Source organism: Paenibacillus protaetiae (assembly GCF_004135365.1).
Taxonomy (GTDB): Bacteria; Bacillota; Bacilli; order Paenibacillales; family Paenibacillaceae; genus Paenibacillus_AP; species Paenibacillus_AP protaetiae.
Map to the genome: position 1 here is coordinate 2,569,613 of NZ_CP035492.1, position 230,686 is coordinate 2,800,298.

Genomic DNA, 230,686 nt, shown 5'->3' on the forward strand with positions numbered 1-230,686 from the left:
CTCCCGCTTCAGCGGAGCCAGCGCCGCGTAATACCGGGCATCGTTCACGATCAGATGCGTCGTGTTATGGTCTTTATGCATGCTGCTTTTAAAATGGGTAATGATGACGTTTGGCTTCACCGCGCGAATGACGTCGCATACCTGCAGCCGGTTTTCCTCGTTATCCTGCAGCTCTCCGTCGGGCGTATCCAGCACGATCGCTTCGCCGCCGAGCAGCCCGGCAAACTCCTTTGCCTCGCGCACCTTCTGCTCCCGGTATTCGCCAACCTCGCGTCCGGCCGGCACGCCGCGCTCGCCTGCAGTTAACGCCAGCGTGACGATGCGGTCTCCCTTCAGCGAATGGCTGGCCAGCACGCCGCCCGCCGTCAGCTCCATATCGCCGACATGGCCGCCGATGGCGAGGATCGTTAACTTCTGTTCATTCATAGGTAAGCTCCTTTCGCATAACCGCAAAATGTTTGACTGTCCGGAAGCCTGCCTTCTCGTAAATGCGCGCCGCCGGATTGCTTTCGCCCGTGTAGAGCGACATATACGGCGTTCCGATGCTGCGGAAAGCTTCGCACAGCTTGAAAAACAGCAGCGTCCCGAGGCCATGCCCCTCATGATCCGGGTGCACGCCGATCCCGGCAAAATACCCCCGTCCGCTTGGCTGGCGTATGACGGGACCTGCAAAACCAACCGCCTTCCCGTCTTTCGCAGCAAAAACGACCGGCGTACCGTCCGCCTCGCTTTGCATGATCTCCTTCATCCATAGCGGATTGCCCAGCGCCGCCAGCATCTCCTGCACGTTTTCCAGCTCCCCGTGGGCGAACACGCCCGTCCGGTACCCTTTCACAGCAGCAGCCCGCTCCTTCGCGCGAACGTCCTCCGGAACGGCAAAACCAGCCAAGTCCAGGTACATCGCCTGTTCCTTGGCCCGTTCAATGTAGCCGCGCCCGAGCAAAGCTTGATGCAGCAAGCTGCCAGCCGGGACGCCCGGCGCATTGTTATGCTCATGGCGCGGAGTGCCGGGGATGAGCCATGCGAGCTGCATCGGATTAAAAAAAAGCACCTCCGCCTGCGTTTTGCCCAGCTCGGCAAACCGGCGCTCCAGCGCCTCGAGCAGCACTTCGTAGTTAGCGGCGGCCTGATGTTCTTCGCTTAGCACTACGCAGGTGATATACCCGGCTTTATCTCCAAGGGGCAGATCGCTGCCCGTACAGCCGCATGCAAAACCGGCGGCTGTCCCTTCCTCCAGCAGCACAAACGCCGTGCCGGGATCAAAATACGGATGCGCCGTAAATGCCATCCGAAAGCCTTCCGCGTCCAGCTCCTTGTAGCCGTCACGGACCGCTTCGGCATTCCATAACGCTATAACCTCTTCCGCGTATCGGTCATCCCATGCTGCAAGCATCTCTCTCCCGCCTCCCCGTAGTATCCGCTCCCGCATGCTTCGCATTTTCAGCGTGCGCGAGGCAGCTTGCGCATTGCTCCGCTGCACGTGCATTGCACCGCTGCACGTGCATTGCACCGCTGCATGCGCGAGCTGCCGCCGTTTACGGCCGGCAGGGGTATGCTATTTTCCCCATGACGGCAGGACGCTTTGCGCCCGTAACCGACGGCAAATTGTTCGGCTGCCCCGCCAGCGCGTAATCGGCCAGCAGCGCAAAGGCAACCGCCTCTTTGGCGTCGCTGCTGCGGCCCAGCTCCTCCTGCGTTTGCACCGGCACGCCAAACGTCGCCATCTCCCGCTTCAAAAGATCAAGCAAAGCGGGATTATAGCTGCCCCCGCCGCCAACGATCAGCGCATCTGCGGCATAGCGGTTTATAACGTAACGCCGGTACGCATCGCCAATCGACCAGGCAGTCAGCATCGTCACCGTCGCGATCAGATCTTCGGCGGACAAGCCGTTGTCCTGCCCGTAAGCGGCAACCTTCTCTACATATGCCGCTCCAAAACGTTCCCGGCCGGTCGACTTCGGCAGCGGCTGCCGGTAATACGGCTCCCGCTTCAGCTCCTCCAACAAAGCCGCGTTAACGCTGCCCTTGCGCGCCAGCGCGCCGCCTTTATCCATCGTCATACCGGGAATCAGCTTCGACACAAGCCCGTCGATCAGCATATTGCCCGGGCCGGTATCGAAGGCGATTACCTCATCTGCACCGCAGCCCGCAGGCAAGACGGTCATGTTGCCGATGCCGCCGATGTTTTGCAGCAGCAGCGTCCGGTCCCGCTCTCCATACAGCACATATTCGGTGAATGGGACAAGCGGAGCGCCTTGCCCGCCGGCCGCCATATCCGCCGCGCGAAAATCGGAGACGCACGGGATGCCCGTACGGGCGGCAATGACCGCCCCTTCCCCGATCTGCACGGTAAAAGCGATGTCATACCCCGCAGCAGGCTCCGGCTCCGGCGCATGCCAGATCGTTTGGCCGTGCGATCCGATCACCGCAATGTCGGCCGCCGCAAGCCCGGCTTCCGCGATTACGGTCAATGCCGCTTCCGCATACAATTCGCCAAGCAGGACGTTCATCCGGCCGACCCGGTCCACTGTCGCGTAACGCGGATCAAACAGCGCAAAAATCTCGTCCCGGATCACAGACGGGTACGGCATATTCCGAAAGCTAACCAGCTCGGCCAGCGGCCGCCCGTCCGGCGATGAGCCCATTGCAACCACCGCCGCGTCGATGCCGTCAACGGAGGTGCCGGACATCAGCCCGACCGCATAACGCGGACGGGCGGCATTTTGCCCCATATCCATAGCCGGCATCTACCCTTTCACCGCCCCGACCGTTACGCCCTCAAGAAAATATTTCTGCAGGCTGAAGAACAAGATGAACATCGGAACCGCCGAGATCGTCGCCCCGGCCATCATCGGCGCGAAGTAAGTCGTATTGGCGAAACGGAAGCTTTTCAGCCCTACCTGAATCGTTTGCATATCCATCGTGTTCGTTACGAGGAACGGCCAGAAGAAGGTGTTCCAGCTTTCCATGAAGGTCAGGATTGCCATGACGGCCATAACCGTTTTGGACAGCGGCAGGATGATCCGGAAGTAAATATGCAGCTGGCTGCAGCCCTCTACTTTGGCGCTTTCGATGATTTCCGTCGGGATCGACGAAATGAACTGCTTGGACAAGAAGATGTTGTACACCGTCACAAGACTCGGAACAATTAGCGCCGTATATGTGTTTTCCATTTGAAAAATATTGACAATCAGAATGTACAGCGGCACTTGCGTCACCTGATAAGGAATCATCATGGCGCACAGCAGCATCGCAAATAAAACGTTGCGGCCTTTAAAGCGGATCTTGGAGAATGCGTAACCTGCGAGGCTGGCAAAAATCACATTGGATACCGTAACGCAAGCCGCTACGATCAGCGAGTTGCCCAGCCACCGGTACGAATATTCGCTGTAATCGAAGAAAAAGCGATAGGACGCGAGCGTAAACTTGCTTGGCCACAGCGTATAGCTGGCCGCGCCCGCTTCCACCGGATCGCCGAAGGACGAGATGACCATGAAATAAATCGGAAACAATGTCGCCAAAGCAAAGGCAAGCAATACGAATACAATAATTCCGTTCCGCATAAAAAGCAGCGATTTGTGGGTCGCGTGTTGTTTGAATAACGCCATAAGCCTTTATCTCCCTTCGCCTAATATTCCACGTCATTACCAAGGAACTTAAATTGGACAAAAGAGATGACGGCAATAATAAGCGTTAATACGAGCGCTTGCGCGGATGCTTCGCCGAATTCGAAATATTTGAACGCATTGTTGAAGATGAGCAGCCCGACCATCGTCGTGGCATTGTCCGGCCCGCCCCCGGTCATCAGGTACGCATTCTGGAACACCTGGAAGGAGCCGATGATGCCTGTGACCAGCAGGAACAATGTCGTTGGTTTCAGAAAAGGAAGGACAATAAAGCGGATCTTTTGCATAAAGGACGCGCCGTCCAGCTCCGCTGCCTCGTAATAGCTGTTGTCGATGCCCAGCAGAGCGGCCAAATAAATGATGATGCTTGTTCCGTGGCTGGACAGCCAGGCCATAAACACAAGCGAAAACATCGAAGTGGCGCTTGTGCCAAGCCAGTTCTGGTTGCTTCCGCCAAAGAAGCCGACCAGCTGGTTCATAATGCCGGATTGCAGCGGATCAAAAATCCAAAGCCATACGACCGAAAGCGCAACGCCCGATGCGACGGCCGGTAAGTAATACACCGCTTTAAACATCGTTTGCATCCATTTTCTCAGCGGCAAAATAAGAATGGCGATCGCAAAGGACAGCAATAAGCTGACCGGCACGGTAAGCACCGTGTACACAATCGTGTTTTTGACCGATTTCCAGAACAAAGCGTCGTTCAAAGAATTGATGTAATTGTCGATGCCAATATAAGTAGACCCCAGCGGCTTGTAGTCCTGAAAGCTGATCATGAACGCGTTAATGACCGGATAAGCCGTAAATAACGCAAATACAACAAGAGCTACCGCTATAAACGCATACGCCCAAGCACTGTCGCCGCCAAACATTCGTTTCCGGATCGTTTTTGCCAAATGAGCCATCGTGCAGCCCCCTTTCTCTCGGGTAGAGCCGGGCAGCCGGGAGAAGCATTCAAGCTCCCCGCGGCCGCCCGCCGTGATCCATTAATCTTCTACAACGCCGTCCTTGCCGAATTTCTTAATGGCGGCGTCTTTTACCGCGTTGTACATATCTTCCGGCGTAATCTCGCCGGCCAGCAGCGCCTGGAATTTCGGAACGATCACTTCGTCCTCCAGCTTGATTGCTTCCGCACCAAGATCCGTCGGGATGTCCGGGCGGGCAGGCGACGCGATCGACTGCAGGCGTTGGGAGGCGGCTGCGTTATCCGGATCGCGGTCGATGGTCAAGCCTTGCTCCGCATCTCTGCCGGACTGCGTAATTTGCTCCAGCAGCAGTTCGTTGTTGGTCGTAGCTGCGACTTTGCCGCTGGCCAGGTAATATGCCGCTTTCACTACATTCGCGACATGCTCCTGCGTTGGTTCCTTTTTGCCGCGGAACGTCACGTAACCGTCAACCGCTGCACTTGACACTGCTTCCGCGCCGGCAAAGGTCGGAACCGGGAGCACGACGTAATCGACCTTGATGCTTCCTTCCACCGCGCCGTCTTTCGCATCAATTTTGGCATTGTTTGCTTTGGCTGAGTTTTCGAAAGTGGCAAGCCCTTTGCCCGTAATCATCGTTTGGCCGGTCAGGAACATGTTCCAGCGCTTGCCGGCATCCACCGAGCTGATTTCCTTCGGCATCGAGCCATCGTCAATCAGCTCGCGTACCGCCTTCAGCACGGTCAAATAATTTTTGCTTGTGTACGCGTATTTCAAGTCTTTATTGAATGCAGCCGGCATGCCGGCGTTTTTGATCAGAATGTTCAGGTAGTCCTTTGCCGTTACGCCCGAGGTTGCGAACACGAAGCCGTAACGGGACGTTTTGCCGCCGCTGCTTACAACGCCTTTCTTAACCGCGTCGCGGAATTCCTCGTATGTCCAGCCGTTTTGCTGCACGCTTTTCCAGTCGATGCCGGCTTCCTCCAGGAACTGCTTGTTGCCGCCGATTGATTGGATGGACATGTAGGCCGGGAAGCCGTACAGCCCGGAGCCGTTCTTCATGTAGTTCAGCGGCGTTTCGTCGAAGTCGCCGACCATCTCCGGCGTCGCCGCCTTCGTAATGTCCATCAGCATGCCTTGCTCCACATATTTGGAAATGCCGTCGGAGCCGATAAAAGCGATATCCGGCGGGCTGCCCGCGTTCACCTGCGTATCGAGCTTTTGCGTAATATCCTCCCAGCTGGCCGGCTCGATCTTCAGCGTCAGATTCGGGTACAGCGCGTTAAAGTCTTTCTCCATTTGGTCGAAGTTGCTTTGATAATTTGCCGATACCGGCGGCAAAAGAGCGGTAATCGTGTCTTTGGCGCCGGCAGCCGCCGCGCCCGAGTTGCCCGACGGCGCGCTGGAGGCGCTGCCGCCGCCATTATTGCTGTTGTTGCCGGAGGAACAAGCGGATAAGGCCGTTATTGATACCGCTAAAGCCATTACGGAAGCAAATACGCGAAATTTGTTTGTCAAAACAATCATCCTTCCCCTCGTAGGTTTCGTAGATTTGGTTTTGCCTGGCTGCCGGACAACCTGATGATTACGCTCCTGCCGCCCGGATAGCCGCCTTCAGATTGCCGTCGCAGTCGTTCAGCGTCCGCTCGGCTTCTTCCCTGCCAAGCCCCGTCTGAATCATCATGATAGCCAGCTTGCAGTTCATCGACGCCAGCTGCAAGTATATGTTCGCCTGCGCATCGTCCACGCCCGTTGCCGCCTGGATGATGCGCAGCGAGCGGTCGAGCAGCTTCTTGTTGCTTGCTCTCAAGTCAACCATCAAGTTATTGTAGGTTTTGCCCAGCTTCACCATCGTGCCCGTCGTCAGCATGTTCAGCACCAGCTTCTGCGCCGTTCCGGCCTTCATGCGGGTAGAGCCCATAATGACCTCCGGCCCGACAACCGGCGCAATACAAACATCGCAATATTCGGTTAATTTGGATTGCTTGTTGTTGACGACGCCTATCGTTGCCGCCCGAGCTCCTTCGCTTTCTTTAAGCCCGCAATGACAAAAGCCGCACTCCCGCTGGCCGAAATGCCGATAACTGCATCTTTATCCGACACGCCGCAGCGCTCGATTAAGGCTACCCCCTCCTCCTCGCTGTCTTCAAAACCTTCCACCGCATTCCTTAACGCCGCATCCCCTCCCGCAATATACCCCTGCACCAGCATCGGATCGGTTCCGAAAGTGGGCGGGCACTCAGAGGCATCCAGCACGCCTAACCTTCCAGACGTGCCTGCGCCTATGTAAAACATTCTTCCATCGTTCTTCAGCTTCTGATGGAGAATGTCTACCGCCATCGCAATACGAGGAATTTCAGCGGCTACTGCAGCAGGAACCGTCTCATCCTCTTGATTAAAGAGGCGGAGCATTTCCTCCGTCGTGCACTCGTCAATCATTTTGGTATTCGGATTGATTTTCTCCGTTGTAAGCCCCGCAAGGTATTCGTCCATAAGCCTCATTCTCCTGCCCTTAGCGTGTCAATACTGTGTAAGAATTACTGACATCACTTTTGTTAGTCCTACTATAAATCTCACATCGTCCTCTGTCAATAGATTCTGAAATATAATTTTATATAGATATTTATTTTTGATTTTTTACGACAGAAATATAATAAAAAAACAGCGGCTCTCCTTCTTATGAATGAATGATCCGCTGCTTCCCGCTGCCGTTACCGGTGTTTGCCGGAGAGAACGTTATGCGTTTTGGCCAAATATTTTTTTACATGATGGTACTCCGCGCTGGCTACGCCGGCGAACAAAATATCGACGACGGTAAGCATGGCGATACGCGAACCCATCGCTCCGCTCCGGAATGTCAGCTCCGGCGTGGAGATGTGAAGCACAATGTCGGATTTTTGTGCCAGCTCGCTTTTGCTGTGCTTCGTAATTGCAATTGTCTTGCAGCCGTTTTTGACTGAAATATCAAGCGCTTCCAAAATATCCGACGTGCTGCCCGAGTTCGAAATGAACACTGCAACGTCTTCCTTGCCAAGCAATGCCGCCGCCGTCAACTGGCTGTGGCTGTCCGTGTAGGCCCGGCAAATTTTGTTGATGCGCAGAAATTTCTGCTCCGCGTCCTGACCGACCAGCCCTGAAGCGCCTACACCAAAAAAGGCAATCCGGCTGCACGCTCCGATCGCTTCTACAGCCCGCGCGATCTCCTCGCGGTCGATGACGCTAAGCGTGTCTTCGATTGATTTGCTGTTATTATGCGAAATGTTCGTAATAATCGTCGACAAGCTGTCGCCCGGCTGGATGTCGGTATATTGGTTTTTCTGCTCCTCGTCCATCGAACCAAGCGATGCCGAAATGCTTACGATAAAGCTGCGGTAGCCGCTGTAGCCCATCGTCTTGCAGAAGCGGAGCACCGATGCGTCGCTTGTTTTGCTTTGCGTCGCCAGCTCCTTCACCGACAGAAGCGGCACCTCCTCCAAATTATCCAGTATAAAATCGGCGACCATTCTCTCTACAGGCGTCAAGCTGAGTTTCATATCGCGAATTTTGATCAGTATGTTGTCGTTGATAGCCACTCTCCGCCTCCATCTTATGTTTATGAATTTTTACTTCACAAAATCACAACTATGGTGAAATATTTAATTACACTATAAGCCGTTAACACGCAATTGGCAATAGTTTCCGCAGAGATTGAAGCACACCGCTTGGCTCCCTGCATGAACTATTCCAATAGAAGCGGTTCTCCGTTTGGAGAGCCGCTTCTATTGGAATATCATATATGCACCCATCGTACTATTCCGAACTTAAGTCCCCTTGTTTGCGGAGACCGTCCTTCCTTCGGGATAAGAGCCTTTTACCCGTTGCGAGCCACCCGGAACCCTTGGTCGGGACCAATGCCGTTCGCTTCAAACTTGCCTTGGAAAGCGACCTCGCTGCTCGTAATGTCGCCGATCCAGCCGCCGCCCTTTACAACCCGGTATGTACCGCCGTCCTGGCCTCCGTACCAGTCCCAGCACCATTCCCTTACATTGCCGGACATATCGTATAGGCCCAGTTCATTCGCTTTCTTGCCCCGACCGCTTGAGGCTGGTCGTGATTGCTTTCAATAGCCGGCCAATTCCAATCGCCTGTTATAAAATGATCGCCGGCATTCCGCCAGTACCATACCGCCTCATCCGCACTATTGCTTCCGCTGTAGGTGTAGCTTTTGCTTTTTTGCCCGCCGCTTGCGGCGTACTCCCACTCCATCTCTGTCGGCAGCCGGTACCCGTTTGCGCCCGGATTCGTGGTTACGGTCCATTTTACGGTGTCGTTTGGACTTTGATTATGGGGGTCCTGTTTATTCTCATCAATCGTGTAATAAGGCTCCAAACCTTCTTTCAAGCTGCGATTGTTGCAATAGGCAACGGCGTCATACCAGCTCACCATCTGGACCGGCAGATTGCCGCCTGTAAACTGCGACGGGTTGCTTCCCATCACGTCCGTCCATTCTTTTTGCGTGACCTCATATTGGCCGATATAAAAGTCCGCCACCGATTTGCCGTAATAATTGGAATTGGTGTCTTTAAATGCACCGCCTTTGACCAAAACAAGACCGCCGGAGCTTGAAGCGTCCGCTTGGCCGGCAGACTGATCCGCATCCGTTGATTTTTGTTGTGCGCAAGCACTGGCCGCCACCATTAATGCAATAACAAGGAAGGCAAGCAGCTTTCTCATGACCAGGTCTCCTTTTAACGTAAAAATGAAATGACAAGCCTGTCGGCTTGCAGCAGCAGCGGAAACGCCGAAAGCCGTTTATTCTCTTGCGAGAAACGGCCTTGGGCGTTACCGGACTGATGATCAAGCTGGAACACACGATCGGGAAAGATAATATTCAAGTAGTATGCAGGCCTGAAACGAGTAAGGCTGACGGCCGCCGGTCCGGCCAGCCTTAGCGGAATTTTGCGCACTCCGCTACATGGACGAGCCGGCGCCGGTCTCTCCGCCTTCGCAGGCGGAGCCTGTTATTACCACACCGTTACGTTAGAGCTGCCGCTGCTCTGATAACCTTCTGTCGCCAAAATTTGATACGACCAGCTGCTGCCCAGATTCATGCCGTATTTTTTCCAGGCGTTTACGTGGTTGCTGAATGTAATGGCCACGTTGCTGCCGGTAGGGCGCTTCGATTGGCGCACGCTCCAGAACTGCGTAAAGGTTGCCGTTCCGTCGATGGAAGGCGCATTGGTGCGCGTAGATGTATAAATGTCATAAGTACCGCCATCGCTCGTCACCGTGCCTTTAAACGTGCCGGTAGGACGATATGTTCCCCATGTATCCACAACGTAATATTCAATCAGCGAATTTCTCGTCCAGCCGTAAAGCGACAAATAACCGTTGCCCGAAGGCGACCAGACACCCGCGTTATAGTTGATCGTGCGGGATGGCGAACCCGTATTCCAGCCTTTGCCGACAACAAAGTTGCCGCTGTTTTTCCACGTCACGCTGTAATTGCCGCCCGATCCGTTCGTTGCATTAACCGTGCCGCCGCCATCGGTCCAATTTTGCCAATAGTCCGTAGCTGCACTTGCAGTTGCGCCAAACAAGCTGCCCAAGCTCATCGTAGCTGCCAAAGCGATCGTAATCATTTTCTTTTTGGATTTTAACATCAGTCTGCCTCCTAAAGGGTTCTATTTTTTTTACAAAACCTGCATACTACTTGAATATTACCTTCTTCCCCTCCCTCCTTTTCTGCTCCAGCGAATATTTTCCAGCATTATACATTTACCACCGGCAGGTAGATTATATAATGTAAACGCATACATTTACACTTAACAAATTATAGATGTATCCCCAAATATTTTTGAAATCGTTTGTACGGAAAAAGCTCTTTTGCTTTCAAACATAACGAAACAGCCAGCTGCCGGCTTCATTCCGGCGGCTGGCTGTTCTATTTTTGCCCAAGTAAAGACCGGGCGACTTCATCTACGATTCGGTTAATGCCGGTTGGGCCGTAAGAGCCGATCCAGGTTGAAGCATCCACCGGATATACGCACCGCTTCTTCACTGCGCTTAACGAGTTCCATACCGCGCTCCGCTGCATGTCGGTTACCTGCTCCTTGAACATGTCATTGCAAAGCACAAAATAATGGCTGGCACTCACCTCGGGCAGCGCATCAAGCGAGATATGATATGCCGTGTCGGGGACCGCGTCGCCCGTTAAATAAAACGGCGCAGGCAATCTCAAGTCTCCGTATAAAACCGCACCCGTTCGATGCGCCGCCGTATGAAGGCGAATAAATGTATCCCGCGGACGTATTAAGGCGACATGCTGCCCTTGCAGCTTGTCGGCAAGCTCGGCAGACAACCGCGTTGTCTTCTCGCGGTATGCCGATAAGACTTGCCCTGCCGCCTGCTGTTTCCCCGTAATGGCGCCAAAAATATTCAGTATGGTGCGCCAATCTTCATTACGCTTGAACATAATAGTTGGGGCAAATTGGCTTAACCTCGCATAAAGTTTTTCGTGCAATTCCGTACAGACGATAAGATCCGGCTGCAGCGAAGCAATGGCATCCATATTAGGCCGCTCGCAAGTTCCCAATACCGTAAATTCCCTATACTGATTCTGCCAATAATCAGGAAAGCAGATCGTATCGCCTCCAACCCCTACACTGCCTGCCGGCTGCTCATTCAGCGTAATCAGCTGGTCCGCATACTGAACATCAAGCACAGCGATACGCGCAGGCGGTTGCCGTAATCGAAGCATTCCTTTTTCATGCGTAATGACTATCCCCTCGTTCGCCCCATCTCCGGCCAAATGCCCGGCAGCCCTTTGCGAAGACGGCAGCGCAAAACTTTGACCGGCATTAAAGGAGCGCCGAAAATCCAGCGGAGCGGTCCCATAATATTTTTTGAACGCTCTGCTGAAATAATAGCTGTCATGATACCCGATGCTCTGCGCAATTTCTTGAATCGTTGCGGCAGTATTTTGCAGCAGCTGTACCGCATGGCTCATTCTGACCTTTATTACGTATTCCATAGGACCAAGCTGCATCTGCTGTTTAAACCATCGCTGCAGCTGCCTTGGGCTGCAGTGCACAAGTTCTGCCATAAGCTCCAGCCTTAACGGTTCATCATAATGGGCATCAATGTGTTTCGTCACGATGCTCACCGCTTCTGAAGAAGTCTGATAGCCTTCCGTCTGCAGCTGCTTGAACAGCTCATAGAGCAAGCCTTGCAGAAGCACGTTGGCATGAAAGCTTTCGAGCCCTTGCCTCATGCTCCATTTGTCCTCAATCTGCTCCGCTGCCTGAAGATAGGACAAACGCTTGGGAGGGTTAAATCCAAATGCAAACTGAAAATGATCCTCCTGACGGGCAAATGACGATTTCCCAGCCGAATGTAAACGTTCGGCCTTATAGAAAATGACGATGTATTCAATCGGTTCCGTCACCGCCGCAAGCTCGACCCTGCACCTCTGCCGGCATGGCACACAAAAAAGGACTTGACCGGATAAACATCTCCGTCAATAAACAGTTTCCCGTGCCCGCTGCTTACCAAAAACAGCATGTTCGACGCTAAACCTTCATGGCGAAAATATTGGCCTGCCGGTATTCGCTTTCGCTGAACATCCAGCAGCTTGATCGCCATATCGTTCCATAACGATAACTGTTCCTGTAGTAACATCCCACACATCTCCAAACCTATTTTCAACATGGAGCAGTATCCCTGCTTTTGGCTTTATTTTAATTGATAATGATTTTCATAGTCAATTAAAAGCTCCTATTTTGTTAACAGGTTATAGTTTAGGACACTTCAGGCAATATTCCGGCGCCATTTGATAATAAAGGCAGCAAGTCAAACGCCTGCTTCGTCCGGTTACGTGCTGGCCTTCGCCTAATTCCGTGAAGGAGCTGAACGGATTTTTTCTCATGCCGAACAACTCGCCTGCTGAGCTTATAGCAATAAAGTGAAAATCGTCGCGCATTCGCTGACGCAGCTCTTCATCTTTATCCTCAAGATCCGCATACACAGGCGCGATGCGTGCCATTACATTTTCCCACAATATCGCCATGGATACCGGACCTGCCGCTGCAACAGCCTTCATGACCGGAGTCAGGCGCTCGCGGAACAATTGCTGTACGATCTCTGCCCGCCACGATTCTCGGTTGCTTGCCTCCGGAGCCGTGACCTCCACCTCAGACAGCGTCATAAACGGAAAAGCAGTGCCGGCAGCGCGGGCGTCCTGATGGAATAAATGACAATGCTCAAGCTCAGCGCCAATCCCTTTATTGTACAAGGTCATGGCACTGAGCACCGGAGCGACAAGCAGGCTGGCTATTCTTTTTACAAGCATGGAGGAAGCGACGCTCGTATTCGGGGCGCCGATATGTTCCATCAGCCATCCCAAATACGATTGGCATAACTCCCCTTCCAACAGCTCGCTTAAGGGCAGCGTCTTACGATATGGCCGAGGGACCTTGCCCATAGACAAATGATAATCGCCGGAAAGCTCTATCCAAGCGTCTGATGCCAGAAATGGGTTCATCCTTTATTGCTGCCCCAGCAGAGCTTTCGCCGCTTGATCAATAATGAGGCTGTTCGCGATTGGACCATAATAAGCAATCCATAAGGTACTGTCGACTTCATAGACGCGATTGTTTTTCACAGGATCCAGGGACTTCCATACTTTCGTATTTTTCAAATCCGCGACGGACTGCGCGAATAACGCATCCGATAATAAGAAATAGTGGTCAGCGCCAATTTCATTCATCGCTTCCAGCGAAATCTCATAGGCCGTGTCGTTAACCGCCGCAACCGATTCAGGAACGTTCAAACCCAAATCCGTGTACAGAATTGCGCCCGTGCGATGCAGAGGCGTATGGACCCGGATGCCTTCCGTTCTCGGGCGAATTAATGCGACAGTCTCGTTACCAAGCTTGGCGGCAATCTGCGCCTTCAGTTTGGACGCTTTCTCATCATAAGCTTGCTGAACAGCTTTCGCTTCAGCTTGCTTGCCCATAATTTTACCCATCGTTTCCAACGTCACACGCCAATCCTCATCGAAATCGAGAACGATGGTTGGGGCGATTTTGCTGACATTATCATAAAACTTTTCTTGAAAGTCCGTCATCAGAATCAAATCCGGCTTCAACGCCAGGATCGCTTCCAAATTCGGCTCATCCCGCGTGCCCAATACTTTCACATCTCCCAGCCGATCACTCAAATATTCGGGAAAATCGGTATCAGACCCTGCAGCTGTAACACTACCCGCCGGCTGTTCGTTCAGCGCAACCAGCTGATCGACAAATTTCGTGTCCAGGACAGCAATAATCTCCGGTTTTTTCTCTAACGTATATTCACCCTTTAAATGCTTAATGGTCACTGGAAATGAGTTTTCGCCTTCAGGCTCCTTTGCAGTCTGAGCATCAGCTGACGGAGATGGCGATGGCGTGCTGCTTGGGGCGTTATCATTATTACTGCCCGTGCTGCAAGCTGTCAGCAAGAGCACAAAACACAATATAAGAACTGCAAATGGAGCTGATGTATGGAATTTCTTCACTTCTATTCCCCTCTTCATCTTTTTCTGATAATGATTTTCATTACCAGTCATGATTATACTTTAAATTCTTCTCTTTTCAATGAAGGTTTGCGACAGAGCGCTTATCCTTTTGCGACAAATCCAATTCTGAAATAAAAAAGAACCCCAGCATCTCGGAACAAGACGCTAGAGTTCTTAACAATCTTCAAAATACTATTCTTATCACTTACGCCGTGCGAATCTCTGACACCTGCTTCGCCGGGTTTATCTTCTGATGGTCCGAATCACTTGAACCTTACCAGTACGCTCAACTTCACGCCATTCCTTATCCCGTTTACTTCAAAAGGTATACTCTTGTTTCATAAGGCTTCAGCGTACCTTCTTTTCTTAGCTTCTGGTCTTGTACCTCATAGTTATGAAGAACAAGCTGAGAGGATCGGCAGCTGACACTCGCCGGGACCTTAAATCTGGTCTCTTTATTCGAAAAGTTATTGATGACTAAAGCCTTTTTGCTGCCCAGCGTGCGGGTATAAACAAACAGCCGGGAGTGATTAGGCAACAGCAAGTGATACGAGCCATAAACGAATACCGGATTTTGTTTCCGTAAACGAATCAATTGTTTATAAAAGTTCAAGATGGAATCCGGGTCGTCCAATTGCTGGGCAACGTTGATCGTAGAATAATTCGGATTGACCTTCAGCCATGTCTGATCTGCAGCGGTGAAGCCCGCCATCGGTTCAGCCGACCACTGCATCGGCGTGCGGGAATTGTCACGGCCTTGCTTCCAGATAACCTGCATAATTTCATCATGCGGACGGCCTTTGGCGGATTCAATCTGATAATAGTTGATCATTCCTACGTCGTTGTAATCCTCAATCGACGGGAACTGGACATTCGTCATGCCGATTTCCTGCCCTTGATAAATGAAAGGAGTTCCTTTCATTAAGAAGTATAAAGCACCAAGCATTTTGGCGCTTTCCTTCCAATAGCTGCGATCGTCTCCCCACGTCGACACCCTGCGCGGCTGATCATGGTTTTCAATAAATAACGCGTTCCATCCTCTTCCGTCCAAACCGGTTTGCCACTTCGACAAATTTTTCTTTAATGCGCGTACGTCAACCGCTCCGTCGGCATCCTTTTCCCAAAGGCCTAAAAACTCGAACTGAAAAATCATATTGAAGTAGCCGTTCTCTTCTCCGACCCATTTGTCCGCGTCCTCAAGCCCGACGCCATTGGCCTCGCCAACGGTCATCACGTCATAATTTTTGATCGTCTTTTGCGAGAATTCAGTCAGAAACTCGTCGATCCCGTCAACGTTCATCATTTTAGGGAAACATGGAACAACGTCTAAGTTATCCGGATTTGGCATATCCGTTAAGCCCGGCTCTTTTTTAATATGCGAAATGGCATCAACGCGGAAACCATCGATCCCTTTCTCCAGCCACCAGTTGACCATATCGTACAAAGCATTGCGCACATCGGGATTTTCCCAGTTCAGATCCGGCTGCCGCTGCGAAAAGATGTGCATAAAATATTGCCCCGTCGCTTCATCATATTTCCACGCCGGACCGCTGAAGATCGATTCCCAATTGTTTGGTTCCTTGCCATCCTTGCCGTCCCGCCAAATGTACCAATCCCGTTTCGGATTGTGAATAGAGGACCGGGATTCAATGAACCAAGGATGCTCGTCGCTTGTATGATTAATGACCAAGTCCAGAATTAATTTCATCCCGCGCTGATGCACTTGATCCAACAGCTCGTCAAAATCAGCCATTGTCCCGAAATCGTCCATAATATCCTGATAATCCGAAATATCGTAACCGTTATCGTCGTTTGGCGATTTATACATCGGACAAATCCATATTACGTCTATTCCTAACTCTTTCAAATAATCCAGCTTGGAGATCACGCCTTGAATATCGCCAATGCCGTCTCCGTTCTGATCCATGAAGCTTCTCGGATAAACTTGATAAGCAACGCTTTCTTTCCACCACTGTTTGTTCACTCTCTTAACCTCCATAATTTATATAAATTGTACCTGTTGATGCTGGTGTTCTTACTGCTGAATAAATGGAATCGTTGACTCTCTTTCCCGAATCACCGTCGGGATAATAATGCTTTTTTTAAACTGGGAAGGGTCTTTAATTTCCTCGATCAAACATCTGGCCGATTCATAGCCTAACTGGAAAATTTGCGTATCTACCGATGTGAGAGCAGGGCTAGAGAACTGCGCCACCATCGTATTATTAAAACTAATCAGACTGACCTCATTCGGCACCTGCACATGCCTCTCTCTTAACACCAGCAAAACATGAAGCGCCGTTAAATCGTCTATTACAACAATCCCGGTTGGCGGCGCCTCCAAATCCATGAGCTCATGAACAGCATTGCGGATAAAATCCGGCGATTCCGGGTTTTTCATATAATCCCCGGACATATCCAGCTGATTGAACAGAACCGCCTCTTTAAAGCCTTGCAGCCGGTATTTCGCGACTTCAAACGTCAGCGGCCCGCCAATATAACCGATTGTTTTACGGCCTTGTTCGATTAGAAACTCAGCAGCCTCCCTGGCCGCTTTCACATTATCATTGTCCACATAGGTCACGCTTTCCGCGTTGCCATAAGGTTTGCCAATCACGACAAAAGGAATGCCGCTTTCAATCAGATAAGGAACGACTTTATCCTTTTGCTTGGAGTAGGATACGATGATCCCGTCGACCCTTTTACCGCGAACCATGTTGACCGTATCTTGAAAAATAGCCTCCTCCGAATCGCCTGTTGTCAGGCAAATGCTGAAACCCTGCTTATGACACCAAGCGCTTATGCCCCGCAAAACCTCAGGAAAAAACGGATCATGCAGCGATTCGCCGGCAGAACTCTTCATGACGATTCCAATGGTCTTCGTGGATTGCCGGACCAAATTACGAGCGTTCTGGTTGATATGGAATCCCAGTTCTTCCATCACGATGCGTACCTTCTGCTTCGTTTCTTCACTAATCTTCGAGCTGTTTGAAACCACTCGCGATACGGTAGATGCTGAAACGCCTGCTTGTTTGGCGACCTCTTTAATGGTGACTTTCATGTACTTCACCTCTTTGCATTTGGGATGAACGTTTGAAGCGGCAGCTGAGCAAAAGCAAAGAAACATCCCTGGAATGAAATGCATATTTTGCAAATCGCTGCGCAGTTTGTTATAGGATAAGAATGTGCAATCGTTTGCACGAAAACAATTGTAACCATGATTATTGCGACGGCAACTGTAATTGTTCCATCCGGTATCTTCAAAACTATAACATTGTATAAGTCATTATAATTTTATTTGCCCATCAATGCAATCGTTTGCACGAATTGATCCAAATAGTTGCAATACAGATTTTATACATGTTCTGCTTTCATTTGTCTTACAGCGACTGTGTACAAAAAATTGTTCATCGCGTATTTCGCTCGGGGGCATCACTAATCGTGCATTCTACTTCCTTGCTGAGAGCTTCAAGCTCCTGCATTACCATTTCAATATTCATTGTTTAATTTAAACACTCCCTTCTGTGGCAGTCGTTAACATAATATAGCAAGCAACAGCCCTCCGCCGCCGATAAGGCGGTAGAGGGCTGTTCTGTTGCTGTGTATAGTGAAAATTAAGGCTTAGACGAAACAGGATTCCTCAATCCCATTTCACCACTTTATAATAGAATTTAAACCGTGAGCGAACCACGGAACCCTCTGGCGCCATAATAGGATTCCGCACCGTTATGATACACGAAGACAGTTCCGTAGCGGAAATCAGCAAAGATAGCACCACCGAGTTTTCTAATCTCAGAAGGTGTTTTCAACCAACTCGATGTTTTCGTATCGAATTGTCCAAGCTTCTGCAGCTCCCGATACTGTTCTTCTGTCAAAAGCTCAATGCCCATGGCAGCCGCCATATGGATAGCACTATTCTTCGGTTTATGCTCCTTCCTTGACTCCAGCGCTTCATTATCGTAACAAACGCTTCTGCGGCCACTAGGACTTTCAACCGAACAGTCATAAAAAATATATTCACCCGTCGCTTCAGCATAGCCAACAACATCTGGTTCACCGCCGGTTCTTTCCATTTCGTGAAGTGACCATAGTTTTTCAGCATTAGCTTCCAGCTTTGCTTGTACTCCAGCCCATTCAATACCTTTATGACGGTTCATGTTTTTCTCAAAACGAACTTTCCATACGTGGAATAACTCTTCGCGTTGTTCCGGTGACAACTCGCCTTTTTCATGTTCCATAATGAATAAACCTCTCATTGGAATTTTTTGATATTTCATATACGCCTTGGACGAATGAAAAACATAATTTATTTAAGCGAACCTGTCACAAATCATTTTCGATCCATCCATACCACCGACTCCACATGGCTTGAGTGTCGGTCACTGTATATTAAGCCGTAAGAAGAGCGGTGGCGGCAAACTTGTAATGAATGTTTACCGAACCATCCGCTTGAACTTCAATCCTATCAACCAAACGATGCACCATTTCAGGAGTAAGTTCCTTAAGCTTCATGAATTGCTTGAGTTCTTTCTTCAACCGAGCAATACTTTCCCCTGTACTTTTATTCCCTTGTTGAGACTGGAAGCCTTTTAACTGCTCCTGTAGGCTATACAGTTCAGCATTGCCGCTTTCCGTTGCTTCCTTATACTCTATCTCAGTAATCGTACCGCTCGCCAACAGTCTGATTAAGCCTGTCTTTTGTTCTTTCAATTTTTCAATACGTCTTTGTAAAGACTGTATTTGCTTCTCTGTCTGCTTTCTTGCTTGTTGGCTCTTTACCTCAAGCCGCCCCATAATCTCGTTTTCATTAAGACTCTCAGCACTGTTACGAATATCGGTCAAGACAACCTCAATGAGTTCCTTTTCCTTCACGCTATGCTGACTACAAACGTACTTCCCATGCTTATAGTAGTTGCCACAAACATAGCCTTTACGGTAATGGACGTACCATAGAGCCTTCCCACAATCTGCACAGAAAAGGTAGTTTGTAAACAGGTGCTTCTTTGCCTTGGGCTTTGCAATTTGTCGCTTTCGCCCCTCCATGTACTGTTGTACAGCTTCAAAGTCTTCTCTTGAAATTATGGCTTGGTGGGCATTTTCGGTAATGATTTGTCAATCCCTTGGGATTTCTTCACGTACCTTTGACGTAACGCTAACGGTTGTCTGCCTTCCTTGAACCAAGTCACCAACATAATGAGGGTTAGTCAAGATTTTCTTGATAGAAGCGGTTAAACACCCGAATTTTTGAGTCTACGTCACTTAATCAGCTACTATCATAGTTTCTCTTTCTTTTTCCTCATACTTTAATTTTCTTGGCCTTCACTTGTTGCATCGCTACAGCTTGGCGGAACAGCTTTGGTGCTAAATCAAAGAGACTCCCGTGCATACGTCGTTCGTTGTAAAAACAGATATAGTTCGTCACGACCTCGTAGGCTTCCTGGTAGGTACCAAATTCATAGCGCTGTAAACATTCCGTTTCCAGTAAACTGTGAAACGACTCAATATGCGCATTCTTGTTTGGTGTCTTTGGCGGGATTCTCTCGTGCACGACCTCATACGCCTCACATGCTTCTTCAAAGACGTGAGAAATAAACTGCGGGCCATTGTCGGTGCGAATCACGGGCCGTTGCTTCGTCTCGAAAAGCTGTCGTTGCCACAGGGTACGCTGAATTAATCCTGCTGCATGCTTGCCTTCACAGGACAGTCCCATGTGGAAATCGATGATCTCACGGTCTAACACATCCAAAACGCATAGTAGGTAAAAAAAGCGCTGTTCTCCTGCAATGTAGCCGTATTTGATGTCCATTTCCCACAGTTCGTTGGAAGCCGCAATCTCACGGTTATTTGCCAATCTACGTGGATGTTTGATCCGCTTTTTCCGCTGAGGCTGGAGCATTTCCATCTCATCAAGCAGGCGATAAACCTTCTTCTTGTTGATCACCAGGTTGTACTCACGCTGCAAGCAGATCGTCAGTTTACGGTAGCCATAGACGTCAGTTTCGCCATTCAGCAGCTCACAAAGCCATTCCTGGATCTGACCATCACTAATCGGTACGCCGGCTTTCGTCATGGAGAAACCAGGCACCGGGCGACCACCTTTACCAGTAGAAGGAACCTGACTACTAGGCTGCTTCTTGCGGTAATAATAAATCTGTTCGCTCACACCGACAATCCGCAAAATGCGGCTGACCACATGTCCCAGCTTAATCCACTTGTCGGCTATTTCAATTTTGTCCGATAAGCTGGGTTCTGCTTTTTTAGCAAATCACGAAGAACGGCAATCTCCAGATCCTTCTCGCCAAGGAGTTCCTTCAGTTGTTTATTTTCGCCTTCAAGTGAACGAAACTCTTGCGGTGAAGGTGTATAAGCCGCAATCGCTTTGGATGCAGAATCTGTTGTTTTCCAATCCGTATGTTCAGCTTGCTCCATCCATCGGTATAACATCTTCGGATTTATGTTATGGCGGCGCGCTACTTGCGCAGCATTCCCGACCTCTTTAGCTTCTTGAATCACTTGCTGTTTGAACTCGATCGTAAACCGTCTACGTTGCATAAAAAATCCCCTCCACTGATTCTTCATCTAGCTTACTACGTTAAGTAGCCTAGACTCAAATCCAATTTCGGGGCTTAAGAGGGGTTACGTTGGGAGCCAACTGTTTTTTAAAGAAAGTACTCGTTATTGTTAAAAACAAAAGTGGTTTTGGTTCCTGTTATTTGTCAACACGATATGTTGACATTTCACATTCAACCTTACCACTCGTAAAAAATATCTATTTGACCTAACAACAAAAGTTAATCACCTTAGCAACTCTCGTACCCTTTCCGAGAGTATTGCTTTTCTTGCCTCATAAAACTTTTCAAAATCCTCAATTTCAAGTGAAACACCATCTGCAATCATAGCCTGCTTCAGGAACTCCGCTTTCTGATCATCATTCATATCATTGTAATAATCAACAAGTCGCATATTATTTTTGCTACCGTTACTTCTACCTTCAAGCAAATGTAGATTAGGTAGTCGATTACGATTTCCACGCCACCTTTTCCAATCTTCCATAGAAACAGACACAGGCTTGTTACCTTCAAATCTGTCATATGGATGCAGATGGTCTTGCTCATACTTATAGTTCCTGTTCATCCAGTCAAGGGACAGATAATATAGTGCCTCTCCAGCAACTCTACTGCCTTTTTCTGCATTGAGTATATCTTCAATTTTGCCGTCCGTTACTCGGAGTTCATTCATCTGGTTGAGCATATCCACATTGATTTCATAATCATAGCTGTTGATGTTACTCTTCATCTGTTGAAGTTTGCTAGTTGTGCCAGATTGGAAATACGTGAACAGAACCGCTCTAATCAAATAAGCACGAATGCCATCAAGGTTTTTATTATATTCTGGGTTGTAATAAATAAAGTAGATTATAGGTAACAGTACGTTCCAGCTGCTTGAAAAACGGCTGACCTCGATTTTCATGCCTTTCAGCACGGTTTCCAGATCCTTTAGTGCCTTTCTGAAAGCACTCCAGTTATTCTTCAGTTCCTCTGCTATCTGCTTGTTAATATTTGACTTTACAACATCACCATAAAGCATAAGAGCAGAACGGATTATAAAATCCGAACCGAATCCAGCATAAGACTCCACAAGTAGCTTTCCGAACTCCGTCTTTGCACTTGGCCAATATGCCTCAAGGATGGACATCGTAATTTCCGATTTGCGGAGTGCCTTGCCACCGCTGTTAAACCTTACGAACATCTCAAGGGCATCATCCTGTTTCATGTCCTGGATTTCTGTAAACCGAATCAGCTTTTCTACAAAGATTTTATTATACAGCTTATTTAGAATATCCCTTGCATACTGTTTACTGTCTGCCGGAACATTGGCAATAGCTTCATCGATAGCTTGGTCTCTGGTTGATCCATCCTGGAACTTCTCGTTTAGAATACTCTTAATTTCAAACTGTGTCGGACTCAGCTTGCCTACCTTTTCACTGAACTTGATGTCATACTTTTTACTATTATATTCCTCTTCATCAACAGTCAGCTTATTCTTATTCAGTTCAATCAATAGCTTTGTAACCAATCCACCACCATTTTGCTTCCTTGCGTGTTTTTGCCGAATATAAGCATCTCCTAACAAGGACAGAAACAGAGAAGTTAATCTCTGCTGTCCGTCCAATACCGCAGTATCAGTAATCTTCACATCTATGCTGGTCAATTCATAATTTACGCTGTCTGCCTGTTTTCTGCTATCGAACGTTACCTCAGACAGGAAGTTGCAGAAGTATGTATCCCATGTCACATTGTCATCGTCCACGTGCCAGAACAGGAATGTGGCAATTGGGTAATCAAGCAGAATGGAGTCCCACAACTTTTCAATTTGCTCAATGCTCCAAACATACTGTCTTTGAAATGCAGGCATAACAAACTTGCCGTTTTTAATGTTTTGTAAAGCCTCGTATATTGTTATACTGCTATCAATTAATCTACTCATACTCAAACCTCTCAATCCTTCATGGGTGACTTCCAACCTCTTGCCAGATCGTTACCGAATAATCATTACCCTCAAATAGTTCGACATATTTCTTCAATCCCCTTCCATTTCCTGAATATCTTCCACTATTGCCTCTGCAGTATCTCCGCATAAGAAAAGCCCAAGCGCTAACCCGCTTAGGCTCTTAAAGTCTTTATATAATAGGTAAATGCGGCTCTTAACTACTACTTCCTTATGAGCGACACACAACACTCCACATGCACCGTATGCGGGAACATATCCACCGGCTGCACCTCGACGGTGCGGTAGCCGCCGTCTTCGAGCACGCGCAAATCGCGCGCGAGTGTGGATGGATTGCAGCTAACATACACAACTCGCTCGGGTTTCATCGCGAGGATGGTGTCCAGCAGCGCCTCATCGCAGCCTTTGCGCGGCGGGTCGACGACCATGACATCGGGCACGATGCCTTCTTCGCGCCAGCGCGGGATGACAACTTCGGCGGCGCCTGCCTCGAATGAGGCGTTGGTGATGCCGTTCAGCGCGGCATTGCGGCCGGCGTCTTCGATGGCTTCCGGCACGATTTCGACGCCGTATACGCGGCCGGCCTTACGTGCCAGAAACAGCGAGATGGTACCGATGCCGCAGTAGGCGTCAATTACTGTCTCGCTGCCGGTCAGGCCGGCGTATTCGACCGCTTTGCGGTAGAGGGCGATCGTTTGAACCGGATTCACCTGGTAGAACGAACGCGCGGAGATGGCAAAACGAATGCCGTCGAGCTCGTCGTAAATGACTTCGCTGCCCCAAAGCCTTCTCGTGGTGTCGCCAAAAACAACGTTGGTGTTACGATTGTTGACGTTTTGCACGATGCTGGTTACTTGCGGCAGCTCTTCGCGGATACGCGTGATCCATTCCTCCCGGCGCGGGAGACGGTCGCCGTTGGTGACGAGCACGATCATCATTTCGCCCGTGACATAACCGGTACGTGCCATGACATGGCGCAGGATGCCTTGCCCTGTCTCTTCATTATACGGTTTGATGCCAAGCTCGCGACCGATTTGTTTCACGATGCGGACGATTTCATCGTTGCGCTCATCCTGGATGAGGCATTCGTTCATGTCGATAATGCGGTGGCTGCCCTGGGCATAAAAGCCGCCGATCAGCTCGCCTTCGTTCAGATCGCCGCGTACGCCGATCGGCACCTGCGCTTTGTTGCGATAGCGCCACGGCTCGGTCATGCCGATGGTCGGGTGAACAAGAATTCCCGCACCAGTTGCGGAAAACGCGTTAGCTCCGCCTTCGGCATTCGTTAAGCTGCTGCTGGAGGAAGCTTTCGTAGGGCTGGCTGCTCCGGTGTCTTCAACTGCACTGCCGTTCCCTGCCCCTGCAATCGTACCGCCGCTGATGGCCGCACCTGCTCCAGCTTCGCTGCCCGCCACGTTCAGCTTCCCGATCCGCGTCAGGTTGTCCACGACGAGCTGGCGTTTCCACGCAAGCTGCGCCTCATAGCTCAAATGCTGCAGCTGGCAGCCGCCGCATTGCTTGTAGATCGGGCACGGCGGCTCGATGCGGTCGGAGCTGGCCGACAGCAGCTCCAGCTGCTTGGCATAGCCGTATTGCTTCTTTACCTTCAGCACTTTCGCCCGCACGCGCTCACCCGGCAGCGCGCCATGTACAAAAAGGGTAAAGCCGTTCTGGCGGCCTACCCCTTCTCCTTCGTGCGTCAGCCCAACGATGTCGAGCACGACTTCATCGTTTTTATCGACCGGTGCGGTATGAGCGGCAGTTTTGACGCCGGTGTGGGCAGCGGTTTTAGCGGCGGTTCGGGCCGTAGTCTTTCTACCGGTATGGGCTGCGGTCTTTCCGCCCCCATGCGCGGCGGTTTTAGCTTCCTCTGAGGCGGCTATTTTTGCACCGGCATGGGCGGCTCTCTTTCCGCCTCCATGGGCGGAGGATTTCGCTGCCGCTGGTTGTTTTCGTGCAAATCCTTGCTTTTTTCTGTTCATAACTCTCTCCGATTCTATGTTTAAACGCCAAGCATCGCTTGGCGTCTGTTCATTCTTTATCTAATCCGCTTAGTAAATTTATCTGCCGCTTTTCATTGCTGTGCCCCTCACAGGGAGCCGTTCACTAGAATACTATAACGGCGTGACATCTCCGTAAACGTGTTAACCCCTGCCGCCCCATTAATCTGGTCACAATTCTCCCCGCCGCTCAGCTAGCGGTAAGACGCCATCCCCGTTGCATCGGTAAAAATCTGCAAATGGCTTGGCATATTCGTAAACGTCGCCGGCAGCGTGCCGCCAAATTCGCCATCCAGATTGATCTGGACATGGTCAGGCGTCCATACTTTCAGCTCGTCCGTCCGAAAATGGATGACATGGGAATCGCCAAGATGCTCTCCTCGCAGCGCCAATGTAACGAGACGGATAAAATCCGCAAGGTTGCATTTGCGCAGCAGTACGACGTCGAACAAGCCGTCGTCTACTTTGGAATCCGGGGCGAGCTTCTCAAAGCCGCCTACCGAATTGCTATTGCAAATCAGGAACAGCATAAACTCCTCATGAAATTCACCGACGCCTTTCGCTTCGAACTTCAGTTCCGTTGGGCGGAGGTGGGTCATTTTTTCGAGACCCTTCATGTAATAAGCAAGCTGTCCGATCATCGTCTTCAGCCGGCTCGGCACATCATAGGTGAGGTCCGTCAGCGCGCCGCCGCCAGCTATATTAATGAAGTAACGGTCATTCGACCTGCCGACGTCGATCGCTTTGGTATGCTGCTGAACGATAAGGTCAACCGCATACTCCCAATGCTTCGGAATCCCAACGGCACGGGCAAAATCATTGGTCGTCCCTACCGGCAAAATGCCGAGAGGCGGACGGTTTTCTTTTTTCGCCAGTCCGTTGACGACTTCATACAGCGTGCCGTCGCCCCCGGCGGCAATAATCATATCATAATCCCGGTCAGCCGCATCGGCAGCGGCCTTGGTCGCATCACCTGCACCGGTCGTCGCATGGCAGCTCGTCTCGATCCCGTTTTGCTCCAGCTTTTGCAAAATGTCCGGAAGGCGTTTCTTCATCTCTTCTCTTCCCGATGTCGGGTTATATATCAGCCTTGCCCGTTTCATTACGTTTGAACCCCCGATCCGCTCTGCGGCTTAAAACTGTTTAAGCTCGCGCAATGTCATATACTCTTGTATTGTATGCCTTACCGGAACCGCCTTCAATATCGAAATTAAGAACATTTTTCGTCCTTCTTGCACAACGTTGACAGAGCGGCTGCGCAGCTTCAAAAGCCGGGCGGGGGCGTATTCAGCTGAGCGGCTAACCACTTACAATCAGCCTCCAAGGCACTTGCCCGTCGCGTCATAAAAAAAGCTGGAGTATCCTTAAGGATCTCCCATGATCCCCTGCTCCTGCCCACAAACCCGCGGGCAGCCTCTTCTCTGCCTGCAGCCTTCCAGCCACCGCTGTTGGCCGGCTCAACCGCTGCCGCAGCCTTTCAGCCACCGCTGCTGCCAGCCCAACCGCTGCCGCAGCCTTCCAGCCCCGCAGCGGCTTGCCTCGCAATCCACTTGGCAATAGCCGGATGGGGCAGCAGCGCCTTGCCGTTGTAACGGTAACTTAATCCTTGCAGCCGTCCCGGAATGACATGGTTCGTAAAATACCCCCGGCTCAAAAACAGCGGCACGACGATCACCGCTTCATCGGGCCGTTCCGCTTGCATCCCCCGCAGCTTCTCCGCCGCCTGATCGGGCAGCAGCATCGCCTGCTCCGCCCGTGCGAAGCCGCCGAGGCTGCACAGCCGCGAGCCAAGCAGGCTCATGCCTTGCTGCCAGCGCTCATGGAAGCCCGCCTCCCGGCTGCCATGCCCGATAAGCAGCAGCGCTTCGCGCTCCGGCTCGCGGGACAGCTCCCGGATATGGCCCAGCAATATTTCCGCCACTTCCGGGTCGTCATCAATCGGCTGACCGAACCGCACCCGGGCTGCCTTTACTTCAAACGGCTCCAGGTCGCCTTGCAGCCCATGAGCGGCTGGCAAGCCAAACGCCTGTGCGATTTCATCGACATGCGTGCTGCCGGAAGATACGAATAACGGCAGGACGTAAATATCCGTTACGCCCTGCCGTTCCAATTCCCAGATGCCGTCCTGAATCAGACGGCCTTCTACAATTTCAAGAAATGCCGATACAACGGGCACTCCGGACAACGACAAAGATGACGCCGCCTCGTTCACCGCGTCATCCACTAGTTTGATCCAGTCTGCCTCGCGGGACCCGTGGCTAATAACCAGCACACCCTGCTTCATGGCCGCTCCGCCTTACCGTCCCAGGCGGTCCAGCGTCATTTTGTAGCCGTCGTTCCCGTAATTCAGGCAGCGCTTCACCCGAGAGATAGTCGCCGTACTCGCGCCGGTCTCCGCTTCGATCTGGTTGTAGGTGCTGCCTTTGCCAAGCATGCGTGCGACTTCCAGACGCTGGGACAACGACTGGATTTCGTTCACGGTGCACAAATCATCAAAAAATACATAACATTCTTCCACGTTTTTTAGTGTAAGAATGGCTTCAAATAATTGATCTATTGCTTTATCGTTTAGCTTTTTCAATTGCATGACCATTATTCACCTCAATAATAACTAATGCATCAATTGTATAGGTTTTGGGATTAATTTTCAATCTATGACGTGTTCACGCTTTACTGAATCGCAGAATATAGGCGTCTGTCACGAAAAAAATAGGCTGAAGCCCCCGTTTTCTGTCACCTCTGTTCGCCTATGCCATAGACTAGTAAAAAAAGGGTTGTGATCCAAGTGAAATTCCGCAAGCCTTCCGGTTTACGCAAACCGGGTCAACAGGGCAAAGACGATCAAACGCCAAGACACTCCTACACATACCCGCAAAATCCGCAGAACGGCGCTTACGGACAGTCCGCCTATTATGGTTATCCGACGTCTTCATCCCAGCACGGGCAGCAAGGTTACGGCTATGCAGGGGGCGGCCAGTGGCGTTCGCAGGAATTACCAAACGGCTGGCCGAACGGCGGAAGCTTGGGACCGCAAGCAGGCAGCTATGCCGGAGGCGGCCAGCAGGGCGGTTACGCCGGCGGGCCATATCCCGGACTCGTTCAGAACGGGGCAAGCGCTTATAGCAATAACAACGGGCAGCAGGATGGTTATCCCGGTACCGGCTTCAGCGGTTATTCGCAGCCGAACAGCTATCCCGGCACGCAAGGCTATACGCCGCAGGCCGGTTCCGGCGCTTACGGGCAGCACCCGCATAACAGCGGTTATCCGGGCCAATCCTCCGAGGGGCCGGTCGTGCGCATAAGCTCCCGCCAGCCGTCCGGGTCCATCGGGTATCAGCCGGTTCGCCAAGGCGAAACTCAACCGCAGCCGAATTTCCCCGGTTTTACATCCGGGTTTATGCCGGGGATGCAAGGGATGCAGGGGATGCCGGTCCAGCCTGCTTTTGGCGCGCCTCCAATGCCGCCCCAAGCCATAGCGCCGGCAGCGCCGGAGCCTCTTGTCGGCGAAGTGGTCGAAGCTTCGGCTGCTGCAGCGGACACGAAGGCAGGCGGATTGTTTTCGCTTGCCAACTTGTCGGACATTAAAGGGTTTGTCGACCGGATGGGCGGCATTGACGGCATTTTGTCTTCCGTAACCAAGTTTCAGAAAGTAATCAGCAGCGTCCAGTCGATGGCTCCGCTTATGAAGCTGCTTGTCGGCTCCTTCAGCAGCAAAAAATCCGATGATAACGCAGGCAGCGAAACAGAAGATACGACGGAATGGCGGCCTAAGAAACGCCGCGTCAAACGGCGTACCGCCAAGCGGACAACACCGGCTAAACGCCGCAAGCCGCAGCAGCATCGTCCCAGCAAGCCGCTTCGCTACAGCTACCGGCCCGGCCGCCGCCGCAGGTAATAGAAGCAGCTTCTGCAAGCTTCGGCCATGGGCAGGCTGCGCCGCTCATACCGCCAGTTCCAGCCGTATCCCGCTTTCTTTAACTATACGCGCGTCTGGCAGGCGCGTTCCGCACGGGGCATTCCCTTTATGAATAACATAGGGGGACCTGCCGCCGCCGGAACGCGCCTGCCGCCGTTAAAGAGCCGCCCGCCATAGGACATTATATCCAAGAGGCGGGGCAGCGCCAGCTACGCCGGTACGCAAAAAAAGGCCGCTTCAAGCGGAATCAGAACATTGACCCTCTTGAAAACAGCCTCCTGCATGTCCATATCGCCGTTTACAGGAATAACGCTTCGATAATCCAATAAACAACAGCCGCAAACAATATCGTAATCGGAATTGTAATGACCCACGAAATGACGATACGTCCGGCAAGCGTCCATCTGACGCTGGAGAAACGTTTGGCGCTGCCTACGCCGAGAATGGAAGACGTAATGACATGCGTCGTGCTGACCGGCAGCTGAATCATCGTTGCCGTCAAAATAATCGCCGCAGAGCTGACGTCTGCTGCAAAGCCGTTAATCGGCTCGATTTTGAAAATTTTCGTGCCCATTGTTTTAATGATTTTCCAGCCGCCGATTGATGTGCCCAATGCCATCGAAGCGGCTGCCGCCAGCTTAACCCAAAGCGGCACTTCAAAATGGTCCTGGATGCCTGCCGTTACAAGGGCAAACGTAATGATCCCCATTGCTTTTTGCGCATCGTTCGTCCCGTGGGAAAACGATTGAAAAGCGGCGGTAATAATTTGGCCGAAACGAAACCCTTTATTAATCTGATGCGGGCTTCTGCGGGCAAATATCATTTTAAGCAGCCACATGACAATAAAACCGATGGTGAAGGCAATAAGCGGCGAGAAAATAAGCGCTTTAACAATGTCAACAAATCCGCCCGCGTTTACACTGGAGAAGCCTGCCGAGGCAATAACCGCGCCGGTCAGCGATCCGATCAGAGCATGCGATGAAGAAGACGGAATGCCGAACCACCAGGTAGCGAGGTTCCAGACAATTGCAGAAATAAGCGCCGCAATTACGACCTGTACCCCATGCTCCAGCTTGGCCGGATCGGCAATGCCGCTGCCGATTGTTTTGGCAACGCCGGTAAACGTAATCGCTCCGACAAAGTTCATCGTGGCAGCCAGCAGAATTGCAACCCGCGGCTTCAGCGCACGTGTCGATACGGAAGTTGCAATTGCATTGGCGGTATCGTGAAAACCGTTAATAAAATCAAATCCAAGAGCAAGTAATACGACAAGCCATAACGTTATGGAATCCATATGTGTGGTGACCTCTGCTTCCTTCGATTAGCTGTTACGCATAATAATCGATTCCAGTGTATCGGCCACATCTTCACAGTAGTCCGTCGTTTGCTCCAGCATTTCGTAAATTTCTTTGCGTTTCATAAGTTCAATCGGGTCCGTTACATTGGCAAACAAGCTTTTGATCCCTACGCGGAGCAAGTCGTCGGCTTGGTTTTCCAATTCGTTCAGCGCGATATTCGGCTCGCGGATAGCCAGCAGTTTCTTCTCGGTGAGAAGGTATATCGCCTTTTTAATTTGCTGGCTGGAGCGAACAAGAATGTCGACAAACAGCCCTATGTATTCGTCTTTCTCCGTAACGTTGTACATTTCAAAGCGGGAAGCGCAAGCTTCAACTTCATCCAGCACGTCGTCAAGCGAAGTCGTGAGCGCCATAATATCTTCTCGCTCAATTGGCGTAATGAAGGTTTTATTCAGCTCGGTAAAGATCGTATGCGTATATTTGTCGCATTCAGATTCATATTCCTTCATTCGTTTGGCGAATGCCGTTACGTCAGACAAGTCGTCTAAGCCTTCCGCGAAATAAGCTGTCGCCTCTACAAGCGTATCTGCCATTTCTTCCAACGTCTTAAAAAAGATATCTTTTTTCTTAAACATCGTAATCTCCTTTTTACCTGATGCGGCCGGATGTTGAGTTGTTGCAGCCTTGCTCCTTCAAAAAAAGCCTAGATTATCTTATCACAGTTTACTTCACATTTGTTAAGGGATTGTTAACGTTCATTGAAAAAAATAAAGGTTTGCATCTTCCAGACGCGAGACCTGCTATCATTTTATCCGAACCGCACCATTCTTACCCGTAAGTGACATGCTGTTCCAGCGGTTTATCGTTAGGAACTATGTGGAAATAGGTGTGCCCGGGTATAAAAGGAAGCTCCTTGCCGTCTTTCATGATGCGGATCATGCCGTCGGCCGCACGGGTCCATTCACAATCCAGCGCCTTGCCTTTCTGGAACAAAACGGCCGGGCCTCCCGATTTCATGTCTACAGCCAGCCGCCCTTCATCATCCAGCGTTTCATGTTTGGTGCTCAGCACAACGAGATTGGCCGCCGAAAGCTGTTCATTATTGTTCATATCAATATGAGGTTCGTCCCCGATAAATCTTTTATAAATACCGCTGCCTGCATCATACTCATAACGGACGGTATAATTTTTGAGCATAAAACGGATGCTGATGCTGCCCGCCGGTTTATCGGTATCCGCAACAGCGCCTGCAGCGTCAAAAGAATAGGCCGGAACTATGTCCAGCGGGCCGTATTTCTTTTTGGCCGCTGCGGTTTTCAGCTTGCCAAGATCCGAATACAGGTTATGCGGCGCTTTCCGGTCCTTGCTGCGCCAGAAGTAACTGCCTGCGTTCGTAATTTCGTCCAGGTCGGGCTTGTGCTGCGTCTGCAAAATCGCATAAGCATCGTTGCTGCCGCCCGCATGCGCGATAATCCCGCCGTAGCTTTCAATCAAGTCGATAAAATAAGGCCGGATGCTGCGGATCGGCCCAACCGGATCATCCATCTTGTCCGTACTTTGAAAAATAGCGACGAGCCGTGTAATGCCGCCCTCCGCCAGCACTTCCCACACCACATCGGCATTTGTTAAGCCGGATTGCGGTCTTGCCGGCGCGAGGTTATTGATCATAACGCCAATCGGACGGGCATCCGCGGGCGTATCGCGCCCGATCCCGGTGAGCGGCGCCGTCATCGGCGGTTCGGTCGGAACCGGCTCTGCGCTTGGCGAAACAGTTGCCGTTGCCTCCGGCGCCGGCGAAGGCGCTTCATTCGAGCCACTTGAGGCGCAAGCGGCTAATAACAGAAGTACACTCATCACTGCCGGCCATAAAATGAACAAAAAACGGCGATTTTTTTTCATTTGATTGTTTCCGCCTTTCTCCTGAAAGAATCATGTCATAATTCCTGAAAGTTCCATATGTATATTTAATCATAGGGGAACCCCGCTTGTCTCCTTTTGCCGGATGAAAGAAGGCAAGCGTGATTGCCGAGGCTCTTCTTTTCCTGACATTTTGCCCGAACACAAATAAAGCATCTGCGGGCTGAACATCGTCCGTACGGGTTGCCCCATACCGGATGTCCGGCTGCAGATGCCTTATATTCATAGCCTATGCCATTAAATGCTCCAATGAAACCAGTCCTGATGCTGGCGGTCCAAGCCTTGCAGCCAATCGGCTGTAACGCGGATCGCTTCCTCTTGATGCTGGCGGGACGAATACGTATGATTCGCCTGAAAAAGAATTTCTTTATCGCACAGCCCTTCGCTGCGGGTCCAGAACACCTTCTGGTACAGGAAGCTGTAGTCGACCGGAATCAGCTCATCGCTTGTGCCATGCACAAGCAGCACCTCGCCGCCGAACTTAGGCGCCGCCTGAAACGGCTGATGCTGCAGCAGCGAGTCGAAAAACACCGGCTTCAGCGTGTAACCCGCATAATCGGTGCTGCCTTTTTTAACCGCTTCATCATAACTGCTGCGCCCGACAATACGAACGATATCGTTAAACGGATAAGCGACCGGGGACCATAATACGAGCCGTTTGACTCGTTTGTCTCTCACCGCTGCGGCGATCGCAACCGCACCGCCCAGACTGTGGCCCAGCAGCGTAATGCGGCTCGGATCGACTGCGTCCATATCCGCGATGTAATCAATCGCAGTACGGGTCTGGTCAATCATGCTGTCAAAGCCAAGCGAACCGTAATCGCCGCTGCTTTCTCCGCAGCCGCCGTAATCGAAACGGAGCACATAGGAGCCTTGGGCTGCAAGCGCGCGGGCGGTTTTAACAAACAGGCGGTCAACGCCAACTTTGCTGCCAACAAAGCCATGGCAAATAATAACAGCTTGTTTCTTATCTCCAGTATCTTGCCCTCCGCCTGTCGGATAATGAAGCGAAGCGGTTAATTCCAATCCTTCATGCCGCAGCACCAATTGTTTCTCCATCGCAAGGAACCTCCCATGTGCGTACTTTCTATTAATGTATATAATTCCTACCTATTTACTGTGTTTTGTAAAAAAATAATACCACCCGTGCTGCTGGGTGTCAAGTGCATAAACGCTATCACCCGCAGGCGATACCTGCGATTCCCTTTAATTTATGGGCGGGGAATGGGGAATTTCCGCTGAACAGGGCATGCTACGAATTAAACGTGATGAAGTTGATAACGCTGCCTGCTTTGGAGACAAGGAGATGAATTATTTTGCCGACATGGATCGTATGGCTGACCGACCACTGGCTGCCGGTCATGCTGCTTGCGGGAATTGCAGTTGCGCTGCTGTTTGTTTACATGAACCGGGACACGCTTTTTTTCAAAGAATAATTGAGCCCGGCTGTCCAGAAAAATCCGAAGATGCCGGCGGGTATATGCAAACATGCAGGCCTCTCCTCCTGAATCATCCTTGCGGACGGTTTGAGATGGGAAAAGCCTGCATGTTTGCGGCAAATCGTTATAGCAGCTCGCATATTAGCCAAGTCCGCCGCATCGGCTGTTCAAGCCGGCTAACCGGGACTCAGACTGCCGGTTATCCGCCGCTTCATATCGCCGCTTATTCCCCGGCAAGCAGCGGGAGCTTAACGGTTACAATGGTTCCGGCACCCGGTTCGCTGTCAATCGACATCGTTCCGCCATGCAGATCAATAATTTCTCCGCATATCGCCAGCCCAAGCCCGCTTCCGCCATGCCCGGTGCTCGCTTTGTAGAACTTTTCGGTGACATGCGGCAAGTCTTCCGGCGATATGCCGGTTCCGGTATCGGCCACAGTGAGCACGGCCTCGTCACCCGAAACTGTCGTGGTAACCCGTATCGATCCGCCATGCGGCGTATATTTAAACGCGTTGTCGATCAAGTTGATCATAACTTGCTTGATGCGGTTTGCATCCGCTCTGACGATAATCGGGCTTTTGCCAAGCGACGCCAGCAGCTTCACGCCCGTCTGCTCCTCGCGGACTGCCAGCTGGCGGACGGTCTCCCGGACCGGCCCATTGAAATCCAGCGTCTCTGTCAGCATTTCCATATTGCGCGCGGACAGCTTCGAGAAATCAAGCAAGTCTTCAACAAGCCCGGACAATCGTTCAGTCTCGCGGCTTATAATGGACAAGCCCATCTGCATCTCTTCCGTATCTTCAGGTTGTCCATCCTTGAGCGTTTCGCTCCAGCCTTTGATCGACGTCAGCGGCGTCCGCAGCTCATGCGAAATCGAGGATATAAAATCATTTTTCAGCCGTTCGCGTTTTTCAAGCTCGGTAACCATCGAATTAAACGTTTCGGCCAGCTGCCCGATTTCGTCATTGTTGCGTTTGTAAGCTCTGCGTGTCCAATCGCCGTCCGCCATATAGCGGGCCGCCCGGGTCAGCTCCTTAATCGGCTTCACGATGCGGTGCGCCATCCATAAGCTTAAGCCAAGCACGAGCAGCAGTACGCCGATTGCCACAAAAAAAGTCATCCGGATGAGCTGGAGCACCATATCGTCGACTTGGCTCAGTCCCGCCGAATAGCGAAGCATGGATACGATGCGCACGCCGTTCCAGACCGGAACGGTCACCGACGCTACACGCTCGCCGTAATAAGGGTCAATCCCCATCCATGTGCCGGTTGAGCCAAGCTCGGCTGATTTGACATCCGGCGTGGTGTAACGCAATTCCTCGGCAAAACCGTCCGAATCAATCCGCACGTTGCCGTCGCCGTCCAGCAGCTGCAGCCTCGTGCCGCCTTCCGCCATATATTTCAGCATATATTGGCCTTGATCCTGCGGCGTTAAGGACGCCAGCGAACGGCTGTGCTGCGCCAAAGCGGATATCGCCCGCTGCTTGACCGAGCTTTGCGCGCTCCCGTAATAGTAATTCCATATAAGCGATCCGAACAGAACGCCCAGCACGCTGACCACAAAAAATACGAGCAGCAGATAGCTCCAAACCATCCGCGTCTTAATACTGCTCATACCGATTTTCATGGCGCGCTCCGTTTCCAGCGGTACCCGTAGCCCCATACCGTCTCAATAATTTGCGGATCGGAAGGATTATCTTCGATTTTTTGCCGGATACGCCGGATATTCACATCCACAACCTTCAGATCGCCGACATAAAACCGGCCCCACACTTCGCTTAATATTTCATCCCGGCTAACGCCAAGCCCTTCCCGCTCCATCAGCAGCCGGACCAGCGTCCATTCCGTAGGGGTCAAAATAATTTCGTCCTTATCCTTCCACATGCGCCGCTCGGGAATCGAAAGCGTCATGCGGCCGCGCCGAAGCACGCCGGGACGGGACACCGCCGCCGCAGGCTCGACGGGCGCCGGCTCTGGCGCACGACCCCAGTAGCGGTACCCTCCGCCGCCTGCAGCCCCTGCGCTTGCCGCTTCGCGCTCCGCTGCATCCTGCGCCTGCGCCTGCGTTTGCCCCGCTGCGGTGCCTGCCGCTCCAGCCCCTGCGCTTGCCGCTTCGCGCTCCGCTGCATCCTGCGGCTGCGCCTGCGCTCGCCCCGCTGCGGTGCCTGCCGCTCCCGCGCCTGCGCTTGCCGCTTCGCGCTCCGCTGCATCCTGCGCCTGCGTTTGCCCCGCTGCGGTGCCTGCCGCTCCAGCGCCAGCGCTTGCCGCTTCGCGCTCCGCTGCATCCTGCGCCTGCGCTGGCCCCGCTGCGATGCCTGCCGCTCCAGCGCTCTGCGGCATATGCGGTTCCAGCATCATACGGCGCGCGAGCGATTTGATCCGGGCGATCAGCTCGCCCGGGCTAAACGGCTTTTGCACGTAGTCATCCGCGCCGAGCTCCAAACCGTATATTTTATCTTCCTCCTGGGATTTGGCAGTCAGCATAATAATGCCCATACGAGGGTAACGTTCGCGCAGCCGCTCGCACACTTCAAAGCCGCTGATGGTCGGCAGCATGACATCCAGCAGCGCAATATCAAACGGGCCTTCCGTATCGGCCAGTTCAAGCGCCGTTTCCCCGTTATCCGCTTCTGTCACTTCCATCCCGTTTCGCTTCAGGTTGATCCGTACAAACCCGCGAATCGCTTCTTCGTCCTCCAATAACAAAATATGCAACTTCTCCTCACCCGCTTTACTTAGTTATCCTGAATCAGCGACAGGCATCCTTTCGCCTGCTCGGTCGTAAGCAGCATCGACTCAAAACTTTTCTTATTGCCGGACGGCAGCGATTCTGGCGCGCCATCCGCAAGATGCACAGCATATACAAGCCCCGAAGCCGTCATAAGGATGTTCAGCGGACGGCCGGCATCCTTCATTTCCGCTTGGTATTCGTCCCATTGCTGCTGAGGAACAACATACAAAGTGGCCAGCTCCGCCCGTACGCCGCCTTTTTCATTCCAATAATCAAATTCGGCTACACTGTACTTCGGGCTGCCTGCCGGGCTGCCGATCGTATAATGGCCGTACCAGCTTTCCGGGAACGCAAAACGGAACGAATACCCGTAGTTGCTGTATTCCTCCATAATGCGCCTAAATCCTTTATCTCCATCCCACTGGTTCCACCGGGTAATCCACATCATGCCGACATAAGGAACATCATCGCTGTCCGGCGGCTGCACCAGCTCCGCAAGTTCCAAAATGCCGTCCCCGTTCACATCGCCGTTTTGGACTGGAGCCCAGCTTGGCTCCTCATAAGGGTCATCGGCCGGAACCTTCTTCAGCTTGCCGTTATCCCATGCAAACATAATGGTGTAGGAGGAATGGGCACCAATCGACGCTTCAACAATAATGCCGTTTTTACGGGCAGATACTTTCCCCATCAGCAGACGGTCATATTGGTTCACGTCCGATGGAAGCTGAATTTGCTGGACATCCGCCAAATGATAGCCGTTCCATCTGTACAAGGTTAGAAAATAATCCGGCATATCCGCCTGCTCGCTGCTGCCGCTTGAAGTAATGACCGCAAGCTCTTTGCTTCCGTCCCCGTTCACATCGCCAAGGTCGGCGTATATATAAGGCATTGATTCCGCCGCAGCCAATACCGGCTTGCCTTCTTCGTTCAGCTTCGGCTTCTGTTCGAACGTATACAGCGACAAAATGTTAGGGCTGTCAAACGAGCCGTTGCCTGACCAGCCGACGATGAGCTCCATCGTGCCGTCATTGTTCAAATCGGCAATTTGCAGCAAGTCCAGCTGGCGGGCGAGCGGCTGCTCGATCAGCGCCCATTGCTTCCAGCTGCCGTTTTTGCGGGACAACACCATCAGCTCGGGCGCATTATATTCATTAAAATACGAAACGACTGCTTCATCGCTTCCGTCATGGTCGATATCGACAAGCCGGATGGCTTCCGATTTCTGCTCGCGCAGCGGAAGCGCAAGCTTGCTGTATTCCGGCAGCAGATCGCTGACCGCCTGCACGAGACGCTGCTTCTCTGACGATATCGGCGGCTTCTGCAGCAGATCAGCCGGCGCAGCCGTATACTTGCAGCCTGCTGCAAGTATACCTAACAGCAGCAGGACTAAAGCTGCCGGTACGCTCCGGTATGTACGCCAGCGGGATATGACGCCGGCTGGAGGAGACTCAGGCGTCCCCCGCCGGACAGCGGCATGCCGCTCCGGTTCCTTTATTCGTTCCTGGCTGCCTTTCGCGGCCATGCCCTTCCGCCCCCTCTTAATGCGTCCGCAAGCTGCCGCCCGCTTCTTCTTAATCTATCCTATTATAGCATCCTATCAAGGTCAGAATGTCCGTTATTATCCGGTAATCCTTGCTATTAAATAGAGTGTTGATGCCGTTTATACAGCATGAAACACCCGTTAACAATTAATCATAATGAACAGCTTCTGCGAGTGCGTTACAAAAAAGTAACACCCCCTGCCGGAAACGTCCTCCAACTAACGCAGTTGAAGCACGCCCCGGAGGGGGCTTGCTAGGTAAGCCGATATCATTAAGGAGCCAAAAGCGATGAAGACGGATTGTTATAGCGGTCGAGTGCAGCCTGCTGAATCTGAATGGCGCGGCCGATATTTAACGTGTTCAGCTGCTCCACAAAAGCGTCAAAAGAATCAAGCGGCTCGATGCCGTATATGAACTTCAGCGACATTTCGTCTACGTAGGTAGTTACATCCTGCATAATAGCCGACAGCTCGGCGCTTTCCTTATCCGTCATGGGCAGGTTCGGCAGCTGATGCTGATCCGCGTTCGTATCCGACCAGATGCGCACCGCGTCCTTTTGCTCCGGAAGCGTATAATACTGCTCCATATAACGCGTGTCCTGCACAAACGGGCCAAAATAACTTGCTCTCGTGTACATCGCCAGCGCCTGTGATGGAGCAAGCTTGTCGGGATTGTTTAAAATCAGGTCCGTGTATGTCGGATACCCGTCCTTCATTTTATAGCTGAGTCCTTCGATACCGAAGTTAAACAGCATATGCCCTTCCGTGCTGTAGCCGTAATCGAGCATCCGCACCGCTTCTTCCACATGCTTGCTGGCTGTCGTAATGGCTACTCCGCCGGATGATCCGACCTGCAAAGCGCGCTGCCCGAATTCGGGACGGTCCCCTTTATGCAGAACCGGATACGGCGCCGCAACAAGTTCGGCTTTCGGATCCTGCTGCCGGATAACCGGAAGCCACGTGCCGATGCCGGCGCCTGCATTCCATATGCTGGCCCCGCTTCGGCCTGTAATCATGCTCATATCCTGCGTTTCGAAATCAACGGCGGCGAAATTCCGGTCGATCAGCCCTTCATTGTACCAGTCGCGGAATAAAGTGAGGAACTGTTTGTACCCGGGTTCCATCGGCCCGAATTTCACGTTGCCGCCGTCAATGTAAAAACCTTTTTCAACACCGTATGCGCCGATAAAACTGCCGTTCTCCACCCCGGACAGCGGACTCGGCACGCCGAAAAAAATAAGCGGGGCTTCCACCCCTTTTTTATTTTTAAAGGCGGTAAGCACGGTATGCCATTCGTCAATCGTTGTCGGAACGGGCAAGCCCAGCTCATCCAGCCAGTCCTTGCGGATAATCAGCCCCTGGTATGTGCGCAGCTCGTTTTCGTTTCGGATAAAGGGGAACATATAATAACTGCCGTCCGCCGTCCGGATCTGCTTATCAATATCCGGATGCGCCTTTAAATAAGCTTTCAGGTTCGGAGCATATTGATCAATCACATCGTTCAGCCGCAAAATATAGCCGTCATTGATCGCTTTCGACGGTCCGCCCGGATAGCTGTTCCACTCGTATTCGATCATATCCGGCAAATCGCCGGAAGCGAGCATTACATTAACAGCTTCCTTCGCCTGATTGGTCGGAGGCTGGATGAATTGAAGCTTTACGCCGGTTCTGCGCTGCCATTCCTGAAAAAAGGGCACCTCTTGAAACGTTGATTTGGTGCTGGCCGCGTTGCCGTTCAGCTCTGCCCAATACGACAATACCGGCGAATTGCTTGAAGCAGCGCTGCCCGCATCAGATGACGATGAAGCCTCATTCCGCTCGCAGGAGGTCAGCAGCAAAAGCGCGAGCACCGCCGTAAGCCCAAGTGCCACATATTTGTTAATCAATTCGGCTCAGCCCCTTTTTTCACGATGATGACTAACAAATCTCTTTATATTTCCCCGGTGTTATGCCTTCGTATTTTTTGAATACCCGTATGAACGTCGCTGCGTCGTTATAGCCGACCAGCCGCGATATTTCATTAATAGATTCCTGCTTGTCTCTAATCATCCGCTTGGCATGCTCGATCCGGAATTTGTGGATGCAGTCGAGCAGCCCTTCGCCGGTCTGTGTCTTAAATAATTTCGAGAGATAACTTCCTTTTAAGTCGAAATATTCGCCGATAGCGTTCACATTCAGATTAACATCCTGGTAATTCCGCTCGATATATTGCGTCACCTTGGCCGTTAAATCCCGCAGCGAATCTTCCCGCTCCTGCGTCAAATTGGATACGCGTTTGGCAGCAGCAAACGAGCATACTTCCCCAAGCATCGCGTGCAGCTCCTTCTGCATCTCCTGGATCGTATCGCAGGCGATAATTTTGTCCATCCACAGCGGATTGCTTGCGAGAATATCTCCTTCTCCCAGCTCGTTAATCGCCTTCACCATCGTGCCCGCCAAATTAAAAATAAGACATTTGGCTATCGTAAGCGAAATAAGCGGCTTCTCGAAATTGCGCGTCGTAATTTCGTCCATATAAGCGGAAGCCTGCTCCATATCGCCGGCTTTAATGAAATTGATAAGCTGCTGCTCGACCTGCAGCGGATAATAGTAGCCGTATTCCGCCCGGTCGCTGTATTCGCTGCGGATATCTTCATACGAAATGATGCCTTGTTTGCCAAGCACCATTTTGTATTCCATCGCATCCACCGCTTCCTGGTACGCTTCGGCAATTCCCGCCCAGGACGGATGGCAGCCGCTTGTCGAAATCGTCAGCTCCATATCGTACCTTCGCAGAAAGCTTTGCGCCTCCAGCGCAATATCATGCAAATCCTGCGGGCCGTTCTCCGCATCCGGCCGCAAATTAACGAGGCATACAATCATATCGTCCGCTTCCGCAACGTAACCGACATGCTGATGCTGCTGGGCAAGCTCCTCAACGACATTGGCGATAATGAACTGGATCAGCTTCCTCCGTTCATTAACATCAATGCCCGGCAAATTGGCGTACAAGCTTTCCTCATTTTCGACCACAAACAAAATAACGGCAAAATGGCTGGATAACAACGTCATATGATAGGATCGGAACGCCTCCTCATATGGAACAAGCGAATCGAGGCGCCCTTTCAGCAGCCGGTTGATCAGGTTGGAGCGAAGCACATGCTGGTGCTTCTGCAGCTGCAGGGCGATCTCATCCTTCTCGCTGCGCGCGCTCATAATCGCTTTGCGGATCAGATGCAGCTCGTTCCAGTCGTCCGGCCGGTCTTTGTCCGCCGTTTTGTCGGTAAGCGTCTGGACAAGCTCCTGGATCGGCGAATAATTGCGGCGCATAAAAAACCATGTAAGCACGCCGGCGCCGATGAGGCTGATCAAAATGCTGATATACGTAAAGCTGCGGACGTATTCCGCCTTTTCCCAATACAGCCGGCTTGGAATAATAAGCGCATATTTCAGGTTTGACTTCGCCGACGGAATATAAAACAGCTCCGAATCTCCCACCCTGGGAGAAGTAAGCCGCACATGCGAGCCGTCCATAAACGGCGCCAGCTCCGGCGCGTCCGGGTGATTGGACAGCAGCACTTCATTATCCTGGTTTAAAATAAGCACAAGGCCGCCGTTAAAACCCGAGATGCTTTCAATGGCATCCTGAAACCGCTTCGTATCAGCCATCACGACGACGGTTCCGGTCTCCCTGCCGTTCAAATCCCGCGGCAAATGGGTAATGTACGCGATTGAGGCTTCCGATTCGCCCGCCCCTTCGCGCGGCAGCAACGTAAAACGGTTTGTTTCGCCGCCAAGCACAGCCTCTTTCCATTGCTCATACGTCATGGCTCCGGTATCGTGAATGGTTTGGAACGCGACCGGCAGAGAGCGGATATTGCCGGGACGCAGCACGGACGAGTCCTGGTTCCATACGACATAAAACTCATCAATCGACGCATAGGACGTTTTATACAACCGGAACTCGTCCACCAGCTCATGCGCCGTATAAGGCGTGCTTTTATCCTGCTTGTTCGAGTACATCAGCGTCTGCAAATTTTGATTCCATGCTACTTCCGTATTGAGCCGCTTCATCAAATCGATCTGATTGTCAATCGTATAGCCCATTTGCTTCAGCAAGGAGTCATTCGCCCGGTGAATTTCACTTTTGAGCGCCTGGCTCGCCTGCGAATAAATAACAAGGCTGATCAGAATTGGAACAATTAATACTGCACTGTAGGATACAAGCCACGTGACAACAATGCTTTTCCGTTTACGCCATAACTGCCGAATGTTCAACAATAGCTCATCACCCGTATGTTCAATTGATTTGGTTAAATCGTCAATGATTGTAGGCTTTTATTATAGCGAAAGAAGCCGCACATGCGGAATATATAAAAAATGCAAACCGATTTACAAAAAGTAAAAACGCTTACATTTCCGCGCAGCATGCGCAAATAGCCCGAACAGACACGGGAGGTGTCCATTCAGGCTTTTGCTGTTTTTGATTGATATAGGCGAGTCCGCAGCAGAGCATCATGACCCGGTTCAGGCGAGACCGTTAGCAGAGCATGGCCTGGTTCAGACGATTCGCGCGGGAGATCGGCTCCAGCTGCCGTTTAAAAAATCCGGTTCCGCCAGCCGTTTAGCTTGGCGATCGCTTCCGCAAAGAAGTAGTCGCCGTAGATGAGCGATACGTCGACATTTTGCCCGGCAGGCTTGTGGCCTGTACCGTGCAGCAGGATCGCTTCATGCGCCGGATTATCCCATGTGCAATAGTTCTCGTCCAGCGACTGCAGAATGCGGAGCGCAGCTGCTTGGTAGCCGCGTCCTTCCTTCTCCGGCAAATGGGCGGCAAGCTCGATCAGTCCGGACGCTGCAATCGCGCCCGCCGAGCTGTCGCGCGGCGTTTCGCCCGCTTCCTCTTCGGCCCGGAAATCCCAATGCGGCACATGATCTTCCGGCAAATGGGCGATAAAGTAATGCGCCACCCGCTGCGCCGCCTTCAAATAAGCGGCATTGCCGGTATGGCGGTACGTGTTGGCCATGCCGTACAAAGCCCATGCCGTCCCCCGGCTCCAGCCGGAATCCGGCGCTGCGCCTTGGCCGCCTAATGCTTCCAGCCGCTCGCCCGTTGCCGGATCAAAGACGACAATATGATGCACGCTGCCGTCCTCGCGGATAAACTGGCTCAGCACCGTATCCGCATGAGCGGCCGCAACCTGGGCGAAACGCGGATCTCCGCTTTGCTCCGCTGCCCAGAACAGCAGCGACAAATTCATCGCGGTGTCAATGATGGACCAGCCGTGCTTATCCCCGTTCCAGGCGCGGATGAACCGGCCTTTCGGATTAAACCGGCCGGCCAGGAAATTCGCTGCAAACAGTCCGCGCCGGAGGCCGTCCGGATCTCCCGTCAGCCTATGCTTGTAGACCGCTGTCGGCAGAAACTGAAAACCAACGTCATGGTCAAAGCTGTTTGGCTGCAAAAACAGCCGCTCGAAACGCTCATCCCAATTCCAGACCGCCTGCTTGAACCGTTCCTCGCCGGTCATATCATGCGCAAGCCACAGGATGCCCGGCCAGAAGCCGGACGTCCACCAGTCGAGCCGCAAATCGTCGTAGCGGCCGCTTGCCCCTGCCACATGCGGCGATTTGTCCCCGATCTGTTCCAACATTTGACCGATTTTGCCGGCCACTTTGTTCCATATTGCTTCTGCTGCTTTCAAATCCCGTTCGCTCATTCCGTATGCCTCCTGTTCCCTGTAGACCGATCATGCGATATGCATGGCTTATCCTTTCACAGAACCTACCATTACGCCTTTTACGAAAAAGCGCTGCACAAAAGGATAAACACACAATATCGGAATCGTTGCAACCATAATCGTTGCGTATTTAATCGTTTCCCCGATCTCAAACCGGTCGCCTGCCGAAGCGCCCGTCGACATGCTGTCCGTCGAGTTGGCAATTAATATTTCACGCAGCACCAGCTGCAGCGGGAACAAATCCCTGGACCGGATAAAGACCGATGCGTAAAACCATCCGTTCCACTTATCAACCGCGTAATACAAAATCATAACGGCAATAACCGGCATCGACAGCGGAATGATGATGCGGAACAATATGGTGAAATGATTGGCACCGTCGATTTTGGCCGACTCCTCCAGGCTGTCCGGAATCCCCATAAACGAAGTCCGCATAATAATCAGGTTGAACGTGCTGATACTGAACGGCAATATCGTGGCCCATAACGAATCGAGCAGGCCGACGCCTTTGACAACCAGATAAAGCGGAATAAGACCGCCCCCGAAAAACATCGTAAACAAGATAATAAACATAAAAACATTGTTCCACATCACATTTTTGCGTGACAGGACGTACGCGCCAAGACATGTCATAAACAGATTGACGATAACGCCAAATACAACGATAAAGACCGTATTCCGGTAACCCGTCGTAATGCTCGGGTTTTTCAGCACGCTCTTGTATGCTTCCACGCTGAAGCCAAGCGGCTTCCACAAGATCCCTTTGTTTGCGACCAGCTGGCCCGCATCGCTAAACGAGGCAAACAGCACGTACAGCAGCGGATATAACGTAACGACTACCAGGAGAATCAGCAGCGTATAAATGACGACATCAAACGCACGATCAAACAAGCCGGTTTCCGTTTTCATGCATGCCACCTCACCACAAGCTGTTTTTGCTTACTTTACGGCTAACATAATTCGCCGTAATAAGCAAAGCAAGATTGATTACCGAGTTGAATAAGCCTACAGCCGAGCTGTAGCTCCATCCGAACTCGAGCAAACCTTTCCGGTAGACGAAAGACGATATGACGTCGGCTGTTTCGTACGTAACCGGGTTGTACAGCAAAATAATTTTTTCGAAGCCGACATTGAGCAGGTTGCCCATCCGCAAAATCAACATAATGGCAATCGTCGGGAGGATGCCCGGCAGCGTAATATAAAGCATTTGCTTGAACCGGCTGGCTCCGTCAATCCGGGCTGCTTCGTATTGCTCCAGATCGATGCTCATCAAGGCTGCGATATAAATGATCGACTCCCAGCCGATCCGCTGCCATATTTCCGATAAAATGTAGATCGGGCGGAACAATCCCGGCTTTTGCAGCATCGCTTGCCCATCATAGCCAAACAGCATGAAAAACCGGTTAATCAGCCCGTCTGCGTTCGTAAAATCGGTAATAATACCGCAAATGACGACGAGCGAAATAAAGTAAGGCATATACGTAATCGTCTGCACAACCCGCTTGAACATCCGGCTTCTTACTTCGTTAATCAGCAAAGCTAGCAGAATCGGCGCCGGGAACTCAAATATAAGCGAATACAAGCTGATGAGCAGCGTGTTTTTCAATATGCGTACAAAATAATAGCTGTTAAAAAAATCTTCAAAGTTCTTCAGGCCGACCCAGTCGCTGCCGAGCACACCCTTCATCGGAGAATAGTCTTTAAATGCAATCAGCGCGCCGTACATCGGCGCATAATGGAATATCCCGTAAAAAGCAATGACTGGAATCATCATGAGATACAAATATTTGTTGAGCATGAAATCACGGATAAACCGGCGTTTGAAAGAGTTCTGCTTCGCACTTGCGCTTGTGCTTGCATTGGCGTTTGCGTTTACGTTGGTTTGCATGGCGGTCCGTCGTCACCTCGTTTCGATTAAAGAAGAGGGGGAAACTTCCCCCCTCGGTCGCAGCTACGGGGAACCGGGAGATGCGCGCTTTGCCTGCACCTCCGCGGCAGCCCCGCGCTGCCGCTTCTTGCGGCGGTTGTTACAAGCCGCAGGAAGCGGCTTTCGCCGGGCAATTAGCGGCTGTTGTAGCGTTGCAGCGCAGCCGTTTCAATTTCAATCGCGCGGTCCAGCTTCAGCGATTTCATTTTTTGCACATAGCTGTCAAAGCTGTCTACCGGCTCGTCACCCAAAATGATTTTGATCGTCATTTCATCCACGAGCGTATTGATATCGTTCATAATTGTTGCATATTCCGTGCTCTCTTCCGGTGTAGGCGTAATCGGCGGCAGGTTGTATTTCTCCGCATCGGTGTTCGCCCAGACGCCGATCGCATCACGCTGCGTTTGCAGAGCGAAGAACTGTTCGGCATAACGTTTGTCTTGTACGAACGGCCCGTTATAGCTGCCGCGCGCATACATCGAGATCGCTTGCGCCGGAGCGAGTTTATCCGGGTTTTTCATCAGCAGGTCTGTGTAGGTTGGATAGCCGTTAACCATGTTGTAGCTGACGCCTTCCGTACCGAAGTTAAAGAACATATGACCTTCGTCGCTGTAGCCATAGTCGAGCATTTTGACGGCAAGCTCCGCATTTTTGGACTTGGCCGTAACCGCAACTGTGCCTTCCGACGAATAAGCATCGGTGCGTTGGCCGAACTTCGGTTTCTCGCCTTTGTTCAGCACTGGGTACGGCGCTGCAACCAGCAAAGCTTTTGGATCCTTCGCTTCAACCAGCGGCTGCCATTTGCCGATACCGCCGCCGGCATTGCCGATCATCGCGCCGGTTGCGCCGGATGCCACATTGCTGTCCACCGCTTTGGAGTCGGCTGTTGCAGCATTCTTATCGATCAGGCCTTCTGCATACCAGTCGTGGAACAGCTGCAAATATTGTTTGAAGCCCGGTTCAGCCGGTCCAAATTTCACTTGGCCGTCTTCTTGATAGAAGCCACGGGTTACGCCGAAAGCGCCCATAAATACGCCGTTGCCGGAGTCGTTGAAAAATCTAGGTTTGCTGTTGAAGGACAATGGCGCGGCTGCGCCTTTTTTCTCTTTGAACGCACGCAGCATATTCGTCCAGTCGTCAATCGTTTCCGGTACAGGCAAGCCCAGCTCATCCAGCCAGTCTTTGCGCACGATCGGGCCTTGGAAGATTTGCAGGTATTGGTCGCCGCGGATGAATGGGAACGTATAGTAGCTTCCGTTGTCCGTTTTGACCATTTTGTCGATATCCGGATGCTCCTGCAAATATTTTTTCAAGTTAGGCGCGTATTTGTCGATGAGATCGTTCAGCTTCAAAATATAGCCGTCTTTGATCGCTTTTTCAGGACCGCCAGGGAACGACAGGAAGTTGTATTCGATCATGTCCGGCAGCTCGCCCGAAGCAAGCATAACGTTAAGCGCTTCTTTCGCTTCGCCGCTTGGCGGCGAGATGAATTTGAGCGGAACGCCGGTGTTCTTTTGCCACTGCTGGAAGAACGGCACTTCTTCAAAAGACGGTTTTACGCCAACCAGATTGCCTGTCAGCTCAGCCCAGTAGGACAATGTCTTATCCGTTTTGATCGGATAAGTTGTTGCTTCAGCTCCAGCCGAATTGGTTGCTTCAGCATTGCCGCCGGTGCCTGTATTTTTATCACCGGTATTGCTGTTGTTGTTACCCCCTCCGGATGAGCAAGCGACTAGCATCGAGCCTAACAAAGCGATGACTAACCCAGAAGTCAACTTTTTTCTCATACTCGTTTTCCTCCATTATTGAATTGAAGAATGCGGCTGATGATCCCGCTGCATCTTCAATCCAAGCTTAAGGGAAGCAGCAGCCGGGCCGATATGCGCAATTTCTCCAATTCAATTCCAATTTCTTATGCAAGCGCTTTCAGTAAAATCGCAATTTGTACAATCGCATTTATAAAAACAAAAAAACCAGCCCGTAAAGGGCTGGCTTATTGTCTAAAAAACGTTGCAGCGGCGCGGTTTCCGCGGTATTGATTACGAAAATTGCACCTTCAGGGTTACAATCTCGAAAGCTTTCAATTGCAGCTTCACTTCACCGGATTGACTCACCGGAAGAAGCGACTGCTCCTCCTCCAGCATGTTCGTGACGGCTACTTTGGCAGGACGATGCCCAAAGGAAAGAGTTGCCGCAGCTGCCGAGCGCTCCGCTTCGTACAGCCTTACGATATAGGCATTCTCCTCTTCGGCCGGCTTTACCGCCTCAACGATCACGTTGGGCGCATCCACGGTAAACAGCGGATTGTTATCCGCGCGGTGACGGCCTTCCGAAACGTTCAGCGGCATGTTCAGCTCATAAGCCGGGCGTATAACCGATTCTGCCTGGAATCCGCTGTTATGCGGCAGGAAGGAATACGTCACCTCATGAACGCCTTCGTCGCCGCGCGGGTCCGGATGGCAGCCGCCTTTATGCAAGGTCAGCCGGATATCCGATTCCTCTACCGAAATGCCGTATTTGCAATCGTTAAGCACCGCAACGCCAAACCGGTTTTCCGACAGATCCGTCCATTTATGATTGCATACCTCAAACATCGCTTGATCATACACCGTGTTGCGGTGAGTCGGGCGTTCGACATGCCCGAACTGCACTTCATGGCGCGCGCTGCCCGCAAGCACCTGCACATCAAATCCCGCTTTCAGCAGCTGGTAGCGGTCCTTCCAGTCGATAACCGTTTCGAAATCAATCCGTGCGTCATCGGCGTAAAACACAATATCCTGCTTCAGCTCCGAACGGCTGCCGATCCGGTACACGCTGCGTATCCTGAACTGCAGCGGCCCGTCCGCCGCAACCTCGCGCGATAGCAGGTTCGTCTGCTTCTCCAGCTTCAGCTTGCTGTCCTGGTCGATATCCCAGTTATCCCAGGCAAGCGGCACATCTTCACCCATCAGCAGCGCATTAAGCGGCTGCTCTCCCCGCACAAGCTCCCGGCCGCTCGGCAAATCGGTAAAAGAGGTCATATAACCGTGCTCATCAAATACGATAGCCGCAAACGGCGTCTGCAACGTACGGCCGTCGTACTTGAACGGGCTTGCGCTTGCCGCACTGCCAGCGGCGGCTGCCCGGCTGCCAAGCGGCACGGACACATGGCTGAGAGCGGGTACCGTAATGCCGCCTACCGCCAGCTTGGCCCGGCCGTTCAGATCGGTGAAGCTTTGCGTGATAACAGAGTCGCCGGCCGGAACGCGTCCGTCCTCGCGGGCATCCGTCACAAACTGCCCGCGGCGCGCCCAGCTTAACGTGTTCCAAACCGTCATCTCTTCTTCGCCTTGCGCTGCTTCCTGCCGGAGTTTACGGGATAACTTTTCGGCCTCCGCGATGATTCCGCCCACTTCGCGGATCGCGCGGTCATGCACCTCCGGAATGGATGTGCCCGGCAATATATCATGGAACTGGTTGATCAGAAGCAGTTCCTCCAACTCTTCCAGCTGCGCTTTCGGCGCTGCCAGGTCCTGCCGCCCGTCTTGCAGCGCCGCCAGCACCACCTGCATTTCCAAATCCCGCAGCGCAATTTCCGCTTTACGGTTGTTCCGCTTAATTTGCGCCATTTGGGTCAACGTGCCGCGGTGTCCTTCAAAATAAAGCTCGCCGGCATACACCGGCAGCCGCGACGTATCACGCAATTCCTCCATAAAAGCGCTGACCGTCGTATGCGCTGTTTTGGGCACGCCCTCTACGTCTTCCAGCCTTCTTGCCGCTTCCAGCATTCCGTCATGCGGGCCGCCGCCGCCGTCCCCGTAGCCGTATGATATTAACCGTCGATCATTCACCTGCTTGTGCTGGATGTCGTTCCGGTCGCCTTCCGAACCATAGATGCGCCCGATAATCGTCTCGGCATCCGGCCAGCAGTGTATATGGTTAAAATGCGTCAGCACCGGCGTCCCGTCGAGCCCTTTCCATATAAAAGAGTCGTAAGGGAACCGGTTCGTATCATTCCAGCTCAGCTTGGTCGTCAGGAAGGAGGTAATACCGACGCCTTTCAACATTTGCGGAATCGCCGCGCTGTAGCCAAACGTATCCGGCAGCCAGAACGTATCCGCCGTATAGTTGAAATATTTCCGCGTATAGCGCTGTCCTTTCAAAAACTGGCGGATCAGCGATTCGCCCGATGTTAAATTGCAGTCTGGCTCAATCCAGGAGCCGCCTGTCGGCTCCCAGCGCCCTTCGGCAACCCGCTTCACGATGCCTTCAAACACAGCCGGATAATGCCGGCGCATCAGCTCGGCATGGAATGGCGAGCTTTGGATAAAAACATATTCCGGATAATGCTCCATCAGATTGAGGGCATTGGCGTACGTCCGGGCGCATTTGCGAATGACCTCGTCACGTGTCCACAGCCATGCGGTGTCCATATGCGAATGGCCGATAATGCCGGCGGACGGCGCGGAATCGCCGTTGGATTTGGCCAGCAGCGGCTTCATCCGCTGGATGGCAGCGGCAAGCCCCGCTCGCCACACATGCTCTTCCGTTTCTTCCGGCTTTTGCACCGCTGCCTCGAACACGTCGATCAAGCCGTTTACGATTTGCCCTTTCCGGAACGGATCGGTGCTTGGCGCGGAAGCAATCTGCACCAGGGTTTTGACGTCATAAAGAAATTCGTTCACATCTTCTCGGCGCACATGGATATAGATGCCGTCAAATTCGCGGTTGTAGGGGCTCGCATACGTATCGTCGGATGCATAGCTTTGGTAGGGCTGCGTCCCGACAATCGGTTTGCCGGCGTACCCTTCGAATGCCAGTTCCACCGTCCGGCCGGCTTCCGCCTGCCCGGTAAGGATAAGCGCCGTATGGAAACCGAGCTGACCGGCGTTGCGTTTCGCATTGTAGATGCCGCGCGGCGTGCCGTCTACCCATAACATCGTTTCATGCGCATCGGTTTTCGCTTCTATGTACAGCTTTTGGCCATGCAGCCGTTCGGGAATCCGATACGTCCCTTTAAACCAGATCGAACCGCCGGGGCTGCCCCACTTGGTTCCTTTGTGCGCAGGCTGCCAGTTCTCTCCGGCAGGCACCTCGTACAGATGCTCCATCGTCTCCCAATAGGTGACCTCCACGGTATCCGCCCGCTCGTATAGGTACTGGCTGTAATGCTCCCCCAGCCGCTTTACTTTTTGCAAAGTGCGTTCGATCTGCTTGCCGTTAATCACAAGGTTTCACCCTTTCTATTTATCCGAATCTCCCGCGCTTGTTGAAGCAGAGAAGCCTGCCCCCTGACAAGCTGGGGCAGGCTTCTTGTATGTGCTTCTTTAACGCTTATTCGCTTATTTATAAGACGGCTTGGATTTGTCTGTCTGGTTCGCATTCACTTCATCAATGATTTTGCTGCCGCCGGCTTTCAGCCAATCCTGAACATGCTTATCCCAGTCTTCCGGAGTCAGCTTATGGTTAATGACAACGCCGCTCACAATGCTGTTCATATTGTCTTCGTAAATTTTAGAGCCGATTTCGCTTTCGGTTTGGCTCGGAATAAACGGATTCCGGTAATCCGGGAATTCGTTCTGCGAATATTCCTCGTATTTGCTCTTGTAATAATCATACAGGTCGGATTCGCCGAGGCTCGCCATCCAGTCCTTGTTGTAATTCCAGTCCACCATGCCCGAATCGCTAAACGGCGTCAGCGACCAGAACGGCTCCATTTGCGGGCGTTTGTAATCGTCCGGAATTTTGTCTTCCGGGAACGGAATGATTTTGCCGTCTTTCACTTCATAGTTTTTGCCTTCCACGCCGTATTTCATCATGTTATGGCCTTCCGTCAGCTCCCAGTTCAAATAACGGAAAATGCCGTCCGGATCTTTCGCTTTGGCCGAAATATAGAACCCGCGGTCGATCGGCAATACGGCGCGCACGCCGCCTTTAATGCCCGTTGGCCCAACGAGCGGCGAAATGATGCCGACTTCGCCGTTTGGATCCGTCTTTTTCAAATCGTTAACGATAGTCGGATAGTTGTTATAATGCGAGATGAGTACCGCTACATTGCCCGCTTTAAATTTGTCTTCGGATTTGGAAGCGTTCGGGCTGACAAGCAGATCCGGGTCAACCAAGCCGTTTTTGCTGAGGTTCTGCACCCAGAAATAGAAATCTTTTTGCTCCGGCGACATATAAGACGGCACAAGCTTGTTCGGATCATCCTTCGCCGGCTGCCAGCCGCTGAAGCTTGCACCCCACGACGTTGCCAAATCTTTAAACGTCCACATGTCGCTGACGGTCAGCGGAATTTTTTTCTGGCCGTTAATCGGCGTATCTTTGAACTTTTGCAGCGCGGCAACCAGATCGTCGACGGTTTTCGGCTCCGGAATGTTTAATTGTTCAAACCAGTCTTTGCGGTAATACATCAGGAATGCCACATCCGGATTAACCGTGTTCGGCAGGAAATAAATATTGCCGTCTTTATCTTTCAGCATATCCCAGATGGATTGCGGCACCGCTTCTTTCACCGCCGGGTATTTATCCAGGTAGTCGTTGATTTTCAAGAAAGCGCCCTGCTCCTGCGTCTCCCGGAAGAAGGCGTCTCCAGGGCCGGAACCCCACATGACGTCCGGAATTTCGCCGGATGCAACAATCGTTTTCACTTTCGTGTCATAGTCGGTAACCGGCACGATTTGCACGTCGATGTTGACGTTTGCTTTTTCAAACAGCTCTTTCTCGAATGCGCCACCTTTTTGATACGTGGCAGGGCCCCATACCGGCTTCAAATACGAGAATTTCGTCGGCGCGCTTTTGCTGCCCGTATCGGCAGTGCTGCCCGAACCGCTGTCGGACGATTGAGTTGGCGCTGCCGAACCCGCGTTTTCATTCCCGTTTGAACTGGAGCATCCGACAATCGAAGTTAGAAAAAGTGCGGAAACTAACAGTGCTGCAGCCTTTTTCATTGGCATCCATTCCCCTTTAATTTGTATTTATGAGAACCCGGTTTTAATTCGGGCTGTCATTGCTTAACCTTTAACGGAACCGATCATAATGCCTTTGACGAAATACTTTTGCAGGAACGGGTACGTCACCATAATCGGCGCGATGGCGAATATAATGGCCGCCGCTTTAATATTATCCGGCGTGATCACGATCTTGGACGGGTCCATAATTTGCGGGATCGCCCCCATGTTCATCATGTTCTGGTCGATAATGATCGAGCGGAGCACCACTTGCAGCGGCCATTTGGCGTTATCGTTAATGAAGATAAGCCCCGTAAAATAATCGTTCCAGTGGCCCACGGCGTAAAATAAGCCGACCGTTGCGATAACCGGCTTCGACAGCGGCAATATAATTTTCCACAATATCGTCAGTTCGCCGGCCCCGTCGATGGAAGCCGATTCCTCCAGCCCCTCCGGGATCGACCAGAAAAAGTTGCGCATCAGGACAAAGTTGAACGGAGATACAAGGCCGCCGACGATAAATACCCACAATGAATCAAGCAGGCCCAAGTTTTTCATCAAGATGTAGTAAGGAATAAGCCCCGCTCCGATCAGCATCGGAATGATGATGATCCAAGTGAAAAACGAGTAGCCCGGCACCTTTCGCTTCGACAGCCCGTAAGCCGCGGAAGCGGTAAACAAGAGGTTGCTGAACGTCCCGGCTACGGTAATAAAGACCGTCACCATAAAGGAACGGGTAAGAACCGGAGTCCCAAAAATGTATTTGTAAGCGCTTAAAGTAAAGTGATACGGAAACAGCATCATCGGGTGCAGGCGGATTTGCGAAGCTTCGCTGAATGAGATCGCCAGCACGTTCAGGATTGGAATAAACGTAACCAGCCCCAGCAGCAGCAGCCCGATGTAAATAAGCGTTTGCGCCCACCACGGATTTTGGTTCAGCAGGGAAGAACCTGTAGACCGGACGACTCGTTGTTCCTTTGCAGCAGCTGTTCCGGCTTCCGTTACCATAGCGATCTTCCCTCCCATTTCTTCACCATCGAATTGGCCGAAATAATAAGCACGCAGCTAATGACGCCTTTGAAGATGCCCACCGCTGTAGCCAGCGAATAATCGTTGGACAAAATACCGATCCGGTACACATACGTATCAATAATGTCCGCCACATCATATACGGAAGGATTATACATGTTGAACACTTGGTCAAAGCCGGCGTCCAGCAGACTCGCAAGGTTCAGCACAAACATGAGGACGATAATCGGACGCATGCCCGGCAGCGTAATATGCCATATTTGCCGCATCCGCTTGGCGCCGTCCACTCTCGCCGCTTCATACAGCTCCGGATCGATCCCGGTGATGGCCGCCAAATAAATGATAGCTCCCCAGCCAAACTCTTTAATGATACCGGTTACGATCAGTACCGGCCGGAACAGATGCGTATCCGTCAGGAACTGGATGGGGTTCATGCCCGCATTCGTCAAAATGGTGTTAATAATGCCCGTTGGCCCGACAAAGTTAATGGCGATGCCCGCAAACACGATCCATGACAAGAAGTGCGGGAAGTAGGTAACGGTCTGAATCGTCTTTTTGAACCATAACGCCTTAACTTCATTCAGCATAATGGCAAACAGGATCGGAATCGGGAAGCCGAATATAAGGCCGTACATATGGATGATGATGGTGTTTTTCAAGACGGCTAAAAATTTGTCTGACGAAAAAATGTAATGGAAGTTGTCCCAGCCGACCCACGGGCTTGCGGCGATGCCTTTAAACGCCATATACTTTTTGAATGCAATGGTCAGCCCATAAAAGGGAATGTAAGCGAATACAACAAAATAAATAATCGCCGGTATAAATAACAGGTACATAAACCGGTACCTCCATACCGTCTTCATCAACACCGACAGTTGGCGACGGGGCTGACGATCCAGCTTGGCTTCCAGCATGCGGGCACCTCAATTCGTTGATTGATGTTCGAGTAAGCGTTTACAACAATAACCTGAACGAATTTGGACATTTCCAGATTGATCCGCTTGACGACAGTCTCAAGCCTCAGACGATCCCTCCAGCAACTGCCCTCCCTTATGTACACCCCCTAAACTTGTATATTTGTGATATAACCTATTTACATGTAAATATTGTTGTCTGTATATTACCATTGCCCTTAAAAACCGTCAAGAAATTATTTACATTGATTCAAGTAAGTTGTATATTTGTTATATTAACATTCGAGGAGATCAAAGCAATGGATCAGCCAACCAAACGAGTCCCGCATTACGTCCAGATTCGGAAATATGTCAATGATCAAATCCAGCAGCTAAAGTGGCGTGAAGGCGACCGTCTGCCCTCCGAAAATGAGCTGGCCGCCCAATTCGGCGTCAGCCGCATTACCGTCAAAAATGCGCTGGACAGTCTTGTGCAAGAAGGCATCATTTACCGCATTCAAGGTAAAGGCTCCTTTGTTTCTGTCAGCGGCGGAGAGCCGGCCTTGTACCGGAAGGAAGAGCCTGCTTCCCACCCGCTTGTTGCTTATATCACGCCGGTGCTGAACAATTCATTTACCGCTCTGCTGCTAAGCGGCATTGAAGAAGAATTGTCGCAGCATGGGCATAAAGTCGTCTTTTCCAAATCCGACGGCTGCCTGATCAAGGAAAAACAGCTGATTCAAGAGGCGCTTGAACTAGGGGTGCGAGGAATATTGATTTTTCCGGCAGACGGGGAAAAATATAATGAGGAAATTGTCCAGCTGAGCATGTCCGACTTTCCGATTGTGCTGATTGACCGGGATTTGCCGGGACTTTCGATGCATTGCGTTTGCTCGGACCATGAAGGCGGCGCTTATGCAGCCACCAAACATCTGATTGAGCTCGGACATACGTCCGTCGCATACCTGTCGGCAAGCCCGCCGTTTACAAGCAGCATGGAAGAACGTCTTGCCGGTTACGAGAAAGCGCTGGTCGACTCCGGCATGCCGATCTTTCACCATCACCGGGCAAAAGTGGTCAGCCCGCAGGATATTGTAGACTTTCTGGAAGCAAATCCGGACATCACGGCCGTATTCGCCGAAAACTCCGGCGTCGGTCAAGCGGTGCTCGAAGCAGCCAAGCAGCTTGGCTTGTCCGTACCCGAACGGCTGTCCGTCGCTTTTTTTGACGACATCGAATTTCCTAACCTGCATGTGACGACGCCAACCGTCGTCGTGCAGCAGGAGCGCCTCATCGGCAAGGAATCCGCCAAGCTGCTGCTGAAAGTCATGGACGACCCGCGCCAGCCTAAGCAGAAGGTATTGCTGCCTACCGAGCTGCTGAAACGCCAGTCGACCGCCGCCCCGCTTCACTCTGTGAAATCGTAGGAGGTTGATGGAAATATGGGGGGGCCGGTGGTTTCATGCCGCCCGATTCATTCGGCACTGGATAGAGTGCAGTTCATAGAACAAAGGAAACCACACGCGAGTGTATAACGGAACTGTAACCCGCGCTTTGAAAAAAGTGACCTCTTACGGGTTACAGTCCACACTCGCATGTGGTAAAGATACTACAGCCCCGAATTTTACCTTAAAATTGAGCCGTCGATTGATGAAAACAACTGCAATTTTTTCATGCAAGTTGATTCCCCTTCGTCTAAACAACAATAGAAGGAACCCGCTTAAGAAAAGCGGACTTCTTCTATTGTTGTTTTTCTCCCCTAAGCAATCGTGCCATCCCGAATGTAAATTACCCGTTCTGCGCGGGCGGCTACCTGGTGGTCGTGGGTAATGAGAATAATGGTCATCCCGTTTGCGTGCAGCTTGGCGAGCAGGCTCATAACTTCAGCGCCGTTCCGGGAATCAAGCGCGCCCGTTGGCTCGTCAGCCAGCAAAATGGAAGGCGCGGTTGCGAGCGCACGTGCTATGGCAACTCTTTGCTGCTGGCCGCCGGATAATTCGGACGGCTTATGGCGAAGATGGGCGCTCAGCCCGACTGCCTCCAGCATTTCAAGTGACGCTTTGCGCCTCTCGCTGCTCCGCTTCCCTTGGTAAATGAGCGGCAGCTCCACATTATCGAAAGCAGATAAGCCCGGCAGAAGGTTGTAGCTCTGAAACACGAACCCGATCTTCCGGTTTCGCATATCCGCCAGCTGATTATCGCTCATTGCCGAAACCTTTTTGCCGTCCAGCGTATACGTTCCGCCGTCTGCCTGATCCAGGCAGCCCATAATGTTCATCAGCGTCGATTTGCCCGAGCCGGACGGCCCTTGAATTGCAACAAATTCGCCTTGCCGCACCTCGAGTGAAATGTGATCCAAAACCGCAAACTTCTGCCCGCCCGTCCGGTAAAATTTCGAAATGTCCTCCATCTCCACAATGGCCATTCGGATCACCCCTTACTATAGTTATTCCGAAGGCTTGTTTCTATTTCGCGGCAAAATAAAAGAAGGAAGCTGTGCAATAAAGCACCGCTTCCTTCCTTCTAGCCTGCCGTATTCCAGCAACAGCTCGACAATTGGAATGCCGCTGCGTGATACAGCCTAGCGCAATGCCTTCATCGCAATGTCGCTGCGGGTATGCATGCCGTCAAAATGGATCACGCTCACCGCTTCGTACGCGCGGGCGCGCGCTTCCGCGATGTCGCGGCCAAGGCCAACGATGCCGAGCACGCGGCCGCCGCTCGTCACGACTTGGCCGTCCTTCTCCGCTGTGCCGGCATGGAATACAAGCGCGCCTTGCGCTTCCGCTTCGGCAAGGCCGGTAATGGCGCGGCCTTTTGGATACGAAGCCGGGTAGCCTTCAGATGCCGCGATCACGCAAACCGCTGCTTCATCGCTCCAGGCGATATCGATTTGGTCGAGGCAGCCATTCAGCGAAGCCAACACGATGTCAAGCAGATCCGTTTTCAGGCGAGGGAAAACGACTTGCGTTTCCGGATCGCCCAGGCGCGCGTTAAACTCGATCGTTTTCACGCCGTCTTTCGTTATCATAAGGCCGGCAAATAATACGCCGCGGAACGGGCGGCCTTCGCTGACCATCGCTTTGGCTGTCGGCTTGATAATGTTGGTAACCGCATCCTCAATAAGAGCCGGGTCGATATGCGGCAGCGGGGAATACGTGCCCATACCGCCTGTGTTCGGGCCTTTGTCGTTGTCGAATACCGGCTTATGGTCCTGCGCCGCTACCATCGGGCGTACGGTTTCTCCGTCAACGAAAGCAAGGATGGACATTTCTTGCCCTTCCAGGAACTCTTCGATGACGATCTGGTTGCCGGAGTCGCCAAACACTTTGTCGACCATCGCTTCGCGAAGCGCCTGCTGCGCTTCCTCCATCGAGTAGGCAACAGTAACGCCTTTGCCCGCGGCAAGGCCGTCCGCTTTAATTACGACCGGAATACTTTGCTTGCCAAGGTAATTCGCGGCCGTTTCATAGTCCGTGAATGTGGCATATTTCGCTGTCGGAATGTTGTATTTATGAAGCAGATTTTTCATAAAAATTTTGCTGCCTTCGATTTCCGCTGCCGCTTTGTTCGGTCCGTATACCGGAATTTGAGCCGCTTCGAAAGCATCCACGATGCCTTCCGCCAGCGGATCGTCCGGGCCGACAAACACAAGATCAATCGCCGAATCCTTCGCAAACTGCACCAGCTCGCCGAACTGGTTTACAGCAATCGGCACGCATTCGGCCAGCTGCGCGATGCCCGCGTTGCCCGGCGCGCAATAAATATCCTTCACTTTTTCGCTTTTTTTGAGCGCCCAGACGATTGCATGCTCTCGTCCGCCGCCGCCGATAACTAAAATACGCACGTATTCTACCCCCGCAATTGTTAGAGCTTCCTGCTATTATTGCATCTCCTGCCGCCGCTCGATGATCAAAAAGGGAGCCGCCCACCGCTTGTACCGCGCCGTATATGGGGCTCCCTCTTGTCAACTTGCCGGATTCATGTTTATCGGAACCGCAGAATTTACATTTACCGGCTACACGTTCACCGAATTTACGTGTACCGCCCGGTCACCGTTCACCCCATCTACGTGTTCCGGGTCAACGTTCGCCGAGTCCATTGTCATCCGGACCTGTGGTTGATTAGTGTTTGAAGTGGCGTACGCCGGTTACAACCATTGCCATGTTGTTGGCATTGGCAACCGCAATCGACTCCGCGTCCTTGATCGAGCCGCCCGGCTGAATAACCGCCGTGATGCCGGCTTTTGCCGCGATTTCGAGCGTATCGCCCATCGGGAAGAAAGCATCCGAAGCGAGCACGGAGCCAACTGCCTTCTCGCCAGCTTGCTCGATTGCGATACGAGCCGCGCCTACGCGGTTCATTTGGCCCGCGCCAACGCCAACCGTCATGCTATCGCTAGCGAGCAGGATTGCATTCGATTTGACGTGCTTCACGATTTTCCAAGCGAACAGAAGCTGCTTCATTTCCTCTTCCGTTGGCTTGCGGTCCGTTACGACCGTCAGATCCGCTTCAGTCAAGCTGTGCACGTCGCTTTCCTGCACGAGCATGCCGCCGGCAACTGACGTCACGAGCCATTCCGGCTTGCGCTCGCCGGCCGCTTCCAGCTCGCCGATTTTGAGCAGGCGAATGTTTTTCTTCTTCGTCAAAATTTCAAGCGCTTCAGGCGTAAAGTCCGGCGCGATGATGATTTCGAGGAAAATTTCGCTCAGCAGCTGAGCCGTTTCCGCGCCAAGTGTCCGGTTTGCAGCTACAATGCCGCCAAAAATCGAAGTCGGGTCGGCTGCGTATGCTTTTTGGTACGCTTCGTGAATGTCTTGGCCGATGCCTACGCCGCAAGGATTCATATGCTTCACCGCAACGACTGCCGGCTCGTTGAACTCTTTCACGATCGCCAGCGCCGCGTTGGCGTCGTTGATATTGTTGTACGACAGCTCTTTGCCGTGCAGCTGTTCGGCAGCCGTCAAGCTGCCCGCTTCCGCCAGCGGCTTGCGGTAAAAGGCTGCTTTTTGGTGCGGATTTTCGCCATAGCGGAGATCCTGCACTTTTTCGTACGTAACCGTATAGGATTCAGGAAGCGGCTCGCCCACTTGCTTCGACAGGTAGTCGGAGATGAGGGAGTCGTAGGAAGCCGTATGGCGGAATACTTTCGCCGCAAGACGTTTGCGCGTAGCAAGCGTTGTATCGCCTTCCGCTTTCAGCTCTTCAAGCACGCCCGCATAGTCACTGCTGTCCACAACAACCGTCACGAACGCGTGGTTTTTTGCTGCCGAACGGAGCATCGTAGGACCGCCGATATCAATATTTTCGATCGCATCTTCATACGTCACGTCCGGTTTCGCGATCGTTTCTTTAAACGGATACAGGTTCACGACAACCAGATCAATGTAGTCGAGGCCAAGCTCTTTCATCGCTTTTTGATGCTCTTCATCGTCGCGCACCGCAAGCAGGCCGCTGTGTACAGCCGGATGGAGCGTTTTAACGCGGCCGTCCAAAATTTCCGGGAATCCCGTCACATCGGAAATGCCGATAACCGGAACGCCTTCTTTTTGCAGCAGGCTGAACGTGCCGCCCGTCGAAATAATTTGCACGCCTTGACTTGCAAGCTCGCGCGAAAACTCAACAATCCCCGATTTGTCGGACACACTAATTAACGCTCTACGAATAGCCACCCGAAATCCTCCTCAAAAAAATGTTTATAGAAGCTGCTTTATGATTCATCAGCTCATTCGCCACATGATTTTGCAGCCCCTCATCCGGCGTTGCCGTGATGCAATGTGGCAGCTAACGTGCTCATACGTTACGTTAGTTGTTGCGTATATCCTGCAACTTACCGCCTAAGCCGCCGTTGTTACACTACTTACTGTAAATTAGCGCTGGTCGTCATGCGGTCTGTTTAATGCCAATGCCAAATGTAAAAATGCATTTAAATGTTCGATTAAATCGCTAAATTGAAGGTTTAACTGCAAAAATGCAGGTAATTTCTCTCAAAAACCGGCCAAACGAGCAAAAACGGCGATTTCAACTGCATTTTTACATTTAAAATGCGAAATCGACCAACATCGGCTCATTTTAACTGCATTTTTGCAGTTAAATCGAATGTAATGCCACTGCGCTGCCTGCTCGCGTGCTCGCGCCTGCTGCGGCGCACCCGCCCGCTCCGCCAGTATGGCTGCGCGCTGCGCTGCCTGCTCGCACCTGCTGCGGCGCACCCGCCCGCTCCGCCAGCATGGCTGCGCGCTGCGCTGCCTGCTCGCGCCTGCGGCACAGCCGCCCGCTTCGCCGGCAGCGGCTGCGCGCGTTCCGCGCGCTAGCCCACGCGCACGTGCCGCCCCTCCACGGCAACGCGGCCGTGCGCGATCAACTGCACCACATGCGGCAGGAGCGCCTGCTCCACCGCATGGATTCGCTCCGCGAGCGACGACTCCGTATCGCCGTCCGCGATTTCGACGGCCCGCTGCGCGATAATCGGGCCGCTGTCGAGCCCTCCGTCCACGAAGTGGACCGATACGCCGGTAACTTTGACGCCGTGGTCCAGCGCCTGGCGGATGGCGTTTACGCCAGGAAAAGCCGGCAGCAGGGACGGATGAATGTTAATCATCCGGCCTTCGTAAGCCTCCACCAGCACCGGCGTAATAATCCGCATATAGCCGGCGAGCACGACCAGCTGGACATCGCGGCGCACAAGCTCCGCGAGTATTTCCGTCTCATACGCCTCACGGGACGGATAGTCCTTCGGCTTGAACAGAAACGTGTCTACGCCCGCTTCCGCCGCCCGCTCCACCACACGTGCAGCGGGCTTGTCACAAACAAGAAGCTCGATGGAAACATCGAGCTTCTCGTGCCGGACCGCGTCAACAAGCGCTTGGAAGTTGCTTCCGTTGCCTGACGCAAATACGGCGATCCGAAGCTTGCCCATTACACGTCCGCTCCCGTAAAGGTTACGATGCGGCTGCCTTCCGTAACCGTACCGAGGCGGTAAGCCTTCTCGCCAAGCTCAGCCGCAACGCGAAGCGCTTCGTCCGCTTGATCCTCCGGAACAACGATCACGAGGCCGATCCCCATGTTAAAGGTCGTGAACATGTCGCGGTTCGTAATGGCGCCTTTTTCTTGCATCAGCTTGAAAATAGGCAAAATCGGCCAAGAGCCGTATTCGATATTGACGTTTACGCCTTCAGGCAATACGCGCGGAATATTTTCGATGAAACCGCCGCCTGTAATATGCGCCATCCCTTTTACCTGCACGCTGTCGATCAGCTTCAGGGCGGATTTCACATAAATGCGGGTCGGCTCCAGCAGCACATCGCCCAGCTTCGCGCCGTCCAGTTCAGGCAGCGTTTCTTCCAGGCTGTAGCCGCTTTCTTCCAGCAGCAGGCGGCGGACAAGCGAATAACCGTTGCTGTGAATGCCGCTTGAAGCAAAACCAAGCACAACATCGCCGGGAGCGATTGTGGAGCCGTCGATAATTTTTTTCTTGTCGACTACGCCAACCGTAAAGCCTGCGATATCGTATTCGTCGCCTTGGTACATGCCCGGCATTTCAGCCGTTTCGCCGCCGATAAGAGCGCAGCCCGCCTGCACGCAGCCGTCGGCAATGCCTTTGACAACCGCTTCGATTTTTTCAGGTACGACCTTGCCCGTTGCCAGGTAGTCGAGGAAAAACAGCGGCTCCGCGCCTTGCACGATAATATCGTTGACGCACATTGCAACCGCATCGATGCCGATCGTATCATGTTTATCCATCGCAAAAGCGAGCTTCAGCTTCGTGCCAACGCCGTCCGTCCCCGATACAAGCACCGGCTCCTCGTATTTGTCTTTGTTCAGGCCAAACAGCCCGCCAAAGCCGCCGAGATCCGTCAGCACTTCCGGACGCATCGTGGTTTTGACATGTTTTTTCATCCGTTCAACGGCTTCGTTGCCTGCGGCAATATCCACGCCGGCTTTTTTGTACGCCTCTGCCACTACCTACCACTCCTTTATCCGTTTCCCGGCCTTACAGGCGGGGTTGCTTCACGCTAAAAAAAGTTCTATCTATCCGGCTGCGCGAAAGATGTGCGCCGCACCGTCTTTCTCAAACCGCTGCGCCTTAGCAGCTGCAGCTTTTATCCGATTCCTCGTTGACCGGCGTCGGATAATCGTTATCGAAGCAGGCCAGGCACATGCCGCGGTTGTACGCGCCGTCGTTGCCGCCTACCGAATCAACAAAGCCGTTGTTGCTCAGGAAGTATAACGAGTCCGCATTAATCGCTTCCCGGATTTCCTCAAGCGTCCGGGACGACGCGATCAGCTCCTTGCGGTCCGGCGTATCAATGCCGTAATAGCAAGGGTTTTTGAACGGCGGCGACGTAATGCGCACATGCACTTCCGTTGCGCCCGCCTCGCGCAGCATATTAACGATGCGGCGGGAGGTCGTACCGCGCACGATCGAATCGTCGATCATAACGACGCGTTTGCCTTCCACCACTTTGCGAACGGCCGACAGCTTCATTTTGACCCCGCGCTCGCGAAGCTCCTGCGAAGGCTGGATGAACGTCCGGCCGGTATATTTGTTTTTGATCAGGCCAAGCTCGTACGGAATGCCCGTCTGCTCGGCATAGCCGATCGCTGCGGAAATACTCGAATCCGGCACACCGGTTACGATATCCGCATCCACAAACGATTCCATCGCCAGCTGGCGGCCCATCCGCTTGCGGGCGGAGTGAATGTTGATCGTATTGATGTCGCTGTCCGGTCTTGCAAAATAAATATATTCCATCGCGCAAGTCGCGCGGCGCTCCACCTCGGCGTAACGGTCCTCGCGGATCCCTTCCGCATCCAGATAGAGCAGCTCGCCCGGCTGCACGTCGCGTACATATTCAGCGCCAATCGTCTCGAATGCGCATGTCTCCGACGAGAAAACGTAGCCGTCGCCCAGCTTGCCCATCACAAGCGGACGCAGCCCGTTTGGATCGGATGCAACAATCAGCTTGTCGTTGGTCATAAGCAGGAATGCAAATCCGCCGATCAGCCGCTGCAATGCGTCTTTGGCCGCCGATTCGAAATCTTTGTTCGAGCGGGCGATCAAGTGCGCAATAACTTCGGTATCGCTGGACGTCTGGAATATCGAGCCTTGGCTTTCCAGCTCCTTGCGAATTTCCGGCGCATTCACGATATTGCCGTTGGTGGCAACTGCCAAGTCGCCGTCCCGATAGCGGAAAATAAGCGGCTGAGCATTCGCCAGCTTGCTTTCTCCCGCCGTTGAATAACGGACATGACCGATGGCGCGGTCACCCGGCAGCTCTTCGATCCGGCGCTGGTCGAAAACTTCCTTGACCAGCCCCATCCCGCGATGGTAATGGAACTGGCGGCCGTGCTCCGAGTCAACCGTGCAAATTCCCGCGCTTTCCTCGCCGCGGTGCTGCAGAGCATGCAAGCCGTAATACGAAAGGGAAGAAGCGTTCGGAATGTTAAACACGCCGAACACCCCGCATTCCTCACGCAACTTGTCGAATATATCGTCGCGGCCGATGCCTTCGTTATAATGGTCGCCTGTCCAGAGCTGGACGGGCTGCTTTATTTCATCAGACATGGAATCGCATCCTTCCAGACCTTCTCCAGTTGCTTCACTTGCGATTCGACAGCGGCTTTGCCGTTCACCGTAATCGTAAGGCTGTTACCTCCTACCTTGCCGATCGTGCTGCTTGCTACGCCTTGCTCCGTCAGGTAAGCCACAAGCGCTTCCGCTTGTTCCGGCTTTGCCGAGAGCAAAATACGCGATTGCGTTTCGCTGAACAGGACATGGTCCGCGCGAAGCGCCGTAGTTACGTTAGCGCTCGCGCCAATGCCGCCGCTAATCGCGGATTCGGCAAGCGCAGCCGCCAGGCCGCCTTCCGACAGGTCATGCGCCGATGCAACAAGCCCTTGCTGGATCGCGCCAAGCACGCCCTTCAACAGCTTTTTCTCTTCCGCCAGGTCGATAACCGGCGGACGGCCTTCCGTTACGCCAAGCACGTATTGCAGCTCGCTGCCGCCAAACTCCGCTTTCGTTTCGGCGCCTGCGAGGATAATAACGTCGCCTTCGTTTTTGAACGCTTGCGTCGTAATATGGTCAATGTCATGCACGAGGCCAACCATGCCGATAACCGGCGTCGGGTAAATCGCGCCTTTTGCATTCTCGTTATACAAGCTGACGTTGCCGCCGATAACCGGCGTTTCGAGTGTGCGGCAAGCTTCGGACATGCCGTCGGCCGCTTTCTCGATTTGCCAGAACACTTCCGGCTTATCCGGGTTGCCAAAGTTCAAGTTGTCCGTAATCGCCAGCGGCTCTGCGCCCGAGCAAACGATGTTGCGCGCTGCTTCCGCTACGGCGATGCGTCCGCCAACTTCCGGATCCAGGTACACATAACGGCCGTTGCAGTCCGTTGTCATGGCCAGCGCCTTGCGCGTGCCCCCAATTGTAACAACTGCCGCGTCCGAGCCCGGTTGAACAGCCGTGCTGGTGCGCACCATATAGTCGTATTGGTTGTAAACCCACTCTTTGCTTGCTACCGAAGGGGAAGCGAGCACTTTTTCCAGTGCGCCGTTCAGGTCGGTAATTTCGGCAAAAGCAGACGTATCCACCTTTGCGCCTTCGCCATAATAAGCAGGCTCTTTGGACGGCTTGTCGTATACCGGGCACTCGTCTACAAGCGCTTTAACCGGCATATCCGCCACTTCTTCGCCTTTATGGAACAGGCGCAGACGTCCGTCATCCGTTACTTTGCCGACTTTGGCGCAAATAACGCCCCAGCGGTCAAAAATTTCCTGCGCTTGCGCTTCATTCTCCGGAGCTACGACAAACAGCATGCGCTCCTGTGACTCCGACAGCATCATTTCGTAAGGCGTCATGCCTTCTTCACGCTGCGGCACTTCGTCGAGGTACAGCTCAAGGCCGTTGCCGGCTTTCGATGCCATTTCCGCGCTGGAGCAGGTAAGGCCTGCTGCGCCCATGTCCTGAATGCCAAGCACGATGCCGGAGTTGATCAGTTCAAGCGTTGCTTCCATGACGAGCTTCTCCATAAACGGATCGCCAACCTGAACGGCTGTCTTCTTCTCTTCCGATTCTTCAGAAAGCTCTACCGACGCAAACGTTGCGCCGTGGATGCCGTCGCGGCCGGTTGCCGGGCCTACGTAAAATACCGGGTTACCCACGCCTTTTGCGACGCCGCGCTGGATTTTATCATGATCGATCAGGCCAACGCACATCGCGTTAACGAGCGGGTTGCCTTCATAGCTTTCGTCGAACATCACTTCGCCTGCAACCGTCGGAATACCGATGCAGTTGCCGTAGCCGGCGATGCCGCTGACGACGTTCTCGAACAAGTATTTCACGCGTTCATTCTCCAGCTTGCCGAAACGGAGGCTGTTCAGCAAAGCGACCGGGCGCGAGCCCATCGAGAAAATATCGCGGATAATGCCGCCTACACCCGTTGCTGCGCCTTGGTATGGCTCAACCGCGGACGGATGGTTATGCGATTCGATTTTGAATACAACGGCCTGGTTGTCGCCGATGTCCACGATGCCGGCGCCTTCGCCCGGACCCATCAGGACGCGAGGGCCTGTAATCGGGAATTTTTTCAGGATTGGCTTGGAGGTTTTATACGAGCAGTGCTCCGACCACATGACGCTGAATACGCCGATTTCCGTATAATTAGGCTTCCGTCCGAGAAAACCGCAAATAAGCTCATATTCGTAATCTGTAACGCCAAATTGCGTGTAAATTTTCTGATCGGCGATTTGCTCCGCCGTCGGCTCCTTAGCTGTTAACTGCTGCGCCATGCTGTTCCCTCCATGCATTCAGTATCGATGTAAACATCCGTTTGCCGCCTTCCGATCCAAGCAGCTGGTTGATTGCGCGCTCCGGGTGAGGCATCATGCCCACCACGTTGCCGCGCTCATTGCAGATGCCGGCGATGTCGCTGAGCGAGCCGTTCGGATTGGAGCCTTGCGCGTAGCGGAATACAATCTGGTTGTTCGCTTCCAGCTTCGCAAGCGTTTCTTCATCACAGAAGTAGTTGCCTTCGCCGTGAGCGATCGGAATGTTGACGATTTCGCCTTTGGCGTATTGGTTCGTAAACGCCGTTTCGTTGTTGACCACTTCAAGCGGCGCTTGGTGGCACAGAAATTTCAGCCCGCTGTTGCGCAGCAAAGCACCTGGCAAAAGGCCCGCTTCCGTCAGAATCTGGAATCCGTTGCAAATGCCCAGCACATATTTACCTTGCTCAGCCGCTTTCACAACCTCGGCCATAACCGGGGCAAAACGCGCAATTGCGCCGCAGCGCAAGTAGTCGCCGTACGAGAAGCCGCCCGGCACCAGAATCGCGTCGTATGCGGACAGGTCCGTTGCCGTATGCCACACGTAATCGACTTCTTGGCCGATGGCTTCCTCTACCGCTTTGTAGCAGTCAATATCGCAGTTGGAACCGGGAAAAACGATTACCGCAAACTTCATCGCTTAACCCTCCAGTTCAAAGCGGTAATCTTCGACTACCGTATTGGCAAGCAGCTTTTCGCACATCGCTTTTATGCGTGCTTCCGCTTCGTTTTTATCGTTCGTGTCGAGCTGAAGCTCCAAATATTTGCCGATGCGCACTTTGCCGACTTCGTTAAAGCCAAGCGAATGCAATGCGCCTTGGACGGCGGTGCCTTGCGGGTCGAGAACGTTTTCCTTGATCGTGACATAGACGGTTGCTTTCATGCGTTTAGTAGCCTCCTGAAAAATGTTTTATTAAAGAGCAGCGCCGGTTAAACGGCGGTAAATTTCCAGATAACGGCGGGTCGTTTCAGCGACCACGGCCTCCGGCAGCGGGGCCGGCTTGCTGTTGCGGTCCCAGTCCGAACCAAGCAAATAGGTCCGTACAGGCTCTTTATCCATGCTGTCGATTTCGACGTCGAGCTCGTATTTGTCCTCGGCCCAGAAACGCGAGGAATCCGGCGTAAAAATTTCATCGATCAAAATAACGTTGCCGTCGATAAGTCCAAATTCGAATTTGCAGTCGGCCAAAACAATGCCGCGCTCCGCGCAATACGCATGAGCAAACGTATACAGATTGATGCTCCGTTCTTTCAGGTCATGGGCCAGCTCCGCGCCGACCAGCTCCTGCATCCGCTCAAACGGGATGTCCTCGTCGTGGCCCACGTCGTTTTTGGCAGCCGGCGTAAAGATCGGCTCCGGAAAACGTTCGTTTTTGCGCATGCCGGCCGGCAGCGCAATGCCGTTAATGGAAGATGATTGCTGGTATTGTCTCCAGCCGCCGCCCGTAATATAGCCGCGCACGACACATTCGATATCGATGCGTTCCGCTTTGCGCGTCACCATAATGCGGTTTTTCAGCAGCTCGGGAGCCGTAACGATCTCGCCAAGCTTTTCGACGTCTGTGTGAACAACGTGATTCTCCATAATGGTTGCCGTCTGCTCAAACCAGAAAGCCGACAGCCGGTTCAGCACGTTGCCTTTATCCGGCACCGCCGGGTCCAGCACATAGTCGAACGCCGAAATCCGGTCTGTCACTACGATCAGGTAATGCTCGCCAAGGTCGTACAGTTCCCGAACCTTCCCTTTATACAGCAAAGGCGCTTTAATATAATCCACCGCAGTAGAAAGTCCCGCCGCTTGCGTTGCCATCCGTCAGCTCCTCCTCTATTCTTCGCCTTTGTACAGGCCAGCCGTCTCTTTATATCCATTCATGCTGCTCCAGGCTGGAAACCTAGATCAGCTCAAGCTTGCGGAAAATCGTATCGACATGCTTCAGGTGCCATGCCGGGTTAAACGCATCGTCAATTTCTTCCGGCGAAAGCACGTTTGTAATTTCAGGCGTCGCTTCAATAATGTCGCGGAATTTGCGCTGTTCTTCCCATGCCTGCATCGCACGCGGCTGCACGGTGTCGTACGCCTGCTCGCGGCTGAAGCCTTTGTCGATCAGCTTCGTCATGACGCGGCCGGAGAACGGTACGCCGTACGTCGCTTGCATGTTGCGCTTCATGTTTTCCGGGAATACCGTCAGGTTCGCGATAATGTTGCCCAGGCGGTTCAGCATGTAGTTCAAGAGCATCGTTGCATCCGGCAGAATGATGCGCTCTACGGACGAATGCGAAATGTCGCGTTCATGCCAGAGCGGCACGTTCTCGTAAGCCGAAATCATATGGCCGCGGATGACGCGCGCCAGGCCGGAAATGTTCTCGCAGCCGATCGGGTTGCGTTTGTGCGGCATTGCCGACGAGCCTTTTTGCCCTTTCGCGAACGGCTCTTCCACTTCGCGGAACTCGCTTTTTTGCAGGGCGCGAATTTCCGTTGCGAACTTGTCCAGCGATGTTGCTACAAGCGCAAGCGTCGCCATATATTCGGCGTGGCGGTCGCGCTGCAGCGTTTGCGTCGAGATGGGCGCAGCCGTAATGCCCAGCTTGTCGCATACGAACTGTTCTACAAACGGGTCGATGTTGGCGTAAGTGCCAACCGCGCCGGAAATTTTGCCGAATTGAACGCCGTTTGCCGCATGGTCGAAGCGCTCCAGGTTCCGTTTCATTTCCTCGTACCACAGTGCCATTTTCAAACCAAACGTCGTTGGTTCAGCGTGAACGCCGTGCGTACGGCCCATCATTGGCGTGTCTTTGTATTGGACCGCTTTCTCGCGCAAAATGCCGATAAAGCGTTCGATGTCTTTTCTCAGAATCGCATTGGCTTGCAGCAGCAGATAACCGTTAGCCGTGTCTACAACGTCCGTGGACGTCAGGCCGTAATGCACCCATTTGCGTTCCGGGCCAACCGTCTCGGATACGGCGCGGGTAAAGGCGATAACGTCATGGCGCGTCTCCTGCTCGATTTCATAAATACGGTCAATGTTGAAGCTTGCGTTCTTGCGGAGGGCTTCAACGTCCTCGCGCGGAATAACGCCAAGCTCTACCCAAGCTTCGCAGGAGCAAAGCTCCACTTCCAGCCAAGCTTTAAATTTGTTTTCTTCGGTCCAAATCGCTCTCATTTCCGGTCTGCTGTAACGCTCTAACATGTATTCTTCACACCTTCCAAATAGTTGTCTCTTCTATCCACTGCAATGCGGAATCTATATCTGGCGCAAGCACGTTCACATGGCCCATTTTGCGCTGGTGAACGGCATCTTTTTTGCCGTACAAATGTACCTTCGGCGCGGTGCCGAGCCGCTCGGCCGCCTCGTCGGGCTGTGCCATCCGCTCAAGCAGCGGCTGCACATGCTGGCCAAGCACGTTGACCATCACAACCGGCGTCAGCAGCGACGGATCGCCAAGCGGGAGATTGCATACCGCGCGGACATGCTGCTCGAACTGCGACGTCCGGCAAGCTTCCATCGTGTAATGCCCGCTGTTGTGCGGGCGCGGGGCAAGCTCGTTCACGTACAGCTTGCCGTCCGGCGTCAGGAACATCTCTACCGCGATGAGCCCGATCACGCCAAGCCCTTCAGCGATGCGCACCGCCAGCTTTTCCGCTTCCAGCTGCACCGCACCTGAAATACGGGCCGGCACAATCGACTGATGCAATATGTTGTGAATATGAATGTTTTCCGCTACCGGGAAGGTCCGGATTTCACCGCGCGGGCTGCGGGCCGCAATGACCGACAGCTCCTTGTCGAAGCGGATGAACTGCTCCAGCACCAGCTGCGTCCGCGCTTTGCTTAACGTTTCGTAAGCTTCCGGAACCTCGTCCAGACTGCGCAGCACCCACTGCCCTTTGCCGTCGTAACCGCCGGTCGCCGTCTTCAGCACACATGGCAAGCCCAGCTCGGCCGCCGCTGCCCGGAGCTCTTCCTCGCTGCCGATTTCGCGGTAAGGGGCAACCGGTACGCCCGCCGCTTCTATCGCCCGCTTCTCGCGCAGCCGGTGCTGCGTTGTGTACAGCAGCTCGCTGCCTTGCGGCACGTAGGATTCTTCCATCAGCATTGCCGCCACGCCGGCATCGACATTCTCGAATTCGTACGTAATGACATCCGAGCGCTCCGCCAGCTCTTTGGCCGCCTCGCGGTCGTTATACGCCGCGACGATCTGGTCGGCCACCTGGCCGCAAGGCGAATCCGGCGTCGGGTCCAGCGTCACGAATCGGTAGCCCATTGCGCTGCCCGCCTGCGCCATCATCCGTCCAAGCTGTCCGCCGCCCAGCACGCCAATCGTGCTGCCCGGCAGCAGCGTCTTCGCTTCCCTGTTGCCGCCCGGCGTCATAACGTCTCACTGCTTTCCAGCACTTCCTGCTTGATCCGTTCACGGCGGGCAACAACCCGCGCCTGCACCTCCGGATCAAAAGCGCCAATCATTTGCGCAGCCAGCAGGCCGGCATTCGTGCCGCCCGCATTGCCGATCGCTACCGTAGCCACCGGAATGCCGCCAGGCATCTGCACGATGGACAGCAGGGAGTCGAGTCCGTTCAAATTGGATGATTTCACGGGAACGCCAATAACCGGCAAAGCTGTTTTCGCAGCAACCATGCCGGGCAAATGCGCAGCGCCGCCGGCGCCCGCGATAATAACCTTGATGCCGCGTTCAGCGGCTGTTTCCGCGTATTCAAACATCAAATCCGGCGTGCGGTGCGCGGACACCACCTTTTTCTCATACGGAATTTGAAGCTCTTCCAGCACGTCACAAGCCAGCTTCATCGTATCCCAATCGGACTTGCTGCCCATGATGACGCCTACGATCGGAGACATGAAATCATACCTTTCTTTAATGGAATCCTTATATGTGCAACAACGGACATTTTGGCTGACCGCCAAAAAAAAGGTCCTGCAGCATACACCGATAAATGGCGGCAGCTGCGGGACCCGAGCATGGCGGAAACGCTGTATTCGATCCGTCGTTTTGACGAACGAACGGCTATCGTTTCCCGCCTGAAGGCGGCGCTGGTCTGCGGCCGGTTATACAAACAAATTTTACCTGTGCCGGCGTGAAAGACAGTGAAAGGTTGCCTCATCATGAGGCAACCTGTGCGTGCGCCACCAATGCTCGTAGTCCGAAAATTGTGGTTTTCGGGTAGAAACGTTCGGGCCAATCCCCGAATATATACGAGACGATACAAAACTTCGTTCAATTATTGCGGAATCGTTCCGCGACCTACTCTAGTTTATCCAATCGGCGTCAGACTGTCAACAAAATACGAACATTAAATATGACACGTTTTATTAAAGTTCGCTTTTGTATCATCCACCGTTAACAATAAAAAGCATATGGAGTAAAATGCTTACAAATCGGCTCATCCGGCCATAAGCCAAGCCAATAAGCCTGTCCGGCTGCTTCCGCGCTTTTTTGCCTTTATTATGCCCGACATCCTCTATCCATACATGAAATCAAAGAATAGGCGCGTGAATACACTACTATATAGAAGAAAAGCTCCGCAAAGGAGGAGGGCGTCATTTCATGCACATTTACGTAGTCCAAAAAGGGGATAGCTTATGGCAGCTGTCGCAGCGTTACGGAGTTCCGGCAAGCCGGATTGGCGCTGTAAACGGACTGGCAGACAACAATGTGCTGGTTATCGGGCAGGCGCTTGTCATTCCCGTACCTGAGAACGGCGGCAACAGCCTTACCAGGAAGGAAACAGGCGTCCATACGGTCCAAAAAGGCGAAACGATGCATGCGGTTGCCAAACAGTATGGCCTTTCGCTGCAGCAGCTCATGCAGGCCAATTCAATCGGCAATCCTGCGCTTGCCGCTGCCGGAGCATCCGTGATCATACCGGAAGCCGCAAAACCGGAGATTGAAGTAAACGGCTATGTGAAGCCCGGATCGAACGGCGTGCGGGATGCCAAACAATACGCTTCGTCGCTCACCTACCTCAGCCCCTTCAGCTACTCGGTATCGGCAGACGGCTCGCTTGTCCCGCTGGATGACGAGGCGCTGATCCAGGCGGCCATTGCCGGAGGAGCCGCGCCAATGCTCGTCGTCTCCAACTTCGAAGGCGATAATTTCAGCCCGGACCTCGCCCATGCGCTGCTTCAGAATGCCGGGGCGCGGGAGAAGCTGACGGCAAACATTTTGCAGCTGATGCAAGACAAGTCCTACATCGCAGTTAATGTAGATTTTGAATATGTGCCGGTTGCCGATAAAAACATGTACCATCAGCTGCTGCAGCGGCTGGTCGATACGTTACACCCGCACGGCTATCTCGTTTCCGCAGCGCTTGCGCCCAAAACGAGCTCCGACCAAGCGGGGCTGCTGTATGAAGGGCATGATTATGCGGCGCAGGGAGCAATCGTCGACTTTGTCATCCTGATGACGTACGAATGGGGCTGGTTTGGCGGTTCCCCGATGGCCGTTGCGCCGCTGAACGAGGTGAACAAGGTCGTCCGTTATGCCGTATCGGTCATTCCGCCGGACAAAATTTTAATGGGGATGCCGTTATACGGCTATGACTGGACGCTGCCCTACAAGCCGGGAACGACCGCAGAGACGGTCAGTCCGCAGGAAGCGGTCGAACGCGCCGCAACGATGCACGCAAACATCGAATATGACGAGCAGGCGGAATCACCTTTTTACCATTATTATGACAGCGCCAAGACAGAGCATGTCGTCTGGTTTGAAGATGCCCGCAGCGTGCAGGCGAAATACAATCTGGTCAAAAGCTACGGACTGCGCGGCGTGAGCTATTGGGTGCTTGGCGTTCCTTTTGTGCCGAACTGGTATGTGCTGAAGGATAACTTTACGATCCGTCAGCTGCCGTTCCCGTCCGCAAGTTCCGGCGCCAATTAGCAGAAAAGCCGCCGCGCTCCTCCGCAAGCAGACGGTGCCGGACTGCACCCGTTCCGCAGAGAAAAAAAAAAGAGCGTGCTTTAGGCAGAGCCGGCTGCACCGGCACTCTGCGCGTAAAGTACGCTCTTTTTCCATTCATTTCGTCGGCCAGCTATCTCTCCGCTTCATTAATCGTTCAGCGCTTTTACGACAAGCGAAGCGTACGCGGCCGATCCCGACTTGTTCAGATGGACGCCGTCTTTGGCGAAATAGCTGTCCATGCCTTCGCTTGCCGAATACCAGTCGACCAGCTGCACATTGTCATATTTTTTAGCTGTATCTGCCAGCATTTCATTCACGGTGTCCTGCCAGTCGCGCGGCACGCGTGTATTCACAAGCAGCACCTGATCCACGCCCGACAGCGAATCCAGCAGTTTGTTCAGCTGCTTTTGCGTAAAAGCGCCGTTCGAGCCAAGCCCGATAATGACCTCGTTCCCCAGCTTGCCGTCTTTGGCCAGCCCGTCAACGATATCCTGCGCTTCTCTGAATTGGCGGCCGATTTTGCCGTCGATCCGGATGCCCGGCAGCATCTTGCTCAAATACGGTTCAATGTCGATCATGATGGAATCGCCGATCGCGGTCACTTTTTTACCGGATCTGACCTCCTGGACTGGCGGCTGGCTGCTTTCCGGCGGAGGCGGCGTTGCAGCCGTTCCTCCTCCAGCGGCACCGCTGCCTCCGGCTGGATCGGCGCTGCCTTGCGCCGGCGGGGCGCTGGCTTCCTGCCCTTTGCCGCCGTCATCCGGTGCGGCGGATGCTGCCGGCGGCGCTGTTGGAGCCGGCGAAGGCTCCGCTTTGCCGCTTCCGGCAGCCGATGGCGCGGCCGGCGACGGCTTGTGCTGCTGCGGCGGAGCTTCAGCCGGAGGCGGCGCTGTGCCCGGCGACGGGGAAGGCGGCGCCGTCTCATCAGGCATAACCGGCGGAGTGACGTGATCGACCCAGTCTTCCACCGCGGTATCCCAAGATACGGTGCGGCCTTCATCCATTAATCCGGATGTCTCGCCGGCATCAACGGATGCCGCTTTTGCATCTTCCGGCTGCAGCTTATACAAACCTGCAAATGAGCATAACACTACGATCGCAACACCAATTGCCGCCGCAAAAGCCGGTATGCGCGAACGTTGTCTGCCGGCAAGCCGTTTCCACAGCTTCCCGAGCGCGCCGTGGCGAATCGGCTCTTCAATCCATTTCCAGGACATAGCCGCCGCCAGCAGCGTTGCCGCCAGCTGAAGCAGGCTGCGCTGCCAGTGGCCGTCCCCCGTATCGATAGCCGGAGTGCTTAACACAATAATCGGATAATGCCATAAGTATATGCCGTACGAGCGGACGCCCAGCCATTTAAGCGGCTGAATGCCAAGCAAGGAGCCAATCCGGCTCGCCGGGTGAACCGCAACCGCAACGACTGCCGCCGTCGCGAGCGAAAGGACCACCATTCCTCCTTGATACAGAAACGGATCATATTGCCCCACCTTTAAAATCATCAGCACAATGGCCGCAAGACCGGCTAAACCGACCGAATCCAGCACAATACGCGCTGTCCGCGACACTTTGGCAGCTGAGGATATTTTCCAGCTGGGCCATACAAAGGCGAGCGCAGAGCCGATCAGCATGCCAAACGCCCGCGTATCCGTACCATAATAAACACGGCTTGGGTCAACGCCCGGTTCGTACAAAACCGCCATAGCCGCCGCTGAGCCGGCAGCGAGTACAAGCGCGCAGCATGCGAGAAAACCGCGCTTCGGCAACAGCCATACGAGCAGCATCAAAAGCAAAGGCCATAACAAGTAAAATTGCTCTTCTACAGCGAGAGACCATAAATGCCCAAAAGGCGAAGGAGGGCCAAAGCTTTCAAAATAAGAAACATGGTGAAAAATTTGCCGCCAGTTGGCGACATAAAATACGGATGCCGCTATTTCACCGCGAAGCGACGACAGCCGCGACGGATCCGCCCATAGCAGCCAGCCGGATACCCCCGCAATCATAAGCAGCATCGCAGGCAGCAAACGCCGTGCCCGGCGCAGCCAGAAACGCGACATGTTGATCCGCCCGTTTCTTCTGCGCTCCCCGATCATCAAATCGGTAATTAAATAACCGGATAACGTAAAAAAGATTCCTACGCCAAGCAAACCGCCCGGCGCCCCTTTAAAACCCAAGTGATATACGATAACCGCAAGTACAGCTATCGCCCGCAGCCCATCTAAACCAGGAAAATACTTCCCGCTATTATTCACCGGTCTTGGCATACGTTGTGCTCTCCTCTGTCCCGACTCTTGTTGTCTTTCATCTTGCATGGCCTCTTTCTTCAACTTAATCTATTCAAAGTATAGGACGACAGACTGAGCATTTCGTTACAAATGAGTTACAGTGCAAACCGCCGCTTCACCGAGTGTATTCGCCGCTTCTGCGGTTCATTCCTGCCCTTCCCGGACAGGTAAAAAAAACAAAAACGACAGCTTGTCTGCTGTCGTTTTTGTTTGGCTGGCGAACACCATTATATATGAAGCCTTTATTTTGAATTTTGGCCCGGCGGACATGGATTATCGACATTCGCCAGCATTTGCCCGTAAATGCGCTTCAAATGCTGAATATCTTCTTGGGGAAGCATATGAAATACTTTATCCAACACGATCTGCTGGTCTTTTTTGACTTCCTCCAAAATCGCTTTGCCCGCATCGGTCAATGTAACAAACACGACTCTGCGGTCCGCCTCTCCTCTTTCCCTCAGCACCAGCCCTTCTGCAAGCAGCTTGTCGGTGGCGCCCGTAATGGCGGCTGATGTGATCCCCAAAGCTTCAGCAAGCTGAGAAACATTTTGCGGCCCTTTGGTCTGAAGCGAATACAAAATTTTAAATTGAGGAAGCGACAGATTGTAACGGCTTCCGTTTTTATTCCATTCGTGCGTTATCGTTTTAAGCAAAGTCCGGAACATCGATGTTACCTGGAACAATGTTTCATTTTCAGCCATTCCTGTTTCCTCCTGATCCGCATTCCGACGCCGGTCAAAGCTATGTTGTCCATTCTTTATATATACCGTTAAGAAAATCAATTTAAGCAGTAACAATATAGCTTTAAGACAAATTTTAGTCAAGTGAACGGAGCTGCTTTGCAGCATTTCCTGTTATTAATTATCCACAAAATCATCCACATTGTATACATATTTATCCACAATGCTGTGCACTTCATGTGGATAAATGCGATTCTTATCCACAATAAAAAAGAAGCCTTTGTTGAAAAGGCTTCTTTTCTGAACATTCCTATTATAAGCAAGCGCCGCCGGTCTTATTGCTCGATCCAGACCGTTTTTTCCGAAATGGGCGTGCGCGGGATGCTTGGCGGCGTTATGTCCGGATAACCGGCATAAATAAGGCCCACCAGCTGTTCCTGCTCATCCAGGCCAAACGGCTGCTTCATCAGCGGATTGTACATCGGCTCGCCCGACCGCCAAATAGCGGCAAGCCCTTCGGCATGAAGCGCCAGCAGCAAGTTTTGGACAGCCGCATGGCTGGCTGCAACTTCTTCCACAAGCAGCGCGCGCTTGTCGCCCGAAGGTGAACATACGGCAGCGATGACGACCGGGGAGCGGAATGCTTTTGCCCGTTCTTTGGCAAGCTTCTCCTCCCGCTCCTCGCTGCTGAGACCTTCAAAACCAGGCGCTGCTGTAAGGGCATACCCTTCGCCAAGCTTCGAGCGGCCTTCACCGGTCATCACGATAAATTTCCACGGCTGTGTATTATGATGGCTTGGCGCCCAGGATGCCGCTTCCAGCGCACGCTCGATCAGCTCGCGCGGCACTTCGTCTTTTTTCACGCGGCCAAGCGACCTGCGCGTACGGATTGCTTCATATAATTCCATTGCATGTTAGCTCCTTTTTCCTCGAAATAAGCCCGCTTAACCGGTTTTCAAAATAATATCTTCGCCGGACGCATCAATCGCTAAATCTTTGCCTTCCAGAAACCACACATCGTTATGCTCCATAAAAAAGCCGATGCCGCCCGCATTGGCGGACAATGCAGGATGAATGGGATCATCCCGCGTAATGCCAAGAGCATACGGCTCCTGGCCGCCGCTTACGTAACGGACGAAGATGCGAATGCTTTCTCCCTTGCTGAAGCCCCATTCTTTTATAAAGCAATCGACGGCGGCATCCGAAATGTGCAGCTGCATAAGCTTTTCTCCTCTCTGCGGCACGCAGGCAGTTATACGAAATCATGTAAATTAGTGTACCTTATAAATTTTCTGATGTACATCAATCATTGGGTCAATCGAAGCCTAACGGCAACCTCAAACCGGCAAAACCCCCGTGTCATTAAGATGACATGGGGGTTCTCCGCTCCATGGCGTTAACACTGCCCGGCTGCAGGTACAACGGTTTTTATTGCACAATCAGGATAGATTGGGAATAAATGCGCCAGACACCGCCGCCGCAGAGAAGCCGCTTCCTTCACCGGATGCATTATACGCTTGTATCCGGTACCATGTCTTCACCGTATGGGCGCGGGTCGGGTCGATCCATGGCATCATATGATCAGTCGGCCGCTTATCGTATAATTTATGCCATGGACCATTCTCACCTGCCGTCGATTTCTCGATCGTATAATATGCTGCGCCTACAACACCGCGGAATACAATGGCATGATCGCATGCGGCAATAACCGGAACGTCCGGGACGGGCAGCGGAGGCACGTCTCTTCCTGTCATCCTGTACCCGTGCGTTCTCATTCTATCAATTCGCTCGGCAACGTCCGCATTCATACCGATGCCCGGATAATGCACGGAGAAGCCGTCATAATGCTCAACGTATCCGCATTCATCATGATGCGGGAACAGCGACCAGAATTGCGTCCCCGATACAGCGCTATGATGCTCTGCCGCCGATAAAAATCGTTCGAGATCGGTGTCCGCCCAGCCATATTCACCGCTCATGTACACCTTGCCTGCCGCCTGCACTTTCTCCGCATCCTTAATCAATTCGTCTGCACGCGCCGGATAATAATGAACATCGAGAATATCCAGCGCTTCAATCATTAATTTATCTTCATCAAGCTGAAATTGTTTGCCGTGTGCTACAAGATGATTAGGGTCAAGCGATTTGATAAACCCGGCGATCTCCGCTGTCCACTCCACCGGCGCGTCATTAAGCTCATTTCCGAGTTCCCATGCCATAATCGCCGGATCATTTTTGTAAGCGACCCCTGTGCAGCTGTTCACGCGGTTAATGATGGATGAAATATACGCCTTGAAATCTTCGATCACTTCCCGGTTTGTATAAAATAACTTCACATCTTCGCATCCGCGCCACTTCGTGAACGTCTCTCTGCCGCCGTGATAATAAAACCAGTTGCACACGAACGGAATAATGAGCCGGAGTCCGCGGTTCGCCGCTTCCTTTATGGCGTAATCGACCCGTCTGAAGGCTTCCTCGTTATATTCGCCAAGCCTAGGCATCAACGATTTCGGAGCCCCAACAGAGGCGCCAAGCGTATGGGAGCGAACGGCGTTTGCCCCCATCAGGACAGCCGTATCCAGCGCGTTGTTCACGCGGAACGGAGTTGGCCAATCGACACCGCCGACATTCTCATCGAGGCCGAGCCAATAAATGTTCGGGCCGGCAAAACGAAACGGCTTGCCATCCTCATACAGCAGCGAACCCGACCTCGTTATAAAATGAACAATAGATTCCATAGATTTTCCTGCTTTCTCTTATACTTAAAGATCGTTAACCGCTCGCGGAACATTCTTGTTCCTCAGCATAATGGCGATTACAAATTGTAACAGGTTAAATGATGGCGTTTACAAGGATAGAATAACATCCATTTTAAACAATTTCAACTATTCTTTAAACAAAATAAATTTGTTTCAGAATATCATTTAAATTAAATGACCGGGTGCATGTTCGATCCGCTAACGATCCAGCCATTCCGGCGCACTCCGCTGTAAGGTTGTAACAAAAAAAAGCATCGCTTCTTATCGAAGCAATGCCCTTCATCCTTTTGCAGGCTGTTCAGCCTTATGCCGTCTCTACCCGGCTCTTCATCGGCGCTGTGGAATTCCGCTGCACAAGCGTCGTTGAGATCATAACCAGCTCCGGCAATTTATCCGGCGTATGGAGACGCTCGAGAATGAGCTGAGTCGCCTTTGCGCCGATTTCTTCCTTCGGCACGCTGATCGTCGTCAGCTTAGGCTCCTTCAATTCCGCCAGCGTCAGGTCATCGAACCCGACAACCGATATTTGTCCAGGACACGAAATACCCCACTCCTGGAAAAACGCCATGGAGTCCATTGCGATCAGGTCATTGGCGCAGAAAATCGCGGTTACCGGATTATCGGATTGACAATGGCGCTTCAAATCCGCTTTATATTCGGGCTTCGTATACATGCCGTTGCCGCTGACGCCCATCCCTTCGATGACGGCGAAGCTTGCCTCTTCGTTGCCGTTGCCGTTGCCGTTGAAGCTTTGTACGGCTGCCTTGAACCCCCGATAACGTTCCGAGAAGCTCCAAGTCGTGTCCGCGTCGCCAACAAACGCCAAATTGCGGTGTCCCTGCCTGAGCAGCAATTGCGCAGCCTGGTAAGCGCCCTGGTAGTTATTTGCAAGCACGAGGTCCGTATCCGGGTCCTGCTCGCTTGGGTCAACGAGCACAAACGGAATATTTCGTTTCTTCAATTGATCCGTATAGTCTTTAGGCAGCTGCCCGAGCACGATGGCGCCGTCCACCTTGTTTTCCGTAATGCTTGTAGGCATCCCCTCATTTACCCGCATAGATACGTCTATTGAGGAAAGCAGCATGCTATAATTGTGATCGGCCATTTCCCGGTCGATCCCTTTAATGATTTTGCCCCAATACTCTGGATCGTCCAGGTAAGCTCTCGGCATAAGCACCGCTAGATTGCCGGTCACGCCGGACATCATTTTCTTCTTCGAGGACTTGATTCTATATCCGAGCTCTTCCGACGTTTTCCATATGAGTTCACGCGTCATGTCGTTGACGGCCGGATCATTGGAGAGCGCTTTGGAGATTAACGCTTTCGATACACCAAGCTTGTCGGCGATCATTTGCAAGGTTACTTTCTTAATAGTAATCGCTCCCTTTATATTCCACTTAACTATACCATATCTCAAATTTCAACTTATTTCAACTTATGAATTGAAAAAAGCGGAGAATGACCCTTGAGCCATACTCCGCTTCGTCCGATCCCTGGTTAAATGTCTCCTTAACAGCTGCTGGTTCAGCTGTGCTCGTTCATGCCTGCACTACTGAACCCGAGCAAAACGCGTTTCAGCAGCAGCTGATACGAAGGGTGAAGCCATACGCCAATGTAATGGCCGGGCGTCAGAACCGCAACACGCCCGCTCCCGCGCCGGAGCATCCAGCCTGCCGGCTGAATGCCATGTTCAGACTCGCTGTGCATAAAAATGTCCGCCTCATCCGTATCCGCTTCCATCTCATAATGCTCGTCATGCACAACGAAACGGTCCATTCCGCCCGTTATCCGCGCTGCCAAGGAGGCGGCCTCGCCCCGGGCAGGAATAAGCGTGACGGGACCAGGGGCCGGGTGAGAACGAAATACGCCGCCGGCAAGCGAACGGAAGAGAGGCTCTTCCTTGTATCCTACCGTTCCCGCATGAAGAACAAGCAGCCCTTTGCCCCGTTCCACATAGTCCCGGAATGCAGCTTGAACCTCTTCTGTCAGCCAAGGCGTACGGTCTTCTGCGGATACCCGGTTCGACTTGGCCAAGATGACAGCATCGAAACGGTCCATCCACGCTGCCGACCATTCCCTCGCATGCGTGCTGTATTCGAACTGCAGCCCGTCCCCGGCGAGCGGTGCGAGGCCTTGCTTTACTATTTCTGCAGGATGCCATTCATCGTCGCATAACACACCAATCCGCAAACCCATCTGCCTCACGCCCCTTCGTACTGCCGCAGCGGGAGCCACGCCATTGCCCGCTGGACATATTTGTCCCAGAACGGCCACACGTGCTCCGCTCCGGGTTCCTCCTCATAAGTCAGATCAATCCGGCCCTCGAACGCATCCTTGAATTCGCGCCCAAGCTCATAATTAAAGTCGGCCGTTCCGCAAGCATGATAAAACTTGGGCAGCTCCACGCCGCCGGCAATGCGCTGCTCTAACAGCCGGAGCAGATTGTCATCGCCTTCGATGTACTCCTCATATGAGCCAAAAGTCAGCTTGGCCATCCGGTGGATCATCGGATTAAAAAATGTCGTTTTGTCCGACAAACGCCAGCGCTGATCCAAACTGCCGGACAAGCTTGCAACGGCCGCAAACTTGTCCGGGCAAGTAATTCCGAGCTTAAATGCGCCATATCCTCCCATCGACAGGCCAATCGCAAACGTATCCTCGCGTTTGTCCGATACCGGGAACATGGATTGAACGATGCGCGGCAGTTCTTCCGAAACGTATGTGAAATAATCGTAGCCCGCTTTCATATTGCTGTAGAAGCTGTACTGCACCGCAGGCATAACGACCGCCAGCCCTCGCTCGGAAGCATACCGCTCGATAGAAGTATACCGCTGCCAGGCGGAGTGGTCATCAGAGGCGCCATGCAGCAAATACAGTACCGGATAAGGCGCCTTGAAGCCTTGCGAAGAACCGGGAGCACGGTGATGCGCCTCCGGCAAAATGACGTTCATCGAGCAGCCTTGGGCTAATGTTTGAGACAGGAATTGCACTTGCAAAAAAGCCACAAAAAATCCCCTCCTTTGCTCATCCTATTAGGTGCATGGCATGCTCCCGGCATATTCATCAGCACCTGCATGCTCGTAGCGCTGTCGCTGTACAGTGATATTATCGTATTCGGATTGACGCGGATGAAGTCCGGCTGCCTCGCTGCAACTGCTGCACGGTGCAGATCCGCTTGCGGCTACCAAGGCATCTCGGCGCCTGTATAGTCCACGAATGGCGGATGTGCCCGTTCCGCCGTCTCGCCGATATAGCCTTGAATGTAATTCGTAATGGATTCAGCCGCTTCCTCCGGTTCTATAGCTGCATTCTCATTGCGCTCGCCGCCCATATACGTCTTCATCCAGCCCGGATGAACCGCCAGCGCTTTCCCGCCCAGCTTGCGCAGCTCATTATGCATAATATTCGTCTGGACGTTAAGCGCGGCCTTCGACATGCAATAGCCGTACCAGCCTTCCCGCCACGTTTGATTGATTTGGCCCGCTTCGGACGAAATGTTCACCACAATCTTGCCGCTTCCCTTCGCAAGCAAACCGCTTAACGCACTCGTCACGCGGAGCGGCCCCATCGCATTCACCTCGTAAATCCGGCGCACAAGCCCGAAGTCGATATTCGCGGGTCCCAAGATTGAACCTTCGTGCCCGCCGGCGATGCCCGCGTTATTAATGAGCAAATCAATGTGCCCTGCCCGGTCCGCGATCAGTTGCGCCGCCCGTTCTACGCTCTCGCCGCTTGCCACATCCAATGGAATAGGGGCGATGCGGGACGCGAGCTCAGGCGGAGCCTCATCAAGCGCATGCCAGTCCGGCATATACCGTCCGGCGAACACGCGGTAGCCGGCACGGGCCAATTGCAGCGCAAGCGCAAAACCAAGCCCCCGGTCCGCGCCGGTTACACAAGCGATTTTGTCCATAACCTCATGCCTCCCTTCTCGACGCCATTGCGTTATCCGCAATAACAAAAGCTGAAGCCGGCCCGGCACACCGGCCCCAAGCCGCTCGCCTTACCCTTTGATCGAACCGATCATTGCGCCTTTCACAAAATGTTTTTGAAGAAACGGATACACGACCAATATAGGCAAGGAAGATACGATAATCGACGCCATCTTGACCGTGAACGGGTTCACTTCCTGCTGCACGCCTATTGATATGCCCGCCTGCGTAATCGCAGCCGACGTATTGCTGATCAGGTCTTTGAGCACCATTTGCAGCTGCCACATGTTTTTATCCGTCGCATACAGCACGGAAGAGAAGAAATCATTCCAATAGCCTACAGCGATAAACAGGCCAACCGTGGACAGCACCGGCTTCGACAGCGGCAGGACAATCCGGAAGAAAACCATCAGGTCATTACCGCCGTCTATCTTCGCGGCTTCTTCGACTTCATCGGGGATGCCGCGGAAGAAGCCGATCATGACGAATATATTCCATGCGCTCATCGTGGCAGGAAGAACCATCGCCCAATACGTATCAATCAGATGAAGCTGCTTGACGAGCAGATAAGACGGAATCATGCCGCCGCTGAACAGCATCGTGAACAAAACGAGCAGCGAAAGAAATTTGCTGCCGACCAGCCTTTTTTTCGACAACGGGTAAGCCATTGCCGCCGAGCAGAACGTGCCGATAAACGTGCCGAGTGCGGTAGTCACAATCGTGACCTTAAACCCGCTTAATATCGAGACATTCTGGAATACCACCTTATAAGCCGATATGGAGAAGCCGGCGGGGAGGAGGAACAAGCCCCCGTCCGCCGTTAAGGAAGAATCGCTGATCGAGCCCATAATCATGTACCAGAACGGATAAATCATAACGGCCATCAAGATCAGGAAGAACAGCACGTTTAACGCCATGAACACTCGTTCGCCCCTAGTCAAACTCATGCCTGAGCCCTCCTTACCATAGGCCGTCCTGGCCTGTCAGCTTTACTATTTTGTTAACCGTCAATATAAGCACCATCGCCACTGCCGACTTGAACAGCCCCGCCGCTGTCGCATAGCTGTAATCCGCTCCCTGAATCCCGACCCGATACACATACGTGTCGATAATATCCGCGACATCGTATACAAGCGCGTTATAGAGCAGAAAAATTTGCTGGAAGCCGGCCTCCAGAATGTTCGCCAAGCTCAAAATGACCAAAATGATAATGACAGGGCGGATCGCCGGCAGCGTCACATGCCACATTTGGCGGAGCTTGTTCGCGCCGTCTATTCTCGCCGCCTCATATAAATCGGCATTGACGCCCGCTATGGCAGCCAGGTAGATGATCGTTCCCCAGCCTACCTCCTTGTACACATCGCTCAGCACAATAACCGAACGGAAATACCGGACGTCGCCCAGAAAATCAATAGGAGCGCCGCCGAAATGCCGGATGATTACGTTAACCATGCCGTCAACCGGATTCAGGAACGTAATGATAATGCCGGAGAAAATGACCCACGAAATAAAGTGAGGCAAATAAATGATAGACTGCGCGAACCGCTTGAAGACGATGCTCTTCAGCTCATTTAGCAACAGTGATAAAATAATCGGCAGCGAGAACGACGCCGCAAGCTTATATAAGCTGATTACAATCGTATTCGTCAGCACTTCCGTAAAGTCAGGCGAGCGGAACAGCCGCTCGAACTGATACAATCCTACCCACTCGCTGCCGCCGATCCCTTTGTACATGTTATAGTCCTGGAAGGAAATTACAACACCATACATCGGCACATAGCGGAACAGGAGTATGAGCAGCAAGCCCGGCAGCAGCAGCAGGTACAAATATTTGTCGCGGATCAGCGCCTTGCGTATTGCCGCTGCCGGCCGCCGTTCTAATTGCGTGACCAGACGTTCTACTTGCTGTTCCATGTCCCTCCCCTTCCGCGAAGTTATCCTTATTTGTAAGGAGTAATGTTCGCCTCATACCATTTGTCATATTCCTCCCGCTCCTGCTGCTGCGTATTGTACAGATTAGCCGCTTCTTCATCAATTTGCTTACCGCCAAGCTTCTCGTACTGCTTCTCAAAGCCGTCGAATGCAGATACCGGCTTCTTGCCCGTAATAATGCCCCAGAACAACTCATCCCGAGCCTTTGTAATGTCGGCGGAATATTTGTCCCATTGCGGGCGGTCAATCGCTTTGAACGTCACAATCTTATCGCGCATCGGCTGCGAGGTTTCGATTTTATGCTGGAACATCTCGGTTACTTCCGGCGTATTCTTGATGTTTGCCGCATCTTTGCGCTGAATAATCCAGCCGAAGTTGCCGAAACCAAGCTTGCTGCCTTCTTCCGGCGCAATGGTTGGGGTGAACACGCCGTTGTCCATCTTGTAATGCTCGCCTTCCTTGCCGAACGTGATGAGCTTAAATACATCCGGCTTCGCCATCGTATCCAGCACTTGCACCGCATCGTCAACATTAACCGTGTCGGTTGCAATCAGGTAGCACCAGCCGATCTGCGGGTCGGGCATATCCGAGCTGAAGCCGTCCGGCCCTTGAATCGGATCAATCGAGATGTATTCGCCGGTTGGATTCAGCTTTTTGAACGAAATAAGCGCACCGTTGCCCGGGTTGAAGTAATCTACCCAGCGATAGAACGAGCCGACTTTGCCGGACGCGTAAATATCATTCACCTTGTTATCATCATTGTTGGCGCTTGTTGTCATCCGCGGATCGATAACGCCTTCCTTGTACAGCCCTTGGAGCAGCTGCAGCACATCCTTCACCTGCGGCATCAAAGCGCCGAATTTTATCGTGCCGTCCGGCTGCTTCACGAAATTCTCAACGTCGATGCCGTACGCGTAGAAGAATGGCGCAAGGCTGCGGTAGTAGTTGTCGCCGGACAAGCCGTACGTGTCGTTTTTGCCGTTTTTGTCCGGGTCGTCTTTCGTAAAAGCACGCAGCACATTCACATATTCATCCAGTGTTTTCGGCACGGCGAGGCCCAGATTATCAAGCCAGTCTTTCCGCAAGATCGTCGTCATATAGCTCGCTTCCGGTACGTCGCCCGGCAGCCGGTAGATCTTGCCGCTCTTGTCCCAGTGATAGAACAACGTGTCCTTCGTGTAGTAATCCAAAATATCTTTGCCGTATTTCTGCAAAGAAGGCGTTAAATCTTGCGCGATGCCTGCATCAACCCACTTCGAATATTCTTTTGTATCACCGGTCCACAAAATGTTCGGGCGCGTATCCTTTGCACTCATCATCAAATTGATTTTCGTATTGAGCTCCGACCAGTCCGGCAGGAAGATAGGCTTCACATCCACCTGGCGCCCCATCTGCTTCGTCAATTCATCTTCCAGCGCATGCTCCGCCCAGGAATCCGGCGTTTTCGGGCCGGCCATCAGCGTCATTGTGATCGTAAGCGGTCCCTTCGTCTCTTCCTTCTGACCCGAATTGGTTGCTGCCGCCCCCGCATCGTTCGTATTCGCCGCTGGCTGCTGACCGTTATCCGATCCGCTGCCGCTGTTTCCGTTCGAGCAGGCGGTAACTGCCATCGCAGCAGCCAACGACGCTAACAGCAAAGTCTGGCGCACATTCTTCTTCATCCTTAATCCCCCAATTAGGAAAGTAAAAGCAAGCGCCACACCGTTGCCTTTGCCGTTACGTATGCGCTTACATTTCCAAACCGAGTATATATCACATCTTCAACTTTTGTAAATAGTTTATTTTATTTCGTTTAACTATATTTCAACTTTTGTTTTTATTCGTCACTAAACTTATGTCTTTCGCCTCATATGTTTATGTTGGAGACGGTACTAAACCTCTCTTTATTGTGTGTTTAAAAGGGATTTGGCTCTTTTCAAAACTTCCTTTTCGACAAATTTTTATTAAAATTTGTTGAAGAAAAATTTGATCCCATTGTCTATTAATCCCCTATTCTTCGAAATGGGCCAAACAACTCTAATTAAAAAATTCCGGTTAAATTTAGTAAATAAATAAAAACCAGCAGCATGCTTAACGTACCTGCGCTTATCCGCTGTTCAGAGACTGTCCGTTTATCCCGAAACGGAGCAATCCGACGGGCATAAAACGAAAAAAAGGACTACTGGCATAAGGCGCCAATAATCCTTTTTACTTATAACGATGGAAAGCTTATTTACTCCAAAAAGCTTTCGAGCATCGCTTTATTTTTTTTCAAACCAGGAGAGATACTCCCCGTAGCCTTCTTTCTCCAAGTCGGCTTTCGGGATGAACCGGATGGCTGCGGAATTGATGCAGTAACGAAGGCCTCCGCGGTCTTGCGGCCCGTCCTCGAATACATGGCCGAGGTGTGAGTCCGCATCGTTGCTCCGCACTTCTGTCCGCACCATAAAGTGGCTCGTATCGATATGCTCCGTCACCGCCGCCGGCGTAATCGGCTTCGTGAAGCTCGGCCATCCGCAGCCGGAATCAAATTTATCCTGGGAGCTGAACAGCGGCTCTCCCGACACAATGTCGACGTACAGCCCTTCCTCCTGATGATCCCAATATTCGCCGGTGAATGGCCGCTCTGTTGCGCTGTTTTGCGTTACTTCATATTGAAGCGGCGTCAAACGGGAGCGCAGCTCGGCTTCATCCTTTTTCAGCTTCCAGTGGCTGTTGATAAACGCGTCGCGCCCCGATCCTTTGCGGTACATTTTATACCGGAACGGATTGGTCTTATGATAACCCTGGTGGTAATCTTCCGCCGGATAAAACGGTCCTGCCGCTTCAATTTCCGTTACGATCGGCTTATCAAACCGGCCGCTTTCCTCCAGCGCTTTTTTAGAGGCTTCCGCCTTCACGCGCTGCTCCTCGGTTGTGTAATAAATCCCTGTCCGGTACGAGTCGCCGCGGTCGTGGAACTGGCCACCTGCATCCGTCGGGTCAATCTGGCGCCAGAAAATATCCAGCAGCTTCTCATAAGGGAACACGGCTGGATCAAACGTAATTTCCACCGCCTCCGTATGCCCTGTCGTATGGGAGCATACCTCTTCATAGGTCGGATTAGGCTTATGGCCTCCCGTATAGCCGGATACGACAGACACGATGCCCGGCATTTCCTCAAAAGGCGAAACCATGCACCAGAAGCAGCCTCCGGCAAATATGGCGCGTTCAGTCTGAGACATTTGAAACCCTCCTAAAAAGTTTTGCGAAGCCTATGCTTCGCTGAATGTACTTCGCAGCAAAACTTTGCTTCGAAAGCATACGCTTTAAGTTTTGCGAAGCCTATGCTTCGCTGAATGTACTTCGCAGCAAAACTTTGCTTCGCAAGCATACGCTTAAGTTTTGCGAAGCCTATGCTTCGCTGAATGTACTTCGCAGCAAAACTTTGCTTCGCAAGCATACGCTTTAAGTTTTGCGAAGCCTATGCTTCGCTGAATGTACTTCGCAGCAAAACTTTGCTTCGCAAGCATACGCTTAAGTTTTGCGAAGCCTGCGCAATATGAACACTTCCATTATACATGAATGAAGCTTCGCACTCTATTCCGATGCCTGCCTGCGTTTTGGCGCTTCTGACACGACCTATTTTGTTCCTAAAATTTCCACATTTCAACTGTCCAATCACTGCTGCTTGTCTGCTACAATAAGGTAACATCCGCAACTTTTCCTATCTATTGTCGTCTTCTATAGGTAAGAAAAAACATGATTACGCAGTGCGTTCAACCTTTCCTGAGCAGCACGGACAGCACATGTAAGAAGAGGTGAACGAATATGAGTGAAATTTCGCTGGAAAGATCCGGTCTGCCAACACAGTCGCCCCGGAGAAAAAAGAACAACAGAGCTTTTTTGCTGTTTGTTGCGATATGGGCATTTCTAATCGGCGCCGGCATCAGCGGAGCCGTTATTTATTCCAACCATATGAAGCAGCAGCTTGCGCAAGAGCTGGAGCAGCAGACAGCGAGTCAAATCGCCGGACTGCAGGCCGATTACGAGCAGCGCATAGCCAAGATGGACACGGACTACAAATCCCAGCTGGCCGACCTTCAGACGAAGGTTGACGCCTTAAACGAGCTGCTGAACTTTACGAAGGACAACGCCGATACCAAGACGGATAACAGCAACAAACTGTATACTCAGCTTAGCGAAGTGAAAAAGCAATTGGACGCCCTGCAAAAAAATTTGGATGTGTTGAAATGAATCCCGTCAAACGATTGAACCGTATGATGCTGCTTGCCGCCACACCGTTTCTCGGCATGCTGCTGTGGCTGTTTTTCTCAAGCGCCACTATCGAACTGTCGGAGGCCGCTTTTCCGGCGGTTCAACCGGCCGCTGCCGATGGGGCAGCCGGACAACAATCAGCCGGAGAATCTGAACCGCCGGCAGCGGCAGCTACAGCCAAACAGCTGCAGGACAGCTTAGACCAAGCGGCTGTAACCGCTCAGCAAACAAGCAAGTCGATCCAGAAGCAAATCCATCTGTACAACCAAACGAATGCCGATGTGAATCAGATGGTGTCGATAGCCGCTGCACAAGCAGAACGGCCGCTGCAAATTTACGACAACAATATTACAGTCAAGCTTGGCAAACCTGCGGCAACCATTAATTCCAGCAAGCTGAAGGCACAATTATTTTACATACATGCGCAAAACTTTGAAGGCTACGCTCTGAAAGTCAAGCTGAAGTCCGATAAAGCAATGACGATGGCGCTTGGCAATGACCAGAACGGCGGCGCGGAAACAACGCTGCATGCCGTTAAACGTACAGGCGCTGCCATAGGCGTCAATGCCGGCGGATTTGCTGACGGCGGCGGCAAACGGTACCCGCTGAGTACAACCATTGTAAACGGCAAATACGTAAACGGATTTGAAGCTTCATACACCGATCTTTTTTTTGCCGGTATTAATGAGGACAATGAACTGGTCGGCGGCAATTACTCAAGCAAGGAGCAGCTGGATGCCGAGCATATCCGGTTTGGCGCTTCGTTTGTACCGATATTGCTTAAGCATGGCCAGCCGCAGTCGATTCCGGTGAAGTGGCAGACAAGCCCTGCAAGAGCACCTCGTACCGTCCTTGCGAACTATAAGGACGATCAGCTCCTGTTCCTTGTAGTCGATGGCTACAACGAGAACGGAAGCTCAGGCGCCACGCTTTCGGAAATGCAAATTTTGCTGCAGCGGTACGGTGCGGTGGATGGCTACAATTTAGACGGGGCGGCTCCTCGACCCTTGTTTTTAACGGCAAAGTCATCAATCACCCATCGGACGGCGGACAGCTGCGCAAAATCGCCACTAACTTTTTGTTCTTTAAATAAGTCCGGCGCTCTTTGTGCTTCCATAACACAGGAGCGCTTCTTCTTTTTTACATTATTAGTGGAAACGCTGTCATTGCTGTGCCAGCCTTTTATGCGCCCAATCGTCTTCCTTTCCTGGCCAAAGAATAGGAAAAAAAATGATTGACTTATACAAGCACATATTTTTATAATGTTTCTCATGCAAATAGTTTAGTAATAAACTTTTTATCAATGAAAGGCAGGAGTTTCATGAGCGATCCGCAAAATGAAATTCTCCAGCTTATCCTCTCGTATCGTGAAGTGAATCAAGCCCTATTCCAAACGATGCTTAAAGCGGCGCAATGCAACAATGTAACGCCGGTGCAGCTGATGATGCTTCGGATTTTATCCGAGTCGCCTGGAATCAGCCTGCGGGAGGCGGCTGAGACCATTTGTCTTGGTTCAAGTACAACCAGCGGCATCATCGATCGTATGGTAAAAGCGGGAATGGTGATTCGGGAGAGAGGTCATAACGACCGCCGTTCGATTATGCTTCTATTATCAGAGAAAGGAGAAATGCTGTGGCAGCAAACAAGAGATATCTCCGTTAAAATGATGTCTCCTCTAACTGAAATGCCGGAGCATGACCGTCTGGAAACGCAGCGTTTGAACCAAAGAGTAGTCAAGATATTACAGAAAGTAAGAGAGGTAATTAACAATGAATCAAGCAGCACCAGCATTTAAAAGGGGCCCTATTGTCGCTTCCCTTTTGATTGGCGCATTTGTAGCTTTGCTGGCCCAAACGATTCTAAACGTAGCACTTCCAAGCATTATGGATGATTTAGACATCGGAGCTAACACAGCACAATGGCTGTCGACGGGCTACCTGCTCGTTAACGGTATCCTTATTCCAATCAGCGCATACTTAATCGACCGCTTTACGACAAGACAGCTGTTTATTACAGCAGTTGGCTTATTCACAATTGGTACTATTATCAGTGCCGTTGCACCTAACTTCGGCATCCTGCTTACCGGACGCCTTGTTCAAGCAGCAGGCGCCGGCATTCTGATGCCGCTTATGTCGCTTGTATTCCTGACGATTTTCCCGGTTGAGGAACGCGGTAAAGCAATGGGTATGATGGGTCTTGCCATGATCTTCGCTCCGGCAGTCGGCCCTACGTTGTCCGGCTGGATCGTCGAACACCATTCGTGGCGCGTATTGTTCTACATCGTATTGCCGATCTCGCTGTTTGCCCTTATTTACGGCTCGTTCTCGATGAAGAACGTTACACGCAAATCGGATCCGAAACTCGACATTATGGGCGTTATTTTCTCCACGCTTGGCTTTGGCGGCCTGCTGTACGGCTTTAGCGATGCCAGCAACGACGGCTGGGGAAGCACAACTGTTATTGTCAGCCTGGTTGTTGGCGCGGTTTCGCTCATTTTATTTATCTGGCGCGAACTGGTGGCTGCAAAGCCGATCCTGGAATTCCGCGTATTTAAATATAATATGTTCTCGCTGACAACGGTCATCAACGTTATCATTACGATGGCTATGTTCTCGGGCATGATTTTGCTTCCGATTTACTTGCAGCAAATCCACGGCTTTACGCCGCTCAAATCCGGTCTGCTGCTGTTGCCGGGCGCAATCCTGATGGGGATCATGTCTCCGATTACCGGTATTATTTTCGATAAAATCGGCGCACGCTGGCTTGCTGTTGTAGGCTTGATTATTACAGCAATAACAACTTACGAGTTCAGCCGTCTGACGATTGAAACTTCGTACGGCCATATTATGCTGATGTACACGCTCCGCATGTTTGGTATGTCGATGCTCATGATGCCAATTCAAACAGCCGGCATGAACCAGCTGCCGCGCCGCTTGAACGCGCATGGTTCGGCGATGTCCCAGACGCTCCGGAACGTTGCAGGCGCGCTTGGCACGGCATTCCTGGTTACGATTATGAGTAACGACACGACTTCCCAAGTGAAGAAGCTTGTGGTTCAAAACCAAGTGGATCCGTCCGATAAAGCAAAAATGGGCGAACTTACCATGCAAGCCATGGTTCACGGCATCAACTATGCATTCGTTGTCGCAACATGGATGGTCATTGCAGCTCTTGTACTTGCATTCTTTATTAAAAAGGCTACGCCTGCGGAAGACTTTGCTCCAACGGCTCAAGCTTCGGCTGCAGCTCCGGTAGGCGAAAAACAACAAGTTGCCACTACTTCTGCTGAGTAATACAAGCGTATAATCGAACGCGCGCGTGTGAATAAAGGCTTTCCCGAATGTCCAGCCGGACACAAGGGAAAGCCTTTCTTTTTTATACGTGCATCTCATATGCATGTCTCTTGTATGCCCGCCCGGGGCGGCAAGCCGAGACGGGCGGGCATACAAGAGGAGCCTGCGCGGTGTTCAATCGGTGTTCGATCAGTGTTCATTCGATGTTCCTGCGGCGTCCTGGCCGTCAGCCTCGTACCGGGCTGAGAGGCTGCCCTAAACCGGAAAAGCGCCGCATTCCCTTGCATTCCGGCGACTGTATAAGGGCATGCGGGATCATCGTGCAACATAAGCAGCTGCCTGCCCAAGCCAAACGGATGAATCCAACAACGACAAAGGCACCTGCGCCGGTCCGCGCAGGTGCCTTACTTTATTTCGTATTTTAACCGGTGTTACTCCGCACCAATAAAGATATAGCGGCAAATGATCAGAACTGCCAAAATCCACATCAGCCAGTGAACTTTGTACTTGGTTTCACCTTTGCCTGCCACATTCGAGATGACCGCCAGTACCACGTACGTGACGATGCCGAACGAAATGCCGTTCGCAATGTTGTACGTAAGAGGCATAAGCGAAATCGTCAGGAATGCCGGAATCGCATAAACTAGATCGGACCATTCGATTTCTTTCACGGCCTGCATCATGATTACGCCTACCATAATGAGCGCGGCATTCGTTGCCGAAGCCGGAATCAAGGCTACAACCGGAGCAAGGAACAACGAAAGCAGGAAGCATACGCCGGTAGTAACTGCCGTGAGGCCGGAACGTCCGCCTTGGGCAACGCCTGCGGAGCTTTCGACAAACGCCGTTACGGTGCTGGTGCCAAGCACTGCGCCGCCGCTTACCGCAACCGCATCCACAAACATAGCTTTGCCGACGTTTTTGCGGCCTTTTTCTTTATCTTTCATCAGGCCGGCACGGTTAGCCGTACCTACCAAAGTGCCAAACGAATCGAACAATTCTACAAACGTAAAGGTCAGGATAACCGTAACAAGACCTACTTCAAACATGCCTTTGAAATCGAAGTTCCAGAAGTTCAAGTCGCTGAAGTTCGGAACCCATGTTTTGCCGGAAAGCGTATCGTGGAAGTCCACTTGCCCCGCCAGCATTGCGATAACCGTTGTGCCAAGAATCCCCCACAGAATAGCGCCTGGCACACGAAGCACCAGCAGCACACCGATCAGGATAAGGCCGATTACCGTCATCGCCACGGTTCCGTCCGTAAAGTCGCCGATATGGATAACCGTTTCATTCGACGTTACATTCGTATAGGTGTTAGCCGGAATATCTGAAAAGCTCGATACAGCGATGGTCATAATGCCGCTGCCTTTGAGGCCGATAATGGCGATAAACAAGCCGATACCAACCGTAATGGCATTTTTCAGGCTGTCCGGAACAGCCGTAATGAGCATTTGGCGAATTTGCGTCACCGTCAAGATGAGGAAAATAATGCCCGACACAAAAACCGCCGTTAAACCGATAGACGGATCAATCGGCTTGTCCGTCGCTTTCGAAGCAATAACCGTAGATGCAAAATAAGCGTTAAGCCCCATGCCTGGAGCAAGCGCAACCGGGAAATTCACGAACAGGCCCATACAAATCGTGAAAATGCCGCCGGCAAGCGCAGTTGCAAGGAAGATGCTGTCCCAGGACAAACCGGATGGCGAAAGCACCAACGGATTGACAGCCAAAATATAAGCCATCGTCATAAACGTCGTCAGACCCGCCATAATTTCCGTTCGGATGTTCGTGCCCAGTTCTTTTAGGCGAAATAACCGTTCCATTGTTACTAAAAACCTCCCAATGTCATTGTGGCGATACGCCAAGCTTGCAAAAAATAAGCTGAAAACACGAAAGCCTAGGAATGATTGCGAATCGCATCATCACCTAGGCTTTGCAAAAACAGGGAAAGTATACCGCTGGACCGTGCGGAACTTTTCCTTTTTTCGTAGCCAGATCATTTACGGTGATCTCGTAGAAACTCCAGGGCCGATTCCCAAGATTATACGAAGTAGTATATATGCTGTTTGATTTTCGATTTTCATTTTATAGGCTTAAAGGCGGATATGTCAATAGAAAACGAACATTATCCATAATATCCACGTTTAACATTCGGATATCTTCCACCTTTTGGAACCTGCTAACAGCAGCTTCCGACAGGTACTGAAACTTACCGGGACTCATATATTAGACCAACAGCAGCACGCAGAAGAAGGAGGGTGTTCGGGTGGCTTGCATAAACTTCAGCACAGCGAACGATTTTAACGTTTTCCTATTTAGCAATTTCCGATTGTTTAACACCTCGATTGGCGGCAGAGTCGCAGTAGGTGGTAATTTGGACTTCCAGAACCAGAACGTCGGCGTAGCGCTTCCGATTTCCACAACAAGGGCAGACCTCATCGTTAATGGCGCAATCAGCGCCGTTAACGGCGTCAATCATGGAAACACAATCATCAGCCCGACTTCGGTCATTACAGCCTATACCATGACGAATCGCAACAATGTACCCGGCCAGCCTTTCCGAGATACGCTTATTAACTTTACGGAAATCCAAAACTATCTGCAATGCGCATCAGCCGGGTGGGGCGCTTTAGTCCCGAACGGCACGGCTGCCGTAGCTTTTAATAATATTACGCTGACAGGTACAGACCCCGCGTTCAATATCATTACATTAGATGGTGCAGATGTTGCAAGATCGGGCGTTACACTTGCCGGTGCCAGCTCCGTCAATATTGTGGTACCGCCGGATTCTACTGTATTAATTAATGTAACGGGCACAAGCGTTGGCCTTGGCAACTATTCTGTGTTTGTGAACGGCGTAACGCCCAGCAGCCCCGCTGCCGGCAGCAAGATCGTTTGGAACTTTCCGCAAGCGGCTGCGCTTACGCATGGCAGCGGCCGTTATGTCGGAACGATTCTTGCTCCTTTTGCAGCTATAAGCGCCGCCGGCAGCGGTGAATTGCTCGGGCAGCTCATTGGCGTTTCCTATACCAACTTCCCTTTCTTTACCCTTACGATTGTTGACGCTTTATTTACCGGATGCCTGCCTGACATTACTTCATGCGGCGGACCGTCGCTTACGGTCACCAAGACAGTCGAAGGAGCATCCTCGTTTACCGGTACGCCCGGCACTCCTATTCGTTACCTTGTCACCGTTACGAATAATGGAGCCATCCCGGTAACCAACGTTACGATCCTTGATTCCAAGCTTGGCATCCAGCAATCCGTACCTCTGATAGATACCGGCGAATCAATTCCAATTGTCATTGACTCAGAGGTGGAAGCCGGAAAGGCGGGCACCCAATACTCCAATACAGTGACGGTTAGCGGCGACCAGACTGCGATGATTAGTGCCAGCGTTACTATTACAATTGCCGCTCTTCCCATTAACATCCAACTGAATAAAACAGCCAGCGTAGCTTCCGCCGTTCCTGGCGATCAAGTCATCTATACGTTTACGATTGTTAATCTCGGTAATTCCGACCTGCTGAACGTGCAGTTAACAGACCCCGCTATCGGCCTTAGCTTTAGCGCGCCGTCGTTTTTTGAAGGCGTCCTTACCCAGACTACCTTTACAATTCCTGCCGGTTTTACAGCAGGCACGTTTGAGAATACCGCCCGGCTGACCGCAAATAATTTGCCGGCACCCGGCTTTGTAGAGAGCAGCGAATCCATCGAAATTGTTCCTTCGCCTATCGCAGCAAGCTTCCGCAAAAGCGCCAATGTCACTTCTGTATTGCCCGGGGAAACGATTCAATATTTTTTTACCATTCAAAATAAATCTGCCGGATTGCTTCAATCCGTTGAGCTTAGCGATCCGTTATTAGATTTTACCCGGCAAATTGCTGAAATCAGCCCGAACACAACGGTCGTTCTCAACGAATCCTTTACCGTACCGAACGGAACGGCAGCCGGCACAACCATTGACAATACTGCTGTGCTTAGCGGTTCCTTCGGTTCCTTAACAAGCAGCAATACAATAAGCGTGGAAGGCGATTCCCTTCTTGTGCTGACCAAGGATGAAAATGTCGAATTCGTCAACCCCGGCGACACGATCGTGTATACGATCAGAGCTTTTAACGGCGGCAATACAACGTTGACCGATATTGTTATTTTCGATGATCTGGCCGGCTTTCAGACTTTAATCCAATCGCTGCCTGACGGCCAGTCGCAAGATTTTGCCACTTCGGTTATCGTGCCGCAAGGAACTCCCTCCGGCACATTTATAACCAATGTCGTAGTTGCTCAGGCCAGCGGGATTCCCCCGGTCAGCTCCAGAGTTTCCGCTGTCGTTACCGACGTGCCTCTTCCTCCCGCTCCGCCAGTTCCGCCGTCGGCACCTGTCATTGTTGTAAATGGCACCGTCAGCTCCAGTACTGCCATTCCCGGGCAAACCGTTACCTTCCGTCTGGAAGCAACGAACCAGTCCTCGACTAACGCCCGCAACTTATTGCTGCAAGTGCCGCTGATCCATTACACGTCCGTCTTGGAAATTTTGGGACCAGGTGAAACCTTTATATTATCTATCGAGTTCACTATTCCGCAAGGCACCGATCCGGGAACTCTGTTTACGTTAACCTTTATAGTCAGCTCCATCACCTTGTCGCCGCAGCAAATATCCATTTCGGTCGAAACTTTGCCGTTTGCGCAGCTTTCATTAACCAAAACAGCCAATCAAACGGAAGTCGTTCAAGGCGAAACCGTTATATTTAATGTGACCGGACAAAACACCGGCAATGTTTTGCTTGAAAATATTCAGTTTACAGATGTTGCATTCCAACGAGAGTCCATAATTCAGCGGTTATCGGTCGGCACGATCGCAAGCTCATTCTTCAGCACAGTCGTAACAGAAACGCCCGGCACCGTATTCTCCAATACCGCATCGGCAACCTCAAACCAGATCGGAAAGATCATCGCTGCCGACTCCTATACCGTCTTCGGCCTGCTGCTGCACAAGCAGACACGCTCATCCTTCGTTTCCATCGGCGACACTATTTTTTACACCGTTACTCTGCTGAATCCGATGTCCATACAAGCCGCCGGCATCGTGTTCCGCGATCCGGTATCTCCAGCTGCAGCCGTTGTCCCCGGTTCCGTCCTTCTAAACGGGACGCCTGTTAACGATTCAGCGATAGAAACCGGGCTCCCAATCCCCGTGCTTGCCCCACATGCGTCGGCAACCGTATCCTTCGCGTTGAAAATTCAGACGGAGCCGGCTGGCGGAAAACTGATGAACCGAGCGGAAGCCTCCTTCATATTCGCCGGAGCTACCCGTCAGCTTAGCGGAACATCATTTTCCAATACCGTGTCCGTTGTGGTGGAGGAACATGAAGAATAACAGCGGGGCATAAAAAAGCTCCCTTCTATTTGCGATAAATTCGCAAATAGAAGGGAGCTTTATCAAAATCAAGCAACTATAGCAAAAGTTCGGATGTCTCCGCCCTATTCCCACTCGATCGTTGCCGGTGGCTTGGACGTAATGTCATACACGACGCGGTTGACATTCTCGACTTCGTTGACGATACGCACGGAGATTTTTTCGAGCACGTCCCACGGAATGCGCGCCCAGTCGGCGGTCATGCCGTCGATCGAGGTGACGGCGCGGATGCCGACGGTGTACGAATACGTACGCGCATCGCCCATAACGCCAACGCTCTTCATGCCAGGCAATGCCGTGAAGTATTGCCAGATCTCGCGGTCCAGACCCGCTTTGGCAATCTCGTCGCGCAAAATCGCGTCGGATTCACGAACGATATGAAGCTTGTCCTCCGTCACTTCGCCAAGTACACGAATCGCAAGGCCCGGTCCCGGGAACGGCTGACGCCATACGATTTCGGCAGGCAGTCCGCATTCTTCGCCGACTTTGCGCACTTCGTCCTTGAACAAAGCTTTCAGCGGTTCAACCAGCTTGAACTTCATATCTTCCGGCAGCCCGCCGACGTTATGGTGCGATTTGATCGTTTGCGCCGTAGCGGTGCCACTTTCGACGATATCGGTATACAGCGTGCCTTGCGCAAGGAACGCGAAATCGTCAAATTTAGCCGACTCTTCGTCAAATACATATATAAACTCGTTACCGATAATTTTCCGTTTTTTCTCGGGATCGTCTACGCCTTTCAGCTTGCCGAGGAACCGTTCGCGCGCATCGATTTTGACAACTTTCATATCAAATTTGCCGACAAACGTCTCCATCACGCCTTCCGCTTCGCCTTTGCGGAGCAGGCCGTGGTCGATAAACATGCAAGTTAGCTGATCGCCGATCGCTTTGTGAAGCAGGATAGCTACAACCGAAGAATCCACGCCGCCGGACAAGGCGCAAAGCACCTTCTTGTCGCCAACTTGCTGGCGGATTTCCCGGATGGTGTCCTCAATAAAGGATTCCATCGTCCAGTTGCCTTCGCAGCCGCACACATTGTACAGGAAGTTGCGGATCATCTCATTGCCGTATACGGAATGGCGCACTTCCGGGTGGAACTGCACTGCATAAAACCGGCGCTGCTCATGGCTCATCGCCGCAATTGGCGCATGGTCCGTGCTCGCGTCCACTTTAAAGCCGGCAGGCAGCTCTACGACATGGTCGCCATGGCTCATCCATACCGTCTGGCTGCTTTCCAGCCCTTGCGTAAACATGCTTCCTTCCGTAAATTCCACTTCCGCTTTGCCGTACTCGCGTTTGCCCGCGCGTTCCACCTTGCCGTTCAGCTGATGCGACATCAGCTGCATGCCGTAGCAAATACCGAAAATCGGAATGCCGAGATCATAAATCGCCGGATCAACAAGCGGCGAGTTTTCTTCATATACGCTAGCCGGTCCTCCCGAGAACACGATGCCTTTCGGCTGCAGTTCGCGGATCCGCTCAACCGGCGTGTTGTATGGCAGCAGCTCGCTGTATACGCCCAAATCGCGAATGCGGCGTGCGATCAGCTGGTTATATTGTCCTCCAAAATCGAGCACAACGATGATTTCTTGTGGTTTAGTCATTACCGAGCCTCCCTCAATTGATGTAGTCATTATATATAACGGGCTTCGAACGAGTCAAGGCAGAGGCGGACAAGGCGTCCGGCCCGAAAAAAACGAAAGCAGCACGCGCGCGCCGCATTCCAGCGGCAGCCGCGCATACTGCTTTAAATCGGCTTTTTAAGCTTTGCTGCTTCTGCTCACCAGCGACCGGACTACCGCCTTCAGTTCTTCCGGAGGCGGCGCCTGCCAGCATTCCTTGCGGGCATACCTGGCTTCATCGTCCCAATCCACAAAACGCCGGAAAGCCTCGGCTTTGCCGGACGGCCAAGCGCCAGCGATCTGCGCCGCGTATTCCCGCGAAGTCCGGGACGGACCGCTGCGTGCAGTAAGGCCGCTGCTCAGCTGATCCCACACGGCTGCGGACACGCTGCTAAAATACGGCTCCATGGATGCGGAGCCGGCAGTATGCCGCGTCCCGGCAAACGGGCGCAAGAAGCGCCTGTGCGCCTGCCGGCGCGCCGCTGATGTGCCGGCGCTTGTGCCAGCGCCCGGCAGCGCATCAGCCGCAGCCGCCAACAATGGCTGCAAAGCCGCGCTTGCGGGCGCCGCAGCGGCATAAGCGCGGCCGTACCGGCGCAGCGCCGACGCGAGGCGGAGCCGCTTCCGCTGCGCGGCGGCGGCAATGGCCGCGGCAAGCGCCAATGCGGCCCCGCCGGCGGCGGCCCAAGCGGCAGGCGCTGCAGCCGCGGCTTCGTCCGCTGCGCCCTGCAGCGCAAGCTTGGCGCCCGACGCCGCTTGCGACAGCCGCTCTGCGGACGAAGCAAGCGCCGTTTCGGCGCGCGCCAGCAGCCCGCCTGCTGCCGGGGCGGCTTCGCCGGCGGCTGCCGGCACATCCGCATCCGGAGCATCCAGCCCGGATAAAGCGGCTGCAGCCGCACCGGAATCGCCAAAGCCGGAGAAGCCCGGCGTCGGGTCAAACGGCACCCAGCCTGCTCCCGGGAAATATACCTCTACCCAGGCGTGGGCGTCTTCGGCGCGGATCGCATAAGTGCTCATCCCCGCCGTTTCCGCACTGCCGCTTCCCGTGTTGCCGCTGCCGCCGTCACCCGCCAGCTCTGTCCCCGGCGCAAAACCTTTTACCCATCTGGCCGGAATGCCGTTAGCCCGCAGCAGCACAACCATCGCCGACGAAAAATGGACGCAATAGCCTTCCCGCTGGTCGAACAAGAAATGATCGACAAAGTCCGCCCCTTTCGGCGGCGCTTTCGTGTCCAGCGTATAGCGGTAGCTGTTTTTCAAAAAGCTTTCGATCGCTTTCACCTGATCGTACCGGTTCGTCATGCCCCCGCCGCCTACCTCGGCGGCAAGCGCCAGCACGCGGCTTGGCAGCGAAGGCGGCAGCTGCAAATACGGCGCCATAGACGGCGGATCCGTCAAAGCCTGCGTATGCGCGTCGGCATTTGCCGCCGTAAGCGCCGCTGCGGATTCAGCCGCCGATTGAGATTCAGCGCCTTGCGCGGTTCCTTCGCTTGCTCCGGCGGATGCCGCAATCATTGGTTCAGCTTCCAGCGCCGCAAACCCCGGCTCTGCTCCAGACGCCGATTGAGATTTAGCGCCTTGCGCGGTTCCTTCGCTTGCTCCGGCGGATGCCGCAATCATCGGTTCAGCTTCCAGCGCCGCAAACCCCGGCTTTGCTCCAGCCGCCGATTGTGGCTCTGCGCCTTGCGCCTGCAGCGGCGTTCCCGCTTCCGCCCCGCCGGCTGCAGCTTCGCTGTTTAAGCCGCCTTGCAGCTGTTGCAGCCTAAGCCGCAAGGCGGCTTCGAACGCCCCGTTGCCTTCCAGCGGCTCGCCTTTGTTATCCAGCGGCATGCTTTCCGTGCCGTCTCCTTCAGCCGGCTTGCCGGAATCGTCCGCCTTGCCGGGTTCGGCAGGCAAAGCATTCGTCCGTACGCCGGATGTTTGCGCCGTTGAAGCGGCGGAAGCGGAAAGCTCATGCGTATAGATGCCCAGCCCGCGCAGTTTAACCGGGTCCGTAATCGGCAGCATCGTGCGGACCGTATAGCTTTTGACCGGAACATCGCCGGAATATGCGTATAGCGCGCCTGTTGCATTAGAACGGAGATAATGATCCTGCTTGATGCCGGAAGTGCCGGCAGTCAGCTGTTCAAGACGGCTATTGATGCCGCCGGCGAACAGCGGCAATCCTTTCTCCGGCTCGCGGAACGTAACGGTTTGCGTAATGGCGCTTCCCTGCACCGTTCTGCCCGAAGCCGCATCGGCTTCAAGCGACGCGGCTGCTTCCGCGTCCTGCTCTACCTTCATTAAGCTGCTTGTGCTGAAAGCTTCTGTCCAGCCGGTGCCGGTATAGACGCTTTTCGCCTCACCCCGCCAATAGGTTGCAAAAGGGGACTGCGCGGTAAACAGAACCGTATCGTCTTTCGTAACCGGCGCGCCAAGGCGGCTGTCGTCAAAGCCGTATCCGGTCGTCGCTCCGGCTGCACGGCCATTATCAGCCGTCCGGAGCGCCTCGCTGCTGCTTCCCGTTCCGCCTGCGGCCATCTCGCGCACCGACTGCTCCACCCGGCCGGTCAGCGATGCCGCCCAATTCGCCGGTTCCGCAGAAACGGTGCGCCCTTGCGCGAACAGCCAGCCTGCACCGGCAATCATGCCAACGATCATTACCGCAGCGGCGGCTGAGCTGAACATGCCATACCCGTTACGGGCGGTTCCTGCGCCGGAATCTTCATAACGGCGCACGCGGGGCAAGCCGACAGCGGCTCCCAGCAGAAGCCCTTCTACCGTGGTCCGAATTAAAGCTCCCATCACATCCGTTCCGGCAAAAGCATGCAGAAGAAGCAAATAAGCCGCGGTTAAAGCGGCAAATCCAAGCGCCATCTGACGCAGCCATATAAGCGACTGCAAAGCCGGCGCCAGCAGCGCAACGCCGACAAAAAGCAGCAGCGTCCGCAATTCGCCGGAATACACGCCAAGCCCGTACGTTTGGATATGGGACAGCTGCTCCCAAACCCGGGAGGCGAAGCCGGACAGCCAGCCTGCCGCTGACTGTCCGTCCATCCGGAACTGCCAAAACAAGCCCAGCAGCAAAATAAAGCTGTTCAACATAAGCGATGCGCCCCATGCCGGCTGAAACACGCCGGCAAGCAGCATGCAGACAATCGCCGCAAGCAGCGGCTGCAAGCCGTAAAATGAACCCCAATCGCTGCTCATCCAAGGAATCATCCATTCCGCAATGAGACCAAGCAGCAGCACAGTCGTCCACAGCCGGTATGCCAGGCTGCTTGGCTCCTCCGCTGAAGCGCCGCCGTCCAAACGGCCGGAGGCTTCAGGCAGTCGATTCGTTTTGAGCATATTATACGCCTCCTTCTGGTTGTTGCGGCAGCGGCGCAATTGCGGCGGGAACCGGAAGCCAGACGAGCATTAGCCCCAGCTTCTCCAGCATGCGCTGCCTTTCTCTCATCGCATAAGAAGGGATCAATTGGTCGCCGATAGCGGCGATCTTGACCGTAATGCCTGCAGCAGACGCCGAACCGGCCAGCTGTTCAAGCCGTTCGCCGTTTCTCCAATCGCCCGTAAACAGCAATACGCCTGAACGGTTATGCAGCCCATGCTCCAGACGATCCGGCAGCAGCTTTGCCGTCTGCGGATTGCCGGCTGTCCAGCTTACTTCCGCCAAAAAATCCATCAGCGGCGCAATGTCGCCGGATGGTTTAACCAGCATCCCGCCGGCTGCGTCCATATTTGGACTGCTGCTGCCGGCAGCCTGCTGCGTAACCATGAGCCGGACCGCGCCGCCTTTGGCTGCCGCCTGCTCAGCTGCAAGCGAAGCCCAAGCGGCGGCGGCATCAAACAGCCGCCAGCTGCCGTCGTATGCTTCTGCCGCCGTATCGAGCACAATGACCGTCTCCGCCGGCTCTTCCTGCGGATACAGCTTTGTTTGCAGGCCGCGCCCTTTAGCCGCGCTTTTCCAATCAACCGCGCGCATCGGATCTCCTGCCCGGTACGTCCTGCTTTCCGGTCCGATGCCGGGCTGCCGCTGAAAAGGCAAATACATTCCTGCATCCCCTTCCGGGGTTCCGCCCTGCGCCGAAACGAATCGCTGCGTCCCGGATTGTGCGCGCATCCCCGGCGCCATCACTTCAAAGGCGAGATGCTCCTGTTCTTCTTCGGCAACGGCTGCCGGCCATACGGCAAGCGCCGCAGATGAACCGGTATCAATCGTCTTATGCACAACCGTTAAACCAAACAAATCGCCTGCGGCCAGCCGGATATGGCCGAACCGGTATACCCCCGGTCCAGCGCCAGCTCATACTCGGCGGTTATGCTGCGGCGGACATGCGGCATCGCCCCTGTGCCGCAGCGTATACACTCCCTCCCCGGCGAGCTTGCGGGTACCGCTTCATCGTTTGCGGAAAACCAGACAAACGGCAAGGGGATGGCAGAATGGATATGCAGCATGCCATGCAGCGCCTCTCCTGCCCGGACGGAGGAGCGCGGAAGCTGCCGTTCAGCTGTCATGCCGGCAAGCGCAATGCGGGGAGCGGCAAAGCTGATCAGCATAACTAGGCTTAATACTGCGGCCATGAAGCAAAACGCCGCTTCGCCCGTCCGGACGGCAGCCGCCAGTGAACCGGCAAAAGCGGCCGCCATCAGCCCCCACGCCGCCCAGCGGGTACGGTAACGTTTGCCCTTATGCGGCAGCAACCGTTCCCCGGCGAGCGGAAGAGCAGCGGCGACAGGCGATTGTCCCTGCTGCGCCGAAACCGGGATGCCGTGCCGGCTCATTTGCGGCCGCCTCCCGATGCCGATTCCGGCCGAACCGAAGCCGGCCACGGGGTCTCCCGCAAAATACGCTGCAGCGGGGCAATCGCTCCCCCTTGCAGCACGGTTCCCGGACGGGCAGCCAGCCGGTGGGCCAGCACCGGGATTGCCGTATCCAGCAAATCATCCGGCAGCACATAACCGCGGCCTTCAAAATAAGCCTTTGCCTTGGCCGCTTTCAGCCAGTCGCGTCCGGCACGCGGACTTAAGCCAAGCGCAAGCTCGGGCGCTTTGCGGCTCGCGTCCGCAACAAGCGCGACGTACTCCAGCAGGCCGGGATGCACATGCGCGCCGGCTGCCTCCCGCTGCATGCCCAGCCATTCCTCCAGAGCTACAACCGGCATCATATGCCGGGGTTCGACACGCGTTTCGTTCGAGTATTGTTCAAGCAGCCGGATTTCATCGCGCAAATCGGGGTAACCGATCGACAGGCGCATCATAAACCGGTCCAGCTGCGCTTCCGGCAGCCGGCTTGTTCCTTCATAACTGACCGGATTTTGTGTCGCAATCAGCATAAACGGCTCGGGAAGCTTGCGCGTCTCCCCTTCCGCTGTTACATAACGCTCCTCCATCGCCTCCAGCAGCGCAGATTGCGTGCGCGGAGACGTCCGGTTAATTTCGTCGGCGAGCACAATGTTCGCCATAATCGGCCCCGGGCGGTAAACAAGCTCTCCGGCTTTGCCGTCCCAGACGGAGCCGCCAATGACATCCGCCGGCAGCATATCCGACGTAAATTGGATTCGCTTGAAGTCGCCGCCGATTGCTCTTGCGCATGCGTGCGCAAGCATCGTTTTGCCGACTCCGGGCACATCCTCCAGCAGCACATGGCCTCCGGCCAGCAAAGCGGTTAACGTATGGACAATCGTGTCCCGTTTGCCAAGCAGCACACTTTCCATTTTGACGGCAACCCGGTTAAGTAAAACATGCGGTTCCTCGCCCCATTGCCTTGGCGCGATCGGTTGGACTGTATTATAGGAATAAACAGGCATACATAACGACCTCCGTAACGATAGATTCTATTCTATCTTCAGTGTCGCCAGCTTCCATGCCGTTTAGACCTGCCGATACGGCCCGGCGGGGCCGTTTCTATCAGCCGATTTGCAAGATTATATGAATGAAAGATTCAGACGATGACTGCTGCATGCCATAAATGTGTGCAGCTGCTCTAAAAACGAAAAGCGGAGGATTCCCAAGCTTACAAGCTTGGGAATCCTCCGCTTTTCAACGTATCACATGCCGCGGTGCGCACGGCCGCCCGGACGCGTCCAAATGGCGCAAACATTCCGGGCCTGGCAGCCGCGCTTGCCGCTATGCGCCGGAACGGACCGCCTCCAGCACCTGCTGGACATGGCCTTTCACCCGCACATTGCGCCATTCCCGGACTAACACTCCATTCTCATCAATCAAAAAAGTGGAGCGTACCAGTCCCATATATTCACGCCCGTACAGCTTTTTCAGCTGCCATACGCCAAACAGCTCGCATACTTCATGCTCCGCATCCGTCAGCAGCACAAACGGCAGCTGCTGCTTGTCCGCAAAACGCTGATGGCTTCGCGCGTTGTCCGGACTAATCCCGATGACGGCTGCGCCGCTGCCCTGGAACGCTTCATAGCTGTCCCGGAAATCACACGCTTCCTGCGTACAAGCGGGCGTTGAATCTTTCGGATAAAAATAAACAATGACCTTGCTCCCCCGGTAATCACGAAGCGACACCGGGACGCCTTCCCCGGAAGGCAGCGTAAAATCCGGCACCTGTTTGCCGATTTCGACTTGCGCCATAATTTCCACTTCCTTTTCGTACTGGAGTTTAACTCCGCCTAGCTTCCCGCGCCGCGGTACCGCTTCACGCCGTAATTCCACAGCGACAAGCCGATTCCGAATACAATAACGCCCATCACCGGCGTCAGCAGCGCCAGCTTATCCATGCCGCCTTCCTTTGCCCCGAGGAAATAGGAAGCCGGGATAACGCCGACAAACGCAAACGGCAGCAGCCATGTGAGGACAAACCGGATGATTTTATTGTAAATATGGACCGGATAACGGCCGTAGTTTTGAATGTTGTACATAAGCGGCATAATGCCTGTCGGCGAATCCGAGAAAAAGGAGATCGCCGCCAGCAGCGTATAAATGCCGGAATAAACAAGCACCGCCCCCGCCGTAAACAATAGCAGCATCAGCACGTGCACCGGATAAAACGGCAGTCCCAAATCCGACCAGCACAGCCCCATAATGACCGCCCCGACCGCCGAGCCGATGAGTGCGGGCGGGTCAAGATTTTCGAGCAGCACTTGAAACAGGCTGTGAGCCGGACGCGTCAAAATGCGGTCCATTTCGCCTTTTACAATATAGCGTTCACCAAAGTTCCATACATTAAAAAACGTGCCGAATATGCCGTAGGGAATCATAAAAAAGCCGTATACAAAAATAACTTCCGCTTCCGACCAGCCGCCCAGCGAAGCGGTATGGCGGAATACGACCAATATAAAAATGAGGTTTAACGCCTGCCCGAGCAGGTCGGACATCACTTCAATCCAAAAGTCGGAGCGATAGGTCAGCCTCGTTTTGGCGTAGTTTTTCAGGTATTCCCAAAACAATATGAAATATCTCATCCGCCTTACCCCCCTTGCACGAACAGCCGCTTGCGGGCCGTCCGCCACATGAGCACGATTGGCAGCAGCAGCACGATAAACCAGACGAGCTGCAAGCCCAGCACTCCGCCCGCCTGGCTAAGCGGCGTTCTGCCGGTAAACACCGCGCTTGGCAAATAGGTGATGGCCTGGAACGGCAGCCATTGCATAACTGCGGACAGCCAGCCCGGCAGGAACGCGATCGGCACAATAACGCCGGAAAACAAATCGACCAGCACCCGCTTCATGCGGATCATGCCTTCAATATTTTCGACATAAAAGGCGCACAGGCCCGTCAGCAAATTGAGCTGCGAATTAATAAGGAAGCTGAAAAACAGCATCACCAAATAGACGCCCCATGTGGCCGGATCGGCGGGCAGCTTAACGGGAAACAGCAGGCAGGCGATAACCATGCCCGGCACCATAAACAGCAGCAGGCGGAACACCCCTTCGCCGAAGCCCTGCATCATTTTGACCATCAGGTACGAATACGGCCGGGTCAGCTGCACCGCTACGCTGCCGTCGCGCACCTCGTTTGCAATCTCCCGGTCCAGGTTGTTGAAGTAGAAAGCTCTGGCCATCCAGGAGACGGCGACGTACGTCGTCATCTGGGCAACTGTAAATCCGGCCAGCGTCTCCTGACCGCCGTAAACGGCTTTCCATAAAAAATAATAAGCGCCAATATTAATGGCATAAATGATGATACCGGAATAATAATTAACCCGGTAAGCAAGCATCGTCAAAAACCGGAGCCGGACAAATTCCACATACGCACTCATCATCGCAGCGACCGCTCCTTCTCCTGCTCCTGTTCGGGCTTCGGATCAGTCTGCTTCTCCGATTGAACGGCGTTATGCCGCTGCGCCCCCTGCTCTGCAGCGGCCAGCTTCTGTTCCGGCTGAGCGGCTCGGCCCTGCTCCGCTTCCGGCTCTGCGGCAGGAACAGGCTTGTCCTCGCTGCTGCCCGAGGAGTATATTTCGCGGACGATATCTTCCGTGTTCGTTTCAAAAATTTTAATATCGCGGATTTCCGTCCCGCCAACCACCCGTGCCAGCGCGTCCGATACGTTCACATCGTTGGGCACCCACATCCGGGCGGTTACCTCGTTCTCCAGTGTCCAGGATACGCTTAAACCGGCTGTTAATTGGTCAAGCTGATGCAAAGGCGTATGCCGGGCGAATTGGAACTGCACCTCGCGGCCTTTGCTCCACCGGTTTTTCAAATCGTCCAGGCCGCCGTCATAAATGATCTGCCCGTCATCCAGCATAATGACCCGCGAACAAAGCGCTTCAATATCTTGCAGATCATGGGTCGTAAGCAGAATTGTCGTGCCGTGATCGCGGTTCAAATCTTTCAGAAACTCGCGGATTTCCGTTTTGACCACGATATCGAGGCCAATCGTAGGCTCATCCAGGAACAAAATGGACGGGTTATGCAGCAGCGAAGCAACCAGCTCGCACCGCATCCGCTGCCCGAGGCTCAGCTTGCGGACCGGACGGTTGAGCAGATCGCCGAGCTGCAGCCGCTCGACCAGCTCGTCCAGACGCTGGCGGAATTCGTTTTCCGGCACGCGGTATACTTTTTTGAGCAGCTGGAACGATTCGATGACGCCGATGTCCCACCAAAGCTGCGAGCGCTGGCCGAATACAACGCCGATTTCCTGCACAAATTTCTCACGGTCGCGAAACGGAACGTAGCCGTTTACTTCAATTTTGCCCGAGGTTGGCATCAAGATGCCGGACAGCATCTTAATGGTAGTGGATTTGCCGGCGCCGTTCTCGCCGATATACCCGCAAATCTCCCCTTGCGGAATTTGAAACGATATTTGCTTAACCGCCTCGACCTGGCGGTATTCCCGGCTGAACAAATCTTTAATGGCGCCTGACAAACCTTCCCGGTTTTTTTGCACCTGAAACGTTTTGGTCAGCTGCTGTACATCTATTGCAAGCATAGTAATTCCTGTTACTCTCCTTCCAAGCTGTCGACATTTCCCGGGTAATTGCGAGAATATTCCATGGAATTGTATAAAACTTGCTTCCACTCGACTTTGGGCCTTATAATTTTATGATATGTAATATTACAACAGTATTTGCAAAAGGAAAAGCAACTGCTGAAAGGAGCACTTTTAACGAAATGCGAAGCAAACCTACAAAAAAGAGGCCTTGGAAATGGGTTCTCATTACACTCTTGGTTTTAGTTGTCGCAGGAATTGCCGGGGCAACCTATTGGGGCGTCGGCGTATATAATGCACTTGATGATTTCAGCAAGCCGCAGGATGAATCGCGGTTCAGCCAGTTCGAACCAACGGACAACGAGCCTCCAAAATGGCAAGGCACCGAGCGCGTCAATATATTGCTGCTTGGCGGCGATGCGCGCGGCTTGGCCAAAAACCAGGTGCCGCGTTCCGACTCCATATTGATTGCATCCATCGACCCGCTTACGAAAAAAGCGGACTTGTTCTCCGTCCTGCGCGATACGTATGTCGATATTGACGGGCACGGCAAAGACCGGATCAATACGGCGATTACGTACGGCGGCCCGCAGCTCGCAATGAAGACCATCGGCGATTTGCTTGGCCTTCCGATTCAGTATTATGTGTATACCGACTTCGAAGGATTCAAAGCATTGGTCGATTCGATCGGCGGTATCGATTATGATGTCGAAAAAGATATGCATTACACCGATAATGCCGACGACAACCGTTACGACATTGACCTGAAAGCCGGCTATCAGCATTTGGACGGCGACCATGCGCTCCAATACGTACGTTTCCGCCACGATGCGATGAGCGACTTTACCCGTACGGAACGCCAGCGCAACTTCATTATGGCTGTTGCCGGCAAAATGCAGTCGACATGGAACATTGTGCAAATGGGCAAAATTTTGAACAATGTATCCGATTATATCGAAACGAACCTGAGTGTTATGGATATGCTGAAGCTGGGCCAGCTTGGCGTTGAAAGTCATTTTGCCGGCACGGCGCAAATCCCGCCGATGGACCAGATTTCCGAGGAACGGGTTGGCGGCGCTTCCGTTATCGGCATTAAGGACCCTGATGATATAAAAGCTTTTGTACAACAAACACTTGCGGCTGACGATTCGGCGGCAACGCCTGACCCTAATGCTTCAGCCGATCCCAACGCTTCGCCGGATACGAATGCTTCCGGCCCGGCGGCGGATTCCGGCTCGGACAACTAGCGCCAAGCAACTCCTCGCCCTCTGCCGAAAGAGAGCGAGGGGTTGTTTTTTTCAACCGTAACGAGTACATAACAAGCAGCTTTACATAGCTGGAGGAGGAACCTCTATGAGTCAAACGAGAACACGTTCAAGCGAGCTTTATGAAGAAGCTCTGAAGCATATTGTCGGCGGCGTTAACAGCCCTTCGCGTTCATTCAAGGCGGTAGGCGGCGGCGCGCCGGTATTTATGAAACGGGCGGAAGGCGCTTATTTCTGGGATGTGGACGATAACCGCTACATTGATTATTTGTGCGCATACGGACCGATCATTACGGGGCATGCCCATCCGCATATTACCGAAGCGATTACCCGCGCCGCGCAAACCGGCGTCTTGTACGGAACACCTACCGAGCTGGAAATCCATATGGCCAAAATGCTGAAGGATGCCGTGCCTTCGCTCGATAAAGTGCGTTTCGTCAACTCGGGCACCGAAGCGGTCATGAGCACGATCCGCGTAGCGCGCGCCTATACGGGCCGCAACAAAATCATTAAATTCGCCGGCTGTTATCACGGCCATTCCGATCTGGTGCTCGTTGCAGCGGGTTCCGGCCCTTCTACGCTCGGCATTCCGGACAGCGCCGGCATCCCGAAAAGCATTGCGCAGGAAGTCATCACCGTGCCGTTTAACGACTTGAACGCGCTGGAAGAAGCGCTTAACGCATGGGGCGCGGAGACGGCGGCCGTCATGGTCGAGCCGATTGTCGGCAACTTCGGCATGGTTATGCCGGAGCCCGGCTTCCTGGAAGGCTTATGCCGGCTGGCTCGCGCAGCGGGCGCTCTAGTTATTTATGACGAAGTCATTACCGGCTTCCGATTCCACTACGGACTGGCGCAAACGTACGGCGTATTCCCGGACTTTGCGGCCATCGAGCCGGATTTGACCGCCATGGGCAAAATTATCGGCGGCGGCCTGCCGATCGGCGCGTACGGCGGCCGCAAATCGGTAATGGATCAGGTTGCGCCGCTTGGCCCGGCTTATCAGGCAGGTACGATGGCCGGCAACCCGGCCTCGATTGCATCGGGCATCGCCTGCCTGGAGGTGCTGCAGGAAGCGGGCGTATACGAGCGGATGGACGCGCTCGCCGCCAAGCTTGCGGACGGGCTGCAAGCATCGGCGAACCGCCACGGCGTTCCGCTGACCATTAACCGGATTCGCGGCTCGTTGTCTACGCATTTCTGCGATCATCCGGTCACCAATTATGAGCAGTCGCAGGATACGGACGGCGCAATGTTCGGCCGTTTCTTCAAGCTGATGCTGGAGCAGGGCATTTGCCTCGCTCCGTCCAAATATGAAGCCTGGTTTTTGACAACGGCTCATACCGAAGCCGATATCGACGCGACGCTGGAAGCGGCGGAGCATGCATTTGCCGCTCTGTAACGGCGGAAGGCCGAATAAAAAGGCTGCAAGATGCCATCCCTTCAAGGATGGCGAATCTTGCAGCCTTTTTTTCCGAGCTTTGCACCAGAGAGAATGCAGCGCTAATTATGTTTACTCCGCCGCTTCCGCCTTCACCAATGCGCCCACAAACGCTTCATGTACCTTGCCGTTGGAAGCCGCAACGTTGCGGACGCCCAAATGGTACGGCCGGCCGCTTGTATCGGTTACCGCGCCGCCGGATTCCTGCACAAGCAAGGCGCCTGCAGCCAGATCCCAGCTGTTCAGCCCGATTTCCCAGAAGGCGGTCAGCCTTCCTGCCGCAACATAAGCCATATGCAGCGCGGCCGAGCCGCCGGAGCGGATATTGCGAACCTGCGGCGCAATCGCCTGCAGCCCTTTCAGATTAAGCGGCTGCGCATATGCCGGCTCCGCGGGGAATCCGGTTGCGATCAGGCTGGTCGCCAGCGTCTCTTCGCCCGACACGCTCATCCGTTTGCCATGCACGTATGCGCCTTTGCCCCGTTCCGCTACAAACAGCTCATCGCGCATCGGGTCGTATACGACGCCGACAATCACTTCACCATAACGGGCAAGCGCAATGGACACGGAGAAAAACGGAAACCCGTGCACAAAATTCGTCGTGCCGTCCACCGGATCCACAATCCATAAGTACTCCGCATCTTTAACATCCTCCAGCGCCTTGGCAGAAGCTGCCGGTCCCGGTTCAACGCCCTCTTCGCCGAGGAACGAATGCTCGGGAAAATGCGTCAGCAGCAAGCTGCGAATCAGCTTCTCCGCGCCTTTATCCACTTCCGTCACTAAATCCTGCGGCGATTGCTTTATGTCAAGCCGGGCGTAATTGCCCAGCTTCGTCTTGATCCATTCCCCTGCTTTAGCCGCGCAGTTGATCGCCACAGCGGTAAAGCTTTTGCCGCCGATAATGGACGATTGCGTTTGACTGTCGCTCACAAGCATCACTCTGCTCTCTTCTAATATTTTGGACAAAAAGTCCCTATCGGTATGATTAGTATAAATACGCGCGTCCGGGCATGAAGTTTCGCATTTGGCGCCAATTTGAAATGCAGCAGACCGTCAGCAGCCCCGCTATGCCTCCATAAAATTAAGCCGCCAGCCGCCAGAGAGTCTCGGCGCCGGACAATAATAATGCCCCCGCCAAGTCCAACCAGGCTGCCGAACAGGGCAGCTGCGACTCCGACAAGGGCTGACATGGGCCACTACACATGATTCACTTCGATTGCCGCGCCGTCCGTTACCCGGACGAGCGGATTTTCCCGTTCAATCCCGCGCCAGTCCTCCATTAAACGGAACAGCGCTTTATCCTTCGCTTTGGCTTCCAGCATGCAGTCGATTCCCGGCGTAGAGCCGGCAACGGCATGAAAAAACTGCAGCAGCGGCTGCGGCTCGACATAATCGGCGTGGCCTCTTGGATCAGATACGCTTTTCGGGCTGGAAGCATGGATTTTGGGAGGGAGCTGTTCCGCATTTAAGCCCAGCCTTGTTCTTTCCCGTTCCCAGGTACGTTCGATTCTCGGCCACAGCTCTTCTGCCAGCGCCTCGAACGAATCGCCTCCGTCATTGACGGCATGATGATGCAAATCAAGCACCATCGGCACTCCAACCGCTTCGGCTGCCGCAAGCGTCTCCCGGACCGTGTACGTTTTATCGTCGTTCTCCAGTGTGACGCGGTGCTTCAGCCGGCCGGGAAGCGCGTTAAACTGCTGAATAAACCGTTCGCCCGATCCCGCCTTATCGCCGTAAGCGCCGCCCATATGAATATTGCATTTGACATCCTCCGCCAATCCCATCGCTTCCAGCATCCGGACATGAAAGGCAAGGTCCTGCTCGGATTTGGCAAGCACCTCGGGCCTCGGCGTGCTGAACACGCAAAAGTGATCCGGATGAAACGATGTCCGGATTCCTTTTGCCTTTGCAAAATCCCCGATAGCCTGAAACGCCGGCTGCAAAGCAATGACCGGGTCCCATCCCTCCAGCGCCTCATGTGTTGCGAGAGGCACAAGCTTGGAAGAAAACCGGTACATCCCGATATGCTCCGCCGCGCAATGTTTTAACAGGCGCAGCGTGTTGTGCAAGTTTTGCTCGGCAATCCGCTCCAGCTTATGGATGCCTGCCTGTATGTCCTCCAGCTTCGCGAAGCTGGTATAGGTCATCGTCTTGGAGGGAGAGGCGTTCTCCAGCACCATGCTCATCGCAACAAAACCGAACCGGATCCGCATCATCGCCTAAGAGCGCTCTCCAAAAAACATTTCATATGCAAGCGCCGTCTGCACCCGCGCTTCTTCTTCTGTCAGTTTGCGCACCAGTTCCATCTCCACTTCCGTCACTTCATCGCCTTGAAAATTAATTTCCGCAATCGAAGCTACGATCCGGACAATGGCAATCGCCTGATTATGTGGCGAGTAAGCGATAACCTTTTGCCCGGCCGGATAAACGCGGAAACCGCTTTTCACCATTTTTCCCCGGCCGTATTCCAATAATTCATACAGTTCCTGCTCGGACTTGAATTTGCACACTGAGTTAAACTCCGTTTGAAATCCCACAGCTGCTCCCCCCTTTCCTACAATTGCCGGCTATCTATCTATCCCAGAATACCATAGTTGCCGTTGTTAATAAAAATCAGGACACAAATTCGGCAGAGCGCGGGCTTCCCGTGCTGGGCGCAGCTGCCAGGCTGCCGCTGAAGCTTAATGACGCTAAATGCCTACTTCCCTTAAAGCGCCTTAATCCGCCTTAATCCGTATCGCCGAATCGAATCGTTTGCTTCTCTGCATGCCGCGCCAGCGCCAGCTCAATCAGCCGGTCCAGCAGCTCGCGGTAAGGAATGCCCGACTCCTGCCACATACGCGGATACATGCTGAACGGAGTAAAACCCGGCAGCGTGTTTACTTCATTAATCAGGAGAGCCCCGTCGGTTTTCCGGTAAAAGAAATCAACCCGCGACAGACCGGAGCCGTCAATCGACCGGAAGGCGCGGACCGCCATCCCGCGGATGGCAGCGACGGCTTCCTCCGGCAGAGCGGCAGGAATTTGCATGACGGATTTGCCGTCGATGTATTTCGCTTTATAATCGTAAAAGTCGTTCGATGAAATAATTTCGCCCGGTAGCGAAGCAATCGGCTCGTCATTGCCAAGGACGCTCACTTCGATTTCACGGCCTTCTACAAATTCTTCTACAATCACTTTCCGGTCAAAACGGAACGCATATTCAATCGCTGCCGCAAGCTCCTCGCGGCTTTTCGCTTTGGACACGCCTACGCTGGAGCCCAGATTCGCCGGCTTGACGAAGCTCGGATAACCAAGCGCCGTTTCGCATTCCAGCAGGAAATCCTCGGCGTTCTGGTTCCACTGCGACCGGCTCACGCTGCGAAAAACGCATTGCGGCAGCCCTTCCTGCGCAAACACTTTTTTCATAAACACCTTGTCCATCCCTACCGCAGACGCAAGAACGCCTGCTCCAACGTAAGGGATGTTGGCTATCTCGAACAAACCTTGAACCGTTCCGTCTTCGCCGTTAGTGCCATGCAGCAGCGGGAACATGACATCAATGGCCGGGCCGCCCTCCTCCCGCGCCCCGTCTCCACCGGACAAGCCGCGGAAAATCGGGGCAAGCGCGCTTATGCCCTGCCCGTCTTCCGCCGAAGCCAACTGCAGCTCCTCTACCCCGGCAGGCGCGGAAGCACGCGTGTTTCCCGTCCGCCATTGCCCTTGTTTGGTGATGTAGAAAGGCTGGATCTCGTATTTATCGTAATCGAATGCTTTCATCACGGCGAGAGCCGTCTGCAACGAAACTTCATGCTCGCCGGATTTCCCTCCGTACACAAGCCCTACCCGAATTTTCCGTCCCATGTTGTGCCCTCCGGTACGTTATTCTGTGCGCCAAAGCCGGCCTGACAGCTACATCAGATCTGCCAGGTGAAAAAAACGGTACCGCGTCTGCTCCGTCCAGGCGTAAGAGTCGCGGTAATCCCAATACCGGTGCCTGCTCGCGACCGTATTCGCATTCACAAGCGGCATCCCTTGCGCATCAAAGGCGGTCACAACCGCGCTGTGCTGGAACCGGTTGTCGCCGTTCCAGTCATACGTAATGATGTCGCCGATCTGCAGTTCCTCGGGCGAATACACAATCTCGCCCCGCAGTCCGGATTCCCTTGGAATGGACAAATATTGCGTTAGCGCATTGGACACCGCCCAGCTGTAGCTCCACCACTCCCGTCCGCCGGCTTTGCCTTTGTACCACCAGCCGTTTTCTCTTTTCCCCGTATAATTCATCGGCGCATTGCCTGCAAAAACGCACTGGGACACGTAATTCGTGCAGTTCACTTCAAAATTCTCAAATGCTTCATTGCCTTCGTTCCAATATCTATCGGCATACGCGGTCACTTGGTCCCGGCGGTAAGGAATTGCAGCGGCGCGGTGTTTGAATTGCGGGAAAAGGTCATAATTTAAATAGGGTATCGTTGCCGCTCCTGCCGGAGGGCGGTTATGGCTGCGATGATCTTCCTGGATATCGGCGATCCATGCTTCTGCAGCAGAGCCGTACCGCGGCCGCCGTTCAGCGATTACCGGCTCGACGCGGACTACCGTCCAGAAGCCGTTGTTGCGCTCCAGCCACAGCCGCTCATACTCCGTTCTTTCTTCGGTGTATCCGCGGCCGCTTTGATCCATTTGGCGGCGCACATGCAGCTTCAGCAGGACGGAAACTTCCGATGCGGACTCGTTTACTCTGGCAAGCTCGGCGGTCGTTTCGCTGTATAGCGACAAAGCGCCGCGCAGCAAATCGCGGTCTCTCAAACGCTGCAGGCGCTGGCCGAGCCGGAGGCAATGCTCCGAGTCCCGGACGAAGTCATGCAGGCCTTCGGCATGCTGCTCATTTTCCGCTTGGTTGTACAAGCCGATGTAGCGCTGTAAAATTTCTTTCCATTCGCCCGGCACCGAAGGAAGCTGTTCCTGCCCGGCTTCGGGCGCCGTCCCTCTCGCAAGCGAGGGGAGCGGATCAGCCGGTACGGGAATACGCGGAGCCGAGCGGTGCTTCGACTTCGGCTGCGACCCGGCCGTTGCGGCAAAACCGTGAAGCTTGCCGCGCTTATTTGCGCTTTTGCCCGTTTTTTGTCTGACCGTACGTGACGGCATCGCAATCCCTCCTAGGATAAACTGGTTCATTATATGAACCGGTCTGCGGATTCATGTAACTTTCCGCCGAAGGGACGTACCAAAAAGGCGCATCCCATTATGAACAGTAATCGTTTCGCTTATTTCTTTGAAGCGCATGCTTCGCAAAACTTTTTAGGAGGATTATTCCGATTATGTCGAGTTCAACTTACGAAAGCCTGAAGGCGCAGCTAAAGGCTGGCGAAAAAACACGCACCTATTACCGGCTTGCCGGTCTGGAAGAGCAGGGCGCCGGTCCGGTCAGCAAGCTTCCGTTTACCATTAAAGTGCTGCTGGAAGCGGCCGTAAGGCAGTTTGACGGCCGGGCGATTACAGCCGAACATGTGAAGCAGCTGGCCAATTGGGCGAACGGCCGCGAACCGAAGGAGATTCCGTTTATCCCGGCACGGATTGTGCTGCAGGATTTTACCGGAGTGCCGGTAGTGGTCGATCTGGCGGCCATGCGGGATACCGTTAAGCAAGCCGGCGGCGATCCGAAGCGGATTAACCCGCTTGTTCCCGTTGATTTAGTCATTGACCACTCCGTCATGGTCGACGACTTCGGCAATCCGGAAGCGCTTGAAAACAATATGAAGCTGGAGTTCAAACGGAACGGCGAGCGGTACCGTTTTTTGCGGTGGGCACAAACCGCCTTTGAGCAGTTTCGGGCTGTACCGCCGGGAACGGGCATCGTGCACCAAGTCAATTTGGAATTTCTCGCCTCTGTGGCGGCAACTCGCAAGGTTGGCGGGGAAGAGCTTGTATTCCCGGATTCGCTCGTTGGCACGGACTCGCATACCACGATGATCAACGGGCTTGGCGTTGTCGGCTGGGGGTTGGCGGCATTGAGGCGGAAGCCGGCATGCTCGGGCAGCCGCTTTATTTTGTAACGCCGGAAGTTATCGGCTTTAAGCTGACCGGCAAGCTGGCCGAAGGAGCCACCGCAACCGATTTTGCGCTTACGGTGACCCAAATGCTGCGCGCCAAAGGTGTCGTTGGCAAATTCGTAGAATTTTACGGGCCGGGCTTGTCCAATATCAGCTTGGCGGACCGGGCGACAGTAGCCAACATGGCGCCGGAATACGGCGCAACGGTCGGTTATTTTCCCGTCGACGGCGAAACGCTTGCTTATATGCGCCAAACCGGGCGCAGCGAGGAACAGATCGGGCTTGTTGAAGCGTATTACAAAGCGCAGGACATGTTCCGGACTGATAATACGCCCGATCCGGTGTTCAGCGATACGCTGACTCTGGATCTCGCTTCGGTCGTACCGTCGCTTGCCGGCCCGAAACGGCCGCAGGACCGGGTGGAGCTGACCGCCATGAAGGAGCAGTTCGGCAAAGTGCTGCGCGCCCCGATCGAAAAAGGCGGCTACGGCCTGCATGATGAAGAAATCGGCCGCTCGGTGACGGTAACTTATAAAGACGGGCAAACTAGCGAAATGCGGACCGGTGCCGTCGTAATTGCCGCGATTACAAGCTGTACGAATACCTCCAATCCAAGCGTCATGCTGGGCGCAGGGCTGGTGGCCAAAAAAGCGGTCGAGCTCGGCCTTGTCAAACCGCCTTACGTCAAAACCTCGCTGACGCCCGGTTCCCTGGTCGTAACCGACTATTTAAAAAAAGCCGGCCTGATGGAGCCGCTGGAAGCGCTTGGCTTCTACTTGGCCGGATACGGCTGCGCTACATGCATCGGCAACTCCGGACCGCTTCCCGATGAAGTAAGCCGGGCGATTGCCGAATCCGATCTGACCGTCGCAGCCGTCCTGTCGGGCAACCGCAACTTCGAAGGGCGTGTCCACGCGCAAGTGAAAGCGAACTACCTGGCCTCCCCGCCGCTTGTCGTCGCTTATGCGCTGGCCGGAACGGTGGATATCGATATGGTTAGCGAGCCAATTGGCTACGGCCATCATCAGAAGCCGGTTTATTTGCGGGATATTTGGCCCACTTCGAAGGAAATCGCCGAGGCGGAAGCAAGCGCGCTCAGCCCGGAGCTGTTCCGGCAAAAGTACGCCAACGTCTACTCGCAAAATGAACGCTGGAACGCGATTGAGGTGCCGCTTGGCGAAAGCTACGAATGGGATGCGGACTCCACCTACATTCAAAACCCGCCGTTTTTCTCATCTATTGGGGAAAAGCTGGCCGACATCGAGGATATTCGGGAAGCGCAGGTGCTTGCCCTGCTTGGCGATTCGGTCACGACCGACCATATCTCCCCAGCAGGCAATATTAAGGCGGACAGCCCGGCCGGCCAATATTTGACCCGGCACGGCGTCAAACGTGAAGATTTCAACTCCTACGGCTCGCGGCGCGGCAACCATGAAGTGATGATGCGCGGCACGTTCGCCAACATTCGTATCCGCAACCAGGTGGCGCCGGGTACGGAAGGCGGCGTCACCACCTATTTGCCGACGGGCGAAGTGATGTCGATCTACGATGCTTCCATGAAGTATCAGGAAGAGAATCAGCCGCTTGTTGTCATTGCCGGCAAAGAATACGGCACAGGCAGCTCCCGCGACTGGGCGGCAAAGGGGACTTATTTGCTGGGGGTCAAAGCGGTCATTGCCGAAAGCTTCGAGCGGATTCACCGTTCCAATCTGGTAGGCATGGGCGTGCTGCCGCTGCAATTCAAGGAAGGGCAAAGCTGGCGTTCGCTCGGTATTACCGGACGCGAGAAGTTTACGATATCCGGCTTGTCGAACGATGTAATGCCGGGCGATACGATTGCCGTTACTGCAGCTAATGAGGACGGCACCTCATTTGACTTTCAAGTGACGGTCCGGCTGGATTCGATGGTAGACGTCGATTACTACCGGAATGGAGGCATATTGCAAACGGTGCTCCGGCAAATGATTGCCGGCATGAAATAGCCGCCCGAAAAAAGCTGCCAGCGCAATTTTGCGCAGCTGCAGCCCTAAACGCCCCTTCCAGCAGACTGGTTAAAGCCGTCCCTTGTTTGTCCAACAGGGATCAGCTCCTTCAACCGTCTGCCGAAAGGGGCGTTTTATTGGGGCCGTCCTCCGATTAATGGCACAGCCGTTTAGCTTTTCTTCTTTGCAAAGGGGCGATAATCAGCTCTTGTATAATGATGAACAACAGCCCTAAGCTGATTGCATGGTCTGCAAAATTGGAAATCCCTCTGCCGACATCGAGAAAATCCGTTACCTCGCCAAACATAAGGCGGTCTATCGCATTTCCGGCGGCGCCGCCGGCAAACAATGCCGCGCCGGCTTTCGTCACCGCCCCGTTCAACCTGCCTTTATGCAAATAATAAATAGTTCCGATTATGATCAGCACAGCCGGGATGACAAAAAACTTGCCGTACCCTTCAAAGCTGCTTCCCATGGCGCCGGAGTTATGGATGTAGGTCAGCTGAAACCCGCGCCACACCGGAATCGATTCTCCGAGCTCCATATGAAACCGAATCCACAGCTTGGCGGCTTGGTCAAGCGCGATGACAAATAACAACAGGATATAAAACAAATGTCTCACCCCTCACCTATTTTCGGCGCTGCATAGGATGCCCCAAACCCGATCCTATTGTTCAAGAGCGGTTTTGGGGCATCAGAAAGCGATTTCTTCGAGGTCTGCGGAACACAAGGGCGGCGTTTCCGGCGGCCGCTCAGCTAGCGGAGCATCGTTCCCATTCTGCGTGCCGCTTCCGCCACGACCGGGCCAAAATCACGCATCACTTCGTTAGTCATCCGGTTAGCCGGACCCGATACCGATAATGCGGCCTCCAGCTGGCCGTTGCGGTTCATAATCGGCGCCGAGACGGCGGCCGCCCCCGTCTCCCGTTCTTCAAAGCTGGTTGCGTACCCTTGCGCTGCGATTTCCTCCAGCTGCTTACGGTACAGCGAATTATCTACAAAAGTTTGCCATTCCTTCTGGTTCAGGATCTGCTCCTGCACATCCGGCGCTGCAAAGGCGATCAGCACTTTGCTCGATGCGCCGGCATACAGCGGAAGCCTTGCGCCAACCGGCGCAACCCGGCGTACCGCCTGGTTGCTTTGCACCGCCTGAATGCGTATCCGCTCCATCCCGTCGCGGACATAAATGCTGACTGTCTCGCCCAGCTGGTCGCGCAGCCGCTCCATTTCCGGCAGCCATAACGTAGCCGGGTCGTCGGAACGCGACAGATGCGCGGACAGTTCCCATACTTTCAACCCCAGATGGTACCGCTCCGTCATAGGGTTGCGCTCAAGGAAACCTTTCTCCTCCAGCGTTGCAAGCAGCCGGTGGACGGTGCTTTTATGCAAGCCCACCTTTTCGGCTATTTCCGTCATTGCGAGATCCGTTCCCGACGTAAAACAAAGCAATATATCAAGCGCGCGGTCAACCGCACGTACTGTCGTTTTCCCTTCCTCCACCCTCTGCGCCTCCCAGCTAATATTTTCCACGAGTTTCATAGAGTGAGACCAATTCTCATTTTTAGTATACTTGATTGGCGCTGCGTCCGTAAAGCCCTTCGAGCGGCACTGTCCAACATTACAGTCATATTACAAAGCATTTACATATTGTCGACGCTAATTGACAGGCTCCGCCTATCGGCATACGATAAAAGAACTAGAAACATCCGTTTATCCTCTCCCGTAAGCCCTCTCCCTATCCGGTTCCGGATTTGTTAAACAACGTTTCGCTTGTACCTGTTTCGGCAGCCACAAATACCGCTATAAGGGTCTAGCAATCGTTAATTAACACTAGTATAGGAAGCGCTTTCATGGGAGACGCCATTTTTTATTTCATAGCACACCTTTGCCGCGAGAGGAGCGTTGCCGATGAGCACTCATTCTACCATGATTACTCCTGCTTCAATGGATGGCGGACTTCCGCTGTTATTTCCGGAATCTGTTGCGCCCCGCCTTGATCTGAAATTAAAACGGCGAATGCAGCGATGGGGCAAGGTGCTGATTATTTTCTCAACAGCGGTGTTGCTGTTATTTGCAGGCGTCATGGGGCTGCTTTCCTATATGCTTTCCTATCCGCCGGTTGCTCCGCTTGCTTCCAATCCGAAAGAAGCGATTGGTCTCGATTATATCGACGTTGAATTTCCAAGCGCAAGCGGGCGGACCATCGTTAACGGCTGGTATATTCCGGCAGGAGGCAGCCCGGGCCCGGCTTCGAGCCGCGTCCACACGGCCGCTTTGAACAACGGGAATGCCGCTGCAAACGGCAGCGCGGCAGCAGGCTTATCCAAAACGATCGTGTTCAGCCACGGCTACGGTACGAACCGCGAAGAATCTTGGGTTCCGATGTATAAGCTCGCAAGCATTGTGCACGACATGGATTACAATGTGCTTTTATTCGATTACGGTTACGCGTCCAAAACCCATAAAGCGCCCGCGACCGGCGGGGCGGAAGAATCCGAAGAGCTGCTTGCGGCTGTCCAATACGCCAAATCGCAAGGCGCCGACGAGGTTGTGGTTTGGGGATTTTCGATGGGAGCGGGCACCGCTCTGCAAACGGCGTTAAAAACCGATGAGATTGATGCGCTTATCCTGGACAGCTTGTTCCTGACAAGCGCAGAAACGCTGTATCATAATATAACCAATTTTATTAACCTGCCGCGTTATCCGGCGATCCCGCTTCTCGAGACGATGATGCCGATCTGGTCGGGAACATCGCTGAGCAGCCTCCCGGCGCCGGAAGTGCTGCAGCAGGCTTACGATATCCCGATTTATATCATTCATGGAACCGATGATGAAAAAGCAAGCTACCAAACCGCGGAACGGATTGCCGGGGAGCAAAAAAACGCGCTTTCCCGTTCATGGATTGTGCCCGGCGGCAAACATGAGCTTGTTTTCCAGGTGCATCCTGACGAATACATTGCCCGTGCAGCCGCTTTTCTGGATGCTGTAGGCCAGCAGCATGGTTTGCAGCAAAACCAAGACGCTCCCGCGCCTGCACAAGCGGTGCAAGCTGCCGCTGACGCAGGCAGCCGCGACGGAGATGCAGCTTAATGCCGCTTCCGATTCAGCTTACACGGTTTACGGCTCGCAGCGCTAGGCACGCTTATGCAAATCGGCTGATGTTATCCCCGCACTCAGCGCCAATCAAACAAGGCTCCGGCACGAATTGCCGGAGCCTTGTTTGATTGGCGCGCACAAAGCGCGGCGCACCGCAGTTTGGAACGGCACTGCCTTCAAATGGGCTGCTGCCGGCCATTGCCGACGTTAATGCAGGCTGGGGCTGCGCTCCCCCCGCCTGCGCCATGCGCCAGAGCATGTATTACTGCTCAGCGAGCTGCTTAATGGTGTGCGCCGCTTCCTGAGCGAATCCGATAGTCGCCTCATAATACGGCTGCCCTTCCGACGCCAGCTTGGCAAAATCCCCGATGGATATGTTCAGCAGCGTACCCCCGTCCAGCTCGGTCAGCGTATACGTATAGCCGATATCGTCTTCGTTCAGTTCGCCCGCTTCCTCCCATGCGGATACATAAAGCGAGGTGCGCAGCATTTTTTCCGGATCAAATGCCGTTACGGTCAGCTTGGTATATTCATCGTGCTCCAAATGCCATACCATCTCCGTGCCCAGCTGCAAGCTTGCTTCTGTAAAATCATCCGGAACCTCATCCCATTGCTTGATATATTCCGGCTTGACCAGCACACTCCACACCTTGGAGGCCGGCGCATCAATTCCAATCTCTACTTGAACAACCAATGGCTTTGCCATATAAGTCCACTCCATCCCATCATACATTGTTCATTCTAAAAGAGTTGTCACGGCATCTATTTAGCTTTCCCATAAATAAGCGGGGACAAGCCGGTTTAACGCAAAAGCTTATCCGCTAAATATTTGGCGACCCCGTCTTCATTGTTGCTGCCGGTAATGACATCCGCCATTGCAATTATCGCATCATGCGCATTGCGCACAGCAACTTTTGTGCCGGCGGCTTCAAACAATCCGCGGTCATTGAGGTTATCCCCAAATACCGTTATATCGCCGGGACTGATGCCCATATGCTTGGCCCACAGCTTCAGCCCTTCTTTTTTATTCGCATACGCGTGGCTGAATTCGAGGAAATAATGATGTTCGATATAATAATCTTTCATAAAATGAGCATGCACCAGCGGTCCGCAAACATCTGTCACTTCCTGCAAAATCGGTTCCAGCTCTTCGCGAAGCCCAATGTACGTCACCGTCAGCGTACGGTGGCCGTCAGGACATACAAGCTGTTCCCTCTCCTGGAAACGCGGGTCTCCTTTCCGGCTCTCCCGGAATTTTAAATCGCCTTCCCGCTCCAGCCGTTCATGAAGCACACATTCTCCGCTGTCCTCATCCAGTGTAAATAACAGCGGCGTAATGCCATGCTTGCGGCCGACACCCATAATCCGGTTCGTCATCTCGCTGTCCAGCCAGTAGCCGTCGATCACTTGCCCTGCAATACTGTCGTATATCAGCGCCCCGTTGTATAAAATAAACGGCTCCTTCCAAGAAATGACGCCGGCTGCTTTGTTCGAGCTCGTGTAGCTTCTAGCCGTTGCATAAGTAAAAATAATTCCCTGTTCCTGCAGCTTGGCCGCCACTTCCTGCGTATATTCGGATACCGTCTGATCCGAATGCAATAATGTGCCGTCCAAATCGGTCACATAAGCTTTTACCGTCATATGTCCTCCCTTGTCTCCGCACCATTCCGGACTGTAAGCCGCCCGGTGAACGATCCGGCCTGTCCTGTTTCTCGAATGTTTTCTAGTATAGCCCACAAAAATAGGATTGCCTACTTGCCCGCGCCCGCCGCACAAAGCCACTAACTTAAAATCCCTTTCGGGTAACCGAAAGGGATCTGGCAAATACAATGCCTTGTCCCTTTTCGGGTAACCGAAAGGGATCTGGCAAATACAATGCCTTGTCCCTTTTCGGGTAACCGAAAGGGATCTGGCAAATACAATGCCTTGTCCCTTTTCGGGTAACCGAAAGGGATTAGGCGGATACAGTGCCTTGTCCCTTTTCGGGTAACCGAAAGGGATCAGGCAAACACAATACCTTGTCCCTTTTCGGGTAACCGAAAGGGATCAGGCAAACACAATGCCTTGTCCCTTTTCGGGTAACCGAAAGGGATTAGGCGGATACAGTGCCTTGTCCCTTTTCGGGTAACCGAAAGGGATCTCTTCTAAATGATTACCAAGGCGATAAACCTGCGTAACGCATCAGCCGGAGCAGCATCGCTGCCGATTCGGCGCGTGTCGCATGATCCGACGGACGAAAAGCGCCGCTGGAATCGCCTTTGATTAAACCAAGCTGCGCAGCTTGCGCAACGGACTCCGCGGCCCAGCCGGCAATGTGGGTGCCGTCGTGGAACGTAACGGCTGAAGTTCCGGATGAAGCGTCAGCCCCTGCAAAATGGATGGCCCGCAGCAGCATCACCGCCATTTCTTGACGGGAAACCGCAGCGTTGGGATGAAAGCCACCATCCTCATACCCGGTTATAATGCCAGCAGCTGCCGCTGCACGAATAGCATTCGCATACCAGCTTGCGTCCTGGACATCTGTAAAGGAAGACGAGCTGCCGAAGGAGCCTCCCTCCAGTCCAAGCACTCTGGTTATAAGCGCGGCAAATTCAGCGCGTGTAATCGAAGCATTCGGATTAAATTTCCCTTGCGTGTCTCCGTTAACTACAAACATGGATGCAAGCAGCGAAATATCGCTGTCCGCCCAGTGCTGCGCCGTATCGGCAAACGAAACCGGGTGAGATACAGCTATATATAAGCCCGTTCCAAGGTCTTTAAGCTCGGCCGTCCATATGCCGCCGACTTGTTTAAAGACAGCCGGAACAAATTGGAACGCCCCTGCAGCTGCATCCCATCTTACAACCGTTGAACCATAAAGCGGTTTGGCGCTGCCAATCGCAAAGGTGCGTTTCATATACCCGGTCAGGCCGGCAAGCGAATACTGGCTGCCGGCTTCATCGGTATAACCGGCTTTGTACCATACCGGAGCCGATATCGCTTCAGCACCGCTGCGGATTAATGCCTGCTGAGCCGAACTGATCTGGCTTGGATCGGCCTGCGCCATGGACAACGATAACCCCTGCACCATTTGCGGGGAGCCTGCTGAAGCTGCCGCTTGTTCCAGCAAATCGCGAAGCTTCAGCTGCACCGATCCTGCGGCAAGTTTCATGTCCACAACCAGCCCGCCATTGATGCCCAGCCACTCGTCAAGCAGTTGTCTGCTTAATGTGAGCGAAGCGGAAGATTGCCCGTTGAGATTAAGCGTAATCAGGCCCGATACGATGTCCTGTGCAGCTATTGTCAGCTGTACAGGCTTGCCGTCAACCGTTACCGACAGCTTATAAGATGCCGTGGTGCCGCCGCTGCCTCCTGCGCTGCGTGTAACAGTAACATCTGCCGTCGCCGATAAGCCTTGCCACAATGCCGTAACAAGCGTTGTGCCTGGCGAGACGCCTTTCAGCTTCGCCGATTCAACCGCTGCTATCGTTGAATCTCCTGTGCTGAACGTTACAGCTCCGGTTACATCGTCAGCTGTACCATCAGCATGAAGCGCCTGGACGGTCAAATCTCCGGTTTCTCCTTCACGGAGACTGTATGACGTATGGCCAAACGCCAATTTTGGAGAAACAACCGCTGTAATGGCAGATGTACCGCTCCTGTTGCCCGCTTCATCCACTGCCGTTGCTGTGAATGCAGCCGTCCCTTCGGCCAAGCCAGTAAACGAAACGGACCATCTGCCGTCAGACGCCGCTGTTGTTGTGCCCGTATCCGTGCCGTTGATCACTTCGACGGTTGCTCCCGCTTCAGCCGTGCCGCTCAAAATAACGGCATCGTAGCTGAGCTTGGCGCCATCCGGAAGGGTAAAGACCGGCGCTGCCGGCGGCGTCGTATCCAGCTTCACAGCCGTTGTACCGCCCCCTGGAACCGTCAAGATCAGCGGATTGCCTGCGGCATCTTTTGCCGAGCTTCCGTTCAGCTCTATCGCCAGGACGGACAACCCGTCTGTATTGTCGCCTGCCGCTACTGTATAAGCGAACACAAGCTGAGACAATGAGCCGGAACCTCCGGCATATGCTGCGCTGGACGTTTTGCCGTCAAACTGCAACGTTAAGCTTGGTGTGCCGCCGGCAAGGTCCACATTGACCGTTTTGCTGAGCGGCAGCGTAAACTGAAGCTGCTCCCCTGCTTTATAAGGGCCAGCGGCCGGAGCACCCGACGAATCTTGGATATCCAATTGTTTCACAACCGGATTAATGGTATCGACTTGAATAGACGACCAATCGGCCGCCGGCAGCGGACCGGCCAGCGGATTGCCTGCCTCATCCGTAATGACAGCGCCGTTCAAGGCCAGCGCCCCGTAGCTGATGCCATCCGTGTCCAAGTCGCCTGCTGCAATGGCATAACGGAATACCAGCTCGTTAGCGCTGGAAGCAGCAGTGTCATAGGCGGCCAGCCGCTCCGTGCCCGCTTCCCCGTTCACTCCGATAAAGAGCGGAAGGGACGGCTGGCCGGTCACTTGAACATTTTCGCTCGCCTGAAGCGTTATAACAAGCGTGTCGCCCGCGGCATACGTTTTAACCGGAAGTTGAATCCCGGTTATGGAAGGGGCTGTTGAATCCACTTTCACATTGGATAAAAGCCCTGTGCCCGCCAGCGAAAGCGATGCCGGATTGCCGCTGGCGCTTTGGATTGCCGCTCCGCCAGGCAGAAGGGCGTTCGAATCCGACAAATCCGCCGTTTCTCCATTACCGTCGCCTGCCGCAACTGTATAAGCAAATGTCAGCACGGAGCTGCCGCTGCCCGATACATAATGGGCGCTCTGATGGTTAAGCCCCAGCTGGAACGGCAGCTTTGGTTCATCGCCTGCCCCGCCTGAGACGGTGACATTCCGGTCGAATGTAACGCTAAACGATAATGAATCACCGGCGCGGTAGTAGCCGCCTGCTGCCGGGTCAGCCGTAACGGAAACGATTCTCGGAATGATCGTATCCACCTTAACATCGGCCAAATCCAGCGGCTCCGGCAGCGAATATAATGCCGCATTGCCCGCTTCATCCGTAATGGCTCCGCCGGACAGCAGCGAACCAGCCAGCTGAATGCCGTTTTCGTCCAGCAGTCCTGAAGGCAGCGCAAATTCCCATATAAGCTTATTTGTGCCGCTGCCGCTTATATAATCGGCCTGGAACGGATCTGTGCCGATGGTAAAACTAAGCTTGGGCGTACCGGTTACCGTAACCGGCTCGGTGAACGTTAATGCAAACGAAAGCTTGCTTCCTGCCAGATACGTTCCCGGGTTAACCGCTGCCGATACAATTGCAGGGGGATTCGTATCAATCTTAATCCCGGAGACATCCGGAACCGGGAATCCCGTCACGACAGCATTGTTGTTTGCCCCGTCCCGAACAACTGCCCCGTTCATATCCATAAGCCCGGCTGCCGGATTCAGGAATGCAATGCCGTCCTTATCTTCATCCCCTGCTTGAATGGCGTAGCTGAATAACAGCAAATTTGTTCCGGTGCCGCCGGCATAAACGGCATATCGTGTCTGTCCGCCTACCGTCAGCCCAATGCGTGGTGTTCCGCCTGCTGTAACAACCGTTACCGGCTCACTGAACGACGCTTGAAAAATCAGCGTACTCCCCGTCTGGTAGTAACCGTCTGCCGGAACGCTGACGTTGTTCAGCTGCGGCGCTTGTGTATCCATTTTGATGCCTGACGCATCTGCTGACGGTACGGCCAGGTTCGCTGTATTCCCGCCAGGTCCGTTATAGACCCTCCGTTCAGCATAATGCTGCCGTCTAATGTAATGCCATCCGGGTCATCATCAGCGGCTTGTACCGTATAAGTGAAGGCAGCCTCGTCCTGTGCGGGCGACAAAGCCGTAAACACCGCCTGCACCGTTGTCCCGCCAATTTGAACAGGAATGGACGGCTGTCCGCTTACCTTAATCTTCTCGTTCCAATGAAGAACAAAATTCAGCGTGTCTCCCGATTTGTAGTAACCGTTAACGGGAAGCGCAACAGCGGTTGACGAAGGCGCCTGCGCGTCAATTACAACACCGCTCGTGTTGGACACGCTATTTAACGTCAAGCTTGCCGGCGCATGCTCCAAACTTTCCAAAATTGCTCCGTTCAGCTGAATCGCAGTGCCTAGGCTAATTCCGTCATAATCCGCCAAACCGTCCGTGATCGAATAGGCGAACTGCAGCTGGCTTGTCCCGCTGCCTGCCTTATAAGCCGCTTCTACGGTTGAACTGCCGATATACAGCAGCAGAGATGGATGGCCCGTTACTTGCACAGCCCGGTCATATTGAACGTTAAACAGCAGTTCATCGCCTTTTTTGTAATAACCCGGATCTGGTGCAGCAACCGAAATGACCTGCGGAATTTCATGGACAGCATATGAAGACGAAGCGTTATTGTTGCCTCCATCTTCCGCCGCTTCTCCGCCGCCGTTTGCCGTTACCGAGGCTTGTCCGGCACCGGCCGCGGTCTCGCTAACCGAACCGTGAAGCGTAAAGACTGCGCTGGAACCGGCTGGAAGCGATGCTGTCGTGGAGAATGTATAAGTCCCGCCTGCCGAGGATTTCGTCCAATTGGACGGCACATCCGCGCTCGTAATCATTAGGCCTGCCGGAATCGTCACAACTGCTTTCACTTCACCTGACGTATCTTTGGTGCCCGCGTTCCGGACCGTTACCGTAATCGGTACATCGGCTTGTCCCTGGTAGACGTCCGCCGGCATGCTGATCGCCGCAGCCACATCCGGAAGCGGAACCAGATCCAGCACGAAGGTTCCCGGAATCGTCATCGTTGTGCCGCCGACCTGTCTCGTGGCCTGAACGGTAAATATCGCGCGTCCCGCTTTATCCGGGCTCGAAACGGCGTTAAATGTTCTTGCCGTGCCTCCGGAAGTGATCGAAGAGGACGTAATCAGCCCCGGCACGGATTCGCTGGCCAGCTGTACCGTGACAGCAGCTGCACCATCCTGTACATTCCATGCGGTGGAGTAGCTGCTGCCGTACCGTGCGGCCGCCTGCAGCATTTCATAAGCGCCGGCGGACGGTTCCCCGGTCATCCTTGGGAACCCGCGCTGATCATATACCAGCGAAGCGGTTCCGCCGATGCCGATTGCCGGGCTGTCCGGCTGCAAAGCGTACGTTGGCGTAAAGCCGCCATGATCGCCAATCGCCCCTAATCCCGCATCTGCGCCAAGCTTGCTGCTGCTTGCACCGGGTGCAAACATATTTTGGGCATGGTACACGACGTTGTAGCCGTTGCGGGCAGGATCAAGCAGCGGCGCAGTCTGGTCTTTGGCGATGTCGGCATTGGCGGCATAAGCCGGGTTTGCCGTCGTATTGCCTGAAACAATGGACCCGGTCAGCTGTACGCTGCCGCCAGCAATATAAAGACCGCCGCCCTCCTGGAAGCTGCTGTTTTCGGCAACTGTTATATGGTCGAATACCGGCACGGCCGAACCGCCATTGCCGGCGGAAGATACAATGCCGCCGCCATATTGGGCGCTGTTGCCGCTAAACGTCGTATTTTGAACGGTGATGGCCGCCACGTTCACATTTAATCCGCCGCCGTTGTTGCCCGTGGCTGCATTGCCGATAAACGCGCTGTCGGTAATGGTCACCGGACCCGCACCGGCTGCAGAAGCCGGTACAATGTCCACGCCGCCGCCCGGACGGCTGCCGGCTGTATTATGGTCAAACGCCGAACGGGTGATGGAGACGTCCATGTCGCCTTCTACATATAAACCGCCGCCTCCGGCCTGTGTCACATTATTCGCAACCGTTACTCTGTCCAGCTTCAGCTTGCCGCCTTCCAGACCGGATACAAACAAGCCGCCTCCGTCGCCGTTAGCCCCGCCATTATTATCCGATACGGTAACATTGTAAAGCGATAAAGCAGAAGTGCCTGTATCCGCCAAAATGCCAGCGCCGCCAAAAGACTCATCCGCAGCTGCAGCCTTCCCGCCCGTTACGGTCAGCGCCTCTAGCGAAACATCGGCAAACGTATCATTCAGCGCATCATTAATAATGACGGCTCTGTCCGTCCCGTTCTGTACGATTTTCGTTTTGGCGGCGTCGCCTTCACGGTTGCCTCCTGCGCCGATAACCGTAACGCCGCGGTTAATAACAAGCGGGGTTCCGCCTAAGGAATAGACGCCTTCATCCAGCTTGATGACCGCCGCGCTGCCGCTGGCGAGCGCGTTTCTTAACCCGGCTGTATCCGAGACGGTAACCGTTTCGGGATCAGCCGAAATGTACCGGGCCGTTCCTAAACCAGCTGCTGCAAGAAGCACGACAACCGCAGTCATCACCGTCCAAAACCGTTTGTGATGCCTGTTTTCAAACCGCTTCATAACAAACCTCCCTGCCTTTTGGTCATAAATAAAGCAACCTTGCTTATGATCGGGGCGGGAATATCCCGCTTAGCGCAATAATAAAATTGACTGTCAAATAAGGCTGCATATTGTTATGAGGCAGGGATCCGCCTGCAAGCGCGATCGTTTGCGGATGCAACGTTACAGCTTGGCCCGCCTGGCCGGCGACATAGGCAAGCGGCGCTCTTCTTCCCCGCGTAGCCGAAGGCAAAGCTCCGTTCGGAGCGCTTTGCGGCACAGCCGAATCGCCGTAATTTAAGGTATGGGCATGTTGCGGGATTTCCGAATTGAGCAGGCTCTCCGACGGGCTTCCTCCTGTTTCGCCAAGCCATCGCGTGGACAGTCCGGGGCCTTGGCCCGGATGGACCGGTATACTTCCCTGCAAATTCGGCAATGCGAAGTTGCTTCTGCCATCGCCGCCGTATGTCGTTCCTAATATGGAAAATAACGCTGTATTTTGCGAAATCGCAAGCAATTGACCGTTGCACAATGCCCAGCCTCTTGGAGGATAATTACCGGCAAACATACGAATCTCGCCAAGAAACGGCTCCATACAAATCTCAGCTCCTTTCTTCTAATTCCGTGACGGATATATACCTGTGACAGCGATGCAAAAATTAAATACGAGATAAGGCTGCATATTGTTATGCGCCTGTGTGCCGCCCGTCTGTCCGACCGCGGAAAAGGACATCGTCCCGGCCGTGCCGCCGCTAGGTCCCGATGTATGATACGCGCTGACGGCGGTTGCCCCCCATGTCGCGCCTTGCGGCGAAGATAACGCGGCCGGTGCCGATGAAGCTTGAACGGTATGCGTATGAATGGGCATTTCGTTCATCGTTAACGTATGCGTCTGCTCGCCGCCTTGCTGGCCCTGCGTATAACTCCCGCCAGCATGCAGGGGAACTTTGCCGCGGAAGTCCGGGAGCGCAAAGGTTGTAACGCCGTCTCCCCCGTATGTCGTGCCCAATAAGGAAAATAACGCCTCATTTTGTTCGATTCGCAATAGCTGGCCGTCACAGGACGCCCATCCCAATGGCACGTACGAGAGGGTAAACAGCCGGATTTCACCGAGAAACTGATCGCTCATTCACCAGTTCTCCTTTCGTCGTGGAATGTGTGCCGTTCATTAAGAACGTGGAGGAAAAATGCCGTTTAACGAAATAATGAAATGAATGCCGACATACGGCATCATGTTGTTATGCGACTGGCTGCCTCCGGCCGGGCTGATCGCCCCAGCCATCATTTGGCCGTTCACCGCAGGGGCCGGTGCTGCTTCTGTATAAAAGGCAAGCGAGGACATAGCCGGAGACGCTTGACTCGGATTGCTAGTATTGCCCTGCTTCGTTTGCGTAAGGAAACTATGGCTGTGCGCAGGAAGCTGGTTAATAGTCAGCGCAACTGTCTCCGTTCCGCCGGCTTGCCCAATCGTAAAGCTGCTGCCCTGGTAATTGCCTTGGTGGACAGGCGCCCTGCCTCTCAAATCCGGCAAAGCAAACGTGTTTACGCCATCTCCGCCGTATGTCGTGCCAATGAGCGAATACAGCACACTATTTTCTGCTATAGATAGCAGCTGCCCGTCGCAAAACATCCATCCTACAGGGGCATAATTGCCTGCAAACATGCGAATTTCGCCTGTATACGAATCTGCCATTGCATGATCCTCCTTTTGGTTATATCCAAGGGTGCCGGTTTATTGGGGCGGCCAGTTCATTTCGCTGTACAGCTCCCCTTCCTGTACAACCTGGAACCCCAGTCTTTCGTACAGCAGCCGTGCCCGGGTATTGCCATTGTCCACACTCAGCCGAAGCGGCAACTGTCTTTGCCTGGCCTGGTCTTGGAGCATGCGCAGCAGGCTTGTCCCAATGCCCCCGCCTCTCGCAGCCGGCAGCAGCGCAATATCGACCAGCCTGATTGCGTCTGTCCCATAATAGACCCGGTATGCGCCAACCGGCTGTCCGTCGTCGCTGATGATACGGCATTCGCTGCCCGGATAATTCGTTTGATAAGCCAGCTCCCGTGCTCTAAATTGAAGCTTCACGATCTCCGCTAATTGCTGGGGAGCGAAGCCCCACTGCTCCATTTCCCCGCGCCTCGTTTCATAATAAAGCCGTTCCAAAAAAATAATATCTGCCGAAACCGGCAGCCGCCCGATCATCTTGTTCCCCCTTGCTCATCCGCCGTTCTTAACCATTCTAGTCCCTGCAAGAACGGCGGCTTGCAGCCTTTTATGTCATCATATCTCGAAAACTGGCGAATTAAAACTATTTTTATCCAAAAATAGATTCATTAAGAACCATAATATGCTATCTTATTGCTAGACTAGACAAGCACAATGATTCGAGTCGGACCTTTGGGAGGTACCTATGAACCCTAATAAAGAAGTTTCCCGCCGTTCCTTTCTGGCCATGATCGGCACCGGCACCGCCGCCTTGGCTGCAGCATCAACGGGACTCACTCCATTGCTGGAAACCGCCGAAGCTTCTGCCGGAAAGCTGCTTGGCCTGCCCGCCGCTTTGCCGTTTCCGGCTCTGCAGCCGCAAACGGCAAATAAACTGGCCGTACCGGCTGGTTATGCATTCGACTCCTTGGCGAGCAGCGGCGCCGGCTATATCGGGTATTGGGCCGTTCCGGCCGATTCCGGCCAAGAAGAGCTGTTGTGGGTAAGCCATCCGGCGGATGCTCCGCAAGACGAACGCGGCATCTCCGTATTATCCGTGAAACGGGCACCCGGCCGGGGCGCGTGGAGCGCTGTGAGCCAGCGCCGCATAACAGCAACCGAACGTGTTCGGCTGACCGGACCGGCAAGCGGGTCCAAGGCGCTTCACAGCGCAGCGGCCGTACAAGGACTATGGAGCAACGGTTCCGGCGGCCGGACGCCTTGGGGAACGGCGCTGGCCGGCGAACAAGCAGCCGATGCGGGCGCAGTCAAAGCCGGCATTGCCCCTTCGGCTACGGGCTGGATCGCCGAGGCAGATCCGGCGGACAGCCGCTTTGCCGTGCGCAAGCATACGGCGCTCGGCCGCTTTACCCGCGGCGATGCCGTTGCAGCGATTACCCGCAGCAAGCGGGTTGCCGTCTATATGTGCAGCGGATTGACTTTATTCAAATTCGTAAGCAGCGGCCAATATGACGCCGCGCGCGGCAAAGAAAACGCTGAACTGCTCGAATCCGGCAAGCTGTATGCAGCCGATTTGGGCCGCGGCAGCTGGATCGAGCTGACGGCTGACGCTGTGCGCGGCAAGCTGTCCGACCCGGCATTCCAAATGCCGGCGGCAGCCAGCCGGCTGCGCGAGGATTTGCTTGAAGATATCCGGGAACAAGCGGATGTGCTCGTCTATGCGCAGGAAGCTGCGCTTGTGCTTGGCGCAACCGTTCTGGAGCAGGCTTTTGGCCTGGCGCTTCATCCGGCGGACCAGTCGCTGTTTATCGCGCAAACAGGAAGCGCGGCTAACGGCCACGGCTTTGGCAGCGTACTGCGTCTGGCGGAGAAGGACAGCGACGCCGGAGCAGAACGGTTCGAGTCCGACCTTGCCGTATCCGGCAGCCGTTTGAGCGGCTTCAGTTCGCCCCGCTCGCTGGCGTTTGATACGGAAGGGCGGCTGTGGCTCGCTACTGCGATTCCGCAGGGGCATATGCATGAAGGAGCGTATGCCTCCTTTGGCAATAATGCACTGCTTGTGCTGGCGCCTTCCGGAGCTTCCTTGGGCCAAGCGGAAGCTTTTGCGTACGCGCCGGTAAAAGGCATATTTGCCGCTCCGGCATTTGGACCGGGGAGCACCTTATTTACGTCGGTACAAGGGACAGGCGTAATCGCTATCCGCAACAGCTAGAACAAAAGGTCAGCCGGAATATCCCGGCTGACCTTTTGTTTTGCTCTACAATTATTGGCATTACTGCATTCTCTGACCTGCCGGCGGGGGCTATCGCCGCTGCGGTGCAATCCGCTGCTCTGCCAGCTGCTTAAGCCCGCGGTTGCGGTATTCCAAGAAACGCCTCATGTATGTCCTCAGCACAAGGCGTTCCGCGAGCCAGCCCAGCGGTCCAAGCGGCGCTTCCAAATACAAGACGTCCCTCAGGCGCGTCCCGCTTCCCGACGGTTCAAAATAATGCTCATGGCGCAAGCTCTTAAACGCGCCGCGCTGCATCGAATCGACAAAAACATACGGACGGCGGTATTCGCTTACAAGCGAAGTCAGCTTTTGCCGCACGCCAAAATGAGTTGCTTGAAACGTTACCGTCTCCCCGTCTCCGATCATGCCCGAAGTGACTCCGGCAATCGCGCGCTCCTTCGTAAACGGCCACGTTGTTTGCGTATGAACCCCGATGTCTCTCGCCAGATCAAAACAAACCTCAACCGGCGCATCAATCCAAATGCCCGTCTCAATTTTGACCATACCGCAAAGCAGCCTCCTCTTCTCCCCATACAAAACGAAGGCTGCCGTAGGCAGCCTTCCATTCACCAGCTTTAGCTATAAATGCAATTACCGTTTGATCAAATCAAGAAATTCCGCCCGAATCGCCGGATTGGTCCGGAATTCGCCGCGAACAGCCGATGTAACGGTTTTGCTTCCCGGTTTTTTAACACCGCGCGCGCACATGCACAGATGCTCGCCTTCCACCACAACCATGACGCCGTTCGGCTGAAGCTCCTCCATCAGGATGTCGGCCAGCTGGGTTGTAATACGCTCCTGCACCTGCAGGCGGCGGGTGATCGCTTCCACCAGCCTTGCCAGCTTGCTGAGGCCGGCAATTTTACCGCTTGGAATATATCCGATATGGGCCTTGCCAAAAAACGGCGCCATATGATGCTCGCATTGGCTGTAATACACAATGTCTTTGACGATAACAAGCTCTTCATGCTGCTCGTCGAACGTGACGCCAAGCACTTCGCGGGGATCCACTTCGTAACCGGCGAAAATTTCCTCATACATGCGGGTTACGCGTGCCGGCGTTTCGAGCAGGCCTTCGCGCTCCACATTTTCGCCGATCAGCTTTAAAATTTCACGAACATGGTATTCGATTTGCTCTCTATGGTTATTTACCGAGCTGTTTACATAGTCTTTTCTGCCCGCCATAAGTCGGTTGCCCTCCTTCTGCATCGGACCCAATCGACAGGCAAATTATTTACGTGGTAACTTTTGATTTTTCATCATCTGTTGCGCGCGGTTCATTTGCTGCTTATTCAGATTGTAGCCCATCTGTTTTGCCATTTTTTGAATCATTTCCGGATTGTTCTGCATGCGTTCGATCTGCTTGCGCAAATAGAATACGCCTGCGGCAAATCCAACAATAACCCCAACGATTAGCGTAATAATCGGAATGATGTAGCTCCACATAAAAAACGGTCACCTGGCCCTTTCTCATTAACCTTATGGATGTACAAGCTTTGTCATAATTCAACCTATAATAGCACGGAAAACGGCACGTCCGCAAACCGCTTTTTTTGCCTTTTGGCCGCGCCGCATCAGGCTTCTTCGCCATCTTTGAACAGGGCTGCTCGCCCCCGTTATAGCCGGCGGCTATTCGTCCGCCAGTGCCGACAGCTTCATGCCTGCCCTAGACCGGCGGATGCTCGCCCGTTATGGCCGGCTGCTCCAGAGCCCGCTTGATATAACAGACCGCTTCCTCGTCCGTCTCGGCGGCAAGCGCCTGTTCGAGCGCGGCTTTGGCAGCCTCGCCGCCGATTTGGCCAAGCGACCAGGCAGCTGTCCCCCGCAGCACCGGGCGGGTGTCTTTCAGCAGCACCTCGGTCAAGTCCGGGACGGCGCTCGCTTCTTTAAAGGTGCCAAGCGCAATGACCGCATTGCGCTGGATCGGCTTTTTGCCCCGCCATGCCGATGAGGTATGGCCGTACCGCTCTTTGAATTCCCGGTTGCCGATCGTCAGCAGCGGCACAAGCAGCGGCTTCGCCAGCTCGGGATCCGGCTGCAGCTCGGGCTGATGCGTCCAGTTTTTGCCCCGGTTTTTCGGGCATACGGTCTGGCAGGTGTCGCAGCCGTACAGCCGGTTGCCGATTTTGCGCATAAACGGCTCGGGAACCCAGTCTTTTGTTTGCGTAATAAACGAAATGCACCGTTTCGCATTCAGCTGTCCCGGCGCAACGATTGCGCCGGTCGGACAAGCGTCGATACATTTGGTGCACTCCCCGCAGCTGTCCGTCACAGGCTCGTCCGGCGGCAGCGGCAAGTTCGTAATCATTTCGCCGAGGTAAATCCATGACCCAAACTCCGGCGAAATAATGGAACAGTTTTTGGCGCTCCAGCCGATGCCCGCCCGCTCTGCTACCGCACGGTCGGACAATTCGCCCGTATCGACCATGCTTTCCGCCAGCATCGCCGGCACCCGCTCCTTCAGCCAAGCTTCGAGCCGGGCCAGCCGGTCGCGAAGCACGGTATGGTAGTCGAGCCCCCAAGCCGAGCGGGCCATAATGCCTCTGCGGGCGCCCGGTTCGGACTTCGGCGGACTTACCAGCTTGGACGGGTAAGCGACCGCAATCGCAACGATCGACTGCGCCGTCGGCAGCAGCAGTCCCGGCGTTGTGCGCTTGTCCAAATCCGGCTCTTCAAATCCCGATTCATACCCAAGCTCGCGGTGCCGGATGAGCCGCTGCTTCAGCTCTGTAAACGGAGCGGAGGAAGCGACCCCGATTTTATCAATGCCCAGCAGAGGAGCAGCCTCTTTCATTTCTTCCTTCAGTGCCGCCCAAAAACCGCCGCCCATGACGGGCATGGAAGCCGAATCAGCGCCTCCGCTCTGATGAAGTTGTTCTGCCATAGAATGCTCCCCTTCCTCACAAGGGCAAAAACGATGCCAAACCTTACAGCCGTTTAATCGCTTCGCGGGCCAGCTCGTCGCAGCGGTTGTTCCATTCGTTGTCGCTATGCCCTTTGACCTTGATATATTCCACTTGATGCTGGCTCATCACGTCGAGCAGCTTTTTCCACAAATCCTGGTTTTCGACCGGTTCCTTTTTGCTGTTTTTCCAGCCGTTCCTCTGCCAGCCGCGAATCCAGTTCTGCTGGAAGCAGTTCACCACATAAGCCGAATCGCTGTACACTTTAATGTTGCACGGCTCCTTCAGCAGAGACAGCGCCTCAATAACCGCCAATATTTCCATCCGGTTATTGGTCGTATGCTTCTCTCCGCCCGAAATCTCCTTTTTATGCTGGCCATAAAAAAGGACGGCCCCGTACCCGCCGGGACCCGGATTGCCTGAACATGCTCCGTCCGTATAGATCGTAACTTCCTTCATATTCCCCTCCATCACAGCATCGTCATTTGATTAAGCGGCCATACGATAAAATCGGCCTTTCCCTGAATCAATGCTTCCGGTACAGTGCCAAATACGCGGCTATCCTTGCTTGCCTGTGCGTGCCGATTGTCGCCCAGCACAAAATAGCTGCCCTTCTCGACGATATGAGGACCGTAATCATGCCCTTCAATTACCGTATCAATATAGGGCTCATTCACAAGCTGGCCGTTCCGGTACAGCTTTTTATTGTAAATTTCAATCTGGTCGCCGGGGACGCCGACTACCCGCTTCACCAGAAGCTCGGGTTTGCTCAGTCCCATCCGGACGTCCAGCGGATCTTTTATTATGATGACATCCCCGGCCTTCGGGCTGCGGGCTTTATACACCACTTTATTGACAAACAGCCATTCCTTGTCCCGCAGCGTCGGCTCCATCGAATGCCCTTCTACGGTGGACAAATTAAAAACAAACAAATGAAGCGCAAGCACAATAACAAAAGCAATGCCCGCTGTTTTTAACCATTCGAACAGTTCTTTTGGCCAATTTATTTTCGAAGAAGCAGGAGCTTCCGCCATTTGGTCATGCGGCCCTTCCAAATCGGACGTGTTCATGGTTTCACCCCGCGGCACCTTATAGATTAGACATCGTCAGCATGTGACTTGCCTCCATCATATCAATTCAAAGCCAAATAGAAAAGCATATCCATTCATGGAGCCGCGAGGCGTCCCATCGGATATGCCTAAATATATACAGCATTTATATTCTATACGTTAAACGAAATGTCGGCATCAGCCGGCGACGATGCTAAGCTTCTGAAAAGAACGAAAAAAATCAGTGGCTGCGTAACCAAGCGATTCATAAAGGGGCAAAATCGGCTCATTATGCTCGTCCGCTGTAATCATAATTTTCATAACATTGCGCTGTTCAAAGCGCTGGCGCAAAGACTGGATAAGCGCTTTGCCGATTCCTTGCCGCTGATGATGCGGATGAACCGCGATCCGATAATAATAACCTTTGTTATTATCAATCGTTCCGATCATGATGCCTACCACCTCGGATTCCTCGACAGCAACCAGAACGAGCTCGCTGTCCCATGACAACTGACGTGCAAAAGCTTCCATCGTTTGTTCGTAACACTCTTCAGAAAGAACCATCTCTAACAAGCCGGTAACAAGCTGATAATCAGATAATTGAAAGGAACGCACCTTCATTGATTTACACCTTCTATACCTTGTCATAGTGATGCCAGTTATGACTATTATACGACAATTTTTAACGAAACCCTGCTTAAATCTTTAAAATTCCTTAAAAAATTTAAAGAAATATGTAGTTTTCTCTTGAAAACGCTTTATTTTAAGCGCTTACAGTCGATTTTCTTGCCATTTTTCCGTTTTTGTTATGAAATTCGGCTTATCGGGTAATGGTATAAAAGAATGACAGTCCTGTCGTTTTGAATGCCGGGAGACATCCTTTTGCCTCTTTTAAACAAGGCCGGAGGGCATAGAATACTTTTGAAACGTAAATGTTGATTTATTCAGATGAATGAGAGATAATGGATTTGGATATTTTCATAAACCACATATGGAGGCTGATTAACTATGGCTCATCAACTACCTGCATTGCCATACGCCAATAATGCGCTCGAACCGCACATTGATGCGACTACGATGGAAATCCATCATGACCGCCATCACAATACTTACGTAACAAACCTGAATGCTGCTCTGGAATCCGCTCCTGAGCTGCAAGACAAATCCGTTGAAGAACTGCTTGCTAACAACCTGGCAATCGTTCCTGAAGCGATCCGCACAGCTGTCCGCAACAACGGCGGCGGCCATGCGAACCACAGCCTGTTCTGGGAAATCATCGGACCAAACGGCGGCGGCGCTCCTACTGGCGCTCTTGCTGCAGCAATCGAAAGCGAACTGGGCGGCTTCGACAAATTCAAAGAAGATTTCGCCAAAGCAGCTACAACCCGCTTCGGCAGCGGCTGGGCATGGCTTTCCGTGAAAGACGGCAAGCTGAAAGTATCGAGCCTGCCTAACCAAGACAGCCCGCTGATGGAAGGCGAAACGCCGATCCTTGGCCTGGATGTTTGGGAGCATGCTTACTACCTGAAATACCAAAACAAACGCCCTGACTACATCGCAGCGTTCTGGAACGTTGTAAACTGGGCTGAAGCAAACAAACGTTACGAAGCTGCTGTAAAATAACGTTTCGTTCCGTATTACAAAGGGATCGTCCCGCACCGCCGGTTGGCCGGTGCAGGGACGATCCTTTTTTTTGCGGCTTGCCGCAGCGCACAATGCGGGATGCACACCGCCGGGCATTCGCCGCATAGAATACTGCAGAATCTTCGCCCAAACTTACTGTGAAGGAGTGCAATCAAGCCGATGACATACATGAACGGCCAAACCGGCAAGCGGATGCAGTATATCCCGCCTTCCGTGCCCGCAGGCAGCGACTGCGGCTGCGGCGGACCGCGCCGCCGGACAGGTGCAGCCGCTTCAGCCGGACCAGGCTTGCAGCAGCAGCCGGCCTATGTTTCTGCGCCCGGACCATCCTACGCCGCTCCAGGCATGATGCCCGGAACGCCCTATCCCGCAAACGGCGGTTATCCGCCGCAAACAAGGCCGGTGTTCCCGATGCCGATCCCGTTCCCGGCGCCGCAGCTCCAAGGCCCGATTCCCGCCGCGCCTGTCACGGTGGAAATCGAAAGCGCTGCAGGGCAAAGCCAGAAATACCGCCTAGCCTACCGGCCAGGTCTTACGCTGATCGAATCGCTGCTGCAAACGGGCGCCGTCCAGCTTTCGCCCGGCGGTCAAATCGCTTCCGTTCATCAGCGGCCGGTTGAAGGGCAGTTTGACGCTGTCCTGACGCTAAACGGCGAGCAAATTCCGCTTTCCTTGCTTTATTTTCCGATTCATCCAAACGATACGGTGCGGCTGAATCTTGTGCCTTCCTTCCAGCCGGGTTATTATGCTCCCGGCGCCTTTAATCCCGGCTTTGAATAAAAAATGCCGGGATGTCTAACCCGGCAGCAGCTGCCGGAAAGCAGCAAAAGGTATCCCGCAGCCGCCCACCGGTCACCGGGATACCTTTTTCCTTGTCGTTTGAACCGATGAACCCGTCTGAACGGACAATGGGCTGCAAACGTTATTCAATCGCTTTCCCTTTGCCGCTGATCAGCTTGAGCTGGTCATTCTCATAGGCTACAACATACGTAACCTGATATTTGCTCAGCTTGTATTCGCCGTCCTTCCGTTCATCCACCGAAATTACGGCCGTTACGGTGGCGGAGTCCTTCGAGTCGCTTGTCACATACATATCGTCAATAACAACGTTGCGAGTCGACAAGTACCCTTGCCGGAAATCCTCGTAGCTTGTGCCTTCCTTCCAGTTGCCGCCAAGCAAAGAGTAGGCATAAACGTAATCGGCGCTGTTCAGGCTGTCGTAAAAATGCTTCACCAAATATTGGCTGTATTCCGTTATCGAAGCAGCCTGCTGCCCTTGTCCTTGCGTTTGCCCTTGAGACGCATTCGTATCGTCCTGGCCAGAGGCCGCAGTATCCGGCAGCGTCGCCATCGGCTGCTTGGACCAGCCTTCAGCCAAATCCAGCACATCCATAACCGGAATACTGAAGCCGATCATGCCTTCCTCGATGCCGGCGGAATTAATGCCGATCACGCCTCCGGTTGCTTTATCCACCAGCGGGCCGCCGCTGTTGCCTTTCGCAATGACTGCCGAGATCTGATACAAATCTTTGTAGCTGTACGGGTCGATTACAAAAGAGCGCCCGACACCGCTTATAATGCCCGTTGTGACGGTATTCTGAAAGCCCAGCGGGCTGCCGACCGCAATCACCTCATCGCCGACTTCCGCTTTCCGGTCGCGGATCACGGGCAGCGGCTGGACGCCTGCCAGCTCCTGCACCCGCACGACAGCAACGTCCGTCTCTTCGCTGATGCCGATCACTTTCCCTTGCAGCACGCGCGCATCCGCCGTTTTGACCGTGACATCCGTTGCTCCTGTTACGACATGAGCGTTTGTAATCAAATCGCCTTGGTCATTGTATAGAAATCCCGATCCTTGCATGCCGTCCGGCGTTTCAATTGTAACGACCAGCTTTTGTGTTTCATAAATAACGTCCTTCAGCGATTTAGGGCCGCTTTGCTCCGGCACCTCCGCCAGCAGCGGCTTCCCCTGCAGCTGCTTGGGCACTTCCATATGCACCACGCCTGCCGCGCCTGCCGCTGCGCAGATCATAACGGTACATAATGCGGCGCTTATCCATACCGATTTTCTCATTGTCCTTTTTCTCCCCAAGCAGCCATTAATCCAAATACCAGGTCGCGTGATCGACTACAACTTTTACATCGGACTGCTTGATGTCCGGCGAAGCCCATGTAAAAGTCATTTCATCACCCGGCTCTACATAATTAGGCGCAGCATCCGCCTCGCCAGCGGCAAGCAGCTCTCCTTCGAGGCTGGATACCGTAAACTGTACTTTAACCGTATAAATCGGCCTTGTAGCTGAATTTTTCAAATGGCCGGTTACGATCAGATTGCCGTTGTCATCAAGCGTCTGCTCCAGACGCACCACTTCCACGGCAGACGTATGATTGCGCAAATCTTCTTCCGCTGCAATTTGCATAGCGTGTTCTATCCGCGCCTGTTCGGCGTCTTCAAACTGCTGCTTCTGCTGCTTAATTTGCTCCTGCAGCTTTAGAAGCGGTTCATTGCCCGGCTCATAATCAAGGCCGGACTGAACAGCCGCCAGCGCTTCGGTAAATTTTTTGGCCGCCAGCAGGCTTGAGGCTTCCTTGTTGCTGACCGCTGCGATTTTATCCTTCAGCTTGGCCTGCAGCGCTTCCGCCGCTGCGCCCGTCAGCGGCTGCACTTCCTTATATTTGGCGGCAAGCGCGTCAACCGTATTCAAGGAATCCAGCTCATTTTCAGCCTTTTGCACTTCAAGCTTTACATTAAGCTGCTCCAGTTCGGCGCGGATCGGCTCAAACAACGTCCCTTCCTGCACGAGCAGCTTCGAGCGCAGCTGTTCCAGCTGAAGCTCCGCTTCGTTTAATGAGTTATTGTCCATTAAACCGCTGATTTGCTGCAAGCTGCTTTTATCCTGCAGCGCTTTTTGTACAGCTACGATATCTTGCTGCACCGCTTCATAAGCCGGGCGTTTGCTTGACGCCTGCTTCAGCAGCTTCATGGCGCTTTCGTAATCGCCGGCAAGGCCGGCCTGCTGCGCCTGCATATGCCACTCCCGCACTTCGCTGTTTACGTTGTCTTCGTGCACATAATAAGCAAATACCCCGCCGGCGGACAACACCAGCACGGCAAAAGGAATCAGTCCCCAAATGAGCCAGCCCGGGCTTTTTTTCCGCTCATCCGGCCGGACGGCCTGCACGCTGGAAGGCAGCAGGCCGCCTTCCCGATCCGGCACAGCGGACAAGCCGCTTTCAACGCCGGCTGCGGCTTCCTGCTGCTCCGGCCCCTGCTCCGGCTCCAAAGGCGCGCGGCCGTCCTCCGGCTGCAGCAGCCGGCCGCATTGGTTGCAATAAACAGCATCCTCGGGCTGCTTTTTCCCGCAATGATGGCAATACAAATCCGTTCAACCCCCGACGTTTCCCCATTGTCTGTTCTTACATTCAATTTATGATGAAGGAGGCTGATTATCCAGCCCCAATATTTGCCGAAATCCGCAAAATAAAAAAGAGCAATCCGAGGAGCGAGCCTCGTCTTACTCTTATCCATAATAGCACACTTGAATTTATTGATACATGATTTCCAGCCGAAGCCGGCCATCTTTTTCAAAATTTAGGAAATTAGTCCTTAACGCGCCTTATCCTTTAAGCTTTTCAGCCGTTTCATAACGTCATTTGCACCGCGGCCAAAATAATCATGCAGCGCCTGGTACTCTGCGTACAGCTTACGGTAGACCTCGACATTCGCCGGAATCGGCTTAAATGTATCTTCGCGTATACGGGCCATATGCTGCGCAGCTTCTACGATGGAATCGTAACCGCCGCTTGCCGCTCCGGCCGCTACCGCTCCAAACATAGCCGCTCCGACGGCCGGCGTCTGCCTGGAGGCTGCGACTTTAATTTCGAGGTTGGTCACATCCGCATAAATTTGCATGAGCAGCCGGTTTTTTTGCGGAAGCCCGCCGCAGGCGTACAGTTCATGGACCGGCACGCCGCTGCTGTTGAACGCTTCTACAATTGTGCGGGTGCCGAACGCCGTTGCTTCGAGCAATGCGCGGTATATCTCCCAAGGTTTCGTCTGCAAGGTCATACCGACAAGGATGCCCGTCAAATCGGTGTCCACCAGCACCGAACGGTTGCCGTTCCACCAGTCCAGCGCCAGAAGCCCGCTTTCCCCCGGCATCAGCTCCGATGCCTTGCGCTCCAGATAAGCGTGCACATGCACGCCTTCACGCTGCGCCGCCTCATGCACATAAGCCGGAACCGCTTCATCCACATACCATTCGAATATATCGCCTACCGCCGACTGGCCCGCTTCATACCCGTAATAACCCGGTATAATGCCGTCCTCCACGACGCCGCACATGCCTTCCACCCGCTTCTCTTCCGTGCCAAGCAGCATATGGCAGATAGACGTGCCCATCGCCATGACCATTTTGCCCGGCGTTACTACGCCAACGGCAGGCACTGCGGCATGCGCATCCACATTGCCGACCGCAACCGCCGTTCCAGCCGCCAGCCCCATCCGTGCCGCCAACACGGATGACAATCCGCCGGCTTTGGTGCCAAGCGGCATTACCTCGCCGCGAAGCTTGGTTTCCGCCAAGTTCTCGAGCCGGGGATCCAATGCGGCAAGAAAGCTCCGGCCCGGATAACCGTCCCGCTTATGCCAGATGGACTTGTAGCCCGCCGTACAGCTGTTGCGAAGCACATTCCCGCCGGTCATCTGGTTCACGACCCAATCCGTTGCTTCTATAAAATGGTCAGCGCTTTCATAAATGTCCGGCGCCTCATTTAAAATTTGCCATACCTTCGCCATCATCCATTCGGATGAAATTTTGCCGCCATACCGCGGCAGGAATCGCTCGCCCCGCTCCGCTGCAAGCTCATTAATGCGGTTCGCTTCCGCTTGAGCCGCATGATGCTTCCATAGCTTCACCCAGCTGTGCGGGTTATGCTTATACGCATCCAGCAGGCACAGCGGCGTACCGCTGCCGTCCACCGGCAGCATGGTGCAGGCTGTAAAGTCGATGCCGATGCCGATGACAGCCTCCGGCGTCACGCCTGATAACTTCATCACCGCCGGCACCGAATGGGTTAACACTTCAATATAATCAAGCGGATGCTGCAGCGCCCAGTCGGATTCCAGCTTTACCCCGCCGCCTGGCAGTTCCTCATCCATAACGCCGTGCCGGTAAGGCGTTACATGTTCCGCAACTTCCGCCCCGTCAGCCAAATCGACCAATACCGCACGCCCCGACTGTGTGCCGTAATCTATGCCAATTGCATATGTTTTGCTCAAAAAATGCCGCCTCCCCCGCGTTTCATTCGCCGTTACCCGATTTGCCCGTAATAGGCGTTTGCTCCATGCTTCCGCAAATAATGGCGGTCCAGCAGCTGCTGATCCATCGGCTGCAGGCCGGGATTAATCTGGTACGAATGCCAGTTCATCTTGGCCACTTCCTCAAGCACTACCGCATGATGAATCGCTTGATGCGGATCCTTGCCCCAACAGAACGGCGCATGGCTGTATACAAGCACAGACGGTACCTGATTCGGATCAATACCGTTTTTGTCGAACGTCTCGATGATGACATTGCCGGTCTCCAGCTCGTAAGAGCCTTGGATTTCCTCTCTTGTAAGCGGACGCGTGCAGGGCACTTCGCCGTAAAAATAATCGCCTTGCGTCGTGCCAAGCGCCTTAATGCCCTGCCCCGCCTGCGCCCAACTGGTAGCCCAAGGCGAATGCGTATGGACGATGCCGCCGATATTCTTGAACTTCTCGTATAATACCAGATGGGTTGGCGTATCGGATGACGGGCGCAAATCGCCGTCAATCACCGTTCCTTGTAAATTGACGACAACCATATGCTCCGGCTTCATTTCCTCATAAGGCACGCCGCTTGGCTTAATGACCACAAGCCCGCTTTCCCGGTCGATGCCGCTTACGTTCCCCCATGTAAACGTCACCAGGCCGTATTTGGGCAGGTCCATATTGGCTTCCCATACCGATTGCTTTAAAGCTTCCAGCATACGCCGCTTCGCTCCTTTTGCACATTGCCCGGACCATTCTCCGCAACGTTGTCTGCCGAAGTAGTTCGGACAACTTATAGTTTAGGGTTCTGCCCTTATTATAAGTTGTACGTACAAGTGTGTCACGCCTTTTTTGACAGGAGCGGCGTCGCCCGGCCTTTAAAGCTGCATCGGCTGCCGAGGGGGCTGCGTAGATTCCCGGACGACTAGCGACGGCGCGTAAATTTTGTCCGGCATGATTCGCTCGCCCGGCTGCCGCTGGGCAAGCTTCATCAGCATATCGACCGCATCGGCGCCCATTTCGCTTTTAGGGTGGGTAAGCGTGGTCAACTTCACTTCCGTCGCCGTCGCAAGGCTGGAATCGTCAAAGCCGACGATGGACAAATGCTCCGGCACCTGCAGTCCCGATCTGCGGATGACATCCAGCATCAGCACCGCCAGTTCGTCATTGTAGCAGATTACAGCCGTAGGGCGCTGCGCATGCTCCCGGTCCAGCATGTCCGCCAGCATGCTTTGCGGCCGGGTATATTTCTCCTCCGTCGTATACCGGACCAGGTTATCCGGCTGGACCGCCATGCGGTGCTCGCGGAGCGCGCGCAAAAATCCGCGCATCCGGTGGACGCCCTGGAAATCGTCGGTTTTGAAAAAACCGGCGATCTGCGTATGGCCCAGCTCCAGCAAATGCTGCGCCGCCAAATAGCCGCCAAGCTCGTCGTCTATGCGGAGCACCGGGGCATCCACGTCGCTGTACCGTTCATTCAGCATCACATATGGAATTTGCTGTGCGTCCAGCGTCAGGAACAGATCAAAATTGGTGTCGCCTTCGGCGCTTTTGGTCGGCTCGATAATCAGTCCGGTAAGCGGCTCGCGCAGCATCGAAGCAAGGCTTTCCCGCTCCTTCGCTTTCTCATTGTCTGTGCTGGCCAGCAGCAGCTTCGCCCCTTGCTGCCGCAGGGTGGATTCGACTCCCCGCACAATGGCCGGAAATATGTAATCCGATATATGGGTGGTAATCAGGCCGACCGTCATGCCGCCTGCTCCATCGCCGGATCGTTCGGGCAGAGGCGCATGGCCGGACACAAACGTCCCTTTGCCTTGCACCCTGTAGAGCCGGCCCTCCTGCTCCAGATCGCCAAGCGCCTGGCGGACGGTCTGGCGGCTCATTTCAAACTGCGCCGCAATCTCGTTTTCCGACGGCAGCCGGTCATGCGGCTTATATTCGCGCGCCGCAATCCACGACATAATTTCTTGCTTCAGCTGTATATATTTAGGCGGAATTTGCTCTTTCAACAGTACACCTCATTAATCATCAATTTGCACAAGTAGTATAGCATACGCCAAACTTGTACGTACATATAACGCACACAAGTCCATCCTGTACACAAAAAGCACCCGAACCGCCAGTTTCAGCGCGCCGGGTGCTTCTGATTGAATGGTCCGCAGCCGCTTTGCCTTGCAGGCACCAGACCGGTTACTTCAGCTTGTTGCGCAAAAACTGGCGCACCGCGTCGGACAAATCTTCGCGCTCCAGCGCAAAGTCGATCGTCGCCTGCACGAAGCCAAGCTTATCGCCTACATCATAACGCATGCCGTCAAACGGATAGGCCACAAGAGGCTGCTGCTCCAGCAGGCGCTGCAAGCTGTCCGTCAATTGGATTTCGCCCGCCTTGCCCGGCGACGCCTTCTCCAGCAAATCAAAAATAGCCGGATGAAGCACGTAACGTCCCACCACTGCGCTGTTGGAAGGCGCTTGCCCCGGCAGCGGCTTCTCTACAAGCTGCGTAATTCTGCCGCCCCGCTGGCCGCCTTCAATCGCCGCAATGCCGTATTTGTGCGTCTGGTCCCAAGGCACTTCCATAACGGCTACGACGGATGCCTGTTCCCGCTCATAAATATCAATCATCTGTTTCAAGCAGGGCGGATCGGATTTCAAAATATCGTCGCCCAGCAACACGGCAAACGGTTCGTTGCCGATGAAACGCCTTGCGCACATGACTGCATGCCCAAGCCCCAGCGGCTCTTTTTGCCGGACATAATAAATATCCGCAAGCCGGGAAATGCTTTGCACCGTCTTCAGCAGCTCCTCATTGCCGCGCGCTTCCAGCTCGGCCTCCAGCTCATACGATTTGTCAAAATGGTCCTCAATCGCCCGCTTATGCCGGCCGCTCACAATGACAATGCTTTCAATGCCCGATTTCACAGCTTCTTCTACAATATATTGGATCGCAGGCGTATCAATAATGGGCAGCATTTCCTTTGGCTGTGCTTTCGTTGCGGGCAAAAAACGCGTACCCATACCTCCCGCCGGTATGATAGCCTTGCGAATCGATGATTGCGCCACGCTTCATTCTCTCCTTCCAAACCTTGCTAACCGCTTCCCTTATCTTAACCCTATTGAAGCGCCCATACAACTGCCTTTAGGCGTGGCCGGCTTTGACAGGAAGCGTGATGACAAAAGAAGCGCCCCCTTGGCTCGCCTCCGCTTCGATGGTGCCGTTATGGTTCTCCACGATTTTCCGGGCGATAGACAAGCCTAAACCGCTTCCTCCGGCGCTCCGGTCACGCGAGCGGTCCGCTTTGTAGAACCGCTCGAATATACGCTCGCGATCCTCTTCCGAAATGCCGATCCCCGTATCCGTCACGCGGACAACCGCATAGCCGTTTTTCTCCTGCAGCTGGAACGAGATCATGCCTTCCTCCGGCGTGAATTTCATGCTGTTCGCCAGCAAAATGACCCACACCTGATTCAGCTGGTCGCTGTCGGCCATAATCGTGGTTTCCTCCATCCGCAGCTCGACCGTCAGCCTTTTTGCCAGCCACTGCGGCTCAAACGTAAGCACCACGTCCCGCAGCTGCCGGTCGAGCCGGTAGCTGCTTGGCGTAAACGGCGTCTGGTTGGAATCCAGCGAGGCCAGCTTCAGCAAGTTTTCGCTTAACCGCGACAGGCGGCTGCTTTCCTGCTTAATGATGCCCACATAATGATCCCGTTCTTCGCGGGTAAGCAAATCGCTGCGAAGCGCCTCCGCAAAGCCGCCGATCGAAGTAAGCGGGGATTGGATTTCATGCGATACGTTGGAGACGAAGTCCTGCCGCATCATGTCCTGGCGGGAGAGGTTAAACGCCATCCGGTTAATGCTGTCGGCCAGCTCACCCAGCTCATCCCTCCGGTGCATCGGCAGCCTGGCGCTGTAATCCCCTTTGGAAATCCGTGTCGTAACGGCTCTCATCATCTTCAGCGGTTTCACCAAATAACGGGTTACAATTAATATTAATATCCCCCGGCTATTAATATGGTGAACAATATCGAATACGTATTGCGCTGGAAGCTGCGGAATTCCGGCTGATAGGACGGCATCATAAACACAGCCCACTGCATGCCGCCAAATCTGGCTCCGTGCCCGATTGCAACAGAACGCGGAGCGCCTATCCCGGCTTTTTCCATCTCAATCCGCTCCGTCCTGCCGTTAAATACATGTTGCAGCTGGGCCGCAGTGAGCCGGGAGACGATGCCTTCGCTGCGCGGCCCTGCCGCGATGTATTGGCCGTTCGGGGCAACGGCAACGATCGACAGCCCCTGCATCATCGCCGTTTCCTGCAGCAGCATCGGCAATGCCCGCGGCGCGGATACATTGTACAGCCGCTCGACGGATTCTAATGTGTTGAACAAACGATTTTCCATCTGATCGGAATTGTTTTTGCGGAACAATGAATTAGCCATCAGGAACGAGATGCCCATACTTAATAGTACAATGAGCAGAAAGCTGGCTGTAATCCGGACATATAAGCTGCGCATTTACGCCCCCTCCTCCAGCCGGTAGCCGAGGCTTCGGATCGTAACGATACGGAAGCCGCATTTGCTTTCGGGAAACCGTTCGCGCAGCCGCTTAATGTGCACATCTACCGTCCGCTCGTCGCCTTCGTAATCCATTCCCCATATTTGCTCAATCAAATGCTCCCGCGAAAAAGTTTTCCCCGGGTTGCTCGCCAGCTTAAACAGCAATTCGAACTCTTTGGGCGGGAGCGTCAGCTTCTCGCCTTGCGCCGTTACAAAATATTCGCTGTGGTTCATGACAAGCGAACCCACTTCCACCGTCTGCGATGCCGCAATCCGGTAGCGGCGCAGCAGCGCCTTCACCCGCACGACCAGCTCCGGCGGATCAAACGGCTTGACGACGTAATCATCCGCTCCCAGCTCGAAACCTTTTATTTTATGGGCCGTTTCCCCTTTAGCCGTCAGCAGCAAAAGCGGCATATCATACGCCCGCCGCAGCTCCTCGCATAACGTAAAGCCGTCCATGCGGGGCATCATCACATCCACGACCGCGAGGTCCGGCTTCACCGATTCCAAATGCTTCAGCGCGTCCATGCCGTCATGGGCCTCCAGCACCTCAAAGCCTTCCCGTTTCAAAAAAAGCCCGACCAGCTCGCGGATGTTCGGGTCATCGTCGACAATTAAGATTTTGGCCATCCTATTGTTCCTCCCTGATAGACAAACGTATAGCTAAGCAATACTGTACTACAGCTAGATGAAATATAAATGAAGAAAATTGCAGTTTGTTGACTTTCATCGTTATTTATAATAATTTCAAATAAGAACTTTAATTGTATTTCCGGATAGGAGGATATAGATATGATTTACAAATCCATTATTATCGGCACCGGCCCTGCAGGGCTGACCGCCGCCGTATATCTCGCACGCGCCAACATGGAGCCGCTTGTTATTGAGGGCTGGCAGCCGGGCGGCCAATTGACGACAACAACCGAAATCGAGAACTTCCCGGGTTTCCCGGAAGGCATCCTCGGCAGCGAGCTGATGTCCAATATGCGCAAGCAAGCGCAGCGTTTCGGCGCGGAATTCCGCACCGGTTCGGTGAAAAGCGTTGATTTCAGCAGCCGCCCGTTCAAGCTGGATGTTGAAGGCCAAGGCGAGCTGCTGGCGGAAACGGTCATCATTTCGACCGGCGCATCGGCGAAATACCTCGGCATCGAAGGCGAGCAGGAGAACATCGGACGCGGCGTCAGCACGTGCGCGACATGCGACGGATTCTTTTTCCGCAACAAAAAAATCGTCGTTATCGGCGGCGGGGACTCCGCAATGGAAGAAGCGCATTTCTTGACAAAGTTTGCAACAGAGGTTGAACTCGTCAACCGCCGCGAAGAGCTCCGCGCTTCGAAAATTATGCAGGACCGCGCGCGCAGCAATGAAAAAATCCGCTGGAGCCTGAACCGTACGCCGGTTGAAGTCGTATCCAACGGCATGAACGTAACCGGGCTGAAAGTCCGCAACAATGCGACCGGCGAAGAAGAACTGATCGAAACAAGCGGCGTCTTCATCGCGATTGGCCATACGCCAAACACCGGCTTCCTCGGCGGCCAGATTGATCTCGACGAACATGGCTACATCAAAACCGTACCCGGCTCGTCGTATACAAACATTCCTGGCGTCTTCGCCTGCGGCGACGTTCAAGACAGCAAATACCGCCAAGCGATCACTGCTGCAGGCAGCGGCTGCATGGCTGCGCTGGATGCGGAGCGTTTTATCGAGGAGCATGCGCTCGAAACCGTTAAATCCTAAATCGTGGCAAAATTCTTTTAAAAAAATGGTGTTTCTTTAGCCGCAAGCAGTGTATAATAAAGCTGTTGAGAGTGTTTCTAATATAAATGGTATGTTAACCCTGAATCCACAGCGCTGCACCGCTGTGGATGCGGCAAGGTACAACCCCGGATGGCTCATCCAGGTTGTACCTTTTTTATTTGCCTTTCTATTGACTTTTCTAATTCTTATATTATAATTATTATAAATAAGGAATTAGTTCAAATTGAATGTGAGAGTCAAGGGATCCGTTCCTTGGAATTCTCGGAAGAAGAAAGGATGATACAATATGACAACTCGTATTCATGAAATACTTAACCGCCAAATCGCCAGCTGGAGCGTGCTTTATGTCAAGCTGCACAACTACCATTGGTATGTAAAAGGAACGCAGTTCTTCACTTTGCACGAGAAATTCCAGCAGTTGTATGAAGAAGCTGCACTGCATGTCGATGAGCTGGCAGAACGACTGTTGGCGCTGAGAGGTAAACCGCTTGCTTCGATGAAGGCGTACATGGAGACGTCCGCCATTCGGGAAGCGGCCGGCGACGAGAACGCTACGCAAATGGTCGACACGCTGATCGGCGACTTCAGCATCCTGATCGAGGAGCTTAAAGCAGGCATGGAAGCCGCGCAAAACGCCGGCGATGAAACGACTGCCGATATGCTGCTCGCCATTCATACTACCCTTGAGAAACATGTATGGATGCTGAACGCCTTCAACGGTCGTTAACATAAAAAAGGGCGGAGCAAACGAATTCGCTTGCTCCGCCTGCAGGCTGCCGGATTGATATTCGGCAGCCTGCTTTGTTTATGAGATCGCATCCGCCAGCCCTGCGCGCTGGCGGGGGAGAACAGCCCGTTGGATGTTCCGGGCAGATAAGTCAGCCCTACGGTACGGGCTTGCTGGCAGATTGGCCAGCCCTGTGCGCTGCCTGATGAGGACACAGCATGGTGCTGGTGCGCGCTGGGCCGCCCGGCCGTCTACACTAGGCGCACTGTGCAGGAGACGGCTGGGCCGCTGGGTTGTCTACACTAGGCGCACTGTGCAGGAGCCGGCATTCCTCTCAGCCCAATAAACCTCGAGTGTGTCTCCGTCTTGCAGCGCGGCCACGCCTGCAGGAGTCCCCGTAAAAATCAGGTCTCCTTCCTTCAGGCCGAAGTTTGCCGCAATATGCTCGATCAGCTGCGGAATATGGAACAGCATATCTTTGCTGCTGCCCCGCTGCGCTTCAACGCCGCTTCGTACAAGCGTAAATTCGCTGTCCTGCAGCGCCTTCCAGCCTGGATAAGCAAGCCACTCGCCAAGCGGCGCCGAGTTTTTGAATCCTTTGGCATCCAGCCAAGGATGGCCTTTCGCTTTCAGCTTGCTTTGCACATCGCGCAGCGTCAGATCAAGGCCAAGCGCCATCGCGTCGACGCAAGCATCCGCATCCATGCCGGGCTCGTAGCTTTTGCCAACCCGCAGCACGATTTCCAGCTCAAAATGGATTTCGCCGCGCTCAGCGGGAAGCTCTACCGTTTGCCCGTTCATCGGCACCACCGCATGCGAAGGCTTCATAAATACCATCGGCGAATCGGGCACATCATTGCCCAGTTCAAGCGCATGCAGGCGATAGTTCCGTCCAATGCAATAAATGTTGCGAATATCCGTTGTCATTTGACTCTCTCCTCGTTATTTGGATCCAATCGGCATCGTCTTGCTAAATCAAACTGCAAAAATACATTTAATTGGGTCCATTTTATAGAAAAAAGGATCAACAACTGCATTTTTGCAGTTAAATCATCGCACTTGGGCTTAAATCGGTCAAAATCAGTTGAAATAACTGCATTTTTGCAGTTAAACCTTTCAAACTAGCAACTTCGTTAAAAAACAACTGCATTTTTGCAGTTTCAGTCGCGGTTACACCGGTCAAACTCGCAAGCCGGTTGCTCCGCCAGTCACGCGCACTGCCCGTCGCTTGCTCCAGCTCCACTGCCTCGTACACCCGCTTACCGCATGCTATGCCAGCCACGCGGCCCAGCCCGCCGCACCGGCACGCGAGCGCGGCGTAAATTATTTTTGCGCTGCGATTTGCTCGGCCAGCTCATTCAGTTCCGTCCAGCGGTCCATCAGCTGCTCCAGCTTCGCTTCCAGCTGCTGCTGCTGCTCCGCAAGCTCCTGCAGCTTGGCGGAGTCGCTTCCTGCCGCTTCCATTGCGGCGGCCACCGAGGCAAGCCGCTGTTCCGCTTCTTCAATCCAGCCGTCGATCTGCTCGAAGTCTTTTTGATCCTTATACGACATTTTCAGCTTGCGTTCCTTGCTTTCGCCACGAGACGCTTCCGGCCGGCTTCCGCCGCCATCGCGGCCCGTGCCCTGCTGCTTCCCGGGAGCGGCGGAAGGCGCAGCGCTTGCTGCCTGCTTGTCCGCATGCTCCTGATAATCGGAATAATTGCCCGTATGATGCGTAATGACGCCATTACCTTCAAACGCGATAATTTTGTCCACCGTCCGGTCCAGAAAGTAGCGGTCATGGGATACCACAAACACAACGCCCGGAAATTCATCCAAATACGACTCCAGCACGGTCAGCGTTGCGATGTCCAAATCATTGGTCGGCTCGTCGAGCATCAGCACGTTTGGCGCGCTCATCAGCACCCGCAGCAGCTGCAGGCGCCGCTTCTCGCCGCCGGACAGCTTGCCGATCAGGCTCCACTGCATCGCCGGCGGGAACAGGAACCGCTCCAGCATTTGCGCAGCGGAAATCGTCGTGCCGTCTCCGGTTTTGACCTGCTCCGCTTCCTCGCGGATATATTCAATAACACGAAGCGACTCGTCCATCTCTTCATGCTCCTGCGAGAACCAGCCCAGCTTCACTGTCTGGCCAAGCTCTACTGTGCCTTCGTCCGGCTGCAAATGGCCGGCAATAATTTTCATCAGCGTCGATTTGCCTTCCCCGTTGCGGCCTACGATGCCGACACGATCCTCCGGCACTGCAATATAGCTGAAATCACGAATGACCGTCCGCTCGCCAAACGATTTGCTCACGCCTTCGAGCTCCACAATTTTGCGGCCCAGCCGGGTGGAAGCTACCGAAATGTCCAGCTTGCCGCTGCCGGCCTGCGGCCCCTGCTTCTTCAAGTCTTCGAAACGGTCAATCCGTGCCTTTTGCTTCGTTGAACGCGCCTTTGCCCCGCGCCGGATCCACGCCAGCTCATTGCGCAGCAAGTTTTGCCGTTTCGCCTCGGACGCCGCTTCCCGCTCCTCACGCTCCAGCTTCAGCTCCAGAAACCGGCTGTAGTTCGCCTCATAAAAATGCGCCTTCCCTTTGTCCAGCTCAATAACGCGATTGCTGACACGGTCGAGGAAATAGCGGTCATGCGTAATCATCAGCAGCGCGCCGCGGCGTTTTTGCAGCATACTTTCGAGCCAGGCCACCGATTCGTTGTCAATATGGTTGGTCGGCTCGTCCAATATCAAAATATCCGACGGCTGCAGCAGTGCCGCTGCCATCGCCACGCGCTTGCGCTGCCCGCCGGACATCGTATCGACGCGAACGCCGCTGTCATAAATACCGAGCTTGGAAAGCGCCGTCTTGGCGTCGCTTTCCAGCTGCCATGCGTCCAGCTCATCCATCTTCTGATTCGCCGCAACAACCCGCTGCTGCAGCGCGGCATCGCCTGGATTCAGCTCCAGCGCTTCCATCGCCGCTGCATGCTCGCGTACAGCCTTCAGCTGCGGCGAATCGCCGCCCAGCACATGCTCCAGCGCCGTTTCGCCCGGCGTAAATACCGGGTCCTGCGCCAGCATCCGCACCGTTACGCGATTGCCAATCGAGATGGAGCCGGAATCCGGCGGCTCGATGCCCGCAATGACCTTCAGAAACGTCGACTTGCCGGTGCCGTTGACGCCGATAATGCCGATTTTGTCGCCGTCCTCGACGCCAAAATTCACGTCCTCAAACAGCATTTTTTCGCCGTAGCTTTTTGTTATATGTTCAACCGATAATAAATGCATTGTCAGTACCTACCTTGCCCAAACTGGTTCGGCCAGCCGGCCGCCACCCGTATCATACCATATTTTGCAGCCGTTTTGCCGCCTGCGAAAGACAAGCCGGCTCCGCGCTTTACGCGGCTGCAGTCACTGCCCATTCAGAAGGAGAATTGAAATGAATGAGGAATCTGTTGATGAATATCATTTTTATAGTGATATAAATTTGGAGGCGCTTTGGATGATCAAACGGTATTCCTATTTCTTTTTTTTGAGTTGTACAACTACTACGGCGGGCATTTTCTGATCGCTTTTCTATCCGGATTTTCGATCATCAATACTTTTTTTAAATTCAAACCCGAGTAAACATGTAAATTTAATCAAAATTAAAACATGGAGCGCGATGAAAGCGAAGCTGGTTGAGCCGCTCAGCGATTAAGGCCCCTCGTTCTCCGTCTTATAAATGGAATGGCGCGGGAAGACCGCAGCCCTACAGCCAGCATCATGCCGAATTAGTCCAGCAGCTCGTTTAAATACATTTTCCGGTTTTCCAAAAACCGCCGAGTGACCTGGTAATGGTCCGTTTCTTCATAAGAAACCGGATGAATGTTCCCGCCGTCAAAGCTGATAATATCCGCACCCGGATAACCAAGCAGAATAGGCGAGTGTGTAGCGATAATCAGCTGCGCGCTGCGCTGGAGGGTGTGAAGAATGCTCAGAAATGCAAGCTGGCGCGACGGCGACAACGCTGCCTCGGGCTCATCGAGCAAATAAATTCCCCGCTTCCCGAAACGGTTCTGGAACAATGCAAAAAAGGATTCGCCATGCGATTGCTGAAACAGCGATTTACCGCCGTACGGCCTGTAAATGAGCCATGCTTCTCCAGGATTTTCGCGTACCATTTCATCAATATGAGCAGAAAACTGGTAAAACGACTCCGCCCGCAAAAAAAATCCGTTTGTCACTTTCGGCAGCCAGGACAACCGCAAATAATCGCTAAGCGCCGCCTCCGAGCTGTCAAGCGTATATTGGTTGTTTCGCCCGCCGCCACCGGTATGAAACCCGCATTGGTATGCCATAGCTTCCAGCAGCGTGGATTTGCCCGAGCCGTTCTCCCCAACCAGAAAGGTAACCCGCTTGGTCAAGCGGAGCCGCTCCAGCGACCGGATGCTCGGAATGTTGAACGGGTATTGCTCCTGCATATGCGGGCTGATCCGGTCGTTCATTTTTGTTATTTCTCGCAAAAACATCCGGCTGTTCCTCCTTGAAAACCGTTCATTTGCGGCTGCCGCGGCGACAGGTGCACCACTAACTGCCGCTATTGCAGCAATCGCGGTGCCGCAGCTGCCCCGAGGTCAACAGCCCCTCCCTCCGATGGCCAGCCGCTCCACGCAAAAAAGGAGGGCCAAATGGCCGCAGCCATCTCGCTCTCCTTTTCATCTCTGCTACAGGTTGCCGATCATTTTCTCCGGGCGGACAAATTCGTCGAACTGCTCGGCGGTGAGCAAGCCGCTTTGAATCGCGGATTCCTTCAGCGTCAGGCCGTTTTTGTGTGCGTTTTTCGCGATTTTCGCCGCATTTTCGTAGCCGATATGCGGGTTGAGCGCGGTAACGAGCATCAGCGATTGCTCCAGGTTGCGTTGAATGACAGGCAGGTTCGGCTCAATGCCAACCGCACAGTTATCGTTAAACGACACCATGCCGTCCGCCAGCAAAGCAACGGATTGCAGGAAGTTATAAATGATGACCGGCTTGAACACGTTCAGCTCGAAGTTGCCTTGGCTGGCCGCCATGCCGATTGCCGTATCGTTGCCGATCACTTGGCATACCGCCATCGTAATCGCTTCGCTTTGGGTCGGATTCACTTTGCCCGGCATAATGGAGCTGCCCGGCTCGTTCTCCGGAATAACAATTTCGCCGATGCCGCAGCGCGGACCGCTGGCCAGCCATCTGACATCGTTGGCGATTTTCATCAAATCCGCGCCAAGCGCTTTGATTGCGCCGTGGGTATAAACGATATGATCATGGCTCGTCAAGGAATGGAACTTGTTTGGAGCCGTAACGAAACGTTTGCCGGTCAGCTCGGACACTTCCGCCGCTACCTGCTCGGCAAACTTCGGATGAGCGTTGAGGCCCGTGCCGACAGCCGTGCCGCCAAGCGCCAGCTCGCGCATATCCTCGAGGCTGTTTTCGATCATTTTGCGCGTCTTTTGCAGCATCGCATACCAGCCGCTTACTTCCTGGCCAAGCGTAATCGGCGTGGCGTCCTGCAGATGGGTTCTGCCGATTTTGACGATGTCCGCGAACTGCTTCATTTTTGCTTCCAATGTGGCGGACAGCTTGTCCAGCGAAGGCAGCAGGCGGTCTTCCACTGCAATGACACCCGCGATATGCATCGCCGCCGGGAACGTATCGTTGGAGCTTTGCGAACGGTTCACGTCGTCGTTCGGATGAATGCGCACTTCGCTGCCGCGCTCCTGCAGCAAATGGTTGGCGCGGTTTGCGATCACTTCGTTAACGTTCATGTTCGTTTGCGTGCCGCTGCCGGTTTGCCATACCACAAGCGGAAAATGCTCATCCCATTTGCCGGACAAAATTTCGTCTACGACCTCGCCGATAATGGATGCCTTCGCTTCATCAATCATGCCGATTTTAGCATTGGCTTGCGCCGCAGCCTTTTTCACGTAGGCCATCGCGTACACCGCTTCGATCGGCATCCGCTCGCCGCTGATTTTGAAATTTTGCAGGCTGCGCTGCGTTTGCGCACCCCACAGCTTGTCTGCAGGGACCTTGATTTCGCCCATCGTATCTTTTTCAATCCGGTATTCCATGCTTGATTGCCTCCTCATGTCCTGTTTACTACTTCTTACTTTATACTTAACGGATGGCTTATTTCAAATGCCGGAGCGCAGAGGCTTTAGCTTACCGCCCTTCTCTTCCATTCGGATAAAAACCGCCCTTTCGTTCGGCTGCTTATTGGGCGCATGCATCGCCAGAACAAGCCCGCCATCGAAGGCGCGGAACAACATGCCATGCCCGCCCTCTTCCGGAAGCAGCGGCTCAGGGTCATGCGTCCACGGACCGGTAACACTGCCCGATTCCGAACGCGCGACACCAATCGCGTAACCGTTCCGGGAGCTGCTCGACCACAACATCAGCAGCCCGCCGTCCGCAAGACGGTGCAGGAAAGGTCCGTCCGTCACATACACCGTGCCGTCCTGACCCGCTTTCGTCCACGGCGCTTCCGATGCGCTGAACAGCACAACCGGCTTGCCGGCAGCGCGGCGAAGATCTTCCTTCAGCGGCATGGCGCACATTTTGCCGTCCTTCACCTGCAGCCATTCATGGCAAAACACGATCCATGGGCTGCCGTTCCCGTCCAGATGCAGCGTGCCGTCCAGGCACTCCCATTCACGCGGCGTAACCGGCTCGCCTGTCAGCGGCTCGAATGGGCCAAGCGGCCCTTTGGCGACAAGCACCTGCGTTCCCCGCCGCCTATGCTCCGACTTAAAGGAAGCGAACATATAATACCGCCCGTTGTAGCTGTAAACTTCCGGCGCCCAGTAATGCCGGTCCGCCCAAAAGCCCGGTTCCGGACGGAATGCCGGATATGGCCCTTCCCAGTTGTCCAAATCTCTGCTGCGATAAACGTCGAACCCGGTTGCGGGTCCATTCCAGACGTTATCATCCGTCGTCCCGTATAAATAATAGAAACGATCATTGTGCTCAGCCAGTACATAAGGATCACGTATTCGAATGGCCGTCCGATGCGGCATGCCGTCCCCTCCGTTTCTTACAGCCCTTTGGCGCTGCGGTAAGCTTCGATATAAGCGGCGGATTTCTTCTCGATTAATGTAAGGTCGCCTGTTTTGACAGCGTCCTTTGTCAGGTCGGAACCAATGCCTACGGCAACTGCCCCGGCTTTGATCCAATCCTTCAAGTTATCGAGCGAAACACCGCCCGTCGGCATCAGGTTCGCTTGCGGCAGCGGGCCTTTGATTGCCGAAATAATGCTAGGCTGGAACAGGTTGCCCGGGAACAGCTTCACGACGTCGACCCCCAGCTCCAGCGCGCTTTGAATTTCATGAATCGTCATCGCGCCCGGCAGCACCGGAATCGCATAACGGTTGCACAATTTGATGGTGTCCGCGTTAAAAGCCGGAGCAACAACAAATTCCGCCCCTGCCAAAATCGCCGCGCGTGCCGTTTCCGGATCAAGCACCGTGCCGACGCCAATAACGGCAAATTGCTCAGAGGATGGGTCCGCAGCGCTGGAATATTCCCGAGCAAGCTGCTCGATTGCGCGTAATGCGAATGGTACCGTCATCGTAATTTCGATTATTTTAATGCCGCCTTTAATTGCGCGGCGGGCCATCTCCGCTACTTCTTCCGCCGAGTCGGCGCGCAATACCGCTACTACGCCGGCTTCCGCCACCTGCTGGATCACCTTGTGCTTCTTCATGTTTATTCCCTCCGATAAGTACGTATTCGTTCGATAATGTATGATGTTAGCCGCTTTCATTATAGTCCTTTAAAGCCCTTTCAGCAATGCGGTAAGCACTTTCAAGCATACCGCGGTGCAGCCGTCCGGCCATGCCGGACGGCTGTCATACGGCTGTGCCGGACGGCTGTCATACGGCTGTGCCGGACGGCTGTCATACGGCTGTGCAGCGTAACGCATGCGCAGAGCCGTCTGCTACTATAACCGCTCCTCCGAAGCGGCCGTTTCTCCGGCAGCGGCATGCGCTTTGGCGGCTCTGCCCGACATGAGCCATCCGCCCAGCGCAATAAGCGCAAGCACGGCATAAAACAGGCTTTTCCATAGGCCGCTTTCCGCAAACGAGTGGGAAATCACATGCAGAAAAGGATGCGCGAGCGTATGAACCGCAAGCTTCACGCCAACCCAGCCGACAATGGCAAAAGCCGCCAGCTCAAGCACCGGACGGGCATGCAGCAGCTTGACGAAAAAATTGGCGGCAAAACGCATAATGATCAGCCCGATCAGGCCGCCCAGGAATACGACAATAAACTGCCCGCCGTCCATACCTCCAATGGACGGAATGCCGCTTGCCGGAAGCGCAACGGCAAGCGCAACCGCCGCCAGGATGGAGTCAATCGCAAACGCGATATCCGCCAGCTCCACCTTCAGTACGGTAGTCCAAAATCCCGACTGCCTGCCCTTCTCCTTCGGCAGCGCTCCGGTTTTTTTTCTGCAAAATTTTACAATATTGCTCGCTGAGATGAACAGCAAATAAAGAGCGCCAATCGCCTGCACCTGCCATACGTCTACAAGGAACGAAATGAGAAACAGCGAAGCAAAACGAAATATAAATGCGCCAAACAACCCGTAAAACAGCGCCTTCTTGCGCTTTTGCTCATCCAGATGTTTAACCATAATCGCGAGTACAAGCGCATTGTCGGCAGCCAGCAATCCTTCCAGCAGCACCAGGATTATCAATACCCAGCCATACTCCATCAACAATGAAACGTCCATGCCGTTCCTCCTCATTTTGTGGGAATAGATGCAAAAAAAGACCTTTACCATCGAAGCAAAAAGACCGCTGATGCGGTGCTGTTTTGCGACTATGGTAAAGGTCTCGCCTGCAATGGGTCATTGCCAATAAAACCGGGGAATGTTTATTCCCGTAATGACGGCTTTATTGAGGCAGCTACTCCCCTTTATTATTTTCATTCGTAATACTCGTTTGAGCGGCATTTGGTTTCAATTTGCGCAATAAATATTTTTCCAGCGCCGCGCTGCTAAATCGATTTAACGGTACCGCCGTCTATAAGCAGCGATTGCCCCGTTACATATGTGTTGGCGAAAGAGCCGAGGAAAACGGCCATCGCTGCAAATTCCTCCGGCGTGCCGATTCGTCCCAGCGGAATTTGCGATACCGCAGCCGCTTGCACCTGCTCAACGGGAATGCCAAGCTGGTCGGCACGCGCCCGGTCAAGCTGAACGATTCGATCCGTCCCGATTCGTCCAGGCGAAACGGTGTTGACCAGTATGCCGTCCGGGCCAAGCTCGGTTGCGAGGCTGCGGGTCAGCGCATGAACGCCGGCGCGGAATACGCTGGATAAAATAAGCCCTTCCGTAGGCTGTTTAATCGAAGTGGAAGCAATATTCACAATTCTTCCCCCGTCACTCGCTTCACGAAGATGAGGGAGCGCTTCGCGGATCAGACGCACGACGCTCAGCAGATTAACTTCAAAGCTGCTTTGCCAATCCTCGTCGGCGAACGCCTCGAAACTTCCCGACGGCGGTCCTCCTGCATTCGTAACCAGCACATCAATGCCGCCATGGGCATCGGCAGCTGCGGCAATCGCCGCCTGCACATCAGAAGCGCTGCTGACATCCATTCGCTGGACAAGCGGTCTTATGCCCGTTGCCGCTGTAATATCCGCCTGCGCGACACGAAGCTCTTCTTCATTGCGGCTTGCAATGGTAACGAGAGCGCCTTCCCGCGCATACTGCAGCGCCATTGCACGGCCTAGTCCTTTGCTTGATGCAGCTACAAAAACCGACTTATGCTTCAGATGCAAATCCATATCCCGTCACTCCCGACTTGTCCAAAATGAGAGTTGTCCGTCCGGCGGACAACATGCGGTGCCTGCCTCCATCATAACGCTATTGCAGCCGGAATTGAAGTATATCTGTAAGATCAGCAGCAGCAGGCGCAGAAAAGGAACTGCTTTGGGTTTACCCCCCAAATATTCACGGCTTGTCCATTGATTTATACGGTGACGTCGAGGCGCGGCCGGCCGAACTGGTCCGGCACCCGCTGCCGAGCCGGCAGAACGGCGGAATACCCGGCGCAGCCCATAGAACCGGCCTGCGTATTTTACGAGCAGCGCGGACCGGTTCTATGGACGGGTTAACCTAACGAGCCTGTATCCCGCTTATGAATTAAAAACTCGATAAACGCCCTCACCTGCCTTGATATTTGCTCCTCCCGGCGGGTAAACCAAGCAAATATGGCGCCGGTTCTCATGCTGCGGAAGATCGCGCATAACAAGCTCGCCCGCCGCCGCTTCCCGCAGGACGCTCCGCTTTGGCAAGACGCCAATGCCAATGTTGCATTTGACCGCCTCTTTAATTGTTTCGATAGCGCCCAGCTCCATAAACGACTCCCATTCCAGCCCGAAACTGTCCGCCCATTCGTCGGTCAGCTTGCGTGATGTTGAACCGGCTTCATGCAGCAGGAACGTTTGCGGCTGCAGACTGGCAAGCGTAAGTTCGGCATGCTGCGCCAGCGGATGGGACGGAGACAGGAGCAGCTTATGCTCATCCTCCATCAGATTCTCCATTACAAACCCTTCCAGATCGTCCGCCGGCAGCGAAATGACGGCGGCATCAATTTCATATTTGCGGAGCATGTGCAGCAAATTATCCGCTTTTTTGACAGCGAGCTGAATGCGCGTACGCGGAAACAACCCGCCAAATTCCGCAATATAAGGCGGCAGCAAATAAGTAGCCGGCGTATAGCTTGCTCCCAGCTTCAGCCTGCCTTCGCCGCGGTCCCGTCGGTCCTTGGCCATCGCCCCGGCTTCCTCCATCAGCGACACAATCCTTCTGGCATACGGAAGCAGATCCGCTGCATTGTCGGTCGGGTACAAGCTGCGCGCCAGCTTATGGAACAGCTTGATGCCCAGCTCCTCCTCCAGCTTGCGCAAATGAAAGCTGACCGTCGGCTGCTTCAGCCCCAGCTTCTCCGCCGCATCCTGCAGCGTGCCGCCGCTGCTGCGGGACCCAAATAAAAAAAGCTCCTGCAGGCCGTTATCTGGCTTACAGAAGCAGAATAATTTGTATTATTACAGGTCGTACTAGCTCAACAGCGTGGCCAGGAGATCACAACACCTTTCTAGCCTGGTCAACGATTACAAGGCGGCTGCAGACGCAAGAAGGACGCCATGAGCGCGAGCTCGTTGCTCTCTCGGAGCACAAGGACGTTGAAAAGGGAACGGGAGCGCTGGCCATCCGAACGGAGTACCAGGCCTTTGGGGATGTTTTCTTAGGTCACTCTATCCGGAGTTAGAGAGATCTAAGTAGTAACGAATATAATCGAGACACTACTTCATCAATAGCTGCTTGAGTCATTAATTTATCTAACGATTCAATAATAAAGAAATCATTCGCTATTTCTACCCCTTTTGGTAATTGATCATATGTCACTAGAATTGCAAAATTACCGTTTGGGGGTGTCTTGTTTTCATTTTTGTATTTTTCGATAATTCTATTATATATTACTATTGTTGTATCATCAGTTAATTTAGCGACCATACTTTCCCCATGATTTACCCACCATATTTGAAAAGAGTCCCAAACTTCACGGAATCTCTTTAAACCATCTTCGTTACTTTCAAATACGCCTACCTTCAAGCTCGGGGAACCATCGGGCAGCTTATGGTTTGGCGATGGCAAAATCGGCATTGATACCGGCGCGAAACATGGCCGGCGGCTGACATTATTTGATGTCCACAAGCGGCTTGGCTACTGGTGCTCTACTGGTCCGGGCTTGGCGCATGCAGAAGTGAAGATGACCCGTTATTGAAGACAAAGGCTTGAGGATATCATCCTCAAGCCTTTGTCTTGTCTACATGAACAGCTCTATGGCCAGCCCGTTTACGCACGTCATCCGTACTCTATGGGCCAGGCGCGGCGATCCCTTCCTAGCTCTCGTCCCCGTACCACAGCTTGCGGAAGCTGTCGCTTTCGGCAAGCAGCGTCTCGGACGTGCCTTCGGCTTCGATGCCGCCGTCCTTCAGCACAATAATATGATCGGCGCGCGCCAGCACCGCCTTCCGGTGGGTCACGACCAGGCATGCCGCATCGCCCCGCTCCCGGAACATGCGCTCCCACAGCAGCCGCTCCGTCTCGACGTCCAGCGCGCTCGACAAATCGTCGAACACGTACAGCTCGCTGTCGCGCACGAGCATACGGGAAGCAGCCGTGCGCTGCGCCTGACCGCCGGACAGCTTGACGCCGCGCGGCCCAATCACCGTCTCCAGCCCTTGCTGCAGCCGCTCGATGTCGGCATCCAGCACTGCCGTATGGAGCGCCCGCTCCAGCCGCCCTCCTTGATCATCATGCCCCAGCAAAATATTGTCCTTCAGCGTATCGCTGTACAGCCGAGGCACCTGCGCCGTATAAGCGCTGCGCGGCGGCGTAAAGAAATTGCCCGGATCGGCAACCGGCCTGCCGTTCCAGCGGACCTCCCCCGCATCATGCGGCAGCAGGCCAAGCAGCGTGCGCACAAGCGTTGTTTTGCCGGAGCCGATTGGCCCCGTTACAACGGTAAAGGAGCCTTTGCGCAAGCTTAGGCGGATATCCTCGATCCCCCTGCCCGTATCCGGATAGCGGTACGTTAAACCGTCCGCCTCGAGCAGCTTCAAGGGTTCAAACGGTGTGCCGTTTGCGCTCTCCCCCGCCTTCTTCCCGCGCGGCTCTACACCGTTCGCGTGCTCCTGCCGCTCCGCAGCCTGCCGTTCCCTGCGGTCCAAATAAAGCGGATTCCGCGCCGACAGCACTGTCGCGGGGCTTCCTTGCAGAATGCCGGCCAGACGCCGGAACGAAACCGTCATTTGCTTGAAATGGGTCAGGAACGTGCCGAAATTCGAAATAAACTGCGTCACAAACGTCAAGTAATAAATAAACAGCGAGAAGTCGCCGATCGTAAAGCTTCCGCCGCGCATTTTGTGGCCTGCCAGCAGCAGGATCAGCCCCGTCCCTAAATTGACCGTGTTGGAAAATACAGAGTTCAGCAGCTCGGACATGAGCTTGTCCTTCAGCATCGTTTGGCGGCGGGCGTCGTTCAGCTGCCGGAAGCGCCCGATCACCCGCTCCTCGGCGCCCGCGACTTGAATCGCCTGCACGCTGCCGAACATTTCGCTGATCGCTCCGGTAACTGCCGCCGTCGATTCACGGCTGGCTGCGCGGTATTTTTGCAGGCGGCTTGTCGCCAGCTGCGCCCCGATTACAATGATGACCAGCGGCAGGAACACAAACAGCGTCATCTGCGCGTCGATGCCGATCAGAATTACGCTGGATACGGCGGCAAAGGTTAACATCCCGAACGCATCCACCGACCAGCTGACCGTCTCCTCCGTCTGATCAACATCATCGCGGAAATGGCTGATCGCTTCGCCCGGGCTGCAAGGAATGGCGCGGGCGCCGGGCTCCTTCAGAATATGCTCCAGCAGGTTGCGCCGCACCAGCATGCCCACCCGGAAGCGGAAATGCACATCGGTGACAAAACCGATAAAGATGCTCGCGCAGCGGGCAAGCGCCGCTCCAATAAGCAAAGCGACAAGCGCCCATGTGCCGTATGCCGCAGCTGAGTCCAGCGTAAGCGAATCAAAAAAAGCTTTTGTAATTAACCCGGGGAAGATCGGCATTAAATAAATAACCGTCCAGGCCATGGCGTTGCATGTGTACCAGACCGGCCGCGAGCGGAGCAGCCGCCAAAAATAAGCGTATACGTTCATTACGCAAGCACCTCCTCAAGACCAACGGCCAGCATACGGCTGAACCGCGAGCCGGAATCGGCGGCCAGCTTCCCTCTGGCGCCGTTCTCCACCACTTCGCCCTGCTCGAGAATTATAATCCGGTCCGCCCGTTGTACGGTAGCAAGCCGGTGGGCGATAATGATGCATGTCCGGCCGGCCAGCAGCTTGTCCATCGCCTTCTCCACATGATGCTCGGTCAGCGGATCCAGGCGCGAGGAAGCTTCATCGAGAATGACAAGGCCGGGATCGGTCAAAAAGACACGCGCAAACGCCAACAGCTGCGCTTCCCCGGCAGACAGTCCGCCGCCCCCGGAAGCGAGCCGTGTATCCAGCCCTTCCGGCTGCGAAGCAAGCCAGCCGCTTAAGCCCAGCTCCTCCAGCACCTCCATAATCGCTTCGTCTGCAATGCTCTCATTATAGAACGTCAAATTATCGCGGATCGTGCCCTGCAGAATTTCAATATTTTGCGTCACAAGCGCAACCTTGCTTCTCAGCTCATGCAGCGTACATTCCCGAATGTCAACGCCGCCAAGCAAGATACCGCCCTGCTGCGGGTCGTAAAACCGGAGCAGCAGCCGGGCGATTGTCGTTTTGCCGCTGCCGGTCCGGCCCAGCAGACCTGCCACTTCTCCCGGCTCCAGCCGGATGTCCAGCCGCTCCAGCGTCGGCTTGTCGTCGTAACCAAACGACAGATCGCGGAACTCGACGCTAAGCGCGCCGTCCGGCAGCAAGGCTCCCGGTCCGTCCTCGACCTTGGAACGCATGGCCAGCAGGCTGCGGATGCGAAGCAGGCTGGCGTCGGCCTTCTGTAAATCTTCAATTTGGGTGCGGATTTTTTCAATTGGCTTGCCCATCAGCTCCGTGTAATAAAAAATGAGATATACGGTGCCGATTGAAATGCTGCCTTTATGCCACAAATAAGCGCTGATGACAAAAGCAACCGCATTGCCAAGCGCAAACACCACAATGGTCGTCATCCACATCGCGGCAAAGCCAAAAAAAGCGTTGCGGCGGAGCGGCAGCATCCGCCGCAGCAGCCCGTAAAAACGGTTCATGACAAAGCCGGTCGCCCCGTTGGCGCGGGTATCTTCCGTTCCTTCCAAATGCTCGCCGATAAAGCCGTAAAACTCGGCGTTTGACTGGCGCCATTTGGCCCATGCGGACACCGTAAATTTGCGGATCCATTGAATGACAAATACGGCGAACAGGACAAACAGCAGCATGCCCGCTCCAATCCATACATGCTCGCGGAACAGCAAGACGATAATGCCCGCCAGCAGCAGCAGGTTGCCTGCCAAATTAATGATAAAGCTGGAGAAAAAATTGGCGAGCGCGTTCACATCCCCGTCTACCCGTTCAATAATAGAGCCGGATGTATTGGACTTGTGGAATGTCATGTCGAGCTTCAGGCAATGCTCGGCCAGGTCGCCGCGAAGCCGGTTAGTTGTCAGCCAAGCCAGATTTTCGCTGACATACGTTGCGATAACGGATACGAGCTGCTGCAAAAGCGCAAAGCCGATAAATAACCCTGCGGCATAATAAAGCGGCTCCATCGTTGCGCCGGAGCCGGCGGTATCAATAAAATAGCGGATGATTTGCGGACTGACGAGCTGGAGCAGCGTGGACGCCAATAATAAAGCCGTTAAGGCGATTAATGTTTTTTTCCACGGAAATAAATACTGCTTTAACACTTCGTAATACTGATTCATTTTTTTGGCAGGCTGATCTTGGCTGTTTAACGCGGCCATGATGCTCCTCCTTTACCGGTATAGTGGGGGGCGCGAAGGCTAAGATGGTAAATTACGACAATCATTCGTTTATATCCTCTTTGAAATGGTAAAATAGCTGTAATTATTATGATGAAGCGGAGGGGACAGACATGCAATACGAATATTTGCTTCGGCTTCTGATTGCCGGCATATGCGGGGCCGTTATCGGATATGAACGCAAAAGCCGTAAAAAAGAAGCCGGCATCCGGACGCATTTTATCGTTTCGCTTGGTGCTTCGTTAATGATGATGATTTCGAAATACGGCTTTATGGACCAGCTTGGCTGGGGTGGGCTTTCGCTGGACCCTTCCCGGGTAGCGGCTCAGGTTGTAAGCGGGGTCGGCTTTCTTGGCGCAGGCATGATCTTTATGCAAAAGCAGACGGTTCGCGGGCTGACGACCGCTGCAGGCATATGGGCGACGGCCGGCGTCGGCATGGCAATCGGGGCGGGCATGTATACGGTGGGCATCAGCGCTGCCATCGTTGTGCTTGCGGGGCAGGCGATCCTGCATAAGCCGTTCCGCTGGCTTCGCACCGACAAAAACGAGCAGCTGACGATCCGCCTCGCCAACGATCACGGATCTATTGATGCTATCTTAAACTGGCTGAAAGCCAAAGATGTCGCCATCTTGAGCTTCCATGCCGAAGCCGGGCTGCAGGAGCATTCCGAACTGGCGCTCGAGCTGTTCGTCCGTTTGCCTGCGGCAAGCGACCCCGGCCGGCTGCTCGACATGCTCCAGGAAGTCCCTTGCGTCAAATCGGTGGAAATGCAATAACCTGTCATCATTTCTATGCTAAACTATTAATCGGATAAAAGCGATGCAAGGAGTGCTGTACCTGTTATGAAACTGGTTTCTTGGAATGTGAACGGCCTAAGGGCATGCGTGACCAAAGGCTTTTATGATTATTTTCAGCAGATAGACGCCGATATTTTCTGCTTGCAGGAGACGAAGCTGCAAGCCGGCCAAATCGAGCTCGCAATCGGCCCCGAATACAAGCAGTATTGGAATTATGCCGTCAAAAAAGGCTACTCCGGCACCGCCGTATTTACGCGTATCGAGCCGCTTTCGGTCCGGTACGGGCTGGAGGAGGACTTCGAGGAGGAAGGGCGCACGCTGACGCTGGAGTTCGATGCCTTTTACCTCGTTAACGTCTATACGCCCAACGCGAAACGCGATCTGGCCCGCCTGCCGTACCGGCTGGAGTGGGAAGACCGCTTCCGCGATTATTTGCTGCAGCTGGATGCGCACAAGCCGGTTATCGTATGCGGCGACCTGAACGTCGCCCATGAAGAAATTGATTTGAAAAACGCCAAGTCCAACCGCGGCAATTCCGGCTTTACGGATGAGGAACGCGAAAAAATGACGCGCCTGCTCCAGTCCGGCTTTATCGACTCCTTCCGCCATCTGTACCCCGACCGGACGGATGCCTTCACCTGGTGGTCGTTTATGCCGAAGGTCCGGGAGCGGAACATCGGCTGGCGGATTGATTACTTCCTTATATCCGAACGGCTGGCGCCTGCTCTGGACGATGCCATGATTGATTCCGAAGTAACCGGCAGCGACCATTGTCCGGTATTGCTGACGCTGCACTTATAAATCAGCCCCGCCGGCCCGGACGGTGTCAGCTCGAACGGCACCTGCATTATTACATTTAATTGTCTCAGATTTTGTTTTTACGGGAAAATCAAATGCATAGGTGCAGTTTGTGCAGCATGGTCTGCCATAGGTAAACATGGCTTGCCTCGGGCAAATCGCCTGCCTTAGCCTCCTGTGCAGAACGTTAAAGGGACTTTCTATAAAGTCATTAAACATAACTTTATAGAAAGTCCCTTTTATTAGGACAAGCTGGCGGAATGCAAATCGGGCAAGCGCTGCTGCGCTTTTTTATTGCTGAGAAGCATCGGGCGATTCGCTGAACTGCTCTACCTTCAGCACGTCCAGCATAAACATAAAGATCGGAATACCGATCAAGAGACCCCATATTCCCATGTAATGCTCGGAAATGATCAGAATAAGGAACGTAAAAAACATCGGCAAATTCGTTTTGGACGAATACAGCCTTGGATTCAAGAAATACGTTTCCAGCGCATGAATGGCGAGCACGAGCACAATGACCCAAATAACGGTTGTAAAATCGCCGATCTCATAGCCAATAATGCCGATGGGCACAAAAGATACGACCACTCCGGCTACCGGAATAAGGCTGAGCAGGAATACCATAATCGACAGCGCAAACAAATACGGGAACCCGAGAATCCATAAGCCGGCGATTGTAAGCACCGTATTAAAAAACGCGATAAGCAGCTGCACTTCGATCACTTTGCCGAAGGAAGATACAAATTTGCCGCCGAAGTAGCGGAATTCCCTGTACAGCCAGCCAATCGAGCTGTCGTTAAATTTTTCCGCAAACTGCACGACTTTACGCCGTTCCAGCAAAAAGAAAAAGCTGAGCAGTATAACCATCAAAATAATTTCAAGCCAGCTTCCGACCGTCTTGGCGTACGTAATGGCGCTATCCAAATACGTTTTGTAATCCACCTTGTCAAGCGCGTCGGCCACCGTCTGCGCCACTTTGTCATTTTGCGAGGAGCTTAGAAACCTCGTCACGTTGTTAACGATGTCCACAACCTGATTAATCAGCTTGGGCACATAGTTGGCCAGACCGTATACAAGGCCGAATATAAGCAGCACATATAATATAATGCTGACGATGACGGGCGAAATCGGGATCACTTTCCGGATGCTCTTCGTCAATATTCCTTGCAGCCGGTTCATCACAAACGTGACGACAAACAGCAGCAGCAGCAAATTAAGCAATTGGCGCATGCTGTATAACAACAGGACAACGAGCAGCACAAAAATAACTCTTCGGATTACAGGCTGGGCAAAAAAAGATCGGAGACTATCCACGGACTTCCCTCATTTAATTAAAGTATCATCTATACATACGGACAAACGGCCGCGTTGTTTCAGAAAAAAAGTACGCGCTTCTTTATCATCGCCCAGTTCGTCCAAAGATACAAGCCTTAATCCAAGCATATGCCGCTTATTGCCGCAATAAAACGTTTACATTCAAAAAAAGAGAGCCGCTGCTTCGTTGAATGCATTCCTTGGCCTGGCCCCATGCCTGGCTGCGGACTGCGCTTCAACTGCGCACCGGTTCTCTTCGTAAATCATGTTTCCATTTCCGGACAGGATCAATCAAACAAATCGCCAAAAACGTCAAATACGGATTTTTTCTTTTTTCTCGGGTAGCCATGTTTGCCATCATGTTTGCCGTCGTGCTTGCCATAAGGTTTGCCGTAACCGTGATAACCATCCGATGAATGGCCGTCGCTCCGGTGCGGATCATACCCGCGCCCGATGTCGTAACCGTAAGGCTGGCCCTGCCGCCCGTCATCCCGGCGCTGCCATTCATTGTATTGATCGCGTGCTTCGTGCACATCGCTCATCAGCTTGTCGAGTTCGCCGCGGTCCAGCCACACTCCTTTGCAGATCGGGCACACATCAATCAGAATGCCGTCCTTTTCTACCTCCCGCATCCGCGAGTTTTCACACACGGGACACTGCATCATGATCCCTCCTTCCCCGCCGTTTGGTCTTGATACGCAAGAAGGCTTTGCCACGTTTCAATCCAAAAGACTAATTTGATAAAATAAATTGCGTATCATCAAAAAATGTCATAAACAGCCAAAGGAGCGAAATATGATCATCCGAAAATTAAGGCCGGAGGAACGTCCGCCGATGGACTTGCTGCTGTCGGCTGACCCTTCCTTGGAACTCGTAGAAGCTTATATCCAGCGGGGAGAATGTTTTACAGCCATCATCCAAGACCGGGCCGTCGGGGTTTACGTGCTTCTGCCGACGCGTCCTGCTACGGTTGAACTGGTTAATGTTGCGGTACAGGACAGGATGCAAGGCAAAGGCATCGGGAAACAGCTCGTGTCGCATGCCATCGAAACTGCCAGGCTGAGCGGTTATCATACGATAGAAGTAGGCACGGGCAATTCAAGCATCGGACAGCTGGCGCTTTACCAAAAATGCGGCTTTCGGATCGTAGGGGTAGATGCCGGATATTTTATAAGGCATTATCCGGAGGCGATCCACGAGAACGGCATCCCTTGCCTCGATATGATTCGTTTATCCCAAGATTTGTAGAACCTGCCGTTTCGCGCAGCGGTCGGTTACAACAGTGCAAGTATACGGCACTAAAGGAGCGTCTATGGCATTATTATTATTTGTATTAGCCGGCCTGGCTGAAATTGGCGGCGGTTATTTGATCTGGCTGTGGCTTCGCGAGTCGTATCCGGTTGGCTACGGCATTGCAGGCGCGGTCATCCTTATTTTGTACGGCATTATCCCTACGCTGCAGTCCTTTCCCAGCTTCGGCCGGGTGTACGCCGCATATGGCGGTGTATTCATTGTCCTTGCCGTGTTATGGGGCTGGCTTGTCGACCGCAAGACGCCCGATCTGTACGACTGGATCGGCGCAGCGGTGTGCATCATCGGCGTTGCCATTATAATCGGCGCTCCGCGCCATTAAACAAAAGCAGCCCTCTTCCGGAATGTGCCCGATTGTTTCAACAATCGGGCACGTTTTCATGGATAGAGGACAGCCTTCAAACGGTTATCTCACGAACGGCTGGATTAAGCAGCGTCCGAAGCCGCATTCGGAGCGGCGGCTTCAGACTTTCCGCTATTTTGCAAATTCGCAATCAACTGATCGGTTGGCTGCAAAATAAGCGTATACATAATGGCTGCTTCTTCTTCGTTGCTGAGTGCTGCTTTGGAATGGAAATCAACTGAGCCGTCGGCAGCCGGCTGAATTTCCGGCCCGTAAATGCCAAGCGCTACCATCATCTGTACAGCGGAAACCGCCCAGGCGTCCGTTGTACCGGATAATTTAACGTCATTGAAGATAATGGACGGGTATTGAAGAGCAAATACGCGCTGCAGCATAACGGCCGCTTCCTGTCTTGTAATGACTTGTTCCGGATGGAACTTGCCTTGGCCGTCGCCTTTTACCATTCCTATTGCAAAAGCAAGCTGGATATATGGAGCGGACGGAAGCCCTTTAATATCGGTAAAGGAATATTGCGGCTGCTCGGCGGCGGTTACGCCCGATGTCGCCAGCACATGCTGCACGAAATCGCCGCGTGTCACGCCCGCTTCCGGATGGAACAGCTGCGTACCATCGTTTGGATAATGGCCCAACGATTGCAGCATGTAAATATAAGGAGCATACGGATGGTCTTCCCCGACATCAGCAAAACCGGCCGGGTCATCGCCTTTTTTCTCATAACCAAGCGGATTCAAGTAAGGCTCCTTCATGTAATTCGCCTTCCCGTCCTTATCCAGCTGGAACGCCGTAAACTGCTTCGTTAAATCATCAATAAACAAGTTGTCGTCCACCTGATGCAGCGTGCGCGGCCCCAGATAAGAGTCGCTTATCGTCAGTTCGCCTTGCCCCTCATTAACCGCAGATACGAGTACCTTTGCGCGGATGTCAGCGTAATAGCCGGCAAAACGGTCCAATTCATCAGCGCTTTGCGGCTTATAAGCCGGAAAGTCGGCTTGGGCTGCATACTGCGGGTAAAATGCCGAAATAAACTGCGGATAAAACAAATTGCGCAATGCGCCCTGCTTGTTATACGTCAGGAAGACGCCGACATGCTGTTCCGGAATCAGGAATAAATAAGAGCTGAAGTCTGTCATATCGCCGGCCTTTGTAATAATTTTGGAGCTTGCTCCCGCGCCTGGAATTTGGAACGGCGCTTCAAAGCCGTAAGTCGTATTCGGCAGGAGCGGATGGATCGAAGACCGGTATTGCTCCATCGATTGGACCGTTTGGTCCGCGAGAATGCGGCTTGAACCGGATGCGCCCCCGTTCAGGAATGCGATCATAAACTTGCCGATATCTTCGGCTGTCGACAGCATGCCGCCTTGTGGCAATACCGTCGGATTAAAGTCATAAACCGGAAGCGCCTGGCCGGCCGCCGTATATCCTGTAGCCAGGTTGTCCTTAATATGGCCATCCAGTAGGAAGCTGCTGTTAGCCATTCCAAGCGGCTGGAACACATGCTTTGTCATATACGTTTCAAACGGCTCGCCGCTCACCTTTTGCACGATCAGGCCAAGCAGCAAATATGCAAAGTTGTCATACATATACGAAGTGCCGGGTTCCCGTACGACCGGCGGCATATGGCTTTGTGCATAAGCGTCCATCTCCAGCCGCTTGCCCACATAATTCGGGCCCATATCATCCGCTTGAATGTCACGCACCTCGAAACCCGACGTATGCGTCAGCAAATCTTCGATTGTAACCGGCTGATCAAAAGGGTTGTCCTGCTTATAGCCGGGCAAATACGTTAAATAGTTATCGTCCAGCTTGATCTTCCCCTGCTCAACGAGCTGCATCACGGCTACAGCCGTAAACGTCTTCGACACAGAGGCTACCCGGAACTCGGTGGAAGCCGGATCAACCGGCTTGCCGCTTGTCTGGTCGGCGACGCCGTATCCTTTCTCGGCCAGCACCTGCCCGTCTTTGACAATAACTACGGATGCGCCGACATACAGCGGCTTCACTTCATCTTGGGTGAAAAATTGATCCAGAAATGCGGCTGCGCTGCTTGCGTTTAATTCCACCGGTTTGCCGGCGCCCGTCGTTTCCGGCGAGGCGGCAAAAGCCGATGTGGACAAGGCGGCGGCAGCGACAAGCGATGCGGTAAACGCCTTGGTCCAGGTGGACAGCTTAGGTAAATGCGATAACAAATTCAATTCCATTTCCCTCCCTATTTGATGAATCTATATAACTACTCTAAATTATGGAAAAAGTTTCATAAACTCGTTTTCTTGCTTTCAAAAAATGAGAGCGGATTCATCGGTTTTTTGTTATAGTGGGAGATGTCGACCCTAATTGCGATATAACTTATGAAAAGAAGTGATGATGCAGGTGCAAGGCATACAAGCATTGGTCCGCAACAAAAGCACTTCCGTCCTGAAGCAGTATTTTAACGGAAAAACGATGGACTACAGGCAAATATTTGCGATTATTATTCCGGTTTTTGTTGATTCCGCTTTCATTGTGATCATGTCTTTGCTGAATACGGCGATGATCAGTTCTTCCGGCGTAGCGGCGGTCAGCGCCGTCAGTATGGTCGACTCGATCAATATGTTTATCGTCAATGTGTTTATTGCCGTCGCAACCGGCGGAACCGTCATTGTCGCCCAATATAAAGGAAGCGGCAACATGGAGATGGTGTCCAAGGCGGCTTCCCAGGCCATATCGGCCGTCACTGCCGTATCAATCGTAATTAGTGCAATCGTAATCGGGTTTCACGGCTCCACCCTGCAGCTGCTGTTCGGCAATGCAGAAGCCGATGTGCTGCACAATGCGATGATTTTTTTGATCGGCAGCTGCATATCGTACCCTTTTTTCGCCATTTACCAGGCGGTAACCGGCGTGCTGCGCGGCGTGGCTGAAACGAAGGCGTGCCTGGTGCTTTCGCTTATTTTAAACGTGTCTTATTTTCTATTGAATATTATATTGATCAAGCTGTTTGATATGGGCGTGCTGGGCTTGTCCGTTTCGCTTATTGCAGCACGCATATTGGGGATGGCCGTTGCCGTCGTTTATTTGCTGAAATATAACCATTCCATCCGGATACAACTTAAAGATATGCTTCAGCTGCAAGTTTCGTTATTGAAAAAAATTATGTTTATCGGCCTTCCGTTTGCAGCCGAGCAAATGTTTTTTAACGGGGGCAAGCTGCTGACGCAAACGTTTATCGTCCAGCTTGGAACGCTCGCCATTACGGTCAATGCGATCAGCGGCTCGCTGTCGATGCTGTTTCAAATCGGCGGCAATGCGATCAGCGTTGCGATCGTCACCGTCGTCGGACAATGTATCGGGCGAAAAGATATCGAGGACGCGCGCAAATTTACGAAGTCGCTTCTATGGCTGTCTACCTGGTTTTTTGTCGCAATCACCGTTGTGCTTCTGCTGCTGTTCCCGCTGCTAGTCCGTATGTACGCGCCGCCGGATCAGATCGTCCACTCCATTTTTTCGCTTATCGTAATGATATCTATTGCGCAGCCGTTCCTATGGTCATTAAGCTTTATCATGCCTTCCGCTTTGCGTGCGGCCGGTGATTCCAAGTTCACCTCCATTACTTCGCTGCTAACGATGTGGCTGTTCCGCATTATATTGGGTTATGTGCTGGGCATTACGCTAGGTTACGGCATTTGGGGCGTATGGCTGGCGATGGTGCTGGAATGGGGCGTGCGCGGCGCAGTGTTTGCTTGGCGGTTCAAAGGCGACAAATGGTATCGCCACAAGCTGATCTAAAGGAAGCCGCCCCCGGCTCGAACGAAGCCGGGGCGGCTTTTTTGGCGTAGGGAGGCAGACGGATGAGCTTGCCTCCCTCCTTTATGGCGCCAAGGATGCTTGGCGGAATATAATCTCATTTCCCATGTTCCGTTTCCTTAAATTATCATTGCTGCCGATCGCAGCCCTGCTGTTATTGACCATCACCGCCGCTTGCGGCAACAGCATTCGGTTCATGTTTTACGTACAGAAACATCTGTCTCGTTCAGCAGCCGTTTACGCACAAAACCCTCCGCCTGTCATCAGGCGGAGGGTTTTGTGCGTACATATATGACACCTTGCAGGGAGCTTAACCTTTAACCGAACCGGCAGCGATCCCTTCGACGATACGGTCGCTCAGGAACAGGAACGCAATCAGGATCGGCAGGATGCTGATCATAAGCGTAGCACCGATCGCGCCCCAGTCCGTTGTATACTGGCCGATAAAGTTTTGCACGCCGACTGTCAGCGTTTTGAATTTATCGGAGCTGATAAATGTGTTGACGAAAATAAATTCGTTCCAGTTATAAATCATGTTAATAATACCCGTCGTAGCCAGAACGGAGCTTGTCATCGGCAATACGATCCGGAAAAACATTTGGTTGACCGAGCAGCCGTCCAGTACCGCCGCTTCTTCCACTTCCTTCGGAAGGGCGTAATAGAAGCCGAGCAAAATCATGATCGTAATCGGCATATTAAACGCCACGTACGACAGGATCAGCGACAACGGATGATCGATCAGATGAATTTTATTAAACATGCTGAACAGCGGAATCAGCGTCGAATGAACCGGAATCATCATCGCTACCATGAACAGGCCAAGCACCAGATTGCTGCCTTTCCATTTCATGCGGGTGATGGCATACGTCACCAAGCTGCCAAGCACAACCGTCAGCACCGTTGCCACGATCGTGATCCAGACACTGTTCAAGAAATAAACATCAATATTGCCGGCGCTCCATACTTTCTTATAGTTCTCCCAGTGCGGGTGAGTTGGAAGCGACAGCGGCGGAAGGTTAAACACTTCCTGATTGTTTTTCAGCGAGAAAAACAGCAGCCATACAAGCGGGAATAGTTGAAACACCGCAACGGCGATCAAGATGATATACAGTACGACATAGCCGATTTTGCCGGCCGCTCCTGATCTGGTTTTAACAGATCCGCCCTTAAGCTGTCCTGCAGTTCCGGACATCATGAAGCGTCCCTCCTTATGAGTATTGAATCGTATCTTTAGATGCAGTTAATTTGCGAATGACCCAAGTTGCCACAAGGCAAATGATAAGCAGGAAGAAGCCGATCGCACTGCCGTAGCCGAAGTCGTACGACTTGAAGGCCTGGTGGTACATGTACGATGCCATAACCTCACTGGAGCCGTTAGGGCCGCCGTCAGTCATCACATAAATCAAATCGAAATATTTCAGCGATCCGACCACTGCGAGAACAATCGTCACTTTAATGACTTCCATCGCAAGCGGAAGCTTAATTTTATACGCAATTTGCAGCGATGTAGCGCCGTCGATTTTAGCCGCTTCCTCCAGGGAAGTCGGGATATTTTTCAATGCTGCGTAATAAATCAGAATATAGAAGCCCGCATATTGCCATAAAATCGGGATGAACAGAGCAAACAATACAAGATTAGGCTCTGCCAGCCATGCGGGAGGATTGTCGACCCCAAGGGATTCCAGAATGCTGTTCAAAATGCCGTTTGTCGGATGCAAAATTTTGAGCCACAGCTGCGCGATCGCAACCGACGACAAAAGCATCGGAATCAAATAGATTTTACGGAACAGATTTGCGCCTTTCAGTTTGGCGGACAATACCATTGCAATAACCAGATAAACGATAAGGCTAAGAGCTGAGAACACTGCCAGCAAAAGCGAGTGGCCAGCGCTTGACCAGAACAGATGATCCTTAATCAAAGCGGAGTAATTGTCAAAACCGATAAACTTCATGGAGCCGATGCCGTTCCATTCATTCAAACCGTAATAGCCGGTGAGCACAATCGGAATGTATACAATCGCCAAAATAAGCAGCAATGAAGGCAAAACATAAAGCGCGATAATTTTTTTGTTTGACATGACCTTATCCAAATTAGCCGACTCCTTTCTCTATAACCGAGGGATAAGCTTACCCGGCATGAAGCCGGATAAGCTTATTCTCTCCACATCCTGTCAGTCTCACTTGGAAAGTGCTGCGTCGTGCTCTTCGGAGAACTTCTCAGGTGTAATCGCTTTGCCAAACAACGATTGGATCAAGTTCAAATGTTTCTCAGCCGCGCCAGCTTCCATTTGCACGTCTGCGAACAAGGTAATGCTCGTTGCTTTGTTCATTTCATCAAACAGGTCAAGGTACAGCTGCGGCAGCTGAAGCGTGGACGTATCCACTTTCGTTGCCGGGATAACACCTGCGCCGGTCACTGCTTGTTCTCCCCATTTTTGTACAAAATAATCAACGAATTTCTTCGCTTCGTCTTTCACTTTCGAATTCTCGGAAACGAACAGGCCTACGCCCGGTCCGCCTACCCAGCTGTTAATGTCGCCTTTGCCGCCTTCAACGGTCGGGAATTTGAAGAAACCAACGTTGTTGCGGAAGTCTTGCGGAATATCTTCGTTAGTCGTGAAGTTCGGCAGTTCCCAAGTGCCCATCATGTACATTGCCGCATGGCCGTTCAGGAACTCGGATTTGGCTTCTTCGTTGGACAAGCCGTTAAAGCCTTTCACAAATGCGTTGCTGTCTACAAGCGATTGAATTTCCGTAGCCGCTTTGATGAGGCTTGGATCTTTAAACGATCCGCTGCCGTTGATTGCGTTTGCAAGCGTTTCTTGGCCTGCAAAACGGTCCGCCAGGTACATGTACCAGAGGGAGCCTGTCCAGCGGTCTTTGTTGCCAAGCGTAATTGGCGCAATACCGTTGTCCGAAAGGGTTTTCACAACATTTTTAAATTCATCGTAAGTGGTAGGAACTTGCAAGTTGTATTTCTCGAATATAGCTTTGTTGTAGTAAACCGGCGTGATGTTGAATTCAAGCGGCAAGCCGTACGTTTTGCCGTCGATTGCATACGCTTCCGTTGTACCGTTTACGAATTTGCCGTTCAGGTCGCCGCTCAGCAGGTCGTCCAGCGGAGCGAACAGTTTGCCGTCTACGTATGGCTGCAGAAAACCTGCCGCCCAAGTTACGCCTACGTCTGGAAGCTGATTGGAAGCAGAAAGCACTTTCAATTTATTTTTGTATTGTTCGTTATCAAGCACTTCCTGCTTGATCGTTACATTTGGATGCTCGGTTTGATATTCGTTAATGATTTGGTTAACGATTTTATTTTGCCCTGCGGAAACGCCTTCAGGCCACAAATGCATAAATTTGATCGTTACCTTCTCGCCGGAACCGCTTCCATTTGAGCCGCTATCCGAGGATTGGTTGCCGTTGTTGCTGCTGTTATTTGCATTGTTGCCGCATGCAGCAGCCACAATTGCGAGACATAACGTAAGAAGCACGACTGCCCATTTTTTCTTGAACACGTTTACAACCCCTTTTCTACTGATGATAGATTCACACTTACAAATCTATTGTAGCAATGGGGCGGTAGAGCTGTAAGGTGATATGAATTGGGAATAATACTACTTTTATTGGATGCTCTCTTCCGAGTGCATAATCGTTTTGCGGTATTGGCCAGGGCTTACCCCCTCCATGGAACGGAACACTTTGACGAAATATTTTGCCGTCTGGTAGCCTACTTGCTCCGCAACTTCCCCGATCGAAAGACGGGTTCCGGACAGCAGTTCCTTCGCGCGCTGCACCCGTTTTCTGGTCAAATATTCACTGAACGTCAGGCCGGTCTGCTCCTTGAACAAAACGCTGAGGTAGCTGGCGTTCATATGCAGATGCTCTGCCGTATCACGCATCGTCAGCGGCTTTTGCAAATGCTCGTTTAAATATTGAATCGCCTCCTGGACTTGGGGGCTGTAGCTGTTTTCCTCCTGTACCGAGTCCAGCAGCTTCGGGTCTACCAGTTTCTCCATCCGTTCAATCCGATTTTTGCTTTCTTCCCTTTTCAATGCAAGTTCTACCGCCCGAATCAGTTTAATTTTGTCCAGCGGTTTCAGCAAATATTCAACAACGCCAAATTGCAGCGCCCGCTGCGCATAGTCGAATTCCGGGTGCCCGGATATAATAATTACGACCGGAGGATGGGGCATATGATTGATTTTTTCTACCAGATCCAGCCCTCCTATTTCCGGCATGCGAATGTCGGTAATCAGCAGGCTCGCTTCATGCTGCGACAGCCAGTCCAATGCTTCAATGCCGTTGGAAGCGAGCGCTATCTCATATTGTCCGGCTGACCAGGCCTCCAGCACTTTCCGTACGCCTTCTCTTGTTCTCGGCTCATCATCCACGATCAGAATCGTCTTCATATAGCATCCCCCTCCCATGTTCATTAGGTATTTCAAAAGCAATCGTTGTGCCTTTGCCTTCTTCGCTTTGAATGTCCAGCCCGCCCGTTTCATCGCCGTAATAAAGCTTCAGCCGTTTCTGGATATTGCGGATAGCAACCCCTGTCCCTTTGGACTCCGGATTGGCTTGGCCGCTGTCCATCGCTTCATATAATGCGCGGATTTTTTCGCTCGACATGCCGGGGCCGTTATCCGATATCGAAATCCGGGTATATCCAGGCACTGCGGACGGCTCTGCCCATATTGTCACCGTTCCTTTGCCGATTTGCTGCTCCACACCGTGAAGAATGGCATTCTCAACAATCGGCTGAATTAACAGCTTCGGAATCGGCACGCTGCGGCAGCCTTCCTCGGAATGAATCTCCCACGCCAGCCGGTCCACCATGCGCATATCCATAATGGTCAAATACCGCTCTGCATGCTCGAATTCATCGCCAACGGTAACCCACTCTTCTTCATCTGCGCGCGAAATGACGTAACGGAACAGGCCTGACATTGCAATGACAACCTGCCCCAGCTCTTCTTCCCCTTTATCTTCCAAAGCCCAATAGAAGGCTTCCAGCGTATTAAACAAAAAATGCGGATTAATTTGCGCCTGCAACGCCTTTAATTCCGTCCGGCTTTGCGCCAGCTCTTTTTCATAAACGACATCAATCAGTTCATTTAATGAGTCGACCATTTGATTATACGTATTATTAAGCTCGTTAATTTCCATTGTCGAGGACGTGACCGGAATCGGCTTAATCGTCCCGAGCTTCGCATTGCGCATCGCCTTAATCAAACTTAAGATCGGCCGGGTAATCATCGTCGATAAAATAAACGTTAATAAAATAAACAGTAGGCCGCCGACCAATAACGATACGATCAGCCCCGTCCGCAAGACGGTAATTCCTTCGCTGGCATATTTAACAGGCGTTAAAATAATAATTTTCCAGCCTGTCACTTCCGACGTTTTTTCGATAGCCGTATACCGTTCGCCATCCAGCTTGACCGTTTCATCGCCCTGCTGCAGCATCTTCTCGACGTCCACTTCTTTGGAAAAGTCGGAAGTAATCGTCTGGTTCGCGCCGTCAAACAGCCCCATCATTTCGCTGGACGCTGCATTGGCCTTAACGCTCGCATCCGCAGTAAGCTCGAAATAGTTTTTATCAATTTGAACCATTACATACCCTGCATCGGCAAAAGAGTAGTCCATCAGCCGGATACGCCGGATCGCAATAACGGAGTCTGGAAAAGAAGGGTTCATGCCAAACCAGACCAGCTTGCCGTCGGCTTCGTCCGCTTCCCGAATATACGAAGCCGTCACCCGGTGGTCAAGGCTGACATCCGACAGCGGAAACAGCATCTGGTAATTGGACAAAAACAGCTCAATTGATTTGACCCCCGACATATACGCAAGCTCCTTGCGCACTTCCTCCTGCAGCGACTGCCGTTCATCAAAGCTGATGGTTCCCCCTGTCGCTTCCTTTGCCATCAAATGCTGCACCTTGGCATTGGTTGCAACCCTCGTTGTAAATGTATCAGCCTGCTGCAGCAGCACGTCCAGCTTGCCCGTAGCCTGGAAAGCGGTCTGCTGAATATGTTTTTCCGTATTATTGCGCAGTAAAACCGATATTTGCCCATAGGAGAAAAAACCAACCGCTCCAAGCACGATCAGCATCACAAACATAAATCCGATAAATATTTGATTCCTCAGCGTATTCATTTGCCCAAAGCGGCCCATGGCGACACTCCCTGCCGATATTCCTGAATCCTAGCCTAATATACACAATAATGCTTACAAAAAGAAAGCCTGTACCCGACGAAAGCCACAAAAAAAAAACCGGTCCTCCAATATCAGGAAGTCCGGTTCCTTCTATTCATTGAAGCATTTTGCCCATAATTACCCAAATCCGTTTCCTTTTCCTACCCAAGCATCATTGGAGTAACCTCTTTTCTCCCAATAACCGGTATGCGTTCCTGCAATCAGCTCGATCCGGTTCAACCATTTCACCGATTTGTAGCCGTACATTTGCGGCACGACTAGCCGGACGGGGCCGCCCATATCGCTCGGAATCGGCTTGCCGTCATGCATAACCGCCACCATGACATCATCCATCATCGCCTGCTCCAGCGTTAACGTATCGGTATATACGCCATCGCCGGAATAAAATTTGACCGTCTCGGCACCGTTTTGTACGCCCGCTTCCTTCAGAAGCTCCTTAAGCGGTATGCCTTCCCATGTATTATTATATACCGACCAGCCGGTTACACAATGAAAGTCGCTGACCTGCACCTTCCGCTGCATCGCCACGAACGATTCCCAGTTCCACGTCTGCTTGTTGCTGACTAATCCGTCCAGCACAAACGACCAGTTGTCGTTCGAAAAAGCCGGAATACGCGTCACCGTATAAATCCGGAAATTGCCCTTTGCTCCGCCGCCGCTTGGCGGAACCGATCCCGGCAGCGGCTGTGGCGCAGGGACAAGGCTGTTTCTATCGTTCGCGATCCACTCCTCGGTCGTTCCTCCGCCAATGCCGCTGCCGATCGAGCTGCCCAGCCACTTCAGGAAGGAGGGGCCGACAGTTATCGCAAGTCCGGCGCCGATTGCCCCGCGGATAAACCCCCGGCGCGTATAGAGCGGCTGCGGACCGCCCGGGGCATAATCCCGGTAAGGCGCCTCCCTGTCTGCTGCAGCAGCAGGCTCGGCTTTGACCGTCCGCCGCTGCGGCTGCTCCTTCAGCCATTTTACCCTTGTAACAGAATGGTAAATGATATAGGGCAAGCCGATCCATGTCAGCAGGTCGTGGACGGTTAACGCCGGATTCGACCAGGCCGGGCCAAAGGCGCGGAACTGCCACAGCACAACGCCCGACAGCAGCCAGCCGACCAGCAGAGCCAGCACAACAACCACATTAAAGCGCTGCCATCGTTTGCCGCGCAGCTGCTTCCAATGCTTGCCGGCGAGCAGCAAGTAATAGACGACCGGAATGAGAGAGCCCAGCCCGACCGCAACATGGAGCCACTTGATCCATACGCGTCCTTCGCCAAGCGCCATTCTCCAAAAGCCGCCGGCCAGCACAAGGCCTGTCAGCGCTAGTACGGCGACAATCCAGGCGTTCCAGGCGTGCAGTTTAACGAGCTTTTTGCCATAGCCCTTGCGTAATCGCTTCAGCAGCATGTCATCGTCTCCTGTTCGAGGGCGTCCGGGCAGCAAGCGGATTAAGAACGCGTCAAGATGACCGGCCCCTTCTCGGTAATGGCGATCGTATGTTCAAATTGGGCGGAACGGCTTCCATCAACCGTCCGGGCTGTCCATCCGTCCCTTTCGATCTGAACGGCGGGCCGTCCTTCCGTAATAATCGGTTCAATGGTAATGACCATTCCCGCCTCCAGCCGTTCTCCGTAACCCGGGCTGCCCCGGTGCAATATTTCGGGAGGCTCATGAATAAAGCGGCCGATGCCGTGTCCGGTAAACAAATCAACAACCCGGTAGCCGGCCTGCTGGGCGCAGTTTTGAATGGCAAAGCCGATATCGCCGATCCGTTTGCCCGGTACCGCCTCTGCAATTCCGCGCCTTAAAGCCAGCTTGGCAATCCTCAGAAGCCTGGATGTATCTGCCGTTTGCGTGCCAATCGCATACGTCCACGCGGAATCGGCTTTCCAGCCGCCAACATCGGCCACCATATCAATCGTTACGATATCGCCGTTCATGAGCGGAATCGAATCGGGAAAACCGTGGCAGACCACATCATTAACGGCTGCGCAGGTTGCATAAGGGTAACCTTTATAGCCCTTCTGGGCCGGATAAGCGCCCCGCTCCATCATGAACCGCTCCACAAACCGGTCGATCTCCAGCGTGGTGACGCCCGGCGTTATCCGGCGGGCAATCTCCTTGTGGCAATCGGCAATAATACGCCCCGCTTTGCGAATGCTTTTCAGATCCTCGGCTGTTTTTAAAGGTACGATCATCTGCCATCCCTCCCCTTCAAAATCACCCTATTCCAAAGGATTGGCATTCAGTACATCGTTGCAGCGTCCAGCGCCGCTTTCCGCCCGATTTCACGATTTTGTCACTATTTCCGGGAAGAAAAAAAGTCTTGCATCTGCCTGCACAGGCTGCAAGACTTGCTATATCCAATTTCAACTGACGGAAGAGTTAATTTTATCCATTTCGTGATCGACCAACATCGTCAACTCATCTTCATAGCCGCCTGTAATCCGATACTTCCGGATATACTCGCGAACGAACTTGCGCGAGTCCTTGGGCTGATAAATTCTTGTGAGTTCCTTCAGGCTTTCCTTGACTTCATTCTGGCTATGTTTGGCCATGAAATCTCCTCCCTATACGTTGATTGGTCGTACCAAACAGTGTACGAGACTACGCGCGGAACAAATCCGCATGAACCCCCTTCGGTGCAGGCAACTCCATGGATATTTCTAAATGTTTTTACTTTTCACACTATTATACCATTTGCGAAGGAAGGATGAAAAGGAACAATCGCATCAACTTATTTATTTTTATCGGATGGGCTGGCAGGGGCTGCCTCATCATCCGAAGAAGCCGAATGTTCAGCCGAAGGCGGCGTTTTTGGACCGGATTCGTCGTTTTTGTGCTTGAACATGCGCAAGTATTCGTATACGCCGTATACCGCGACTATGATGCCGAATAGTAGTACTGCGACGGTAACCCAGTTAGGATCCATCCACCCGCCTCCTTTCTCTAAAACCTTATATCGGATAAATACGCCCGTCTTTTAACCGGGTTTCAATGGCGGATTATTACAATTTCATGACGGAACTCATAAAAATGTGAAAATTTTTCCATACCTAAAGATTATAACAATTTAAATATAACGATTTCAACATAAGCAATTTGAAAAAATGATTAATTATGATTTTCACTTTTTTCCAGCTGTTCTTCGATCAATACCCGCCGGAGCACCTTGCCTACCATTGATTTCGGAAGCGTTTCCCGAAATTCATACAAATGCGGCACTTTATAAGCGGCCAGCCTCTCCCTGCACCATTTGTCAAGCTGGATGCGGGATACTTGCCACCCTTCCTTTAACACGATAAACGCTTTGACCGTTTCGCCCCGGTAATCGTCCTTCACGCCGATGACGGAAGCTTCCCGGACAGCCGGGTGCTCATACAGCACTTCCTCTACCTCGCGCGGATAAATGTTAAAGCCGCCGGCGATAATGACATCCTTCATCCGGTCCACAATCGTAAAATAACCGTCTTCATCCGCCTTGGCCAAATCGCCGGTGCGCAGCCAGCCGGCCTGCAGCACCTTCTCCGTCTCGGCCGGGCGCATCCAATACCCTTTCATCACCTGCGGCCCTTGTATAACCAATTCGCCGATTTCGCCGGCAGGCAGCTCTTCACCGGTTTCAAGGCTAACGATTTTGGCGGCGGTATCGGGGAACGGAATGCCGATCGTGCCGTTTTTCCGTTTGCCCCACACCGGATTGCAGTGGGTAACGGGCGAAGCTTCGGTCAGGCCGTAGCCTTCAATCAGCCTGCCGCCCGTCAGCTTCTCGAACTGCTCCTGCACCTCCAGCGGCAGCGACGCGGAGCCGCTGATGCACGCTTTGACCGAAGACATGTCGGCGCTTGACGCGGCCTGGTGATGGAGAAGCGCAATATACATGGTTGGCGCTCCCGGAAAAATCGTCGGACGCTGCCGTTCAATGGTGCGGATCACCGCATCCGCTTCAAACCGCGGCAGCATAATAAGCGAACCGCCCGTATAGACGGACATATTCATCAATACCGTCAGCCCGAACACATGAAACAGCGGCAATGCCGCCAAATATTTTTCCCGTCCTTTTTCCGCCTTGTAAAACCAAGACGACGTCTGCAGCGTGTTGGCCACCAGATTGCGGTGGGTGAGCATGACGCCTTTTGGCGTGCCGGTCGTGCCGCCTGTATATTGCAGCACCGCCAAATCTTCCGCCGGCTTAATCGCAATATCCGGAGCCGCATCGCCTTGCTGCCTGCGAAGCCATTTGGCGTAAGCCAGAACGCCATGCCGCCCGTATGGAATGTCCGCCTTAAAGCCTTCCCGGCGCTGTTTGAGCGGATACAGCAAGCTTTTTGGAAACGGCAGACCATCTTTCAGCGAAGTAACGATCACATGCTTCAGCTGCGGCAGCGGCCCGCTGTCCGGCTGCGCGCTGCGTACCGATGCCAAGCGCCCGTACAGCAAATCCAGCGTAATCATAACCGACGCGCCGCTGTCGGAGAGCTGGTATTCCAGCTCTCTCTCCATATAAAGCGGATTGGTCTGTACCACAACGGCACCAGCCATCAGCGCGCCGAAATATGAAACAACCGCCTGCGGGCAGTTCGGCAGCATAATGGCCACACGGTCGCCCTTGGATACGCCAAGCGACCGCAGGCCGTTGGCCATCCGGACCGCCAGTCCGAGCAGCTCGCGGTATGAAATCGAACGGCCCATAAAATGAACCGCTTCATGCTCGGGATAAGCGGAGGCGGACTGCGTTAACAAGTAAGGAAGGCCTTCATCGGGATAGTCAATCGACGCCGGCGTTTCCGCCGGATAATGGCGCAGCCAGGCGAAAGACAGCCGCCGCCCTCTCTCTTCTTCCGGTGACTGATGCGGATGCGGTTCCATACTGCATCATCTCCTTCCTACACGATGTAACGCTCGCTGCCGATCACGCGGGCGGCAATCGCCCGTTTGCGGGCTACCGTATCGATATAAGGAGCACGGACCAGCTTCTTCAGCACCGACAGCTGCATTTGCAGCCCGTCGCCCTGCTCCAGCGCAGCGGCGGTCAGCTTGGCAAGCGATTCGATCCGCTCCATCCCTTCCTGCACGAGCACCTCCGTCATCAGCTGCGCCAGCTCCGATGCCGCTGCCCCTGTTCCTGCGCGTGCGCGCAGCTTCAAGCTGCGCAGCAAGGCGCTTTCCATCGCGTAAATCTGGATCATCGTATCCGATAACGCGCACAGCACCTCCTGCTCCTGCTCCAGCCGCGTGCCCAGCTTCTGGACGGCCAGACCGCCGATAGCGAGGAAAATCTTTTTCGCCTGGTTAATCCGGTAAGCCTCCAGCTCCAGCGGCTGCTGAAACTCGGGAAGCGGCATCGGCTGCAGCAGCTCCGCCTGCAGCGCCCCGGCTTTCTCCAGCAGCGGCAGCTCGCCTTTCATCGCCTTTTTAAGCAGCGTGCCCGGAATAAGCAGCCGGTTAATTTCATTCGTCCCTTCGAAAATCCGGTTGATGCGGGCATCGCGGTAAATGCGCTCCACCTTGTACTCGCGGATATAACCTGCGCCGCCATGAATCTGCACCCCTTCGTCCGCGACAAAATCAAGCGTCTCCGACGCAAACACCTTTACAATCGAGCATTCCAGCGCATATTCGCCGATGGCGCTGGCCGCTTTGACGCCCGCATCCGGCGTTTCCTCGCCGATATGCTCGGCTGCCAGCAGCCGGTCCATCAGCCCCGCCGTCCGGTACACCATGCTTTCCATCGCGTACGTCCGCAAGTTCATATCCGCCAGCTTGGCGCCGATTAACGGGAACGACGATATTTTCTGGCCAAACTGCTCCCGGGTATTGGCGAAAGCGGCAGCAATCGCAATCGTTTCCTTCGCTGCGCCAAGACAACCTGCTCCAAGCTTAAAGCGCCCGATATTCAAAATATTAAAGGCGATCCGGTGCCCTTTGCCGATTTCGCCAAGCACGTTGGCGACCGGAACCGGCGCATCCTCAAAATATAACGGGCAGGTCGATGAGCCTTTAATGCCCATCTTTTTCTCCTCCGGCCCGACCGTAAAGCCAGGCGTCCCTTTTTCCACAATAAACGCGGTAAACTGGCTGCCGTCCACCTTGGCGTATACGATAAACAAGTCGGCAAAGCCGCCGTTTGTGATGTACAGCTTGGAGCCGTTCAGCACGTAATGCTTGCCGTCCGCCGACAGCTTCGCCGTCGTCCTCGCGCCAAGCGCATCGGATCCGGAAGCCGGCTCGGTCAGGCAATATGCCGCAATTCTCGTACCCGCCGCCAGATCGGGCAAATAGGTGCGTTTCTGCTCCGGCGTGCCGAAAAAAACGATCGGCAGCGTGCCGATGCCGGTATGCGCCCCCATCGACAGCGCAAACGAAGATGCCTTCGACATCGTCTCCGACAGCAGCGTCGTGCTTCCTTTGTCCAGCCCGAGGCCGCCGTATGCTTCCGGAACGTCGCCGCCCAGCAGCCCCAGCTCCCCGGATTTGCGCAGCAGCTCCACCGTCAGCTTGTAATCCAGCGCCTCCAGCTGCTCGTCATGCGGCACTATTTCCCCTTCCAAAAAATCAGCCGCCGCCTGGGCGATCAGCCGCTGCTCGGACGTAAAATCTTCCGGCGTAAACAAATCTTCCGGCAGGCTGTCCTCCACGACAAACCAGCCGCCAAACCGTTCTTTCCGACTCATTGCGCTTCGCCTCCCCATCATTGGCCGGCGCGCAGAAGCTGCGGCAGCATTCCGCGCTTCCAATAGCCTCATGCTTGACGCCTCATGCCTGACGACGCCTGACGCCTGATGCCAGAAGCTTTTTGCCGCAGGCTGCCGCGCGCCTCACGCCGGTTATTGTCCGTACACCTCGTATACGCCGGCCGCTCCCATGCCTCCGCCGATGCACATGGTGACGATGCCGATTCCGCCGCCCCGCCGTCCCAGCTCATGAATAAGCGAGACGGACAGCTTTGCGCCGGTGCAGCCTAACGGATGCCCCAGCGCAATCGCCCCGCCGTTCACATTCACCTTGGCCGGGTCAATGCCAAGCTCTTCAATAACAGGGATACATTGCGCGGCAAACGCTTCGTTCAGCTCAAACAAATCGACATCCACCATCGCAATGCCCGCTTGCTTCAGCACCTTCGGGATCGCCCGGATCGGCCCGACGCCCATAATTTCCGGCTCGACGCCGGCCGTTGCAAATCCGCGGAATACCGCCAGCGGCTTCAGCCCCAGCTCCTTCGCGCGCTTGCGGCTCATAACCGTGACCGCTGCCGCTCCGTCGCTCATCTGCGACGTATTGCCCGCCGTTACCGTTCCTTCCCTGGCAAAAGAAGGCTTCAGCGCCGCAAGCACCTCCGGCGTTGTATCCGGCCGCACGCCTTCGTCCATGCCAAACCAGCTCAGCTTGCGCCATGGTCGCCCCGCTTCGTCCGTACCGGACCGTTCCACTTGAAGCGGAACGATCTCATCCGCGAACCGGCCGGCCGCTATCGCTTCGGCGGCCTTGCGATGGCTTTCCGCCGCAAACGCATCCTGCTGCTCGCGGGTAACGCCATACCTCCGGGCCACCTCCTCGGCGGTGTGTCCCATGCCCATATACACCTCGGGCATCGAATCCACGATGCCCGGATGCGGAGACGGCCGGAAGCCGCTCATCGGCACATGGCTCATGCTTTCAACGCCTCCGGCAATAATGGCATCGGCATCGCCAAGCCGGATCCGGTCGGCGGCATAAGCGATGGCCTGCAGCCCGGAGGCGCAAAAGCGGTTGACGGTAACGGCAGGCGTTGTCACCGGCAAACCCGCATACAGCGAGATGACGCGGGCAATGTTCAGGCCCTGCTCGCCTTCCGGCATCGCGCAGCCTATAATGACATCCTCGACCTGCTCCGGCGCAAGGCCCGGCGCCCGGTCCAGCACCGCGTGCAGAACGGCGCGTCCCAGATCCTCCGCCCGCGTCTCGGCAAAGCTTCCTTTTTTCGCTTTCCCTACCGCCGTTCGGGCGGCGGACACTATGACGGCGTCGCGATCATGCTCGCCAAAACGCAAATAAGACATTGCCATCCCCCTTTAACGTTGAAAGTAGTTGAATGATGCCGGGCCGCGCCGCGAAAGCGGTAAGCTGCCGTCATTGGCAGCGCCAATGGCATTGGCGCTGCCAGCGAGCAAGCCGCCCGCTCGGCGGCTTACCGCAGCAAGCCCCGCCTCAGGCGCACCCCGGCCGCTAATTGCGCAGCGGCTTGCCCGTGGCCAGCATGTGGCTCATCCGCTCCTGCGTCTTGCGCTCGCCGACCAGGCTCAGGAACGCTTCGCGCTCCAGATCGAGCAAATACTGCTCGCTCACCTCAAGCCCCGGCCGCACGTCGCCGCCGGACAATACATGCGCCAGCTTGCCGGCGATCAGCGCATCATGCTTGCTGATTTGCCCGCCGAGGCGCAGCGCCTCCACGCCAAGGCGCAGCACCGCTTTGCCTTCGCTGCCTGCTACGCGGATGCGGCGTTCCTGCCGCGGCTGGTAGCCGCCAGCATCAAGCTCCAGAACCGCCCGCTTGGCGGCGGCGATCCGGCCGTCCTGCCGGATAATCGCCTTATCCTCCGGCCGCAGCAGACCAAGCCGCTTCGCATCGTAGCCGCTGGTTGACGTCTTGGCGAGCGCAATCGTCTCGAACAGCGCGTTCAGCTCCGTCTGCAGCTCACCTAATCCTTTGCCTTCGGCCCGCTCCGAAGCCAGCCGCGCGGCCCCTTTGCTGCCTCCGCCTCCGGGAATAAGGCCAACGCCGGTTTCTACCAGGCCAAAATACGTCTCCGGCGCCAGCACAATCCGGTCGGCCGGCAGGCATACCTCCACGCCGCCGCCCAGCGTCATCCGATGCGGCGCCGCTACGACCGGCCGGTCCAGCCGGCCAAGCAGGCTCATGCTGTTCTGGAACAGGCGGATAATATCCTCCACCTCATCCCATTCGCCCGCCTGCGCCTCCATCAGCAGCAGCACCAGGTTCGCTCCCACGCAGAAGTTCCGGCCTTCGTTGGCCATAACAAGCCCGCGCCAGTTCCGGCTCACTTCCTCCGCAGCCTTGCGGATGCCCAGCAAAATATCGCTGCCAATCGCGTTATTCGGCGAGTGAAACTCCAGGCAGGCGACCTCGTCTCCAAGGTCAATCAGGCTCGCTCCCCCGATGTAAACACCGTCCGCCCCGCTTCCTTCAAAGCGGCGAGCGGCAGCTCATCCTCCTTCTGCGCCTCTTCGGCATAACTGCCTGCGTGGACGTAAAACCGCCTCCCGCCTTCCTGCCGGTAAAACGAGCGGTGGCCGGCCGCTACAAAATCCGCCACCCATTCCGGGATCGTCTCCCCTTCCTGCCTCATCCGGGCGACCGACTGCTCCAGGCCAATCGCATCCCACAGCTCAAACGGCCCCAGCTCCCAGCCGAATCCCCATTTCATGGCGCGGTCGATGTCCGTGATTGAATCGGCAATATGCCCAAGCTGGCGGGCGGAATAGAGCAGCGTTCCTTTAATCGTCTCCCACGCAAACGCCGCCTGCGGCGATGCCGGATCGGCGCCCAGCAGCGCGCGAACCTTGGCTCCCGCTCCTTTGGCCGCTTTGGCCGCATCAATAAGCGGCGATGAAACAGTTCGGCGCGGACGGTATTCGAACGTGTCCCAGTCCAGCGCTTCAATGTCGCTGCGTCCTCCCGGTTTTTTCGTTTTACGGTAAAAGCCCGCCCCCGTCTTCTCGCCGAGCCGGCCATCCGCCGCCAGACGCTCCAGCACGGCCGGCCGGGCAAACATCGCTTTTTCGTCGGGATCGGTAACATTTGCCCGCACGTTATCAAGCACATGCAGCAGCGTATCGAGCCCGATCAAGTCCAGCATGCGAAACGTCGCCGACTTCGGCCTGCCCATCGCCGGTCCCGTCAACGCATCCGCCTCCTCGACCGACAGCCCAAACCGTTCGATCTGGCGCAGCGTATCCGCCATGCCGTATGTGCCAATCCGGTTCGCGATAAAGTTAGGCGTATCCTTGGCGATGACAACGCCTTTACCAAGCTGCTTTTCGCATATGCCGCATAAGCGCTCCACCACCGCAGGGTCCGTCCCTTCGGCCGGAACAATCTCCACCAGCTTCATGTAACGGGGCGGATTAAAGAAGTGGGTCGCTGCAAAATGCCGCTTGAACTGCTCGCTCCGCCCTTCGCACATCGACGCCAGCGAAAGACCGGACGTATTGGTGGTGACAAGCGCTCCCGGCTTGCGTGCGGCTTCCGCCAGCGCAAGCACGTTTCGCTTAATATCCAGCCGTTCCACGACCGCTTCCACAATCCAGTCCGCTTCGCCCAGCAGCTGCAAATCATCCTCCAGATTGCCTGCCCGGATGCGCCCGGCAAAAGCCGGGTCATACAGCGGAGCCGGCTCTGTTTTTGCCATTTTGGCAATCGCACCGGAAGCAAGGCGGCTGCGCACGGCCGGGTGCTGCAGCGTCAGCCCTTTCCGTTCCTCCTCCGCCGTCAGCGCAGCAGGAACAACGTCCAGCAGCAGCACTTCGATACCTGCGTTAGCCAAATGCGCGGCAATTCCCGATCCCATAATGCCTGAGCCGATAACGGCAGCCCGCCGAACCGGCTTAAAACCAGCTGATGCCGGCATTGTGGATTCCCCCTTCCCCAGCTTCGCAGCTGGCCGGTTTCATTTACTTCCGCTATAATGCGCTCTGACCACGGTGCTTGTGATGCGATGATCACACGCCGGGTGGCGCGCGACAGCTTTTATGCGCCTGCCTTGCGGCCGAATTCGCCGAATATGCTTGCCGCAAGCAGCTCCGCGACATCGCGGGCGCTTGCTGTGCCTTGCTCATCCAGCGTCTTTAACCCGTCCTCCATCATCGTCAGGCAATACGGGCAAGCCGAGCTGACCACCGTCGGTTTTACATCCAGCGCTTGCGCCGTCCGGGCGTAATTGATGCGGGTACCGCTTTTTTCCTCCATCCACATCATGCCGCCGCCTGCGCCGCAGCACATGCCGTTTGAACGGCTGCGCGCCATCTCCGCCAGCTTAAGGCCCGGTATCGCCTGCAAAATAGCTCTTGGCGCATCGTATACGCCGTTATAGCGGCCCAAGTAGCAGGAGTCGTGATAGGTGACGCGCTCGCGCAGCGGGTATCGCGGCTTCAGCTTCCCTTCCTCCAGCAGGCGGGCTAGCAGCTCTGTGTGATGCTCCACCTGGACCGATTCGGGCAGCCCAAAGTCCGGATACTCCTTTTTGAACACGTTGTACGTATGCGGACAGATCGTCACTATCCGCTTGACGCCGTACTTGTGAATGGCGCGGATATTGTCGCGGGCCAGCTCCTGGAACAGCAGCTCATTGCCGATTCTGCGCGGGGTATCTCCCGAGTTCCGCTCTTCGCTGCCAAGCGTGCCGAACACGATGCCCGCCCGGTGAAGCAGCCGCACCACATCGTACAGCACCTTCCGGCTTCTCGCATCGTAAGCGCCCATCGTTCCGGCCCATAGCAGCACTTCGGGAAGCGTTCCCTGCCTTTTCAAGTCCTGCATGAGCGGCACCCGAATGCCGGTACGCTGCTCGCAGTCTTCGATCCAGCCGGATCTTTCGCTGCGGGGCAAGCCCCACGGGTTGCCCTGCCTTTCGATATTTTGCAAGGCGCGCTGCCCTTCGGAAGGCATCCGCCCTTCCGTCAGCACCAAATAACGCCGCATGTCGATAATTTTGTCGACATGCTCGTTGCCGACCGGGCACTGGTCTTCGCAATTGCGGCACGATGTGCATGCCCAAAGCTCTTCTTCCGTAATGATCTGCCCGATCAGCTCCAGCTCGGCTGCCTGCGCATCGGAATGTACGGCCCATCTGTCCGCCTGTTCGGCCATCGTCCATGCAATGGACGTTGCCGCACCGGCAGCGCCACGGCTGGAGCTGCCTTCCGCCGAAGCCGCCCAGCCGGCGCTCGCGCCCGCCATCATATGGGCGCCGGCAGGCTCGCTGCGGTTCCATAGAGAAGCCGGCAGCCACGGCGAACGGGATGTGACGGCAGCGCCTTTCTCCTGCAAATGATCGCGCAGCTTGACGATCAGGTGCATCGGGGACAGCAGCTTGCCGGTCCCCGATGCCGGGCAGACGTTCGTGCAGCGCCCGCACTCGACGCAGGCATATAGATCAAGCAGCTGTTTTTGCGTAAACTGCTCCACCTTTCCGACCCCAAACGTCTCGGCATCCTCATCCTCCAAATCCAGCGGCGCCAGCTTGCCGTACGGCTCGCTCCGGCGGAACCACAAATTGACCGGCGCCGTAAGCAGGTGAAAATGCTTCGATTGCGGCACATAAACCAGGAAGGACAACAGCACCAGCAAATGCAGCCACCAGCTGATTTCATAGCCGGCCGAAGCTGCGGAGCTGTGCGCGCCGAACCCGATCGCCTCCAGCCCTTTCGCCAGCGGAGCGGATACAGGGGCATACCGCTGCGTAACCGGCACCTCCGCGCCGGCCAGCCGCTCGAACGCCATCGTAAGCAGCACCGTAACCATAAGCGCCGATAGAAACCAGACGACAAGCGAAGGCTTCCACCCTCTCTTCAGCCGTTCCAGCCTTTCGCCGTAACGCCGGTAGGCCGCGTACAGCACCGCAACGAATACCAAAGAGGCCACAAGTTCCTGCGACCAGACAAATCCATTGTAATAAGGGTAAGCGATACGGCTTCCCGCAACATGCTTCCAGATCAGATCAAGCGCACCGAACTGAAGAACAATAAAGCCGTAAAAAAAGACGAGGTGCATAAGCCCGCTCCGAATATCGCGCAGCAGCTTCCGGTGCCCCAGCATTTGCGCCGGCAGGCTGTGATCACGCCGCCGTTCATGCCTTCGCGCCGGGCGCTTCAGCGACCAGTCGGAAGGCTGCCCCAGCCGGATGTATCCGGCCCTCCGCAGCACAGCGGCCGCAAAGAAACCCGCCCCGGCGCCAACAGCCGCAATAGCGAGTATCCATCTGACGGCGGCAGCTGCCCCGCCTCCGCTGGCAGCGCCCGCTGCCGCCGCCCACAGCTCAAGTCCCGTTAACCCAGGCAGCATATGCTCTCATCCTCTCTGCCAAACGATCCTGTAAATCCTAAACAGCAAACGGGATAAGCCACCCGGTCCTATAAGCCCGCTCTTGACCATCCCATGCCTTAGCCCGCTTTTTTATCCTCGTGCCGGCTGATCCGCCGTTCCGCCCTGCCCTCCCTTCCTTTCCCGCCAGCCCTCCGGCCGGGACAAGCATAAAGCGCTTACATTATGATTCTGCCTCTCAAATATATGAACACGGCGTCCCATTCATACCGCCTGCCCCTGCCTGCCTTATCGCCATGATGCCGCCTCTCCTATTCCGGCCGGCTTGGTCTAATCGGAAATCCGGCATCATAAGGTAACACTGGCGGAAGCGCTCACCGGGCGGGCAGAAATTATAATCAGGTCGGTTCAACGCCACTAAAACGAGGTGATTGAATGCTGAAAACAGCTGTACTGCTGAAGCAAACTTTTGATACGGAAGAAAAGATCGTGTTCAGCAATGGAACCATTGCCGAAGAGAACGCCAAGTTTGTCATCAACCCTTATGATGAATACGCGCTTGAGGAAGCTTTGCGCCTGAAGGAAATCCATGGCGGAGAGGTTATTGCCGTTACGTACGGCCCGGAACGGGCGGAAGAAGCGCTGCGCACCGCTCTGGCGCTTGGCGCCGATGAAGCGGTGCTGATCGAGCAGGACGGACAGCCGGAGGACAGCTCCTTGATTGCCGCGCTTCTTGCGGCAACGCTCCAGCCGATGTCTCCCGATCTGGTGCTGGCAGGCTTATTTGCCGTGGACAGCGGCTCCGGCAGCGTTGCCCTGCAAGCAGCGGAGCGGCTGGGGCTGCCCCATGCATCTTCGGCAGTGAAGATCGAGGTTGTGCCTGCGGACGATCCGCGGCTGCATGAGAAGGCGCTTCATCCCGAAGCCGATGAATTGACCGGAGCGCCAAACGCCTCCCTTGTCTATTCCGAACGATACGCCCTTATTGAGCGGGATGTGGAAGGCGATTCGCAGCATGTTGCGGTTCCCCTTCCGGTTCTCATAACCGCCCAGCAAGGGCTGAACGAACCGCGGTACCCGTCTCTGCCCGGCATTATGAAAGCCAAACGCAAGCCGTTAAAACGCGTCTCCGCTGAAAGTATCGCCCAGGCCGCATCCGTATCGCTTGCGGCAGCACGGACCGAGCGGACAGAGCTGCTTCCGCCGGCGCCAAGAGCAGCGGGAAGAAAGCTCTCCGGCAGCGCGGCCGAACAGGCGCACGAGCTGGCGGGACTGCTCGCACAAGCGGGCGTTGTCAAGGCGGAGCCTTAACCGGACGGAAAGGAGGAAACTCGATGACGAAAAAAATACTCGTATACGCCGAATGCCGCGACGGCAGACTGCGCCGCGTGGCATTCGAAGCGCTTGCCGCCGCCCGGCTGCTTGCCGGTGAAGACGGCGAGGTGCATGCTGTCCTGGCCGGCGCCGGCCCCGCAGAAGCGGAAGCGCTTGCCGCCCGCGGAGCGGATGTTGTTCATGCGGCGGATGATCCCGCGCTTGCCGTCTACACGCCGGAAGTATACGCCGCTGCGCTAAGCGCAGCCTTCTGCTCGCTCAAGCCGCAGGCGCTGCTGCTTGGCCACACGGCTGCCGGGCGCGAGCTGGCGCCGCGCCTCGCAGCGGCTTTCGGAGCGGGGCATATTGCGGATGTCACCGCGGTTCAGGCTGCCCATGACGGCGGCGAAGCTGTATTTACGAGGCCGCTGTACGCAGGCAAAGCATATGAGCGGCGCCGGTTCGCTCCGGGTGTACCTTGGGTCGTTACGATACGGCCCAACAATATGCCGCCGGCGTCTCCTTCGGAGAAGCAAGGCACCGTACAGGCGCTTGCTTTTGAAGTGCCGCCGCTGTACACCTCTGTGCGCAGTATCGTCCGCCGCACAAGCGGGCAAATCGACCTCGCCGAAGCCGATATTGTCGTCTCCGGCGGGCGGGGCGTCCGCAGCGCAGCCGGCTTCGAGCCGCTGCAGCAGCTTGCGGAGGCGCTGGGCGGAGCGGTTGGCGCTTCCCGAGCGGCATGCGACGCAGGCTACTGCGATTATGCGCTGCAAATCGGGCAGACCGGCAAAACTGTCACGCCCCAGCTGTATATCGCCTGCGGGATAAGCGGAGCTATCCAGCATCTCGCCGGCATGAGCGGCTCGCGCACCATCGTAGCCATTAATAAAGATCCCGATGCGCCTATTTTTGGCGTCGCCGATTATGGCATTGTTGGTGATTTGTTCGAAGTGGTGCCGCTGCTTACTTCCGAATTCCGGAAGCAGCGCCCCTCCTCTGCCGGCTGACCGGCAGCAAGCGCCTTGGCCAAAGCTGCAGCATTTGCGGCTCAGCCGGGCGCTTTTTCACGATCCGACTGCTGCGGGGCTGCCCGCTTTCCTTTCTGCCCGGCTGAGCCGGCTGTATAACCGCCCGGCGCTTGGCGATTATTTTTATCGCTTGGACGGTTGACAACGTCATTTAAATTGCATACAATTAAATTATACGCGATACAGTTCGCGGCTTAAGGAATCCTAATTACCAGTACAGGAGGGTGAAACGATGGGTGTTTATGAGATGGAAGTGGATACGATTCGAGGCGGCAAGCAAAGCTTGTCCCAATATAAAGGCCAGGTGATGCTGATCGTCAATACAGCGACCAAATGCGGTTTGGCTCCGCAGTTTAAAGGACTGCAGAAGCTGCATGAGGACTACGCGGAGCAGGGCCTAGCCGTTCTCGGGTTCCCCAGCAGCCAGTTTATGAATCAGGAGCTGGGCGACAATGATGCGATCGCCGAAGCTTGTGAATTGAACCACGGCGTAACATTCCCGCTTTTTGCCAAAATTGATGTGAATGGCCCGACCGCACATCCGTTGTACCAATATTTAAAAAATGAAGCCCGCGGCGCATTTGGCACAAAGCCGATCAAATGGAATTTTACCAAGTTTCTGATCGACCGCAGCGGCAAAGTCATTAAGCGGTACGCTCCTACGGATGCACCGGAAAAAATCGAAGCCGATATCCGCAAGCTGCTGTAAGCCGGCAGCCTGCTTCAGCATAAAAAATACCCGCATGCCTTGCCGGAAGCATCAGGCTTCCAGCGCGGCATGCGGGTATTTGCGCTGATCAGGCAAAATCGGGGACAATCTCGCGAATGCACTCGGGAGACTCGTACCCTTCTTCGCCTACGGCGTTTGTTACCGGGTAAGCCCGCAGCTGGTGTGATTCCAGCGGCTCCAAATGTTTGCGCAGCGAGCGGATGTCGTTAATGCGCGGGTTAAGCCAGTCCTCTGCCCCTTCTTCATCGAGCACGACAGGCATGCGCGGCATCCACTGGGATAAAGCGCCCGACGTTGGCGCCGTAATAAACGTGAAGGCCCGCACTTCCTGGCCGCTGCTGTTTTTCCACACATCATAGAAGCCCGGCACTCCGAACAAAGGCTGTCCCGGCGCCACAACATGCATCGCGCGCGGCGCTTTCTCCTGACCGGCTTTCTTCCAGCCGAAATACCCGCTGCAAGGCACGATGCACCGCTGCTTGCGCAGCATGCGGTCAAAATAAGGCTTGTGCTGGAAAGTTTCCACATCTGCGTTAACCGAATCTTTTGCCCAAAACGGGAACAGCCCCCAGCGCGCCTCATTCATCGTCCGAATGCCAAACCGGTCATTCATAATAATGGACACGTTCTGGGTCGGCGACACATTAAAGCGGCTTGCTTGTCCGTACACGATTTTTTGCACTTGAAAAGCGTCCACGATATCCGCCAGTTCCGCCGATATCGAATATTTATCAATCACGGGCTGTGCCTCCTCCATCTGTCCGAGCTGTACGCAGCTGCGCCGCGTAAAGTGTTGCTCTGTATCCAGTATTTGCATAACAGGAGGCCGGCTATGCGCCCATGCCCAAAAAAACAACCCCTTTCCCGGATTATCCTCGGAAAGGGGTTCTGTCAAAGCCAAGCGGAGCCGGGCTTCTGCAAGCTGTTACATCGTAAACCGTTTGCGGTACTTTAACGGCGGCATTCCGGTCTGGGCGGCAAACAGCCGCGAAAAATGCGGCGTCTGCCGGAAGCCGGTTTCCTCCGCGATTTGCGCGATCGGCCACTCCGTCTTAATGAGCAGCAGCTTCGCCTGATCCAGCCGGTAGAACAGCAAATATTGCTGCGGCGTGCAGTCAAACACCTCGCTCATGCAGCGCGTTATGTAGTTGATATGCAGCTGCAGCGCTTCGCTTAGCATCGTATTCGATACGGGGGTCTTATAATTCATTTGCAAATAAGCCGCAGCCCGCTCCGCAACGGATACGGCGGATCGCGCCGCTTCATTGCGCCAGCCGTCGTCCAGCATTTGCATCAGCCGCAAAAACATTTGCTGGCGGTCCCAGAATGCGCCGTGCGACGAGCTTTGCGCCGCTTCATGCAATTTGGTGAACAGCTGCTTCGCTTCGTCCAAATAAGCCAGATTCATCCGCTTGGGCAGCCGAATCGCATACGTATAATAGTCGCCGCGCAGCGTACCGCTTTGGCTTCCTTCCGTCTCTTCCCATTCGCCCATCGTCTGAAAATGCAGCCAATCGAATACGGTTTTGTCCTCGCATGGGCGGACCGAGTAATGCCAGGCATCCGGCCGCAAAATAAGCATATCTCCCGCCGAAAGCGACCATTCCCGGCCGTTCTCTCCAATATGGAGCGCTCCTTCATTGACGAAAAGCATGTCAAATACGCCAAGCTGATTGCGGTTCGGATGCTCTTGCCCGGGCGAATATTCGACACGGTTGGATTCAATAAAAAACGGCAGCGGCGGCGAACGAAAAGTAAGTAATAATTCCTCCGGCAACCTCATCTCTCCCTGTATGCGCAGTTGTCTCTATGCAGCAGTTCGCTGGCCATCAACCTTTATTTTTACAGCATGCAGCCCGATTTGTCCATGCGGAAAACGCCGAGCATAAACAAAAAATCTCCTGCCCCGCCGCGAAACGGAAACAAGAGATTGAGGGATAGGGAGCAGGCTTACATCTCCATGGCATGAACGCCCTGGAACAGCGTAGCCATATATAAGCTGCCGCCTGTCATATCGACGTCCGTCACCGGCAGCCCTGTCTTAACAGGCAGGAGCGCGAGCTGATTGCGGATATTCGCAAGGCGGAACAAGCCGCGGTCCGTGCAGGCAAATACGGTTCGCCCAAGCGTGCAGACGTTAAACACAAACATTTTGCCGAAGCTGATCCGGTCGAAGCGCCCTCTCGTGTCGCCGACCAGCAGCTCTCCCTGATCCGTGGCCGCCACGATCCGCCCGCGGTAGACGGACAAGCCGGTTACCGCCCGGCCCAGCTCGAAATGCGCCCAATCATCCATATAACGGTCATACATGGATATGCCGCTTGTATGACCGGCAACGATATATTGCGGAAGGTTGATGAAATTGTATACCTTCCTGTCGGGCATCGCGATTTGCTCCCATTTGCTGCCGACTCTGCACCATAAGCCGTATTCGGTAGCCGCATAACCGGCTTTGCCCAGCTCCAAATATTGATAACACGGTACGGCAAGGCCGTCTTGCGACCATTCGCCGCCGCTGTATGTGTATAAGCCGCTGCTCGTACATGCCGTCAGTATGCCGGAATAAAGCTGCAGCTTATTAACTGTCGTTTGATCGTCCAGACCGGCATCCAGCTTCGACCATACGCCTCCGGCATCAATGCCGTATACGCCATGGCCTATCGATGCCGCATATATGTTCTCTACATCCGCTTTTATGGATGAAAACGGAAACAGCATCCAATTCCAAGGCTTGCTTTCATTCCCGGTGCCGAATCCCGGCTCAAAAGAATTGGATGAAAGGTGAAACGGTCCGTCTGACATCGTCCCCTTCACTCCTTTGCTTGCTCATCCGAGCTATATTGATAATGATTATCACTACCATTGATATTATAGCGGTTTAGCCAGCCTGTCAACTTTTCAGATCAGAATAGGACTTTTTTCTTGTTGTAATCCCGGCCGGGAAGCGCATCCTCGTCTTCTATATCAAGGATATGTACGCAGCATGCAGATCATGACGCATCACGTAAGCTATACAAGCCAGCTGCCCGCGCAGATGCTTCGCAGCGGCGGCGGGCTTGATCAGAACGGGCTGTTGAGCGTAAAGCGGATAATGACCCGGCCGCCGTCGAACTTGACGTTTTTGACGCTGACCAGATCCGTGCCCGGCACATCCACCGGTATAACCCGTGTGCCGGCAAGCCGTGCCGGCAGATGAATGCCGCGGATGGAGACCGTTTCCGGCTCCATTACCAAATTCGGCTCCTGCCACGACAGCCGGTATACCGCCACAGCCCCCGCCTTCACTCGCTTTTTGTAGGTTACGTTTGCATAGGCGGTCAGATGGTCCCCGTCCAGCTCAAACCTGGCTCCGTCCAGCACGAGATCCCGATTCGGGAAGGCGCCTCTGCCGAGGCTTTCTTTCGCCAGATTGTTAATATCCGCTTCCGTCAGCACCATCTCCGGGTTTAAATGCTTGATCATGTCCCGGACTTTGCCTTTCACATCAATAGGCGTATACGATAAGTCCAAAACCTCGCGCGGCGCGATATAGCTTTTCAGCCACCAAGCCGCCCCTCCTGCCAGTACAATCAAGGCGAGCAATAAAGCGGCAAGCCGCTTCATCCATTTTTTCATTACGGTTCCTCCTTCTGCTCCAGCTGTCGGCTTCTCTGTGTAATAACGATACCGTCCTTATATCACAAAAACAAACGGTAAAGTGCTATAATGGCATAAACCTGTATTGCACGTTTGCATTACGCGATAGAAGAAGCCTGGGAGATGAATCGGTATGGAATCACACACATCCGCTGGCCGTCCGGAAGCGGCCGTTCGGGTAGGACTCGAAGATATTGTACACGCCCAAATGCACTTGAAAGAAATCATTAACCGCACGCCGCTTCAGCATAACCGCGTCTTGTCGGAGCGTTATGGCTGCAACGTGCTGGTAAAGCGCGAAGATTTGCAAATTGTCCGCTCCTTCAAAATACGCGGAGCGTACCACTCCATCCGCTCGCTCCAGCCGGAAGTGCTGGAGAAAGGCGTCATTTGCGCCAGCGCGGGCAATCATGCGCAGGGCGTCGCTTATTCCTGCCATACGCTGGGCATCCTCGGCAAAATTTATATGCCCAGCACAACGCCGCGCCAAAAGGTGAGCCAGGTTGCTTTTTTTGGCGGGGATAACGTGGAAATCGTCCTGACCGGCGATACGTTCGACGATGCTTACGCTGAAGCGGTAGCCGAAAGCGAACGCAGCGGCATGGCTTTTATTCACCCGTTTGACGATTTGAAAATTATTGCCGGCAACGGCACGATCGGCCAAGAGATTATGCAGGAGGCCGAGCAGACGCCGGATTACGTTTTTGTCACGGTCGGGGGCGGCGGTTTGGCGGCCGGCGTAGCCGCTTATATAAAAGCGGTATCTCCCGCGACCCGAGTAATCGGGGTCGAGCCGGAAGGCGCCGCTTCCTTGAAGGCGTCGCTGAGCGCTAACGAGGTCGTTACGCTGGAGCAGATCGAGAAGTTCGTAGACGGCGCAGCCGTCAAACGCGTCGGCGACAAAACGTTTGCGCTTTGCCGCGAGCTGCTGGACGACGTTGTGGCTATTCCGGAAGGGAAAGCGTGCACGACCATCATTAATTTATACAATGAAAATGCGATTGTGGCGGAGCCTGCGGGCGCTTTGCCGATTGCGGCGCTTGATGCGTACAAGGAGCAGATTAAAGGAAAAACGGTCGTCTGCCTCATTAGCGGCGGGAACAACGATTTTGACCGGATGCAGGAAATTAAAGAGCGGTCGCTTATATACGAAGGGCTGAAGCATTATTTTATGGTCAATTTCCCGCAGCGCGCGGGAGCGCTTAGGGAGTTTCTGGACGATGTGCTTGGCCCGACCGACGATATTACGCGGTTTGAATATACAAAAAAACATAACAAGGACAACGGTCCCGCGCTCGTTGGCATCGAGCTGAAGCAGCGCGGCGATTACGAGCCGCTGCTGGAGCGGATGCGCAAAAAGGGCATTCAGTTCCACGAGCTGAATAAAGACCCTGTCTTATTTAATCTGCTGATCTGAAGCAGAAAGAGCGGCGGCAGCTGGCCGGAAGCCTGAAACGGCTGGGAGTCGACGTGGAGTCGCCATGTGGAGTGGACATACTCAACAACTGCAAATATGCAGTTGATTTTAAGGAAATTGTAGTTTTTGATCGAATCAAATGTAAAAATGCAGTTCTATTCAGCAAAAATCCCTTATTTGAAGGGTTTTGAGCGAAAAGAACTGCATTTTTGCATTTAAAGTATAAATTTAGGCCGAATGTGATCCATTTCACTGCATTTTTGCAGCTGCCTGGCACAAAGCGCCCGGCTCCAAGCAACATTCAGAAGGCTTCGACAGCCTTCTTCCGCGCAAAGCGCGTAGCGCTTCGCTTTCACCGGCGGCAATGCCGTCCGTTATTTCCTGCGCTCCCGCGCAAGCGCATTGCGCTTCACCCTGTGCCCGACCGGCCCGGCCGGGCCCGGTCACTTACCAAGCGTAAGCGCGCGGCGCTTCTCCGCCCGGTCCCGGGAATATTTCGTCGATTCGTTTCATCGCCGATTCGTCCAGCTTGATTTCCAGCGCCTTCAGCGAACGCTCGAACTGCTCCAGCGTGCGCACGCCGATAATCGGCGCCGTAACGGCCGGATTGGCAAGCAGCCAGGCGAGCGATACCAGATCTTCGGGAGCGCCAAGCTCATCGCACAGCTCGCCGAATGCATCCAGCTGCGCGCGATGCGCCTCCAGCGCCTTCTCATTATTGCTGCGGCGTCCGGCGCCGCCGCGGCGGTGATTGCCCGCGAGCAGGCCGCCGTTCAGCGGGCTCCACGGAATAATGCCAACGCCTAGCGCTTTGGCGGCCGGCAGCACCTCCAGCTCCGGCAGACGGCACATCAAATTGTATTTATGCTGCTCGGACACCAGTCCGATTAATCCTCTTGCTTTGGCTTCGCCTTGCGCAACGGCGATATCCCAGCCCGCAAAATTGCTGGAGCCGACATACCCGATTTTCCCCTGCGCGGCAGCGGTTTGGAAAGCGCCCCACAGTTCGCTCCACTGGACGTTGCGGTCCACGTGATGCATTTGGTACAGCTCAATATGATCCGTTTGCAGCCTTTTCAGCGATGCTTCGAGATGACGGCGAATTTTATAGGCAGAAAGTCCGCCTTCACGGTTTGGACCGTCATTAGCGTCATGTGTATCGCCATATACTTTGGTAGCCAGCACTGTTTTCTCCCGGCGACCATTGCCTTGCTTGAACCAGCGGCCGATAATTTGCTCCGTGCGGCCGGAATTTTCGCCCCAGCCGTAAATATCGGCCGTATCGAAAAAGTTAATTCCGGCGTCCAAAGCGGCGTCCATAATGCGAAACGATTCCTTCTCATCCGTGTCGACGCCAAAGTTCATCGTCCCCAGGCAAAGCCGGCTCACCTTCAAGCCGGATTGGCCCAAATAAGTATAATCCATTGTCCATCTCTCCTTCTCGCCCTAGTCTCACAATTGGCATGCGTAAATGGAACGCTTATCCAACACCCATTATACTAAAATCCAAAAAAAGAACACAAACGGTTAATCCTCAGTTGATAAATCATTCCTAAACTTAATGCAGGAGGTGCACGCATCATGCCGCATGACCTGATCGGTAAAAACGGCCAGCCTAAACTGCTTATTGTGTACGCCTCGTACGGCGACGGCCATCTGCAAGCCGCACGCGCGGTCCGCGATGCCCTGGAGCGGCAAAGCAGCTGCCAGGTTGTCATGCTTGACCTGATGGCGGAGTCGCATCCGTGGCTGAACGAAATGACACGCATCTTTTATCAAAAAAGCTATACGCGCCTGCCCAAGCTGTACGGCTGGATGTACGGCATGACCCGGCCCATGAAGCACGATTCCATGTTCGGCACGCTGCTGCACGCTTTTGGACGCGAGAAAATACGCCGTATTCTGGAAAAGGAGCAGCCGGATGCGGTCATTCATACGTTTCCGTTCTATGCCCTGCCTTCTCTCGGCAAGCGCAGCCGTTCGCTCCGCCCGATCCCCTGCTACAGTGTCATAACCGACTTCGACCTCCACCGCAGGTGGCTCCATCCGCATATCGACCGCTATTATGTCGCCGCAGAAGATATCAAAAAAGAAATGATCCGGCTTGGCATTCCCGGACCGCGTATCGCCGCAACCGGCATCCCGATCAAAAGCGGCTTCCGGCAGCAGGAGGTCACCCCCTTGCTGCACCGCAAATACGGCATCAATCCGGAGCTGCCTGCGGTTCTTATGCTCGCCGGCGCGCAAGGCGTAATGCCGTCCGCGCTTCGACTATGCGAGCAGCTGCTGGCCGCTTCAGGCAAGCTGCAAATGATTATGATCTGCGGGCGCAACACGGCGCTGCGCGAAGCGGCGGAAGCGCGCTTCCATGCTTCGCACCCGGACGCTGCGCGCTTCCGCGCCTTTGGTTATGTCGAACAAATCCATGAGCTCATGTCGCTCTCCTCCTGCATCATTACAAAGCCGGGGGCATTACATTGTCCGAAGCGATTGCCGCCGGCCTGCCGATATTTACGCACCGTCCCGTCCCCGGCCAGGAACGGGGCAACGCTGAATATTTGGCCTCCAAAGGCGCGGCAACCATTACGGCAAGCGCCGGCGAGCTGGTCCGGCAAATTACAGAGCTGCTGGATGACCCGCAAAAGCTGGAGCAAGCCCGCTGGACGGTATTTCAGCTGCAGACGGCTAACGCGGCGGAACATATTGCGCATGATATTTTAAACGGCATCTCCTACCGGGACCACCACGCCTCTACTTGGTAACTCAGCTGCGCCAAACGGCAATATTATTCGGCTCCAAAGTTTCTGCGGCTCGAGATTCGTCCATACTGCTAATATCGTACCGTCTGGACATCCCGGACCAATCTGGAATAAAGGAGCCCTTCCATTGGCCTCTTCAAGAACAGGATCAATTCGATCTCATATGCTGCTCATTACTGCCATTTTATTTCTTGAAAATTTTGTTCGCGGAGGCGTGCTGGTCAGCTTCCTGCCGATTTACGGCGAAAAAACGCTCGGGCTGTCGCTCGATATTATCGGAGTAGCAATTACCGCCCATTATTTAACGGATACGGCCTTAAAAATCGCCATCGGCTATTTGCTGGACCGGCTGTCCGTCCGCCTGGTCGTCCAGGCCGGCTTGCTGATCTCTTTCGCCGGCCTGTTTGCCCTACAATTCGCCACCGTGCCGTGGCTGTTTATTACGGCTTCCGCCGTCTACGGCATCGGCATATCGCCGATCTGGATTGTATGCCTGACCAGCGTAAGCGATCAAAGCAGCCGCGGCGGACAGATGGGCTACTGGTATTCCATCTGGCTGGTCGGGCTTGGCGCGGGGCCGGTCATTTGCAACGTGCTGCTGGATTACAGCTCTTCCTTCACCTATTCCCTCCTTATTGCGCTGTATTTGCTGTCCTGGATGCTGTCGCTGTTTCTGAAAAACAGGCAGGCGCCGGCCATTCGCCGCATCCCGTTCCGCAAGCAGCTGCTTGTCCTGCAGAACCGGCTGCGCAAAATGAAGCTGCTGCTGCCGGGCATGGTGCTGCAGACGATGGGGGCCAGCATGCTTGTGCCGGTGCTCCCCAAGTTTGCGGAAACCCAGCTTGGCTTTACCGGCTTGCAGTATTCGGTCCTGCTCACACTCGGCGGCATATGCGCAGTAGCAGGGCTTGTGCCGATGGGCAAGCTGTCGGACAAGCATGGCCGCAAAAAAATATTTTTGCTGCTCGGGTTCAGCTTTCTCGCCCTCTGTCTAGTGCTGCTGGCAATCAGGCCGCCGATTTGGTATTGTTTTATCATTGCGATGGCTTTAGGAATTGCCTATTCCGCCGTACTGCCCGCCTGGAACGCACTGCTTGGCACTTACGTGCCGCCGAAGCAGGAAGGGATGGGCTGGGGCATTTTGTCCACGGTTGAAGGAATCGGCGTCATGGTTGGCCCGGTGGTCGGCGGCCTTATCGGCTCTTCTTCGGGTACGCCCGCTGTCGTATGGGCAAGCGCGGCGCTCTTTGCGCTTATTGCCCTGTATTATTTGCCCCAGAAATTAAAATAACGGTCAGGAAGAACCTGTAACGAGGAGAACGGAGTGTATAATGAGCCAGTTTCATGAATGGTTGTCCATGATTCAAAACATTGATCTGCAGCACTTGCAGCAAACACTGGAAGACTTGTCGAAGTTCGGTCCGCTTCCCGGCATCGGAATGCCGCTGCTGGAGTCGTTTCTGCCCTTTCTCCCGCTAGTCGTCATTATTGCCGCCAATGCCAATATTTACGGCCTCGGCTGGGGATTTTTATTCTCTTGGATCGGCGTTTCGGTTGGAGCAAGCCTTGTGTTTCTCATCTTCCGCAAACTCGGCAAAAATGTGAAAGGGCGCGTGCTGAAACGGTTTCCCCGCTCGGAGCGTTTCTTCAATTGGATCGAGCAGCGGGGCTTTACGCCGCTGTTTTTGCTGGCCTGCTTTCCATTCACGCCATCATCGGTTATCAATATCATTGCCGGTCTCAGCAAAATCCCGCTGCAAACGTTTCTGCTCGCTACCATTTTGGGCAAATGCGTTATGATTTTAAGCATTTCCCTGCTCAGCTTTGACATCAGCAGCTTCCGCGACGAGCCGTGGCGGATCTTCGTCACCATCGGGGTCGTTGTCGTCATGTGGTTCGGCGGCAAGCGGCTTGAATCCCGCTATCATGTAAGCAGCTGACAGCTGCATGAATTAGGCAGTCATAGTTTCTGATCGCTCGTGGCAAACTTCTAACGGATCATCTGCCGAAAGGAGGATGCTTAAGATGTCCGGCAAACAGCCTTCCCATTTGCAGCAAGCGGCTAGCAAAGTGCAGTCGAAAGCCGACCGCACCGGTGCAGGCAAGGAGCGGGCAAGCCAGCTCCAATCCGGCGCGGACCGGGCAGCTGTGCCCAAGCATGGTTTATAACGATTAGGAAGGTGACATCAGCATGAGCGATAGAGACCATAACAATCGGATTCAGCCCATTTCAGGCGAACCTGTCGAAGTTGACGGCGTCTACGCGAATGAATGGGGGCGGGAAGAAGAGCTGAAGCGAGGGCAGGTATTCCCTGCCGACCCGATGCTCGGAACGACCGGCTGGAAGCTCGTCGAATATGATTTCGACAACCATCACGACGGCAAAACCGATATGCGGCTGACGCCGAAAGACGACGATGACGATCCGGAAGCGCATATGCAGCATCCCCGCCGCCATGACCGCCATAAAGGAACGGAACAGCAGGATAACCAATAAACCAATAAGCCAGTCGCCTTTGAAATCCGCAGCGGATAATCAAAGGCGGCTGGCTTATTTCATACTGCAAAAGGGCAAATCACCCCCCGCCTCAACCGGCGGCCCGCGCCGTTACTCGGACAGGCCGCCTGTCTCCTCTGCTTTATGGCCTGTTTCATCCAGACGGCTTAATGCATAGTCGATTACTTTGTCGAGGCGTCTCAAATGGTACGCGTATTCAAACATGGAGGAAGCGACGAATACGAGCCGCCGGTGCGCTTCCGGATCTTCCATGAAATAACCGGCCACATCGGTAATCAGGCTGTCCTCTTCCGACATGCCGGGCACGCCGGGCTTCATTTTGCGGTCCCATTTCAGCAAAATATGCTCATGGTATTTGGTCAGCTCCTCGATCCGGCGGTCGAACCGTTCCGCCCACTCCCCGGCCCCTTTGGACGCAAAATAATGCTCTTCGACCATTTCCAGCAAATCCGTCCCTTTTTGCAGCGTTTTAATGGTCTGCTTCGAGACGAGCAGCTGCCTCGCCTGGCTCAGCTTCGTCTGCGGCAGCAGCTTGCGCTCCTCTTCAAACAGCTTGAACCGGTCTTCCAGCTTCCGCAGCGTTTGATGCAGCTTTTCTTTTTCCTGGCGGTATACCTGCTCTTTCATTTCGTTTGAAATCGCGGTGCGGAGCAGCAGCGAAAGCTGGGCGAATGCGGCCCGCGCCTGCTCGGCGAACTGCCTCCTTGGCCTTGGCGGAAATACCGCCACATTAACGACAAAGGCGGCCCCGATGCCGGTCAGCACCATCAGAAAACGCTGCAGCGCAAACTCGATCCCTTGGCTGTTCGCCTCCATGACAGCGACGACCGTAACCAGCGTAACGCTGATGGTGCTCTCCATCTTGAGCCGGATGCTTAACAAAATGACTAATATACATACAAGTCCTACTGATACCGGCGAAATGCCAAACAGCCTGACGGCTGCCAGTGCGAGTATCGCTCCGATTACATTCGTTTGCAGCTGGTCCCATACTTGCTGCCAGGAGCGGTATATGGATGGCTGAATCGTGCCAATGGCCGCTACCGCCGTAATGATCGGCGACGGGAAATTAAACCATTCGCTTAAAAAAATAGAAAGCGCCACTGCCATACCCGTCTTTAATACCCGGGCTCCGATTGTCATACAAGTGCTCCTTTATTTTTACTATCCATAGAGTGCCCCGTTTTTTCCAAATGCCATCGCTGTTATTGCCGCTTGGGCCCGGAAATTCGCCCAAAGCCAGCCCGCTTCGGAAGCTGCCTGCGCAGCGTCGATGGAAAAACCGGGTAAGTCGTAGTACGTCAAAGCGCAGGATCAAGTTTCATCCGTTCGTCTGCGTGCTTTTGACTGTTCCGTCAGCTTCATCATACACAATTTTCGGTTAGACGGCTGCCTCAGGTTTAGGTAAGATAGGGTAAGATAGGGTAAGAGAATAATAGAATAGAGCAGGAAAGGAAGGATAGGAATGAAAATTTTAAAAGAGTTCCGGGAATTCGCCGTTAAAGGCAACGTCATCGACCTGGCTGTCGGTGTCATTATCGGCGGCGCTTTCGGGCAAATTGTCACTTCGCTTGTTAACGACATCATTATGCCGCCGATCGGCAAGCTGCTGGGCGGCGTCAACTTTAAAGATCTGTTCATCAAGCTGTTTGAAGACCCGGACAACAAGTATTCCTCATTGGACGCCGCAACAAAAGCAGGCAAACCGGTTATCGCTTACGGCCAGTTTATTAACGTGGCGCTTAATTTTCTCATCATCGCCGCTTGCGTCTTTATGCTTGTTAAGGGCATTAATATTCTCCGGAATATGAACCGCTCCGACGAAGAGGCGGCTCCAGCAGCTCCAGCGGAAAAGGAATGCCCTTACTGCTTGTCCCATGTTCCGGTGCTCGCTACCCGCTGCAAATATTGCACGTCGGAGCTGGAAGCCGGGGAAACCGGGACCGCTCATGCCTGAGGAATTATTCGATATTTATGACGAGCAGATGAATCCGCTTGGCACGGCCACCCGCTCGGAAACCCACGCCAAGGGCTATTGGCACCGCTCCTTCCACTGCTGGCTCGCGCGCAAAGAAAAAAACCGCATCTATGTGCGGTTTCAGCAGCGGCATGCCGGGAAAGATACCTTTCCCGGCTATTACGATATTACGGCCGCTGGCCATCTGGCTGCCGGCGAAACCGCGCGCGACGCCGTCCGGGAAATCGAAGAGGAGCTGGGCGTTGCAGTCGCCTTCGAAGAGCTGCTGCCGCTGGGCGAAGCGCGGATGGAGAAAACCGGCTCCGCCGGAGGCGTTTCTTTTATCGACCGCGAAGTAAGCGAAGTTTTCGGGTATGAATGCGATGTCCCTTTGTCCGCGCTGAAGCTCCAGCCCGAAGAAGTGGCCGCGGTTTACGAAGCCGAACTGGACGAGCTGCTTTTGCTTTTCGAAGGGAAGCTTGCTTCCGTATCCGCAAAGGGAGTCGCTCTCCAGCTAGAAAACGGGCAACCGTCCTTAGTCCCCGCAGCGGCACGCGTCTCCGCCGGCCGTTTCGTGCCGCGGGTTTCCTCTTATTACGTAAACGTTTTGACCGGCTTGCGCTCTTATCTGCTGGCTTGACGGAGCGGTTCCCTTGCGGAGCCGCTTCATCTATTTCCGCCTCTTCATCTCTTATGCCTGTTGCCTGCTCCCAGTTGCGGTACCACTGGTCAATCAAGCCATGCCAATTGTAAAACAATGTGCTGCGCGGCGCTTCGTCCAAATCGTCAAAATACAGCTCGCCGGACATTCTGGCGGCTACTTGATGAACACAGCTATGCAGCCCGCTTTGTTCGATGAAAGCACCCAGCTCGTCAACCGAACGGAACGAGCGCGGATCATTAATGACGCGCCATTCTGCTGCCGTATCGTAACAGGACGATCTGCGAATGGATTCCGGCACCGTCGTCCACGGCTCAACAAGGCTCATATCATAGCCCATCTGCTCGTACCAGGCCAGCACTCTGCGGATATAGCTGCGGTGGAAAGTGAGAAACCTTTCGCCGTATCCTAACGGCGGCCGAGTCCCCGGCTCGACATGAAACGTATGATGCCAGTTGGCGTGTTCGCCCAGCAGCGACGTCGGAAAGTTAGGGATTTGCGGCATCCTGGCCACCTCCATCGTAAGTTGGTTGTAGGTTCTATCTCACACCTGTTTGTATCCTATGAGGCGGCAGGTGCACAAGTACCATAGGCAGCAGCCTCCTTTTGGATAGCCCGTTCAACTTTTTCGAAAAAAGGGCTTGACTTTTATTCGGGAAAAGCGTAAATTATTAAATGTCCTTCTTAAAATTTCATTCAAACGCTGATGTAGCTCAGGGGTAGAGCAACGCACTCGTAATGCGTAGGCCGGGGGTTCAATTCCCTTCATCAGCATCGAAGTAAACAAGACCTTTGCTTATGCAAAGGTCTTGTTTCGTTATATCGGCTTGCAAGCTCGCCGCCCGGTAGGCCATTGCCCGGCAGGCGGCTGTGTTTGCTTCCGCAGGCAGCCGAGCGCCGGCGGCCGCATGCCGGATCCCGCATGCGGCTATATGCCGCTCCGGTATTGCTCGGGCGTTACGCCCACCAGCTTCTCGAATGCCCGGTAAAACTGGCTTGGCGCAGAAAATCCGAGCCGAAAGCTGATTTCGGTCGCCGTGCCGGCTGTCTGCCGCAGCAGCCGCTTCGCTTCCTCCATCCGTATGCGCAGCACGTATTGGTAAGGCGTCAGCCCGACCGCCGCTTTAAACGAGCGGATAAAATGATAGCGGCTTTGCAGCGCTACCGCCGCCAGCTCATCAATCGTAAGCGGCTCGGCATAATGCGCGCGGATATATTCCGCCGCCCTTGCGATATGCCGGTCCCAAGGCGCCTGCAAGTCCGGCCCGCCGTCCATGCCTCCTGCTTTTCCGGCTTCGACAAGCTGCCGCAGCTGCTCCAGCAGCGACGCTTCCGCTTCCTGCTCCGCCAGCCATTCGCCCGAGTCGGCACCCGTCCGGCCCATCCATTCGCGAAACAGCGACTTGGCGTATGAGGGACGAATCCGCTTCCGGACATAAACCTCTTCTTGGGCTTGTGAAGGCGAATCGAACAACGCCTTTTCATTCGCAATAATGATAAGCACCGATGCATCATCGCCGATGTGAAAGCAATGCCGGTCGCTTGGCTGCAGCAGCAGCATATCTCCTTCGCCCAAATCCATCCGTTTGTTCTCATGCGTAAAATGGCAGGTGCCGCGGGTCGGAATCGTAACCTGATATTGCCCTTCATGCGTATGGGGCGTATTTTCAAATTGATAAAAAATATGATGCGCTTCAAGATTCGGAAACACCATCTGGAGCTGCATGTTGTTAAGCCTCCGTCTGCCATTGTGATTATTGCTTAAAACGTTTAAATAAAACGCAACTATCGCAGCGACTGCTCTAGCTGCCGTGAAGTACCATAGGAATAACTTTTTGAAAGGAAGGATGTTGTTTCTATGCCAAAAACGACGGCCGCAGCTGCCGCAAGCCCCTTCTTCGGCATACTGCTCGTAGCAAGCTCCGTCCATCTGCTGAACGATTTGATGCAGTCAGTCGTACCGGCTGTATTCCCCGTGTTTCAGGAAAGTCTGCATTTAAGCTTCGCCCAGATCGGCTGGATCGCCTTTACGCTGAACTTGACCGCTTCTGTCCTGCAGCCGCTAATTGGATCTTACACCGACCGGCGGCCGCTGCCAAGCCTGCTCCCTATCGGCATGCTGTTTACGCTGCTGGGCATGCTTGGATTTGCGCTGGCGCCGTCCTTCGCCTGCCTGCTGCTGTCTGCTGCGCTCGTAGGCGTCGGCTCCTCGGTGCTCCACCCCGAATCGTCGCGCGTAGCCCATCTGGCCGCCGATAAAAGCAAAGGTTTCGCGCAGTCGGTGTTCCAGGTCGGCGGCAACGCCGGGCAGGCGCTGGCGCCGCTGCTGGTCGCTTATTTGCTCAGTCCGCGCGGGCAAACCGGCTTTTTATGGTTTATTCCGCTGGCCGCCATCGGCATTGCGCTGCAGCTGAGGATCAGCCGCTGGTACCGCGGGCAGCTTGCGGCGCGCGCGCAAGCGGCGACAGCCAAGCTGCCCGCGGCGGCGGCGGCCAAATCCCGCTTCAGCAAGCGGTTTATCGCGTACGCCTTAACGATTCTTATTCTGATGCTGTTTTCCAAATTCGTTTATTTGGCCAGCATGAGCGGTTATTATTCGTTTTATTTTATGGATAAGTACGGCCTCCCGCTTAAGGATGCCCAAATGTGTCTGTTTGCCCTTCAGTTCGCAGGCATGGTCGGCACGTTTCTGGGCGGCCCGCTGGCAGACCGGTTCGGACGGCAGAAGGTGATCTGGTTTTCCATTCTCGGAACGGCGCCGTTTTCGCTGCTGCTGCCTTATGCCGGCCCGGTGACGGCTTTTATATTATGCCTGGCGATCGGACTTATTCTCATGTCCGGATTTTCGGTTATTATCGTCTACGCTCAAGAGCTGCTGCCGGGGCATGTCGGCATGATTTCGGGCTTGTTCTTCGGCATCTCGTTTGGGCTTGGCGGGCTGGGGTCGGTTGTCATGGGCAATCTGATCGACTCGTATGGCGTTGCGCATGTCATCGAAGCCTGCTCCTACCTGCCGCTGCTTGGCCTGCTCGCCTTGCTGCTGCCAAAGGATTCGGTCATCATGAATGGCCATTCGTCCTTACCGGCTTCTTAAAAGAAGCACTTGCGGCGATCATCCGCCTGCCGGCGCATATACTGCTGGCGGGAGGTGAATGACCTATGATTCAACCGCTCTGGTATACCAAAGCATTAGCATTAACCGGCCAGCCTGTCGGCGTCTCGCTCGCGAACGGACAGGGCGTTACCGGCGTATTATGCAGCCTGACCGGCGGAGAGGCCGTCCTGATTGAATATATGTATCAAAGCCAATTCGCCGCCAAGCATTATCCGTTCAGCTCCATACAGGATATCAATCCGTTCCCCGGATGCACGGTGCCCGGCCCGTTATTTTAAGCTTGCGCTGCGCCACAACCGCATAACCAGGCTCTCTCCGGCATACGTTTGTAGTAGTGGAACAAATTCCGGAGGTGAACCTGATGTCCAATCCGGCCGGACCTAACAGTCCTGTCTTGTATGAGGCGGATCCCTCGCATGCGGCCAATATGAAGCAGATCCGCGATCGGCTGAACAGCATTTGCGGCAGCTGCCTTCATCGCCAGGTCAGCATCAAAACGATAGACGGCCATCAGTACGAAGGCACCGTTGTACATGTTGACCGCGGATATTTATATTTGCAATGCGCCGTCCGCGACCCTAGAGCGTTCTTCGCGCCCAGCAGCGCGATTCTTCCGCTGGTGCTTTACGAGCTTCTGGTCATTACCCTTATGCTGTAGACCGCTTAACGATCGAGCATATCGTTGTCCAAGCGCCGCAGGCTTTCCCGCCTGCGGCGCTTTCTTATGCTCACGCGGCCCAAATTGGTGCAAGCTCGGGGCAATAGTATTCATACTATCGGCTTAGAACCATAAACATAATAAACACCAGCTTTCACGGAACAGCCATGTCTTCCGCTCCAACGGCTATAAACTTCGTATTCTCATCATGTTTCGTTCCTCGCGCCTGCCGGTTAGAAAATTGTTAGCAAATCAAATAATATTCTGACGGCTGTTTCACAACGGGCTAAAGGGTGTACAGTACAATGGGAAAAAAATACGGAGGTGCAGCAGGGCTATGATGAAAATTGTAACCTTCAAAAAACGTTCCATTCCCGTTTATTATCCTGTCGACCAGTCGATGTCTGTCGAGCGCTTTAACGATAAATTGCGTGAGCTTGAAATGAACTTTGATTTCCGCAAGAAGTGGAAAAGAATCAAATCGGTCGAGATGGTGCGGGACGTTGCCATTCTGCAATATAATGACGGAACCAAATTATATCTGGAAGTATCCTGAATACAGGCAGGGGACCCGCTGCGTCCCCCGCTTAATGCCGACAGTTGAATAAACTGTCGGTTTTTTTATTTTTTTGATCACTAGATTAAGCCAAACTCGTTTATTCTAATCCTATACCCGCTTTTATCCCGAAAGGAGATCCGCATGCAATGAGAACGGAACGAGATTCACTGGGGCAAAAAGATATTCCTGATGATGCCTATTACGGCATCCAATCAGCCCGGGCGGCCGAAAACTTCCCTATTACAGGTACGCCCGTCCACCGGGAGCTGTATATCGCTCTCGCTTACATTAAAAAGGCGGCCGCCATGGCCAACCTGGACGTGAAGCTGCTCAAGGAGCCGGCCGGTTCCGCGATTATTGCGGCCGCCGATGAAATTATCGCCGGACAGCATACGGCGCATTTCATCGTCGATTCCATCCAGGGCGGCGCCGGAACATCCATTAATATGAACATGAACGAGGTCATCGCCAACCGCGCGCTGGAGCTGCTCGGCAAACGCAAAGGCGATTACGGCAGCTTAAGCCCCAACAATCACGTCAACATGTCCCAGTCCACGAATGACGTTATTCCAAGCGCGCTCAAAATCGCAGCCTACCTGCTTGCACAGCAGCTGCTTGCAACGAAACGCCGGCTGGCAGAGGAGCTGCGCAAAAAACAGGTACAGTTCCATGACATTATTAAAGTGGCCCGCACCCATCTGCAGGATGCCGTTCCGGTCCGGCTCGGGCAGCAGTTCGGCGCATATTCACGTGTCATTGAGCGGGATATCCGCAGGCTGGAGCAGGCGACCAGCGATTTGCTGTGGCTGAATATGGGCGCTACGGCGGTAGGCACCGGCTTAAATGCCAAACCCGAATATATTGACAGTGTGATCCTTCATCTGCGCGAGCTGCTGGGCATCGAGGTGAAACGGGCCGACGATCTGGTGGATGCTACCCAAAATACGGACGCCTACACCGAGTTGTCTTCGGCGTTAAAGATTAGCGCCGTTAACTTGTCCAAAATATGCAATGATATCCGGCTGATGGCTTCCGGTCCGATTACGGGCTTGAATGAGCTGCTGCTTCCGCCAAGGCAGCCCGGCTCGTCCATTATGCCCGGCAAAGTGAACCCGGTTATGGCCGAAGTGGTCAATCAGGTGGCGTTCCAGGTGCTCGGCAACGACCATACGATCGCCCTTGCCTGCGAAGCCGGCCAGCTGGAGCTGAACGTCATGGGGCCGGTTATCGCGTTCAACCTGCTGCAATCGCTGAAAATTATGAACAACGGCATCGATGTGTTTACCCGGTTTGCCTTGGAAGGGCTGGAAGCGAACCGGACTCGCCTGACCGCTAATCTGGAGAAAAGCTTCAGCATGATTACGGCGCTTAACCCTCATCTGGGCTACGAGGTTGCAGCCGGATTAGTGAAAGATGCGCTCAAAACCGGCATGACGCTGCGCGAAATCATTTTGGAGCGCGGTCTGCTGACGCAGGAAGAGCTGGATGTCATTCTTCATCCGGAAGAGATGACTACGCCTGGCATTGCCGGCGAGCGGTTTTTGAACGAGGACCGGGCTTAGCGTAACCGGCGCCGCCGGCGCAATTTGGGTTTCTTTTTCCCGCAATCGCAACGTATGGATACTATAAGGAGAATTCGAGCATGGCGGATAAATGCCCGGAAGGAGACAACACGCATGGTGAGCGGAAACGAGCTTTACCGAAAGGCGCTATTGACCATCTCCGGAAATGCGATTGTAGAGAAATTGTCCAAAAAGTACGGCAAACGGCTGGCCGGCAAATTTATAGCTGGCGACACTTTGGAGCAGGCACTGGATGAGACCGCCGCTTTAAATGAGAAAGGAATCCTTGTTACACTGGATCATTTGGGCGAAGGGATCAGCCATCTGGACGAGGCTGCGGGCTATCGGGAGGAATATATCCGGATGCTGGACGGCATTGCGCGGCGCGGCGTACAATCCCACGTGTCATTGAAGCCTACGCAAATGGGCATGGCGCTTGATACGGAGGCTTGTTACCGCAATGTCAGGGCTGTGGCGGCCAAAGCAAAGGAAAGCAAAAATTTCGTGCGGCTGGATATGGAGAATACCCCTTATACGCAAGCGACGATTGATCTTGTGCTGCGTCTGCATCAGGACGGATTAACCAATGCCGGCACAGTATTGCAGGCGTATTTGCACCGGAGCGTCAAAGACGCTGAAGAAATGATCCGGAAGCGCGTCAAGTTGCGGCTTGTAAAAGGGGCGTATAAAGAAACGACCGAGCATGCCATTCAGTCCAAAGCCGGCGTAATCGACAATTTTAAAACGATGATCCGGATGCATCTGGATAAAGGGTATTACACGGCCATCGCTTCGCATGACGACGCCATTATTGAATGGGTAAAGCAATACGCGGCCGACAACCGCATTCCGAAAGACGCCTTTGAGTTTCAAATGCTGTACGGACTGCGGATGAGCGACCAGGAACGGCTGGCGCAGGAAGGCTATCGGATTCGCTGCTATGTGCCGTACGGCACGATGTGGTATCCCTATTACACCCGGCGGCTGGCGGAGAAGCCGGCAAACCTGATGCTTGTCCTGCGGCATATGTTCCACTAGAGGCGCGGATTGCAACCGGTGCGCCACAGTAGCGTCGCAAACGGCGTAACTGTAGTGGCGTTAGCGTTGCAAACTTAGCCAGTTTCGATGTTTGCGCTGCACATGGTGCACTCACTCCGGCGTTAGCTCCTCAAACTCGAAAAATTTATACGCAAAATGTAAAAATGCATTTGATTTTCCACTGAAAAAGTAATTTAAGAAGATCAAATGCAAAAATGCAGTTAAATTCATCCAAAAATTGCTTTCTGAGCGATTTTGGCTTGAATCAACTGCATTTTTGCATTTAAAGTTCAATTTTGGCGAAAATCCGCTGAAATCAACTGCATTTTTGCATTTGTTGACGCTGAGTATGGCGAGGACTGGCCCCGGGGCTGGGCTAGCGCCGCTCAATGCCACACTAGTACCGCCACGGTACTCACCTGCGGTCGCTCAATGCCACGCTAGCGCTACCCCCTATCGCTCCTGCCCTTCATAAGCTTCGCGTCGGAGCCCGAGCCATCGATTCGGCCTACCGGCCGAGATGGATTAATGTTTTCGGGTAACGGGTCAGCACTCTGGCTTGGCCGTCACTTTGAATGTAGATGTCGTCTTCGATGCGGACCCCGCCGATTACCGAATCATAAATGCCCGGCTCGATCGTGAATAGCAAGCCCGGCTCGATAATTGACTGGTTGTGCCCGGATACGGACGGCTGCTCATGGACCTCCATGCCGAAGCCGTGCCCAACGCGGTGCGTAAACAGATGACCGAAGCCTTCCGCTTCTATAACCTCGCGAGCGGCCCGGTCTACATCGGCAAGCGGAATGCCTGCACGCGCCCTGCGGATTGCCGCTTCGTTGGCGGCCAGCACCGTCTCGTAAATTTTGATTTGCTCCTTCGTGCCTTCCCCCATTACGAATGTACGGGTCGTATCGGAGCAGTAGCCGCCGGCTTGCACACCGATATCGATCAAAACGAAGTCGCCCTGCCGGATCGGGTAGTTGCCTGGTCTGCCATGCGGCAGCGCCGTTCTTGCCCCGGTCAGCACGATGGATTCGAATGCCGGACGGTCTGCGCCCAGCTTCCGCATTTGAAATTCAATTTCCGCTGTCAGCTCAGCTTCCGTCATGCCTGCAACCGCATGCTTAGCCGCGTAATCAACGACCTGCTCAACCAGGTCGACTGCATACTGCACCTTGCTGATTTCTTCTTCGCTTTTGTTCATGCGAAGCGACAAAATAAAGCTTTCCAGATCGGCGAATTGCACGCCTCCGAATACCGCCTGTAGCTGCTCGCCTTTCAGCACGCTGACTGCATTTTTTTCAATACCAAGCGTCTGGATGCTGCCGGTAACGCCGCTGCGCAGCAGCGCAAACGGATCGTCCGTGTCAGACACGGGAACAGCCCTCTGCACTTTGCCCGCTTCCTCCGCCGCCGTCAGCTCCAGCAGCGGCACATACAGCGTTTCTTCACCGCCCGCTTCGATGTACAGCGCCAAAAAGCGCTCATGCGGCTCGGTATGAAAACCCGTAAAATAATAAACATTCATCGGAGAGGAAATAAAAGCGGCGTCAATGCCGTTCCCTCTCATATATTCCGCCAGCTTACGCTTGCGCTCCTGCCATATGTCGGCCATTTGCTGCGACACCTCGCTTAATTATATTGGCACTACCAGAGTTCAAATAAAATAAAGCATCCGCATATCGTCTGCCTGTTCGTCCATATTATTGTAGTAGACCGGAATAGGTTTGTCGAATGAATATCCATATGCTGAGATTAAAGAAATGCTGATCGCTGATGACTGGACAGATAAAAAAGAAGTGGAGGATAGCCCTTTTAATACTGGTGATATTTTAGTTTCGTGTTGGAGTACTAGCGACAATATTCGAGAGCTTTCCAAATTATCAAATTAACAGCTAAAAGCATAACCATCCGAAAATGACAAGCAACCAATTGCAAACGATTCTGCAAGTGAAAAACAGGAACGCAGATTAGTCAAAAAGCGTCGGGATGGTGTACATGTTGTAAATCATGACTGAGGTTATTTATATAGGCATAGCGCAAAGGCCGTATAAGATACTGAATAAACATCATATAAACGGTTTTAGATTTGGAGTATGAAGCCGTGAAAAACTTCGGTATCGTGGTTCTGACTACCAAAAATGTTGTAGCAGGCTTGCATGTGTTTATCGATAGGCACCTTAAATTCTGCTTTAGTTCATCCCAGGGAAGTGTATAAGGAGGCGATTTAAAATAATGCAGCATCAATCGTATGCTTCCATAACCATTGTAGCGGAGACCCGGCACCTTCTCATGAGGATATAACGCTAACTAAGCGATTAACGGAAGCCGGTACGCTTCTAGGAGTCGAACTTGCTGGATCATCCCCGCCAGCTGCTGACATTGACAGAAGCGCCGCCTTACTTCAACATAAAAGAATGACAGCTCGGATTTCATAATTATGTTGCCGTTCAGTCATTTCAGGAAAGGAAGGGATACACAATGTTAACTTTTGAACAAAAATTGGAAAATTATGCGGAGCTGATTGTGAAAATCGGCGCCAACGTCCAACCCGGACAAACTGTTATGATCAATGCCTCACTTGATTCGGCACAGCTAACCCGCCTTGTAGTCAAAAAGGCGTATGAAGCCGGCGCCTATCAAGTCAAAGTATATTGGAGCGATGATGAAACGGCACGTATCCGTTACGACCTGGCTCCCGATGAATCGTTCCACGAAGAGCCCAAATGGTCGGCGCTCGAAAAAACCGAGTTGGCCAAAAACGGCGCCGCTTCGATCTCCATTATGTCGCAGGATCCGGACCTGCTGCGGGGCGTGCCAACCGACCGCATCGTCAATGCGGACAAAGCATCCCGCGGCGCAATGGCCGAATACCGCGAAATGACCCGCTCGTTCAAAATCAGCTGGAACCTGGCGACAACGCCATCCAAAGCATGGGCCGCCAAAGTATTCCCGGGCGTGTCGGAGGATGAGGCGGTTGCGAAGCTGTGGGACGCGATTTTCCATATGGTCCGCGCAGACCTCGACGATCCGATTGCAGCCTGGAACGCACATATTGAGAAACTGCACGCCAAAGCCGCTTACTTAAACGAAAAGCAATACCGCAAGCTGCATTACGTTGGTCCGGGTACGGATCTGACAATTGAAATGCCCAAAAACCATGTGTGGCTGGGCGGCAGCAAAAAAAATGAAAAAGGCATCTGGTTTGTGCCTAACCTGCCGACGGAGGAAGTATACTCCGCGCCGCTTCGCACCGGCGTAAGCGGCACAGTGTCCAGCACGAAGCCGCTCAGCTACAGCGGCAACATCATCGACAACTTCACCTTTACGTTCGAGAACGGGCGCGTCGTGAACGTAACGGCAGAGCAAGGCGAAGACAAACTGCGCAGCCTGGTTGAGATGGACGAAGGTTCGCATTATTTGGGCGAGGTTGCGCTTGTGCCGCACCGTTCCCCGATTTCCGATTCGAACATTTTGTTCTACAAAACGCTGTTCGACGAAAATGCTTCCTGCCATCTGGCAGTGGGCAGCGCTTATTCTTCCTGTGTGCAGGGCGGAGCGAATATGACGCCCGAGCAGCTTGCTGCTGCCGGCCTCAACTCCAGCATGGCGCATACCGACTTTATGGTTGGCTCCGCCGAGCTGAACATTTACGGCATTACGGCGGACGGCAAGGAAGAGCCGGTCTTCCTGAACGGCAACTGGGCGATTTAGTTCCACAGGTAATGGAAATGCACGCTTGCCGATCCATCGCAAAAAAAGGAAGCCCCGCAACGGGGCTTCCTTTTTTTAATGACGGATAGAGGGCAGCAATTCGATATCCAGTTCTTCGGGATTATCCGGTTTGCCGAACAGCATCCCTTCTGCGCAATCACAGCCAAGCTCCTGCAAAATGTCAAAATGTTCCCGGCAGATGACGCCTTCAGCCGTTACGCGCAAGCCAAGCCGGTGCGCTTCTTCAATCATCGACGAGACGGCCAAGCGGTCTCTGCTTTTTTGATGAATCGCTCCGATTAAGGACGGGGACAACTTCACTCCCGTTGCAGGGATCATGCGCCATAACGCATCCGAATGCCCGTTTGTTCCCGTTTCGGCCAGATGAATACGTACGCCTCTCGCCCGCAGATAAGTGAGCGCGAACAGCAGATGGTCCGTTACTTTATCCTGAAGCCCAAGTTCCAGTTCAAACGCCAGACAGCCGGGATCTAAATGGAACTGCTGCAGCGCGTACAGCACCCCTTCGCAAAAACGTTTATCCTCCAGCTGGGACAGGCATATTTTGAGAGACGCCTTCATTGCTCTGCCGCTGTACAGCTGCCATTGTTCCAGTCGTTCACATGTTTTATGAAGCATCCACTGGCCGAGCATTTGCGTCATGCCGTTCCTCTCGGCTATCGCCATCAGCTGATCGCAAGTAATGTCGCCGAGCTCCGGGTGATTCCACAGCAGCTTCACATGGAAGCTGTCCAGCTTCTGACTTTCGATGCCGTAAACCGGCCCATAAATTAAACTAAGTTCTCCGTTTCCTGCTAATGCTTTTTTCAAAGAAACATCCAGTGTATCCATATAGTACAGCCCTTCCTCGCAATCAGGCAGGACGGTTTGGGGATTCATCCTTTTACCTCGCTTTCGGTTTTCCGCAGCTCTAACTTACTCTTATCATGGCATACAGGTATTAGAAAAATCAGAAGTAAACTTTAGAGTTCTGTTAGAATGCAGGCCTTTAAGACGAGAAACCGGATTTGTCTTCGGCTAAAAGATACAAAAAAACCATCCAAAAGGATGGTTTCAATTATGAATTCGCTTATGAAAGAAATGAATTATTGCGGCTCCGCACCTGCAGGCTTGTCTACCGTATACTTGTAGCCGAATCCCCATACGGTCCGGATCAGCCGGGGCTCTTTTGGGTTTTGCTCAATTTTTTTGCGCAAATTTACAATGTGAACGTCGATGGCCCGATCCGTCACAAAGGAATCAAACCCGCGAATGGCGTTAATAAGCTCTTCCCTGCTGAACACTTTTCCCGGATAAGCCAAAAATAATTTCATCAATTCATATTCCGAAAATGTTGTCTCTATTAGTTGTCCCCGTACAACAAGCAGCCGTCTTTCCAAATCCAGCTGGACGGGATCATCATTATCGGCTGGTCCCTGTTCGCTGTGGACTTCATGGTCCGCTTTGGTTAGGGAATGGGATCTGCGAAGAAGCGCTTCAACTCTTGCAGACAATTCATGCATGCTGAACGGCTTACACATATAGTCGTCAGCCCCTGCCTTTAAGGCATGAACTCTTTCCGATACTTCCGTCTTCATCGAAACAATCATGATCGGCACATTGGAACGCTCGCGGATAAGCTCGCACACTTCAATGCCGTCACGGTCGGGAAGCACAAGATCAAGAAGGACGATATCAGGCATCCAATCTATTAATAGACGCAGGCCTTCATCTGCGCGCACAGCTTGGCTGACCGAATAGCCTTCCTCTGACAAATACATGGACAGCATATCACTCATCATGACATCATCTTCAATAACTAAAATTTTATACATATCGGTCACCTTTTGTCAGAATTGAAGAATTTGTCTATGTGCTGGTATATCCATAACTATACAATAGGAAGGCCTTAAACGACAACAGAGTGTTAGAAGAATGTTAGCAAATGATGTCGAAAATGTTAAAGTTACATCGTAAATGTTAAATAGATTGTGCTTGAATGGCTTGCAGCAAAGCCGCCAAATGCCGCTCCAGCCGCTCCATCGCCGGCAGCCAGTCCTGTACGGCTACAGTTTGGCGGCGGAGAATATTGTCGATTTCTGTCGCAGCGTCCATCACTTGGAGCGCCGACAAATTGCCGGATGCCCCTTTTAACGTATGCACCTGTTTTTTCGCTTCGCTCATGTTGCCGGCGGCCAGATTGCTGCGGACCTCTTGAGCGAACAGCTCGTAGTCCTGCACAAAACGGCGGAGCATATGGCGCACAATCTGCTCCTTGCCTCCGACCCGCGCGAGCAGCGACGGCATGTCGAGGCCGCTGATGGCAGGCAGCTTCGGCTTCGGGCTGCGCGGATTCCCCCGTTTCACCGGCAAGCCGGGACGGTCCGCGGCAGCGACAATTTCTCTTGCTGCCGCGACTTGCTCCGGCTTGCCAAGCCAGCGCACCACCGTTTCATACAGCTGACGGGCATCAACGGGTTTCGTAATGACATCGTTCATGCCGAGGCGGATGTAGCGGTCATGGTCAGCCTTTAAACCGTTGGCGGTTAATGCGATGACCGGCAGCCGCTCATATTTCGGATTTTCCCGGATGCGGCGGACAGCTTCCTCCCCATCCATCTCCGGCATATGAATGTCCATCAGAACAATATGCCATTCCTCCTGCTCCAGCTTCTCCAGCGCTTCGCGCCCGTTCTCCGCGAGCCCGACCATAAACCCGTAAGCTTTTAACCCTTCGACGGAAACCAGCTGATTGATTTTGTTATCTTCGACTAACAGAACCCGGATATGCGGATAAGCCGGCGGCGGCTCAATAAGCGGCCGGGACGGGGACGGGTTCTCTTCGCTTGTGCGCTCAAACATGCCGTTAAGGGCATTGAGCAGCGCAAGCCGGGTAATCGGTTTTGCGAGCACCGTCGAAGGGCGGGCCGCTTCCGGCAGCTGCAGCAGCTCATCCCTGCCGTAAGTAGTGGTCATCACTGCGGTATGCACACCCTGTTCCCGTGCCTGCCGCTGAAGGTCCATCCACGTTTCCATTCCGTACATATCTTCCATTTCCATATCGAGCAGCATCAGGCCCGGCAGCGCCCCGACACCTACACGCTGCAGCCGGGCGCGCACCTCTTTCCACGAATAAAAGACAAGCGCGGCAAGCCCGAAGCTTTCCAGCCAGCGGCACAGCAGCGCAGCCATTTCGGGATCATTTTCGACGATCCAGGCCGGACGCTCTTTGTCCGCTCCCACGACCTGATACGGCTTCTGCAGCGATGAAGGCGCTACCGGGAACGTCAGCGTAAACCAGAAACGGCTGCCAATCCCATGCACACTTTCCGCCTTCAGCTTGCCGCCCATAATTTCAATGAAGTGGGTTGCTATAAATAAGCCGAGGCCCGTGCCGCCGTATTTGCGCGTGGTGGAGCTGTCGGCCTGCGTAAACGGCTTAAACAGCCTGGACAGCTGATCTGCGGTCATGCCGATGCCGGTATCCTTGATTTGGAACCGGATTACAGCGCTGTCGCCGGTCAGCTCCTTCACATCAAGCTTGAGGACAACCCGTCCGCGGTTCGTAAACTTGATGGCATTCATGCTCAGGTTCAATAAAATTTGCTCGAGGCGCAGCGGATCGCCGATCATCGTGTTCGGCAAATCGCTTGGCGTCATCACAATAAATTCAAAGTTTTCTTTTCCGCCCATAAAGACGCTCAGCTGATCGGTCAGCTTGCGCAGCAGCTCCTCCGGCTGGAAAGCGAACCGTTCCATATCCACCTTGCCGGCTTCAATTTTGGAGAAGTCCAATATATCGTTAACAAGCCGGAGCAGCGTATCCGAAGAACTGCTAATTTTATCCATATATTCCTTTTGCGTTTCCGACAACCCGGTTTTGCGGACCAGCTGGGACAAGCCGATGATGCCGTTCAGCGGAGTGCGGATTTCATGGCTCATCAGCGCCAGGAACCGGCTTTTCGCCTGGTTGGCTTCTTCCGCTTCAAGTTTCGCCCGCATCAGTTCTTCCTGTACCGTAATTTGCTCGGCAATGTCTCTGGCAATGCACGAGTAATACAGCTCTCCCGTCAGCTTGTCGTGATGGGCGACGACGACGGCCGAGACGTGGATAACCCCGCCGTCAAACGCCAGCAGCTCCATATCGCCTTCCCAATAACCGTGCGAGAAAGCGTGAAAGGCGCCTTTCATCAGCTTCGCGTAAGCATGCCGTTTGAAAAACGGCCTGATGTCCTTGTGCTCATCCTCGCCGATATTCAGCAGCTTGCGGCCGGCGCCGTTAATGTAAATCAGATTGCCGCGCGTATCGGCCGATGCAATCAAATCTTTGGCCGACTCCACGATCTCAAGCAGCCGGTTGCGTGTCATCTCCACCTGCTTGCGTTCGGTGTTGTTGAAAGCAATGAGCACCATGCCCGTCAGCTTGCCGTTCCGGTCATGCAGGCTGTTCGAGCTTTCCAGCACCGGCGTGCGCGTGCCGTCTTTGGCAATATAAGTCCATTCCCGCTGATAGGAGTGGCGCTGCAGCTCGATCAGCACCTCCAGCCCCGGCTTCACTTCCTTGCCCAGCTCCTCGCTCAAGCGGGCAGCCATGTCCCGCACTTCCGCATCGTCCAAAAAGATTAGCGGAGTTGCGCCGTTCTCCAGCTCCGACAGCCGGTAACCGAGTAGCTCCTCGGCTTTTGTATTTAATCCGGCAATACGCAGCTGTTCATTTAAAATAATAAAGGCGTATTGGTTCTGGTTAATAATGGCGTCCAGCCGCTCAAACATTTCCCTCAGATGCTCGTTCATGCCGTTAACCGAACGCGCCAGCTGCCCGATTTCGTCTCCTGTCGCTTCCGGCAGCCGGTCAGCCTCGAACCTGCCCGCCGCCGCGTGCTCGGTTACAGACAAAATGCTTTTCAGCCTATTAATAATACGGTTGAAATAAATCGAAAAAAGTAAAATAATGCACGCTTCCGCCAAACTGATGGAAATAATAATGATGTACAAGACGGAATACAGCTTCTCAAGCAGCCGGGAAAGCGGCACATCAACAGCTAAATACCAGGACGTATTGTCTACCTTGGAATAAAACAATACATGCTTCCTGCCGCCGATTTTCAGCTTTTCCATGCCGCTGCCGTTTTTGAGCTTGTTCGCATCGAGCCGGTTCCATATTTTCTGGTCCAGCAGCCGGGTGCCGTCCTTTTCCGCTTCGTACACAATTTCGCCCTTCGCGTTATAAACCCGGTTGTCGTTCACATCCGAGCCGTCCAAGCTGTAATTCAAATACGGTTCCAGCTCGCTCATTAAAATGGAAGCATAGACGACGCCCTGCACTTCTTTATTGCTGCCGTATACCGGAACAAGGATCAGCACCTGCTTCTCTTGGGAATACCCCGGCCTGATCGGGTCCGTCAATACGGTAGCGCCTTGAAAAGCCTGAAGCACATAACTGTCATTGCGTATATTGCCAGGCATGCCGTCCGTCTGGATCATAGTGCCGTTTAAACCGATATAGCCAAGCGAATGATAAACGAAACCGAGACGGACCCGCTCTTTATTGAGATAAGACAGCTTGTCCGCATCCGTGCCGGATGTTATAACCGTCGTATTGCTCAGCATTATAATTTCGGCGCGCCTGGTAGACAGCCAGGCGGACAGATTGCCGGCATTGTTATTTTGTTTGCTGCTTGTCTGCTCCATGATGGACTGCTCCATCGTTTTGCTGACCGACACATAGCAGACCGCTCCTGCGATAAGCAGCGGGATTAAGGAGAAAAGGACAAGCAAAAGCCCTTTCGTTCGTAAAGATTGTTTCATCATAGCAGCAGGCCTCCTATCGTCCAATATTATCAATGTAATGGATTTACCTGATCATGGGAACTATTTTTATTTAGAATTAAGGTTTTTTTCCATACATTCTGATATATTAAACGAGATACAATTAAGGAGTTATTACTGAAGGGAGTTTATTGGATGGAAAACAAGCCATCGCAGCCAGGCGACAACGAAAAAGAAATGGCCGCTGCGCCAGAGGATCAAGCCGTAAATGAACACCAGGAATCGCATGACGAATTGCAGCACGATGTGGAGTTAAACAACGAATCAACTGCAAGCGTAAAAGAGGTTGCTTCTGCTTCCGAAGCCATAGCCGGTGGAGCAAATCGCGGCGGCGGCAGCAAAGCATGGATCGCCATTTCCGCTATCTTGGCTATCGTGCTTGTTATCGTGCTTGTAAACCCGCCTTTCTCCGGCAGCAGCAAAGCGGTTGCTACCATTAATGGCGATAAAATTACGAAGGACGATTTATACAACGAACTCGTGACAGCTCAAGGCAAAACAACGCTGAGCGATATGATTACGCAAAAACTGATCGACCAAGCGGCAAAGGATGCCGGCGTAACCGTTACGGAAGACGACATCAATGCGGAAATCGCGTCCGTAACGGAGCAATTCGGCGGACAAGACCAGCTTGACAGCGCACTTCAGCAATACGGCATGACGATGGACGACTTAAGGAAAAATATGGATACGCAAGTGAAGGTTCGCAAAATTTTGGAACCTCAAACGAAAGTAACCGATGACGATATTAAAAAATATTACGACGAGAACAAAGCTTCCTTCGCTACGCCGGAACAAGTACGCGCTTCTCACATCCTGGTAGCGACCAAAGAAGAAGCGGACGCGATCAAGAAGCAGCTCGACGGCGGCGCCGACTTTGCAACGCTGGCATCGCAAAAATCGACCGACACGGCTTCCGCTGCGAACGGCGGCGACCTCGGCTTCTTCGGCAAAGGCCAAATGGACCCGGCTTTCGAAGCGGCAGCTTTTGCCCTTGACGTGAATCAAGTCAGCGATCCAGTGAAATCTTCGTACGGGTACCACATCATTAAGAAAACCGACTACAAGCCGGCTACCAACCCGACGCTGGAAGACAAAAAAGAAGATATCCGCAAAACGCTGATCGACCAGCAAGTAAACGACTTGTCTTCCACTTGGATGACGGAACTGCGTGCAAAAGCTAAAATTACAAACACGCTTGACCCATCGCAAAACAGCACCGGCAAAACGGACAGCACACCGTCCGCTGCGCCTTCCGCAGACGCATCTGCAGCTCCGGACGCTTCCGCTTCACCGGACGCAGCAGCTTCGGCATCGCCGGAAGCTGAAACGAAATAATCAAAAACGGACAAGCACATCCCGACCGGGATGTGCTTTTTTTATGCGCCAAAAGTCTTGCTGTTTTGACAAGGAAACGTATGTAAGTACCGTTTTTATGATAATATAATGAATTGGCAGCTATATCCGGCATAAGCCGGTACTCAGACAGAACTAGTGGAGGGAAAGAAACTATGTCCAATTATCAAGTGCGCTCGTACGAGGATACATATACGATTTACGAGCTTACCGACGCCAGCACGGATTCCGTTGTGCGCGTATGCCCCGAACGCGGCGGTATCGTAATCGGTTGCCAGCTGCATGGGCTGGAGCTGTTTTACCTGGACCGCGACACCTTTATTCATCCAACGGCCAACATCCGCGGCGGCAACCCGGTGTTATTCCCAATCTGCGCGCAGCTGAAGGATGCGCAATATACGTGGAAAGGCGTTACGTACCCGATGGCGAACCACGGCGTAGCCCGCACTTCGAAATGGGACGTGCTTGGCACGAGTACGGAAGGCGAAGCGTCCATTACGATTGCGCTTCGCAGCAACGAAACGACGCGGCAGTCGTACCCGTTTGATTTTGAGCTGATTTTCACGTACGCTCTTGTCGACGGAAAGCTGGATATCCGCCAGCAGTACACGAACACCGGCAGCGGCGAAGCAATGCCGTTCTACGCGGGATTCCACCCTTATTTCAATACCGATACGAAAAAAATCGCCTATGAAATCGATGCGACCCGTTACCTCGATCTGAACGACAACAACGAATACCCGTATGAAGGCGTCATTGATTTGACAGGTAAAGTGGAGTCGCTGACGCTGCTGGATGCCAAAACCCCTTCCGTATCGTTCCCGGTATCGGGCGGCGCGAAAGTGACGATGAGCTACGACCCTATCTTCAAATATGTCGTCGTATGGCATGTGGAAGGCAAGCCGTTTATTTGCGTGGAACCTTGGATGGCCAGCACAGGCGAGCTGAACCGCCAGGAAGAGCTCGTTATGCTGGATGCCGGCCAATCGCTGAACGCAAACTTGACGATCAGCTGCGACCGCTAACAGTAGTTAGCGCCCAGCTTATATAAAAAATCCCCTGCCGGGGCTGCGGAATAAACCGCAGCTTGCGTGCAGGGGATTTTTTTGCAGCAGCCGGGACAGCGCTGCCAGGCCGGGGCCGCTGGACGGCCGAGGCCTCCGGCGGTTGCTCGCTCGCGGCAGCTAGGCACGGCAAGCCAGCTAACAACTGCAAATTTGCAGTTGTTTTTCTCCAAAATGAGGATATTACGAGCATTAACTGCAAATATGCAGTTGTTTTTTTGAGATTAGGCCAATATTGAAAGAAACTGAAGAAAATAAATGCATTTTTGCAGTTAAATAGAAAGAAACAGCGTTTTCGATCAAAATTAAATGCATTTTTACAGTTGAGGTTTCAAAAGAGGGTCCACGCAACGCAACTGGATATCCCGCTAAGAGAAAACCCCATTTGGCTTAACTCCCCCTAGTCTGGGTACAGCGGGGCCACTGCAACACAT

Annotated in this window: 191 protein-coding genes, 1 tRNA gene, 7 pseudogenes and 2 riboswitches (1 of these 201 only partly in view); of the genes and pseudogenes, 45 read left to right on the top strand and 154 right to left on the bottom strand. The window is 53.7% G+C overall.

Annotation, left to right across the window (positions count from 1 at the left end; genetic code table 11):
- From ET464_RS11935 to ET464_RS12060, 26 genes and pseudogenes are all read right to left on the bottom strand, one after another.
- Positions 1-426: the 5' portion of a PIG-L deacetylase family protein gene (locus tag ET464_RS11935; protein WP_129441164.1), read on the bottom strand. Its footprint begins 279 nt before the window's first position; 426 of the gene's 705 nt are visible here — the first part of the coding sequence; it begins with the start codon at positions 424-426; its stop codon lies off the left edge, out of view.
- Positions 419-1,393, bottom strand: coding sequence for a GNAT family N-acetyltransferase (locus ET464_RS11940; RefSeq protein WP_129441166.1), 975 nt, complete (start codon positions 1,391-1,393; stop codon positions 419-421). Before ET464_RS11940 ends, ET464_RS11935 begins: the two co-directional genes overlap by 8 nt.
- 142 nt (positions 1,394-1,535) lie before the next feature.
- Positions 1,536-2,747, bottom strand: coding sequence for an anhydro-N-acetylmuramic acid kinase (locus ET464_RS11945; RefSeq protein ID WP_244226517.1), 1,212 nt, complete (start codon positions 2,745-2,747; stop codon positions 1,536-1,538).
- Positions 2,748-3,608 carry a carbohydrate ABC transporter permease gene (locus ET464_RS11950; protein WP_129441168.1) on the bottom strand — a complete coding sequence of 287 codons (861 nt, stop codon included), beginning with the start codon at positions 3,606-3,608 and terminating at the stop codon, positions 2,748-2,750.
- Between the two features lie 20 nt (positions 3,609-3,628).
- Positions 3,629-4,531: a carbohydrate ABC transporter permease gene (locus ET464_RS11955; protein WP_129441170.1), complete on the bottom strand. Its 903-nt coding sequence runs from the start codon at positions 4,529-4,531 to the stop codon at positions 3,629-3,631.
- Positions 4,532-4,612: 81 nt separating this feature from the next.
- Positions 4,613-6,067 carry an ABC transporter substrate-binding protein gene (locus ET464_RS11960; protein ID WP_244226518.1) on the bottom strand — a complete coding sequence of 485 codons (1,455 nt, stop codon included), beginning with the start codon at positions 6,065-6,067 and terminating at the stop codon, positions 4,613-4,615.
- 67 nt (positions 6,068-6,134) lie between these two features.
- Positions 6,135-7,042: pseudogene (gene murQ, locus ET464_RS11965) on the bottom strand (N-acetylmuramic acid 6-phosphate etherase).
- Between the two features lie 218 nt (positions 7,043-7,260).
- Entirely contained in the window at positions 7,261-8,121 is an 861-nt protein-coding gene (locus tag ET464_RS11970) for a MurR/RpiR family transcriptional regulator (protein WP_129441174.1), read from the bottom strand.
- Positions 8,122-8,399: 278 nt separating this feature from the next.
- A pseudogene (locus ET464_RS11975) lies at positions 8,400-9,262 on the bottom strand (formylglycine-generating enzyme family protein).
- A 290-nt stretch (positions 9,263-9,552) separates the two neighbouring features.
- A complete protein-coding gene (locus tag ET464_RS11980; protein ID WP_129441176.1) occupies positions 9,553-10,191 on the bottom strand; it encodes a glycoside hydrolase family 11 protein in 639 nt (212 codons plus the stop codon).
- Positions 10,192-10,472: 281 nt separating this feature from the next.
- Complete coding sequence (locus tag ET464_RS11985; RefSeq protein WP_129441178.1) at positions 10,473-11,975, bottom strand: AraC family transcriptional regulator; 1,503 nt, start codon at positions 11,973-11,975, stop codon at positions 10,473-10,475.
- Positions 11,972-12,208, bottom strand: a complete 237-nt coding sequence (locus tag ET464_RS11990) for a hypothetical protein (RefSeq protein WP_129441180.1) — start codon at positions 12,206-12,208, stop codon at positions 11,972-11,974. The genes ET464_RS11985 and ET464_RS11990 overlap by 4 nt, the downstream gene beginning before the upstream one ends.
- A 112-nt stretch (positions 12,209-12,320) precedes the next feature.
- Positions 12,321-13,070 (bottom strand): IucA/IucC family C-terminal-domain containing protein, encoded by a 750-nt coding sequence (locus tag ET464_RS11995; RefSeq protein WP_129444327.1) that lies wholly within the window; start codon positions 13,068-13,070, stop codon positions 12,321-12,323.
- Between the two features lie 3 nt (positions 13,071-13,073).
- A complete protein-coding gene (locus ET464_RS12000) occupies positions 13,074-13,907 on the bottom strand; it encodes an ABC transporter substrate-binding protein (protein ID WP_244226519.1) in 834 nt (277 codons plus the stop codon).
- Between the two features lie 490 nt (positions 13,908-14,397).
- Positions 14,398-16,068: a glycoside hydrolase family 13 protein gene (locus ET464_RS12005; RefSeq protein WP_129441182.1), complete on the bottom strand. Its 1,671-nt coding sequence runs from the start codon at positions 16,066-16,068 to the stop codon at positions 14,398-14,400.
- A gap of 51 nt (positions 16,069-16,119) precedes the next feature.
- Entirely contained in the window at positions 16,120-17,145 is a 1,026-nt protein-coding gene (locus ET464_RS12010; RefSeq protein ID WP_129441184.1) for a LacI family DNA-binding transcriptional regulator, read from the bottom strand.
- 610 nt (positions 17,146-17,755) lie between these two features.
- Complete coding sequence (locus ET464_RS12015) at positions 17,756-18,322, bottom strand: DUF4256 domain-containing protein (protein ID WP_129441186.1); 567 nt, start codon at positions 18,320-18,322, stop codon at positions 17,756-17,758.
- Between the two features lie 151 nt (positions 18,323-18,473).
- The gene (locus tag ET464_RS12020; RefSeq protein ID WP_129441188.1) at positions 18,474-19,127 is read right to left on the bottom strand and encodes a recombinase zinc beta ribbon domain-containing protein; all 654 of its coding nucleotides are present in this window, start codon (positions 19,125-19,127) and stop codon (positions 18,474-18,476) included.
- A 69-nt stretch (positions 19,128-19,196) separates the two neighbouring features.
- On the bottom strand, positions 19,197-19,292 hold the full coding sequence (locus tag ET464_RS20875; RefSeq protein WP_165279985.1) for a hypothetical protein: 96 nt from the start codon (positions 19,290-19,292) through the stop codon (positions 19,197-19,199).
- A gap of 88 nt (positions 19,293-19,380) precedes the next feature.
- On the bottom strand, positions 19,381-20,277 hold the full coding sequence (locus tag ET464_RS12030; protein WP_165279986.1) for an IS3 family transposase: 897 nt from the start codon (positions 20,275-20,277) through the stop codon (positions 19,381-19,383).
- 26 nt (positions 20,278-20,303) lie between these two features.
- On the bottom strand, positions 20,304-20,636 hold the full coding sequence (locus tag ET464_RS12035; RefSeq protein ID WP_129441192.1) for a transposase: 333 nt from the start codon (positions 20,634-20,636) through the stop codon (positions 20,304-20,306).
- A gap of 243 nt (positions 20,637-20,879) precedes the next feature.
- Entirely contained in the window at positions 20,880-22,571 is a 1,692-nt protein-coding gene (locus ET464_RS12040; protein ID WP_129441194.1) for a DUF262 domain-containing protein, read from the bottom strand.
- A 224-nt stretch (positions 22,572-22,795) separates the two neighbouring features.
- Positions 22,796-24,574, bottom strand: a complete 1,779-nt coding sequence (gene rlmD, locus ET464_RS12045) for a 23S rRNA (uracil(1939)-C(5))-methyltransferase RlmD (protein ID WP_129441196.1) — start codon at positions 24,572-24,574, stop codon at positions 22,796-22,798.
- Positions 24,575-24,786: 212 nt separating this feature from the next.
- On the bottom strand, positions 24,787-25,695 hold the full coding sequence (locus tag ET464_RS12050) for a diacylglycerol kinase (RefSeq protein ID WP_129441198.1): 909 nt from the start codon (positions 25,693-25,695) through the stop codon (positions 24,787-24,789).
- Positions 25,696-26,069: 374 nt separating this feature from the next.
- Positions 26,070-26,876 carry a sirohydrochlorin chelatase gene (locus ET464_RS12055; protein ID WP_129441200.1) on the bottom strand — a complete coding sequence of 269 codons (807 nt, stop codon included), beginning with the start codon at positions 26,874-26,876 and terminating at the stop codon, positions 26,070-26,072.
- A 12-nt stretch (positions 26,877-26,888) separates the two neighbouring features.
- Positions 26,889-27,179 (bottom strand): YerC/YecD family TrpR-related protein, encoded by a 291-nt coding sequence (locus tag ET464_RS12060; protein WP_129441202.1) that lies wholly within the window; start codon positions 27,177-27,179, stop codon positions 26,889-26,891.
- Positions 27,180-27,377: 198 nt separating this feature from the next.
- Between ET464_RS12060 and ET464_RS12065 the strand changes: the two genes are divergently transcribed.
- Positions 27,378-28,487 carry a hypothetical protein gene (locus tag ET464_RS12065; protein WP_165279987.1) on the top strand — a complete coding sequence of 370 codons (1,110 nt, stop codon included), beginning with the start codon at positions 27,378-27,380 and terminating at the stop codon, positions 28,485-28,487.
- A gap of 319 nt (positions 28,488-28,806) precedes the next feature.
- On the opposite strand, the gene ET464_RS12070 is transcribed toward ET464_RS12065, so the two are convergent.
- From ET464_RS12070 to ET464_RS12155, 18 genes and pseudogenes are all read right to left on the bottom strand, one after another.
- Complete coding sequence (locus ET464_RS12070; protein ID WP_129441206.1) at positions 28,807-29,802, bottom strand: inorganic phosphate transporter; 996 nt, start codon at positions 29,800-29,802, stop codon at positions 28,807-28,809.
- A gap of 27 nt (positions 29,803-29,829) precedes the next feature.
- Positions 29,830-30,441 (bottom strand): DUF47 domain-containing protein, encoded by a 612-nt coding sequence (locus ET464_RS12075; RefSeq protein WP_129441208.1) that lies wholly within the window; start codon positions 30,439-30,441, stop codon positions 29,830-29,832.
- Between the two features lie 193 nt (positions 30,442-30,634).
- Positions 30,635-31,705, bottom strand: a complete 1,071-nt coding sequence (locus tag ET464_RS12080) for a DUF3048 domain-containing protein (RefSeq protein ID WP_129441210.1) — start codon at positions 31,703-31,705, stop codon at positions 30,635-30,637.
- 255 nt (positions 31,706-31,960) lie between these two features.
- Positions 31,961-32,782, bottom strand: a complete 822-nt coding sequence (locus tag ET464_RS12085; protein WP_129441212.1) for an alpha/beta hydrolase — start codon at positions 32,780-32,782, stop codon at positions 31,961-31,963.
- Between the two features lie 603 nt (positions 32,783-33,385).
- Positions 33,386-34,789 (bottom strand): sensor histidine kinase, encoded by a 1,404-nt coding sequence (locus tag ET464_RS12090; protein ID WP_165279988.1) that lies wholly within the window; start codon positions 34,787-34,789, stop codon positions 33,386-33,388.
- On the bottom strand, positions 34,786-35,520 hold the full coding sequence (locus ET464_RS20755) for a winged helix-turn-helix domain-containing protein (protein ID WP_341869780.1): 735 nt from the start codon (positions 35,518-35,520) through the stop codon (positions 34,786-34,788). The genes ET464_RS12090 and ET464_RS20755 overlap by 4 nt, the downstream gene beginning before the upstream one ends.
- Positions 35,518-35,877: pseudogene (locus ET464_RS12100) on the bottom strand (response regulator transcription factor); the annotation flags it as partial. The gene ET464_RS20755 and the pseudogene ET464_RS12100, both read right to left, overlap by 3 nt.
- A gap of 20 nt (positions 35,878-35,897) precedes the next feature.
- Complete coding sequence (locus ET464_RS12105) at positions 35,898-37,415, bottom strand: FG-GAP repeat domain-containing protein (RefSeq protein ID WP_129441216.1); 1,518 nt, start codon at positions 37,413-37,415, stop codon at positions 35,898-35,900.
- Between the two features lie 290 nt (positions 37,416-37,705).
- The gene (locus tag ET464_RS12110; RefSeq protein WP_425271769.1) at positions 37,706-39,316 is read right to left on the bottom strand and encodes an extracellular solute-binding protein; all 1,611 of its coding nucleotides are present in this window, start codon (positions 39,314-39,316) and stop codon (positions 37,706-37,708) included.
- Positions 39,317-39,350: 34 nt separating this feature from the next.
- Positions 39,351-41,690 (bottom strand): helix-turn-helix domain-containing protein, encoded by a 2,340-nt coding sequence (locus ET464_RS12115; protein ID WP_244226520.1) that lies wholly within the window; start codon positions 41,688-41,690, stop codon positions 39,351-39,353.
- 320 nt (positions 41,691-42,010) lie between these two features.
- A complete protein-coding gene (locus tag ET464_RS12120) occupies positions 42,011-43,066 on the bottom strand; it encodes a glycoside hydrolase family 88 protein (RefSeq protein ID WP_425271770.1) in 1,056 nt (351 codons plus the stop codon).
- A gap of 114 nt (positions 43,067-43,180) precedes the next feature.
- A complete protein-coding gene (locus tag ET464_RS12125) occupies positions 43,181-44,062 on the bottom strand; it encodes a carbohydrate ABC transporter permease (protein WP_129441224.1) in 882 nt (293 codons plus the stop codon).
- Positions 44,063-44,072: 10 nt separating this feature from the next.
- The gene (locus ET464_RS12130) at positions 44,073-45,041 is read right to left on the bottom strand and encodes an ABC transporter permease (protein ID WP_129441226.1); all 969 of its coding nucleotides are present in this window, start codon (positions 45,039-45,041) and stop codon (positions 44,073-44,075) included.
- Positions 45,042-45,214: 173 nt separating this feature from the next.
- Complete coding sequence (locus ET464_RS12135; protein ID WP_129441228.1) at positions 45,215-46,867, bottom strand: extracellular solute-binding protein; 1,653 nt, start codon at positions 46,865-46,867, stop codon at positions 45,215-45,217.
- Between the two features lie 252 nt (positions 46,868-47,119).
- The gene (locus ET464_RS12140; protein ID WP_129441230.1) at positions 47,120-50,287 is read right to left on the bottom strand and encodes an alpha-mannosidase; all 3,168 of its coding nucleotides are present in this window, start codon (positions 50,285-50,287) and stop codon (positions 47,120-47,122) included.
- A gap of 114 nt (positions 50,288-50,401) precedes the next feature.
- Positions 50,402-52,009 carry a type 2 periplasmic-binding domain-containing protein gene (locus ET464_RS12145; RefSeq protein WP_165279989.1) on the bottom strand — a complete coding sequence of 536 codons (1,608 nt, stop codon included), beginning with the start codon at positions 52,007-52,009 and terminating at the stop codon, positions 50,402-50,404.
- A 63-nt stretch (positions 52,010-52,072) separates the two neighbouring features.
- Positions 52,073-53,017: a carbohydrate ABC transporter permease gene (locus ET464_RS12150; RefSeq protein ID WP_129441234.1), complete on the bottom strand. Its 945-nt coding sequence runs from the start codon at positions 53,015-53,017 to the stop codon at positions 52,073-52,075.
- Positions 53,011-53,952 carry an ABC transporter permease gene (locus ET464_RS12155; RefSeq protein WP_129441236.1) on the bottom strand — a complete coding sequence of 314 codons (942 nt, stop codon included), beginning with the start codon at positions 53,950-53,952 and terminating at the stop codon, positions 53,011-53,013. Before ET464_RS12155 ends, ET464_RS12150 begins: the two co-directional genes overlap by 7 nt.
- 299 nt (positions 53,953-54,251) lie before the next feature.
- Here ET464_RS12155 and ET464_RS12160 point away from each other — a divergent pair, with 299 nt between their 5' ends.
- On the top strand, positions 54,252-55,358 hold the full coding sequence (locus tag ET464_RS12160; RefSeq protein ID WP_129441238.1) for a GntR family transcriptional regulator: 1,107 nt from the start codon (positions 54,252-54,254) through the stop codon (positions 55,356-55,358).
- 332 nt (positions 55,359-55,690) lie between these two features.
- On the opposite strand, the gene ET464_RS12165 is transcribed toward ET464_RS12160, so the two are convergent.
- The 13 genes from ET464_RS12165 to purE form a co-directional block, all read right to left on the bottom strand.
- On the bottom strand, positions 55,691-56,356 hold the full coding sequence (locus tag ET464_RS12165) for an ABC transporter ATP-binding protein (RefSeq protein WP_129441240.1): 666 nt from the start codon (positions 56,354-56,356) through the stop codon (positions 55,691-55,693).
- 156 nt (positions 56,357-56,512) lie between these two features.
- On the bottom strand, positions 56,513-57,778 hold the full coding sequence (purD, locus tag ET464_RS12170) for a phosphoribosylamine--glycine ligase (protein ID WP_129441242.1): 1,266 nt from the start codon (positions 57,776-57,778) through the stop codon (positions 56,513-56,515).
- Between the two features lie 277 nt (positions 57,779-58,055).
- Positions 58,056-59,603, bottom strand: coding sequence for a bifunctional phosphoribosylaminoimidazolecarboxamide formyltransferase/IMP cyclohydrolase (purH, locus tag ET464_RS12175; RefSeq protein WP_129441244.1), 1,548 nt, complete (start codon positions 59,601-59,603; stop codon positions 58,056-58,058).
- A 638-nt stretch (positions 59,604-60,241) separates the two neighbouring features.
- Positions 60,242-60,850 carry a phosphoribosylglycinamide formyltransferase gene (gene purN / locus ET464_RS12180; RefSeq protein WP_129441246.1) on the bottom strand — a complete coding sequence of 203 codons (609 nt, stop codon included), beginning with the start codon at positions 60,848-60,850 and terminating at the stop codon, positions 60,242-60,244.
- On the bottom strand, positions 60,850-61,893 hold the full coding sequence (purM, locus tag ET464_RS12185; protein WP_129441248.1) for a phosphoribosylformylglycinamidine cyclo-ligase: 1,044 nt from the start codon (positions 61,891-61,893) through the stop codon (positions 60,850-60,852). Before purM ends, purN begins: the two co-directional genes overlap by 1 nt.
- A 124-nt stretch (positions 61,894-62,017) precedes the next feature.
- Positions 62,018-63,499 carry an amidophosphoribosyltransferase gene (purF, locus tag ET464_RS12190; protein ID WP_129441251.1) on the bottom strand — a complete coding sequence of 494 codons (1,482 nt, stop codon included), beginning with the start codon at positions 63,497-63,499 and terminating at the stop codon, positions 62,018-62,020.
- A complete protein-coding gene (gene purL / locus ET464_RS12195; protein WP_129441253.1) occupies positions 63,484-65,727 on the bottom strand; it encodes a phosphoribosylformylglycinamidine synthase subunit PurL in 2,244 nt (747 codons plus the stop codon). The genes purF and purL overlap by 16 nt, the downstream gene beginning before the upstream one ends.
- Positions 65,705-66,400 carry a phosphoribosylformylglycinamidine synthase subunit PurQ gene (gene purQ, locus ET464_RS12200; protein ID WP_129441255.1) on the bottom strand — a complete coding sequence of 232 codons (696 nt, stop codon included), beginning with the start codon at positions 66,398-66,400 and terminating at the stop codon, positions 65,705-65,707. Before purQ ends, purL begins: the two co-directional genes overlap by 23 nt.
- Before the next feature lie 3 nt (positions 66,401-66,403).
- Positions 66,404-66,646: a phosphoribosylformylglycinamidine synthase subunit PurS gene (gene purS / locus ET464_RS12205; RefSeq protein ID WP_129441257.1), complete on the bottom strand. Its 243-nt coding sequence runs from the start codon at positions 66,644-66,646 to the stop codon at positions 66,404-66,406.
- 30 nt (positions 66,647-66,676) lie between these two features.
- The gene (locus tag ET464_RS12210; RefSeq protein WP_129441259.1) at positions 66,677-67,573 is read right to left on the bottom strand and encodes a phosphoribosylaminoimidazolesuccinocarboxamide synthase; all 897 of its coding nucleotides are present in this window, start codon (positions 67,571-67,573) and stop codon (positions 66,677-66,679) included.
- Positions 67,574-67,655: 82 nt separating this feature from the next.
- Positions 67,656-68,951 (bottom strand): adenylosuccinate lyase, encoded by a 1,296-nt coding sequence (purB, locus tag ET464_RS12215; RefSeq protein ID WP_129441262.1) that lies wholly within the window; start codon positions 68,949-68,951, stop codon positions 67,656-67,658.
- A 7-nt stretch (positions 68,952-68,958) separates the two neighbouring features.
- Positions 68,959-70,131: a 5-(carboxyamino)imidazole ribonucleotide synthase gene (gene purK, locus ET464_RS12220; RefSeq protein ID WP_129441264.1), complete on the bottom strand. Its 1,173-nt coding sequence runs from the start codon at positions 70,129-70,131 to the stop codon at positions 68,959-68,961.
- Positions 70,128-70,613 (bottom strand): 5-(carboxyamino)imidazole ribonucleotide mutase, encoded by a 486-nt coding sequence (gene purE / locus ET464_RS12225; protein ID WP_129441266.1) that lies wholly within the window; start codon positions 70,611-70,613, stop codon positions 70,128-70,130. The genes purK and purE overlap by 4 nt, the downstream gene beginning before the upstream one ends.
- Before the next feature lie 278 nt (positions 70,614-70,891).
- A riboswitch (purine riboswitch) is annotated at positions 70,892-70,991 on the bottom strand.
- Positions 70,992-71,319: 328 nt separating this feature from the next.
- Here purE and ET464_RS12230 point away from each other — a divergent pair.
- Positions 71,320-72,651: a glycoside hydrolase family 18 protein gene (locus ET464_RS12230; RefSeq protein WP_129441268.1), complete on the top strand. Its 1,332-nt coding sequence runs from the start codon at positions 71,320-71,322 to the stop codon at positions 72,649-72,651.
- A gap of 167 nt (positions 72,652-72,818) precedes the next feature.
- Here the strand turns inward: ET464_RS12230 and ET464_RS12235 are convergent, their stop codons facing one another.
- From ET464_RS12235 to msrB, 13 genes are all read right to left on the bottom strand, one after another.
- Positions 72,819-74,933, bottom strand: a complete 2,115-nt coding sequence (locus tag ET464_RS12235; RefSeq protein WP_129441270.1) for an acyltransferase family protein — start codon at positions 74,931-74,933, stop codon at positions 72,819-72,821.
- Positions 74,934-75,196: 263 nt separating this feature from the next.
- Complete coding sequence (locus ET464_RS12240) at positions 75,197-75,655, bottom strand: MarR family winged helix-turn-helix transcriptional regulator (protein WP_129441272.1); 459 nt, start codon at positions 75,653-75,655, stop codon at positions 75,197-75,199.
- A gap of 314 nt (positions 75,656-75,969) precedes the next feature.
- On the bottom strand, positions 75,970-76,542 hold the full coding sequence (locus tag ET464_RS12245; protein WP_129441274.1) for a nitroreductase family protein: 573 nt from the start codon (positions 76,540-76,542) through the stop codon (positions 75,970-75,972).
- 36 nt (positions 76,543-76,578) lie between these two features.
- On the bottom strand, positions 76,579-76,854 hold the full coding sequence (locus tag ET464_RS12250) for a HesB/YadR/YfhF family protein (protein WP_129441276.1): 276 nt from the start codon (positions 76,852-76,854) through the stop codon (positions 76,579-76,581).
- Positions 76,855-77,073: 219 nt separating this feature from the next.
- Entirely contained in the window at positions 77,074-78,372 is a 1,299-nt protein-coding gene (locus ET464_RS12255; protein WP_129441278.1) for a glycoside hydrolase 5 family protein, read from the bottom strand.
- Between the two features lie 325 nt (positions 78,373-78,697).
- A complete protein-coding gene (locus tag ET464_RS12260; protein WP_244226521.1) occupies positions 78,698-79,744 on the bottom strand; it encodes a LacI family DNA-binding transcriptional regulator in 1,047 nt (348 codons plus the stop codon).
- Between the two features lie 173 nt (positions 79,745-79,917).
- Positions 79,918-80,589: a ThuA domain-containing protein gene (locus ET464_RS12265; RefSeq protein WP_129441281.1), complete on the bottom strand. Its 672-nt coding sequence runs from the start codon at positions 80,587-80,589 to the stop codon at positions 79,918-79,920.
- Between the two features lie 5 nt (positions 80,590-80,594).
- Entirely contained in the window at positions 80,595-81,398 is an 804-nt protein-coding gene (locus ET464_RS12270; protein ID WP_129441283.1) for an alpha/beta hydrolase, read from the bottom strand.
- A gap of 176 nt (positions 81,399-81,574) precedes the next feature.
- The gene (locus ET464_RS12275) at positions 81,575-82,306 is read right to left on the bottom strand and encodes an SDR family NAD(P)-dependent oxidoreductase (RefSeq protein WP_129441285.1); all 732 of its coding nucleotides are present in this window, start codon (positions 82,304-82,306) and stop codon (positions 81,575-81,577) included.
- 90 nt (positions 82,307-82,396) lie between these two features.
- A complete protein-coding gene (locus ET464_RS12280; protein WP_129441287.1) occupies positions 82,397-83,272 on the bottom strand; it encodes a carbohydrate ABC transporter permease in 876 nt (291 codons plus the stop codon).
- A 13-nt stretch (positions 83,273-83,285) separates the two neighbouring features.
- Entirely contained in the window at positions 83,286-84,239 is a 954-nt protein-coding gene (locus ET464_RS12285) for an ABC transporter permease (RefSeq protein ID WP_165279990.1), read from the bottom strand.
- Between the two features lie 26 nt (positions 84,240-84,265).
- Positions 84,266-85,918 (bottom strand): type 2 periplasmic-binding domain-containing protein, encoded by a 1,653-nt coding sequence (locus ET464_RS12290; protein WP_129441289.1) that lies wholly within the window; start codon positions 85,916-85,918, stop codon positions 84,266-84,268.
- A 579-nt stretch (positions 85,919-86,497) separates the two neighbouring features.
- On the bottom strand, positions 86,498-87,460 hold the full coding sequence (gene msrB, locus ET464_RS12295; protein ID WP_129441291.1) for a peptide-methionine (R)-S-oxide reductase MsrB: 963 nt from the start codon (positions 87,458-87,460) through the stop codon (positions 86,498-86,500).
- Between the two features lie 586 nt (positions 87,461-88,046).
- On the opposite strand from msrB, the gene ET464_RS12300 reads away from it, so the two are divergent.
- From ET464_RS12300 to ET464_RS12315, 4 genes are read left to right on the top strand one after another with little or no spacing between them, the layout of a single operon-like run.
- A complete protein-coding gene (locus ET464_RS12300; protein WP_129441293.1) occupies positions 88,047-88,472 on the top strand; it encodes a hypothetical protein in 426 nt (141 codons plus the stop codon).
- Complete coding sequence (locus ET464_RS12305) at positions 88,469-89,731, top strand: phosphodiester glycosidase family protein (protein ID WP_341869692.1); 1,263 nt, start codon at positions 88,469-88,471, stop codon at positions 89,729-89,731. The genes ET464_RS12300 and ET464_RS12305 overlap by 4 nt, the downstream gene beginning before the upstream one ends.
- Positions 89,728-90,288 (top strand): MarR family winged helix-turn-helix transcriptional regulator, encoded by a 561-nt coding sequence (locus tag ET464_RS12310; protein WP_129441295.1) that lies wholly within the window; start codon positions 89,728-89,730, stop codon positions 90,286-90,288. The genes ET464_RS12305 and ET464_RS12310 overlap by 4 nt, the downstream gene beginning before the upstream one ends.
- Positions 90,263-91,786 (top strand): DHA2 family efflux MFS transporter permease subunit, encoded by a 1,524-nt coding sequence (locus ET464_RS12315; RefSeq protein WP_129441297.1) that lies wholly within the window; start codon positions 90,263-90,265, stop codon positions 91,784-91,786. Before ET464_RS12310 ends, ET464_RS12315 begins: the two co-directional genes overlap by 26 nt.
- 431 nt (positions 91,787-92,217) lie before the next feature.
- On the opposite strand, the gene ET464_RS12320 is transcribed toward ET464_RS12315, so the two are convergent.
- Positions 92,218-93,609 carry an NCS2 family permease gene (locus tag ET464_RS12320; protein ID WP_129441299.1) on the bottom strand — a complete coding sequence of 464 codons (1,392 nt, stop codon included), beginning with the start codon at positions 93,607-93,609 and terminating at the stop codon, positions 92,218-92,220.
- A gap of 145 nt (positions 93,610-93,754) precedes the next feature.
- Positions 93,755-93,855: riboswitch (purine riboswitch) on the bottom strand.
- Positions 93,856-94,052: 197 nt separating this feature from the next.
- On the opposite strand from ET464_RS12320, the gene ET464_RS12325 reads away from it, so the two are divergent.
- Positions 94,053-97,163 carry a choice-of-anchor A family protein gene (locus ET464_RS12325; protein ID WP_129441301.1) on the top strand — a complete coding sequence of 1,037 codons (3,111 nt, stop codon included), beginning with the start codon at positions 94,053-94,055 and terminating at the stop codon, positions 97,161-97,163.
- A 104-nt stretch (positions 97,164-97,267) separates the two neighbouring features.
- Here the strand turns inward: ET464_RS12325 and guaA are convergent, their stop codons facing one another.
- The 9 genes from guaA to ET464_RS12370 form a co-directional block, all read right to left on the bottom strand.
- Complete coding sequence (gene guaA, locus ET464_RS12330) at positions 97,268-98,806, bottom strand: glutamine-hydrolyzing GMP synthase (protein ID WP_129441303.1); 1,539 nt, start codon at positions 98,804-98,806, stop codon at positions 97,268-97,270.
- A 156-nt stretch (positions 98,807-98,962) separates the two neighbouring features.
- Complete coding sequence (locus ET464_RS12335; protein WP_244226522.1) at positions 98,963-102,154, bottom strand: transglutaminase-like domain-containing protein; 3,192 nt, start codon at positions 102,152-102,154, stop codon at positions 98,963-98,965.
- Between the two features lies 1 nt (position 102,155).
- Entirely contained in the window at positions 102,156-103,052 is an 897-nt protein-coding gene (locus tag ET464_RS12340; protein ID WP_165279991.1) for a DUF58 domain-containing protein, read from the bottom strand.
- Entirely contained in the window at positions 103,040-103,588 is a 549-nt protein-coding gene (locus ET464_RS12345) for a hypothetical protein (RefSeq protein ID WP_129441307.1), read from the bottom strand. The genes ET464_RS12340 and ET464_RS12345 overlap by 13 nt, the downstream gene beginning before the upstream one ends.
- The gene (locus ET464_RS12350) at positions 103,585-104,613 is read right to left on the bottom strand and encodes an AAA family ATPase (protein ID WP_129441309.1); all 1,029 of its coding nucleotides are present in this window, start codon (positions 104,611-104,613) and stop codon (positions 103,585-103,587) included. The genes ET464_RS12345 and ET464_RS12350 overlap by 4 nt, the downstream gene beginning before the upstream one ends.
- Before the next feature lie 319 nt (positions 104,614-104,932).
- A complete protein-coding gene (bcp, locus tag ET464_RS12355; RefSeq protein ID WP_208543856.1) occupies positions 104,933-105,403 on the bottom strand; it encodes a thioredoxin-dependent thiol peroxidase in 471 nt (156 codons plus the stop codon).
- Positions 105,404-105,441: 38 nt separating this feature from the next.
- Positions 105,442-106,233: an ABC transporter permease gene (locus tag ET464_RS12360; RefSeq protein WP_129441311.1), complete on the bottom strand. Its 792-nt coding sequence runs from the start codon at positions 106,231-106,233 to the stop codon at positions 105,442-105,444.
- Positions 106,234-106,238: 5 nt separating this feature from the next.
- Positions 106,239-107,033, bottom strand: coding sequence for an ABC transporter permease (locus ET464_RS12365; RefSeq protein ID WP_129441313.1), 795 nt, complete (start codon positions 107,031-107,033; stop codon positions 106,239-106,241).
- Positions 107,030-108,202, bottom strand: a complete 1,173-nt coding sequence (locus ET464_RS12370; RefSeq protein ID WP_129441315.1) for an ABC transporter ATP-binding protein — start codon at positions 108,200-108,202, stop codon at positions 107,030-107,032. The genes ET464_RS12365 and ET464_RS12370 overlap by 4 nt, the downstream gene beginning before the upstream one ends.
- Positions 108,203-108,384: 182 nt before the next feature.
- Here ET464_RS12370 and ET464_RS12375 point away from each other — a divergent pair, with 182 nt between their 5' ends.
- Entirely contained in the window at positions 108,385-109,449 is a 1,065-nt protein-coding gene (locus tag ET464_RS12375; RefSeq protein WP_129441316.1) for an LCP family protein, read from the top strand.
- Between the two features lie 106 nt (positions 109,450-109,555).
- A complete protein-coding gene (locus ET464_RS12380; RefSeq protein ID WP_129441318.1) occupies positions 109,556-110,866 on the top strand; it encodes a glutamate-1-semialdehyde 2,1-aminomutase in 1,311 nt (436 codons plus the stop codon).
- 111 nt (positions 110,867-110,977) lie between these two features.
- Here ET464_RS12380 and ET464_RS12385 read toward each other — a convergent pair whose 3' ends face one another.
- The 5 genes from ET464_RS12385 to ET464_RS12405 all read right to left on the bottom strand — a co-directional run bounded on the left by ET464_RS12385 (position 110,978) and on the right by ET464_RS12405 (position 116,035).
- Positions 110,978-111,841, bottom strand: coding sequence for an inositol monophosphatase family protein (locus ET464_RS12385; protein WP_129444342.1), 864 nt, complete (start codon positions 111,839-111,841; stop codon positions 110,978-110,980).
- Positions 111,842-112,101: 260 nt separating this feature from the next.
- Positions 112,102-113,121 carry a UV DNA damage repair endonuclease UvsE gene (gene uvsE / locus ET464_RS12390; protein WP_129444344.1) on the bottom strand — a complete coding sequence of 340 codons (1,020 nt, stop codon included), beginning with the start codon at positions 113,119-113,121 and terminating at the stop codon, positions 112,102-112,104.
- A 6-nt stretch (positions 113,122-113,127) separates the two neighbouring features.
- A complete protein-coding gene (locus ET464_RS12395; protein WP_129441320.1) occupies positions 113,128-113,445 on the bottom strand; it encodes a hypothetical protein in 318 nt (105 codons plus the stop codon).
- A 190-nt stretch (positions 113,446-113,635) separates the two neighbouring features.
- Positions 113,636-114,751: a D-alanine--D-alanine ligase gene (locus ET464_RS12400; RefSeq protein WP_129441322.1), complete on the bottom strand. Its 1,116-nt coding sequence runs from the start codon at positions 114,749-114,751 to the stop codon at positions 113,636-113,638.
- Between the two features lie 48 nt (positions 114,752-114,799).
- Entirely contained in the window at positions 114,800-116,035 is a 1,236-nt protein-coding gene (locus tag ET464_RS12405) for an amidase domain-containing protein (protein ID WP_129441324.1), read from the bottom strand.
- A gap of 173 nt (positions 116,036-116,208) precedes the next feature.
- Between ET464_RS12405 and acnA the strand changes: the two are divergent.
- Positions 116,209-118,922: pseudogene (acnA, locus tag ET464_RS12410) on the top strand (aconitate hydratase AcnA).
- Between the two features lie 154 nt (positions 118,923-119,076).
- On the opposite strand, the gene lspA reads toward acnA, so the two are convergent.
- Entirely contained in the window at positions 119,077-119,535 is a 459-nt protein-coding gene (lspA, locus tag ET464_RS12415; RefSeq protein ID WP_129444346.1) for a signal peptidase II, read from the bottom strand.
- Positions 119,536-119,678: 143 nt separating this feature from the next.
- A complete protein-coding gene (locus tag ET464_RS12420) occupies positions 119,679-120,422 on the bottom strand; it encodes an IclR family transcriptional regulator (protein ID WP_129441326.1) in 744 nt (247 codons plus the stop codon).
- A gap of 408 nt (positions 120,423-120,830) precedes the next feature.
- On the opposite strand from ET464_RS12420, the gene ET464_RS12425 reads away from it, so the two are divergent.
- Complete coding sequence (locus ET464_RS12425) at positions 120,831-122,012, top strand: alpha/beta hydrolase (protein WP_129441328.1); 1,182 nt, start codon at positions 120,831-120,833, stop codon at positions 122,010-122,012.
- 268 nt (positions 122,013-122,280) lie between these two features.
- Here the strand turns inward: ET464_RS12425 and ET464_RS12430 are convergent, their stop codons facing one another.
- The 8 genes from ET464_RS12430 to ET464_RS12465 form a co-directional block, all read right to left on the bottom strand.
- Positions 122,281-122,724 carry an SRPBCC family protein gene (locus ET464_RS12430; RefSeq protein ID WP_165279992.1) on the bottom strand — a complete coding sequence of 148 codons (444 nt, stop codon included), beginning with the start codon at positions 122,722-122,724 and terminating at the stop codon, positions 122,281-122,283.
- Between the two features lie 95 nt (positions 122,725-122,819).
- Positions 122,820-123,659 (bottom strand): HAD family hydrolase, encoded by an 840-nt coding sequence (locus ET464_RS12435; protein ID WP_129441332.1) that lies wholly within the window; start codon positions 123,657-123,659, stop codon positions 122,820-122,822.
- Positions 123,660-124,170: 511 nt separating this feature from the next.
- The gene (locus ET464_RS12440; protein ID WP_129441334.1) at positions 124,171-127,704 is read right to left on the bottom strand and encodes an S-layer homology domain-containing protein; all 3,534 of its coding nucleotides are present in this window, start codon (positions 127,702-127,704) and stop codon (positions 124,171-124,173) included.
- Positions 127,680-130,370 (bottom strand): choice-of-anchor Q domain-containing protein, encoded by a 2,691-nt coding sequence (locus ET464_RS12445; RefSeq protein WP_129441336.1) that lies wholly within the window; start codon positions 130,368-130,370, stop codon positions 127,680-127,682. Before ET464_RS12445 ends, ET464_RS12440 begins: the two co-directional genes overlap by 25 nt.
- A gap of 43 nt (positions 130,371-130,413) precedes the next feature.
- On the bottom strand, positions 130,414-130,944 hold the full coding sequence (locus ET464_RS12450) for a phage tail protein (protein ID WP_129441338.1): 531 nt from the start codon (positions 130,942-130,944) through the stop codon (positions 130,414-130,416).
- 21 nt (positions 130,945-130,965) lie between these two features.
- On the bottom strand, positions 130,966-131,478 hold the full coding sequence (locus ET464_RS12455) for a phage tail protein (protein ID WP_129441340.1): 513 nt from the start codon (positions 131,476-131,478) through the stop codon (positions 130,966-130,968).
- Positions 131,479-131,517: 39 nt separating this feature from the next.
- The gene (locus tag ET464_RS12460) at positions 131,518-132,042 is read right to left on the bottom strand and encodes a phage tail protein (RefSeq protein WP_129441342.1); all 525 of its coding nucleotides are present in this window, start codon (positions 132,040-132,042) and stop codon (positions 131,518-131,520) included.
- A 39-nt stretch (positions 132,043-132,081) separates the two neighbouring features.
- Positions 132,082-132,546: a GNAT family N-acetyltransferase gene (locus ET464_RS12465; RefSeq protein WP_129441344.1), complete on the bottom strand. Its 465-nt coding sequence runs from the start codon at positions 132,544-132,546 to the stop codon at positions 132,082-132,084.
- Between the two features lie 208 nt (positions 132,547-132,754).
- On the opposite strand from ET464_RS12465, the gene ET464_RS12470 reads away from it, so the two are divergent.
- Positions 132,755-134,221 carry a PhoX family protein gene (locus ET464_RS12470; protein WP_129444348.1) on the top strand — a complete coding sequence of 489 codons (1,467 nt, stop codon included), beginning with the start codon at positions 132,755-132,757 and terminating at the stop codon, positions 134,219-134,221.
- A 90-nt stretch (positions 134,222-134,311) separates the two neighbouring features.
- Here the strand turns inward: ET464_RS12470 and ET464_RS12475 are convergent, their stop codons facing one another.
- From ET464_RS12475 to ET464_RS12505, 7 genes are all read right to left on the bottom strand, one after another.
- On the bottom strand, positions 134,312-134,785 hold the full coding sequence (locus ET464_RS12475; RefSeq protein WP_129441346.1) for an SRPBCC family protein: 474 nt from the start codon (positions 134,783-134,785) through the stop codon (positions 134,312-134,314).
- A gap of 87 nt (positions 134,786-134,872) precedes the next feature.
- Positions 134,873-135,466 carry a GTP cyclohydrolase I FolE gene (folE, locus tag ET464_RS12480; protein WP_129441348.1) on the bottom strand — a complete coding sequence of 198 codons (594 nt, stop codon included), beginning with the start codon at positions 135,464-135,466 and terminating at the stop codon, positions 134,873-134,875.
- 45 nt (positions 135,467-135,511) lie between these two features.
- Positions 135,512-135,727 (bottom strand): YneF family protein, encoded by a 216-nt coding sequence (locus tag ET464_RS12485; protein WP_129441350.1) that lies wholly within the window; start codon positions 135,725-135,727, stop codon positions 135,512-135,514.
- A 220-nt stretch (positions 135,728-135,947) separates the two neighbouring features.
- Entirely contained in the window at positions 135,948-137,165 is a 1,218-nt protein-coding gene (gene queG / locus ET464_RS12490) for a tRNA epoxyqueuosine(34) reductase QueG (RefSeq protein ID WP_129441352.1), read from the bottom strand.
- Positions 137,166-137,208: 43 nt separating this feature from the next.
- Positions 137,209-137,643: a ribonuclease HI gene (rnhA, locus tag ET464_RS12495; protein ID WP_129441354.1), complete on the bottom strand. Its 435-nt coding sequence runs from the start codon at positions 137,641-137,643 to the stop codon at positions 137,209-137,211.
- A gap of 11 nt (positions 137,644-137,654) precedes the next feature.
- Complete coding sequence (gene lepB / locus ET464_RS12500; RefSeq protein WP_244226523.1) at positions 137,655-138,254, bottom strand: signal peptidase I; 600 nt, start codon at positions 138,252-138,254, stop codon at positions 137,655-137,657.
- A gap of 177 nt (positions 138,255-138,431) precedes the next feature.
- Positions 138,432-138,854: a GNAT family N-acetyltransferase gene (locus tag ET464_RS12505; protein ID WP_129441356.1), complete on the bottom strand. Its 423-nt coding sequence runs from the start codon at positions 138,852-138,854 to the stop codon at positions 138,432-138,434.
- Positions 138,855-139,241: 387 nt separating this feature from the next.
- On the opposite strand from ET464_RS12505, the gene ET464_RS12510 reads away from it, so the two are divergent.
- Positions 139,242-139,856 carry a superoxide dismutase gene (locus ET464_RS12510; RefSeq protein ID WP_129441358.1) on the top strand — a complete coding sequence of 205 codons (615 nt, stop codon included), beginning with the start codon at positions 139,242-139,244 and terminating at the stop codon, positions 139,854-139,856.
- Positions 139,857-140,036: 180 nt separating this feature from the next.
- Positions 140,037-140,657 (top strand): hypothetical protein, encoded by a 621-nt coding sequence (locus ET464_RS12515; RefSeq protein WP_129441360.1) that lies wholly within the window; start codon positions 140,037-140,039, stop codon positions 140,655-140,657.
- 142 nt (positions 140,658-140,799) lie between these two features.
- Here ET464_RS12515 and ET464_RS12520 read toward each other — a convergent pair whose 3' ends face one another.
- The 9 genes from ET464_RS12520 to ET464_RS12560 all read right to left on the bottom strand — a co-directional run bounded on the left by ET464_RS12520 (position 140,800) and on the right by ET464_RS12560 (position 150,357).
- The gene (locus tag ET464_RS12520) at positions 140,800-141,951 is read right to left on the bottom strand and encodes a S1C family serine protease (protein WP_129441362.1); all 1,152 of its coding nucleotides are present in this window, start codon (positions 141,949-141,951) and stop codon (positions 140,800-140,802) included.
- A 25-nt stretch (positions 141,952-141,976) separates the two neighbouring features.
- Positions 141,977-143,257, bottom strand: coding sequence for a zinc ribbon domain-containing protein (locus ET464_RS12525; protein WP_129441364.1), 1,281 nt, complete (start codon positions 143,255-143,257; stop codon positions 141,977-141,979).
- 227 nt (positions 143,258-143,484) lie between these two features.
- Positions 143,485-145,158 (bottom strand): ribulokinase, encoded by a 1,674-nt coding sequence (locus tag ET464_RS12530; protein ID WP_129441366.1) that lies wholly within the window; start codon positions 145,156-145,158, stop codon positions 143,485-143,487.
- A gap of 32 nt (positions 145,159-145,190) precedes the next feature.
- Positions 145,191-145,889: an L-ribulose-5-phosphate 4-epimerase gene (araD, locus tag ET464_RS12535; RefSeq protein WP_129441368.1), complete on the bottom strand. Its 699-nt coding sequence runs from the start codon at positions 145,887-145,889 to the stop codon at positions 145,191-145,193.
- 159 nt (positions 145,890-146,048) lie between these two features.
- Complete coding sequence (locus tag ET464_RS12540) at positions 146,049-147,179, bottom strand: GntR family transcriptional regulator (protein ID WP_129441370.1); 1,131 nt, start codon at positions 147,177-147,179, stop codon at positions 146,049-146,051.
- A gap of 181 nt (positions 147,180-147,360) precedes the next feature.
- Positions 147,361-148,185, bottom strand: coding sequence for a UTP--glucose-1-phosphate uridylyltransferase GalU (galU, locus tag ET464_RS12545; protein WP_244226769.1), 825 nt, complete (start codon positions 148,183-148,185; stop codon positions 147,361-147,363).
- 121 nt (positions 148,186-148,306) lie between these two features.
- The gene (locus ET464_RS12550) at positions 148,307-149,119 is read right to left on the bottom strand and encodes a HAMP domain-containing sensor histidine kinase (protein WP_129441374.1); all 813 of its coding nucleotides are present in this window, start codon (positions 149,117-149,119) and stop codon (positions 148,307-148,309) included.
- Positions 149,120-149,157: 38 nt separating this feature from the next.
- Positions 149,158-149,682 (bottom strand): hypothetical protein, encoded by a 525-nt coding sequence (locus ET464_RS12555; protein WP_129441376.1) that lies wholly within the window; start codon positions 149,680-149,682, stop codon positions 149,158-149,160.
- Positions 149,683-150,357 carry a response regulator transcription factor gene (locus ET464_RS12560; RefSeq protein ID WP_129441378.1) on the bottom strand — a complete coding sequence of 225 codons (675 nt, stop codon included), beginning with the start codon at positions 150,355-150,357 and terminating at the stop codon, positions 149,683-149,685.
- A gap of 165 nt (positions 150,358-150,522) precedes the next feature.
- On the opposite strand from ET464_RS12560, the gene trxB reads away from it, so the two are divergent.
- On the top strand, positions 150,523-151,464 hold the full coding sequence (gene trxB / locus ET464_RS12565) for a thioredoxin-disulfide reductase (RefSeq protein WP_129444352.1): 942 nt from the start codon (positions 150,523-150,525) through the stop codon (positions 151,462-151,464).
- A 307-nt stretch (positions 151,465-151,771) separates the two neighbouring features.
- The gene (locus ET464_RS12570; protein WP_129441380.1) at positions 151,772-152,212 is read left to right on the top strand and encodes a Dps family protein; all 441 of its coding nucleotides are present in this window, start codon (positions 151,772-151,774) and stop codon (positions 152,210-152,212) included.
- A gap of 297 nt (positions 152,213-152,509) precedes the next feature.
- Here the strand turns inward: ET464_RS12570 and ET464_RS12575 are convergent, their stop codons facing one another.
- The 14 genes from ET464_RS12575 to ET464_RS12640 form a co-directional block, all read right to left on the bottom strand.
- Positions 152,510-153,139 (bottom strand): fumarylacetoacetate hydrolase family protein, encoded by a 630-nt coding sequence (locus ET464_RS12575; RefSeq protein ID WP_129441382.1) that lies wholly within the window; start codon positions 153,137-153,139, stop codon positions 152,510-152,512.
- A gap of 118 nt (positions 153,140-153,257) precedes the next feature.
- Positions 153,258-153,455, bottom strand: coding sequence for a hypothetical protein (locus ET464_RS12580; protein WP_129441384.1), 198 nt, complete (start codon positions 153,453-153,455; stop codon positions 153,258-153,260).
- 80 nt (positions 153,456-153,535) lie between these two features.
- Positions 153,536-155,476 carry an ABC-F family ATP-binding cassette domain-containing protein gene (locus ET464_RS12585; RefSeq protein WP_129441386.1) on the bottom strand — a complete coding sequence of 647 codons (1,941 nt, stop codon included), beginning with the start codon at positions 155,474-155,476 and terminating at the stop codon, positions 153,536-153,538.
- A 485-nt stretch (positions 155,477-155,961) separates the two neighbouring features.
- A complete protein-coding gene (locus ET464_RS12590) occupies positions 155,962-156,699 on the bottom strand; it encodes an AAA family ATPase (protein ID WP_129441388.1) in 738 nt (245 codons plus the stop codon).
- Between the two features lie 195 nt (positions 156,700-156,894).
- Positions 156,895-158,280 carry a class II fumarate hydratase gene (gene fumC / locus ET464_RS12595; protein WP_129441390.1) on the bottom strand — a complete coding sequence of 462 codons (1,386 nt, stop codon included), beginning with the start codon at positions 158,278-158,280 and terminating at the stop codon, positions 156,895-156,897.
- A 63-nt stretch (positions 158,281-158,343) separates the two neighbouring features.
- Positions 158,344-159,225: a glycoside hydrolase family 43 protein gene (locus tag ET464_RS12600; protein WP_129441392.1), complete on the bottom strand. Its 882-nt coding sequence runs from the start codon at positions 159,223-159,225 to the stop codon at positions 158,344-158,346.
- Between the two features lie 17 nt (positions 159,226-159,242).
- Complete coding sequence (locus ET464_RS12605; RefSeq protein WP_129441394.1) at positions 159,243-159,911, bottom strand: bifunctional 2-keto-4-hydroxyglutarate aldolase/2-keto-3-deoxy-6-phosphogluconate aldolase; 669 nt, start codon at positions 159,909-159,911, stop codon at positions 159,243-159,245.
- A 69-nt stretch (positions 159,912-159,980) separates the two neighbouring features.
- Positions 159,981-160,130 (bottom strand): hypothetical protein, encoded by a 150-nt coding sequence (locus tag ET464_RS20345; protein ID WP_244226524.1) that lies wholly within the window; start codon positions 160,128-160,130, stop codon positions 159,981-159,983.
- Between the two features lie 18 nt (positions 160,131-160,148).
- Complete coding sequence (locus tag ET464_RS12615) at positions 160,149-160,943, bottom strand: TerC family protein (protein ID WP_129441398.1); 795 nt, start codon at positions 160,941-160,943, stop codon at positions 160,149-160,151.
- Between the two features lie 266 nt (positions 160,944-161,209).
- Complete coding sequence (locus ET464_RS12620) at positions 161,210-162,001, bottom strand: SDR family oxidoreductase (protein ID WP_129441400.1); 792 nt, start codon at positions 161,999-162,001, stop codon at positions 161,210-161,212.
- Between the two features lie 351 nt (positions 162,002-162,352).
- Positions 162,353-163,126 (bottom strand): LysR family transcriptional regulator substrate-binding protein, encoded by a 774-nt coding sequence (locus tag ET464_RS12625; RefSeq protein ID WP_244226525.1) that lies wholly within the window; start codon positions 163,124-163,126, stop codon positions 162,353-162,355.
- Positions 163,127-163,484: 358 nt separating this feature from the next.
- Complete coding sequence (locus ET464_RS12630; RefSeq protein WP_129441402.1) at positions 163,485-163,832, bottom strand: hypothetical protein; 348 nt, start codon at positions 163,830-163,832, stop codon at positions 163,485-163,487.
- Between the two features lie 290 nt (positions 163,833-164,122).
- Positions 164,123-165,937 carry an ABC transporter ATP-binding protein gene (locus ET464_RS12635; RefSeq protein WP_129441404.1) on the bottom strand — a complete coding sequence of 605 codons (1,815 nt, stop codon included), beginning with the start codon at positions 165,935-165,937 and terminating at the stop codon, positions 164,123-164,125.
- Entirely contained in the window at positions 165,937-167,706 is a 1,770-nt protein-coding gene (locus ET464_RS12640; RefSeq protein ID WP_244226526.1) for an ABC transporter ATP-binding protein, read from the bottom strand. The genes ET464_RS12635 and ET464_RS12640 overlap by 1 nt, the downstream gene beginning before the upstream one ends.
- Positions 167,707-167,837: 131 nt before the next feature.
- Here ET464_RS12640 and ET464_RS12645 point away from each other — a divergent pair, with 131 nt between their 5' ends.
- Both ET464_RS12645 and ET464_RS12650 read left to right on the top strand, forming a co-directional pair.
- Positions 167,838-168,503 carry an MgtC/SapB family protein gene (locus ET464_RS12645; RefSeq protein ID WP_129441406.1) on the top strand — a complete coding sequence of 222 codons (666 nt, stop codon included), beginning with the start codon at positions 167,838-167,840 and terminating at the stop codon, positions 168,501-168,503.
- A 66-nt stretch (positions 168,504-168,569) separates the two neighbouring features.
- On the top strand, positions 168,570-169,325 hold the full coding sequence (locus ET464_RS12650) for an exodeoxyribonuclease III (protein ID WP_129441408.1): 756 nt from the start codon (positions 168,570-168,572) through the stop codon (positions 169,323-169,325).
- 288 nt (positions 169,326-169,613) lie between these two features.
- On the opposite strand, the gene ET464_RS12655 is transcribed toward ET464_RS12650, so the two are convergent.
- Together ET464_RS12655 and ET464_RS12660 are read right to left on the bottom strand one after the other, a co-directional pair.
- Positions 169,614-170,639 carry an AI-2E family transporter gene (locus ET464_RS12655; protein ID WP_129441410.1) on the bottom strand — a complete coding sequence of 342 codons (1,026 nt, stop codon included), beginning with the start codon at positions 170,637-170,639 and terminating at the stop codon, positions 169,614-169,616.
- A gap of 287 nt (positions 170,640-170,926) precedes the next feature.
- A complete protein-coding gene (locus ET464_RS12660; protein WP_129444356.1) occupies positions 170,927-171,301 on the bottom strand; it encodes a TFIIB-type zinc ribbon-containing protein in 375 nt (124 codons plus the stop codon).
- Positions 171,302-171,434: 133 nt separating this feature from the next.
- Between ET464_RS12660 and ET464_RS12665 the strand changes: the two genes are divergently transcribed.
- Entirely contained in the window at positions 171,435-171,887 is a 453-nt protein-coding gene (locus tag ET464_RS12665) for a GNAT family N-acetyltransferase (protein ID WP_129441412.1), read from the top strand.
- A gap of 64 nt (positions 171,888-171,951) precedes the next feature.
- Positions 171,952-172,272 carry a YnfA family protein gene (locus ET464_RS12670; RefSeq protein ID WP_129441414.1) on the top strand — a complete coding sequence of 107 codons (321 nt, stop codon included), beginning with the start codon at positions 171,952-171,954 and terminating at the stop codon, positions 172,270-172,272.
- A 104-nt stretch (positions 172,273-172,376) separates the two neighbouring features.
- On the opposite strand, the gene ET464_RS12675 is transcribed toward ET464_RS12670, so the two are convergent.
- Positions 172,377-174,506 (bottom strand): serine hydrolase domain-containing protein, encoded by a 2,130-nt coding sequence (locus ET464_RS12675; RefSeq protein WP_244226527.1) that lies wholly within the window; start codon positions 174,504-174,506, stop codon positions 172,377-172,379.
- 169 nt (positions 174,507-174,675) lie between these two features.
- On the opposite strand from ET464_RS12675, the gene ET464_RS12680 reads away from it, so the two are divergent.
- Positions 174,676-176,076, top strand: coding sequence for an MATE family efflux transporter (locus ET464_RS12680; RefSeq protein WP_129444358.1), 1,401 nt, complete (start codon positions 174,676-174,678; stop codon positions 176,074-176,076).
- A gap of 328 nt (positions 176,077-176,404) precedes the next feature.
- Here ET464_RS12680 and ET464_RS12685 read toward each other — a convergent pair whose 3' ends face one another.
- The 14 genes and pseudogenes from ET464_RS12685 to ET464_RS12750 all read right to left on the bottom strand — a co-directional run bounded on the left by ET464_RS12685 (position 176,405) and on the right by ET464_RS12750 (position 195,355).
- Positions 176,405-177,289, bottom strand: coding sequence for a carbohydrate ABC transporter permease (locus ET464_RS12685; protein WP_129441419.1), 885 nt, complete (start codon positions 177,287-177,289; stop codon positions 176,405-176,407).
- Between the two features lie 13 nt (positions 177,290-177,302).
- Complete coding sequence (locus ET464_RS12690; protein ID WP_129441421.1) at positions 177,303-178,184, bottom strand: carbohydrate ABC transporter permease; 882 nt, start codon at positions 178,182-178,184, stop codon at positions 177,303-177,305.
- Between the two features lie 87 nt (positions 178,185-178,271).
- Positions 178,272-179,609, bottom strand: coding sequence for an extracellular solute-binding protein (locus tag ET464_RS12695; protein WP_129441423.1), 1,338 nt, complete (start codon positions 179,607-179,609; stop codon positions 178,272-178,274).
- A gap of 105 nt (positions 179,610-179,714) precedes the next feature.
- On the bottom strand, positions 179,715-180,503 hold the full coding sequence (locus ET464_RS12700; protein ID WP_129441425.1) for a response regulator transcription factor: 789 nt from the start codon (positions 180,501-180,503) through the stop codon (positions 179,715-179,717).
- Positions 180,478-182,265, bottom strand: coding sequence for a sensor histidine kinase (locus tag ET464_RS12705; RefSeq protein WP_129441427.1), 1,788 nt, complete (start codon positions 182,263-182,265; stop codon positions 180,478-180,480). Before ET464_RS12705 ends, ET464_RS12700 begins: the two co-directional genes overlap by 26 nt.
- Positions 182,266-182,424: 159 nt before the next feature.
- The gene (locus tag ET464_RS12710; protein WP_129441429.1) at positions 182,425-183,702 is read right to left on the bottom strand and encodes a molybdopterin-dependent oxidoreductase; all 1,278 of its coding nucleotides are present in this window, start codon (positions 183,700-183,702) and stop codon (positions 182,425-182,427) included.
- A 41-nt stretch (positions 183,703-183,743) separates the two neighbouring features.
- Positions 183,744-184,493: a type I methionyl aminopeptidase gene (gene map / locus ET464_RS12715; protein ID WP_341869694.1), complete on the bottom strand. Its 750-nt coding sequence runs from the start codon at positions 184,491-184,493 to the stop codon at positions 183,744-183,746.
- A gap of 171 nt (positions 184,494-184,664) precedes the next feature.
- The gene (locus ET464_RS12720; RefSeq protein ID WP_129441431.1) at positions 184,665-184,853 is read right to left on the bottom strand and encodes a hypothetical protein; all 189 of its coding nucleotides are present in this window, start codon (positions 184,851-184,853) and stop codon (positions 184,665-184,667) included.
- A gap of 179 nt (positions 184,854-185,032) precedes the next feature.
- A complete protein-coding gene (locus tag ET464_RS12725; protein ID WP_129441433.1) occupies positions 185,033-185,227 on the bottom strand; it encodes a hypothetical protein in 195 nt (64 codons plus the stop codon).
- A 182-nt stretch (positions 185,228-185,409) separates the two neighbouring features.
- Positions 185,410-187,164 (bottom strand): long-chain-fatty-acid--CoA ligase, encoded by a 1,755-nt coding sequence (locus tag ET464_RS12730; protein WP_129441435.1) that lies wholly within the window; start codon positions 187,162-187,164, stop codon positions 185,410-185,412.
- 17 nt (positions 187,165-187,181) lie between these two features.
- Positions 187,182-188,969 (bottom strand): acyl-CoA dehydrogenase FadE, encoded by a 1,788-nt coding sequence (locus tag ET464_RS12735; RefSeq protein WP_129441437.1) that lies wholly within the window; start codon positions 188,967-188,969, stop codon positions 187,182-187,184.
- A 153-nt stretch (positions 188,970-189,122) separates the two neighbouring features.
- Positions 189,123-190,334, bottom strand: a complete 1,212-nt coding sequence (locus ET464_RS12740; protein ID WP_129441439.1) for an acetyl-CoA C-acyltransferase — start codon at positions 190,332-190,334, stop codon at positions 189,123-189,125.
- A 166-nt stretch (positions 190,335-190,500) separates the two neighbouring features.
- Positions 190,501-192,923, bottom strand: a pseudogene (locus tag ET464_RS12745) (3-hydroxyacyl-CoA dehydrogenase NAD-binding domain-containing protein).
- Between the two features lie 119 nt (positions 192,924-193,042).
- Entirely contained in the window at positions 193,043-195,355 is a 2,313-nt protein-coding gene (locus ET464_RS12750; protein WP_129441441.1) for a (Fe-S)-binding protein, read from the bottom strand.
- A 417-nt stretch (positions 195,356-195,772) separates the two neighbouring features.
- On the opposite strand from ET464_RS12750, the gene ET464_RS12755 reads away from it, so the two are divergent.
- The 3 genes from ET464_RS12755 to ET464_RS12765 all read left to right on the top strand — a co-directional run bounded on the left by ET464_RS12755 (position 195,773) and on the right by ET464_RS12765 (position 198,388).
- Positions 195,773-196,645 carry an electron transfer flavoprotein subunit beta/FixA family protein gene (locus tag ET464_RS12755; protein ID WP_129444362.1) on the top strand — a complete coding sequence of 291 codons (873 nt, stop codon included), beginning with the start codon at positions 195,773-195,775 and terminating at the stop codon, positions 196,643-196,645.
- 23 nt (positions 196,646-196,668) lie between these two features.
- Positions 196,669-197,658: an electron transfer flavoprotein subunit alpha/FixB family protein gene (locus ET464_RS12760; RefSeq protein WP_129441443.1), complete on the top strand. Its 990-nt coding sequence runs from the start codon at positions 196,669-196,671 to the stop codon at positions 197,656-197,658.
- Between the two features lie 253 nt (positions 197,659-197,911).
- Positions 197,912-198,388, top strand: coding sequence for a glutathione peroxidase (locus ET464_RS12765; protein WP_129441445.1), 477 nt, complete (start codon positions 197,912-197,914; stop codon positions 198,386-198,388).
- 88 nt (positions 198,389-198,476) lie between these two features.
- Here the strand turns inward: ET464_RS12765 and ET464_RS12770 are convergent, their stop codons facing one another.
- The 4 genes from ET464_RS12770 to ET464_RS12785 all read right to left on the bottom strand — a co-directional run bounded on the left by ET464_RS12770 (position 198,477) and on the right by ET464_RS12785 (position 202,024).
- Entirely contained in the window at positions 198,477-199,148 is a 672-nt protein-coding gene (locus ET464_RS12770; RefSeq protein WP_129441447.1) for an SOS response-associated peptidase, read from the bottom strand.
- 186 nt (positions 199,149-199,334) lie between these two features.
- Entirely contained in the window at positions 199,335-200,186 is an 852-nt protein-coding gene (locus ET464_RS12775) for an AraC family transcriptional regulator (protein ID WP_129441449.1), read from the bottom strand.
- A gap of 173 nt (positions 200,187-200,359) precedes the next feature.
- Positions 200,360-201,211 carry a hypothetical protein gene (locus ET464_RS12780; RefSeq protein ID WP_129441451.1) on the bottom strand — a complete coding sequence of 284 codons (852 nt, stop codon included), beginning with the start codon at positions 201,209-201,211 and terminating at the stop codon, positions 200,360-200,362.
- 258 nt (positions 201,212-201,469) lie between these two features.
- On the bottom strand, positions 201,470-202,024 hold the full coding sequence (locus ET464_RS12785) for a hypothetical protein (RefSeq protein ID WP_129441453.1): 555 nt from the start codon (positions 202,022-202,024) through the stop codon (positions 201,470-201,472).
- Positions 202,025-202,178: 154 nt separating this feature from the next.
- Here ET464_RS12785 and ilvA point away from each other — a divergent pair, with 154 nt between their 5' ends.
- A complete protein-coding gene (gene ilvA, locus ET464_RS12790; protein WP_129441455.1) occupies positions 202,179-203,462 on the top strand; it encodes a threonine ammonia-lyase IlvA in 1,284 nt (427 codons plus the stop codon).
- A gap of 447 nt (positions 203,463-203,909) precedes the next feature.
- Here the strand turns inward: ilvA and ET464_RS12795 are convergent, their stop codons facing one another.
- Positions 203,910-204,887, bottom strand: coding sequence for an aldo/keto reductase (locus ET464_RS12795; protein WP_129441457.1), 978 nt, complete (start codon positions 204,885-204,887; stop codon positions 203,910-203,912).
- Positions 204,888-205,043: 156 nt separating this feature from the next.
- Between ET464_RS12795 and ET464_RS20880 the strand changes: the two are divergent.
- The 6 genes and pseudogenes from ET464_RS20880 to ET464_RS12815 all read left to right on the top strand — a co-directional run.
- Positions 205,044-205,550 (top strand): annotated as a pseudogene (locus ET464_RS20880) (MGDG synthase family glycosyltransferase); the annotation flags it as partial.
- Positions 205,551-205,939: 389 nt separating this feature from the next.
- Positions 205,940-206,224 (top strand): hypothetical protein, encoded by a 285-nt coding sequence (locus tag ET464_RS20885; protein ID WP_425271729.1) that lies wholly within the window; start codon positions 205,940-205,942, stop codon positions 206,222-206,224.
- Positions 206,225-206,348: 124 nt separating this feature from the next.
- Complete coding sequence (locus ET464_RS12805; protein WP_244226529.1) at positions 206,349-207,512, top strand: MFS transporter; 1,164 nt, start codon at positions 206,349-206,351, stop codon at positions 207,510-207,512.
- 40 nt (positions 207,513-207,552) lie between these two features.
- Positions 207,553-208,161, top strand: coding sequence for a TVP38/TMEM64 family protein (locus ET464_RS12810; protein ID WP_129441461.1), 609 nt, complete (start codon positions 207,553-207,555; stop codon positions 208,159-208,161).
- An 85-nt stretch (positions 208,162-208,246) separates the two neighbouring features.
- Positions 208,247-208,390 (top strand): hypothetical protein, encoded by a 144-nt coding sequence (locus ET464_RS19845; protein WP_165279993.1) that lies wholly within the window; start codon positions 208,247-208,249, stop codon positions 208,388-208,390.
- A gap of 22 nt (positions 208,391-208,412) precedes the next feature.
- A complete protein-coding gene (locus ET464_RS12815; protein WP_129441463.1) occupies positions 208,413-208,718 on the top strand; it encodes a transposase in 306 nt (101 codons plus the stop codon).
- Positions 208,719-208,829: 111 nt separating this feature from the next.
- Here the strand turns inward: ET464_RS12815 and ET464_RS12820 are convergent, their stop codons facing one another.
- Positions 208,830-209,882: an FUSC family protein gene (locus tag ET464_RS12820; protein ID WP_129441465.1), complete on the bottom strand. Its 1,053-nt coding sequence runs from the start codon at positions 209,880-209,882 to the stop codon at positions 208,830-208,832.
- Positions 209,883-210,204: 322 nt separating this feature from the next.
- On the opposite strand from ET464_RS12820, the gene mscL reads away from it, so the two are divergent.
- From mscL to ET464_RS12835, 3 genes are all read left to right on the top strand, one after another.
- Complete coding sequence (gene mscL, locus ET464_RS12825; RefSeq protein ID WP_129441467.1) at positions 210,205-210,696, top strand: large conductance mechanosensitive channel protein MscL; 492 nt, start codon at positions 210,205-210,207, stop codon at positions 210,694-210,696.
- Positions 210,689-211,336: an NUDIX hydrolase gene (locus ET464_RS12830; RefSeq protein ID WP_129441469.1), complete on the top strand. Its 648-nt coding sequence runs from the start codon at positions 210,689-210,691 to the stop codon at positions 211,334-211,336. Before mscL ends, ET464_RS12830 begins: the two co-directional genes overlap by 8 nt.
- Positions 211,337-212,059: 723 nt before the next feature.
- A tRNA-Thr gene (locus ET464_RS12835) sits at positions 212,060-212,131 on the top strand.
- 154 nt (positions 212,132-212,285) lie between these two features.
- On the opposite strand, the gene ET464_RS12840 is transcribed toward ET464_RS12835, so the two are convergent.
- A complete protein-coding gene (locus ET464_RS12840; RefSeq protein ID WP_165279994.1) occupies positions 212,286-213,083 on the bottom strand; it encodes an AraC family transcriptional regulator in 798 nt (265 codons plus the stop codon).
- A 132-nt stretch (positions 213,084-213,215) separates the two neighbouring features.
- Here ET464_RS12840 and ET464_RS12845 point away from each other — a divergent pair, with 132 nt between their 5' ends.
- The 6 genes from ET464_RS12845 to ET464_RS12870 all read left to right on the top strand — a co-directional run bounded on the left by ET464_RS12845 (position 213,216) and on the right by ET464_RS12870 (position 218,289).
- The gene (locus tag ET464_RS12845) at positions 213,216-214,451 is read left to right on the top strand and encodes an MFS transporter (protein ID WP_129441473.1); all 1,236 of its coding nucleotides are present in this window, start codon (positions 213,216-213,218) and stop codon (positions 214,449-214,451) included.
- Positions 214,452-214,516: 65 nt separating this feature from the next.
- On the top strand, positions 214,517-214,750 hold the full coding sequence (locus tag ET464_RS12850; RefSeq protein ID WP_129441475.1) for a hypothetical protein: 234 nt from the start codon (positions 214,517-214,519) through the stop codon (positions 214,748-214,750).
- A gap of 83 nt (positions 214,751-214,833) precedes the next feature.
- The gene (locus ET464_RS12855) at positions 214,834-215,130 is read left to right on the top strand and encodes a hypothetical protein (protein ID WP_165279995.1); all 297 of its coding nucleotides are present in this window, start codon (positions 214,834-214,836) and stop codon (positions 215,128-215,130) included.
- Positions 215,131-215,467: 337 nt separating this feature from the next.
- On the top strand, positions 215,468-215,686 hold the full coding sequence (locus ET464_RS12860) for a hypothetical protein (protein WP_129441479.1): 219 nt from the start codon (positions 215,468-215,470) through the stop codon (positions 215,684-215,686).
- Between the two features lie 149 nt (positions 215,687-215,835).
- Positions 215,836-217,251 (top strand): aspartate ammonia-lyase, encoded by a 1,416-nt coding sequence (locus tag ET464_RS12865; RefSeq protein WP_129441481.1) that lies wholly within the window; start codon positions 215,836-215,838, stop codon positions 217,249-217,251.
- Between the two features lie 114 nt (positions 217,252-217,365).
- Entirely contained in the window at positions 217,366-218,289 is a 924-nt protein-coding gene (locus ET464_RS12870) for a proline dehydrogenase family protein (RefSeq protein WP_425271730.1), read from the top strand.
- 111 nt (positions 218,290-218,400) lie between these two features.
- On the opposite strand, the gene ET464_RS12875 is transcribed toward ET464_RS12870, so the two are convergent.
- Together ET464_RS12875 and ET464_RS12880 are read right to left on the bottom strand one after the other, a co-directional pair.
- Positions 218,401-218,685: a hypothetical protein gene (locus tag ET464_RS12875; RefSeq protein ID WP_129441483.1), complete on the bottom strand. Its 285-nt coding sequence runs from the start codon at positions 218,683-218,685 to the stop codon at positions 218,401-218,403.
- Between the two features lie 112 nt (positions 218,686-218,797).
- On the bottom strand, positions 218,798-219,904 hold the full coding sequence (locus tag ET464_RS12880) for a M24 family metallopeptidase (protein ID WP_129441485.1): 1,107 nt from the start codon (positions 219,902-219,904) through the stop codon (positions 218,798-218,800).
- A gap of 556 nt (positions 219,905-220,460) precedes the next feature.
- Between ET464_RS12880 and ET464_RS20890 the strand changes: the two are divergent.
- Together ET464_RS20890 and ET464_RS12890 are read left to right on the top strand one after the other, a co-directional pair.
- Positions 220,461-220,727: pseudogene (locus tag ET464_RS20890) on the top strand (JAB domain-containing protein); the annotation flags it as partial.
- 43 nt (positions 220,728-220,770) lie between these two features.
- Entirely contained in the window at positions 220,771-222,003 is a 1,233-nt protein-coding gene (locus ET464_RS12890; RefSeq protein ID WP_129441487.1) for an aminopeptidase, read from the top strand.
- 75 nt (positions 222,004-222,078) lie between these two features.
- On the opposite strand, the gene ET464_RS12895 is transcribed toward ET464_RS12890, so the two are convergent.
- The 3 genes from ET464_RS12895 to ET464_RS12905 all read right to left on the bottom strand — a co-directional run bounded on the left by ET464_RS12895 (position 222,079) and on the right by ET464_RS12905 (position 227,814).
- Positions 222,079-222,855, bottom strand: a complete 777-nt coding sequence (locus ET464_RS12895; RefSeq protein ID WP_165279996.1) for an EAL domain-containing protein — start codon at positions 222,853-222,855, stop codon at positions 222,079-222,081.
- Positions 222,856-223,109: 254 nt separating this feature from the next.
- Positions 223,110-223,838: a response regulator transcription factor gene (locus ET464_RS12900; protein WP_129441492.1), complete on the bottom strand. Its 729-nt coding sequence runs from the start codon at positions 223,836-223,838 to the stop codon at positions 223,110-223,112.
- Between the two features lie 145 nt (positions 223,839-223,983).
- Positions 223,984-227,814, bottom strand: a complete 3,831-nt coding sequence (locus ET464_RS12905; protein ID WP_129441494.1) for a response regulator — start codon at positions 227,812-227,814, stop codon at positions 223,984-223,986.
- A gap of 153 nt (positions 227,815-227,967) precedes the next feature.
- On the opposite strand from ET464_RS12905, the gene ET464_RS12910 reads away from it, so the two are divergent.
- Positions 227,968-229,170 (top strand): peptidyl-prolyl cis-trans isomerase, encoded by a 1,203-nt coding sequence (locus tag ET464_RS12910; protein WP_129441496.1) that lies wholly within the window; start codon positions 227,968-227,970, stop codon positions 229,168-229,170.
- 173 nt (positions 229,171-229,343) lie between these two features.
- The gene (locus ET464_RS12915; protein WP_129441499.1) at positions 229,344-230,213 is read left to right on the top strand and encodes an aldose epimerase family protein; all 870 of its coding nucleotides are present in this window, start codon (positions 229,344-229,346) and stop codon (positions 230,211-230,213) included.
- Positions 230,214-230,686: the final 473 nt, after the last annotated feature.

Excerpts from the sequence above, each read along its gene's own strand:
- ET464_RS11940 (WP_129441166.1), bottom strand. The coding sequence starts at position 1,393 with ATGCTTGCAGCATGGGATGACCGATACGCGGAAGAGGTTATAGCGTTA.
- ET464_RS11945 (WP_244226517.1), bottom strand. The coding sequence starts at position 2,747 with ATGCCGGCTATGGATATGGGGCAAAATGCCGCCCGTCCGCGTTATGCG.
- ET464_RS11950 (WP_129441168.1), bottom strand. The coding sequence starts at position 3,608 with ATGGCGTTATTCAAACAACACGCGACCCACAAATCGCTGCTTTTTATG.
- ET464_RS11955 (WP_129441170.1), bottom strand. The coding sequence starts at position 4,531 with ATGGCTCATTTGGCAAAAACGATCCGGAAACGAATGTTTGGCGGCGAC.
- ET464_RS11980 (WP_129441176.1), bottom strand. The coding sequence starts at position 10,191 with ATGTTAAAATCCAAAAAGAAAATGATTACGATCGCTTTGGCAGCTACG.
- ET464_RS11990 (WP_129441180.1), bottom strand. The coding sequence starts at position 12,208 with ATGTTACTACAGGAACAGTTATCGTTATGGAACGATATGGCGATCAAG.
- ET464_RS11995 (WP_129444327.1), bottom strand. The coding sequence starts at position 13,070 with ATGAACCCATTTCTGGCATCAGACGCTTGGATAGAGCTTTCCGGCGAT.
- ET464_RS12010 (WP_129441184.1), bottom strand. The coding sequence starts at position 17,145 with ATGAAAGTCACCATTAAAGAGGTCGCCAAACAAGCAGGCGTTTCAGCA.
- ET464_RS12015 (WP_129441186.1), bottom strand. The coding sequence starts at position 18,322 with ATGGAACATGAAAAAGGCGAGTTGTCACCGGAACAACGCGAAGAGTTA.
- ET464_RS12020 (WP_129441188.1), bottom strand. The coding sequence starts at position 19,127 with ATGGAGGGGCGAAAGCGACAAATTGCAAAGCCCAAGGCAAAGAAGCAC.
- ET464_RS12035 (WP_129441192.1), bottom strand. The coding sequence starts at position 20,636 with ATGCAACGTAGACGGTTTACGATCGAGTTCAAACAGCAAGTGATTCAA.
- ET464_RS12040 (WP_129441194.1), bottom strand. The coding sequence starts at position 22,571 with ATGAGTAGATTAATTGATAGCAGTATAACAATATACGAGGCTTTACAA.
- rlmD (WP_129441196.1), bottom strand. The coding sequence starts at position 24,574 with ATGAACAGAAAAAAGCAAGGATTTGCACGAAAACAACCAGCGGCAGCG.
- ET464_RS12050 (WP_129441198.1), bottom strand. The coding sequence starts at position 25,695 with ATGAAACGGGCAAGGCTGATATATAACCCGACATCGGGAAGAGAAGAG.
- ET464_RS12055 (WP_129441200.1), bottom strand. The coding sequence starts at position 26,876 with ATGAAGCAGGGTGTGCTGGTTATTAGCCACGGGTCCCGCGAGGCAGAC.
- ET464_RS12060 (WP_129441202.1), bottom strand. The coding sequence starts at position 27,179 with ATGCAATTGAAAAAGCTAAACGATAAAGCAATAGATCAATTATTTGAA.
- ET464_RS12070 (WP_129441206.1), bottom strand. The coding sequence starts at position 29,802 with ATGGATTCCATAACGTTATGGCTTGTCGTATTACTTGCTCTTGGATTT.
- ET464_RS12075 (WP_129441208.1), bottom strand. The coding sequence starts at position 30,441 with ATGTTTAAGAAAAAAGATATCTTTTTTAAGACGTTGGAAGAAATGGCA.
- ET464_RS12080 (WP_129441210.1), bottom strand. The coding sequence starts at position 31,705 with ATGAAAAAAAATCGCCGTTTTTTGTTCATTTTATGGCCGGCAGTGATG.
- ET464_RS12085 (WP_129441212.1), bottom strand. The coding sequence starts at position 32,782 with ATGGAGAAACAATTGGTGCTGCGGCATGAAGGATTGGAATTAACCGCT.
- ET464_RS12090 (WP_165279988.1), bottom strand. The coding sequence starts at position 34,789 with ATGAAAATCGGTATGAGCAGTATTAAGACGCGGATGGTTTGGAGCTAT.
- ET464_RS20755 (WP_341869780.1), bottom strand. The coding sequence starts at position 35,520 with ATGATGCTGGAACCGCATATGCCGCAGAGCGCTGGAGCGGCAGGCATC.
- ET464_RS12105 (WP_129441216.1), bottom strand. The coding sequence starts at position 37,415 with ATGGCCGCGAAAGGCAGCCAGGAACGAATAAAGGAACCGGAGCGGCAT.
- ET464_RS12120 (WP_425271770.1), bottom strand. The coding sequence starts at position 43,066 with ATGTTGGAACAGATCGGGGACAAATCGCCGCATGTGGCAGGGGCAAGC.
- ET464_RS12125 (WP_129441224.1), bottom strand. The coding sequence starts at position 44,062 with ATGAAAACGGAAACCGGCTTGTTTGATCGTGCGTTTGATGTCGTCATT.
- ET464_RS12130 (WP_129441226.1), bottom strand. The coding sequence starts at position 45,041 with ATGCAAACCAACGTAAACGCAAACGCCAATGCAAGCACAAGCGCAAGT.
- ET464_RS12135 (WP_129441228.1), bottom strand. The coding sequence starts at position 46,867 with ATGAGAAAAAAGTTGACTTCTGGGTTAGTCATCGCTTTGTTAGGCTCG.
- ET464_RS12145 (WP_165279989.1), bottom strand. The coding sequence starts at position 52,009 with ATGAAAAAGGCTGCAGCACTGTTAGTTTCCGCACTTTTTCTAACTTCG.
- ET464_RS12150 (WP_129441234.1), bottom strand. The coding sequence starts at position 53,017 with ATGGTAACGGAAGCCGGAACAGCTGCTGCAAAGGAACAACGAGTCGTC.
- ET464_RS12155 (WP_129441236.1), bottom strand. The coding sequence starts at position 53,952 with ATGCTGGAAGCCAAGCTGGATCGTCAGCCCCGTCGCCAACTGTCGGTG.
- ET464_RS12160 (WP_129441238.1), top strand. The coding sequence starts at position 54,252 with ATGGATCAGCCAACCAAACGAGTCCCGCATTACGTCCAGATTCGGAAA.
- ET464_RS12165 (WP_129441240.1), bottom strand. The coding sequence starts at position 56,356 with ATGGCCATTGTGGAGATGGAGGACATTTCGAAATTTTACCGGACGGGC.
- purN (WP_129441246.1), bottom strand. The coding sequence starts at position 60,850 with ATGGGCAAGCTTCGGATCGCCGTATTTGCGTCAGGCAACGGAAGCAAC.
- purF (WP_129441251.1), bottom strand. The coding sequence starts at position 63,499 with ATGTCTGATGAAATAAAGCAGCCCGTCCAGCTCTGGACAGGCGACCAT.
- purL (WP_129441253.1), bottom strand. The coding sequence starts at position 65,727 with ATGGCGCAGCAGTTAACAGCTAAGGAGCCGACGGCGGAGCAAATCGCC.
- purQ (WP_129441255.1), bottom strand. The coding sequence starts at position 66,400 with ATGAAGTTTGCGGTAATCGTTTTTCCCGGTTCCAACTGCGATATTGAC.
- purS (WP_129441257.1), bottom strand. The coding sequence starts at position 66,646 with ATGAAAGCAACCGTCTATGTCACGATCAAGGAAAACGTTCTCGACCCG.
- ET464_RS12210 (WP_129441259.1), bottom strand. The coding sequence starts at position 67,573 with ATGGCAACGCAAGCGGCGGGACTTTCTACTGCGGTGGATTATATTAAA.
- purB (WP_129441262.1), bottom strand. The coding sequence starts at position 68,951 with ATGTTAGAGCGTTACAGCAGACCGGAAATGAGAGCGATTTGGACCGAA.
- purK (WP_129441264.1), bottom strand. The coding sequence starts at position 70,131 with ATGACGCCGGGCGGCAACAGGGAAGCGAAGACGCTGCTGCCGGGCAGC.
- purE (WP_129441266.1), bottom strand. The coding sequence starts at position 70,613 with ATGTCTCCGATCGTAGGCGTCATCATGGGCAGCAAGTCCGATTGGGAT.
- ET464_RS12230 (WP_129441268.1), top strand. The coding sequence starts at position 71,320 with ATGCACATTTACGTAGTCCAAAAAGGGGATAGCTTATGGCAGCTGTCG.
- ET464_RS12235 (WP_129441270.1), bottom strand. The coding sequence starts at position 74,933 with ATGCCAAGACCGGTGAATAATAGCGGGAAGTATTTTCCTGGTTTAGAT.
- ET464_RS12240 (WP_129441272.1), bottom strand. The coding sequence starts at position 75,655 with ATGGCTGAAAATGAAACATTGTTCCAGGTAACATCGATGTTCCGGACT.
- ET464_RS12245 (WP_129441274.1), bottom strand. The coding sequence starts at position 76,542 with ATGGAATTATATGAAGCAATCCGTACGCGCAGGTCGCTTGGCCGCGTG.
- ET464_RS12250 (WP_129441276.1), bottom strand. The coding sequence starts at position 76,854 with ATGCAGCTGCACATTTCGGATGCCGCCGTCGATTGCTTTATAAAAGAA.
- ET464_RS12255 (WP_129441278.1), bottom strand. The coding sequence starts at position 78,372 with ATGGAATCTATTGTTCATTTTATAACGAGGTCGGGTTCGCTGCTGTAT.
- ET464_RS12260 (WP_244226521.1), bottom strand. The coding sequence starts at position 79,744 with ATGATCGCCGACAAGCTTGGTGTATCGAAAGCGTTAATCTCCAAAGCG.
- ET464_RS12265 (WP_129441281.1), bottom strand. The coding sequence starts at position 80,589 with ATGGGTTTGCGGATTGGTGTGTTATGCGACGATGAATGGCATCCTGCA.
- ET464_RS12275 (WP_129441285.1), bottom strand. The coding sequence starts at position 82,306 with ATGGACAAAATCGCTTGTGTAACCGGCGCGGACCGGGGGCTTGGTTTT.
- ET464_RS12280 (WP_129441287.1), bottom strand. The coding sequence starts at position 83,272 with ATGAGTTTGACTAGGGGCGAACGAGTGTTCATGGCGTTAAACGTGCTG.
- ET464_RS12285 (WP_165279990.1), bottom strand. The coding sequence starts at position 84,239 with ATGGAACAGCAAGTAGAACGTCTGGTCACGCAATTAGAACGGCGGCCG.
- ET464_RS12290 (WP_129441289.1), bottom strand. The coding sequence starts at position 85,918 with ATGAAGAAGAATGTGCGCCAGACTTTGCTGTTAGCGTCGTTGGCTGCT.
- msrB (WP_129441291.1), bottom strand. The coding sequence starts at position 87,460 with ATGTCTCAGACTGAACGCGCCATATTTGCCGGAGGCTGCTTCTGGTGC.
- ET464_RS12300 (WP_129441293.1), top strand. The coding sequence starts at position 88,047 with ATGAGTGAAATTTCGCTGGAAAGATCCGGTCTGCCAACACAGTCGCCC.
- ET464_RS12305 (WP_341869692.1), top strand. The coding sequence starts at position 88,469 with ATGAATCCCGTCAAACGATTGAACCGTATGATGCTGCTTGCCGCCACA.
- ET464_RS12315 (WP_129441297.1), top strand. The coding sequence starts at position 90,263 with ATGAATCAAGCAGCACCAGCATTTAAAAGGGGCCCTATTGTCGCTTCC.
- ET464_RS12320 (WP_129441299.1), bottom strand. The coding sequence starts at position 93,609 with ATGGAACGGTTATTTCGCCTAAAAGAACTGGGCACGAACATCCGAACG.
- guaA (WP_129441303.1), bottom strand. The coding sequence starts at position 98,806 with ATGACTAAACCACAAGAAATCATCGTTGTGCTCGATTTTGGAGGACAA.
- ET464_RS12335 (WP_244226522.1), bottom strand. The coding sequence starts at position 102,154 with ATGCTCAAAACGAATCGACTGCCTGAAGCCTCCGGCCGTTTGGACGGC.
- ET464_RS12345 (WP_129441307.1), bottom strand. The coding sequence starts at position 103,588 with ATGAGCCGGCACGGCATCCCGGTTTCGGCGCAGCAGGGACAATCGCCT.
- ET464_RS12350 (WP_129441309.1), bottom strand. The coding sequence starts at position 104,613 with ATGCCTGTTTATTCCTATAATACAGTCCAACCGATCGCGCCAAGGCAA.
- bcp (WP_208543856.1), bottom strand. The coding sequence starts at position 105,403 with ATGGCGCAAGTCGAAATCGGCAAACAGGTGCCGGATTTTACGCTGCCT.
- ET464_RS12360 (WP_129441311.1), bottom strand. The coding sequence starts at position 106,233 with ATGAGATATTTCATATTGTTTTGGGAATACCTGAAAAACTACGCCAAA.
- ET464_RS12365 (WP_129441313.1), bottom strand. The coding sequence starts at position 107,033 with ATGATGAGTGCGTATGTGGAATTTGTCCGGCTCCGGTTTTTGACGATG.
- ET464_RS12370 (WP_129441315.1), bottom strand. The coding sequence starts at position 108,202 with ATGCTTGCAATAGATGTACAGCAGCTGACCAAAACGTTTCAGGTGCAA.
- ET464_RS12375 (WP_129441316.1), top strand. The coding sequence starts at position 108,385 with ATGCGAAGCAAACCTACAAAAAAGAGGCCTTGGAAATGGGTTCTCATT.
- ET464_RS12380 (WP_129441318.1), top strand. The coding sequence starts at position 109,556 with ATGAGTCAAACGAGAACACGTTCAAGCGAGCTTTATGAAGAAGCTCTG.
- ET464_RS12385 (WP_129444342.1), bottom strand. The coding sequence starts at position 111,841 with ATGCTTGTGAGCGACAGTCAAACGCAATCGTCCATTATCGGCGGCAAA.
- uvsE (WP_129444344.1), bottom strand. The coding sequence starts at position 113,121 with ATGCGGATCCGGTTCGGTTTTGTTGCGATGAGCATGGTGCTGGAGAAC.
- ET464_RS12400 (WP_129441322.1), bottom strand. The coding sequence starts at position 114,751 with ATGGGACGGAAAATTCGGGTAGGGCTTGTGTACGGAGGGAAATCCGGC.
- ET464_RS12405 (WP_129441324.1), bottom strand. The coding sequence starts at position 116,035 with ATGCCGTCACGTACGGTCAGACAAAAAACGGGCAAAAGCGCAAATAAG.
- ET464_RS12425 (WP_129441328.1), top strand. The coding sequence starts at position 120,831 with ATGAGCACTCATTCTACCATGATTACTCCTGCTTCAATGGATGGCGGA.
- ET464_RS12430 (WP_165279992.1), bottom strand. The coding sequence starts at position 122,724 with ATGGCAAAGCCATTGGTTGTTCAAGTAGAGATTGGAATTGATGCGCCG.
- ET464_RS12435 (WP_129441332.1), bottom strand. The coding sequence starts at position 123,659 with ATGACGGTAAAAGCTTATGTGACCGATTTGGACGGCACATTATTGCAT.
- ET464_RS12440 (WP_129441334.1), bottom strand. The coding sequence starts at position 127,704 with ATGGATACACAAGCGCCGCAGCTGAACAACGTCAGCGTTCCGGCAGAC.
- ET464_RS12445 (WP_129441336.1), bottom strand. The coding sequence starts at position 130,370 with ATGAAGCGGTTTGAAAACAGGCATCACAAACGGTTTTGGACGGTGATG.
- ET464_RS12450 (WP_129441338.1), bottom strand. The coding sequence starts at position 130,944 with ATGGAGCCGTTTCTTGGCGAGATTCGTATGTTTGCCGGTAATTATCCT.
- ET464_RS12455 (WP_129441340.1), bottom strand. The coding sequence starts at position 131,478 with ATGAGCGATCAGTTTCTCGGTGAAATCCGGCTGTTTACCCTCTCGTAC.
- ET464_RS12460 (WP_129441342.1), bottom strand. The coding sequence starts at position 132,042 with ATGGCAGATTCGTATACAGGCGAAATTCGCATGTTTGCAGGCAATTAT.
- ET464_RS12465 (WP_129441344.1), bottom strand. The coding sequence starts at position 132,546 with ATGATCGGGCGGCTGCCGGTTTCGGCAGATATTATTTTTTTGGAACGG.
- ET464_RS12470 (WP_129444348.1), top strand. The coding sequence starts at position 132,755 with ATGAACCCTAATAAAGAAGTTTCCCGCCGTTCCTTTCTGGCCATGATC.
- ET464_RS12475 (WP_129441346.1), bottom strand. The coding sequence starts at position 134,785 with ATGGTCAAAATTGAGACGGGCATTTGGATTGATGCGCCGGTTGAGGTT.
- folE (WP_129441348.1), bottom strand. The coding sequence starts at position 135,466 with ATGGCGGGCAGAAAAGACTATGTAAACAGCTCGGTAAATAACCATAGA.
- ET464_RS12485 (WP_129441350.1), bottom strand. The coding sequence starts at position 135,727 with ATGTGGAGCTACATCATTCCGATTATTACGCTAATCGTTGGGGTTATT.
- queG (WP_129441352.1), bottom strand. The coding sequence starts at position 137,165 with ATGGCAGAACAACTTCATCAGAGCGGAGGCGCTGATTCGGCTTCCATG.
- rnhA (WP_129441354.1), bottom strand. The coding sequence starts at position 137,643 with ATGAAGGAAGTTACGATCTATACGGACGGAGCATGTTCAGGCAATCCG.
- lepB (WP_244226523.1), bottom strand. The coding sequence starts at position 138,254 with ATGAACACGTCCGATTTGGAAGGGCCGCATGACCAAATGGCGGAAGCT.
- ET464_RS12505 (WP_129441356.1), bottom strand. The coding sequence starts at position 138,854 with ATGAAGGTGCGTTCCTTTCAATTATCTGATTATCAGCTTGTTACCGGC.
- ET464_RS12510 (WP_129441358.1), top strand. The coding sequence starts at position 139,242 with ATGGCTCATCAACTACCTGCATTGCCATACGCCAATAATGCGCTCGAA.
- ET464_RS12515 (WP_129441360.1), top strand. The coding sequence starts at position 140,037 with ATGACATACATGAACGGCCAAACCGGCAAGCGGATGCAGTATATCCCG.
- ET464_RS12520 (WP_129441362.1), bottom strand. The coding sequence starts at position 141,951 with ATGAGAAAATCGGTATGGATAAGCGCCGCATTATGTACCGTTATGATC.
- araD (WP_129441368.1), bottom strand. The coding sequence starts at position 145,889 with ATGCTGGAAGCTTTAAAGCAATCGGTATGGGAAGCCAATATGGACCTG.
- galU (WP_244226769.1), bottom strand. The coding sequence starts at position 148,185 with ATGGGTACGCGTTTTTTGCCCGCAACGAAAGCACAGCCAAAGGAAATG.
- ET464_RS12550 (WP_129441374.1), bottom strand. The coding sequence starts at position 149,119 with ATGATGAGAGCCGTTACGACACGGATTTCCAAAGGGGATTACAGCGCC.
- ET464_RS12555 (WP_129441376.1), bottom strand. The coding sequence starts at position 149,682 with ATGCGCAGCTTATATGTCCGGATTACAGCCAGCTTTCTGCTCATTGTA.
- ET464_RS12560 (WP_129441378.1), bottom strand. The coding sequence starts at position 150,357 with ATGGCCAAAATCTTAATTGTCGACGATGACCCGAACATCCGCGAGCTG.
- ET464_RS12570 (WP_129441380.1), top strand. The coding sequence starts at position 151,772 with ATGACAACTCGTATTCATGAAATACTTAACCGCCAAATCGCCAGCTGG.
- ET464_RS12575 (WP_129441382.1), bottom strand. The coding sequence starts at position 153,139 with ATGACAACGGATATTCGCAACATTTATTGCATTGGACGGAACTATCGC.
- ET464_RS12585 (WP_129441386.1), bottom strand. The coding sequence starts at position 155,476 with ATGCATTTATTATCGGTTGAACATATAACAAAAAGCTACGGCGAAAAA.
- ET464_RS12590 (WP_129441388.1), bottom strand. The coding sequence starts at position 156,699 with ATGTTTTTGCGAGAAATAACAAAAATGAACGACCGGATCAGCCCGCAT.
- fumC (WP_129441390.1), bottom strand. The coding sequence starts at position 158,280 with ATGGAATACCGGATTGAAAAAGATACGATGGGCGAAATCAAGGTCCCT.
- ET464_RS12600 (WP_129441392.1), bottom strand. The coding sequence starts at position 159,225 with ATGCCGCATCGGACGGCCATTCGAATACGTGATCCTTATGTACTGGCT.
- ET464_RS12605 (WP_129441394.1), bottom strand. The coding sequence starts at position 159,911 with ATGAAGAAGCACAAGGTGATCCAGCAGGTGGCGGAAGCCGGCGTAGTA.
- ET464_RS20345 (WP_244226524.1), bottom strand. The coding sequence starts at position 160,130 with ATGCGTTACGCTGCACAGCCGTATGACAGCCGTCCGGCACAGCCGTAT.
- ET464_RS12615 (WP_129441398.1), bottom strand. The coding sequence starts at position 160,943 with ATGGACGTTTCATTGTTGATGGAGTATGGCTGGGTATTGATAATCCTG.
- ET464_RS12620 (WP_129441400.1), bottom strand. The coding sequence starts at position 162,001 with ATGGATTTGCATCTGAAGCATAAGTCGGTTTTTGTAGCTGCATCAAGC.
- ET464_RS12635 (WP_129441404.1), bottom strand. The coding sequence starts at position 165,937 with ATGAACGTATACGCTTATTTTTGGCGGCTGCTCCGCTCGCGGCCGGTC.
- ET464_RS12640 (WP_244226526.1), bottom strand. The coding sequence starts at position 167,706 with ATGGCCGCGTTAAACAGCCAAGATCAGCCTGCCAAAAAAATGAATCAG.
- ET464_RS12645 (WP_129441406.1), top strand. The coding sequence starts at position 167,838 with ATGCAATACGAATATTTGCTTCGGCTTCTGATTGCCGGCATATGCGGG.
- ET464_RS12650 (WP_129441408.1), top strand. The coding sequence starts at position 168,570 with ATGAAACTGGTTTCTTGGAATGTGAACGGCCTAAGGGCATGCGTGACC.
- ET464_RS12660 (WP_129444356.1), bottom strand. The coding sequence starts at position 171,301 with ATGCAGTGTCCCGTGTGTGAAAACTCGCGGATGCGGGAGGTAGAAAAG.
- ET464_RS12665 (WP_129441412.1), top strand. The coding sequence starts at position 171,435 with ATGATCATCCGAAAATTAAGGCCGGAGGAACGTCCGCCGATGGACTTG.
- ET464_RS12670 (WP_129441414.1), top strand. The coding sequence starts at position 171,952 with ATGGCATTATTATTATTTGTATTAGCCGGCCTGGCTGAAATTGGCGGC.
- ET464_RS12680 (WP_129444358.1), top strand. The coding sequence starts at position 174,676 with ATGCAGGTGCAAGGCATACAAGCATTGGTCCGCAACAAAAGCACTTCC.
- ET464_RS12685 (WP_129441419.1), bottom strand. The coding sequence starts at position 177,289 with ATGATGTCCGGAACTGCAGGACAGCTTAAGGGCGGATCTGTTAAAACC.
- ET464_RS12700 (WP_129441425.1), bottom strand. The coding sequence starts at position 180,503 with ATGAAGACGATTCTGATCGTGGATGATGAGCCGAGAACAAGAGAAGGC.
- ET464_RS12705 (WP_129441427.1), bottom strand. The coding sequence starts at position 182,265 with ATGGGCCGCTTTGGGCAAATGAATACGCTGAGGAATCAAATATTTATC.
- ET464_RS12710 (WP_129441429.1), bottom strand. The coding sequence starts at position 183,702 with ATGCTGCTGAAGCGATTACGCAAGGGCTATGGCAAAAAGCTCGTTAAA.
- map (WP_341869694.1), bottom strand. The coding sequence starts at position 184,493 with ATGATCGTACCTTTAAAAACAGCCGAGGATCTGAAAAGCATTCGCAAA.
- ET464_RS12720 (WP_129441431.1), bottom strand. The coding sequence starts at position 184,853 with ATGGCCAAACATAGCCAGAATGAAGTCAAGGAAAGCCTGAAGGAACTC.
- ET464_RS12725 (WP_129441433.1), bottom strand. The coding sequence starts at position 185,227 with ATGGATCCTAACTGGGTTACCGTCGCAGTACTACTATTCGGCATCATA.
- ET464_RS12730 (WP_129441435.1), bottom strand. The coding sequence starts at position 187,164 with ATGGAACCGCATCCGCATCAGTCACCGGAAGAAGAGAGAGGGCGGCGG.
- ET464_RS12735 (WP_129441437.1), bottom strand. The coding sequence starts at position 188,969 with ATGAGTCGGAAAGAACGGTTTGGCGGCTGGTTTGTCGTGGAGGACAGC.
- ET464_RS12740 (WP_129441439.1), bottom strand. The coding sequence starts at position 190,334 with ATGTCTTATTTGCGTTTTGGCGAGCATGATCGCGACGCCGTCATAGTG.
- ET464_RS12750 (WP_129441441.1), bottom strand. The coding sequence starts at position 195,355 with ATGCTGCCTGGGTTAACGGGACTTGAGCTGTGGGCGGCGGCAGCGGGC.
- ET464_RS12760 (WP_129441443.1), top strand. The coding sequence starts at position 196,669 with ATGACGAAAAAAATACTCGTATACGCCGAATGCCGCGACGGCAGACTG.
- ET464_RS12765 (WP_129441445.1), top strand. The coding sequence starts at position 197,912 with ATGGGTGTTTATGAGATGGAAGTGGATACGATTCGAGGCGGCAAGCAA.
- ET464_RS12780 (WP_129441451.1), bottom strand. The coding sequence starts at position 201,211 with ATGTCAGACGGACCGTTTCACCTTTCATCCAATTCTTTTGAGCCGGGA.
- ET464_RS12785 (WP_129441453.1), bottom strand. The coding sequence starts at position 202,024 with ATGAAAAAATGGATGAAGCGGCTTGCCGCTTTATTGCTCGCCTTGATT.
- ilvA (WP_129441455.1), top strand. The coding sequence starts at position 202,179 with ATGGAATCACACACATCCGCTGGCCGTCCGGAAGCGGCCGTTCGGGTA.
- ET464_RS12795 (WP_129441457.1), bottom strand. The coding sequence starts at position 204,887 with ATGGATTATACTTATTTGGGCCAATCCGGCTTGAAGGTGAGCCGGCTT.
- ET464_RS12810 (WP_129441461.1), top strand. The coding sequence starts at position 207,553 with ATGAGCCAGTTTCATGAATGGTTGTCCATGATTCAAAACATTGATCTG.
- ET464_RS19845 (WP_165279993.1), top strand. The coding sequence starts at position 208,247 with ATGTCCGGCAAACAGCCTTCCCATTTGCAGCAAGCGGCTAGCAAAGTG.
- ET464_RS12815 (WP_129441463.1), top strand. The coding sequence starts at position 208,413 with ATGAGCGATAGAGACCATAACAATCGGATTCAGCCCATTTCAGGCGAA.
- ET464_RS12820 (WP_129441465.1), bottom strand. The coding sequence starts at position 209,882 with ATGACAATCGGAGCCCGGGTATTAAAGACGGGTATGGCAGTGGCGCTT.
- mscL (WP_129441467.1), top strand. The coding sequence starts at position 210,205 with ATGAAAATTTTAAAAGAGTTCCGGGAATTCGCCGTTAAAGGCAACGTC.
- ET464_RS12830 (WP_129441469.1), top strand. The coding sequence starts at position 210,689 with ATGCCTGAGGAATTATTCGATATTTATGACGAGCAGATGAATCCGCTT.
- ET464_RS12840 (WP_165279994.1), bottom strand. The coding sequence starts at position 213,083 with ATGCAGCTCCAGATGGTGTTTCCGAATCTTGAAGCGCATCATATTTTT.
- ET464_RS12845 (WP_129441473.1), top strand. The coding sequence starts at position 213,216 with ATGCCAAAAACGACGGCCGCAGCTGCCGCAAGCCCCTTCTTCGGCATA.
- ET464_RS12850 (WP_129441475.1), top strand. The coding sequence starts at position 214,517 with ATGATTCAACCGCTCTGGTATACCAAAGCATTAGCATTAACCGGCCAG.
- ET464_RS12855 (WP_165279995.1), top strand. The coding sequence starts at position 214,834 with ATGTCCAATCCGGCCGGACCTAACAGTCCTGTCTTGTATGAGGCGGAT.
- ET464_RS12860 (WP_129441479.1), top strand. The coding sequence starts at position 215,468 with ATGATGAAAATTGTAACCTTCAAAAAACGTTCCATTCCCGTTTATTAT.
- ET464_RS12865 (WP_129441481.1), top strand. The coding sequence starts at position 215,836 with ATGAGAACGGAACGAGATTCACTGGGGCAAAAAGATATTCCTGATGAT.
- ET464_RS12870 (WP_425271730.1), top strand. The coding sequence starts at position 217,366 with ATGGTGAGCGGAAACGAGCTTTACCGAAAGGCGCTATTGACCATCTCC.
- ET464_RS12880 (WP_129441485.1), bottom strand. The coding sequence starts at position 219,904 with ATGGCCGACATATGGCAGGAGCGCAAGCGTAAGCTGGCGGAATATATG.
- ET464_RS12890 (WP_129441487.1), top strand. The coding sequence starts at position 220,771 with ATGTTAACTTTTGAACAAAAATTGGAAAATTATGCGGAGCTGATTGTG.
- ET464_RS12895 (WP_165279996.1), bottom strand. The coding sequence starts at position 222,855 with ATGGATACACTGGATGTTTCTTTGAAAAAAGCATTAGCAGGAAACGGA.
- ET464_RS12900 (WP_129441492.1), bottom strand. The coding sequence starts at position 223,838 with ATGTATAAAATTTTAGTTATTGAAGATGATGTCATGATGAGTGATATG.
- ET464_RS12905 (WP_129441494.1), bottom strand. The coding sequence starts at position 227,814 with ATGATGAAACAATCTTTACGAACGAAAGGGCTTTTGCTTGTCCTTTTC.
- ET464_RS12910 (WP_129441496.1), top strand. The coding sequence starts at position 227,968 with ATGGAAAACAAGCCATCGCAGCCAGGCGACAACGAAAAAGAAATGGCC.
- ET464_RS12915 (WP_129441499.1), top strand. The coding sequence starts at position 229,344 with ATGTCCAATTATCAAGTGCGCTCGTACGAGGATACATATACGATTTAC.